This window comes from Citrobacter sp. Cpo061 (assembly GCF_030332845.1).
Lineage (GTDB): Bacteria > Pseudomonadota > Gammaproteobacteria > Enterobacterales > Enterobacteriaceae > Citrobacter > Citrobacter portucalensis.
Genome location: NZ_JAOWHB010000034.1, coordinates 1 through 230686, shown reverse-complemented (window position 1 = coordinate 230686; position 230686 = coordinate 1). Strand labels below are relative to the sequence as shown.

Here is a 230686-nt window from a genome sequence, read left to right as displayed (position 1 = left end):
CAGGCGGCGTTCCCGATCATTGCTGCTATCGGGGGCATGATTGTCCCGGCGCTGCTGTACCTGGCATTCAACTATGCCGATCCCATCACCCGTGAAGGGTGGGCGATCCCGGCGGCAACGGATATTGCTTTTGCGTTAGGTGTGCTGGCGTTGTTGGGCAGTCGTGTACCACTGGCGTTGAAAATCTTCCTGATGGCGCTGGCGATTATTGATGACCTCGGCGCTATCGTAATCATCGCACTGTTCTATACCAGCGACCTCTCGCTGCTGTCGCTGGGCGTTGCCGCGTGCGCGATCCTTGTTCTGGCAGGATTGAATCTGTGCGGAGTGAGACGCACCGGTATTTATATTCTGGTCGGCGTAGTGCTGTGGACTGCCGTACTGAAGTCTGGCGTGCATGCAACTCTGGCGGGCGTGATCGTGGGCTTCTTCATTCCATTGAAGGAAAAACATGGGCGTTCACCGGCGAAGCGACTGGAGCATGTTCTGCATCCATGGGTGGCATACCTGATCCTGCCACTGTTTGCTTTCGCCAACGCGGGCGTTTCACTGCAGGGCGTCACTATTGATGGACTGACCTCGATATTACCGCTGGGGATCATTGCCGGCCTGTTGATCGGCAAACCGTTGGGTATCAGTCTGTTTTGCTGGCTGGCGTTACGCCTCAAGGTGGCGCAATTGCCGGAAGGAACGAATTTCCAGCAGATTATGGCGGTCGGTATTCTTTGCGGTATTGGCTTTACGATGTCGATTTTTATTGCCAGCCTGGCGTTTGGCAACGTCGATCCTGAGCTGATTAACTGGGCAAAACTGGGGATCCTGATCGGCTCCTTGTTGTCGGCAGTGATAGGTTACTGCTGGTTACGTGCCCGGTTGAACGCATCAGCCTGACGGGATAACCCTTTCGTGACAATTTTCAGGGAGAGAGTATGTCTCATATAAATTACAACCATCTGTACTACTTTTGGCATGTCTATAAAGAAGGGTCAGTGGTTGGTGCAGCAGAAGCGCTTTATCTGACACCGCAGACCATTACCGGGCAGATTAAAGCGCTTGAGGAACGCTTACAGGGAAAATTGTTTAAGCGGAAGGGGCGTGGGCTGGAGCCCAGTGAGTTAGGCGAATTGGTTTTTCGTTACGCGGATAAGATGTTCACCTTAAGCCAGGAAATGCTGGATATCGTGAACTACCGCAAAGAGTCTAATTTGCTGTTCGATGTCGGCGTGGCGGATGCGCTATCGAAGCAGTTGGTCAGCAGCGTACTGGATGCCGCTGTGGTTGAAGATGAACAAATCCATCTGCGTTGTTTTGAGTCAACGCACGAGATGCTGTTGGATCAACTCAGCCAGCATAAGCTGGATATGATTATCTCCGACTGTCCGATTGATTCTACGCAGCAGGAAGGGTTGTTCTCAGTGCGGATAGGCGAATGCAGCGTAAGTTTTTGGTGCACCAAACCGCTGCCTGAAAAACCATTCCCGGCCTGCCTTGAGGAACGTCGGTTGCTGATCCCTGGACGTCGTTCGATGCTCGGACGTAAGCTGCTGAACTGGATCAACTCACAGGGATTGAATGTCGAAATCCTCGGTGAGTTTGATGACGCTGCGCTGATGAAAGCGTTTGGGGCAACGCATAATGCTATTTTTGTTGCACCAACTCTGTATTCGCACAATTTCTATGCTGATGATTCTATTGTTGAAATTGGACGCGTAGAAAATGTGATGGAAGAGTATCACGCCATATTTGCGGAAAGAATGATCCAGCATCCGGCGGTGCAGCGTATTTGCAATGCGGACTACTCGGCATTGTTCAAGCCACAGTAGACATACTTACCGTAATACTTCCGGCTGCGGTACTCACCCGCAGCCGGTTTCATGCTATAGCCTCAATAAGCTACGATACTGCCCACCTTCGCGGATAAATACCGGAATTCTGTTCAATGGCGCGGCATAGTGCAACGTTTGCCCTCCCGAATAACTCTCGCCGGTCGTAAGATCCGTCCATGTTTCCCCTTCCGGTAGCCAGATATCACGTTCGCGCATACCTTCATGCATTACGGGGGCAATCAGCAGGTCAGGACCAAAACAGTACTGGTCAGTGATTGCCCAACTTGTTTCCTGTTCGGGGAAATCAAAAAACAGGGGGCGCATCACTGGCGTATTGTGCTTATGGGTTTCCTCCATCAGCGCTTTGATATAGGGCTTCAGTTTCTCTCGCAACGCCAGGCAACCCGTCAGTACGTCGCACACGTCCTCACCGTAGCTCCAGACTTCGTTCGGTGCACCGGTAGGACACTGGGCGATACCATCCCGGTACGGTTGTTCCGGTAAAATCTGCGGATCGCGGTTGCCGTGCAGACGCATCACCGGGCTAAATACGCCCCACTGGAACCAGCGGATCAGCAGTTCATGGAAACGCGGGTCGTGAATATTACCGCCATGAAAACCACCGATATCCGTCGTCCACCACGGGATCCCCGCGATTCCCATATTGAGTCCGGCGGCAAACTGGTTGCGTAGCGATCTAAACGAGGAGTGAATATCACCTGACCAGACCAGTGCGCCATACTTTTGACTGCCGGCCCAGGCGCAGCGTAGCAGGTTGATAACCTTGTCTTCACCATCGGCTTTCATACCATCAAAAAAGGTTTTGGCGTACATTCGCGGGTAGATATTGCCCACTTCCAGTACCGGCCCGGCATGGTAGCGATAGTTGTCATAGTCATAAACGCTGAACTCAGGTTCGGCTTCGTCTAACCAGAATAGCTTCACGCCTTTATCATAATAGTTGCGTTTGGCTTTGCCCCAGACGTAGTCCCGCGCACCCGGATGGGTAGCATCAAAGAAAGTGGTGTTGCCGAGGAAATCCATATTGATTGGCAAGCCACGTTCCGTCTGTACCAGCCAGCCGTTTTCGCGCATCTCCCGATAGCTTTCAGTGCGGTTATCCACCGTCGGCCAGACGGAGACCATCAGCTCAATTTCCAGCGATTTCAGCTCGGCAATCATGGCATCAGGGTCGGGCCAGTCGCGCGCATCGAACATCCAGTCACCCTGATTCGGCCAGTGAAAGAAGTCGATAACGATCACCGAGATAGGCAGATTGCGGCGCTTATATTCGCGGGCAACCTCCAGCAGCTCTGCCTGCGTACGATAGCGGAGTTTGCACTGCCAGAAGCCCATGGCGTAGTCCGGCATCATCGGCGGTGTGCCGGTAGCCAGCGCATAAGCCCGGCTAATTTCTGCCGGGGTATCGCCAGCCGTGATCCAGTAGTCCAGCTGTTCGCTGACCTGTGCTTCCCATTCGGTAACGTTGTGGGCAAAGGTTACGCGCCCGACTGCCGGGTTATTCCATAAAAATCCGTAGCCCAGACTGGAGAGCATAAACGGTACTGAGGCCTGGGAGTTACGTTGCGCCAGCTCAAGAACGCATCCTTTGAGATCCAGGTTAGCCTGTTGATACTGCCCCATACCATAAATTTTTTCCCCTTCGCTGGCTTCGAAGCGGGCTTTAAGTGAATATTTTCCACCCTGAATAGGGCGGAATTCGCGCCCTTCAAGGTTGAGTGCGCTGACGTACTGGCCGTGAGAAGATTCATCCTCGCCAATTTCGCCCCGCAGGCGCCAGAACTCCTGCAACAGAGGTTTGTGTGGATGGCGGTAAAAGGTAACTTGTCCTTTTTGATTGACGATAGCGATAATTTTGCCGTTGGTCAGCGTCGCCTGGTGGTGCTCATAATCAATGTGGCAGTGGCTTTCTGCGACTGGCTCAGTCAATGCCCAGTCTTCATTTCTCATTACCGGCAGATGACGGCCACTGCGTACGCGCAGGCTGTTCTCGCCCCAGGGTTCAATCCATAAATAGCGATCGTTTTGCTGCCAGACCAGGCGACGCGGGTCATGTTGCATAAATGGCATGGTGGTGCCTCCCATATTTCGAGGGTGAAGGTAAAGATCGTTTTTAGTTGATGGTTTCCAGATCGTGGCGAATCTTCTCTTCCATCGCTTCGTATTTACGAAAGAAAAGTAGTGGGATCGCTGCGAGCGCGAAGAGTAGGGCGGGTGCCCAGATAAAGGCCCAGGTAATTCCCTCCAGACCCGCAGCACTCTGGGTATGGTTGGGGACATAGCCAAAACTGTTCATGATCCAGGCAGCGAAAGCGGTACCGAGGCCACTACCCATCTTGATGCAGAAGGTGCTGCCGAAGGCGATAAGAATGCCGGTAGCCTTAATACCCGTCTTCCATGCGCCGAAGTCGACTGCGAAGCCCAGCATGGCAAACGGCATTGAGCAGGCGATACCGCTGCCGATATTGCCGAGTACCCAGGCGGCGATGAGAAAAGGAATGTTGTCCGCTGCCAGCCACATCATGATGCCGCCAAGAGTGGCGACCAGCAGACCGCCTACCCATATCCACGTTTTAGCCAGGTATTTGCTAAAGAAGGGGATAGCGATGATAAACAGGATCTGAATTGTCGCCAGGCTGTTAATCAGCGGAACCAGATCTTTGCGGTCGAGGTTGTAGGTAAGATAGTAGACAATCGTTGTGGAGCGTTGTTGTAGGGCAATCCAGAAGATCAGGTTTGCCAGCACCATCAGGATCCATGGCCAGTTGCCTTTCATTGCCGCAAAACTCTTTTTCATCGGCAATTTAGGTTCTTGTTGAATTTTATCCGTATTCATTTCTCGGATATTTTTAAAGGCGAAAAGCGTTAACGAACAGGATATTACGGCAAATATAATCGCCGTATAAATAAAACCCGCATGATCATTTCCGTTACCTAAAAAAGCAACTAACGGCAGTGCGGTCGCATTCATTAATAAAACCCCAATTTGCCCACCGGTCATTCGCCAGGAATTTAAAACCAGTCTTTCCTTAGGAGATAAGGTCATCAGGGGTAATATTGCACTGAGCGGTGTATTAAGTCCGGTAAATAGAATGCTGGCAATCATATAAGATATTGCTGCATAGATAGCTTTTCCGGTCATACTGATATCAGGAGACCAAAATGACAGGGCGCTGAATACGGCAAAAGGTAATGGCAACCATAAAAACCAGGGGCGGCATTTACCGTAACGCGAACGCGTTTTATCGATGATGATCCCCCATATGGGGGCGTCTATGCCATCGACAATACGTGCCAGCAGCAGGATGACGCCTGCTACGGCGAGGCTAATACCTGCAACGTCTGTGTAGAAATATAAAATGTAAGTTGAACCGAAACAATACAGCAGATTACCCGCCACATCCAAAGAGCCGTAGCTAATACGCTGTAGTAAAGATAATGATGTTGACCCGCATGACTGGGTATCCTCAATAACAGAACTCATAATAATAACTCCGATACTGGAACGATACGCCCAGAAAAACAGCTTCTACTTTCCAAGCAAGTTTTAAATATTATTTTTATGTCGTTACTGAATTTATCCTCAGATTAAAATGAGTGAGTAAGGTGTACATGAAAAGTAGTTAACCCTACCGCGGCAATCAATTATCAAATCTTACATCAGGATTGCGTTTATTCGTTTTTGAATGAACGATGTTTCTATTTGCTAAGGTGGTCACAGTTTTATTAATAATGAAATAAAAAAAGGAAAACAGTGAAAGAAAATAACTTTCAAGTATTACGCGACGCGACTGAGGAAGGGATAGCTGAAAAAACAGGCTGGTCAGGAAGAGCGTTAACGAGCGAGAACAACATCAGTGGCTAAAGAGAAAAACGTCAGATAGCAGGCATAAAAAAACCCGCTTGCGCGGGTTTTTTCACAAAGCAACAACAAGCAGGCGATTAAGCCAGTTTGTTGATCTGTGCAGTCAGGTTTGCTTTATGACGTGCAGCTTTGTTTTTGTGGATCAGACCTTTAGCAGCCTGACGGTCCACGATTGGTTGCATTTCGTTAAATGCTTTCAGTGCAGTAGCTTTGTCGCCAGCTTCGATAGCTGCGTATACTTTCTTGATGAAAGTACGCATCATAGAGCGACGGCTAGCGTTGTGCTTGCGGGCCTTTTCAGACTGAACGGCGCGCTTCTTAGCTGATTTGATATTAGCCAAGGTCCAACTCCCAAATGTGTTCTATATGGACAATTCAAAGGCCGAGGAATATGCCCTTTTAGCCTTCTTTTGTCAATGGATTTGTGCAAATAAGCGCCGTTTAAATTGCAGCACTCGTTGCGTAGTGATGGCGCAGGATTCTACCAGCTTGCGTGGCGTGAATACAGCTTTTCCACGAGAAAAATTGCATTGGCGTGCCCGTGAAGGTCTGCAATTTGTTTCATAACAATGAAAACAATCCTCTTTCTGTTTCGTAGAAACAATCGCCGGTTAACGTTGACCGCGGTACAGGGTATACTTTCACGATTTTCACTGTTTTGAGCCAGACATGAAGCTGATACGAGGCATACATAATCTCAGTCAGGCCCCGCATGGGTGTGTGCTGACTATTGGTAATTTCGACGGCGTGCACCGTGGCCACCGTGCGTTGCTGCAGGGTTTACGGGAAGAAGGGCGCAAACGCAATTTACCGGTGATGGTGATGATTTTCGAGCCGCAGCCGCTAGAGCTGTTTGCGACCGACAAGTCACCTGCGCGCCTCACTCGCCTGCGCGAAAAACTGCGTTATCTGGCGGAATGCGGCGTGGACTACGTGCTGTGCGTGCGTTTTGACAGGCGCTTTGCGGCATTAACGGCGCAGACCTTCATCAGCGATCTGCTGGTTAAGCGCCTTGGTGTACAATTTCTTGCCGTTGGTGATGATTTCCGCTTTGGCGCTAGCCGTGCGGGCGATTTCTTGTTATTACAGGAAGCGGGCGCTGAGTATGGTTTTGATATCACCAGCACCCAAACCTTCTGCGAAGGCGGTGTGCGCATTAGCAGCACCGCGGTACGTCAGGCGCTGGCAGAAGATAACCTGCAACTGGCCGAAAGCCTGCTTGGGCATCCTTTTACTATCTCAGGACGTGTCGTTCACGGTGATGAATTAGGGCGCACCATCGGTTTTCCGACGGCAAACTTACCGCTGCGTCGCCAGGTTTCTCCGGTGAAAGGGGTTTATGCGGTTGAAGTGATGGGACTGGGCGATAAACCGTTGCCCGGCGTCGCCAACATCGGCACCCGCCCGACGGTAGCAGGCGTACGCCAACAGTTGGAAGTGCATCTATTGGACGTTGTAATGGACCTGTATGGTCGCCATATAGATGTAGTACTGCGTAAAAAAATACGCAGCGAACAGCGATTTGCCTCGCTGGATGAACTAAAAGCGCAGATTGCGCGTGATGAGTTGACTGCCCGTGAATTTTTTGGGCTAACAAAACCGGCTTAATGCCTATACGAGTTTTAAATACGGAACCGAGAATCTGATGAGTGACTATAAATCAACCCTGAATTTGCCGGAAACAGGGTTCCCGATGCGCGGCGATCTCGCCAAGCGCGAACCGGGAATGCTGGCGCGTTGGACTGATGATGACCTGTACGGCATCATTCGTGCGGCCAAAAAAGGCAAAAAAACCTTCATTCTGCATGATGGCCCTCCTTATGCGAATGGCAGCATTCATATTGGTCACTCGGTTAACAAGATTCTGAAAGACATTATCGTGAAGTCCAAAGGACTCACGGGTTATGACTCGCCTTACGTTCCGGGCTGGGACTGCCACGGTCTGCCGATCGAGCTGAAAGTAGAGCAGGAATACGGCAAACCGGGCGAGAAGTTTACCGCCGCTGAGTTCCGTGCCAAGTGCCGCGAATACGCAGCGACCCAGGTTGACGGTCAGCGTAAAGACTTTATCCGTCTTGGCGTACTGGGCGACTGGTCGCATCCGTACCTGACCATGGACTTCAAAACCGAAGCCAACATCATTCGTGCGCTGGGTAAAATCATCGGTAACGGTCACCTGCACAAAGGTGCGAAGCCGGTGCACTGGTGCGTTGACTGCCGTTCCGCGCTGGCGGAAGCGGAAGTTGAGTATTATGACAAAACCTCCCCGTCCATCGACGTGGCGTTCCACGCCGCCGATCAGGATGCGGTGAAAGCGAAATTTGGCGTTTCTGACGTCAACGGCCCGATCTCTCTGGTTATCTGGACCACTACCCCGTGGACGTTACCGGCGAACCGCGCAATCTCTCTGGCACCTGATTTTGACTATGCGCTGGTGCAGATTGACGGCCAGGCTGTGATTCTGGCGAAAGATCTGGTTGAAAGCGTTATGCAGCGTATTGGCGCGGCTGAATACACCATTCTCGGCACCGTTAAAGGCGCTGAGCTGGAACTGCTGCGCTTTACCCATCCGTTTATGGGCTTTGATGTGCCAGCTATCCTTGGCGATCACGTTACGCTGGATGCGGGTACCGGTGCGGTTCATACCGCTGGCGGTCACGGTCCGGATGACTACGTCATCAGCCAGAAATACGGTCTGGAAATCGCTAACCCGGTTGGCCCGGACGGCGCATACCTGGCGGGTACCTATCCGGATCTGGACGGCGTGAACGTCTTTAAAGCCAACGACAAAATCGTTGCGCTGCTGAGCGAAAAAGGTGCGCTGCTGCACGTTGAGAAGATGCAGCACAGCTACCCATGCTGCTGGCGTCACAAGTCACCGATCATCTTCCGTGCGACCCCACAGTGGTTCGTCAGCATGGATCAAAAAGGCCTGCGCGCACAGTCGCTGAAAGAGATCAAAGGCGTGCAGTGGATCCCGGACTGGGGCCAGGCGCGTATTGAATCGATGGTTGCTAACCGTCCTGACTGGTGTATCTCCCGTCAGCGTACGTGGGGTGTGCCGATGTCTCTGTTTGTTCACAAAGACACCGAAGAGCTGCATCCGCGCGCTATCGAACTGATGGAAGAAGTGGCTAAACGCGTTGAAGTTGACGGCATCCAGGCGTGGTGGGATCTCGATCCGAAAGATATCCTCGGCGACGAAGCTGACCAGTATGTCAAAGTCCCGGATACGCTGGACGTGTGGTTCGACTCTGGTTCAACCCACTCCTCCGTCGTGGACGTGCGTCCTGAGTTTGCAGGCCATGCGGCCGATATGTATCTGGAAGGCTCTGACCAGCACCGTGGCTGGTTCATGTCATCTCTGATGATCTCCACCGCCATGAAAGGCAAAGCACCTTATCGCCAGGTACTGACTCACGGTTTCACCGTTGATGGTCAGGGCCGTAAGATGTCCAAGTCTATCGGTAACACCGTTTCTCCGCAGGATGTGATGAACAAACTGGGCGCGGATATTCTGCGTCTGTGGGTGGCTTCAACCGACTATACCGGTGAAATGGCCGTTTCTGACGAAATTCTGAAACGTGCTGCCGACAGCTATCGTCGTATCCGTAACACCGCGCGCTTCCTGCTGGCGAACCTGAACGGGTTCGATCCGGTTAAAGACATGGTGAAACCGGAAGAGATGGTGGTGCTGGACAGGTGGGCGGTAGGTTGTGCGCAAGCGGCGCAGGACGAAATCCTGAAAGCCTATGAAGCCTATGACTTCCACGAAGTGGTACAGCGCCTGATGCGCTTCTGCTCCGTCGAAATGGGTTCGTTCTACCTCGACATCATCAAAGACCGTCAGTACACCGCGAAAGCGGATAGCGTGGCGCGTCGTAGCTGCCAGACAGCGCTGTTCCATATCGCTGAAGCGCTGGTTCGTTGGATGGCGCCGATCATGTCCTTCACCGCCGATGAAATCTGGGGCTACCTGCCGGGCGATCGTGAGAAGTATGTCTTTACCGGTGAATGGTACGAAGGTCTGTTTGGCTTAGGCGAAACCGAAGCGATGAACGATGCCTTCTGGGACGAGCTGTTGAAAGTGCGTGGTGAAGTGAACAAAGTCATCGAACAGGCGCGTGCGGATAAGAAAGTCGGTGGTTCTCTGGAGGCTGCAGTGACCCTGTACGCTGAACCTGAGCTGGCGGCGAAACTGACCGCGCTGGGCGAAGAGTTGCGTTTTGTACTGCTGACCTCTGGTGCGACGGTTGCGGATTATGCGGCTGCTCCTGCTGATGCTCAGCAGAGCGAACTGCTCAAAGGTCTGAAAATCGTACTGAGCAAAGCCGAAGGTGAGAAATGCCCGCGCTGCTGGCATTACACTACCGATGTCGGCCAGGTGGCGGAACATGCAGATATCTGCGGACGCTGTGTCAGCAACATCGCCGGTGATGGCGAACAACGTAAGTTTGCCTGATGAGTAAGCCTCTTTGTTCAACAGGACTACGCTGGCTGTGGCTGGTGGTAGTCGTGCTGATTATCGATTTAGGCAGCAAATACCTGATCCTCCAGAACTTTGCTCTGGGGGATACGGTGTCGCTGTTTCCGTCGCTTAATCTGCACTACGCGCGTAACTATGGTGCGGCGTTTAGCTTCTTAGCCGACAGCGGCGGCTGGCAACGTTGGTTCTTTGCCGGCATCGCCATCGGTATTTGCGTCATCCTGATGGTGATGATGTATCGCTCGAAGGCGACCCAGAAGCTGAACAACATCGCGTATGCGTTAATCATTGGCGGTGCACTGGGCAACTTGTTCGACCGCCTGTGGCACGGCTTCGTGGTTGATATGATTGACTTTTACGTCGGCGACTGGCATTTCGCGACTTTCAATCTGGCCGATACTGCTATCTGTATCGGCGCGGCATTGATTGTTCTCGAAGGCTTCCTGCCGTCGAAAGAGAAAAAAGCCGCATAAAAAAATGCCGGATGGCGCTATGCTAATCCGGCCTACAATATACTGCGATCCTTGTTGGCCCGGTAAGCGTACCGCCACCGGGCAAACAGGCGGCAGCAATTTTAAAGAGCAACCTGCATGTCTAAATCAGTACAGAGTAACAGTGCGGTGCTGGTGCACTTCACCCTTAAGCTCGACGATGGCTCAACCGCAGAGTCAACCCGCAATAACGGCAAGCCAGCGCTGTTTCGCCTGGGCGACGGTTCTCTGTCTGAAGGACTGGAACAACACCTGCTGGGGCTAAAAGAAGGTGATAAAACCACTTTTGCTCTGGAACCGGATGCCGCCTTTGGCGTGTCAAGTCCGGACTTAATTCAGTATTTCTCGCGTCGGGAATTTATGGACGCGGGCGAGCCAGAAATTGGCGCTATCATGCTCTTTACCGCAATGGACGGCAGTGAGATGCCTGGCGTGATCCGCGAAATCAACGGTGATTCGATCACGGTTGATTTCAACCATCCGCTGGCCGGGCATACCGTTCATTTTGATATTGAAGTGCTGGAAGTCGAACCGGCACTGGAGGCGTAAAATGCAGATCCTGTTGGCCAACCCGCGCGGTTTTTGCGCTGGCGTAGACCGCGCTATCAGCATTGTGGAAAACGCGCTGGCTATTTATGGCGCACCGATTTATGTCCGTCACGAGGTGGTGCATAACCGCTATGTGGTGGATAGCCTGCGCGAGCGCGGCGCTATTTTTATCGAGCAAATCAGCGAAGTGCCGGATGGCGCGATCCTGATTTTCTCCGCTCATGGCGTATCTCAGGCGGTGCGTAACGAAGCCAAAGGCCGTGACCTCACGGTTTTTGATGCGACCTGCCCGCTGGTAACGAAAGTGCATATGGAAGTTGCCCGTGCCAGTCGTCGTGGCGAAGAATCCATTCTGATTGGTCACGCCGGGCACCCGGAAGTCGAAGGCACGATGGGCCAGTACAGCAACCCGCAAGGGGGAATGTATCTGGTTGAATCACCAGATGATGTGCTGAAACTGAATGTGAAAAATGAAGGCAAATTATCCTTCATGACGCAGACAACGCTTTCCGTTGACGACACTTCTGACGTTATTGATGCGCTGCGTCAACGCTTCCCGAAAATTGTCGGGCCGCGCAAAGACGATATCTGTTATGCCACCACCAACCGTCAGGAAGCGGTTCGCGCGCTGGCGGAACAGGCTGATGTTGTGCTGGTGGTCGGCTCTAAGAACTCCTCTAACTCCAACCGTCTGGCTGAACTGGCCCAGCGAATGGGGAAAGCGGCGTATTTGATTGACGATGCGACCGACATTCAGGAAGCGTGGGTGAAAGAAGCGAAGTGTGTGGGCGTGACGGCCGGAGCCTCGGCGCCGGATATCCTGGTGCAAAACGTGATTGCTCGCCTGCAAGAGCTTGGTGGTGGGGAAGCGATCCCACTGGAAGGCCGCGAAGAGAACATCGTTTTCGAAGTGCCGAAAGAGCTGCGTGTGGATGTTCGTGAAGTAGAGTAAGTCTTTCCAGTTACGATTATGAGAAGATGCCAGACTTAACGTCTGGCATTTTTTTATGGAGAAACCATGCGCTTACCGATCATTCTTGATACCGATCCCGGCATTGATGATGCCGCCGCCATTGCCGCCGCGCTGTTTGCCCCTGAGCTGGATCTGCAACTGATGACCACGGTAGCAGGCAATGTGTCGGTGGAGAAAACCACCCGTAATGCGTTGCAACTGCTGCACTTCTGGAATGCGGATGTTCCGCTGGCGCAGGGAGCATCAATGCCGCTGGTGCGGCCACTGCGTGATGCCGCTTCCGTGCACGGCGAGTCCGGTATGGAAGGGTATGAATTTGTCGAACACGACCGCCAGGCGATGGCAAAACCCGCCTTCCAGGCGATTCGCGATGCGCTGATGCATGCCCCGCAGCCCGTGACGCTGGTGGCGATTGGCCCGCTGACCAACATTGCGCTGCTGCTGACCCATTATCCTGAATGCGTATTTAACATTCACCGTCTGGTGATTATGGGCGGCTCTGCCGGGCGCGGGAACTTCACACCCAACGCCGAGTTTAATATTGCTATCGATCCCGAGGCCGCAGCGAAAGTCTTCCAGAGCGGGTTGGAGATTGTGATGTGTGGGCTGGATGTCACTAATCAGGCTATGCTCGCCCCGGACTATCTGGCGACGTTGCCTCAGCTTAACCAGACGGGAAAAATGCTGCATGCGCTGTTTAGCCATTACCGTAGCGGCAGTATGAATACAGGGTTGCGAATGCACGATCTGTGCGCCATTGCCTGGCTGGTGCGCCCGGAACTGTTTATCCTGCAGTCGTGTTTCGTGGCGGTTGAAACCCAGGGCGAATATACCTCGGGTACGACTGTAGTGGACATTGAAGGACGCTTGGGGCATCCGGCAAATGCGCAGGTTGCGCTGGGCCTGAACGTTGAAGGTTTCCAGCAGTGGGTGGCAGAGGTATTTGCCCGCGCGCTGTAATCAGGTGTTGTGCAACGGCACCTTCTCGCTGAGATAATCAATCATCGCCCGCATTCTGGCGGGCATATGTTGATTGCGCGTCCATAGCAGCCACAGTTCCCCGCTGTAGTCGCTGATAAATTCCCATTCTGGAAGTACCTGGACAATCTCGCCATTGGCGAGTGCCTCGCTGGCGGTGAACAGTGGCAGGCTGCCGATTCCCAGATCCTTTTTTACCGCGTCCAGGCGTACACCGGTGTGGTTGGCGGCGTAGCGGCCATGAGTCTGAATAGTCTCCATGCGCTCACCGCGTCGAAACTTCCAACGTGAATCCGCAGGTGTCTCGCCAAGACTGATACAGCTATGCTCGCGCAGTGCCTGCGGGTGCTCGGGCGTACCGTGCTTGCGTAAGTATTCGGGGGTTGCGCATATCACATGGCTGACCGGCATCAGCGGTTTCCCGTACAGGCCCGGGGAGGGCGACTGACTGATGCGCAGTGCAAGGTCGACGCCGTCGTCGATTAAATCCATATACCGGTCTTCCAGCCGAAGGCAGACGTCCACTTGCGGGTAGCGCGTAAAGAATTCGGCCATCAGTGGATGAATGACAAATCGCCCCACCGCTTTCGGCACGCTGAGGGTCAGTTGCCCTTGCGCGATGGTTTGTCGACTGCTGCCTGAGTCGACGGCCATTTGTGCCGCATGCAGCATTTCCTGCGCGTGTGCATACACAATTTTGCCCGTTTCGCTGAGCGCCAGCTTGCGCGTCGTACGGTGCAGCAGCTTACTGCCCAACGCCTTCTCGAGGCGTGAAGCGCTGCGGCTAATAGCGGAAGGCGTAGCACCCGAGGCTTTGGCGGCGGCGGAGAAGCTCCCCTGGTCGATAATCAACACAAAGGTGGCAAGGTCGGGAAGAAGATTAGGGTTCATTTGTGCGTACCAGGCAAAGATGCATTGAACCAGCGCAGGATTATCGCCGTCAGTAAAGTGAATATACTCTTCCCATCAAGAGGAGAGCAATCATGACTGAACGTCTTTATTACACCAGCGATAACACTGAAGGCCAGGCTAACTTACTGAGTTGCTCGGCTGAGCCGGATGGACGGTACGCGGTGGTACTGGATAGAACCCTTTTTCACCCGCAGGGAGGCGGGCAGCCTGCGGATGCGGGCTGGATTGATGATGAGCGGGTTGAAACAGTCCTCGCGCGCGGTGACGATGTGGTGCACATCGTGGCAAAACCGCTCCTCCCCGGCATCGTGAACCTGCGTGTGGATGCCGCGCTGCGTCAACTGCACGCCCGCCTGCACTCGGCAGGACATCTTATCGGCCTGGCGGGTACAGCGTTCGGCTGGCTCCCGGTGAAAGCACACCATTGGCCCAATGAGGGGCGCATTACTTTCGCCGCCGGTGAAAACGGTACGTTACCGGATACGCTATCGCTGCAGGAGAAAATCAACGCCTGGCAGGCAGACAATCTCTCCAGACAAGTGACATTCACCGACGGGTTGCGGCAGGTTGGATTTGGTCATCTCCTCGCTTATCCCTGCGGAGGGACGCATGTTGCCCATCTCTCTGAGATTGGACCGGTGACGATTACTCAGGTGAAGATGAAAAAAGGGCAAATGATCGTCAACTACACGCTCGTGCCATAAAACTACACTCGCGAAAATATCTACGCAGACTGGCTGATTTCTGCTCGTATTTCCGTCGTTTTCCCATCATTTTGCGCCATACTGAGTAAGTTTGACTTCTTTCCTGTGCTCCAGCAATGATTCATCCTGCGGGATGAATCATGTCTTTTACTGATATTCCCCTCTGTTTATCATTAAATTCTAATTATGGGTGTTTTCAGCTAGCGGCCTCCGGGCGTGCTGGTTACTCTGAAAACGGTTTACGCAATTTTTATTAAAGAGAATAGCTATGCATGAAGCACAAATCCGTGTCGCCATTGCCGGCGCCGGTGGCCGCATGGGACGGCAGTTAATCCAGGCCGCCATGGCGATGGAAGGTGTTCAATTGGGTGCCGCGTTAGAGCGCGAAGGCTCGTCCTTACTGGGAAGCGATGCCGGAGAATTAGCGGGGGCCGGAAAAACGGGCGTTACCGTGCAAAGCAGCCTTGACGCGGTGAAAGATGATTTCGATGTTTTCATCGATTTTACCCGCCCGGAAGGCACGCTGGCGCATCTGGCGTTTTGCCGCCAGCACGGTAAAGGGATGGTGATTGGCACCACCGGCTTTGACGATGCCGGTAAACAGGCGATTCGTGATGCCGCGCAGGAGATTGCGATCGTTTTCGCCGCGAACTTTAGCGTCGGCGTGAACGTTATGCTTAAGCTGCTGGAGAAGGCGGCGAAAGTGATGGGCGATTACACCGATATTGAGATTATTGAAGCTCACCACCGCCATAAAGTTGATGCGCCCTCAGGCACTGCGCTGGCGATGGGCGAGGCGATTGCCGGGGCGCTGGATAAAGATTTAAAAGAGTGTGCCGTCTATTCGCGTGAAGGTTACACCGGCGAGCGCGTACCGGGCACGATCGGTTTTGCCACGGTGCGGGCGGGGGATATCGTCGGTGAGCATACCGCGATGTTTGCTGATATTGGCGAGCGTATTGAGATCACGCATAAAGCATCTAGCCGCATGACTTTTGCCAATGGCGCAGTGCGTTCGGCAATTTGGCTGAAATCAAAGTCAAATGGTCTTTTTGATATGAAAGATGTGCTTGATTTACGCAGTTTATAGCTTTCATTACCCTTCGTGATGTGGTTATTGTAATCATAATTATTTGATTACATAGGGCAATATTTTATTGCCCTTTTATTTTTGGCTTCTGAATGTGTTTTTTCTTTTAATTGGTTATTTGTCTATGTTTTGTTGGGTAATTCTGTTATCTCAATGTAAATTTTGACCAAATGGTCCACTTTTTTCTCTCCCGCATTCTGTTTTTACACTCTTTGTCTGCCGCAAGCGTTTTCCACCCTGAGTTAGCTGATCTTTTTGCCTGTTAAATCGTGTGTTTTATCCCAGTGGCGCAAAATAATAATAAAAAAAGCCCTTTTGGGTAGACTTTTGTGTGAGCTATCTCTAGAATGCCGCCGTTTGCCAGAAATCCATAGGTAAGCAAATTTGCATTGATTCATGAGGTGTTAATGAATTAATATGCAAATAAAGTGAGTGAATATTCTCTGGAGGGTGTTTTGATTAAGTCAGCGCTATTGGTTCTGGAAGACGGAACCCAGTTTCACGGTCGGGCCATAGGGGCAACAGGTTCGGCGGTTGGGGAAGTCGTTTTCAATACTTCAATGACCGGTTATCAAGAAATCCTCACTGATCCTTCCTATTCCCGCCAAATCGTCACTCTTACTTATCCTCATATCGGTAATGTCGGCACCAATGAAGCCGATGCAGAATCTTCTCAGGTACATGCGCAAGGCCTGGTCATCCGCGACCTGCCGCTGATTGCCAGCAACTTCCGCGATACTGAAGACCTCTCTTCTTACCTCAAGCGCCATAACATTGTGGCGATTGCTGATATCGATACCCGTAAGCTGACGCGTTTGCTGCGTGAAAAGGGCGCACAGAACGGCTGCATCATCGCGGGCGATAACCCGGATGCGGCGCTGGCACTGGAAAAAGCAAAAGCTTTCCCAGGCCTGAACGGTATGGATCTGGCGAAAGAAGTGACCACCGCGGAGCCTTATAGTTGGACGCAGGGGAGCTGGACGCTAGCCGGTGACCTGCCGGAAGCGAAATCTGCCGATGAAATGCCGTTCCACGTTGTGGCTTACGATTTCGGCGCCAAACGTAACATTCTGCGTATGTTAGCGGACCGCGGCTGCCGCCTGACGGTTGTACCGGCGAAAACCTCAGCAGAAGACGTTCTGAAGATGAATCCGGACGGTATCTTCCTGTCCAACGGCCCTGGCGACCCGGCGCCGTGCGACTACGCAATTACCGCGATTCAGAAATTCCTCGAAACCGATATTCCGGTATTTGGCATCTGCCTCGGCCATCAGCTGCTGGCGCTGGCGAGCGGTGCGAAGACCATTAAGATGAAGTTTGGCCACCACGGCGGTAACCATCCGGTAAAAGATATTGATAACAATACCGTGATGATCACCGCACAGAACCACGGTTTTGCTGTAGATGAAGCCTCCATGCCTGCCAACCTGCGCGTGACCCACAAGTCACTGTTCGACGGCACCTTGCAGGGGATTCATCGTACCGACAAACCGGCGTTTAGCTTCCAGGGGCACCCTGAAGCGAGTCCGGGTCCGCACGACGCTGCACCGTTGTTCGACCACTTTATCGAGTTAATTGAGCAATACCGTCAGTCCGCGAAATAATCAGGAGTAAAAGAGCCATGCCAAAACGTACAGACATAAAAAGTATCCTGATTCTGGGCGCGGGTCCGATTGTTATCGGTCAGGCGTGTGAGTTTGACTATTCCGGCGCGCAGGCGTGTAAAGCCCTGCGTGAAGAGGGTTACCGCGTTATTCTGGTGAACTCCAACCCGGCAACCATCATGACCGACCCGGAAATGGCCGATGCCACTTACATCGAGCCGATTCACTGGGAAGTGGTACGCAAAATTATTGAGAAAGAACGCCCGGATGCGGTGCTGCCAACCATGGGCGGTCAGACAGCGCTGAACTGTGCGCTGGAACTGGAACGCCAGGGCGTACTGGCTGAGTTCGGCGTGACCATGATTGGCGCAACGGCGGATGCCATTGATAAAGCGGAAGACCGTCGTCGCTTCGATATCGCGATGAAGAAGATTGGTCTTGACACCGCACGTTCAGGCATCGCTCACACCATGGAAGAAGCGCTGGCGGTTGCCGCTGACGTTGGCTTCCCGTGCATTATCCGCCCTAGCTTCACCATGGGCGGCACCGGTGGCGGTATCGCCTATAACCGCGAAGAGTTCGAAGAAATCTGCGAACGCGGTCTGGATCTTTCCCCAACCAACGAGCTGCTGATTGATGAATCACTGATTGGCTGGAAAGAGTACGAGATGGAAGTGGTGCGTGATAAAAACGACAACTGCATCATCGTCTGCTCCATCGAAAACTTCGACGCGATGGGCATCCATACCGGTGACTCCATCACCGTAGCACCTGCCCAGACGCTGACCGACAAAGAATATCAAATCATGCGTAACGCCTCGATGGCGGTACTGCGTGAAATCGGCGTGGAAACCGGCGGTTCTAACGTCCAGTTTGCGGTAAACCCGAAAAACGGTCGCCTGATTGTCATCGAGATGAACCCGCGCGTATCCCGTTCTTCTGCGCTGGCATCTAAAGCCACCGGTTTCCCGATTGCGAAAGTCGCCGCCAAGCTGGCGGTGGGCTATACCCTCGACGAACTGATGAACGACATCACCGGCGGCCGTACTCCGGCTTCATTTGAGCCGTCCATCGACTACGTTGTGACCAAAATTCCACGCTTCAACTTCGAGAAATTCGTTGGTGCTAACGACCGCCTGACCACGCAGATGAAATCTGTCGGTGAAGTGATGGCGATTGGCCGTACCCAGCAGGAATCGTTGCAGAAAGCGCTGCGCGGTCTGGAAGTGGGCGCGACCGGCTTCGACCCGAAAGTAAGCCTGGACGACCCGGAAGCACTGACTAAAATCCGTCGCGAGCTGAAAGACGCTGGCGCTGAGCGTATCTGGTACATCGCCGATGCCTTCCGTGCTGGCCTGTCCGTCGATGGCGTGTTCAATCTGACCAACATCGACCGCTGGTTCCTGGTGCAGATTGAAGAGCTGGTACGTCTGGAAGAAAAAGTCACCGACCTTGGCATCAACGGCCTCGACGCTGACTTCCTGCGCGTACTGAAGCGCAAAGGCTTCGCCGATGCGCGTCTGGCGAAACTGGCCGGCGTTCGCGAAGCGGAAATCCGCAAACTGCGCGACCAGTACAATCTGCACCCGGTCTACAAACGCGTGGATACCTGTGCGGCAGAATTTGCCACCGACACCGCTTACATGTACTCCACCTATGAAGATGAGTGCGAAGCGAACCCGTCCGTTGACCGCGATAAAATCATGGTGCTGGGCGGTGGTCCAAACCGTATCGGTCAGGGCATTGAGTTTGACTACTGCTGCGTACACGCCTCGCTGGCGCTGCGCGAAGACGGTTACGAGACCATCATGGTCAACTGTAACCCGGAAACCGTTTCAACTGATTACGACACCTCCGACCGCCTGTACTTCGAGCCGGTCACGCTGGAAGACGTACTGGAAATCGTTCGTATCGAGAAGCCGAAAGGCGTCATCGTACAGTACGGCGGACAGACCCCGCTGAAGCTGGCGCGTGCGCTGGAAGCGGCAGGTGTACCGGTTATCGGTACCAGCCCGGATGCCATCGACCGCGCGGAAGACCGCGAGCGTTTCCAGCAGGCGGTTGACCGTCTGAAGCTGAAACAACCGGCGAATGCTACCGTAACGGCTATCGAACAGGCTGTTGAGAAGGCGAAAGAGATTGGCTACCCGCTGGTGGTGCGTCCGTCGTATGTTCTCGGTGGTCGCGCGATGGAAATCGTCTACGACGAAGCCGACCTGCGTCGCTACTTCCAGACTGCAGTCAGCGTTTCTAACGATGCGCCGGTACTGCTGGACCGTTTCCTTGACGATGCGGTTGAAGTGGACGTGGACGCTATCTGCGACGGTGAAATGGTGCTGATTGGTGGCATCATGGAGCACATCGAACAGGCGGGCGTGCACTCCGGTGACTCCGCATGTTCTCTGCCTGCTTACACCCTGAGCCAGGAAATTCAGGATGTGATGCGCCAACAGGTGCAGAAACTGGCCTTCGAACTGCAGGTTCGCGGTCTGATGAACGTCCAGTTTGCGGTGAAGAATAACGAAGTTTACCTGATTGAAGTGAACCCGCGTGCGGCACGTACCGTTCCGTTCGTCTCCAAGGCAACTGGTGTACCGCTGGCGAAAGTCGCGGCGCGCGTGATGGCCGGGAAAACGCTGGCACAGCAGGGCGTAACCAAAGAAGTTATCCCGCCGTACTACTCGGTAAAAGAAGTGGTGCTGCCGTTCAACAAGTTCCCGGGCGTTGACCCGCTGTTAGGGCCAGAAATGCGCTCTACCGGGGAAGTGATGGGCGTGGGCCGTACCTTCGCTGAAGCGTTCGCCAAGGCACAGCTGGGCAGTAGCTCCACCATGAAAAAACAGGGTCGTGCACTGCTCTCCGTTCGCGAAGGCGATAAAGAGCGCGTGGTTGACCTGGCAGCGAAACTGCTGAAGTTTGGCTTCGAGCTGGATGCGACGCACGGGACCGCGATTGTTCTGGGTGAAGCGGGTATCAATCCACGTCTGGTGAACAAGGTGCATGAAGGTCGTCCGCACATTCAGGACCGTATCAAGAATGGCGAGTACACCTATATCATCAACACCACCGAAGGTCGTCAGGCGATTGAAGACTCCAAGCTTATTCGCCGCAGCGCGCTGCAGTACAAAGTGCATTATGACACTACGCTGAACGGCGGTTTCGCCACAGCGATGGCGTTGAATGCCGATGCAACCGAGAAGGTAACCTCGGTGCAGGAAATGCACGCGCAGATCAAAAAGTAATAAACAAAAGGTCCGGTGAATATTGCTCTAACCGGATCTGTAATATAATTTTGAAAGGGTTTCTGTAAAGAAACCCTTTTTTTGTCTTGCGTAAGGTCATTCCTGGACAAGTCCGTTTCCGTAACCACATTTTCAATGTAATAAGCACGATATTGCTCACACTAATCAACATTCAAGTCGCATACTATCCTTTATATCCACAATTTTAATATGGCTTAGTTTTTATTAATTTGGACAGGCCGTAGCCAGATTTTTAATTTGTGAAAATGGTGTGCTTATGTGTGAAAAATATGTTGAAAGACCGCTTTATTTGTTAATTGCTGACTGGATGATGGCCGAGGATCGTTGGATCACCGCAAAGGAAATTTCCCGCCATTTTGATATCGAGCACTGCAAAGCAATTAATACGCTCTCTTATATTCTGTCGGAAGTGGGAGAAATTGTTTGTGAAGTTAAGATGATCCCTAATCAGATTGCCGGTCGGGGTTGTCAGTGCCAGCGTCTGGTGAAAGTCGTGAGTATTGACTCTCATCTCTACAGCCGACTGAATCACAATTTGCAGGAGAAAAAGGTGAGCATGGCGAAAACGCCACGCCTGTCTGCCGTTCCTCCAACAGAGCTCAACCGTGAGCAGAAATGGCAGATGATGCTCTCCAAGAGTATGCGTCGCTAATAATCAGTTTGCCTGATGGCGGCATAAACGGTGATTGACGCGTAGGCCGGATAAGCGTGAGCGCATCCGGCATCAATTACTGTGCTGATTTGGGTTTTACGTCCGTTGTGCCTTTCAGGCGTGGCCGGTTTTCTTCGACCCGCGTTAAGGGCAGTGTTTCGTGTAGACCTGTGTGGCAGCGAGTTGCAAGATCCTGATACTCTTTGGTGTTTAGCCGTTTCCAGTGCAGTTCCTGGTCCGTGACTTCACGCAATACGCGAGCGGGTGAGCCAACCAGCATCTGCCTTGCCTCTCCCTGAAATCCGGCTTTGACAAAGCTCATGGCGGCGACAATGCTCTCTTCGCCAATTACTGCGCCGTCCATAATGACGCTGTTCATACCGATCAGCGCATCTCTGCCCACCACGCAACCGTGCAGGATTGCGCCATGGCCGATGTGTCCGTTCTCATGCACGATGGTGTCGGTGTCGCAGTAGCCGTGCATGATGCAGCCATCCTGCAAATTAGAACCTGCCTCCAGGATCAAGCGACCATAGTCACCGCGCAATGACGCGTGCGGGCCAATATAAACTCCGGCACCCACTATGACATCGCCAATCAGCACGGCGCTGGGATGGACAAAGGCATCCGGATGTACCACCGGAATCAGGCCCTCAAAGGCGTAGTAGCTCATCGTTTTATCTCGGTTTTATTGCCGGATAAGCGAATCGCTATCCGGCATCGGCTTATTAACGACCTTTCCACACCGGGTCGCGTTTTTCGGCAAACGCCTGCGGACCTTCAAGCGCATCTTCCGAATGCAGTACAGATGGATAGTGCTTCAGCACGCCGCTGCGGATGTAGCGGTAGCCTTCTTCCACCGGCATTTCGCTGGTGGTGCGATAGATCTCTTTCAGTGCGGCGATAGCCAGCGGGGCGCTATTGACCAACTGCTGCGCCAGTTCACGCGCGCTATCCATCAGTTCGCCCTGGCTGACAACGCGGTTGACGATACCCCAACGCAGCGCTTCTTCGGCGCTCATTCGTCTGCCGGTCATCACCATTTCGTTGACGATTGCCGGTGGCAGCAGCTTAGGCAGACGCAGTACGCCGCCGCTGTCAGGCACGATCCCGAGCTTGGCTTCCGGCAGTGCGAAGCTGGCGTTTTCCGCGCAGACAATAAAATCCGCTGCCAGCGCCAGCTCAAAACCACCGCCAAACGCATAGCCGTTTACCGCAGCGATGACCGGCTTATCGAGATCGAAAATTTCGGTTAAACCGGCGAAGCCGCCTGGGCCAAAATCGGCATCTGGCGCTTCACCTTCAGCTGCTGCTTTTAAGTCCCAGCCTGCAGAAAAGAATTTCTCACCGCCGCCGGTGATAATCGCTACGCGTAATTCCGGGTCGTCACGAAAATTAAGAAACGCTTCACCCATGGCAAAGCTGGTTTTGGCGTCAATGGCATTGGCTTTAGGCCGGTCGAGGGTAATTTCCAGGATCGGGCCGTTACGGGTCAGATGTAATGAATCACTCATAGTTCATCTCCAGATAAATAGATTTCCCGGCAGGAGGAGTTCCTGTCGGAAGGGTTATTTCAGATTTTTTTTGATTATTTTTCCTGAACAATTGCGCGGCAGGTCGGTTCTTATCTCCATAAAAGAGGGAACCTTGAATTTCGCCATATTGTTTTCGCAGAAGCTGAAGAACTCGGCTTCGCTTAATGTTTCACCTTCATTAAGGACGATAAACGCTTTAATGGCTTCATCACGGATTGAATCTTTAATACCGACAACCACAATGTCCTGAATTTTGGGATGCGCAGAAATAATATTTTCCAGCTCGACGCAGGAGACATTTTCCCCGCCGCGTTTAATCATGTTGCAGCGCCTGTCGACGAAATAAAAATAGCCATCCTCATCCTGATAGCCCGAATCACCGGTATGTAACCAGCCCTCAGGTTCCAGCGCTTTGGCGGTAGCCTCCGGCTGCGCGTAGTACTCTTTGAAGATTGTTTTGCCCGGCACGCCTTTAATACAGATTTCGCCAATTTCTCCGGCGGGCAGGGGACGGTTGTGATCGTCACGGATTTCGGCTTCATAGCTAAATCCCACGCGGCCAATGGAGGGCCAGCGTCGTTTGTCACCGGGACGGTCGCCGATAATACCGACGATGGTTTCAGTCATACCGTAGGAGGTCAGCAGCCTGACGCCAAAGCGTTCGGTAAAATCGTCTTTTTCCTGCTCGGATAAATTGAGGTAGAACATCACTTCGCGCAGGTGATGCTGTCTGTCGGTTGGTGCAGCGGGCTGCACCATTAGCGTTCTGATCATCATCGGAATGCATTCGGTAACCGTCGCCTTATATCTATGCACCTGATTCCAGAACGCCCTGGCACTGTACTTCTCTAGCAGCACAAAGGTGCTGCCAGCGGAGAATGCGGGCATTGCGGCGGTACACTGACAATCGATATGAAACGCGGGCATCACCGTCATGTAGACGTCATCATCGCGCAGGGCGATTTGCCAGGCAGAGTAGTAGCCTGCAAACCGCAGGTTGTAGTGGGTAATTACCACCCCTTTAGGCCGCGAGGTGGTGCCTGAGGTAAACAGAATTTCCGCCGTATCGTCAGTGGATAACGCGGGCGTATAGCACAGCGTGGCGGACTGGCGGGATTGCAGTTGGGTAAAGTGACTCACACCGTCGTCAGCCGGAAGCTGTTCGCCAATCAGACAGATATGATTAAGCGGGGTGCTATTTTCCAGTCGTATCTGGCGGTACATAGGATAAAACTGGGCGCTGGTGACCAGCAGACTTACCTGGCTATTTTGCAGGATCCAGGCACTTTCTTCACCCAGCAAGCGGGCATTAATCGGTACCATGATGGCGCCAATTTTTGCCAGCCCAAACCAGCAAAAAATGAATTCCGGACAGTTATCCAGATGCAATGCGACCTTATCGCCCTTGCGGATCCCTAAGGAATGGAACAGGTTTGCCGTGCGGTTAATCTCTTCATTGAGCGAGGCATAGCTAAACTGCCGAACGATTCCTTCGCAGGATTCGAAAATTAACGCCGTTTTATCTCCGTACACCCCGGCCAGGTCGTCCCACATCTGACGTAAGTTTTGTCCGCCAACGATATCCATATTGCTTTATCCACTGAAATCAGGCGTGAGCGCTAACCATCGAGGGGTCAGCGCGTCGCGTTTATTCCTCAACTCTGGCCAGGCCTTTGCCGACCAGCTCATTTATGTCTGCTTCGCTATAACCAATATTTTTCAGAATGGCGGCAGTATCCATGCCATGTGACGGCATGCCACGCCAGATTTTCCCCGGGTTGTTTTTAAATTTCGGCATGATGTTTGGCCCTTTGCAGGTGCGGCCATCCATTGTTTGCCACTGCGTAATAGATTCACGGGCAACGTACTGCGGGTTGCCTTCCAGTTCAGGAATAGTCAGCACCTTCGCGCAGGCGATGTTCAGCTCAGCAAAGCGCGCCTGGACTTCGGCGATGGTGTGCGTTGCCAGCCAGGCGTCCAGTTTCTCTTCCACAAGCGGGCCGTAAGGGCATTCCACACGATGGATAAGCTGGGTGCCTTCCGGGACTTCCGGTGTGCCAAGAATGTGGGCGAGGCCAATATCCTTGAAGCATTCGTTGATTTGCGTGATGCCGACCAGCTCCATGACGATATAGCCATCGGCGCATTTATACAGGCCGCAGCCAGCGTAATACGGGTCTTTGCCTTTGGTCATGCGTGGGCAAATTTCTCCGCCGTTGAAGTAATCCATCATGAAATACTGACCCATGCGCAGCATCACTTCGTACATAGCGATATCGATGCTTTCACCTTTACCCGTTTCGCGCACTTTGTGCAGGGCCGCCAGCGCTGCTGTCGTTGCGGTCATCCCGGAGAAGTAATCGGCGGTGTACGGGAAGGCGGGCATTGGCTGATCCACGTCGCCGTTTTGGATCAGATAGCCGCTGAACGCTTGCGCGATGGTGTTATACGCCGGAAGATTGGTGTACTCCTCGGTACCAAACTGGCCGAAGCCGGAAAGGTGGGCGATAACCAGTTTCGGGTTATGTTCCCACAGCACTTCATCGGTAATACCTCGGCGGGCAAAGGCCGGACCTTTACTGGCTTCAATGAAAATATCGGTGGTTTCCATCAGCTTCAGAAACGCTTCCCGGCCTTCATCTTTGAAAATATTCAGCGACAGGGCGTGCAGGTTACGGCGTGAGAGCTGCGGATAGTTAGGCTGTACGCGGATGGTATCGGCCCATGCGACGTTTTCAATCCAGATAACCTCAGCGCCCCATTCGGCGAACATCTGTCCGGCGAACGGACCGGCAATTTCGATCCCTGAAAAGACAACGCGTACCCCGGAAAGCGGGCCGAAGGCTGGCATTGGTAAATGATTCATCATTTTTCTCCTGGCATTTATGGGTGTCCATGTAGGCCGGATAAGGCGCTCGCGCCGCCATCCGGCATTGATTGCCTGATGGCGACGCTAAGGCGTCTTATCAGGCCTACAGGTTGCGTCGTTCTATCGGTATTGCTTGAGTACCGCACGACCTAACGTCAGGATCTGCATTTCGTCAGAACCACCAGAAACACGGTCAACGCGCAGGTCACGCCAGAAACGCGTGATGCGGTGGTTGCCCGCGATACCAACACCTCCCAGTACCTGCATGGCGGTGTCTACCACTTCAAACGCGGCGTTGGCGCAGAAGTATTTACACATTGCCGCGTCACCAGAAGTAATGGTGCCGTTATCCGCTTTCCATGCGGCTTCCAACAGCATGTTTTTCATGGAGTTCAGTTTGATCGCCATGTGTGCGAACTTCTCCTGGATCAGCTGGAAACGGCCGATCGTTTCGCCAAACTGTACGCGTTGGTTGGCGTAGCGCGCGGCGTCTTCAAAAGCGCACATTGCCGTACCGTAGTTGGTCAGCGCGACGAGGAAGCGTTCATGGTCAAACTCTTCTTTCACACGGTTGAAGCCATTACCTTCCCGACCGAACATGTCTTTCTCGTCCAGTTCAACGTCATCAAAGGTGATTTCACAGCAGCTATCCATGCGCAGACCGAGTTTCTCCAGTTTGTTGACCTTGATACCCGCTTTGCTCATGTCAACAAACCACTCGGTATAAACAGGTTTATCCGGCGATGCACCATCTCTCGCCATCACTACGATGTACGGGGTATAGGCGCTACTGGTGATAAAGCACTTACTGCCATTAAGATAAACCTTACCATTTTTGCGTGTATAAGTGGTTTTCAGACTGCCAACATCCGATCCCGCTCCCGGTTCGGTGATAGCAGAGTTCCACATCTGCTTTCCGGTGCCCTGGAACGCCATGATTTTATCAATTTGCTCCTGAGTCCCTTCACGCAGGAAAGTGTTAAAACCTCCCGGTAATTGGTACAACACGTAAGTCGGTGCGCCAAGACGTCCGAGTTCCATCCAGACGGCGGCAACGGTGACAAAACCGGCTTCCAGGCCGCCGTGTTCTTCTGGGATCAACAGGCTATCGATGCCCATATCCGCCAGCGCTTTTACAAAACGCTCAGGGTAGACGCTGTCGCGATCGCACTCGGCAAAATAAGCTTCCCAGTTCTCACTGGCCATCAGTTCACGAATACCGGCGACAAACAGTTCCTGCTCGTCATTTAAGTTGAAATCCATCTTTCAGCCTCTTGATCAATTGGGTTAATAAGAATTACTTGTCTTTCCAGTGCACTTTGGCGTCTTTAATAAAGGACAGCGTCACCATGATGTTGACGAAGAACAGCGGACATCCCCCGGCGATAATTGCGGTCTGAATGGGCTTCAGCCCACCCAGCGCCAGCAGAACGATGCCGATGACGCCGACCAGAACGGACCAACCGATACGCACCAACAGCGGCGGTTCTTCACCATCACGAACTTCGCGACAGGTGGACATCGCCAGGGTGTAGGAGCAGGCGTTAATCAGCGTGACGGTGGCAATAAAGCAGAGGATAAAGAATCCCCACATGGTGGCGGTGCTGAGCGGTAAAGCAGCCCAGGTTTCGATAATGGCGCGCGCCACGCCGTGTTGTTCAATCAGTTGCGGGATGTTGAGAATGTTTTTATCCATCAGCAGCAGCGTGTTGCTGCCAAGGACGGTCCACAGGATCCAGGTGGAAGCGGTCAGGCCCAGTACCATCCCGAAACACAGTTCACGTACGGTACGACCGCGAGAAATACGTGCCAGGAAGATACTCATCTGGATAGCGTAAATAACCCACCACGCCCAGTAGAAAACAGTCCAGCCCTGCGGGAAGCCGCCTTTGCCGATGGCATCGGTATAGAACAGCATGCGCGGCAGATGCATCAGCAGCATGCCGACCGAGTCGGTGAAGTAGTTCATGATGAAGCTGGCGCCGCTGACGATAAACACCCAGCCGAGCATCAGGAAGCTCAGGTAACTACGTACGTCGCTGGCGATCTTGACCCCTTTTTGCAGGCCGCAGGCCACGCAAATGGCGTTCAATATGATCCAGCAGGTAATGATGATGGCGTCGAGTTGCAGCGTATGCGGAATACCGAACAGCCATTGCATACACTCGGTTACCAGCGGGGTAGCGAGACCGAGGCTGGTGCCCATCGCGAAGATCAGCGCCACCAGATAGAAGTTATCGACGATGGTGCCGAACAAGCCCTTAGCATGCTTCTCGCCAACTAACGGTACCAGCGTGGAACTGGGGCGGATAACGTCCATTTTGCGTACAAAGAAGAAGTAGGCGAACGCGACTGAAAGGAAGCTGTAGGTCGCCCACGGCAGCGGTCCCCAGTGGAACAAGCTGTACGCCAGAGCTATCTCTTTCGCGCCTGTGGAATTTGGTTCCAGACCGAACGGCGGTGTGGAAATATAGTAGTAGATCTCAATAGAGCCCCAGAACAGAACTGCAGCAGATGTACAGGAGGCGAACATCATAAAAATCCAGCTGGCGGTACTAAACTCAGGTTTTTCGTCGCCTAATTTCTTTTTCGAATACGGGCCAAAGACCAACCAGAACCAGCCGAAGAGCATGACGACCATATACCATTCGAATGCCCAACCCCAGACGTTGGTGACATAACTGAATACCGCATTAATAACGACGTTAGCGGCATCAAGATCTCTTACTGTTAACCAACAAAGTATCCCAACAATTATTAATGGCGGAAAAAAAACCTTCGGTTCAATTCCCGACTTTCTCTTTTCATTTTTCATAAGTGAATTCCAGTGTGAAAACGAAATTTATTTAGCGTGCCCGTATGTGATCGTTTGTTTATTTATTATTAATGATTTGTTGATAACTTTTTAACCTCTGGGCGCCTCAGTGAGTAACTCATAATGGGTATTCATTTCCGGCTATTCTGTTATCTGCGTCACACTTTCTTATGCTGGTTATTTTGTCTGAAAATACAAATAATTTCCTTATTAATCATAATGTTGATGTTTATTTTTTAACTTTTTTAAGTGACTGACGTTCAATATTGTTGAACCAGCAAACAATATTGAAAATTTTCGTATTTGACATGTTTCTTTCAATATTGGTGAGGTGCATAACACTATTGAAAGTTACGAATATCAATGTGTGACATTTTCAATATTGGTGATTAATGTTTTATTTCCGAATTAAAGAGCGTGATATCTGTATTTAACACCGCCGATATAAATACGTTTCCTTCATGATTTCTGGAGATGCAATGAAGATAATTACTTGCTACAAATGCGTACCTGATGAGCAGGATATTGCGATTAATAATGCTGATGGAACACTCGATTTCAGCAAAGCAGATGGCAAAATCAGCCAATATGATCTGAATGCGATCGAAGCGGCTTGCCAGTTAAAACAGCAGGTGGGAGAGGCTCAGGTTGTGGCCATGAGCGTCGGCGGCAAAGCGCTGACCAATGCAAAAGGGCGCAAAGATGTGCTCTCCCGTGGCCCTGATGAACTGATTGTTGTCATTGACGATCAATTTGAACAGGCGCTGCCGCAACAAACCGCCACTGCGCTGGCTGCCGCCGCACAAAAATCAGGTTTTGATCTGCTTATTTGCGGCGACGGTTCTTCCGATCTTTATGCACAGCAGGTTGGTCTGCTGGTGGGCGAAATGCTGAACGTGCCGGCGATTAACGGCGTGAGTAAAATCCTCTCGCTTACCGACAGCACGTTGACGGTAGAGCGTGAACTGGAAGATGAAGTTGAAACGCTAAGCATCCCGCTCCCGGCGGTGATCGCAGTTTCTACGGATATCAACACCCCACAAATCCCTTCTATGAAAGCCATCCTTGGCGCAGCGAAAAAACCGGTCCAGGTCTGGTCGTCTGCGGACATTGGGCTGAACGGCGCGCAAGCGTATTCCGAACAACAGGTTGCCGCACCGAAGCAGCGCGAGCGTCAGCGCGTTGTGATTGAAGGTGACGGTGAAGAACAGATTGCCGCGTTTGTCGAGAATCTTCGCAAAATCATTTAATTATCAGGGGATGTTATGAACAAATTTTCCAGTGTCTGGGTATTCAGCGATACCCCTTCTCGTCTGCCGGAACTGATGAATGGTGCGCAGGCTTTAGGTGAAAACGTTAACACGTTTGTGCTCAGCGATGAGGACAGCGCGGCGGCATGCCATTTAGGCGCAGATCATGTCTGGCTGCTCAGCGGCAAACCAGAAGACAGTATGGTTGAAGACTACGCCGATGCGATGGCCGAAACCATTCGTCAGCACAGCGAGGGCGGCGCGGTGCTGCTGTCGAATACGCGTCGGGGCAAGCTGTTAGCGGCAAAGCTGGGCTTTCGCTTGTCGGCTGCGGTCTCAAACGACGCCAGCGCAGTCGCGGTGCAGGACGGAAAAGCGGCGGTCAAACATATGGTCTACGGCGGCCTGGCGATGGGAGCAGAAACAATCGCTTCACCGTTTGCCGTGATCACTCTCAGCAGCGGAACGTTTGACGCGCAGCAACCGGATACCGCCCGCAGCGGCGAGGTGCACACCGTCCAGTGGCAGGCTCCGACTATCGCCGTGACCCGTACGGCAACGCAGGCGCGTCAGAGCAACAGCGTCGATCTCGACAAAGCCCGTCTGGTGGTCAGCGTGGGACGCGGTATTGGTAGCAAAGAAAATATCTCGCTGGCCGAAGCGCTGTGCCAGGCGATTGGCGCTGAGCTGGCCTGTTCCCGTCCAGTGGCGGAAAACGAGAAGTGGATGGAGCACGAACGCTACGTCGGCATTTCCAACCTGATGCTCAAACCAGAACTGTACCTGGCCGTGGGGATCTCCGGGCAGATCCAACATATGGTCGGCGCCAACGGCGCGCAGACGATTTTCGCCATCAACAAAGATAAAAATGCGCCGATCTTCCAGTACGCAGATTTTGGCATCGTTGGCGATGCGCTGAAGATCCTGCCTGCGCTGACGGCTGCTCTGGCGCGTTAAACCATTCGGGCAGGGTGCGAAAGTATCCTGCCACTGACAGGAGTACGTATGTCCGAAGATATCTTTGATGCCATCATCGTGGGTGCAGGTCTGGCCGGTTCGGTTGCGGCGCTGGTGCTGGCTCGGGAAGGTGCACAGGTGCTGGTCATCGAGCGCGGCAATTCTGCTGGCGCGAAGAATGTCACCGGTGGGCGCATGTATGCCCATAGCCTGGAACGCATCATTCCCGGCTTTGCTGAGCAGGCCCCCATTGAACGCATAATCACCCACGAAAAACTCGCCTTTATGACCGACAAAGGGGCGATGACCATCGACTATTGCAATGGTGAAGAGGCTGCATCGTCGCAGGTTTCTTATTCCGTCTTACGCAGCAAATTTGACGCCTGGCTGATGGAGCAGGCCGAGGAGGCGGGAGCCCAGCTTATCACCGGTATTCGGGTGGATAACGTTGTGCAGCGCGAAGGCAAAGTCGTGGGCGTGGAAGCCGACGGCGATATTCTGGAAGCCAAAGTGGTGATCCTTGCTGACGGGGTGAATTCTTTGTTGGCAGAAAAACTGGGCATGGCAAAGCGCGTTGAGGCATCGCATGTTGCCGTTGGCGTAAAAGAGCTGATCGAATTGCCAAAATCGGTGATTGAAGATCGTTTCCAGTTACAGGGGAACGAAGGTGCAGCTTGCCTGTTTGCCGGTTCTCCAACTGATGGGTTGATGGGCGGGGGCTTCCTCTATACTAATGAAACGACCCTTTCTCTGGGGCTGGTCTGCGGTCTTCATCATCTGAAAGATGCTAAAAAATCGGTCCCACAAATGCTGGAAGATTTCAAACAGCATCCGGCGGTTGCCCCACTGATCGCCGGTGGCAAGCTGGTGGAATATGCCGCGCACGTCGTACCGGAGGCCGGTATGAATATGCAGCCTGAACTGGTGGGTGACGGTGTGCTGATTGCCGGTGATGCTGCCGGAATGTGTATGAACCTCGGCTTTACCATCCGCGGTATGGATCTCGCCATATCCGCAGGCGAAGCGGCCGCGAAAACGGTGCTTTCCGCAATGAAGCGCGACGACTTCAGCAAACAGTCGCTGGGCGAATACCGTCAGCATCTCGATGATGGTCCAATGCGCGATATGCGCATGTATCAGAAGCTTCCCGCTTTCCTAGATAACCCACGCATGTTTACCGCCTATCCCGAAATGGCGGTCAGCATCGCGCGCGACCTGTTCACCGTAGATGGCTCTGCTCCGGTGCCAATGCGCAAAAAAATCCTGCGTCATGCGAAGAAAGTGGGCTTCATCAACCTGATGAAAGATGGCCTGAAAGGAGTGACCGTATTATGACATCTCCCGTCAATGTGGACGTCAAACTGGGCGTCAATAAGTTCAATGTGGATGAAGACAGCCCGCACATCATTCTCAAAACCGATCCTGATAAACAGGCGCTGGAAGTACTGATTAAGGCCTGTCCGGCCGGACTGTATAAAAAACAGGACGACGGCAGCGTCCGTTTTGATTACGCCGGATGCCTGGAGTGCGGAACGTGCCGCATTCTCGGACTTGATACAGCGTTGGAAAAATGGGAATACCCGCGCGGGACATTTGGCGTGGAGTTTCGCTACGGCTAATAAGTACGAGGTTGTGCACCCGTAGGTCGGATAAGACGTGGTAGCGTCGCCATCCGGCAATCATGTGGCGCCAATGCCGGATGGCGGCCTAAACACCTTATCCGGCCTACAGATGACGCTTTGCCCGTGTTGAAACAGGAAGTCGCTATGCAGCAGCCCAGGAACTTTGATGACATCAAATTTACCTCTATTCACCGCCGGATAATGCTGTGGGGAAGCGGTGGGCCATTTCTGGATGGTTATGTGCTGGTGATGATTGGCGTGGCGCTGGAACAACTCACGCCAGCGTTGAAACTGGACGCTCAGTGGATTGGTCTGCTGGGGGCCGGCACGCTCGCCGGTCTGTTTGTGGGGACGTCGCTGTTTGGCTACATTTCCGATAAGGTCGGGCGGCGCAAAATGTTTATCATCGATATTATTGCCATTGGCGTGATATCGGCGGCAACCATGTTTGTTTCCTCACCCATTGAGCTGTTGGTAATGCGTGTGCTGATCGGCATTGTGATTGGTGCCGATTATCCGATTGCTACCTCGATGATTACCGAGTTCTCCAATACCCGCCAGCGCGCTTTCTCCATCGGTTTTATCGCCGCGATGTGGTATGTCGGCGCCACCTGTGCCGATCTGGTCGGTTACTGGCTGTATGATGTTGAGGGAGGATGGCGCTGGATGCTGGGCAGCGCGGTGATCCCCTGTATTTTGATCCTGATTGGGCGCTTCGATCTTCCTGAATCGCCGCGCTGGCTGCTGCGTAAAGGTCGGGTGAAAGAGTGTGAAGCGATGATGATCAAGCTGTTCGGCGAACCGGTGGTGTTCGACGAAGAGGCGCCGCAGGAGACGCGCTTCCTACAGCTGTTTAACCGCCGTCATTTCCCGTTTGTCCTGTTTGTCGCCGCTATCTGGACCTGTCAGGTGATCCCGATGTTCGCCATTTATACCTTTGGTCCGCAGATTGTTGGACTGTTGGGGCTTGGTGCCGGGAAAAGCGCGGCGTTGGGCAATGTGGTGATAAGCCTGTGCTTTATGCTGGGGTGCATTCCGCCCATGTTCTGGCTCAATAGCGCGGGCCGTCGGCCATTGTTAATTGGCAGCTTTATTATGATGACGCTGGCGCTGGCCGTGCTGGGGTTAATTCCTGATATGGGAGCGTGGCTGGTGGTGCTGGCGTTTGCCGTGTACGCCTTTTTCTCGGGGGGACCGGGAAATCTTCAGTGGCTGTACCCAAATGAACTGTTCCCTACCGACATTCGCGCGTCTGCCGTCGGGGTGATCATGTCCTTAAGCCGCATCGGCACTATTGTTTCAACCTGGGCGCTGCCGGTGTTCATTACCAAATACGGGATCAGCAATGTCATGCTGATGGGCGCAGGAATTTCGCTGATTGGCCTGCTTGTGTCCATCGCTTTCGCCCCGGAAACGCGAGGTCTGACGCTGGCGCAAACCAGTCAAATGACGATTCGCAGTAAGCCCGTGACCAGGGCGAGTTATTAGGAGTGTTCTGTATTTTCCCTGTAACTCAGTCAGTTAGCCTACAGTTAACTGGGTATATCACTGAAAACAACTGAAAAGCAGGGAGAACACCATGCAAAAACATATCCTGATCACCTCAATTTTTACCGCAGCAGCACTGTTTACCGTGGCCGGTTGTTCCTCAAACCAGGCGGTTAAAACCACCGATGGCAAAACAATCGTCACTGACGGCAAACCGCAAGTCGATGATGATACTGGCCTGGTGTCGTATAAAAATGCGCAAACGGGTAAGACGGAACAGATTAACCGCGATCAGGTTAAAGATATGAGTGAACTGGATAACTAGTTCAGTTTTCTCCATTCAGCCACTCAATAATATTGACTGTTAGCCTGTGGATTAAGTGACTAAACTCACTGTTATTACAATAATGCAGTGAAACAGGCTAATCATGATCCTCATCATTTATGCGCATCCCTATCCGCAGCATTCGCATGCGAATAAGCGGATGCTTGAACAGGCAAGGACGCTGGAGGGCGTGGAGATCCGCTCGCTCTACCAGCTCTACCCCGACTTCAATATCGATATTGCCGCTGAACAGGATGCGCTGGCACGCGCTGATTTGATCATCTGGCAGCATCCGATGCAGTGGTACAGCACACCTCCATTACTCAAGCTGTGGATGGATAAAGTCCTTTCGCACGGCTGGGCGTATGGCCATGGCGGTACTGCGCTGCACGGTAAACATCTGCTGTGGGCGGTGACGACCGGCGGCGGTGAAAACCACTTCGATATTGGCTCCCATCCCGGATTTGATGTGCTTTCTCAACCCTTACAGGCGACGGCACTTTATTGTGGCCTCAAATGGCTACCGCCGTTTGCGATGCACTGTACGTTTATCTGTGATGATGAAACCCTGCAAGCGCAGGCGCGTCACTACAAACAGCGTCTGATGGAATGGCAGGAGGCACACCATGGATAGCCATACGCTGATACAGGCGCTGATTTATCTCGGATCGGCGGCACTGATTGTCCCCATCGCCGTACGGCTGGGACTCGGGTCGGTACTGGGGTATCTCATCGCCGGGTGCATTATCGGCCCATGGGGCCTGAGGCTGGTGACGGACGCCGAATCCATCCTGCATTTTGCGGAGATCGGTGTGGTGCTGATGCTATTTGTCATTGGTCTGGAGCTGGATCCGCAACGTTTGTGGAAACTGCGAGCTTCGGTGTTCGGCGGCGGCGCATTGCAAATGGTGGTCTGCGGAGGCCTGATTGGTGTGTTCTGTATGTTCCTCGGCCTGCGCTGGCAGGTAGCGGAGCTGATCGGCATGACGCTGGCGCTTTCCTCTACGGCCATCGCTATGCAGGCAATGAATGAACGCAACCTGATGGTTTCGCAAATGGGCCGCAGCGCGTTTGCCGTGCTGCTGTTCCAGGATATCGCTGCTATTCCACTGGTGGCGATGATCCCATTACTGGCAGCGAGTGGTGCATCAACAACGCTTGGGGCGTTTGCATTGTCTGCCCTTAAGGTAGCGGGCGCACTGGTGCTGGTGGTGCTGTTAGGTCGTTATGTCACACGTCCTGCCTTGCGTTTTGTCGCCCGTTCGGGCCTGCGGGAAGTGTTCAGTGCCGTTGCGCTGTTCCTCGTGTTTGGCTTCGGTCTGCTGTTGGAAGAGGTTGGATTGTCGATGGCGATGGGGGCATTCCTGGCCGGGGTGCTGCTGGCAAGCTCTGAGTATCGCCACGCGTTGGAAAGCGACATTGAGCCATTTAAAGGACTGCTGCTGGGGCTGTTCTTTATCGGTGTAGGGATGTCTATCGACTTTGGTACGCTGATTGATAATCCCTTGCGCATTATCATTCTACTGGTCGGTTTCCTGGTTATCAAAACCGTCATGCTGTGGTTGATAGCGAAACCGTTGCAGGTGCCGAACAAGCAGCGTCGCTGGTTTGCCGTATTATTAGGGCAGGGCAGTGAGTTTGCCTTTGTGGTGTTTGGCGCGGCGCAAATGGCAAATGTGCTCGATCCTGACTGGGCGAAATCGCTGACGCTGGCGGTGGCGTTGTCGATGGCGGCTACGCCGATTTTGCTGGTGATTTTGACGCGTCTGGAAAAATCGGCGACTGAGGAAGAGCGCGAAGCCGATGAAATCGATGAGGAACAACCTAGGGTGATCATCGCCGGGTTTGGGCGATTTGGCCAGATAACCGGTCGTTTGCTGTTGTCGAGCGGGGTCAAAATGGTGGTTCTTGATCATGACCCGGATCATATCGAAACGCTGCGTAAATTCGGGATGAAGGTTTTCTATGGCGACGCGACCCGGATGGATCTGCTGGAGTCTGCCGGGGCGGCGAAAGCTGAAGTCATTATTAATGCCATTGACGATCCGCAAACCAGTCTGCAATTAACCGAAATGGTGAAAGAGCATTTCCCGCATCTGCAAATTATTGCTCGTGCGCGCGACGTGGATCATTACATCCGCTTGCGCCAGGCGGGCGTGGATATGCCGGAACGTGAAACCTTTGAAGGTGCACTGAAGACCGGACGTCTGGCGCTGGAAGGTCTCGGGCTTGGGCGCTATGAGGCACGTGAGCGGGCTGACGTATTCCGCCGATTCAATACCATGATGGTAGAGGAGATGGTGAAAGGGGAAAATGACGCGACTTCCCGCGCGGCCGTTTATAAACGCACCAGCGCAATGCTGAGTGAAATTATTGCGGAAGATCGTCAGCACTTATCGTTAATTCAGCGCCATGGCTGGCAAGGCACGGATGAAGGTAAGCATACGGGCGACGTCGCCGATGAGCCGGAAGTGAAACCGTCAGCATAGGGTAAAAAATGTGATGTTCTGCAAACTTTACTGCTAATTGGCTGTTTTTGAACTACTGTAATGCTGGCGTACCACCTTAAATAGGTCGGTTCGCCAGCAGAACGGAAAATTTTCCTGTTCATCCTCTTTCCGCCAGTCGACGAAAGATTGCGCTTTCCGTATAGTGGCGACAATTTTTTTGTATCCGGGAAATATTCAATGATCAGTCTGATTGCGGCGTTAGCGGTAGATCGCGTCATCGGTATGGAGAACGCCATGCCGTGGAACCTCCCTGCCGATCTCGCCTGGTTTAAACGTAATACCTTAAACAAGCCGGTTGTCATGGGACGCCACACCTGGGAATCCATCGGGCGACCGTTACCTGGGCGTAAAAATATCGTCATCAGCAGTAAGCCTGGCACCGACGATCGCGTGCAGTGGGTGAAGTCTGTGGATGAAGCAATTGCGGCCTGCGGCGATGAACCTGAAATTATGGTAATTGGCGGTGGGCGTGTGTATGAGCAGTTCCTGCCAAAAGCACAGAAACTGTATCTGACGCACATTGATGCGGAAGTGGAAGGGGATACGCATTTCCCGGACTACGAACCGGATGACTGGGAGTCGGTGTTCAGTGAATTCCACGATGCCGACGCGCAAAACTCTCACAGCTACTGCTTCGAGATTCTGGAACGTCGTTAATACTGTAAGTGCCGGATGGCGGCGAAACGCCTTATCATCCAGCTAATGTAGGCCGGATAAGGTGCGAGCACCGCATCCGGCAAACGACTATCAGGCGTTGACCGCTTCGCCAGGATCCAGATTCAGATGGCGATTTGACGGCTGCACGAAGTACTGTTTATCTTCCCAGCGCAGACAGGTGAGATCGCCTCCCCAGCAACACCCCGTATCCAGCGCGTAAATGCCTTCTGGCGTGCCTTTACCCTCCAGCGATGCCCAGTGCCCGAATGCAATGCTGTACGCTTCACTGACAGGTCCAGGAATGGCAAACCACGGCTTCAGCGGGGCAGGTGCGTCTTCTGGTGACTCTTTGCTGTACATATCCAACTGACCGTTAGGGAAGCAGTAACGCATGCGGGTAAAGGCGTTGGTAATAAAACGCAGGCGTGCCAGCCCGGTCAGTTCCGGGGTCCAGTTATTGGGCATGTCGCCGTACATCGCATCAAGGAAGAAGGGATACGAGTCGCTCGACAGCACGGCTTCAACATCGCGAGCACAGTCTTTTGCCGTCTGCAGGTCCCACTGTGGGGTGATACCGGCATGCGCCATCACCAGCTTCTTCTCTTCGTCTACCTGCAACAGCGGTTGACGGCGGAGCCAGTTAAGTAATTCGTCGGCATCCGGTGCTTCGAGCAGCGATGTGACCCTGTCTTTAGGTTTATTACGACTGATACCGGCAAATACGGCCAGCAGGTGTAAATCGTGATTACCCAATACTAACCGCACGCTGTCGCCCAGTGATTTCACGTAGCGCAAAACGTCCAGCGAGCCCGGTCCACGAGCGACCAGATCGCCGGTGAGCCATAGGGTGTCTTTTTCGGAATTAAAGTCTACCTGATGCAGCAAGGCTACCAGTTCATCGTAACAACCGTGAACGTCGCCAATAAGGTATGTCGCCATAGTTATTGTTTTAATGAATGAGTGTTGGAACGGCGAGTCGGAATACGGGAATATCGATGGTAAAGGCGATGCCTTGTTCATCGATCATTTCGTAATGACCCTGCATGGTGCCCAGCGGTGTTTCAATCACCGCACCGCTGGTGTACTGGTACTCTTCGCCGGGTTCGATGTGGGGCTGGACGCCAACCACGCCTTCACCCTGAACTTCGGTTTCGCGGCCATGACCATTAGTGATCAACCAATAACGCCCCAACAGCTGCACAGGCGCTCGCCCCAAATTGCGGATAGTTACGGTGTAAGCAAAAACGTAACGTTCATCATCAGGTGAGGATTGCGCCTCAATGTAGACGCTTTGTACCTGAATGCACACTCGGGGCGAATTGATCATGTTTAACTCTCCTTCGATGGCGCGTTTTCTGACAGATAGTTAGCCATCCGGCAGTATTGCGCGACAGAGATATTTTCCGCTCGCATCGCCGGATCAATGCCCAGCTCTGTCAGTACTTCAACGCTAAACAGGTTGCCGAGACTGTTACGTACCGTTTTACGGCGCTGATTAAACGCTTCGGTGGTAATACGGCTCAGCACACGAACATCTTTAACCGGGTACGGCATCGTCGTATGAGGGACCAGACGCACAACGGCTGAATCAACTTTAGGCGCTGGCGTAAATGCGGAAGGCGGTACTTCAAGTACCGGGATCACATTGCAGTAATACTGCGCCATGACGCTTAATCGACCATACGCTTTACTGTTTGGCCCTGCAACCAGACGATTCACCACCTCTTTTTGCAACATGAAATGCATGTCGGCAATGGCATCAGTATAGGAAAAAAGATGGAACATGAGCGGCGTGGAGATGTTGTACGGCAGGTTGCCGAATACGCGCAGCGGCTGTCCCATCGTTTGTGCCAGTTCGCCGAAGTTCATGGTCATGGCATCTTGCTGATAAATCGTCAGCTTAGGCCCTAAAAACGGGTGTGTCTGTAGGCGTGCTGCCAGATCGCGGTCGAGTTCAATGACCGTGAGCTTGTCCAGACGTTCGCCTACTGGTTCGGTCAATGCCGCCAGGCCCGGGCCGATTTCGACCATAGCCTGACCTTTCTGCGGGTTGATAGCAGAGACAATACTTTCGATCACAAACTGATCGTTGAGGAAGTTCTGCCCGAAACGTTTACGGGCTAAATGGCCCTGATGGACTCGATTATTCATTGGTATTAACAATCATTTTGATGGCGAGATTAAGCGCCGTAATAAAACTGCCGACATCTGCTTGTCCACGGCCCGCGAGTTCAAGTGCGGTGCCGTGATCGACGGATGTGCGAATAAAGGGCAGGCCCAGCGTGATATTCACACCGCGACCAAATCCCTGGTATTTTAGCACGGGGAGACCCTGATCGTGGTACATTGCCAGCACGGCATCCGCGTGGTCGAGATATTTGGGCTGAAACAGCGTATCTGCGGGCAGCGGACCGTTTAATTTCATTCCCTGCGCACGCAGTTCATCGAGTACCGGAATGATGGTATCTATCTCTTCCGTTCCCATATGACCGCCTTCCCCAGCATGCGGGTTAAGACCGCACACCAGAATATGCGGATCGGCAATGCCGAACTTGGTGCGTAAATCATGATGCAAAATGCCGATCACTTCCTGAAGCAAGGCGGGCGTAATGGCGTCGGCAACGGCTCTGAGCGGCAAATGCGTGGTTGCCAGGGCAACGCGCAGCTCTTCGGTCGCCAGCATCATAACAACTTTCTTTGCCTGTGAGCGCTCTTCAAAAAACTCGGTATGTCCGGTAAACGGGACGCCAGCGTCATTGATAACGCCCTTGTGAACCGGGCCGGTGATCAGCGCCGCAAACTCACCTTGCAGACAGCCATCGCAGGCGCGAGCCAGCGTATCCACCACATATTGCCCGTTTTCTACCGCCAACTGACCCGCGACAACAGGTGCCCGCAGCGCAATCGGTAACAGCGTCAATGTGCCTGCTGATTGCGGTTTGGCTGGGGTATCTGGAGAGTAGGGGAGGAGTGAAAGCGGTAACCCGAGCATCGCTGCCCGGTCATTGAGGAGTGCTGCATCCGCACAGACAACAAGTTCTACAGGCCAATCGCGCTGGGCGAGCTGAACCACCAGGTCCGGGCCAATCCCGGCGGGTTCGCCGGGAGTGATAACAACGCGATGAGCACGAGTCATTAGTTGCTCAGAACTTTAACGTAAGCGCTGGCGCGCTGTTCCTGCATCCAGGTTGCTGCTTCTTCCGAGAATTTACGGTTCATCAGCATACGGTAAGCTCTGTCTTTCTGCGCTGCGTCAGTTTTATCAACGTTACGCGTATCCAGCAGTTCGATCAGATGCCAACCGAAAGAGGAGTGCACCGGGACGCTCATCTGGCCTTTGTTAAGTTTGGTCAGCGCATCGCGGAAAGCAGGGTCGAAAATATCCGCTGCAGCCCAGCCCAGATCGCCGCCCTGGTTGGCAGAGCCTGGATCCTGAGAAAACTCTTTAGCGGCTGCCGCGAAGGTCGTTTTACCGCTCTTAATGTCTGCCGCGATTTGTTCCAGCTTCAGACGCGCCTGCTGATCGGTCATGATCGGCGACGGCTTAAGCAGAATGTGGCGAGCGTGAACTTCAGTCACGGAGATGCTCTGGCTTTGGCCACGCATATCGTTGACTTTCAGGATGTGGAAGCCGACACCGGAACGAATTGGGCCAATGATATCGCCTTTTTTCGCAGTGCTTAACGCCTGGGCAAAGATACCCGGCAGCTCCTGAATACGTCCCCAGCCCATCTGGCCGCCTTTCAGCGCCTGCTGGTCAGCGGAATAAGTAATAGCCAGTTTGCCGAAATCACTACCGTTACGCGCTTCATCAACAACAGAGCGCGCCTGGCTTTCAGCCGCGTTAACCTGGTCGGACGTTGGGTTTTCCGGTAATGGGATCAGAATGTGGCTCAGGTTCAGCTCGGTGCTGGCATCGTTTTGGTTGCCTACCTGCTGCGCCAGGGCATCCACTTCCTGAGGCAGGATAGTGACGCGACGGCGAACTTCGTTGTTACGCACTTCGGAGATGGTCATCTCTTTGCGGATCTGGCTACGATAGGTTGAATAGCTTAAGCCATCCTGTGCCAGACGGCTGCGCATCTGATCCAGCGTCATGTTGTTCTGCTTGGCGATGTTGGCAATAGCCTGATCCAACTGCTCGTCCGAGATTTTCACCCCCATCTTCTGACCCATTTGCAGGAGGATTTGATCCATGATCAAACGTTCCAGGATCTGATGACGCAGCGTGGCGTCATCCGGTAATTGCTGACCAGCCTGACCTGCATTCAGTTTTACTGACTGCATTAAGCCATCGACGTCGCTTTCCAGAACGACGCCGTTATTGACGACGGCTGCAACTTTATCGACTACCTGTGGGGCAGCGAAACTGGTATTCGCGATCATGGCGATACCGAGAAGCAGCGTTTTCCAGTTCTTCATACTTTTTCCATTATTAATTAACCGCAATGCGGATTACGTTGTATACCCTTCGTCTTTCAAGCCGCATTTTTGTTGGCTGCCTTCACTCACCCCAGTCACTTACTTATGTAAGCTCTTGGGGATTCTCTCAGTTGCCGCCTCAATGCAGCTCGAAATCCATTGGGTATCAATAAATCAGATCATAAAGAGCTTTGATACGGCAAAATGTTCGAACGCAGCATTTGGTTGGTGCCGAGACCGTAGTTGGAGCTCAGACCGCGCAGTTCGATATTAAAGCCGATCGTGTTGTCATAAATCGCGTGTTGCTGGGTATTATCCCAACCGTTCAGCTTACGCTCGTAGCCGAAGCGAATGGCGTAACAGCAGGAGTTGTACTGTAAGCCAAGCATTGAATCTGCTTCTTTGTTCACCTTGGTATCGAAGTAGTAAGCACCAACAATCGACCAACGCTCAGCAATCGGGAAGCTTGCCACCGCGCCCACCTGCGAAATCCCGTTTTCATACTGGGCGTTAGTTACATCACGTGAAGGTACAGCGGCCTTAATATACTCTGGGCTGGCATAACGGTAGTTCAATTGCAGCATACGGTTTTCGTCGCGTCGGTATTCGATACTGCTATTGCTGGTGGCTATGCTATCCAGACGCGTGTCGTACTGGATCCCACTGCGTAAACCCCAACGATCGGAGATGCGCCAGTAGGTATCGCCAGCCCATACCAGTGAACCTGTTTTGTCGTCATTCTCCCATTCTGTATGGTCATCGCCAGTGCGAGACTCGGTGAAATAGTAGATTTGACCCACAGAAATATTAAAACGTTCAACTGCCGCGTCATCATAAACGCGAGATGTGACCCCGGTCGTTACCTGGTTGGCAGAAGCGATACGGTCCAGACCACTATAGGTGCGGTCACGGAACAGGCCGCTGTAGTCAGATTGCAGCAGCGAGGAGTCATAGTTATTGATATGACTTTGGTTGCGATACGGGACGTACAGGTACTGCGCGCGCGGCTCCAGCGTCTGGGTATAACCCGGCGCCAGCATTTGCATGTCACGCTCAAATACCATCTTGCCGTCGACTTTAAACTGCGGCATGACGCGGTTGGCGGAATCATCAAGCTTAGTGGCATTATTGGTGTTATACCAATCCAGGTTGGTCTGCTGGTAGTGCGTTGCCAGCAGCTTCGCTTCGGTATTGACACTGCCCCAGTTATTCGACAACGGCAGATTGATCGTCGGTTCCAGGTGAACACGCGTTGCTTCCGGCATGTAATCCTTGGTATTAACGAAATGCACCGCTTGCCCATAAATCCGGGTATCGAACGGACCGACGTCATTCTGATAGAAATTAACGTCTAGCTGTGGCTGAGCGGAGTAGCTACTGTTGTTCTGATCAGCAAAGACCTGGAACTGCTTGGTCGATACCGTGGCGTCAAAGTTCTGCACCGCGTATCCGACGCTGAATTTTTGCGTGGCGTAGCCATCGGTACTGGAACCGTACTTGTTGTCAAAGTCGTTAAAGTAGCTGGAGTCGCTGACCTTGGTGTAGTCGACGTTGAAACGCCACACCTGGTCCATCACCCCAGAGTGCTGCCAGTAGAACAGCCAGCGACGTGAATTGTCATCATTCGGATGTTCGTCCTCGTACACTTTATCGGAATTCAGATAGTCGAACTCCATCAAGCCCGCACCCGCCTGGGTGAGGTAGCGGAATTCGTTCTCCCACATGATCCCGCCACGACGGTGCATATAATGTGGCGTGATGGTGGCGTCCATATTGGGCGCAATGTTCCAGTAATACGGGAGGTAGAACTCAAAATAGTTATTGGTGGAATATTTTGCGTTCGGGATCAGGAAACCGGAACGGCGCTTATCGCCGACGGGTAACTGTAAATAAGGACTATAAAAGACCGGAACCGGACCCAGTTTAAAACGGGCGTTCCAGATCTCTGCGACCTGTTCTTCACGGTCGTGGATAACTTCGCTACCGACGACGCTCCAGGTATCGGAACCTGGCAGACAGGAGGTAAAGCTACCGTTTTCCAGAATGGTATAACGGTTTTCCCCACGCTGTTTCATCAGGTCGGCTTTCCCGCGCCCCTGACGGCCGACCATCTGGTAATCACCTTCCCAGATGTTGGTATCTTTGGTATTCAGATTGGACCAGCCCTTCGGCCCCTTCAGAATAACCTGATTGTCGTCATAATGGACATTGCCCAACGCATCGACGGTACGTATTGGCTCCGGCTGGCCTTCAGCCTGCTTCTGATGAAGCTGTACTTCGTCGGCCTGCAGGCGGCTGTTACCCTGTGCGATATCCACGTTGCCGGTAAACACCGCGTCATCGGGATAATTCCCTTTTGCGTTGTCGGCATTGATGGTGACGGGTAACTCATTAGTCTCGCCCTGTACCAGAGGACGGTCATAGCTCGGCACGCCCAGCATACACTGTGAGGCGAGATCGGCTGCCAGGCCCTGATGGCTATAGAGGGCGCTGGCAATCATGGTGGCCAGAAGAGTGGGAATACGTTTTTTCATACGTTGTATTTATTGTTCCATCATCAGTAGCGTCGCGCGTGACAAACGGTCACAGCCTAACTTATCTCATCTTCACTTCGCTAGTATTAATCCTGCCCATTTTATACCCGCCACCTTTCAAGCTGCATCTTCGTTGTCTTCCTCGTTCACCCCCGTCACTTACATGGGTAAGCTCCAGGGGACTCACTACGTTGCCGCCTTGCTGCAACTCGAAATCCAACGGGTATAGCGTTTGTGGTGTTAGGCACGGCATTGAATGACAGGTATGATAATGCAAATTATAGGCGATGTCCCACAATTGACCGCAGCCGTAAATCGGTAAAAGCACCTTATATTGTGGGACATAGCCTGGCTGAGAGCGGAAAGATTTGGGGAGTCTATGCAGTATTGGGGAAAGATAATTGGTGTAGCCGTGGCCTTAATGATGGGCGGCGGCTTCTGGGGTGTGGTTCTGGGGCTGTTAGTTGGCCACATGTTCGACAAAGCCCGCATGCGCAAAATGGCGTGGTTTGCCAACCAACGTGAACGCCAGGCGCTGTTTTTTGCCACCACTTTTGAGGTGATGGGACATCTGACCAAATCCAAAGGTCGTGTCACGGAAGCCGATATTCATATCGCCAGCCTGTTGATGGATCGGATGAATTTGCACGGTGACTCGCGAACGGCAGCACAACATGCCTTCCGGGTAGGAAAATCGGATAATTACCCATTACGTGAAAAGATGCGTCAGTTTCGCAGCGTCTGTTTTGGGCGATTCGATCTGATCCGCATGTTTCTGGAGATTCAGATCCAGGCGGCATTTGCCGATGGGTCGTTGCATCCTAACGAACGTGAAGTGCTGTATGTGATTGCTGAAGAGTTGGGGATCTCACGCACCCAATTTGATCAGTTCCTGCGCATGATGCAGGGCGGCGCACAGTTTGGCGGCGGATATCAGCAGCAGTCTGGCGGCGGTGGCTGGCAGCAGGCGCAACGCGGCCCGACGCTGGAAGACGCCTGTAATGTGCTGGGTGTGAAAACGACCGACGATGCGACCACCATCAAGCGCGCTTACCGTAAGCTGATGAGCGAGCACCATCCGGACAAACTGGTTGCGAAAGGTCTGCCGCCAGAGATGATGGAAATGGCGAAGCAAAAAGCGCAGGAAATCCAAAAAGCTTACGAGCTGATTAAGGATCAAAAAGGATTCAAGTGATTGAATTGCCGGATGCGGCTAGCGCCTTATCCGGCCTACGTTAATGAATGTAGGCCGGGCAAGCGAAGCGCCCCCGGCATAAATTGGCTCAGAATTTAAAAATCCGCCGGGACTTTAAACGTCATACTGTTGCCGTATTCGGGATGCGTGATGGTTAACATCTCTGCATGCAGCAACAGGCGTGGCGCTAACGCGAGAGCTTCCGGCGGAGCATAGAAGCGGTCGCCCAGGATAGGATGCCCTAAAGCCAGCATATGCACACGCAGCTGGTGGGAGCGTCCGGTAATGGGTTTGAGCACGACCCGGGCGGTGTTATCCGCCGCGAACTCCACGACTTCATACTCGGTCTGCGCCGATTTCCCGGTCTCATAACATACTTTTTGCTTTGGTCTGTTTGGCCAGTCGCAAATCAGCGGTAAATCAACCAGACCCTCGGCCGGAGCAGGATGCCCCCAGACGCGTGCGACATACTGTTTTTTCGGTTCGCGCTCGCGAAACTGGCGTTTTAGCTCGCGCTCTGCCGCTTTGGTTAGCGCGACTACAATCACGCCGCTGGTTGCCATATCCAGACGATGCACGGATTCAGCCTGCGGATAATCGCGCTGAATACGCGTCATCACGCTGTCTTTGTGCTCATCCAGACGACCTGGCACAGACAACAAGCCGCTCGGCTTGTTGACCACCATAATGTGTTCATCCTGATACAGGATGACCAGCCAGGGTTCCTGCGGCGGATTGTAGTTTTCCATCCCCATGTATGGCTCCGTTACTGATGCGTCACGACGATCAGGCGCAGGGCATCGAGACGCCAGCCCGCCTGATCCAGGCTTTCCATCACCTGCTGACGGTTGCTTTCAATTGCGCTAAGTTCGTCATCACGGATGTTCGGGTTAACGGCACGCAGCGCTTCGAGACGGGAAAGTTCTGCCGTCAGCTTCTCGTCAGCTTCTTTACGCGCTGCGTCGATCAGCGCACGGGCTGATTTTTCCACCTGCGCTTCACCGAGTTGCAGAATGGCATGAACATCCTGCTGCACGGCGTTGACCAGTTTGCTGCCGGTGTGGCGGTTAACGGCGCTGAGCTGACGGTTAAAGGTTTCGAACTCAACCTGTGCAGCAAGGTTATTGCCGTTTTTATCCAGCAGCATGCGTACCGGCGTTGGTGGCAGGAAGCGGTTTAGCTGCAGTTGTTTCGGCGCTTGCGCTTCAACAACATAGACCAGCTCAACCAGCAGTGTACCAACAGGTAATGCTTTGTTTTTTAACAACGAAATAGTGCTGCTTCCGGTGTCGCCGGAGAGGATCAGATCCAGACCATTGCGGATCAGCGGATGCTCCCAGGTAATAAACTGGGCATCTTCACGCGACAGGGCGACATCGCGCTCGAACGTAATGGTGCAGCCATCTTCCGGCAGCCCAGGGAAATCCGGCACCAGCATATGATCGGACGGCGTCAGCACGATTAAATTGTCGCCACGGTCATCCTGATTAATACCGACGATATCAAACAGGTTCATGGCGAAGGCGATCAGGCTGGTATCGTCGTCCTGTTCTTCAATACTCTCAGCCAACGCCAGTGCTTTTTCGCCGCCGTTAGAGTGGATCTCCAGCAGGCGATCGCGACCTTGCTCCAGCTGTGCTTTCAGCGCGTCATGCTGTTCGCGGCAGGTTTTGATCAGATCGTCAAAGCCCTCGGTATTTTCTGGTTCAGCCAGGTAGCCGATCAGATTGTTATAGACCGTGTCATAGATGGTACGGCCGGTCGGGCAGGTGTGTTCGAACGCATCCAGACCTTCGTGGTACCAGCGCACCAGCACAGATTGCGCGGTTTTTTCCAGGTACGGAACGTGAATCTGAATATCATGCGCCTGACCAATACGGTCCAGACGGCCAATACGCTGTTCCAGCAGATCCGGGTTGAACGGCAGGTCAAACATCACCAGATTGCTGGCGAACTGGAAGTTACGCCCTTCGGAGCCGATTTCAGAACACAGCATTACCTGGGCGCCGCTATCTTCTTCGCTAAACCATGCTGCGGCGCGGTCACGCTCAATGATCGACATCCCTTCATGGAATACGGCAGCGCGGATACCTTCGCGCTCGCGCAGAACCTGCTCCAGCTGAAGCGCGGTGGTGGCTTTTGCACAGATAACTAATACTTTTTGCGAGCGGTGGCTGGTCAGGTAGCCCATCAGCCATTCCACGCGCGGGTCAAAGTTCCACCAGGTGCCGGTGTCACCTTCGAATTCCTGATAAATCTGTTCCGGGTAAAGCATGTCGCGCGCCCGGTCTTCCGCACTTTTACGCGCGCCCATAATGCCGGAGACTTTAATCGCCGTCTGGTATTGGGTCGGCAGCGGCAGCTTGATGGTGTGCAGCTCGCGTTTCGGAAAGCCTTTCACACCGTTACGGGTGTTACGGAACAGCACACGGCTGGTGCCATGGCGGTCCATCAGCATCGAAACCAGCTCCTGACGCGCGCTCTGGGCGTCTTCGCTGTCGCTGTTTGCCGCCTGCAATAGCGGCTCAATGTCCTGCTCGCCAATCATGTCGCCTAACATGTTCAGCTCATTGTTACTCAGCTTGTTGCCTGCCAGCAGCATGGCGACGGCGTCGGCGACCGGACGATAATTTTTTTGCTCTTCAACAAACTGGGCGAAATCATGGAAACGGCTCGGGTCCAGCAGGCGCAGGCGTGCAAAGTGACTTTCCATGCCCAGTTGCTCCGGTGTAGCGGTTAGCAGCAGGATGCCCGGCACACGTTCTGCCAGTTGTTCAATGGCCATATATTCGCGGCTGGGCGCGTCTTCGCTCCACACAAGGTGATGGGCTTCATCGACAATCAGCAGATCCCACTCGGCGTCACACAGGTGCTCCAGACGTTGTTTATTACGACGGGCAAAGTCCAGCGAGCAGATGACCAGTTGTTCGGTTTCAAACGGGTTGTAGGCGTCGTGCTGCGCTTCTGCATAACGCTCATCATCAAACAGCGCAAAACGCAGGTTGAAACGGCGCAGCATTTCGACCAGCCACTGGTGCTGTAATGTCTCCGGGACGATGATCAGCACGCGCTCTGCGGCGCCAGACAGCAGCTGTTGATGCAGGATCATCCCGGCTTCAATGGTTTTACCTAAACCCACTTCGTCTGCCAGTAAAACGCGAGGGGCATGACGGCGGCCAACATCATGAGCAATGTTAAGCTGGTGAGGAATCAGGCTGGTACGTTGACCACGCAAACCACTCCACGGCATACGGTATTGTTCGCTCTGAAATTTGCGTGCGCGATAGCGCAGAGCAAAGCGATCCATGCGATCAATCTGGCCGGCAAACAGGCGATCTTGTGGTTTACTGAATACCAGTTTGCTGTCGAGCAGTACTTCACGCAGCGTGACACCGGTTTCTTCGGTATCCAGGCGGGTTCCGATATAGGCAAGCAGGCCGTTTTCTTCTTTTACTTCATCGACATGCAGTTGCCAGCCTTCATGGCTTGTTATCGTATCGCCAGGATTGAACATCACGCGGGTCACGGGGGAATCACTGCGCGCATACAGACGGTTTTCGCCCGTCGATGAGAAAAGTAAAGTGACGGTTCGCGCATCCATGGCGACAACAGTACCAAGTCCCAATTCGCTTTCTGTATCGCTGATCCAGCGTTGACCAAGTGTAAAAGGCATATATGTTCGGCTCTATATCTTTAATTGCAGGCAATACTCGTCATTTTCCGGGCTAGTCCCCGTTATTGAGAGCATACGACCCCGCTACCAGGCTAATAAATCAGTGGTAGTGGTGTTAAATGGGTCCAGGAATGGAAAGGGCGCTATGGTACTGGATGGCGGCGGTTTCGTCACGCGTCAAAATAACCCCAGTTGTCCTGTGAGTAGTGTAGCAAAATTATCGTCAATAAAGGGAAGAATTCCCTCGGCAACGGGTTGGATCTGGCGGGTCAGATAATGCTCGTAATCGAGTACAGATAGCTGATAATCAACAGGTTCTGGGCCATTGACCGTCCAGACATATTTTATGGTTCCGCGATTCTGATACTGTGGCGGACGCCCCAGCTTTACATTCTGCTCATCGGCGAGTCGCGCGGCACGAACGTGTGGTGGAACATTTCGCTGGTATTCGCTTAACGGGCGGCGCAGGCGCTTGCGGTACACCAGTTGTTCATCCATTTCGCCGGCCATAAGACGGTCAATAGTCTCGCGAACAAACTCCTGATAAGGTTCGTTACGAAAAATTCGCAGGTATAGCTCCTGCTGAAATTGTTGGGCCAGCGGCGTCCAGTCGGTTCGTACCGTTTCCAGTCCCTTAAACACCATACGTTGCTCAGCACCGTCCTGAATCATCCCTGCATAGCGTTTTTTACTGCCGGTATCTGCACCGCGAATGGTCGGCATCAGAAAGCGACAAAAATGGGTTTCAAATTCCAGCTCCAGCGCGCTGGTCAGATTTTGTTGCTTCAGCGATTGCGCCCACCAGGTGTTGACATAGCTCACCAGTTCCCGACCAATTCGGGCTGCATCGTCTTCTGAGTGCGCCTTTTTCAGCCAGACAAAGGTGGAATCGGTATCGCCATAAATGACATCGTAACCCTGAGCCTCAATTAACGCTTTGGTCTGGCGCATGATCGCATGGCCGCGCATGGTAATGGACGAGGCCAGTCTCGGGTCGAAAAAGCGACAGGCGGTGGTGCCCAGCACGCCGTAAAATGCGTTCATGATGATTTTCAACGCCTGCGAGAGTGGCTTATTGCCGCGGCGTTTTGCTTCTTCGCGCCCGTGCCAGATCTGAGTAACGATTTCAGGCAGGCAGTGCTTTTCGCGTGAAAACCAGGCGTCAAGGAAACCTTCGGTGCTGTGTTCCGGATCCGGCTGCGCCATCCCTTCGATAAGCCCCACCGGGTCGATTAAAAAAGTACGAATTATTGAGGGATACAGGCTTTTGTAATCCAGCACCAGTACGGAGTCGTATAAGCCTGGGCGCGAGTCCATCACGTAGCCGCCGGGACTGGCGTGCGCGGGGACTTCACCCAGATTCGGCGCCACATAACCCGCCCGGTGCATTCGTGGCAGGTAGAGATGTCCGAAGGCGGCAACTGAACCACCGTGCCGGTCGACCGGCAGACCGTTGACCGTCGATCGTTCCAGCAGAAATGGCATGATCTCGGTTTTGTGAAAAATGCGCGTGACCAACTCACAGTCTTTGAGATTGTAGGTGGCAAGCGCGGGTTTATCCTGGGCAAATCGACGGTCGATTTCGTCCATTCTGTCCCACGGATTATCAATCGACTTCCCTTCGCCCAACAGCTCCTGTGACACTGTTTCCAGTGAAAATGACGAGAAATTCCAGAACGCGGATTTTAGCGCCTCAATACCGTCGATAATCAGGCGCCCCTTAGCCTGAGCGAAGAATACGCCGTTCTTGAAGCCATGCTCGCGCCACTCAAGCTCGCTGCTATCGCGACCAAAACGCAGGGGAATGCGGTAACGTTCGGCGTGCTTTTGCAGGACGCGTAAATCGAATTGCACGACGTTCCAGCCGATTATCACATCAGGATCGTGACGGGCAATCCAGTCATTGAGTTTTTCCAGCAACTGCGGGCGGCTTGCAACGTACTCAAGTTCAAAATCAAGCGTAGAGGCGTCGCCGTTTGCCGGGCCGAGCATATAGACAATACGTTGCCCGCAGCCTTCAAGACCGATGCAATAGAGTTCGCCGTGGCGCGTGGTTTCAATATCCAGCGATACCCATTTTAGCGGTGGTCGATAGTCAGGGTTCGGCTTCAGGCGGGCATTCACCAGCATGTCATTATGTCCGTCGCCTTCGACCCAAACAGGGGAGGTGATAAAGCGCTCCATCAGATACCGCTCAGGTGGGCGTACGTCGCCCTCATAGACGGTGACTGCGTTTTCGCGCAGCAGTTTTTCCAATCGCATGAGCTGGCGATGTGAGCGGCAATACAGGCCGGAAACAGGATTGCGGTGGAAGTCTTGCAATTGCAGCGATTTCAGGCGATAGCCGTTTTCAGTGCGTAATAATGACATTACGCGAGGAACCTGACTGGTGGGAATAAACGCGACCGACTCCTGAGGCGCGAGCGTGACCTGCAGCGGCCCATCGTCTGTAGCCAGCCAGAATGAGACCTCAGTTCCCTGCGGGGTGTCCCGCCAGTGCCGGGTTAAAATAAAACCTGCTTGCGCCACGCTGCGTATCCGTCAAAAAGCCAGGCATTATTATAGCTTGGTTCTGATAGATTAGCTGTGATTTTATACAGTTGTCATGCTCAGAAGAGGTTACTGCCCGAAATACGCTTTCCTGAGTAAAATAATTATTCCTACCTGACAATGTTATCTTCATATGCAATATATGAATAAAATAGCTTTGATAGGCTACAGATAGATATGTTATAGCTGGTATTTGTACATTAGTTTCCATTAATTACGCTGTTTATGTTTTAATTGTTAATTACAAGTTCGTTTTCATACTTTTTATGATTTTTAGGAATAGTGCTCATTTGATTTTGCTACATATTTCTCGGATTAGTGAAAAAATTATATTTTTATTTGTTTTTATTAGCTGTTAGTGTAAAACTTTCATTCGAAATGTTTGGGTCATTATCTTAAATATAATATATTTAAATGGGGTTGTTATTGTTCTAACTAAGCAGTTTCAATTCAATTTCGTCGGGAAATTCTCTGTGAATATAATTTTATTTTGTCGATGGCTTGTGCATTTTTTTGTCCTTTTAATATTAATTTTGAAAAAATGGAGTTTTTATGAACGTTCTTTCCAAACATCAGCTTGGCATTAAATATCAGAACTATATGTTTGTTAACACAATGATTTCTAATCCAGCGATTAAAACTGTGAGCAAATATATTTTATATAAAACATGGGACGGTAAGTTGTGGAATGCTGAAATTATTGAAAATGGTAGCGCTTTTTTTCACTGGCAGGGTAATGACAAAAGTAAGGGGCACAAAGATACAGTGATTAATTATCTGCTGAACGGGCAGAAGTGGCAGGCGACCATTGCGGATTATGTCTTTTTCCATTGTCTGGAAGGAAATAAGGTTCATGGACACTATGATAATGTAATTGATTATATCTGTTCAAATGATTGTGTATACCAAGGTTCATTCGCCGAATATTATAGCGAATAACTATAAAGGAGCGCGTAGATTATCTGCGCGCTTATTTTTTTTACTGCCCGTAATACGCTTTTGCACCGTGTTTGCGCAGGTAGTGTTTATCTAGCAGGGTTTGCTGCATATCCGGTAACTGCGGCGCGAGCTGGCGACAGAAGATCCCCATATAGGCGACTTCTTCCAGCACGATGGCGTTATGCACCGCATCTTCGGCATTTTTTCCCCAGGCAAATGGACCGTGAGAGTGCACCAGCACGCCAGGCATCTGTGAGGCGTCAATACCCTGTTTTTCAAAGGTTTCAACGATTACGTTACCGGTTTCCCATTCATATTCGCCGTTGATTTCTTCGTCGGTCATTTTGCGTGTGCAGGGAATCGAACCGTAGAAATAGTCCGCATGGGTGGTCCCCGTTGCCGGAATCGACTGACCCGCCTGCGCCCAGATGGTTGCATGGCGCGAATGGGTGTGAACAATGCCGCCAATGGTCGGGAATGCCTGATACAGCAAACGATGTGTTGGGGTATCTGAGGAAGGTTTCTTCGTACCTTCTACAACTTCACCCGTGGCGATACTGACTACCACCATATCGTCGGCGGTCATTACGCTGTAATCGACTCCTGAAGGTTTAATCATAAACACGCCGCGCTCGCGATCGACGGCGCTGACGTTCCCCCAGGTCAGGGTGACCAGATTGTGCTTAGGCAACGCCAGATTGGCTTCCAGTACCTGACGTTTGAGATCTTCTAACATGATGCTCTCCGATGAATCTTGCCGGATGGCGCTACGCTTATCCGGCCTACAAATCGCATATTCTTGTAGGCCGGATAAGGTGTTTACGCCGTCATCCGGCAGTTGTTAACGTTTGAAGCCGTAATAGACTTCGTTCCAGCGCAGCGCGTCCTTAAAGGCTGGCAGGCGGGTATCGTTATCGATCACCGCGATCTCGATATCGTGCATTTCAGCGAACTGACGCATGTCGTTCAGATCCAGCGCGTGGCTGAACACGGTGTGGTGTGCGCCACCGGCCAGGATCCAGGCTTCAGAAGCGGTTGGCAGATCCGGTTGAGCTTTCCACAGTGCGTTAGCGACAGGCAGTTTTGGCAGGGAGTGCGGCGTTTGTACCGTGTCGATGCAGTTAACCAGCAGGCGATAGCGATCGCCGAGATCGATCAGGCTGGCAACCACTGCCGGGCCGGTTTTGGTGTTGAAGATCAGACGGGCAGGATCGTCTTTACCACCAATGCCGAGGTGCTGTACGTCGAGGATCGGTTTCTCTTCCACCGCGATGGACGGGCACACTTCCAGCATGTGCGAGCCGAGCACCAGATCGTTGCCTTTCTCGAAGTGGTAGGTGTAATCCTCCATAAATGAGGTGCCGCCCTGCAGACCGGTTGACATCACCTTCATGATGCGAAGCAGAGCGGCGGTTTTCCAGTCGCCTTCGCCCGCAAAGCCGTAGCCTTGCTGCATCAGACGCTGTACGGCCAGACCAGGGAGCTGTTTCAGGCCGTGTAAATCTTCAAATGTGGTGGTGAAGGCGTGGAATCCGCCCTGTTCCAGGAAGCGCTTCATCCCCAGTTCAATACGGGCCGCTTCCAGGACATTCTGACGTTTTTCACCGTGGACTTGCGTCGCCGCCGTCATGGTATAGGTGCTTTCGTACTCATCGATTAGCGCGTTGATTTCACCGTCGCTAATTGCGTTCACTACCTGCACCAGATCGCCCACGGCCCAGGTGTTTACCGAGAAGCCGAACTTGATCTGCGCAGCGACTTTATCGCCATCGGTGACCGCAACTTCACGCATGTTGTCGCCAAAACGGCAGACTTTCAGGTGGCGGGTATCTTGTTTGGACACGGCCTGGCGCATCCAGGAGCCAATGCGTTCGTGCGCTTGTTTATCCTGCCAGTGACCGGTGACCACGGCATGCTGCTGACGCATACGCGCGCCGATGAAGCCGAACTCACGACCGCCGTGCGCAGTCTGGTTCAGGTTCATAAAGTCCATATCAATGCTGTCCCACGGCAGGGCGGCATTGAACTGGGTGTGGAACTGCATCAGCGGCTTGTTGAGGATAGTCAGGCCGTTAATCCACATTTTGGCCGGGGAGAAGGTATGCAGCCAGACCACCATCCCTGCACAGCGATCGTCGTAGTTCGCGTCACGACAGATAGCGGTAATCTCATCAGGGGAAGTGCCCAGCGGTTTTAATACCAGCTTGCAGGGCAGTTTGGCTTCAGTATTCAGTGCGTTAACTACGTGCTCGGCATGTCGGGTTACCTGACGCAGGGTTTCAGGGCCATACAGATGCTGGCTACCAATCACAAACCACACTTCATAGTTATCAAAAATCGTCATTGTCGTGTCCTTAATGTGTCAGGGTTGCCAGGTCTACCGGGGCTTGTTGCGCCGGAGCGGCAGTCGGAAGGTATTGCTGTTCAGCGCTTACTGCCCACTGCTGATAGCGGCGGTAAAGCTGTTCAAAACGTTGAGCCTGCTCTGGGCGAGGTTGCAGCGTGTTTTCCACGGCGCTTGCCATCTGCTGCTGAGCGGCAGGGATATCGGCGTGTACTTTCGCGGCAACGGCGGCGAAGATAGCCGCACCGAGTGCGCAGCACTGGTCTGAAGCGACAATCTGTAGCGGACGGTTCAGCACGTCACAGCAGGCCTGCATGATGACCGGGTTCTTGCGCGCGATACCGCCAAGCGCCATCACGTTGTTAACCGCAATGCCTTGTTCGGTGAAGCATTCCATAATGGCGCGCGCGCCAAAGGCGGTGGCGGCAATCAGGCCACCGAACAGCGCTGGCGCGTCGGTTGCCAGGTTCAGATCGGTAATCACCCCTTTCAAACGCTGGTTGGCATTGGGCGTACGGCGACCGTTGAACCAGTCGAGCACCACCGGCAGATGCTCCAGTGATGGATTTTTCGCCCATGCTTCGGTGAGTGCAGGCAGCAGCTGTTTTTGACTGGCTTTAATCTGGGTCTGCAGTTCCGGATGCTGTGCGGCAAGCTGTTCCAGCGGCCAGCTCAGCACGCGGCTAAACCAGGCATAGATATCGCCGAATGCAGACTGACCAGCTTCGAGGCCAATAAAATTAGGCACCACGCTGCCATCAACCTGGCCGCAAATGCCTTTCACCGCACGCTCGCCAACGCTTTGCTTGTCGGCAATCAGAATGTCGCAGGTTGACGTGCCGATGACTTTTACCAGCGTGTTAGGCTGTGCACCTGCGCCGACCGCGCCCATATGGCAGTCAAAAGCACCGCCTGCAATCACCACACTTTCCGGTAGTCCCAGGCGCTGTGCCCACTCGGTGCACAGGGTGCCAACCGGCAGATCCGCGGTGAAGGTATCGGTAAACATTGGGTATTGCAGATGGCGGTTGAGGATGGGGTCGAGTTCGTCAAAGAAACTGGCTGGCGGCAGACCACCCCAGCTTTCATGCCACAGAGATTTATGCCCGGCGCTGCAGCGACCGCGACGAATATCCTGTGGGCGTACGGTGTTGGAGAGCAGGGCCGGAACCCAGTCGCATAGCTCAATCCACGAAACCGCAGCCTCGGCAACTGCGTGGTCCTGACGAGTGACATGCAGGATTTTGGCCCAGAACCATTCGCTGGAATAAATGCCGCCGATATAGCGGGAGTAATCGATCTTGCCCTGTGTATGGCACAGGCGGGTGATTTCTTCGGCTTCTTCTACTGAGGTGTGATCTTTCCACAGGACAAACATCGCATTCGGGTTTTCCGCGAACTCCGGACGCAGCGCCAGTACATTACCATCTGCATCGATGGGGGCCGGGGTTGAGCCGGTACTGTCAACGCCAATCCCGACCACTTCCGCGCGCTGCTCAGCGCTCAGTTCGGCCAGTACAGTTTTCAGCGCCGCTTCCATGGATTCAATGTAGTCGCGCGGATGATGGCGAAACTGGTTGTTTGGGCCATCGCAATACTGCCCTTCTTGCCAACGTGGGTACCACTCAACGCTGGTGGCGATCTCTTCGCCGGTGGCACATTCCACCGCCAAAGCGCGTACTGAATCACTACCAAAATCGAGGCCAATTGCAATCGCCATCGTCTTACTCCATCCAAAAATACGGGTATGGATAAACAGTAGTGAGTAGCGATAAAAACCGTCAGGCAGGATCCGCTAATCTTATGGACTAAAATGCTGTGGCATCACAAAGTGTGACGCTGTGCAAATAATCAATGTGGACATTTCTGCCGTAGTTATAGACACTTTTGTTAGCCGATTTTGACGTTGGCGTAGTACATGTTTTTTACAAAGAGCTTTTCACAAGCGGGGTTGGTGGTCCATTGCCGCAAATACAGCGGCCCGCAGGGGCGACAGCGATGATGTCTGGCGTAATATGGACAAATTGTTTCTTGGCAGGACGTAGGGAGTATTGAAATTATGGCTGAAACGCAAAACGATCCCCTGTTGCCAGGTTATTCGTTTAACGCGCATTTGGTGGCCGGATTAACCCCCATTGAGGCGAACGGATACCTGGATTTTTTTATCGACAGGCCGCTGGGTATGAAGGGTTATATCCTCAATCTCACCATCCGTGGCGAAGGGGTTATCAATAATCAGGGCAAGCAGTTTGTCTGCCGGCCTGGCGATATTCTGTTGTTTCCACCTGGAGAAATTCATCACTACGGGCGCCACCCTGATGCCAGCGAGTGGTATCACCAGTGGGTTTACTTTCGTCCGCGCGCCTACTGGCAGGAGTGGCTGACCTGGCCGGCCATTTTTGGCCAGACCGGCTTTTTCCGCCCGGATGAAGCGCATCAGCCGCATTTTAACGAACTGTTTGGGCAGATAATTAACGCCGGGCAGGGAGAAGGTCGTTATTCCGAACTGCTGGCGATTAATTTACTGGAGCAGTTGTTGCTCCGACGTATGGAAGCCATCAATGAATCGCTACACCCGCCCATGGACAACCGCGTCCGCGATGCCTGCCAGTACATCAGCGATCACCTGGCGGACAGCAATTTTGATATCGCCAGCGTCGCGCAGCACGTCTGCCTGTCACCTTCCCGTTTGTCGCATCTGTTCCGTCAGCAGTTGGGGATCAGCGTATTAAGCTGGCGCGAGGACCAGCGCATCAGCCAGGCGAAGCTACTGCTGAGTACCACACGTATGCCTATCGCCACCGTAGGTCGCAATGTTGGTTTTGACGACCAGCTCTATTTCTCTCGTGTTTTCAAAAAATGTACCGGTGCCAGTCCGAGCGAGTTTCGCGCTGGATGTGAATAAAAAGTGAATGATGTATCCTGAAAGTTGTCATAACTCGCAATCTATTCAGACAATTGATGGCTTGACGAAGTTGAGAGGGGTTATCAAAATCCCTGCTTCGTAAATTTGACGGACACATTATGCAAGCATTGCTGGAACACTTTATTCTCCAGTCCGCCCTGTACTCTCTGATCGCCGTACTTCTGGTGGCTTTTTTGGAGTCGCTGGCGCTGGTTGGTCTGATTCTGCCCGGGACCGTGATGATGGCGGGGTTGGGCGCGCTGATTGGCAGCGGCGAACTGAACTTCTGGCATGCCTGGCTTGCGGGCATTGTCGGCTGCCTGTTGGGGGACTGGATCTCCTTCTGGTTGGGCTGGCGCTTTAAAAAGCCATTGCACCGTTGGTCATTCATGAAAAAGAACAAGGCGTTGCTGGATAAAACCGAGCACGCCCTGCATCAGCACAGCATGTTTACTATTCTGGTGGGGCGTTTTGTCGGACCGACGCGCCCGCTGGTGCCGATGGTAGCAGGCATGCTGGATCTGCCTGTCGCTAAATTTATCGTCCCGAATATTATTGGCTGCGTGCTGTGGCCACCGTTCTACTTCCTGCCGGGGATCCTGGCGGGAGCGGCAATTGATATCCCTTCTGATATGCAGAGCGGGGATTTTAAATGGTTGCTGCTGGCGACGGCGGTGTTGCTCTGGGTGGGCGGCTGGTTTTGCTGGCGGCTATGGCGTAGTGGCAAAGCGGCTGTTGATCGCTTAACGGCGTATTTCCCCCGCAGCCGTTTGCTGTATCTGGCGCCGTTAACGCTCGGGATCGGCGTGGTCGCGCTGGTGGCGTTACTGCGCCATCCGCTGATGCCGGTGTATATCGACATTCTGCGTAAGGTTGTAGGTTACTGACGATACCTTTGCCGGATGGCGGCTTCGCCTTATCCGGCCTACAAAATGTGCGACCTACAGGCCGGATAAGGCGTTCACGCCGTCATCCGGCAACGCATTATGCTTTAATGCCCAATAGCGCCGAGGCGCTGGCGTTGCCGCTTAACAGATCGTCCGTTTTGCCCTGCCACGCGATGCGCCCGTCGGCGACCACAATCGAGCGGGACGCAATTCGCGCGGCATCTTCTACGCTGTGAGAAACCATCAGCAACGTCAGCTGCTTCTCGCGACAGACTTCGGTGACCAGCGTTAGCATCTCCTGGCGCAGCGCGGGATCGAGCGCTGAGAACGGTTCATCAAGCAGTAAAATAGGTTGTTCCCGCACCAGACAACGCGCCAGCGCCACGCGCTGTCGCTGCCCGCCGGAAAGTTCGCCGGGGAGGCGTTCCAGCAGAGAGTCGAGTCCCATTTGTTGAGCGATGTGGTGCATTTTCTCTCGCTGCGATGTGTTCAGCTTCAATCCCGGATTCAGGCCCAGGCCGATGTTTTGCTGTACGCTCAGATGGCTGAACAGGTTGTTTTCCTGAAACAGCATGGATACGGGTCGGCGTGAGGGCGGCGTGGTGGTGTGATCTTCACCGTCAATCATCATGGTACCGCTGGCAGGCGTGAGAAAGCCGGCAATCAGATTCAGCAGCGTACTTTTCCCGGCGCCGCTGGGCCCGAGTACAGCTATTTGCTCACCGCGCGTGACCGACAGCGTAAAGCGCATAGGCAAATGGTGATACAGCCATGTGATATCAATCAGTTTTAACATTTTGACCCGGCAATTTCTCAATAACGGTAAACAGCGTAAAGCACAGGATCAGCAGTAATAACGCCGTAACCGCGCCATCCTGACTGCGATAAGAGCCAATCTGCTGATATAAATAAAACGGCAGGGTACGGAAATCCTCATTACCAAATAACGCCACTACGCCAAAATCGCCAATCGACAGGACGCAGGCAAACGCCATCGCCTGCGCCAGCGGGCGCTTCAGGGCGCGCAGTTCAACCACTTTCAGGCGCGACCATCCCTCAATGCCCAACGACTGGCACAACATACTGTAGCGAGCAGTGACGTCACGCATTGGGTTTTCCAGCACTTTCAGCGCGTAAGGGATCGCCATCAGCGCATTGGTAAAAATGACAATGCCGTCGGCAGATTCAGGAAGCCCAATGGTATTATTGAGCAGTAGAAAGAAGCCGGTTGCCAGCACGATGCCCGGCATGGCGAGGATCATCATGCCGCTCAACTCCAGCATCTGACCTGCCAGCAGCTGCTGTCGGGCACGGAGTTCACGACTGCTCCATAACAGCATCATAGTGAGCACGACGCATAACGCTCCTGCTGCTAATGCGATGCGCAGCGAGGTTCCCAACGCCTGCCACAGCACTGGCTGCATCAGTACATCCAGAACATGGCGGTTTAAGCCATCGATAATCACCGCCAGCAACGGCGGCAGTAACAGCAACAGGGCAAGAATAATCAGGATTGCGTCAGCCAGTCGGCTGTGCAGGCGATCGTCGGGATCGCGCCAGCCTTGTACCAGGGTAGCACCGGGAGCAATCGCCCGGCTCAGACGTTGGCTGAGGAGCACCAGCGCCAAACAACAAACCATCTGGATCAACGCCAGCATGGCTGCGCGGGCAGGATCGTAATCAAAATTCAGCGCCTGATAGATAGCCAGCTCGATGGTGGTGGCCTGTGGCCCGCCGCCAAGCGACAGAACGGTGGCGAAACTGGCGAAGCACAGCATAAAGATGAGTGCCGCGACGGGCAGGATCTGACGACGCAGCCATGGCCATTCAACAAAACGGAAGAAATGCCAGCCACGCATACCCAACTGAGCGGCTAACTGCCGCTGTTCGCCGGGAATATTCTCCAGCGACTGTAACAGCAGGCGGCTGGCCATCGGCAGATTGAAAAAGACATGCGCCAGCAGAATGCCCTGCAAACCGTATGGCGAAAACGTCCACTCCAGCCCGAATGTATGCCAGAGCGAGGCCAGCCAACCCTGGCGACCGTAGACGCTAAGAATACCGAATACCGCGACCAGCACTGGCAGGATTAACGTCATCGCGCACAGACGCAGCAGCGCCAGACGCCCTGGAAAACGACGACGATAGAGCGCTCTGGCAAGGAAAATCGCCGGGACAACCGACAGCACAGCGGATAAAAATGCCTGCCAGAAAGAAAAGCGCACCACGTGCCACAGGTAGTCATCTTGCCACAGCGAGAGCCACTCTCCCTGCGGGGCGTTAAACCACAGTGCCAAAAATGCGGCCAGGGCAACGGCCACCATCAGCGTGGCGGCGGTAAGCCCTGGAACCAGCCAGCCGGGGATTAGCGGCTGACGGCGCGTTGCCATTCGCTAATCCATGCCTGACGTTGAGCCGCAACCTGCTGCGGCGTAAATTCCAGCGCGGTGGCCGGTTTATTCAGTTGCTCGAATCCTGGCGGTAGGGCGACTTGCGTCACGGGATACATCCAGTTGCCGGTCGGAATCGCATTTTGGAATGCCGGGGATACCATAAACTTCAGGAATTTCTCGGCCAGTTCCGGCTGCTTGCTGGCCGCGGTACGGGCGGCGACTTCCACCTGCAAATAGTGGCCTTCGCTAAAGTTGGCCGCGGCGTAGTTGTCTTTTTTATCGGCGATGATGTGATAGGCCGGAGAGGTGGTGTAACTGAGCACCAGATCGCTTTCACCTTTCAGGAACAAGCCGTAGGCTTCGCTCCAGCCCTTGGTGACGGTGACGGTTTTGGCTGCCAGTTTCTGCCACGCCTCTGGCGCTTTATCACCATAGACTTTCTGCATCCATAGCAGCAGACCCAATCCTGGCGTGCTGGTGCGTGGATCCTGATAAATGACGCGCCATTTTTGGTCGCTCTCTACCAGTTCTTTCAGGCTTTTGGGCGGATTCTTCAGCTTGTTCTTATCATAAACGAAGGCGAAATAGCCGTAATCAAACGGAACGAAGGTATCGTTTTTCCAGCCGCCGGGTACGTTAACGGCGTCGTTTGCAACACCACTTTTGGCAAACAGTTTGGTTTGTGTAGCGGCTTCCAGAAGGTTGTTATCCAGACCCAGCACGACGTCGGCTTTGCTGTTTTTTCCTTCCATGCGCAAGCGGTTAAGCAGCGAAACGCCATCTTCCAGCGCGACCAGTTTTAGCTCGCAGTTGCAGTCAGCTTCAAAGGCTTTTTTGATTGTCGGGCCCGGGCCCCAGTCAGCTGCGAACGAGTCGTAGGTATAGACGGTCAGTACAGGTTTGGCGAAGACAGGCGCTGCGCACAGCAGTAACAGCGGAAGACATTTTTTAAACACTTTGCACCTCATAAAGTAAAACTCTAAATAATTCGAGTTGCAGGAAGGCGGCGACGCAGCGCATCCCCAGGAGCGTACAGGTAGTACGTGACTGGGGTGAGCGAGGAAAGCCAACGCATCTGCAGCTTGAAATATGACGAGTTAGGTGGCAAAGGACTTGAGCTACAGCCTCAAATCCCTTCGCCGGCATTATCCGGATCAGGTTCGACGGGTATCTCTCAGCCCATACACTTCATCATTCACGCTGCCTCTGTGTTGGCAGCGCTCGCTCACCCCAGTCACATAGTTATCTATGCTCCTGGGGACTCACTCGCTTGCCGCCTTGATGCATCATGAATGATCTTGTGTATGTTTTTTATTTAGCACCCCGTTGAGAACGGCGTTAGTGTAGTGATTTTGTTGCCGGGCAGCAATTAAGAGCTGGCTCTTATGGATCCGGCGGCGCAAACCACGCCGATTTAAAATCAAACCAGCCGAGGGTATTCATGCGCAGCCCGCGCATACTGCGCTGTCCCTGAATGATCAGCCAGTGGTGGATTAATGGCACAATGGCCTTTGTGGCGAGCAACTGTTGGCACCATGCCGCCAGGCTCATTTCGCCCGTTCGCCAGCGAGCCGCATCGTTTTCCCAGTCCCGCGAGATACAGTTTTGCAGCAAAGGGACTTCGCACAAATGGGCGAACAGTGAGAAGTCCAGCGGGAGGGTAAAGTTGGCGCTGTTGAGCCAGATATCGCTGACGATTTCACCTGCATGCCATTGATCGTAGTCGATCTCCTGAATTTTCAACTGTACCTGATGCTGCGCCAGCAACGTTTTCATGATCTGCGCGATAATCCGGTGTTCGATATGATCGCGATAGTAGGTGATCGTCAGCGTTTCCAGCCCGGCGGGTTTTTCACCATGGCCAGGTTTGGCGTGATGCCAGCGGGGAAGCAAACCGTAGGCGGGAAACCACAACCGCTGGTACTGTTCATCGGCGTGGCAGATTAAATTCGTTGGCGAGAGAACGCGGCTTGCCCACTCGCGAACCTCCTGGTTCGCGCCACGGTGGCTACGCGCATCAAACAACAGGTAGTAGCAACCTTCTTCGAGGCGGCTTTCGATCGCCTTTTCATCCTCTGTTGGACCTTTTAGCGTCAACCCGCCGCCAGGCTCTTCTCCGATGTCGGGTAATACCCAAACGTTAACTTCGTCAATCAGCGCCCGGTAGCCAAAGTAATCATCAAATGCATGAATTTTCAGTTGGTTATTGGTATTGCGCATTACCGCATACGGACCGGTACCAATCGGGTGGCTGGAAAAGTTGTTTAGCGTTTCCCATTCTCGCGGCAGGATCATGGCGGGGACCTGCCCCAATAGCCAGGGAAGCCAGCGATCTGGCTGGGCCAGATGGATATCCAGCGTCCAGGCCGTGGGAGAGACGATCTGCGTGATGTGAGAGTACAGCGGCAGGGCGTTAATGCGCCTCAGCGAGGCGATAACATCTTCCATTTCCAGCTCGCGGCCATGATGAAAATGGATCCCCGGGCGCAGGAAGAATCGCCAATGCAAAGGTGAAATTTGCTGCCAGTGATGGGCAATGTCCGCTTCTAGTTCCCCATTTTCCTCATTTACCCGAATTAAGGCACTGAAAATTTGGCGGGCGATATGGGTTTCGGAGCGGCGTAATGCCGTACCGGGGAGCAGGTTGTGCATCGGGCGATAATAGAGAACGCGCATGATATGCCGACCCTGGCGAAAGCTGCGGCCCAAGTGGGAGACCAGCATTTGCCGTACGGCCGTTTTGTCACCGACAAGCTGCACTAGTTGATCGATGCGATCCTGTTCCAGTAGATCTTCCGCGCGCTGCTGCTGGAGCGCCAGCCCAGTATAGAGGAATGTCAGTCGCGAGCGTTTGCCTCGTCCAACTTCAGCTTCCCACGTTAACCAGCCACGATCCTGCATGGTATTAAGCAGCGTACGCATATGGCGGCGCGAGCAGCTCAGCAGATCCGCCAGCTCGTTGAGCGTCGTTTCTTGCGTCTTGCCGTCACAGCATTGCCACAGACGGATGAACTGTTGTTGCAAACGACCAGAAGACATAAAAGGGGAACTCCTGCGGAAAACTCAGCAATTTTATAATCCCTATATTAAGCCAATAATAGATTCCGATGAAGCGATGAGACAACGAAGGGGTCATCTATGCGTCAGTTCTGGTTGAAGTACTTTACCGCGACAGAAAAATCGTCCTGGTTGGCTTGCCTGAGTGCCCCGCAGCGCTTAAAGATGCTCGAAGAGCTGATGCAGTGGGAGATGACATCTGACTCCTGAATTGGAAATTGCAGACATCATGTGTGACTGAGTATTGGTGTTAATCGCCGCGCCAGCAGGTATCATCTGCTGGCTTTTTTCGTTTCAGCTGCGCTTAAAAGGAAAGATATGCTCTGGATTATGACCATGGGACGGCGCCTCAACGGCGTTTACGCGGCATTTATGCTGGTCGCTTTTATGATGGGCGTGGCGGGGGCATTGCAGGCACCCACGCTGAGTCTGTTCCTGAGCCGTGAAGTCGGGGCGCAGCCATTTTGGGTCGGGCTGTTTTACACCGTCAATGCGATTGTCGGGATCGTCGTCAGCCTTGGCCTCGCGAAACGATCCGACAGCCAGGGCGATCGACGTAAGTTGATCATGTTCTGCTGCCTCATGGCAATTGGCAATGCGTTGCTGTTTGCCTTTAATCGTCACTATCTTACGCTGATCACCTGCGGTGTGCTGCTGGCCTCGCTGGCGAACACCGCCATGCCGCAGCTGTTTGCGCTGGCGCGGGAATATGCTGATAACTCCGCGCGTGAAGTGGTGATGTTTAGCTCGGTGATGCGTGCGCAGCTTTCATTGGCCTGGGTAATTGGCCCACCGCTGGCTTTTATGCTGGCGCTGAATTACGGCTTTACGGCGATGTTTTCCATTGCCGCAGGGATTTTTGCCATTAGCCTGGTGCTGATTGCGCTGATACTGCCGTCAGTTGCTCGGGTGGAGCAGCCTGTAGACGTGCCGCTGGAACAGACCGGCGGTTGGCAGGACAAAAATGTACGCATGTTGTTTATTGCCTCCACGCTGATGTGGACCTGCAACACCATGTACATCATCGATATGCCGCTGTGGATAAGCCTCGAACTGGGCTTGCCGGACAAGCTGGCCGGGATTCTAATGGGGACGGCGGCTGGACTGGAAATTCCGGCGATGATTCTTGCGGGCTATTACGTGAAGCGCTTTGGCAAACGGCGAATGATGATCGCGGCCGTCGCGGCAGGCGTGCTGTTTTATCTTGGTTTGATCTTCTTTCACAGCCGTACGGCGCTGCTGGTGCTGCAACTGTTTAACGCGGTATTTATCGGTATTATCGCCGGGATAGGTATGCTGTGGTTTCAGGATCTGATGCCCGGACGTGCGGGATCAGCGACCACATTATTTACCAACAGTATTTCAACGGGAGTCATTCTGGCAGGGGTGATTCAGGGGGCTGTTGCGCAAAGCTACGGTCACTCTGCCGTCTATTGGGTGATTGCGGTGATTTCGGTGGTGACGCTGTGGATGACCGGGCGGGTGAAGGATGTTTAGTCCGGTGCAGTCCCGGCGTTGCAGTGCCCGACCGGACGACATTTCGTATTCGCTTTTGTCGTTTTTGTAGGCCGGATAAGGCGTTTACGCCGCCATCCGGCAACCTGTCCTTACGGCCTGATCGCGTTACGCTTATCAGGCCAATCCCTCTTTTTTTCATCTTGCACGTAAATGCAATGTTGATCACATAACGATCATTTTCCTCTTCCTGGATCTTCTTTTTTCTACTGTTACGCGTATACAGTTACGCGTAACAGTTATTAAAAAAGGAGTTTTTTATGAAGAACCTATTCGACCTGACCGGTAAACGCGCGCTGATTACCGGTTCCGCTCAGGGCATTGGTAACCTGCTGGCCAACGGTCTGGCGGCGCACGGTGCTGAGATTGTGATTAACGATATTACCCAGCAGCGCGCTCAGGCGGCGGCGGACAAACTGGTTGCCGAAGGCTATCGCGCCGTTGGCTATGGATTTGATGTCACCAACGGGGAAGAGGTTGCGCGCGCCATCGCGCAAATCGAAAAGGAAGTTGGGGCCATTGATATTTTAATTAACAACGCCGGAATTCAGCGTCGTTTTCCCTTCACCGAATTCCCGGAGGCTGAATGGGACAAAGTGATTGATGTAAACCAGAAATCGGTCTTTCTGGTGTCGCAGCAGGTTTCCCGCTACATGGTGCAACGCCGCCGCGGGAAGATTATTAATATCTGCTCAATGCAAAGCGAATTAGGTCGTAAAACCATTACTCCATACGCGGCGTCAAAAGGCGCGGTCAAAATGTTAACCCGTGGCATGTGCGTGGAACTGGCGGAATACAATATTCAGGTCAATGGCATTGCTCCCGGCTATTTCGCCACCGACATGACCACCGCGCTGGTCAACGATGAAGCATTCTCCGCCTGGCTGTTCCAGCGCACGCCCGCCGCTCGCTGGGGTAACCCGGAGGAGCTGATCGGCGCGGCGGTTTATCTTGCCGCGCCCGCTTCTGACTTTGTGAATGGGCATCTTCTGTTTGTGGACGGCGGCATGCTGGCCGCGGTCTGATCAATAATGGGCCGCAACGCGCGGCCTGAGCGATAAAACAATAATCCAAGGAGTGAGTATGAATATGCTCGCAAAACTGCCAGCGCGTCGCTGGTGGTATTTAATGCCGATTATTTTTATTACCTACAGCTTAGCTTATCTCGACCGCGCCAATTACGGCTTTGCCGCTGCCGCCGGTATTGAACATGACTTAGGGATTACTCAGGGAACAGCATCGTTAATTGGCGCGTTATTCTTCCTGGGCTATTTCTTTTTCCAGGTGCCGGGCGCGATGTATGCGGTAAAGCATAGCGTGCGCAAAATGATTTTTTACAGCCTGATCCTTTGGGGGCTTTGTGCCGCGGCGACCGGCTTTGTCAGCAATATCCCAACGCTGATGGCGATCCGCTTTATTCTCGGCATCGTCGAAGCGGCAGTGATGCCCGCGATGCTGATTTATATCAGCAACTGGTTTACCAAAACTGAACGCTCGCGCGCCAACACCTTTTTAATTCTCGGCAACCCGGTCACAGTGCTGTGGATGTCGATAGTCTCCGGCTACCTGATTGAAGCCTGGGGCTGGCGCGAAATGTTTATTATCGAAGGTATCCCGGCGGTGATCTGGGCGTTCTGCTGGGTGATTCTGGTACGCGACAAACCGGCGGATGCGGGCTGGTTGAGCGAGCAGGAGAAACAGGCATTACAGCAGGCGATGGATCGCGAGCAGCGCGACATCAAACCGATGCGTAACTACGGTGAAGCGATGCGTTCACGCAGCGTCATTATGCTTTGCGCGGTGCATGCGCTGTGGAGCATCGGGGTGTATGGCTTCATGATGTGGATGCCGTCAATCCTCAAAAATGCGGCGCAGATGGACATCGTGGCGGTGGGCTGGCTGGCAGCGGTACCGTATCTGGCGGCGATCTGCCTGATGCTGACCGTCTCCTGGCTGTCCGATAAGTTCCAGAACCGTAAGCTGTTTATCTGGCCGCTGCTGTTGATTGCCGCCATCGCGTTCTTTGCCTCGTGGCTGTTGGGCAACCAGTCCTTCTGGCTCTCCTACGCGCTGCTGGTTGTGGCCGCCGCCTGTATGTATGCGCCTTACGGGCCATTCTTTGCGCTGATCCCCGAACTGCTGCCGCGCAACGTCTCCGGCGTGTCGATGGGGATGATCAACAGTTTTGGCGCGTTAGGGGCATTCCTCGGCGCGTGGCTGGTGGGTTACCTCAACGGTGTGACCGGCGGGCCGGGCGTCTCCTACACCTTCATGGCGATTGCTCTGCTGGCGTCGGTGGTGCTGATGTACTGCGTTCGTGCGCAAAATGAAACCACGTCGCCGTTGGCTGAGATGGCTACGCGTTAAGGTTGAGCGAGGAGTGCAGTCGCTAACCGGCTGTGATAAGGTTCTCTGCGAGCATAATGGGCTGTTGGTCGTAGAGAACCTCATGAAAAACAATCGGATGACATTACAGGATATCGCTAATCTGGCCGGGCTGAATAAGATGACGGTCAGCCGTTATCTACGTGACCCGAATCAGGTGTCGCAACGCAGCCGCGAATTGATTTCGAAAGTGATGGAAGAGAACAACTACATCCCCAACCGCGCCCCGGAAATTCTGCTCAACGCACGCAGCAAAACCATTGGTGTGCTGATCCCCTCGTTTCGTAATCAGATCTTTGCCGACGTGCTGGCAGGGATTGAATCCGTCACCTCGGCCTGCCAGTACCAGACGCTGATCGCCAACTACGAATATGATGCCGAGCGTGAAGAACGCGAGGTGCTGAATCTGCTCTCTTACAATATCGACGGCCTGATCCTCACGGGAAAGCTGCATACAGAGCGAATGATCCAGTACGTGCGCGCCAGCGGCGTACCGGTGGCGGAACTGATGGATATTAGCGGCCAGTATCTTGATATACAGGTTGGGTTTGATAACGAAAAAGCCGCGTTTGAAATGACGCAGGCTTTTATCGACAGCGGTAAACGCAGCATTGCTTTCTTTGGCTCGATGGATGACCCCCGAGACCTTAGCCGTTTTCGCGGCACCGAGAAAGCGCTGGCGGCGCAGGGACTGGAAGCGTACCACCTGGCGCCAAAAACTATTTCGTCGGTGGCGCTTGGACGCAAGATGTTCCAGCAGGCGATGGCGGAAAAGCCGGATATTGACGCTATTTTCTGTACCAACGATGACCTGGCGGTTGGCGCGCTGCTGGAGTGTCAGGCACAGCAGTACGATGTGCCGGGAAAAATGGCGATTGCCGGTTTCCACGGGCTGGAAATTGGCCGTGCGCGGCTGCAAAAAATCGCCAGCGTGATTACGCCACGCTTTGAGATTGGCAAAACGGCGGCGGATATTCTGATTAAGCGTTTGAACGGGAAAGATGCGCCGGGCAGCGTCAATCTTGGCTACCAAATCTATTACGGCGATACGCTGTAGGCGAAGAGAAGGGGCTGGTCACCGTACGGTGACCAGCGGAAGAGATTACTGCATAAATGCTGGCTGCTTGTCTTCGTACTCGGTGATGGCCGCTTCATGCTGCAGCGTCAACCCGATGCTGTCCAGACCGTTCAGCATGCAGTGGCGGCGGAAGTCGTCAATTTTAAAGCTGTAGGACTTATCGCCTGCTTTCACCACCTGCGCTTCCAGATCCACTTCAAATTTAATGCCCGGATTGGCTTTCACCAGCGCGAACATTTCATCTACCTGCGCGTCGCTCAGGGTCACCGGCAACAGTTGGTTATTAAAACTGTTGCCGTAGAAGATGTCGGCGAAGCTTGGTGCGATCACCACTTTAAAGCCGTAATCGGTCAGTGCCCACGGCGCATGTTCGCGTGAAGAGCCGCAGCCAAAGTTTTCCCGTGCGAGCAGAATTGATGCCCCTTTATATTCCGGGAAGTTTAAAACGAACTCAGGATTCGGCTGTTGGCCCTTTTCGTCCAGGAAACGCCAGTCGTTAAACAGATGGGCGCCAAAACCGGTGCGCGTAACCTTCTGCAAAAACTGTTTAGGGATAATTGCGTCGGTATCAACGTTGGCGGCATCCAGTGGGACAACCAGGCCGGTATGCTGGGTAAATTTCTCTGCCATGGTAGTTTCCTTATTTGATGCTGCGAATGTCGGCAAAATGACCGGTAACGGCGGCAGCGGCGGCCATGGCCGGGCTGACTAAATGCGTGCGACCACCGCGGCCCTGACGACCTTCAAAATTACGGTTGCTGGTGGATGCGCAGCGTTCGCCAGGGTTCAGGCGGTCATTGTTCATCGCCAGGCACATGGAACAGCCCGATAAACGCCATTCAAAACCGGCTTCGATAAAGATCTTATCCAGACCTTCTGCTTCCGCCTGCGCTTTCACCGGACCAGAGCCCGGCACCACCAGTGCCTGCACGCCCGGCGCAACTTTGCGCCCTTTGGCGATTTCTGCCGCGGCGCGTAAATCTTCAATACGCGAGTTGGTGCAGGAACCGATGAACACTTTATCGATAGCCACTTCCGTTAACGGAATACCCGGTTTCAGCCCCATATACGCCAGCGCTTTTTCAGCTGATGCACGCTCAACGGGATCGGCAAATGACGCCGGGTCGGGAATATTATCGTTCACCGAGATGACCTGACCCGGGTTTGTTCCCCAGGTGACCTGCGGAGCGATCTCTTCTGCCTGCAGGGTAACGACGGTATCAAACGTCGCGTTGTCGTCGGTTTTCAGGGTTTTCCAGTATGTAACCGCGTGGTCAAAATCCTCGCCCTTCGGTGCGTGTAAACGACCCTGAACATAGTTAAAGGTCGTTTCATCCGGTGCGACCAGACCCGCTTTTGCGCCCATTTCAATGGCCATGTTGCACAGGGTCATCCGGCCTTCCATGCTCAATGCACGGATGGCTTCGCCACAAAACTCAACCACGTGTCCGGTTCCGCCTGCGCTACCGGTTTTACCGATAATCGCCAGCACGATATCTTTGGCGGTAATGCCAGCGGCTGCTTTACCGTTGACTTCAATCTTCATGGTTTTGGCGCGCCCCTGTTTCAGGGTCTGCGTCGCCAGAACGTGTTCAACTTCAGAGGTGCCAATGCCAAACGCCAGTGCGCCGAACGCGCCGTGTGTAGCGGTGTGGGAATCGCCGCAGACGATGGTCATACCCGGCAACGTCACGCCTTGTTCTGGCCCCATCACGTGAACGATACCCTGATACGGATGGTTCAGGTCGTACAGCTCGACGCCAAATTCGTTACAGTTCTTAATCAGCTCCTGCATCTGGATGCGTGCCATCTCACCCGACGCGTTGATATCTTTGGTCTGGGTAGAGACGTTGTGATCCATGGTGGCAAAGGTTTTACCTGGCTGGCGCACCTGACGGCCATGCGCGCGCAGACCATCAAACGCCTGCGGAGAGGTCACTTCATGCACCAGATGCCTGTCGATGTACAACAGTGGGGTTTCGTTTTGCGCCTCAAAGACGACGTGCGCATCAAACAATTTTTCGTACAACGTTTTGGCCATGATTACACCCCTTCTGCGACGTAACGGGCAATGATGTCACCCATTTCATCGGTACTGACTGCGGCAGCGCCACGGGCTAAGTCACCGGTGCGAATGCCTTCTTCTAATGCGCGGTTGATGGCGCTCTCAATTGCGGTTGCCGCATCATTGGCATCCAGGCTGTAGCGCAGCAGCAGCGCCAGCGACAGGATCTGGGCGATAGGGTTGGCAATATTTTTCCCGGCGATGTCCGGAGCGGAGCCGCCAGCAGGCTCGTACAAACCGAAGCCCTGCTCATTCAGGCTGGCGGACGGTAACATGCCCATTGAACCGGTGATCATGGCGCACTCATCAGACAGAATGTCACCAAACAGGTTAGAGCATAGCAACACGTCGAACTGGGATGGATCTTTAATTAATTGCATAGTCGCGTTGTCGATGTACATATGCGCCAGCTCAACGTCCGGGTATTCATTAGCAATTTCATTGACAATTTCGCGCCACAGAATAGACGTTTGCAGTACGTTAGCTTTATCAATCGACGTAACTTTACGGCGACGTTTGCGAGCGGATTCAAACGCGATACGCGCAATACGTTCGATCTCGAAACGGTGATAAACCTCGGTATCAAAAGCTTTTTCATGTTGTCCGCTGCCTTCGCGGCCTTTTGGTTGACCGAAGTAAATCCCGCCAGTCAGTTCGCGTACGCACAGGATGTCGAAACCGTTCGCGGCAATATCTGCGCGCAGAGGGCAAAACGCTTCCAGCCCCTGGTAGAGCTTAGCCGGGCGCAGGTTGCTGAATAATTTGAAGTGCTTACGCAATGGCAACAGTGCGCCACGCTCTGGCTGCTGGTTTGGCGGCAGGTTTTCCCATTTCGGGCCGCCAACGGAGCCAAACAGAATGGCGTCAGCTTGTTCACAGCCTTCAACCGTTGCAGGTGGCAGCGGCTGACCGTGGTTATCGATAGCGGCACCACCCACGTCGTAGTGGCTGGTGGTAATGCGCATATTAAAGCGGTTGCGGATTGCGTCCAGTACCTTCAGGGCTTGCGCCATCACTTCCGGGCCAATACCGTCACCCGGCAAAACAGCAATATGATAATTCTTCGACATCACACGGTTTCCTTGTTGTTCTCGTTGTTCTGAGCTTTGCGTTGCAATTCTTTTTCGACTTCTTCGGCGCGCCAGATGTTGTTCAGCACATGCACCATCGCTTTAGCAGAAGATTCGACGATATCTGTCGCCAGACCGACGCCGTGGAAACGACGACCGTTATAGTTGGCAACGATATCCACCTGACCCAGCGCATCTTTACCGTGCCCTTTGGCGGTCAGGCTGTATTTCACCAGTTCGATGTTGTACTCAGTTACACGGTTGATGGCCTGATAAATAGCATCGACCGGACCGTTACCGTTCGCCGCTTCGGCTTTGACTTCGTCACCGCAGGCCAGCTTGACGGAGGCGGTGGCGATGTCGTTTGAGCCGGACTGCACGCTGAAGTAATCCAGACGGAAATGCTCTGGTTCTTCCTGCTGTTTATTAATGAAGGCCAGCGCTTCCAGGTCGTAATCAAATACCTGACCTTTTTTATCCGCCAGTTTCAGGAATGCGTCATACAGGTTGTCCAGGCTGTATTCATTTTCTTTATATCCCATCTCATCCATACGGTGTTTCACCGCGGCGCGTCCGGAACGGGAGGTCAGGTTCAGCTGTACCTGGTTCAGACCAATGGATTCAGGCGTCATGATTTCGTAGTTTTCACGGTTTTTCAGTACGCCGTCCTGATGGATGCCGGAGGAGTGGGCAAAGGCGCCGCTACCGACAATGGCTTTGTTTGCCGGAATAGGCATGTTGCAGATTTGGCTAACTAACTGGCTGGTACGCCAGATCTCCTGGTGATTGATGCGGGTCTGTACATTCAGGATATCTTTACGCACCTTGATCGCCATGATCACTTCTTCCAGTGAGCAGTTACCGGCGCGTTCGCCGATACCGTTCATCGCGCCTTCCACCTGACGCGCTCCGGCGTGAACGGCTGCCAGCGCGTTGCCGACGCCCAAACCTAAATCATCATGGGTGTGTACGGAGATGATGGCTTTATCGATATTTGGTACGCGTTCATACAGGCCAGAAATGATTGCCCCAAATTCGAAAGGCATGGTGTAACCGACGGTATCAGGGATGTTAATGGTTTTGGCACCCGCGTTAATAGCAGCTTCAACAACGCGAGCCAGATCGGCGATAGGGGTACGGCCTGCATCTTCGCAGGAGAACTCCACGTCATCGGTATAATTACGCGCACGCTTAACCATGTAGACCGCGCGCTCAATGACCTCATCCAGCGTACTGCGTAATTTCGTCGCGATGTGCATCGGCGAGGTGGCGATAAACGTATGAATACGGAAAGCTTCAGCGACTTTCAGCGATTCTGCAGCGACGTCGATATCTTTTTCTACGCAGCGTGCTAAGGCGCAAACGCGGCTGTTTTTAACCTGACGAGCAATGGTCTGAACTGACTCAAAGTCGCCCGGTGAAGAAACGGGGAAACCTACTTCCATCACGTCAACGCCCATACGCTCAAGGGCCAGCGCAATCTGCAGTTTTTCTTTCACACTCAGGCTTGCCTGTAACGCCTGTTCACCATCGCGTAAGGTGGTATCGAAAATAATGACTTGCTGGCTCATGGTTTAGGTCCTTGGTTTCTTAGGGCGCCTTGCTTCGAGCATAAAAAAACCCGCGCAACGGCGCGGGTTTTTGTCTTAACTGGAGCTGACTTAATGCTGAATATCGTCCACCAGTCTACCGCGCAATGAAGATGCGTTTAGTAGTAGTAGACCGTTAAAACGAGCAATGTAAGTCATCAATTAAGCTCCAGGCGAATGCGATATGCTTTTAGTGGTACTGGATATGAAGACTGATGTCAACCCTCACCCCTGCAAATGCCTTACTTGAGGGGAGAAGTTTCTGCAAAACTTAAGCGAATTGTGCTGAATTTTTCGGAGTACATAAAATTAATCAGTTGATGGTTGTACATACTTTTCATGGTTTGACATATTTGAGCATAATTATTTGCATTTATTGTAACGGCGAACTGAAGAAAAGGTCGCTCTTGGGATTTCATATCTTTATGATTTGACTGTTTTTATAGTAATCGTGAATGGCTATGTGCGGTATGACTCCACATAATTGATAAATTAATGTTAACTTTTAATGTATTAATAATATAAACATTTAATTAAAACTTAAATACGTATTCACGATACGTATGATTGTATATTCGCCATGCTTATGGTTATATTGTTTTTGAAATTTAAACATATGAATCACCGTGCAGTGACACCTGCCACACTGCGCTCGCATTGGTCTTTTGTTCATTTAGGTTTGTACCTTTATGTTTTCCTAATTTTAATGTTTTTTCTTTTTCTCATCTTATATGTATGGTAAATCATATTAACGGAGATTATTTCTTCACTCCGTCTGGGAAAAGGGAGTTTAGAGTGACAGTGGAGTTAAATATGCCAGAAGTAAAAATAATAGATAAAACAAATATTATAGATATGGGGAAGCCACAGCTTCGCATGGTTGATCTTAATTTATTAACCGTCTTTGATGCGGTGATGCAAGAACAAAATATTACCCGTGCCGCGCATACTTTAGGAATGTCGCAACCTGCTGTCAGTAATGCGGTCGCGCGCCTGAAAGTGATGTTTAATGATGAGCTTTTTGTTCGTTATGGACGCGGTATCCAGCCGACAGCAAGAGCTTTCCAGCTATTTGGTTCTGTTCGCCAGGCATTGCAATTAGTGCAAAATGAACTGCCTGGATCGGGTTTTGAGCCAGCCAGCAGCGAGCGCGTATTCAATCTTTGCGTATGCAGCCCATTGGATAATATTCTGACGTCGTTGATTTATAATCGGGTTGAGCAAGTAGCGCCAAACATTCATGTCGTATTTAAATCTTCACTCAATCAAAATACAGAGCATCAATTACGTTACCAGGAAACAGAATTCGTTATTAGCTATGAAGAATTCCGTCGTCCTGAATTTACCAGTATTCCGTTATTCAATGACGAAATGGTGTTAGTCGCAAGTAAAAAGCATCCGCGCATTAGTGGTCCGTTACTGGAAAGCGATGTCTATAATGAACAGCATGCGGTGGTGTCACTTGATCGCTTCGCATCATTCAGCCAACCGTGGTATGACACACCGGATAAACAATCCTGCGTAGCTTATCAGGGCATGGCATTAATTAGCGTTCTTAATATTGTGTCGCAAACGCATTTGGTCTCTATTGCGCCGCGTTGGTTAGCAGAAGAATTTGCCGATTCTTTAGAACTACAGATCTTACCTTTACCGTTAAAATTGAACAGCCGCACATGCTATCTTTCCTGGCATGAAGCCGCGGGCCGGGATAAAGGACATCAATGGATGGAAGAGCTGTTAGTCTCCGTTTGTAAGCAGTAGCACTCGGCAGAGTAAACCGGACAATACATCCTGTTTATTCTGCTTTTGTCATTATAACTGAAATTTTATGCTGAACTCTATTTTTTACATCTGTCCAAAAGTGTCAAAAAATAGAGTAATTGCTGTAAGTTCCCATTTTTAAGCGATTATTTATCATACTGATTGCTTATGCTGGTTTAATTCTCCGTTTATTCGCGTCTTTCCTCCTTTTTATTCTTATTTACTCCAGTGACACCCCTTCGGAGTCAATTGCCATGCGTCATCGTCAGCGGTTAATGTGTTGTTAAACCGTAATTCATTATAAGAGTGAGGCAAGCCATGGAGATGTTGTCTGGAGCCGAGATGGTCGTCCGATCGCTCATCGATCAGGGTGTGAAGCAGGTATTCGGTTATCCCGGGGGGGCCGTCCTCGATATTTATGATGCGCTGCATACGGTCGGCGGTATTGATCATGTGCTGGTCCGCCATGAACAAGCGGCGGTACATATGGCTGATGGACTTGCGCGTGCCACGGGAGAAGTGGGGGTCGTATTAGTTACCTCCGGACCGGGGGCGACCAACGCGATTACCGGAATCGCAACGGCTTACATGGATTCCATTCCGCTGGTGATCCTCTCCGGACAGGTCGCAACGTCGCTGATTGGCTACGATGCCTTCCAGGAGTGCGACATGGTAGGTATATCCCGCCCGGTGGTAAAACACAGCTTCCTGGTCAAACAAACGGAAGATATCCCGCAGGTGCTGAAAAAAGCCTTCTGGCTGGCAGCAAGCGGTCGTCCTGGGCCGGTGGTGGTGGATTTGCCGAAGGATATTCTGAATCCGGCGAAGAAACTGCCTTATAGCTGGCCGGACTCGGTGAGTATGCGCTCGTATAATCCGACGACGACGGGGCACAAAGGACAGATCAAACGGGCGCTACAGACGCTGGTTGCGGCGAAGAAACCGGTTGTCTATGTGGGCGGTGGCGCGGTCAATGCTGCTTGCCATGAGCAGTTAGCTCAGATTGCTGAAGCGCTGAATCTGCCGGTTGTCTCCTCGCTAATGGGGTTGGGCGCGTTTCCGGCCACGCATCGTCAGGCGCTGGGCATGTTAGGGATGCACGGTACCTACGAAGCGAATATGACCATGCATCATTCCGATGTGATCTTTGCTGTCGGCGTTCGCTTTGACGATCGAACGACGAATAACCTGGCAAAATATTGTCCGAATGCGACCGTGCTGCATATCGACATCGATCCGACCTCTATTTCTAAAACCGTTACTGCGGATATTCCGATTGTGGGTGATGCCCGTCTGGTGCTGGATCAAATGCTCGAACTGCTGGAGCAAGAGAAATCACTGCAGCCACTGGATGATAACCGTGACTGGTGGCAACAGATTGAGCACTGGCGCGCCCGTCAGTGTCTGAAATACGACACGCAAAGCGAAAGCATTAAGCCGCAGGCGGTGATTGAAACCATCTGGCGTCTGACGAAAGGGGAGGCGTATGTGACCTCTGACGTTGGCCAGCATCAGATGTTTGCCGCACTTTATTATCCGTTCGATAAACCGCGTCGCTGGATTAACTCAGGCGGCCTCGGCACGATGGGATTCGGTTTACCTGCGGCGTTAGGGGTGAAAATGGCGTTGCCGGATGAAACGGTAGTGTGCGTCACCGGGGATGGCAGCATTCAGATGAACATCCAGGAGCTGTCGACGGCGCTGCAGTATGAACTGCCGGTGCTGGTGCTCAACCTTAACAACCGTTATCTCGGCATGGTCAAACAATGGCAGGACATGATCTACTCCGGGCGTCACTCTCAATCTTACATGCAGTCGCTGCCCGATTTTGTGCGCCTTGCTGAGGCTTATGGGCATATCGGTATCCAGATTAATCATCCAGATGAACTGGAGAGCAAGCTGGGTGAAGCGCTGGAGCATGTGCGTAATCATCGCCTGGTGTTTGTCGACGTCACCGTCGACGGCAGTGAGCATGTCTACCCGATGCAGATTCGTGGGGGCGGGATGGATGAAATGTGGCTAAGCAAAACGGAGAGGACCTGATTATGCGCCGGATATTATCAGTATTGCTGGAAAATGAGTCGGGTGCATTATCGCGGGTGATTGGCCTCTTCGCCCAGCGTGGTTACAACATTGAAAGCCTGACCGTCGCGCCGACCGACGACCCGACCTTATCGCGGATGACGATTCAGACGGTAGGGGATGAGAAAGTCCTTGAGCAGATCGAAAAGCAGCTCCACAAACTGGTGGATGTTCTGCGCGTTAGCGAGCTGGGGCAGGGTGCCCATGTTGAACGAGAAATCATGCTGGTGAAAATCCAGGCCAGCGGTTATGGCCGGGAGGAGGTGAAACGCAACACGGAGATTTTCCGCGGGCAAATCATCGACGTGACGCCGTCTATCTACACCGTACAACTGGCGGGCACCAGCGACAAGCTGGATGCGTTTCTGGCAACCTTGCGTGAAGTCGCCAAAATTGTGGAAGTTGCTCGTTCCGGTGTGGTGGGACTCTCCCGTGGCGATAAAATTATGCGCTAATCGTCAACCGTAGGCCTGGTAAGCAAAGCGCTATCAGGCCTCATCGTGGAGGTCATGCCGGATAGCGGCATAAACGCCTTATCCTGCCTGCAGGTAACGAACCCGCTTTCGCTGATGCTACCTGCTGCGCTTTTTTTTGCGAAATCAGCAGTAACCAGAGACAAAAGCGGTTGCCGCAGTCATTATTCTGCGCTTAGATGTTAAGAAGTTTAACCCATGCCATCTAAAAGGTTATGGTTTGTACATTTTACGCAAGGGGCAATTGTGAAACTGGATGAAATCGCTCGGTTGGCCGGCGTTTCGCGAACGACTGCAAGCTACGTTATTAATGGCAAAGCAAAGCAATATCGCGTAAGCGACAAAACGGTTGAAAAAGTCATGGCGGTGGTGCGTGAGCATAATTACCACCCGAATGCCGTGGCGGCCGGGCTGCGTGCTGGACGCACACGTTCTATCGGGCTGGTGATCCCGGATCTTGAGAACACAAGCTATACCCGGATCGCAAACTATCTGGAACGCCAGGCGCGTCAGCGTGGGTATCAGCTGTTGATTGCCTGCTCTGAAGATCAGCCGGATAACGAAATGCGCTGTATTGAGCATCTTTTACAGCGCCAGGTCGATGCCATTATTGTGTCGACTTCATTGCCGCCTGAGCATCCGTTCTACCAACGCTGGGCAAACAGTTCATTCCCGATTGTGGCGCTGGACCGTGCACTGGACCGCGAACATTTTACCAGCGTTGTGGGTGCGGATCAGGATGATGCGGAAATGCTGGCAGAGGAGTTACGCAAATTCCCTGCTGAAACCGTTCTCTATCTGGGCGCGCTTCCTGAATTATCCGTCAGTTTCCTGCGCGAGCAGGGTTTTCGTACCGCGTGGAAGGACGATCCGCGTGAAGTCCATTTCCTGTACGCCAACAGCTATGAGCGGGAAGCGGCTGCGCAGCTGTTTGATAAATGGCTGGAAACGCACCCAATGCCTCAGGCGTTGTTTACCACGTCGTTTGCCCTGTTGCAGGGCGTGATGGATGTGACCCTGCGTCGTGATGGGCAACTGCCGTCTGATTTAGCGATTGCGACTTTTGGCGATCACGAACTGCTCGACTTCCTGCAGTGCCCGGTACTGGCAGTGGCACAGCGCCATCGTGATGTCGCGGAACGCGTGCTGGAGATTGTACTGGCAAGTCTGGACGAACCGCGTAAACCAAAACCAGGTTTAACGCGTATACGGCGTAATCTGTACCGTCGCGGTATTCTCAGCCGTAACTAAGTTTCCTCAATTGATGACGTCGGCGGGATAAGCCTCTGACGTCTTCAATTTTTCTATTCTCAGAAATAACCGCATTATATTTAAGAATATTCTTTAGAATTATCTGAAATCATTCTTGAAATACCCCGAATTAAAAATGCAACTATCCATTTTTGGGTTATTGATACGTAACGACGCGTTACGCTTGTATTATTTTGTTACATGCTTGTATGGATTTGCCGAATTAACAAACACTTTGCTCTCGTATTGCGGCCATCTGGTGCTTTCCTCGGCTCTGCGCGGCGTACAGACCGATTAACTGGTACTGTTAACTCGCTGCATATTGTCCTAAAATGCCGCTCGCGTCGCAAACTGACACTTTATATTTTCTTTGGATGATATTCAGTTGTTTTAAGCAATGATGAGTTGTTGGATTTTTTTCTTACAAATATTCATGACGTTAATTTGCTTCGTTTGCTGTACGGAATTTGTTCAACGCTGATATTAGCCGTAAACAATGGGTTTTTTGCTCCGCTAAGCGCCGCGACTTGCTTGACAAGGTTTTCCTCCGCTCCGTAAACTCCTTTAAGTGGGAATTTGTGGGATAAAGTGGTAATTGGGGGTGAGACTGGCATGTTCCGGGGAGCAACGTTAGTTAATCTCGACAGTAAAGGGCGCTTATCCGTGCCTACCCGTTATCGGGATCAACTGCTTGAGAGCGCTACCGGTCAAATGGTTTGCACCATTGACATCCATCACCCGTGCCTGCTGCTGTACCCCCTGCCTGAATGGGAAATAATCGAGCAGAAGCTATCGCGTCTGTCGAGCATGAATCCAGTTGAGCGTCGCGTACAGCGCTTATTGTTGGGTCATGCCAGCGAATGTCAGATGGATAACGCTGGTCGATTACTGATAGCACCCATTCTGCGGCAACACGCAGGGCTAACGAAAGAAGTGATGCTGGTTGGGCAGTTCAATAAGTTTGAGCTGTGGGATGAAACGACCTGGTATCAACAGGTCAAGGAAGATATCGACGCTGAGCAGTCTGTTACTGGCGCGTTGTCGGAACGATTGCAGGATTTGTCTCTATAAAATGACGGAAAATTATAAACATACAACGGTGTTGCTGGATGAAGCCGTAAACGGCCTGAATATTCGTCCAGACGGCATCTACATTGACGGGACATTTGGTCGCGGTGGTCACTCACGTCTGATCCTCTCCCAGCTTGGCGAAGAGGGACGTTTACTGGCAATCGATCGCGATCCGCAGGCTATTGCCGTTGCAAAAACGATTACCGATCCCCGTTTCTCCATCGTACATGGACCTTTCTCTGCGCTGGCTGACTATGTCGCCGAGCGTGGACTGACCGGTAAGATCGACGGGATTCTTCTCGATCTCGGCGTTTCTTCACCGCAGCTCGATGACGCAGAGCGCGGTTTCTCGTTTATGCGTGACGGTCCGTTAGATATGCGTATGGACCCAACACGCGGTCAGTCAGCGGCCGAATGGCTGCAAACCGCCGATGAAGCAGACATTGCCTGGGTGATTAAAACCTTTGGCGAAGAGCGCTTCGGCAAACGCATTGCGCGCGCCATCGTGGAGCGCAACCGCATCGAACCGATGACCCGCACCAAAGAGCTGGCGGAAGTTATTGCAGCGGCAATGCCGGTGAAGGACAAATTCAAACATCCCGCGACTCGTACCTTCCAGGCGGTGCGCATTTGGGTGAACAGTGAACTGGAGGAGATAGAGCAGGCGCTAAAAAGCTCGCTCAGCGTGCTGGCTCCAGGTGGTCGCCTTTCGATCATCAGTTTCCATTCGCTTGAAGACCGCATTGTGAAACGCTTTATGCGTGAACAAAGCCGTGGTCCTCAGGTACCGGCTGGAATACCGATGACCGAAGCGCAGATCAAAAAGCTGGGCGGCCGTGAGTTAAGAGCACTAGGCAAGATGATGCCGGGTGAAGAAGAGGTAGCTGAGAATCCTCGTGCCCGTAGTTCAGTTCTGCGTATTGCAGAGAGGACGAACGCATGATCAGCAGAGTGACAGAAGCCCTCAGCAAAGTTAAAGGATCGATAGGAAGCAACGAGCGCCATGCCTTGCCTGGCGTGATCGGTGACGATCTTTTGCGGTTTGGGAAGCTGCCACTCTGCCTGTTCATTTGCATTATTTTGACGGCGGTTACCGTCGTGACAACAGCACACCATACGCGGTTACTGACTGCGCAGCGTGAGCAGCTGGTTCTGGAGCGAGATGCGCTGGATATCGAATGGCGCAACTTGATCCTTGAGGAGAACGCGCTCGGCGACCATAGCCGTGTTGAACGGATCGCAACGGAAAAGCTGCAAATGCAGCATGTCGATCCCTCACAAGAAAATATCGTAGTACAAAAATAAGGATAAACGCGACGCATGAAAGCAGCGGCAAAAACGCACAAACCAAAACGCCAGGAAGAACAAGCCAACTTTATCAGTTGGCGTTTTGCGTTACTGTGCGGCTGTATTTTGCTGGCACTGGGTTTTCTGCTGGGGCGCGTTGCCTGGCTGCAAATCATCGCGCCGGACATGCTGGTGCGTCAGGGTGATATGCGCTCTCTACGCGTCCAGGAAGTGTCTACATCACGCGGAATGATTACCGACCGCTCTGGTCGCCCGCTGGCTGTGAGCGTTCCGGTTAAAGCGATATGGGCCGACCCGAAAGAAGTACATGATGCAGGCGGCGTGAGCGTTGGCGAACGCTGGAGAGCGCTGTCAACCGCGCTGAATCTCCCGCTCGATCAACTGGCTTCCCGCATTAACGCCAACCCGAAAGGGCGCTTCATCTATCTGGCGCGTCAGGTAAACCCTGACATGGCCGACTACATCAAGAAACTGAAGCTGCCAGGTATCCACCTGCGCGAAGAATCCCGCCGTTACTATCCTTCCGGAGAAGTGACTGCTCACCTCATCGGCTTTACTAACGTCGACAGCCAGGGGATTGAAGGCGTAGAGAAGAGCTTCGACAAGTGGCTCACCGGACAACCGGGCGAACGTATTGTACGTAAAGACCGTTATGGCCGCGTCATTGAAGATATCTCCTCTACCGACAGCCAGGCGGCGCATAACCTCGCGTTGAGCATTGATGAGCGTTTACAGGCACTGGTCTACCGTGAACTGAATAATGCCGTGGCGTTCAACAAGGCGGAGTCAGGCAGTGCGGTACTGGTGGATGTAAACACCGGTGAAGTGCTGGCCATGGCCAACAGTCCGTCCTACAACCCGAACAATCTCACCGGTACGCCAAAAGACGCGATGCGTAACCGTACCATCACCGACGTGTTTGAACCGGGTTCTACCGTTAAACCGATGGTGGTGATGACCGCGCTGCAGCGTGGCGTGGTACGCGAAAATACCGTCCTCAACACTATCCCTTACCGAATTAATGGTCACGAAATCAAAGACGTGGCGCGTTATAGTGAATTAACCCTCACCGGGGTTTTGCAGAAGTCGAGTAACGTCGGTGTTTCCAAGCTGGCGTTAGCGATGCCGTCCTCAGCGTTAGTAGATACTTACTCACGTTTTGGGCTGGGAAAAGCGACCAATTTGGGGTTGGTCGGAGAACGCAGTGGCTTATATCCTCAAAAACAACGGTGGTCTGACATAGAGAGGGCCACCTTCTCTTTCGGCTACGGGCTAATGGTAACGCCGTTACAGTTAGCGCGAGTCTATGCAACGATCGGCAGCTACGGCGTTTATCGTCCACTGTCGATTACCAAAGTTGACCCTCCTGTTCCGGGTGAGCGTATCTTCCCGGAAGATACCGTGCGTACCGTCGTGCATATGATGGAAAGCGTGGCGCTGCCGGGCGGCGGCGGCGTGAAGGCGGCGATTAAAGGCTATCGCATCGCTATTAAAACCGGTACAGCGAAAAAAGTAGGGCCGGATGGCCGCTACATCAACAAATACATTGCTTATACCGCAGGCGTTGCGCCTGCGAGTCAGCCGCGCTTCGCGCTGGTTGTTGTTATCAACGATCCGCAGGCGGGTAAATACTACGGTGGCGCCGTTTCCGCGCCGGTCTTTGGTGCCATCATGGGCGGCGTACTGCGCACCATGAACATCGAGCCGGATGCGCTGACAACGGGCGATAAAAATGAATTTGTGAATAATCAAGGCGAGGCAACAGGTGGCAGATCGTAATTTGCGCGACCTTCTTGCTCCATGGGTGCCGGGTGCACCGGAGCGAGCACTGCGGGAGATGACGCTTGACAGCCGTGTGGCTGCATCAGGCGATCTCTTTGTCGCAGTATTGGGTCATCAGGCGGACGGGCGTCGGTATATCCCGCAGGCGATAGCGCAAGGTGTGGCTGCCATTATTGCAGAAGCAAAAGATGAAGCTACTGATGGTGAAATCCGTGAAATGCATGGCGTTCCGGTCATCTATCTCAGTCAGCTTAACGAACGTTTATCTGCACTGGCGGGCCGTTTTTACCACGAGCCTTCTGAGAAAATGCGTCTGGTCGGTGTAACCGGGACTAACGGTAAAACCACCACCACCCAATTGCTGGCCCAGTGGAGCCAACTGCTTGGCGAAACCAGCGCGGTAATGGGAACAGTAGGTAATGGCCTGCTGGGCAAAGTGATCCCGACGGAAAATACCACCGGTTCAGCCGTTGATGTCCAGCATGTGCTGGCGGGGCTGGCTGCGCAGGGCGCAACGGTTGGCGCGATGGAAGTCTCTTCACACGGCCTGGTTCAGCATCGCGTGGCGGCGCTGAAGTTTGCCGCATCAGTATTTACTAACTTAAGCCGTGACCATCTCGACTACCACGGCGACATGGAACATTACGAAGCCGCGAAATGGCTGCTGTATTCCACGCACCATTGCGGCCAGGCCATCGTCAATGCGGATGATGAGGTCGGCCGTCGCTGGCTGGCGAAACTCCCGGATGCGGTTGCCGTTTCGATGGAAGACCACATCAACCCGAACTGTCATGGTCGTTGGTTAAAAGCGGTTGACGTGAAGTATCACGACAGCGGGGCAACGATTCGTTTTACCTCCTCATGGGGCGACGGCGAAATTGAAAGCCGCCTGATGGGGGCGTTTAACGTCAGCAATCTTTTGCTGGCGCTGGCAACGCTGTTGGCACTGGGCTATCCGTTAGCTGATTTACTGAAAACGGCGACACAATTGCAGCCGGTTTGCGGACGTATGGAAGTGTTCAGCGCGCCGGGTAAAACCACCGTGGTGGTTGATTACGCTCATACGCCAGATGCGCTGGAAAAAGCGCTGCAGGCGGCACGTCTGCACTGTACTGGCAAACTGTGGTGCGTCTTTGGCTGCGGCGGCGATCGCGATAAAGGCAAACGTCCGTTGATGGGCGCAATCGCCGAGCAGTTTGCAGATGTTGTCGTGGTGACTGATGACAACCCGCGTACCGAAGAGCCGCGCGCCATTATTAACGACATTCTGGCGGGTATGCTGGATGCCGGACAGGCGAAGGTGATGGAAGGGCGCGCAGAAGCCGTGACAAACGCCATTATGCAGGCGAAAGAAAACGACGTGGTGCTGGTGGCCGGGAAAGGTCACGAAGATTACCAGATCGTCGGCTCGCAGCGTCTCGACTATTCTGACCGCGTGACCGCAGCGCGTCTGCTGGGGGTTATCGCATGATTAGCGTAACGCTCAGCCAACTGGCGGAGATCCTCCGTGGCGAACTGAAAGGGGCCGATCTGACCCTTGATGCCGTAACAACCGATACGCGTAAAGTGACGCCGGGCTGCCTGTTTGTGGCGCTGAAAGGCGAACGCTTTGATGCCCATGATTTTGCAGACAAAGCGCAAGAGAGCGGGGCGGGTGCGCTGCTGGTCAGCCGCCCGTTGGACACCAACCTGCCGCAGCTGATTGTTAAAGATACGCGTTTGGCGTTTGGTGAACTGGCGGCGTGGGTTCGCGCTCAGGTTCCGGCGCGCGTTGTCGCGCTGACCGGCTCATCCGGTAAAACGTCCGTCAAAGAGATGACGGCTGCCATTCTGAGCCAGTGTGGTAACACCCTATATACCGCGGGCAATCTGAATAACGACATCGGCGTACCGATGACGCTGCTGCGCTTAACTAACGATTACGACTATGCCGTGATTGAGCTCGGCGCCAACCATCAGGGCGAAATCGCCTGGACCGTCGGCCTGACGCGTCCGGAAGCGGCGCTGGTGAACAATCTGGCCGCCGCGCACCTGGAAGGTTTCGGCTCTCTGGCGGGCGTTGCGAAGGCAAAAGGTGAGATTTTTACCGGCCTGTCTGAGAATGGTATCGCCATTATGAATGCCGACAACAACGACTGGTTGAACTGGCAAAGCATCATCGGCGAACGCAAAGTCTGGCGCTTCTCCCCGAATGCGGCCAACAGCGACTTTTCTGCTACCAACGTTCATGTGACCTCGCATGGCACAGAATTTTCTCTGCAAACGCCGACCGGAAGCATTGATGTCCTGCTGCCGTTGCCGGGTCGCCACAATATCGCTAACGCCCTTGCGGCGGCGGCGCTTTCTATGGCGGTAGGCGCGACGCACGAGGCGATCAAAGCGGGTTTGAAGGATCTGCAAGCGGTACCGGGACGTCTGTTCCCGATTCAACTCGCAGAAAATCAGTTGCTGCTGGACGACTCCTATAACGCGAACGTCGGTTCGATGACCGCAGCGGTGCAGGTGCTGTCTGAAATGCCGGGCTATCGCGTACTGGTCGTTGGCGATATGGCAGAGCTTGGCGCAGAAAGTGAAGCATGCCATGTACAGGTAGGTGTTGCTGCGAAAGCAGCAGGTATCGACCGTGTACTGAGTACAGGAAAACTGAGTAAGGCAATTAGCGACGCCAGCGGCGTTGGCGAACATTTTGCGGATAAAAGCGCGCTGGCCGCGCATCTTAAAGCATTGATTGCAGAACATCAGGTCATGACGATTTTAGTGAAGGGTTCACGTAGTGCCGCCATGGAAGAGGTAGTACGCGCATTACAGGAGAATGGGACATGTTAGTTTGGCTGGCCGAACATTTGGTCAAATATTATTCCGGCTTTAACGTCTTTTCCTATCTGACGTTTCGCGCCATCGTCAGCCTGCTGACCGCGCTGTTCATCTCTTTGTGGATGGGCCCGCGCATGATTGCCCGCTTGCAAAAAATGTCCTTTGGACAGGTTGTACGTAACGACGGTCCTGAATCGCACTTTAGTAAACGCGGTACGCCAACCATGGGCGGGATCATGATCCTCACCGCGATTGTTATCTCCGTTCTGTTGTGGGCATATCCGTCGAACCCGTACGTATGGTGCGTGCTGGTGGTATTGATTGGCTACGGCATTATCGGTTTTGTCGATGACTATCGCAAAGTGGTGCGCAAAGATACCAAGGGCCTGATTGCCCGCTGGAAGTACTTCTGGATGTCGGTGATTGCGCTGGGTGTAGCCTTTGCGCTGTACCTCGCCGGTAAAGATACCCCGGCTACCGAGCTGGTGGTGCCGTTCTTTAAAGATGTCATGCCGCAATTGGGGCTGTTCTACGTGCTGCTGGCGTACTTCGTTATTGTGGGTACTGGCAATGCGGTAAACCTCACCGATGGCCTGGATGGTCTGGCGATTATGCCGACCGTGTTCGTGGCTGCTGGTTTTGCGCTGGTGGCGTGGGCGACCGGTAACATGAACTTTGCCAACTATCTGCACATTCCGTATTTACGCCATGCCGGCGAACTGGTGATCGTCTGTACGGCGATTGTCGGTGCGGGGTTAGGCTTCCTGTGGTTTAACACCTATCCGGCGCAGGTCTTTATGGGCGACGTCGGTTCTCTGGCGCTGGGCGGCGCGCTGGGCATTATTGCCGTGCTGCTGCGTCAGGAATTCCTGCTGGTAATTATGGGCGGCGTATTTGTTGTGGAAACGCTGTCGGTCATTCTGCAGGTTGGCTCCTTTAAGCTGCGCGGACAGCGCATCTTCCGTATGGCGCCGATTCACCATCACTATGAACTGAAAGGCTGGCCGGAACCGCGCGTAATCGTGCGCTTCTGGATTATTTCGCTGATGCTGGTGCTGATTGGCCTGGCAACGCTGAAGGTACGTTAATCATGGCTGATTACCAGGGTAAAAAAGTCGTCATTATCGGTCTGGGATTGACCGGGCTGTCCTGTGTGGATTTCTTTCTGGCGCGTGGCGTGACGCCGCGTGTGATGGATACCCGCGCAACGCCACCTGGCCTGGATAAATTGCCGGAAGCGGTTGAGCGTCATGTTGGCAGCCTGAATGATGATTGGCTGCTGGCCGCCGATCTCATCGTCGCCAGCCCTGGTATTGCCCTGGCGCATCCTTCTCTGAGCGCCGCTGCTGATGCAGGGATCGAAATTGTCGGTGACATCGAGCTGTTCTGTCGTGAAGCGCAGGCGCCGATCGTCGCGATCACCGGTTCCAACGGGAAAAGCACCGTCACCACGTTGGTGGGAGAAATGGCGAAAGCGGCTGGTGTGAACGTGGGTGTTGGCGGAAATATCGGCCTGCCCGCGCTGATGCTGCTGGATGACGAACGTGAGCTGTATGTACTGGAGCTGTCGAGCTTCCAGCTGGAGACAACCTCCAGCTTACAGGCCGTAGCCGCCACCATTTTGAACGTCACCGAAGATCATATGGACAGGTATCCGTTTGGCTTGCAGCAGTACCGTGCGGCCAAACTGCGCGTCTATGAGAATGCGAAAGTGTGTGTGGTTAATGCCGATGATGCGCTGACCATGCCGATTCGCGGGGCGGATGAGCGCTGCGTGAGCTTTGGCATCAACATGGGTGACTATCATCTCAATCGTCAGCAGGGTGAAACCTGGCTGCGGGTGAAGGGTGAAAAAGTCCTGAACGTGAAAGAGATGACGCTTACCGGCCAGCATAACTATACCAACGCCCTGGCGGCGCTGGCGCTGGCGGATGCTGCGGGTCTGCCGCGGGCATCCAGCCTGAAAGCGCTGACTACCTTTACCGGTCTGGCGCATCGTTTCCAGTTGGTACTGAATCATAACGGTGTGCGTTGGATCAACGATTCAAAAGCCACCAACGTTGGCAGCACAGAAGCGGCACTGAATGGTCTGCACGTTGACGGTACGTTGCACCTGCTGCTGGGCGGCGATGGGAAATCCGCCGACTTTACGCCGCTGCAACGCTACCTGACTGGCGACAACATTCGTCTTTACTGCTTTGGTCGCGATGGCGCACAGCTTGCTGCTCTGCGTCCTGAGGTTGCGGAACACACTGAAACCATGGAGCAGGTAATGCGTCTGCTCGCACCGCGTGTGAAGCCGGGTGATATGGTGCTGCTGTCGCCAGCCTGCGCCAGCCTTGACCAGTTCAAGAACTTTGAGCAACGCGGTGACGTCTTTACCCGTTTAGCGAAGGAGTTGGGTTGATGCGATTCTCTCTCCCTCGTCTGAAAATGCCGCGCGTACCGGGACTGGGTGTCCTGGCGTGGATCTTCGCGGCACTTAAAGGCTGGGTGATGGCTTCGCGTGATAAAGACGCGGACAGCCTGATCATGTATGACCGCATGCTGCTGTGGCTGACTTTTGGTCTGGCAGCGATCGGTTTTGTGATGGTGACATCGGCATCGATGCCCGTAGGGCAACGCCTGGCAGGCGATCCTTTCCTGTTTGCTAAGCGTGACGCGCTGTATATCTTCCTCGCGTTCTGTCTGGCGATGGTGACGCTGCGTCTGCCGATGGAGTTCTGGCAAAAGTACAGCACGACGATGCTGATCGCCTCGATCATCATGTTGTTGATCGTGCTGGTGGTGGGGAGCTCAGTTAACGGGGCATCGCGCTGGATCGCGCTGGGTCCACTGCGTATTCAGCCTGCGGAATTCACCAAGCTGTCGCTGTTCTGTTATCTCGCTAACTACCTGGTGCGTAAAGTCGATGAAGTGCGTAATAACCTGCGCGGCTTCTTAAAACCGATGGGTGTGATTCTGGTGTTGGCAGTCTTACTGCTGGCGCAGCCTGACCTTGGTACGGTGGTGGTGCTGTTTGTCACGACGCTGGCGATGCTGTTTCTCGCTGGCGCGAAACTGTGGCAGTTCATTGCCATTATCGGCATGGGGATTTCGGCGGTGGTGCTGCTGATCCTTGCCGAACCGTATCGTATTCGCCGCGTAACCTCCTTCTGGAACCCATGGGAAGATCCGTTTGGCAGCGGCTATCAGTTAACGCAATCGCTGATGGCTTTTGGTCGCGGTGAGGTTTGGGGTCAGGGGTTAGGTAATTCAGTGCAAAAACTGGAGTATTTACCGGAAGCGCACACCGACTTCATCTTCGCCATCATTGGGGAAGAGCTGGGTTATATCGGTGTGGTATTGGCACTTTTAATGGTATTCTTCGTCGCTTTTCGCGCGATGTCGATCGGTCGCAAAGCACTGGAAATTGACCACCGTTTTTCAGGCTTTTTAGCCTGCTCCATCGGGATTTGGTTTAGCTTCCAGGCCCTGGTAAACGTCGGCGCGGCAGCAGGTATGCTGCCAACAAAAGGTCTGACGTTACCGCTGATCAGTTATGGTGGTTCCAGTTTGTTGATTATGTCGACGGCCATCATGTTTTTGTTACGTATTGATTATGAAACGCGTCTGGAAAAAGCCCAGGCGTTTACACGAGGTGCACGATGAGTGGTCAACCGAAGCGGTTAATGGTGATGGCAGGCGGTACCGGCGGGCATGTGTTCCCGGGGCTGGCGGTCGCGCACCATTTAATGGCCCAGGGCTGGCAGGTTCGTTGGCTGGGCACCGCCGATCGTATGGAAGCGGACTTAGTGCCGAAGCATGGCATTGAAATTGACTTTATTCGCATCTCCGGTTTGCGTGGCAAAGGTGTCAACGCGCTGCTTGCCGCCCCCGTGCGTATTTTTAATGCCTGGCGTCAGGCGCGCGCCATCATGAAGCAGTTTAAGCCTGATGTGGTGCTGGGGATGGGCGGTTACGTGTCCGGCCCTGGCGGTCTGGCTGCCTGGTCATTAGGCATTCCGGTTGTCCTGCATGAGCAGAACGGCATTGCGGGATTAACTAACAAGTGGCTGGCGAAGATTGCAACGAAGGTGATGCAGGCTTTTCCTGGCGCTTTCCCGAATGCGGAAGTGGTGGGTAACCCAGTACGCACCGACGTTCTGGCGCTGCCGTTGCCCGAAGCGCGTCTGGCGGGGCGTGAAGGCCCGGTTCGCGTGCTGGTCGTCGGGGGATCTCAGGGCGCACGCGTATTGAACCAGACGATGCCGCAGGTTGCCGCAAAGCTTGGTGACGCGGTGACTATCTGGCATCAGAGTGGCAAAGGCGCGCAGCAAACCGTTGAACAGGCGTATGCCGACTCGGGACAACCGCAGCACAAGGTCACTGAGTTTATTGATGATATGGCAGCCGCCTACGCGTGGGCGGATATCGTAGTTTGTCGCTCCGGCGCGCTGACGGTAAGCGAAATTGCCGCTGCGGGTTTACCTGCGCTGTTTGTACCTTTTCAGCATAAAGACCGACAGCAGTACTGGAATGCGCTGCCGCTGGAGAAAGCGGGCGCCGCCAAAATTCTTGAGCAGCCGCAGTTTACTGTGGATGCCATCGCTAACACCCTTTCCGGGTGGTCGCGAGAAACTTTATTAACCATGGCAGAACGTGCGCGCGCCGCTTCCATTCCGGATGCTACAGAGCGTGTTGCTAATGAAGTGAGCCGGGCTGCCCGGGCGTAATTGTGGTGATGCCTTTTGCATCGCATGAACTAAGAAGTTAATGGCTAAAGAATGAATACACAACAACTGGCAAAACTGCGTTCCATCGTGCCCGAAATGCGTCGCGTTCGGCACATTCACTTTGTCGGCATCGGTGGTGCTGGTATGGGCGGTATTGCCGAAGTTTTGGCCAACGAAGGTTATCAGATCAGCGGTTCTGACTTAGCGCCGAACCCGGTGACGCAGCAGTTGACGAATCTGGGCGCCACGATTTTCTTCAACCATCGCCCGGAAAACGTGCGTGATGCGAGCGTGGTGGTGGTATCCAGCGCCATTTCTGCGGATAACCCGGAAATTGTTGCGGCGCATGAAGCGCGCATTCCGGTGATCCGTCGTGCTGAAATGCTGGCGGAGTTAATGCGATTTCGTCACGGTATCGCCATTGCCGGGACGCATGGTAAAACCACGACCACAGCGATGGTCTCCAGTATCTACGCGGAAGCGGGGCTGGATCCGACGTTTGTCAACGGCGGTCTGGTGAAGGCCGCAGGCGTCCATGCGCGTCTGGGTCATAGCCGTTATTTAATTGCGGAGGCGGATGAGAGCGATGCGTCATTCCTGCATTTGCAGCCGATGGTGGCGATTGTTACCAATATCGAAGCCGATCATATGGATACCTACCATGGCGACTTCGAAAATTTGAAGCAGACGTTTATTAATTTCCTGCATAACTTGCCGTTTTATGGTCGTGCGGTGATGTGCGTTGACGATCCGGTGATCCGCGAGTTGTTGCCGCGAGTTGGTCGTCAAACCACAACCTATGGTTTCAGCGATGATGCTGATGTGCGCGTCGAAGATTACCAGCAGATTGGTCCACAAGGGCACTTCACGCTGCTGCGTCAGGGGATGGCCGATTTACGCGTGACGTTGAACGCACCGGGCCGTCACAATGCGCTGAACGCGGCGGCGGCGGTAGCAGTTGCAACAGAAGAAGGCATTGAAGACGACGCAATTCTGCGCGCGCTGGAAAGTTTCCAGGGCACCGGACGACGTTTTGACTTCCTTGGCGAATTCCCGCTTGAGCCGGTAAACGGTAAAGCCGGGACGGCGATGCTGGTGGATGATTATGGTCATCACCCTACGGAAGTGGATGCCACGATTAAAGCTGCACGCGCGGGCTGGCCGGACAAAAATTTGGTGATGCTGTTCCAGCCGCACCGCTTTACGCGTACTCGCGATCTGTATGACGACTTTGCCAACGTGCTGACTCAGGTCGATGCACTGTTGATGCTGGATGTGTACGCCGCGGGTGAAGCCGCGATTCCAGGAGCCGACAGCCGCTCGCTGTGCCGTACGATCCGTGGTCGCGGTAAGATCGACCCGATTCTGGTATCCGATCCGGCTCAGGTGGCAGATATGCTGGCGCCGGTATTAACCGGCAACGATCTGATTTTGGTGCAGGGCGCTGGAAATATCGGCAAAATCGCGCGTTCCTTAGCTGAAATCAAACTGAAGCCGCAAAACCCGGAGGAAGAACAACATGGCTGATAAAATCGCGGTCCTGTTAGGGGGAACCTCCGCAGAGCGTGACGTTTCGCTGAATTCCGGCGCGGCCGTACTGGCAGGGTTACGCGAAGGTGGTGTGGATGCTCATCCAATTGACCCAAAAGAGGTTGATGTCACGCTTTTGAAATCGATGGGTTTTCAAAAGGTGTTTATTGCGCTGCACGGTCGTGGTGGTGAAGATGGCACGTTGCAGGGCATGCTGGAGCTGGTTGGTCTGCCGTACACCGGTAGTGGCGTCATGGCTTCTGCGATTTCGATGGACAAACTGCGCAGCAAACTGTTGTGGCAGGGGGCTGGTTTACCGGTCGCGCCTTGGGTCGCATTGACCCGCGCTGAGTTCGAAAAAGGTCTTAGCGATGAGGTGGTTACGGAGATTTCTGCGTTAGGTTTGCCGCTGATTGTGAAGCCAAGCCGTGAAGGCTCAAGCGTAGGGATGTCAAAAGTTGAAGAAGAAAATGCTTTGCATGGTGCATTAGCATTGGCTTTTCAGCATGATGAAGAAGTACTGATCGAAAAATGGCTCAGTGGCCCGGAATTTACAGTTGCGATACTTGGTGAAGAAATTTTACCGTCAATACGTATCCAACCCGCGGGAACCTTCTATGATTATGAGGCGAAGTATCTCTCTGATGAGACACAATATTTCTGCCCTGCCGGTCTGGAAGTCGAACAAGAGGCCCGTTTACAGGAATTAGTCCTGAAAGCGTGGACCACATTGGGCTGTAAAGGTTGGGGTCGCATTGACGTCATGCTGGACAGCGATGGCCAGTTTTATCTGCTGGAAGCGAATACCTCTCCGGGTATGACCAGCCACAGTCTGGTGCCGATGGCGGCGCGTCAGGCGGGCCTGAGCTTCTCGCAGTTGGTGGTAAGAATTCTGGAGTTGGCGGACTGATATGTCGCAGGCTGCGCTGAACACGCGAAACGGTGATGAAGAAGAAGTAAACTCCTCACGCCGCAATAATGGAACGCGTCTTGCAGGAATATTGTTCCTGCTGACAGTGCTGTGCACCGTGTTTGTCAGCGGCTGGGTAGTGTTGGGATGGATGGAAGATGCGCAACGTTTGCCTTTATCGAAACTGGTGTTAACCGGCGAACGACATTACACGCGCAATGACGATATTCGTCAGTCCATTTTGGCGCTGGGCGCTCCGGGAACCTTTATGACTCAGGATGTGAACATCATTCAGAGTCAAATTGAACGCCTCCCCTGGATTAAACAGGCGAGCGTCAGAAAGCAATGGCCCGATGAATTGAAGATTCATCTGGTTGAATATGTGCCCATTGCGCGTTGGAATGACCAACATATGGTGGATGCTGAAGGAAATACGTTCAGTGTTCCAACCGGTCGGGCCAATAAGCAGGTATTACCCATGTTGTATGGGCCGGAAGGCAGCGCAAGTGAAGTGTTGCAAGGGTTCCGCGATATGGGGCAGGTGCTGGCTAAGGATAGATTCACCCTGAAGGAAGCGGCGATGACCGCTCGTCGTTCCTGGCAGTTGACGCTGAATAACGATATTAAGCTGAATCTGGGCAGGGGCGATACGATAAAACGTTTGGCTCGCTTTGTGGAACTCTACCCGGTTTTACAGCAGCAGGCGCAAACCGATGGCAAACGGATTAGCTACGTTGATTTGCGTTATGACTCAGGAGCGGCAGTAGGCTGGGTTCCCTTGCCTCCTGAGGAATCTAATCAGCAACAGAATCAGGCACAGGCAGAACAACAATGATCAAGGCGACGGACAGAAAACTGGTAGTTGGACTGGAGATTGGCACCGCGAAGGTAGCCGCTTTAGTAGGGGAAGTTCTGCCCGACGGTATGGTCAATATCATTGGCGTGGGCAGTTGCCCATCGCGAGGTATGGATAAAGGCGGGGTGAATGACCTTGAGTCAGTGGTGAAGTGCGTACAGCGCGCCATTGACCAGGCTGAACTGATGGCAGATTGCCAGATTTCCTCGGTGTATCTGGCACTTTCCGGTAAACATATTAGCTGTCAAAATGAAATTGGTATGGTGCCCATTTCCGAAGAGGAAGTGACGCAGGAAGATGTGGAAAACGTGGTACATACGGCAAAATCCGTACGCGTTCGCGATGAACATCGTGTTCTGCACGTTATTCCGCAGGAATACGCCATCGACTACCAGGAAGGCATTAAAAATCCGGTCGGTCTTTCCGGCGTGCGTATGCAGGCAAAAGTCCATCTTATTACCTGCCACAACGACATGGCAAAGAACATTGTCAAAGCCGTTGAACGTTGTGGTCTGAAAGTTGACCAACTGATTTTTGCCGGGTTGGCAGCCAGTTATTCCGTGTTGACGGAAGATGAACGTGAGCTGGGTGTCTGCGTGGTGGATATTGGTGGTGGTACAATGGACATCGCCGTTTATACTGGCGGGGCGTTGCGCCACACTAAAGTTATCCCTTATGCAGGGAATGTAGTGACCAGCGATATCGCGTATGCCTTTGGTACGCCGCCAAGCGATGCTGAAGCCATCAAAGTGCGCCATGGTTGCGCGCTGGGCTCCATCGTGGGTAAAGACGAAAGCGTTGAAGTGCCAAGCGTAGGTGGTCGTCCACCGCGTAGCCTGCAACGTCAGACCCTGGCAGAGGTCATTGAGCCGCGTTATACCGAGCTGCTCAACCTGGTCAACGAAGAAATTTTGCAATTACAAGAACAGCTTCGCCAGCAGGGTGTGAAACATCATCTGGCGGCGGGGATTGTGTTAACCGGTGGCGCTGCGCAAATTGAAGGTCTTGCGGCCTGCGCACAGCGCGTGTTCCATACGCAAGTACGTATTGGCGCACCGCTGAATATCACTGGTCTGACGGATTATGCCCAGGAGCCGTATTATTCAACGGCAGTGGGGCTGCTTCACTACGGGAAAGAATCCCATTTGAGTGGTGAGGCTGAAGTTGAAAAACGCGTTACGGCATCAGTTGGCTCGTGGATCAAACGACTCAATAGCTGGCTGCGAAAAGAGTTTTAATTTTTAAAGAGACCAACGCACATTAACGGTCTCAGGCGACAGGCACAACGGAGAGAGAAACTATGTTTGAACCTATGGAACTTACCAATGACGCGGTGATTAAAGTCATCGGCGTCGGCGGCGGCGGCGGTAATGCCGTTGAACACATGGTGCGCGAGCGCATCGAAGGTGTTGAATTCTTCGCGGTGAATACCGACGCTCAGGCGTTGCGTAAAACGGCGGTTGGACAGACCATTCAGATTGGTAGCGGCATCACCAAAGGTCTGGGCGCGGGTGCAAACCCGGAAGTAGGCCGTAATGCGGCAGACGAAGATCGTGAAGCTCTGCGTGCAGCGCTTGACGGCGCAGACATGGTGTTTATCGCAGCTGGCATGGGCGGCGGTACCGGTACCGGTGCAGCGCCAGTGGTTGCTGAAGTAGCAAAAGATTTAGGTATTCTGACCGTTGCTGTCGTGACTAAGCCTTTCAACTTTGAAGGTAAGAAGCGTATGGCATTCGCGGAACAGGGTATCACCGAGCTGTCCAAACATGTGGACTCTCTGATCACTATTCCGAATGACAAGCTGCTGAAAGTGCTGGGTCGCGGTATCTCCCTGCTGGATGCGTTTGGCGCAGCGAACGACGTGCTGAAAGGCGCAGTCCAGGGTATCGCTGAACTGATTACTCGTCCGGGCCTGATGAACGTCGACTTTGCAGACGTGCGCACCGTGATGTCCGAAATGGGCTACGCGATGATGGGTTCAGGCGTGGCAAGCGGTGAAGACCGTGCAGAAGAAGCGGCTGAAATGGCTATCTCTTCTCCGCTGCTGGAAGACATCGATCTGTCTGGTGCGCGCGGCGTGCTGGTCAACATTACTGCGGGCTTCGACCTGCGTCTGGATGAGTTCGAAACCGTCGGTAACACGATTCGTGCCTTTGCATCGGATAATGCGACCGTGGTTATCGGTACCTCCCTGGACCCGGATATGAACGACGAACTGCGCGTGACCGTTGTTGCAACTGGAATTGGTATGGACAAACGTCCTGAAATCACTCTGGTGACCAACAAGCAGGTACAGCAGCCGGTAATGGATCGTTACCAGCAGCACGGCATGGCGCCGTTGACGCAAGAGCAGAAACCGGTAGCGAAAGTGGTTAACGACAATACGCCGCAAACCACCAAAGAGCCGGATTATCTGGATATCCCAGCATTCCTGCGTAAGCAAGCTGATTAAGAATTAGCTGGAATTTGGGAATTGTGGCTCTTTGTGCTAAACTGGCCCACCGAATGTATAGTACACTTCGGTTGGATAGGTAATTTGGCGAGATTATACGATGATCAAACAAAGGACTCTTAAACGTATCGTTCAGGCGACTGGCGTCGGTTTGCATACCGGCAAAAAAGTCACCCTGACATTACGCCCTGCGCCGGCCAACACCGGGGTCATCTATCGTCGCACCGACTTGAATCCTCCGGTAGATTTCCCGGCCGATGCCAAATCTGTGCGTGATACCATGCTCTGTACGTGTCTGGTCAATGAGCATGATGTACGGATTTCAACCGTAGAGCACCTTAATGCTGCTCTGGCGGGTTTAGGTATCGATAACATCGTTATTGAAGTTAACGCACCGGAAATCCCGATCATGGATGGCAGTGCCGCTCCGTTCGTTTATCTGCTGCTTGATGCAGGTATTGAAGAACTGAGCAGCGCCAAAAAATTTGTTCGCATCAAAGAGACCGTTCGTGTCGAAGATGGCGATAAGTGGGCTGAGTTTAAGCCGTATAATGGTTTTACGTTGGATTTCACCATCGACTTTAACCATCCGGCGATCGACTCCAGCACGCAGCGCTACGCGATGAACTTCTCTGCGGATGCGTTCATGCGTCAGATCAGCCGTGCGCGTACTTTCGGCTTCATGCGTGATATCGAATATCTGCAGTCCCGCGGCCTGTGCCTGGGCGGCAGCTTCGATTGTGCCATCGTTGTTGACGATTATCGCGTATTGAACGAAGACGGCCTGCGTTTTGAAGATGAATTCGTTCGTCACAAAATGCTCGACGCGATCGGTGACTTGTTCATGTGTGGTCACAACATTATTGGTGCATTTACCGCGTATAAATCCGGTCATGCATTGAATAACAAACTGTTGCAGGCGGTCCTGGCAAAACAGGAAGCCTGGGAATATGTGACCTTCCAGGACGATGCAGAACTGCCGTTGGCGTTCAAAGCACCATCGACCGTACTGGCATAACGACATACGCTGTCGCATAAATTCGACTGGTAAATCTGGCACTCTCTCCGGCCAGGTGAGCCAGTCGTTTTTTTATCTTCCGAGTGCAAACCACCTTATCTGAAGCGACTTTTTCCCCACAGGTAGATTAAAATACCGTTCGATCGCTGCTTTCTTAAGCATATTTACCCGCGACTTGCTGTCATTACTGCTGTGGTGCGAACGCATTAATGGTAAGATTTGTGCGCAAAAAATGGTTTTGCATTTGTAACCCCAAACGCAGGGTATATCAGGTGGCAATAACGTGAGTGGAATACTGACGCGCTGGCGACAGTTAGGCAGACGGTACTTCTGGCCGCATCTCCTGTTGGGGATGGTCGCGGCTAGTTTTGGCCTGCCCGCGCTCGGTAATGCTGCTGAACCTAATACCCCCGCGAAGGCGACCGCCAGCAATCACGATCAAGGTGCTAAAGTTAACTTTAGCCAGCTTGCTTTGCTGGAAGCGACTAATCGCCGCCCAAATTTTACCGTCGATTACTGGCATCAACATGCCATTCGTACGGTTATCCGCCATCTTTCTTTTGCCATGGCGCCTCAGGCGTTGCCCGTTGCCGAAGAGCCATTGCCAATCCAGGCGCACCATCTTGCGTTACTGAATACGCTCAGCGCGATGCTGACGCAGGAAGGCACTCCGCCCGCGACAGTAAGTCGCGTGACATACGCACACTTTACCTCTCAGGCCGCGTTTAGCGTTCCGGTCTGGATCAGCCAGCTGCAGGGTATCCGCGCTGGTCCTCAACGCCTCAGCTAAAAAAGAACCTTCCAACTTATAATTTTTGACTCCGCACCGCGGGGCGTTTGAGATTTTATTATGCTAATCAAATTATTAACGAAAGTATTCGGTAGCCGTAACGAGCGTACGCTGCGTCGTATGCGTAAAGTGGTCAATGTCATCAACGCGATGGAACCGGAGATGGAAAAACTCTCCGATGATGAACTGAAAGCGAAGACCGCTGAATTCCGCGCCCGTCTGGAAAAAGGTGCCAGCGTTGAGAGCCTGATCCCGGAAGCGTTCGCCGTAGTGCGTGAAGCGAGTAAGCGTGTGTTCGGTATGCGTCACTTCGACGTTCAGCTGCTGGGCGGTATGGTGCTTAACGATCGCTGCATCGCGGAAATGCGTACTGGTGAAGGTAAAACCCTTACCGCGACGCTGCCAGCCTACCTGAACGCATTAAGCGGGAAGGGCGTACACGTGGTTACCGTGAACGACTATCTGGCTCAGCGTGATGCCGAAAATAACCGCCCGCTGTTTGAATTCCTCGGCATGACCGTTGGTATCAACATGTCTGGCCTGCCTGCGCCAGCCAAGCGTGAAGCCTACAACGCCGATATTACTTACGGTACCAACAACGAATACGGCTTTGACTACCTGCGTGACAACATGGCGTTTAGTCCGGAAGAGCGTGTTCAACGTAAACTGCACTATGCGCTGGTCGATGAAGTCGACTCCATCCTGATCGATGAAGCGCGTACGCCGCTGATCATTTCCGGCCCGGCTGAAGACAGCTCGGAAATGTACAAAAAAGTGAATAAAATCATCCCGCACCTGATCCGTCAGGAGAAGGAAGATTCCGACACGTTCCAGGGCGAAGGCCACTTCTCTGTTGATGAGAAAGCGCGCCAGGTTAACCTGACCGAGCGTGGTCTGGTACTGATTGAAGAGTTGCTGGTTAACGAAGGCATTATGGACGAGGGCGAGTCACTGTACTCTCCGGGCAACATTATGCTGATGCACCACGTGACTGCCGCACTGCGTGCGCACGTGCTGTTTACCCGTGACGTAGACTACATCGTGAAAGACGGCGAAGTTATCATCGTCGATGAACACACCGGTCGTACCATGCAGGGGCGTCGCTGGTCCGATGGTCTGCACCAGGCTGTTGAAGCTAAAGAAGGCGTAGAGATCCAGAACGAGAACCAGACGCTGGCATCTATTACCTTCCAGAACTACTTCCGTTTGTACGAAAAACTGGCCGGTATGACCGGTACAGCCGACACTGAAGCGTTTGAATTTAGCTCCATCTACAAACTGGATACCGTGGTTGTGCCGACCAACCGTCCGATGATCCGTAAGGATTTACCGGATCTGGTGTACATGACCGAAGCGGAAAAAATTCAGGCGATCATTGAAGATATTAAAGAACGTACTGCAAATGGCCAGCCGGTGCTGGTAGGTACTATCTCCATTGAAAAATCGGAAGTAGTGTCTAACGAGCTGAGCAAAGCGGGTATCAAACACAATGTTCTGAACGCCAAGTTCCACGCCAACGAAGCTGCAATCGTTGCCCAGGCGGGTTACCCGTCAGCCGTGACTATCGCGACGAACATGGCCGGTCGTGGTACCGATATCGTACTGGGCGGTAGCTGGCAGGCGGAAGTTGCCGAGCTGGAAAACCCAACTCCTGAACAAATCGCGCAGATTAAAGCCGATTGGCAGGTTCGCCATGACGCGGTATTAGCTGCCGGTGGCTTGCATATTATCGGTACCGAGCGTCACGAATCTCGCCGTATCGATAACCAGCTGCGTGGTCGTTCGGGTCGTCAGGGTGATGCGGGCTCTTCCCGTTTCTATCTGTCGATGGAAGATGCGCTGATGCGTATTTTTGCCTCTGACCGCGTGTCAGGCATGATGCGTAAACTGGGTATGAAGCCTGGCGAAGCCATTGAACACCCATGGGTGACCAAAGCAATTGCTAACGCGCAGCGTAAAGTGGAAAGCCGCAACTTCGATATTCGTAAGCAGCTGCTGGAATATGATGACGTTGCCAACGATCAGCGTCGTGCTATCTACACCCAGCGTAACGAACTGCTGGACGTAACTGACGTTAGCGAAACCATCAACAGCATCCGTGAAGATGTCTTCAAAGCAACTATTGATGCCTATATTCCGCCGCAGTCTCTGGAAGAAATGTGGGATATCCCGGGTCTGCAGGAACGTCTGAAAAACGACTTCGATCTTGAGATGCCGATTTCAGAGTGGCTGGATAAAGAGCCTGAGCTGCACGAAGAAACGCTGCGTGAACGTATCCTGGCAAACGCCATCGAAGTTTATCAGCGTAAAGAAGAAGTTGTGGGCGCGGAGATGATGCGTCACTTCGAAAAAGGCGTGATGCTGCAAACTCTCGACTCTCTGTGGAAAGAGCACCTTGCTGCGATGGACTATCTGCGTCAGGGTATCCACCTGCGTGGTTATGCGCAAAAAGATCCGAAGCAGGAATATAAGCGTGAATCCTTCTCTATGTTTGCCTCAATGCTGGAATCACTGAAATACGAAGTGATCAGCACCCTGAGCAAAGTTCAGGTGCGTATGCCTGAAGAAGTCGAAGCCATGGAGCAGCAGCGTCGTGAAGAAGCTGAGCGCTTAGCGCAGATGCAGCAGTTGAGCCATAAAGGCGACGATTCTGCCGCGGCAGAAGAGCTGGCAGCACAAACCGGCGATCGTAAAGTGGGTCGTAACGATCCGTGTCCTTGCGGCTCTGGCAAAAAATACAAACAGTGCCACGGCCGTCTGAGCTAAGAAAATAACTTACTGAAAAGGCGCAGAATTCTGCGCCTTTTTTATGGACGATAAAGATGAAAATACTGCAAATCGCCGTCGGGATTATTCGTAATCAGCAACATGAAATTTTTATCACCCAGCGTGCGGCTGATGCCCACATGGCAAATAAGCTGGAATTCCCCGGCGGGAAAATTGAAGCGGGCGAAACGCCGGAGCAGGCGCTGATTCGCGAGCTACAGGAAGAAGTGGGGATCACGCCGACTCAAAGCTCATTGTTCGAAAAGCTGGAGTATCAGTTTCCGGACAGGCATATCACTCTGTGGTTCTGGCTGGTTGAAAGCTGGGAAGGCGAGCCGTGGGGAAAAGAGGGGCAACCGGCGCAGTGGATTGCGCAAGATGCTCTGAATGCGCAGGATTTCCCGCCCGCGAATGCACCGGTCATTGAAAAGCTGATTGCTGGCTAATGGCGCTATAGGCCGGATAAGGCAACGCCACATCCGGCAAATTATGGCGGGGGCGCTACACTTGCTCGCCCTACGTTTTAGTTCTTAGGCCTGATAAGCGCAGCGCCATCAGGCAAAACAACATAAAATGCCGGATGCGGCGTTACCTAATCCGACCCACCGTTTTAGCAGAATTACTTCTGTTCTTCACTCCAGTCGTCGCTTTCTGACAGATCACCAGAGCTTGGGATGCGTTTCTCTTCTGCGGCCCACTCTCCCAGATCGATTAACTGGCAGCGCTTACTGCAGAATGGGCGAAACGGACTGACCTCAGCCCATACTACAGGCTTGCCGCAGGTTGGGCAGTTGACGATGGTTTGTTCAGACATGTTGACTCCTTAACAGCACGCCAGTTCAAAATCGAGGCGCTCAGGCACCTGACCATTCTCGCTATCCAGCGGCATAAAGCGGATGGCAAAACGGCTCTTATGACCAGAAATTTGCGGATAAAGCAGCGAATCAAGCGGCAGCTGCAAGCGCAGCAGATCTGCATCTTCGCCGTTGTCCTGATAAAAACCATTCAGGCTGGTTTGCTTACGAAACGGTGCTGAGTTGCGAATTAAATCCAGTACCAGCGACAGCGCCTGGTTGAGCGGATTCAGGCTGGCAAGCCAGGTTTCAACCTGCGCGTCACGATGCGACTGTGCCAGGTGTAACCAGATATGCAGAGTCGGCAGATCGAAACTGCAGCACCCGCCAGGAATACTTAAACGCTGACGTACGAGACCAATCAGACGATCTTCGCGCAGCGTCTGTCCAATACGCGGGGCAGAAATCAGAATGCTGCCTGCACTTTTTAGCTGCTGACGCAAAGAGTCGATTCTGCTTTGATCGACGCCGGGAACTTCGACCCAGGCCTGGAGTTTACGCTGCTGTCGCTCCAGTTCTTTGAGGAGTTCGGTACGGACTTCGCCGCGTTCAAATACATCCAGCAAATCTCCGATATTGCGGAAAAAATGCAGAGCGCCGGCATGATCAGTAATGGGCAAATTAACGGAGAGCTGTTGGATTAAAAACTCAATGCGCAGCCATGTACGCATCTTCTCATTGAGAGGGTGTTCAAAAAGGACCTGGGTGTGCATTACGGTTTTTCCTGTGAGACAAACTGCGACGCGCATTGCAAATAGAGCGCGTGCAGGCGGGCGACATCCGAGGCGATGGCTTCCGGTGCGCCATTATTATCAATAACATCGTCTGCCACGGCCAGCCGCGCTTCACGCGTTGCCTGGGCAGCAAGAATTTGTTCAACATGCTCACGCGTGACGTCATCACGCTGCATGGTGCGTCTGAGCTGGGTTTCGGGGGTGACATCCACCACGAGTACGCGGTCGGCTTTTTTATACAGCGAATTTTCCACCAGCAAAGGGACAACCCATAGCAGATAAGGAGAGGTTGCTTGCTGAAACTGACGCTGGGTTTCCTGCTGAATAAGCGGATGAAGCAGGGCATTCAGCCAGCTTTTCTCCTCAGGATTGGAAAAAATGCGTTCGCGTAAAATGCGTCGCTGCAACGATCCGTCTGCGGCTATAACGTCGGAACCAAAATGTTCTTCGATCGCCTTAAGAGCAGGTGTGCCGGGTTCAACCACCTGGCGCGCAATAATATCTGCATCAATGACGTTTATTCCGAGGTCAGCGAACGCATTTGCAACGGTGCTTTTACCACTGCCAATGCCGCCGGTTAAGGCTACCGTATACCTCATAGATGCCGATCCTGGAGTTTAAGTTTGATTATCAAACAGTTAAAAGTTATGCGTGCGAAGGCGAGGCTGCTGCAGGATTAACCTACTATTCGCCAGGTAAATTTATGGGATTGTAGCGTAAAAAAAGAGAATTTCGCAGTCTTGCGCGGCATTGATTAGTGCGTATGATAGCGTCACTGGAGTTGTGAGTTTCGATTTTTCGCCATTAACCCCAGGAATCCGCACATGCGTATCGAAGAAGATCTGAAGTTAGGTTTCAAAGACGTTCTTATCCGCCCTAAGCGTTCTACTCTCAAAAGCCGTTCCGATGTTGAGCTGGAACGTCAATTTACCTTTAAGCATTCAGGTCAGACCTGGTCCGGCGTACCTATTATTGCCGCGAACATGGACACTGTCGGGACGTTTGCCATGGCAACGGCACTGGCATCTTTCGACATCCTGACCGCTGTGCACAAACACTATTCTGTTGAAGACTGGGCCGCCTTCATCGCAGAGAGCTCTGCCGATGTGCTTAAACACGTAATGGTTTCAACCGGTACGTCTGATGCAGATTTCGAAAAAACTAAACAGATTCTGGCGCTCAACCCCGCGCTGAACTTTATCTGCATTGATGTGGCTAATGGCTACTCAGAGCATTTTGTTCAGTTCGTGTCGAAAGCGCGTGAAGCATGGCCGACTAAAACGATCTGTGCGGGCAATGTGGTCACCGGTGAAATGTGCGAAGAGCTGGTGCTCTCCGGTGCTGATATTGTCAAAGTCGGCATTGGCCCAGGTTCTGTATGTACCACGCGTGTAAAAACCGGCGTTGGCTATCCACAGCTTTCTGCGGTTATTGAATGCGCCGATGCAGCCCACGGTCTGGGTGGCATGATTGTCAGCGACGGCGGCTGCACCATGCCGGGTGACGTGGCAAAAGCGTTCGGTGGCGGCGCAGACTTCGTGATGCTCGGCGGCATGCTGGCTGGTCATGAAGAAAGTGGCGGCAAAATTGTTGAAGAAAACGGTGAGAAATTCATGCTGTTCTACGGTATGAGCTCTGAATCTGCCATGACGCGTCACGTAGGTGGTGTTGCACAGTACCGCGCTGCAGAAGGTAAAACCGTCAAGCTGCCACTGCGCGGCCCGGTTGATAATACCGCTCGCGATATCCTCGGTGGTTTGCGTTCTGCTTGTACCTATGTGGGCGCATCCCGTCTGAAAGAGCTGACCAAACGTACAACGTTTATTCGTGTACAGGAACAAGAAAACCGCGTTTTCAATAGCCTGTAAGAACAGCTAGTTCTGTAAATGCCTGATGGCGTTACGCCGCCATCCGGCATTTGAATCTATGCTACCCCGCTCATCGCATCTCCCAAATGGAAAATCGGTAAATACATCGCGACGACCAGCGTACCGATGATAAGCCCCGTAATGACCAGCAACGCAGGCTCAAGTAATGCAGCCAAATTCTCAGCCTGAGCCAGGGTTTTCTCGCCATGGTGATGAGCAAGATTACGCAGCATTGCATCCAGCGAGCCGGAAGCTTCACCCGTTCTGACAAGCTGTATACACAATGGGCTGAATTCACAGCTATTTTTAAGCGCTAACCAGATCGGTTTTCCAGAGCTGATGTCCTGCTGAACCAGTGCTAAACGTTGCGACCAGAAAGGGTTAGCCAGCGTTTCGGTAACGCTCTCAAGACCCTGCAAAAAGGGAATGCCCGCATTTTGCGTTAACGCCAGAACAGTGAATATCTGCGTGAGTTTTTGCCCTCTCACCATCGTCCCTATGACCGGGAGGCTGAGCAGCAATTTCTGGCGCAGAATGAGCCAGTACGGTTTCTGCTTTATCAAATGATGTGTGGCAACTGCTACCAGGCCAAGCGCTACCGCCAGCCATCCCCATTGGCTGCTACAGTGTGCGATGGTAATAATCCACTGAGTGAGCGCCGGTAGCGGGGGTGTTGAACGTCTGGTAGATAGCGGCAAACTCAGGGAGTACAAACTGCAGCATCGCAAATACGACCATCACCGCCATTGTTATGATGATGATCGGATAGCGCAGGGCTTTTTTAACTTTATCGGCAAGTTGCTGTTGTTTCTTTTGCTGGTAGGCGAGTTCAAAACAGCAGTCGTCCAGCTTACCCGTAAGTTCTCCGGTACGGATCATTGCCTGGTAAAGGGGCGGAAAAACGTGTTGCCATTGTGATAACGAGACGGAGAGGGTTATGCCCTGTTCCATATCGTAAGCCAGCGTACGCAGTAGCGCCTGCCATTGAGTGCTGGGATGCTGTTCAGCAAGCAGAGCTAGCCCTGTTGAGAGCGTTAACCCTGCCTTTAGCAATGTCGCCAACTGGTGTATGGTTTCGGCACTTCTTGTACGGCTCCAGTGCGAGATTTTGACACGCATACGTTTAATGCGCAGCGGCGTAATCTGTTGTTCCTCAAGAGTCAGCATCAATGACGGTCGGGTATCGGCCCATAGCGTTCCTTCCAGAGATTTACCTTCGTTGTTAATGCCTTGCCAGCGCCAAAGCTGTTTAGCGGACATGAGGCATGCCCAGTACACGAATCAGCTCTTCAAATGTCGTTAACCCTTGCTCGACGGCCTGACAGCCATTCTCGAAAAGCGTTCTCATTCCTGATTGCTGAGCATCAGATTCCACTTCGTCTACGGATGTGCCACTGGCAATACTCTGACGTAATGCCGGAGTAACCGGGAGGACTTCAAACAATGCCGTACGGCCATAAAATCCGTGATAACAATGTTTGCAGCCAGGGGCCTGCCAATTCGGTAGTGGTGTAGGCCAGACAGTTTTCGGGAGCGTGATAGGCGTACTCTGACGTTGTCGGCAATGGGGGCACAACTTTCTGACCAACCGCTGTGCAATAACGAGCGTCAGCGCGGAGGCGATCATCCAGCGTGCGACACCCATTTGTTGCAGGCGCACCAGCGTTTCACTGGTGGAATTGGTATGCAGCGTAGAAAGAACCAGATGGCCTGTTTGTGCGGCTTTAAGGGCTATTTCGGCCGTTTCGCCATCGCGGATTTCACCCACCATGATAATGTCGGGATCCTGGCGCAGCAGCGCGCGTAAGACTCCCTGAAAAGTCAAACCGGCGCGTGGGTGAATTTGCGTCTGGTTGAGGCCTGCGATCGGGATCTCTACCGGATCCTCCACGCTACAAAGATTCACATCCGGGGTGTTTCGGGTTTGCAGCGCACTGTACAGCGTGACCGTTTTGCCGCTTCCGGTAGGCCCGGTAACCAGAATCAGCCCCTGAGGCTGCTGCAAGGCTTGCGAAAATGCGGCCAGCTGCGCGTCTTGCATTCCCAGCGCCGCGATCTCCAGTGACTGATCGACCTGATGAAGTAGCCGTAACACGACTTTTTCGCCGTAGCGACAGGGCAGGGTGGCGATGCGAAACGAGACCGGCTCTCCTGAAATCTCAACGGTAAATTGTCCGTCTTGTGGAAGCCGATGCTCGGCGATATCCAGGCTGCCTAATACTTTTAACCTTGCGGTGATGGCAATGCCCATCTCGGTCGTGACTTCCGGTAAAGCGTGAAGCACGCCATCTACGCGTAATCTGATTCGATAGTGATTTTCTTCGGGTTCAAAATGAATATCAGAAGCCCGTTGCGTCAGAGCGGAATGAAACGTCTGATTCAGCAAGTCTGCTGCGCTGGCGCTGCTTTTCGTGACCACTGCCGGGAGCATTTTCTGCGGTGTATGCGTGTGGCCTTCCATTTGCTGACGTGTCCAGCAGACAATGTCGATGCGTCGGGTGGTGGCAAAATGCAGCGCATCCAGCAGCTCGTGTGATGGGGCGTCTACGACGGCGATATGTACCACTTCATTGTCTGCATCCAGTAATATTGCCTGATAACGTTGGCATAGTGCCGTAAGTTGGGTGGTATTCATCTCTGTTCCTTAGTGGGTATCGAAGCGGAAAACGTCTTCACAGGCCTGCTGCAATGCGCTGTCGTTCTGGATGACGCAGTTTCGGTTCCAGCCGGTAATGCCGTTGGCATTGTCCCAACCTGGCGTCATGGTGATGCTTAGCCCGTTCAGGCTTTCCTGCCCACTAAGACTGACAACTCCCTTTTCAACGCTCATGGCTGAGACGTAACGGGTAGTTGTTGGAGAGGGAATACCATTCGTTCCGGCATCGCAGGTATTTGTTCCGCCATGCTCCAGTGCACAGAGCTCAACCGCCGTGCGATAGGGGACAAAGGTTTGCAGCATGTCCGTCAGCGCGGCTTTGCGCAGATAGTTTTGATATGCCGGAATGCCGATGGCGCTAAGGATGGCAATAATGCCAATCACCACCATGAGTTCGATAAGCGTAAAGCCTCGTTGCTTGTTCATCGTTCGCTCCTTGAGTTTGCTGGCGCTACTTTGGCAAACCGACGGGAGGACGGCGAGAGACAAAAAACAAAACGGGAAAGCGGGTTCAGAGGATTTTTACGAAATTACAGAGTCAGACAATGTATTTGCGAAGAGACTCGAAGAAACTGCCGGGTGGTGGTGTAAATGCCGTATTCGGCTTACGGAATAAACCTGTGTAGTAGGCCCGATAAGCGAAGCGTCATCGGGCAATACAATCAGCAATTAGCGAAATCGCATGGAGAGATCGAGTGCGCGAACATGTTTGGTCAGCGCGCCAACGGAGATAAAGTCCACACCGGTTTCGGCAAATTCGCGCAGCGTTTCATGGGTGACGTTGCCCGACACTTCCAGACGCGCCTGGCCGTTGGTGCGTTTTACCGCTTCGCGCATTTGGTCAGTTTCGAAGTTATCGAGCATGATGATATCGGCCCCGGCTTTCAGCGCGTCGTCCAGTTCATCCAGGCTTTCTACTTCGACTTCAACCGGCACATCCGGGTGCAACCAGAAGGCTTTTTCGACGGCCTGACGTACCGAGCCGGAAGCAATAATGTGGTTTTCTTTAATCAGGAAGGCGTCGGACAGCCCCAAACGATGATTCGCGCCGCCGCCGCACAATACGGCGTATTTTAGCGCGGTACGCAGTCCCGGCAGGGTTTTACGCGTATCCAGCAGTTGGGTCTTGGTTCCCGCTAGCAGGTCGACGTATTTACGCACTTCGCTCGCTACACCTGAAAGCGTCTGCACAAAATTCAGCGCAGTACGTTCACCGGTCAGTAAAACGCGGGAAGGGCCGTCCAGTTCAAACAGCGGCTGATTGGCCTTTATGCTGTCGCCATCTTCGACATGCCAAGTGATGTTGACATCATCGCCAGCCAGCTGAATAAAGACCTCTTCCACCCAACGTTTTCCACAAAAAACGCCATCTTCGCGGGTGATTACGGTGGCATGGGAGCGCATGTCTTCGGGTAAAAGCTGTGCGGTGATATCGTTATTGGCATCAACTTCTCCGCCTAAATCTTCACGCAGCGCCTGAGCTACAGCGGCAGGGATATCCAGATTTATGCGTTCCAACAGCGCGTCACGTCGGTAGTCAGGGTTATAGCGGCGAGGCGGCATGATAAAACTCCAAATTGCTAACGAATCATAAGGTGGAAACATGCTACCCTGAACCTGATATGAGCACCACCAATAAGGAGATTCTGCATGTTGTTAGACGAGGGCTGGCTGGCAGAGGCGCGACGCGTTCCCTCTCCGCATTACGATTGCCGCCCGGATGACGAAAACCCTTCTCTGCTGGTGGTGCATAATATCAGCCTGCCGCCCGGCGAGTTTGGCGGCCCGTGGATAGACGCGCTGTTTACGGGCACGATTGATCCCAACGCCCATCCTTATTTTGCCGGGATCGCCCATCTGCGTGTTTCGGCCCATTGTTTGATTCGCCGTGACGGTGAAATCGTGCAATATGTGCCTTTTGATAAACGCGCCTGGCATGCGGGTGTGTCGAGCTATCAAGGGCGAGAGCGCTGTAATGATTTTTCAATTGGTATTGAGTTGGAAGGGACGGATACGCTGGCCTATACCGATGCGCAGTATCAGCAACTGGCTGCCGTGACGAATACTCTGATTACGCGTTATCCGGCCATTGCTAACAACATGACAGGACATTGCAATATTGCGCCCGAGCGTAAGACCGATCCCGGGCCGTCCTTTGACTGGGCAAGGTTCCGCGCCCTGGTCACCCCCTCGTCGCACAAGGAGATGACATGACGCTGTTTACAACATTATTGGTGTTGATTGTTGAACGCCTGTTTAAGCTGGGTGAGCACTGGCAGCTTGATCACCGGATTGAAGCTTTTTTCCGCCGGACTAAGCATTTCTCGATGATGCGTACGGTAGGCATGACTCTGATTGCGATGGGAGTGACATTTCTGCTACTGCGCGCACTTCATGGGCTGTTGTTTAATGTTCCGTTGCTGGTGGCGTGGATCTTAATTGGCTTGCTGTGCATCGGTGCTGGCAAGGCGCGCCTTCACTATCACGCTTACCTGAACGCGGCTGCTCGCGATGATGCTCACGCCCGTGATGCGATGGCCAGCGAGCTGACGCTTATCCATGGGGTTCCGCCGGACTGCGATGAGCGTGAATTCTTGCGCGAACTGCAGAACGCGCTGTTATGGAACAACTTCCGCTTTTATCTGGCGCCGTTATTTTGGCTGATTGTCGGTGGTCCGTGGGGACCTGTGACGCTGGTTGGTTATGCCTTTTTACGCGCCTGGCAGTCCTGGCTGGCGCGCTATCAGACACCGCACCAGCGTCTGCAATCAGGTATTGATGCGATCCTGCATGTGCTGGATTGGATCCCGGTGCGTCTGGCGGGCGTGGTCTATGCGCTGTTGGGACATGGTGAGAAGGCGCTGCCGGCCTGGTTTGCCTCGCTTGCGGATCTGCACACGTCGCAATATCAGGTGCTTACGCGTCTGGCGCAGTTCTCGCTGGCGCGTGAACCGCACACCGATAAAGTCGAAACGCCAAAAGCCGCTGTTTCGCTGGCGAAGAAAACCTCGTTTGTGGTGGTGGTGGTTATTGCGGTGCTCACCATTTATGGGGCATTAGTATAGCGTTGTGCCGGATGGCGCTAATGCTTATCCGGCCTACAATGAAAAACGTGTAGGCCCGGTAAGCGTTAGCGCCACCGGGCAGTGCAACGGTTTAGTTCGTATCAGCAGGCGGCACGCCAAAATCTGGCATGCCGTTTTCGTCCCAACGCACGAGCTTCAGACGAGTGTGGCGGTTTGGGTCGTACAGCGGATCGCCCTCGATTTCGGTGTAGTTTCTCGCGTGATACACCAGTACATCTTCACCTTCCGGCGTTTGTGTAAAGCTGTTGTGTCCTGGCCCAAACTGGCGGTTTTCATAACTGGTGGTAAAGACCGGACGCGGTGATTTGTGCCAGTTCTGCGGTTTGAGCGGATCGGCGTTGAGGTCAATCCACAATAATCCCATACAGTAGTTCTCATCGGTGGCGCTGGCGGAATAGCTGATAAACAGCTTATCGCCATGAACCATGACGGCAGGACCTTCATTGACCCAAAAACCCCGGCATTCCCAGTCATACTCAGGATGACTTAGCATGACCGGCTCGCCTTTAATCGTCCATGGATTTTCCAGCTCAGCGAGATAGATATTGGAGTTTCCGGCGATATCGGGCGACTTCTGCGCCCAGAGGTACCACTGTTTTCCCTGATGGTTAAAGGTGGTGGCATCAAGCGCAAAGGTATCAAACTGCGTTTTAATCTGACCTTTCTCCGTCCACTGCCCGGTCAACGGATCGGCGTCGGCACATTCGAGCGCAAACATGCGATGCTGGAACATCCCCAGCTTGTCGAGCGACTGTGTGTGGGTGGCAGCAAAATAGATGTACCACTTGCCTGCCAGATGATGGATTTCGGGTGCCCAGATGAGTTGGCTCATGGGGCCGCTTTCTGGTTTGCGCCAGACGACAACCGGGGCGGCGGTGCGCAACCCCTCCAGCGAGTCGGCCCGGCGTATCTCCAGTCGGTCATATTCGGGTACTGAAGCAATGAAATAATAGTGGCTACCGTCACGTAAGATAAACGGATCGGCACGCTGTTCAATAAAGGGATTTGGCCACTGATTCATTAGGCTTTCCTTACGGTTTCAGTCGTTTTTATATCGTGGTATTCATTCAGTTCACGGTAGTTGGCGCGGCGCTTTTCTAAATCTGTCTGGATTTGCTGCATAAACTCGCGGTCAACTTTCAGCAGACGAACCACGCCTGCGGTAATCAGGTAGCCTACGCCTGGTATGATGGTAAACAGCAGCATAATACCGTTAATGGCAGAGTCGCTTTGCGCTTTCGCCCCAGCGTCGTAGCCGTACCAGGAGAGCAGGAAGCCGACCATCGCTCCGGCAATTGCCAGGCCCAGTTTCAGGAAGAACAGGTTACCGGAGAAGCTGATTCCGGTGATGCGTTTACCGGTTTTCCACTCGCCATAGTCATCGACATCCGCCATCAGCGACCAGTGCAGCGGAGAAGGGATTTGGTGCAGGATGTTGAGCAGGAAGTAGAGCACCATAATCATCATGGTGGCTTTCGGATCGAAGAAGTAAAACGCGGCAGAGAAAATCGCCAGGATAATATTGGTCCAGAAGAAGACTTTCAGTTTGCACCAGCGATCGGTTAATACCTTCGCCAACATACTGCCGATCATCATTCCGACCACACCAAGACTGATAAACAGCGTTGCGAACTGCGTGCTTTGCTGCATAACCCATGTCACGTAGTACATGGTGGCAGCCATGCGAATAAAGCCCGGACAGACGTTGCACAGTGTTAACAGCAGAATTTTTACCCACTGATCGTTCTTCCACACGTCTTTCAGATCGGCTTTTAAATCGTCATTGGTCTGGACAGCAGGGCGTACGCGTTCACGGACCGTAGCGAAGCAAAACAGAAACATACACATGCCGATGAAAGCCAGAACCGCCATCGCCATCTGATACCCTTTGGCTTTGTCTTCCCCGCCGAACCAGTCGGCCATTGGCAGCAAGGTGAGGGACAGCAGCAGGGTTGCAATGCCTACCAACACAAAGCGATATGACTGGCAGGCGACGCGTTCCTTCGGATCGTTGGTGATGACGCTGCCGAGCGAGCAGTAGGGAATGTTGATCGCTGTATAAGTAATAGATAGCAGGAAGTAGGTAACGAACGCATAGATAACTTTGCTGTTATAGGTCCACTCTGGAGTGGTAAACATCAGTACGCTGAATAACGCGTACGGGAAAGCCATCCATAAAAGCCATGGACGAAATCGACCATATTTACTACGGGTGCGGTCGGCCATCGCGCCCATTATAGGGTCGGTAACGGCGTCGATAACGCGTACTGAGAGCAGTAATACGCCGACCAGTGCAGGTGCCAGACCAAAAATGTCTGTGTAAAAATAGTTAACAAACAACATGATGGCGCCAAAGATGATGTTGCATCCGGCGTCGCCCATTCCATAGCCGATCTTTTCTTTCACCGTGAGCTTACTGGTTTCCATCAACTGCACTCCATCAATGAGATATGGAGAGAATTATTGTCCGGCACCGGTGTTTTTGCGTTGCAGGATAACGCCGCTGATATGGACTAAACAGTCGTGAGTGGGAAAGTGTGAGGCAGGTAACAACCCCCCACCTGACGCAGGTGGGGGGAGGGGGGGATTAATGCGCTTTAACCGCGCCGGCCGTTTTTTGTTTACACAGGTAGCCGATGCCAAGAATGGCAATCCATACAGGGATTAAGTACACCGAGATCGCCATACCCGGCGTCATCAGCATAATCACCAGTACTGCAGCCATGAAAATCAGGCACACCCAGTTACCCAGCGGATAGAGCAGCGCCGGGAAGCGGGTGGTAACACCCTGCTGCTGTTTGGCTTTGCGGAACTTCATGTGTGCCAGGCTAATCATTGCCCAGTTGATCACCAGTGCGGAAACCACCAGCGCCATCAGCAGGCCAAAGGCGGATTCCGGTGCCAGGTAGTTGATCAGCACACACAGAGCCGTCACCAGTGCGGAAACCAGAATGGTGTTCACCGGTACACCGCGTTTGTCGACGTTCATCAGCGCTTTGGGCGCATTGCCCTGCTGTGCCAGACCGAACAGCATACGGCTGTTGCAGTATACGCAGCTGTTATAGACAGAAAGGGCGGCAGTCAGCACTACGATGTTCAGGGCATTAGCAACAAAGGTGTCTCCCAGCTCGTGGAAAATAAGGACAAACGGGCTGGTATCCGCCGTGACACGCGTCCACGGCATCAGGGAAAGCAGAACCGCCAGCGAACCCACATAGAAAATCAGGATACGGTAGATAACCTGGTTGGTCGCTTTGGGAATGCTTTGCTCCGGGTTATCCGCTTCTGCTGCGGTGATCCCGACCAGCTCCAGCCCACCGAAAGAGAACATAATAATAGCCATCATCATCACCAGACCGGTGAAGCCATGCGGCAGGAAGCCTCCCTGGTCCCACAGGTTGCTGACGCTGGCCTGCGGGCCGCCGTTACCGCTAAACAGTAACCAGCCGCCGAACAGGATCATCGCTACGACGGCAATGACTTTAATAATGGCGAACCAGAACTCCATCTCACCAAACACTTTCACGTTGGTCAGGTTGATGGCGTTGATCAGCACAAAGAAGGCAGCCGCAGACACCCATGTTGGGATCTCCGGGTACCAGAACTGGATGTATTTACCCACGGCAGTTAGCTCTGCCATGGCAACCAGCACGTACAGCACCCAATAGTTCCAGCCGGAAGAGAACCCCGCGAAACCGCCCCAGTATTTATAAGCAAAGTGACTAAATGAGCCTGCAACGGGCTCTTCAACCACCATTTCACCTAACTGACGCATAATCAAAAAGGCGATAAAGCCGGCAATAGCGTAACCCAGAATAATACCCGGCCCTGCAGACTGGATAACGGATGCGCTACCGAGGAATAACCCGGTACCAATCGCGCCACCCAGCGCGATTAGCTGTATATGGCGGTTCTTAAGGCCGCGCTTGAGCTGATCGCCATGCTGTTGACTTTCCATCATGAAACCTCGTGTGTGGTTTTACTCTTCATATTTCGAGTGCTTATTTTTTGAACTACGCAGCAATGCGTGTGTAAGTTTGCAATTCCGTTTGTTGTATTAATTTGTTTACAGATGCTTTTGATAAAATGTTGCCTTAATACTTTTGTCTTGATCAGAATAATGATATGCGAGCGCGAATGCACCTGCTTTATGCGGGGAAGATGACGAGTTGAATAAAAAGAAACCATTTGTAAATGCGAGTTTATCTACCACAAAATTTCCATTTTGAATTTCTATTCATTAATAGTGGTTGATATATCGATAAATAAGCAGGTGAATCGGTTCAGATGAGATAATTTTTCGTTTCAATTCCGTTAAAACTACCCCGAGGTGGGTAAATTTAACATTTGTGCATAGTTACATGTTTGAAACGTTATTTCTGTAATGTTGTTAAAATATGCCTCCTTTACTGATTTCAATCAAAACCTGTATGGACAGAAGGTGAATACTTTGTTACTTTAGCGTCAAGAACATGAAATTGGTAAGACCAATTGACTCCGGGCAAATGGCTTAAGACAGGAAATCATGGCCTACAGCAAAATCCGCCAACCAAAACTCTCCGATGTGATTGAGCAGCAGCTGGAGTTTTTAATTCTTGAGGGGACACTTCGCCCCGGAGAAAAACTCCCACCGGAACGCGAGCTGGCAAAACAGTTCGACGTCTCCCGCCCCTCCTTACGCGAGGCGATCCAACGCCTTGAAGCGAAGGGCTTACTGCTTCGTCGTCAGGGCGGTGGCACTTTTGTTCAGAGCAGCCTGTGGCAGAGCTTTAGCGACCCACTGGTAGAGCTGCTCTCCGACCATCCTGAATCCCAGTTTGACCTGCTTGAGACGCGCCATGCGCTGGAAGGTATTGCGGCTTATTACGCTGCACTGCGCAGCACGGATGAAGACAAAACGCGTATCCGTGAACTCCACCATGCGATCGAGCTTGCTCAACAGTCCGGCGATCTTGACGGCGAATCTGATGCGGTACTCCAGTATCAAATTGCTGTCACCGAAGCGGCACACAATGTGGTGCTGCTCCATTTGCTAAGGTGTATGGAGCCGATGCTGGCCCAGAACGTTCGGCAAAACTTCGAATTGCTGTATGCGCGTCGTGAAATGCTGCCACTGGTTAGCAGTCACCGTACCCGTATTTTTGAAGCAATTATTGCCGGGAAGCCGGAAGAGGCGCGTGAAGCGTCCCACCGTCACCTGGCGTTTATCGAAGAGATCCTGCTGGACAGAAGCCGTGAGGAAAGCCGTCGTGAACGCGCCTTACGCCGTCTGGAGCAACGAAAGAATTAGTGATTTTTCTGGTAGAACGTTAACCAGAAGATGTTGTAAATCAAGCGCCATATAAAGTGCGCGGCAACTAAACGCAGAACCTGTCTTATTACGCTCTCTGGCGAGAACGTAATGGGACAGGTTCCAGATAACTCAACGTATTAGATAGATAAGGAATACCCCCATGTCAGAACGTTTCCCAAATGACGTGGATCCGATCGAAACTCGCGACTGGCTACAGGCGATCGAATCGGTCATCCGTGAAGAAGGTGTTGAGCGTGCTCAGTATCTGATCGACCAACTGCTTTCAGAAGCTCGCAAAGGCGGCGTGAAAGTAGCGGCAGGTGCAGGGGCCAGCAATTATGTAAACACTATTGCCGTTGAAGATGAACCGGAATACCCGGGCAATCTGGAGCTGGAACGTCGTATTCGTTCTGCTATCCGCTGGAACGCCATTATGACCGTACTGCGCGCGTCTAAAAAGGACCTCGAGCTGGGTGGCCACATGGCATCCTTCCAGTCCTCCGCAACGGTATATGATGTTTGCTTCAACCACTTCTTCCGCGCACGCAACGAGCAAGATGGCGGCGATCTGGTGTACTTCCAGGGTCACATCTCTCCGGGCATCTACGCACGCGCATTCCTGGAAGGTCGTCTGACTGAAGAGCAGATGAACAACTTCCGTCAGGAAGTACATGGCAAAGGCCTGTCTTCCTACCCGCACCCGAAACTGATGCCGGAATTCTGGCAGTTCCCGACCGTATCTATGGGTCTGGGCCCAATCGGTGCTATCTACCAGGCTAAATTCCTGAAATATCTGGAACACCGTGGCCTGAAAGATACCTCTAAACAAACCGTTTACGCCTTCCTGGGCGACGGCGAGATGGATGAGCCAGAATCTAAAGGTGCGATCACCATCGCGACCCGTGAAAAACTGGACAACCTGGTCTTTGTTATCAACTGTAACCTGCAGCGTCTTGACGGCCCGGTAACCGGTAACGGCAAGATTGTTAATGAACTGGAAGGCATCTTCGCGGGCGCTGGCTGGAACGTTATCAAAGTCATGTGGGGCGGTCGTTGGGATGAGCTGCTGCGTAAAGACACCAGCGGTAAACTGATCCAACTGATGAACGAAACCGTTGACGGCGACTACCAGACCTTCAAATCCAAAGATGGCGCATACGTACGTGAGCACTTCTTCGGTAAATACCCGGAAACCGCAGCACTGGTTGCTGACTGGACTGACGAGCAGATTTGGGCTCTGAACCGTGGTGGTCACGATCCGAAGAAAGTCTACGCTGCACTGAAAAAAGCGCAGGAAACCAAAGGCAGAGCAACTGTAATCCTGGCCCATACCATCAAAGGTTACGGCATGGGTGACACTGCTGAAGGTAAAAACATCGCTCACCAGGTTAAGAAAATGAACATGGACGGCGTGCGTTATATCCGCGACCGTTTCAACGTTCCTGTGACCGATGAGCAGGTTGAAAACCTGTCTTACATCACCTTCCCGGAAGGTTCTGAAGAGCACACTTATCTGCACGCTCAGCGTCAGAAACTGCATGGCTACCTGCCAGCTCGTCAGCCGAACTTCACCGAGAAGCTGGAACTGCCAGCTCTGGAAGACTTCGGTGCGCTGCTGGAAGAGCAGAACAAAGAAATCTCCACCACTATCGCTTTCGTTCGTGCCCTGAACGTGATGCTGAAGAACAAGTCGATCAAAGATCGTCTGGTTCCGATCATCGCTGACGAAGCGCGTACTTTCGGTATGGAAGGTCTGTTCCGTCAGATCGGTATCTACAGCCCGAACGGTCAGCAGTACACCCCGCAGGACCGTGAGCAGGTTGCTTACTATAAAGAAGACGAGAAAGGTCAGATCCTGCAGGAAGGTATCAACGAACTGGGTGCTGGCGCATCCTGGCTGGCTGCTGCGACTTCTTACAGCACCAACGATCTGCCGATGATCCCGTTCTACATCTACTACTCCATGTTCGGGTTCCAGCGTATCGGCGACCTGTGCTGGCAGGCTGGCGACCAACAGGCTCGCGGCTTCCTGGTAGGGGGTACTTCTGGTCGTACGACGCTGAACGGCGAAGGTCTGCAGCACGAAGATGGTCACAGCCATATTCAGTCTCTGACTATCCCGAACTGTATCTCTTACGATCCGTCTTACGCGTACGAAGTTGCGGTCATCATGCACGATGGTCTGGAGCGTATGTACGGTGAGAAACAAGAGAACGTTTACTACTACATCACCACGCTGAACGAAAACTACCACATGCCGGCAATGCCAGCAGGTGCCGAGGAAGGTATCCGTAAAGGTATCTACAAACTCGAAACCCTCGAAGGTAAGAAAGGTAAAGTTCAGCTGCTGGGCTCCGGTTCTATCCTGCGTCACGTGCGTGAAGCAGCACAGATTCTGGCGAACGACTACGGTGTAGGCTCTGACGTTTACAGCGTAACTTCCTTCACTGAACTGGCGCGTGATGGCCAGGATTGTGAGCGCTGGAACATGCTGCACCCGATGGAAACTCCGCGCGTTCCGTACATCGCTCAGGTGATGAACGACGCTCCGGCAGTAGCATCTACTGACTATATGAAACTGTTTGCCGAACAGGTTCGTACTTATGTACCGGCTGATGATTATCGCGTACTGGGTACTGACGGTTTCGGTCGCTCTGACAGCCGTGAAAACCTGCGTCACCACTTCGAAGTTGATGCTTCCTACGTGGTTGTAGCGGCCCTGGGCGAACTGGCTAAACGTGGCGAAATCGATAAGAAAGTGGTTGCAGACGCAATCATCAAATTCAACATCGATGCAGATAAAGTTAACCCGCGTCTGGCGTAAGAGGTAAAAGAATAATGGCTATCGAAATCAATGTACCGGACATCGGGGCTGATGAAGTTGAAATCACCGAGATCCTGGTCAAAGTAGGCGACAAAGTTGAAGCTGAACAGTCGCTGATCACCGTAGAAGGCGACAAAGCCTCTATGGAAGTTCCGTCCCCTCAGGCGGGTATCGTTAAAGAGATCAAAGTCTCTGTTGGCGACAAAACTGAGACCGGCAAACTGATCATGATTTTCGATTCCGCCGACGGTGCAGCAGCTGCTGCACCTGTTCAGGCAGAAGAGAAGAAAGAAGCAGCTCCGGCAGCAGCACCTGCTGCCTCTGCGGCGAAAGACGTACACGTACCGGACATCGGCGGCGACGAAGTAGAAGTTACCGAGATCATGGTTAAAGTGGGCGACACCGTTGCGGCTGAACAGTCTCTGATCACCGTTGAAGGTGACAAAGCCTCTATGGAAGTTCCGGCGCCGTTCGCAGGTACCGTCAAAGAGATCAAAATCAACACGGGTGACAAAGTGTCTACCGGTTCCCTGATTATGGTATTCGAAGTGGCGGGCGCTGCGCCTGCTGCTGCACCGGCTCAGGCGGCTGCTCCAGCAGCAGCGGCGGCTCCGGCTGCTTCCGGCTCGAAAGAAGTTAACGTACCGGATATCGGTGGTGACGAAGTTGAAGTCACTGAAGTGATGGTTAAAGTGGGCGATAAAATTGCCGCTGAGCAGTCACTGATCACCGTTGAAGGCGATAAAGCGTCGATGGAAGTTCCGGCACCGTTCGCGGGTACCGTGAAAGAAATCAAAATCAGCACCGGCGACAAAGTTAAAACCGGTTCTCTGATTATGGTCTTCGAAGTCGAAGGCGCAGCACCTGCAGCAGCTCCTGCACAAGCAGCAGCTCCGGCTCCGGCCGCTGCACCAGCGCCTGCGCAAGCCGCAGCTCCGGCCGCAAAAGCGGAAGGCAAATCTGAGTTTGCTGAAAACGACGCTTACGTTCATGCAACGCCGCTGATTCGTCGCCTGGCGCGCGAATTCGGTGTGAACCTGGCGAAAGTGAAAGGTTCTGGCCGTAAAGGTCGTATCCTGCGTGAAGACGTTCAGGCTTACGTGAAAGACGCTATCAAGCGTGCTGAAGCGGCTCCGGCTGCAGCAGCAGGTGGCGGTATCCCGGGCATGCTGCCTTGGCCGAAAGTGGACTTCAGCAAGTTTGGTGAAATCGAAGAAGTGGAACTGGGCCGTATCCAGAAAATCTCTGGTGCTAACCTGAGCCGTAACTGGGTGATGATCCCGCACGTTACTCACTTCGATAAGACCGATATCACCGATCTGGAAGCGTTCCGTAAACAGCAGAACGCCGAAGCTGAAAAACGTAAACTGGACGTGAAATTCACCCCAGTAGTCTTCATCATGAAAGCCGTTGCCGCAGCTCTGGAACAGATGCCGCGCTTCAACAGCTCCCTGTCTGAAGACGGTCAGCGCCTGACCCTGAAGAAATACATCAACATCGGTGTAGCGGTTGATACTCCTAATGGTCTGGTTGTTCCGGTCTTCAAAGACGTGAATAAGAAGAGCATTACCGAGCTGTCTCGTGAACTGACCGTGATCTCCAAGAAAGCGCGTGATGGCAAGCTGACCGCTGGCGAAATGCAGGGCGGTTGCTTCACCATCTCCAGCATCGGTGGCCTGGGTACTACCCACTTCGCGCCGATTGTGAACGCGCCGGAAGTGGCTATTCTCGGTGTCTCCAAGTCCTCTATGGAGCCAGTGTGGAACGGTAAAGAGTTTGTGCCGCGTCTGATGATGCCGATTTCGCTCTCCTTCGACCACCGTGTAATTGACGGTGCGGATGGTGCGCGCTTTATCACCATCATCAACAACATGCTGTCTGACATTCGCCGCCTGGTGATGTAAGCGAAAAAGCCGGCCCGACGGCCGGCTTTTTTCTGGTAATCTCATGAAGTCAGTGAGGTTATTGTGCGAAAGACAAATCGGTTGCCGTTTGTTGTTTCAAAATTGTTAACAATTTTGTAAAATACGGGCGGATAGAACGACCCGCTGGACGACGGGTATAAATTAAGAGGTCATGATGAGCACTGAAATCAAAACTCAGGTCGTGGTACTTGGGGCAGGCCCTGCAGGTTACTCTGCTGCCTTCCGTTGCGCAGATTTAGGTCTGGAGACCGTCATCGTAGAACGTTACAGCACCCTTGGCGGTGTTTGTCTGAACGTCGGCTGTATCCCTTCTAAAGCGCTGCTGCACGTAGCAAAAGTTATCGAAGAAGCCAAAGCGCTGGCTGAACACGGTATCGTTTTTGGCGAGCCGAAAACCGATATCGACAAGATTCGTACCTGGAAAGAAAAAGTTATCACTCAGCTGACCGGCGGTCTGGCGGGTATGGCCAAAGGCCGTAAAGTGAAAGTGGTTAACGGTCTGGGTAAATTTACCGGGGCAAACACCCTGGAAGTTGAAGGCGAAAACGGCAAAACCGTGATCAACTTCGACAACGCAATCATCGCGGCGGGTTCCCGTCCGATCGAACTGCCGTTTATTCCGCATGAAGATCCGCGCGTATGGGATTCCACCGATGCACTGGAACTGAAAACTGTTCCTAAGCGCCTGCTGGTAATGGGCGGCGGTATCATCGGTCTGGAAATGGGTACCGTGTACCATGCGCTGGGTTCAGAGATCGACGTGGTTGAAATGTTCGACCAGGTTATCCCGGCTGCCGACAAAGACGTGGTTAAAGTCTTCACCAAGCGCATCAGCAAGAAGTTCAACCTGATGCTGGAAACCAAAGTGACCGCCGTTGAAGCGAAAGAAGACGGTATCTACGTTTCCATGGAAGGCAAAAAAGCCCCTGCCGAAGCTCAGCGTTACGATGCTGTGCTGGTCGCTATCGGTCGTGTACCGAACGGTAAAAACCTCGACGCGGGCAAAGCTGGCGTGGAAGTTGACGACCGTGGCTTCATCCGCGTTGACAAACAGCTGCGCACCAACGTGCCGCACATCTTTGCTATCGGCGATATCGTCGGTCAGCCGATGCTGGCACACAAAGGTGTGCATGAAGGTCACGTTGCCGCTGAAGTTATCGCCGGTAAGAAACACTACTTCGATCCGAAAGTTATCCCATCCATTGCATACACTGAACCAGAAGTTGCATGGGTTGGTCTGACCGAGAAAGAAGCGAAAGAAAAAGGTATCAGCTACGAAACCGCCACCTTCCCGTGGGCTGCTTCTGGCCGTGCTATCGCTTCCGATTGCGCAGACGGTATGACCAAACTGATTTTCGACAAAGAATCTCACCGTGTTATCGGTGGTGCGATTGTCGGTACCAACGGCGGCGAGCTGCTGGGTGAAATCGGTCTGGCGATCGAAATGGGTTGTGACGCAGAAGATATCGCGCTGACCATCCACGCGCACCCGACTCTGCACGAGTCCGTGGGCCTGGCGGCAGAAATCTTTGAAGGTAGCATTACCGACCTGCCAAACCCGAAAGCGAAGAAAAAGTAATTTTTCCGAAATGATAAAAAGCGGCTGAATGGCCGCTTTTTTTATGTATTTGTTACATAATAGTGTCAAGATCTGGCAAAGATTAAGGTAACTAGCCGAATTGCCAGAAAATGTTTTTTACCGTACTGCATCAAACTCCCGAACCGCATGAAATCAGCACTCCAAATCAACATACTGTTTCACAAGAAATAAATCACCTTATCTTGTCATTAGATGAAATTAATAACCCTGTAAACTAATATCGTGATAATAAATTGGGAGGGGAAATGATGAAACGTTTTTTAAAAGCAGCAGTAATAACTACCGTGTTTATTTCCGGCATGGCGCTGGCGCAGGATGCCGTCATTCCATGGGCTACCAACAGCGGTGGTACCGAAAGCACACATATTGCGGCAATGGGACAAAATTTGAATGCGCAGCATCAGCAGATTAACCAGACACAGGAAGGTGTATGGGCAACAAACTCTGGCAGCATTCGAGCTGACGAAATAGCACTTATCAGCACTAAGCCGGCGTTTAAAGGTTATCCTGAATTAATGCCGCATCAGAATTAACTCTCCGAGCTCACGTCAGACAAATCCACGCTGACGTGAGCGTGTGGGCAATGACGCTGGCTGGTTGTGGTGCGATAACCACCGCTTATAACAGCAACACCTCTGGTGCGACGCTGGGTGGTGGTATCGCGGCGGGGCTGATCGGCATGGCTGCGGATGCGATGGTGGAAGAGGTGAACTACACCATGGTTACTGACCTGCAAATCTCTATGTGCAGCAAAGCTAAAGTGACAACGGATAAAGTTGCTGCATTTAATTTGTTGGGGTTGCCGGGGGGCGGCTATGCCTTACCCGGCCTACTAACCTTCCGACTCGGTATCAGGGCGCTACAGGTTGCCAGTTTTTATCCGGATGGAATGTGGTTAACGCTTGCGCTTTCTGCTGTGATTCAACACCGAGATCGGCCTGGTAGACTTTGTCTTCACCGTTAATCATAAAACTCATCACGCCGGTGTGATCGTAGCTAACGGGCCAGGCTACCATGGCAAAACCGCTGGTTTTATCGGGAAGGATCCGGAAGCGATAGCCGTGATAGCCCATGCCCGGCTCCTGTGGGCTGAAGGCTGGGCCAAGCGGGCTTGGCGCTTCGCCCGGCGAAACAGGCCAGTACAGACCATCCTTTTTCCCTTCAGAACTGACAATCTTTTGCGCGTATTTCTGGTTCATCGCAAAATAGCTCTGCTGAGCATCCACGTAGGCGTGCAACGCCTCGATGGCAGCAAGTTCGTTGCGTCCAATCTCACGGGTCAGGATCTCTTCGGCCGCTTCCTTGATATCAAATCGCCAGCCTGAAGCGTTTTTGACGACCGGGATTGGCAGTTGCCAGTCGCTGTCCCCAACCACAAGATGCGCCGTATTGCCGTCGATGACAGTGCTATGGCGTACCTTCCAGTCACGCAGGAAGCGATCAACCGCATCAGGATCGACGCCTTCTGGCGGCAGAAAATCACGCCAGTTTTCCCCGAGCAGGTTGCTCATTGCATTTTCATTTTGCTCACTGATAGCGTTTGCCAGCGCATCTGTTGCCTGGTCTGGTGTGCTGAAGGATTGTTGTGCCATCGCGGTGGCCGAAACCATGAACAACACCATTCCACTGAGTAGTTTATTTTTCATGTCGGTTCCCTTAACGATGACGGAATTCACGGTGTTCAGCACGCCCGCCAGAAGGCTGGCGTGATGGCTGATTACGGGCGACCTGCCGGCTCTGGGCACCTCGCTGTTGCTGTGCCTGCCAGTTGGCGGAGCGACTGTCGTTACCGCTCAGCGCATTGGCGCGTGGCTGGCTGGTTCGCTGTTGAAGATTGCGCTGTTGCACATTGCGTTGTTGTGCCGGTTGCGTGACCCGTTTCTCCTGTCGCTGGGCGACTGCCTGGCGATTCTCCCGCTGCTGAGTGCTCGTCCGCTTCGCGGTTTGCGGTTTGGTATCGTAACCGCGGTAGTTATTACGTTGGGAAATTTGCTTCAGTTGTTGATTCGATGCCTGACGCTGGGCGTCTCTCGTGCCCGTACGCGCCGTTTGCGGGAATGTTTTCCCCGTCGATTTTTCCATCTGGCTCAGGGCTGCCTGACGCTGGCTATCACGGTTGACCGGTCTTTGCTGGGTCGAACTTAACCCGGTTGCCGTGTTAGTGGAGTGGAAGCGGTTATTGAGCTGGCTATTTGGGTAAGGCACACCCTCACGGTAGGCCGGATTATGCTGCCAGGTACGGTTGGCATCTGTCAGGCGCTGACCACTGATTTTATTGAAGTTATCAACGTTAATGTTGATGTTGTTATCACCGTTGCGGTTATAGCCGCCATGGTTATCCCAGTCATCATTATGATGGTGGTCGTCGTCGTCATCCCAGTCGATGTTGCTGAAGATGGCATAGGTTGTGGCGACACCAAGGCTGAAGCCTAAACCATTGACGAAGCTGTTACCAAATTGCTCACCGGGCGTTGGTGGCAGATAGGTTGGCGGATAGGCGGTATTCGGCCAGGTACCGTAAACCGTGTTCGGGTTATAGGTTGGAACGTACACCACCTGCGGATCGGCGGATTCAATCTTGATGACAGTAGGGCTTGTCGTGGTGGTAGTGCTGGTCGTCGACGTGCTGGTGGCGGTTTTCGCCGGTGCCGCTTTGGTCACGGTGGTGACGGTCTGTTGCGGTGTTGATTGCAGCGCGCCGGTTTGTTGCGCCAGTACACGCAGACGTTGAACGGAATCCATGACGTCCTTCGGCTGCGCGAGGAAAGCATCGCCCAGGCTTTGTACCCACGGCGGATTTTCACCCATCAGCGACATCAACTGAGGAAAAGCGACCAGCGATTTCACGCTGGGATCCCAGGGCTGGCTGGCAACGGCCTGAATGGCGGCATCGCCCTGCATTTTGGGATTGTCTTTTGACCACTGTGCGGCCTGGATGACGTTAGCCGGATAGGTTGAGGCCATCAAAATTTGCGACAGCAGCGAGTCTGGATAGAGCGCGATAGGTGCAACCCACTGATCGATTTGTGCTGCTGAGTAGGTTGGTGCCACGGCGGGTGCAGTTTGCTCTACCGGGGCGGGGGCCGCTACGGGAGCTGGGGCCGGTGTTGACGGCTGTTGCGCAACGGGGGCCGGAGCAGCAGGCTCCGTTGTGCGACTTTTAACAAACATCACGCCAGAGGCGGCAAACAGCCCGGCACTGCACAAAAGGGCAAGCAGATGTGGCTTAAGGGGCAACTTCATAAAATGACTCCAACGAGACGAGCGCTGTGCCGTGAGGCGTTCCTGTTGCCGCGAGTATTATTCACCCGTGTTAGACAGTTTTGACTTTTATGGTTGATTCACCAGGTAGGTCCGAAAAAAGAGTGTGAGTATTTATTACACAATTATATGTGATGGCGGAAAAATCGCTGGAATATTCAGCCGATCGCGCTTGAAAATTAACCGTTTATGGGCGGTTTTAAGCTGACTTAATTTCGCCTCACCTTGTCGCTATACCATTCTTAACGATTCAGCCAATTTTTTATGTTGCTTTTTTGTAAACGGATTAACACTTAATGAAAATCCTGTTATTGTGCCTTATGCGGTACCGGGCATTTACCCTACTAACTACTGTCTCACAGGAGCGTGAAGAGAATCGCCCATCTACAAAAGCGCCGCATTATGACAATGAGAGCGAGGAGATATCGTCGTGCTAGAAGAATACCGTAAGCACGTAGCTGAGCGTGCTGCCCAGGGGATTGTGCCAAAACCTTTAGACGCAACCCAAATGGCTGCACTTGTCGAGCTGCTGAAGACCCCGCCTGTGGGCGAAGAAGAATTCCTGTTAGACCTGTTGATCAACCGTGTTCCTCCTGGCGTAGATGAAGCCGCTTATGTTAAAGCTGGTTTTCTCGCCGCTGTCGCAAAAGGCGACACCACCTCCCCGCTGGTTACCCCAGAAAAAGCCATTGAACTGCTGGGCACCATGCAGGGTGGTTACAACATTCATCCGTTGATCGACGCGCTGGACGATGCAAAACTGGCACCGATTGCCGCCAAAGCGCTCTCTTCAACGCTGCTGATGTTCGATAACTTCTACGATGTAGAAGAAAAAGCCAAAGCGGGCAACGAATATGCGAAGCAGGTAATGCAATCCTGGGCTGATGCCGAATGGTTCCTGAACCGTCCAGCTCTGGCTGAAAAAATCACCGTTACCGTCTTTAAAGTGACGGGTGAAACCAACACCGATGACCTTTCTCCGGCACCGGATGCATGGTCTCGCCCGGATATCCCTCTGCACGCCCTTGCGATGCTGAAAAACGCCCGTGAAGGTATCGAACCGGATCAGCCGGGCGTGGTTGGCCCGATCAAACAGATCGAAGAATTGCAGAAAAAAGGTTACCCGCTGGCTTATGTGGGTGATGTTGTCGGTACCGGTTCTTCGCGTAAATCCGCAACCAACTCCGTGCTGTGGTTCATGGGTGACGACATTCCTCATGTGCCGAACAAGCGCGGCGGCGGCCTGTGCCTCGGCGGCAAAATTGCACCTATCTTCTTCAACACCATGGAAGATGCGGGCGCACTGCCGATTGAAGTGGACGTGTCGAACATGAACATGGGCGACGTGATTGACGTTTACCCGTTCAAAGGCGAAGTACGCAACCACGAAACCGGCGAACTGCTGGCAAGCTTTGAGCTGAAAACCGAAGTCCTGATCGACGAAGTACGCGCCGGTGGCCGTATCCCGCTGATCATCGGTCGTGGCCTGACTACCAAGGCGCGCGAAGCGCTGGGCCTGCCGCACAGTGACGTATTCCGTCAGGCGAAAGACGTGGCGGAAAGCAGCCGTGGCTTCTCTCTGGCACAAAAAATGGTTGGCCGTGCCTGCGGCGTAAAAGGTATCCGTCCGGGCGCGTACTGCGAACCGAAGATGACCTCCGTCGGTTCTCAGGATACTACTGGCCCTATGACCCGTGACGAACTGAAAGACCTGGCGTGCCTGGGCTTCTCGTCTGACCTGGTGATGCAGTCCTTCTGCCACACTGCGGCGTATCCGAAGCCGGTTGACGTGAACACGCATCACACGCTGCCAGACTTCATCATGAACCGCGGCGGTGTGTCGCTGCGTCCGGGCGACGGCGTTATTCACTCCTGGCTGAACCGCATGCTGCTGCCGGATACCGTAGGTACCGGTGGTGACTCCCATACCCGTTTCCCTATCGGGATTTCCTTCCCGGCAGGTTCTGGTCTGGTGGCGTTTGCTGCTGCGACCGGCGTGATGCCGCTGGATATGCCGGAATCCGTTCTGGTGCGTTTCAAAGGCAAAATGCAGCCGGGTATCACCCTGCGCGATCTGGTACACGCCATCCCGCTGTACGCGATCAAACAGGGTCTGCTGACCGTTGAGAAGAAAGGTAAGAAGAACATCTTCTCTGGTCGCATTCTTGAAATCGAAGGTCTGCCGGATCTCAAAGTGGAGCAGGCGTTCGAATTAACCGACGCCTCCGCTGAACGTTCTGCTGCCGGTTGTACCATTAAGCTGAACAAAGAGCCGATCGTTGAGTATCTGAGCTCTAACATCGTTCTGCTGAAGTGGATGATCGCAGAAGGTTACGGCGATCGCCGTACGCTGGAACGTCGTGTGCAGGGCATGGAAAAATGGCTGGCGGATCCGCAGTTGCTGGAAGCCGACGCTGACGCAGAATACGCGGCAGTGATCGACATCGATCTGGCGGATATCAAAGAGCCAATCCTGTGTGCACCGAACGATCCGGACGATGCGCGTCTGCTGTCTGACGTACAGGGCGAGAAGATCGACGAAGTGTTCATCGGCTCCTGCATGACTAACATCGGCCACTTCCGTGCCGCTGGTAAGCTGCTGGATGCGCACAAAGGCCAACTGCCAACGCGTCTGTGGGTGGCTCCGCCAACCCGTATGGATGCGGCACAGCTGACCGAAGAAGGTTATTACAGCGTGTTCGGTAAGAGCGGTGCGCGTATCGAAATTCCAGGCTGCTCTCTGTGCATGGGTAACCAGGCGCGTGTAGCCGACGGCGCAACGGTGGTGTCGACCTCTACCCGTAACTTCCCGAACCGTTTAGGTACCGGGGCGAACGTCTACCTGGCTTCTGCGGAGCTGGCGGCGGTTGCGGCGCTGATCGGCAAACTGCCGACGGCGGAAGAGTACCAGACCTATGTGGCGCAGGTAGATAAAACGGCCGTAGATACTTACCGTTATCTGAACTTCGACCAGCTGTCTCAGTATACCGAGAAAGCCGATGGTGTGATTTTCCAGACCGCGGTGTAATGCCCTAAAGCATTTTGTGTAAAAACGCATCAATGCCCGGAGAAGTCTGCTTCTCCGGGCATTTTTATTTCTATTCCTTATACCCACTACGCTTTTTTTCTGCCGCGCTGCTGCGATAATTACAGCAAGGCGCAATGCGGTATTGGCGCATTGCCGGGAGTAGAGGAAGACATTATGGATTACGAATTTCTGCGCGATATTACCGGGGTGGTAAAAGTGCGTATGTCCATGGGCCACGAGGTGGTGGGGCACTGGTTTAATGAGGAAGTGAAAGAAAACCTGGCCTTACTTGATGAAGTGGAACAGGCAGCGCGTGCGGTTAAGGGCAGTGAGCGCTCCTGGCAGCGAGCAGGGCATGAATACACGCTCTGGCTGGATGGCGAAGAAGTGATGGTTCGCGCTAATCAGCTGGAGTTCTCTGGCGATGAGATGGAAGAGGGGATGAGCTACTACGACGAAGAAAGTTTTTCGCTCTGTGGTGTAGAGGACTTTCTTCAGGTTGTGGCGGCATACCGCGAATTTGTGCATCAATCCTGAGATATTTCAGATATCAATGAAGCCGGGTGAGACAAACCCGGCTTTTTTTTCGTCCGAATGATTATTTGATTTTTATTAATCATTCAAAAACTGTGATCTGCCGCGTTTGTGATCTGATTTTGATTGAATATAATCGTTGTGATTTTATTTAATCACAACATAACAACAGGCGGGAAGACCATGAACATCAAGAAGGCAATAGAACGCGTACCCGGCGGCATGATGGTTGTGCCGTTGGTTATCGGTGCCATTATCAACACTTTTGCCCCGCAGGCGTTGCAGATCGGTGGATTCACCACGGCTTTATTTAAAAATGGCGCGGCTCCCTTGATTGGCGCGTTCCTGCTCTGTATGGGGGCGGGAATTAGCGTAAAGGCGGCGCCGCAAGCTTTGCTACAAGGCGGCACGATTACGCTGACCAAGTTACTGGTCGCGATTGCAATTGGTCTCGGGGTTGAACACCTGTTTGGCGCGGAGGGCATCTTTGGCTTAAGCGGTGTTGCCATTATTGCGGCAATGAGTAACTCCAATGGCGGGCTTTACGCGGCGCTGGTTGGCGAGTTTGGCAATGAACGTGATGTCGGTGCGATCTCCATTTTGTCTCTGAATGACGGGCCTTTCTTTACCATGATCGCGCTGGGCGCGGCGGGTATGGCAAATATTCCTATCATGGCGCTGGTGGCGGTTCTTGTTCCGCTGGTGGTTGGCATGATCCTCGGTAACCTCGATGCCAATATGCGTGACTTCCTGACCAAAGGCGGTCCACTGCTCATTCCTTTCTTTGCATTTGCACTTGGAGCCGGTATTAACCTGGAAATGCTGCTGCAAGGCGGTCTGGCGGGCATTCTGCTGGGCGTACTGACCACCTTTGTGGGCGGTTTCTTTAACATTCGAGCCGATCGTCTGGTAGGCGGGAGTGGTATTGCTGGTGCTGCGGCATCCAGTACGGCGGGGAACGCCGTCGCGACGCCACTGGCTATAGCACAGGCCGATCCCTCGCTGGCAGAGGTTGCCGCTGCGGCAGCGCCGCTGATCGCTGCGTCAGTCATTACAACCGCAATTCTGACGCCAATTCTTACGTCGTGGGTCGCGAAAAGGCAGTCTCGTCAGGCCGTGCAGGAGAAGAAAGCATGAAAATGATCGTTATCGCCGATGACTTTACGGGCTCTAACGATACCGGCGTACAGCTGGCGAAAAAAGGGGCGCGTACCGAAGTAATGCTGACCCCAGCGCAGAAACCGTCGCGCCGCGCCGATGTTCTGGTCATCAATACGGAAAGCCGGGCGATGCTGGCAACGCAGGCCGCCGCGGCTGTACAACAAGCGTTAGCGCCATGGTGTGAGGGCGAAGCAACACCGCTGGTATACAAAAAAATAGACTCGACATTTCGTGGCAATGTGGGGGCTGAAGTCACTGCAGCCATGCGTACAGCCGGTCGGACGCTGGCCGTGATTGCGGCGGCAATTCCTGCTGCCGGGCGCACTACGCAGGATGGCTTGTGCCTGGTCCATGGTGTGCCGCTGCTGGAAACGGAATTCGCCAGCGATCCAAAAACGCCTATTCACTCTTCGCGTATTGCTGAACTGGTCGCACTGCAAAGCGATGTCCCTGTACATGAGGTGTCGCTGGTGGATGTGCGTCGGGGAAGTTTGAGTGCGCTGCTGAGTGCTTTTGCAAAAGCCGGCGAATGTATGGTGGTGGTGGATGCCGTGGAAGAGCGAGATCTCGCGCTCATTGCGCAGGCGGTTTGTGAGCAAAAACAGATGCCGCTGCTCGTAGGGGCGGCAGGGCTGGCCAATGCGCTACCGGCCGCAACGTTTATGCAAGAAAAGCAGGAATTACCGGTGTTGGTTGTGGCTGGCTCAATGAGTGAGGCAACGCGACGTCAGGTGGAAAAAGCAGTGTGTCAGGGTCGGGCAAAAGTCGTTGATATCGATGCCGCGCGGTTGGTTGCATCGTCATTTGCACCGGAAATGGACTCTGTTATTGAACAGGCTTGCGCGCAACTGAGCCAGCAGCAGCACACGATCTTACGCACCAGTCGATGTGCAGAAGACCGGGACATGATCGACACGCTGTGTTTCAACGTGGGGATGAGTCGCCAGCAGTTGGGAGAACTGCTGAGTCAGCGTCTAGGGGAGATAACGCTGCGCATTATTGAACAAGCACGTATCGGCGGATTGTTCCTGACCGGAGGCGATATTGCCACGGCGGTCGCCAGTGCGTTGGGTGCTGAAGGGTATCGCATCCACAGTGAGGTCGCCCCCTGTATTCCGTGCGGAACGTTTGTGAATAGCGAGATTGACGACTTGCCGGTTATTACCAAAGCGGGTGGATTCGGTTCTGATACGACCCTTTGCGATGCGCTGTATTTTATTGAGGAGATGTACCGTGGTAACTAAAACAATTGCGATTACGATGGGAGATCCGGCGGGGATTGGTCCGGAAATTATTGTTAAAGCGCTACGCGAAGATGAACTTAATGGTGCACCGCTGGTGGTGGTTGGGTGCCTAAAAACGCTGCAGCGGTTACAGGCTCAGGGGCTGGCTGACGGAGTAACATTTCGCGCTATTGAACAGGTCGCCGATGCCAGATTCACGCCAGATACGATTCATGTGATTGATGAACCGCTGGCGAAACCTGACGAACTGGTCCCTGGTACAGTGCAGGCGCAGGCGGGCGATCTGGCCTATCGCTGTGTGAAGCGGGCGACTGAACTGGCGATGAAGGGGGATGTACATGCCATCGCGACCGCGCCGTTGAACAAAGAAGCGCTGCATCTCGGCGGACACAATTATCCTGGACATACCGAACTGCTGGCAACGCTAACCGAAAGCCGCGACTATGCGATGGTGCTGTACACCGATAAGCTGAAAGTTATCCATGTTTCGACGCATATCGCACTGCGCAAATTCCTTGATACGCTCAATGGGCAACGTGTCGAAACGGTGATTGGTATCGCAGATACCTTCCTGAAGCGCGTAGGCTTTGCACACCCGCGTATTGCCGTTGCGGGGGTGAATCCACATGCCGGAGAGAATGGCCTGTTTGGCGATGAGGAAATTCGTATTGTCGGACCCGCGATTGAGAATATGAGAGCGAAGGGGATGGATGTTTACGGTCCGTGCCCGCCGGATACCGTGTTTTTACAGGCTTATGAAGGTCAGTATGACATGGTGGTGGCGATGTACCACGATCAGGGGCATATCCCGCTGAAATTGCTGGGTTTCTATGATGGTGTAAATATCACAGCAGGTTTACCGTTTATTCGTACCTCTGCCGATCACGGTACGGCATTTGATATCGCCTGGACGGGAAAAGCAAAATCTGAGAGCATGGCCGTATCGATCAAACTGGCAATGCAACTGGCGTAATTTACTGTTATGAAAGGGCAACACCGTCTGGATAAGATTGTGGCGTATTTGAAAAATCATACGCTGGTTACTGTGGAACAGTTGGTTGACGCGGTTGACGCCTCTCCAGCAACGATCAGGCGCGATCTCATCAAGCTGGATGAACAGGGTGTGATCAGCCGCAGCCACGGCGGTGTTGCGTTACGACGCTTTGAAGCTGCGCAGCCAACCACAAACGAAAAGCAACTGCGATCGCCTGCTGAGAAACGGGCGATTGCGCGTTTTGCTGCCTCAATGGTGCGTGCGGGTGATGCCGTGGTGCTTGATGCCGGTACCACAATGCTGGAGCTGGCAAAATGTCTGACTCATTTGCCGCTGCGAGTGATTACCGTTGATCTGCATATTGCCCTGTTTTTGTCAGAATTCCGTCAGATAGAGGTGACGATCGTCGGTGGACGCATCGATGACAGCAGCCAGTCCTGTATTGGTGAGTTTGGCCGGAAAATGTTGCGCAGCGTCTATCCTGATATTGCTTTTATGAGCTGTAACACCTGGAGTATGGAAAAGGGTGTAACCACGCCAACGGAAGACAAAGCGGGATTAAAGCAGGAAATTATTGCGAATGCCCAACGGAAGGTATTGCTGGCGGATAGCAGTAAGTACGGCGCACATTCGTTATTTAACGTCGCGCCGCTTAGTTGCTTTACCGATGTTGTTACCGATGTGAATCTACCGCCAAACGCGCAGACTGAATTAAAAGCGCAATCCGTTGCCCTGACGCTGGTACAGCCAGAGTAACGGCAATCTCAACCCTGATTGCGCCGGAGATTATTTAACGTAGGCCAGCAGGCTCAGAGAGTCACGCGCCAGCGCTTTGCATTTCTTTGCTGTTGGGATGCCGATACCGCTGAGATCGCGATAGCTGTCCTCACCCAGTGCCTTCATGTTGAAGGTGTCGTAATTGCTCAGGTCCCACTGGTTTTGCTGGGCAAAAAAGACCAGTGCGCGACGGATCTGCCCATTTGGCAAATTCTGGTATCCACAGTCATTTTTCAGAAAAACAAAAACTGCCGTTAAATCGGCCATATCTTCGGCTTCGGACTCGCTGAGCGCGTAGCTATTTGCGCATACGGCCATCAGGGTGCCGAACAAAACTGTTCTGAAAAACGTCTTCATTGCTTCTACCACTGCATCACGGAATTTAAACGTTAGCACACTGCGAGCGAAGCGACGACCTTTATTATTAGCCGTTTACTTGACCTTCCCGTAAGGGGAAGGCTTATGCTTAAAAGATAGCCTGCTTAAGCTGCTGAATATAAGGAAGTGATTATGCAACGTCGTGACTTTTTAAAGTACTCCGTGGCGCTGGGCGTCGCGTCAGCATTACCTCTGTGGAGCCGTAGCGTATTCGCCGCAGACCGTCCCGCATTACCCATTCCAGACCTGTTAACCGCCGATGCTTCTAATCGCATTCAGTTGATTGCACAAGCCGGGCAGTCGAGCTTTGCAGGTAAAACTGCTACCACATGGGGATATAACGGCAACTTGCTCGGGCCAGCGGTCAAGCTGAGCAAAGGGCAGGCGGTCACGGTGGATATCCACAACCAGCTTGCCGAAGAAACGACGTTGCACTGGCACGGGCTGGAAATCCCCGGAGAGGTTGACGGTGGGCCGCAGGGCATTATCCCGGCGGGCGGGAAACGTTCAGTGACCTTCACGCCGGATCAGCGCGCAGCAACCTGCTGGTTCCACCCGCATCAGCATGGGAAGACTGGTCGCCAGGTGGCGATGGGCCTGGCCGGACTGGTGCTGATTGAAGATGAAGAGATTCGCAAGCTGATGCTGCCTAAGCAGTGGGGCATTGATGATGTGCCGGTGATTATTCAGGACAAACAGTTCTCTGCTGATGGGCAGGTTGATTATCAACTGGACATCATGACCGCCGCCGTCGGCTGGTTTGGCGATACGCTGCTGACCAACGGGGCGATTTATCCTCAGCATGCCGCACCGCGTGGCTGGTTGCGTCTACGCCTGTTGAATGGTTGTAACGCACGCTCACTGAACATTGCGGCCAGCGACAATCGTCCTTTGTACGTCATTGCCAGCGACGGCGGACTGTTGGCGGAACCGGTAAAAGTGACCGAGCTTCCTATGCTGATGGGCGAGCGCTTTGAAGTGCTGGTGGATGTGAGCGACGGCAAAGCTTTTGATCTGGTCACTCTGCCAGTCAGCCAGATGGGGATGGCGATTGCGCCATTCGATAAGCCGCATCCAGTCATGCGCGTTCAACCGTTGCTGATTACCGCTTCCGGCACGCTGCCAGATTCGCTGACATCCATGCCATCGCTGCCGTCACTGGAAGGTCTGACGGTGCGCAAGCTGCAGCTGTCGATGGATCCGATGCTCGATATGATGGGCATGCAAATGCTGATGAAGAAATACGGCGGTCAGGCCATGGCGGGTATGGATCATGGGAAGATGATGAGCCATATGAATAATGACAATATGGGCCACGGCAATATGAATCATGGCAATATGAACCACGGTAAGATGGGGAATATGCAGCATGGCGACATGGGCAACATGAAGCATGGAACATTCGATTTCCATAATGCCAACCGGATTAATGGCCAGGCATTTGATATGAATAAACCGATGTTTGCCGCGGCGAAAGGTCAGCACGAACGCTGGGTGATTTCCGGCCAGGGCGACATGATGCTGCATCCGTTCCACATTCACGGCACGCAGTTCCGCATTCTGTCTGAGAATGGCAAAGCGCCTGCCGCACACCGCGCGGGATGGAAGGACACTGTGCGGGTAGAAGGCGGCGTGAGCGAGGTGTTAGTGAAGTTTGACCACGACGCGCCAAAAGAGCATGCCTATATGGCGCATTGCCATCTGTTAGAGCATGAAGATACCGGGATGATGCTCGGCTTCACCGTATAAACAGCGGCGGATAGCGGTGGCGCTATCCGCTAAATGTTTATTCCAAAAACGGATTATTACCCTATCGTCCAGTAGAAGCATGCATATACTGATGAGGTTAATCACTTATCACGAGGTATGCATGACCCTTTTGCGTAAAGTACTGACGGCATCTTTTATTATGCTTCTGGCGGTTTCGGCACAAGCTGCGATGAAGATGGAACGCCAACAGATTTCAAAACTGAATTTAAGCCTTGAAATTCCTCAGACGCTCACGCCGATGTCGGACGAAATGGCAAAAATCAAATACCCTTCTGAAAACCGTCCACAGGTGATTTACGGTGACGAACGCGGTAAAGCGTCTTTAGGTATTACCGCCGGGCGCAACGCATTGCCTGCCGCTCAGTTGGATATGGCAAAGGATGCGACGCTGAAGATGCTGACCAACTTCAATCCGCAGGCCGAACCTGTCACGGTTGATGGGCATAAAGCGTGGCTGATTACCTTCCGTTCTCAAGCGCCGGATACTGAAATTCTCAATATGCTGCTGATTACCTCGCAAAATGAGAAAGCGGTGCAGGTCTCCTTCAATATGACCAAAGATCTGGTGGCTCAGTATCAGGAAGCCGCAAAAGCGTCGCTACTGTCACTGAAGTTTGAATAAAAAAACGCCCGCTGAATCGCGGGCGTTAACCATTTTACTTCGCGTCGTCCGGCAACGCGTATGCCACGATATAATCGCCCATCTTCGTACCAAATGAGCCGTGGCCCCCAGCGGAAATCACCACATACTGCTTACCGTTCACTTCATAGGTCATCGGCGTTGCCTGACCACCGGCCGGCAGACGGCCCTGCCACAGTTTTTCACCGTTACTCATGTTGTACGCACGCAGATAGTTATCTGCAGTCGCGGCGATAAACAGCACGTTCCCCGCGGTTGAGATAGGTCCGCCCAGCATCGGCATCCCCATATTGAACGGCACCGGAACCGGCATTGGGAACGGCATGCTGTCCTGCGGTGTACCTATACGTTTTTTCCACACCACGTGATTGGTTTTCAGGTCCACCGCGGAGATATAACCCCATGCTGGCTGCTTACACGGTAGGCCAAATGGTGAAAGGAACGGATTAAGCGTTACGCCGAACGGTACGCCGTATTGCGGCTGAATACCGGACTCCGTGCCTGTACCTTTGGCGTCTTTTGGCGGTTCCATTGGGTTGCCGGGACCGCGTGGGATCAGCTTCGAAACAAACGGCAGCGCCATTGGGTTGGCAATGGCGACCTGACGGTTAGGATCAACAGAGATGCCGCCCCATTCGAACATGCCGAGATTACCCGGGAACACCAGTGTGCCCTGCTCTGAAGGTGGGGTAAAAATGCCCTCATAGCGCAACTGATGAAACATTACGCGGCACACCAACTGGTCAAACATGGTTGCGCCCCACATATCCGCGCCACTGAGATCTTTATGCGGACGGAAGCTGAGGTCGGAGAACGGCTGGGTTTTGCTGACATAATCACCTTTGGCTGCACCTTGCGGCACCGGTTTTTCCGGGGCTGGCACCACCAGTTCACCATTACGGCGGTCGAGCACAAAGATATTACCGGTTTTTGCCGGGGCGTAAATGACCGGAACTTTCTCTCCGTTGACGTTGATATCCGCCAGAGTTGGCTGCGCCGGTAAGTCCATATCCCACAGATCGTGGTGAACGGTCTGATAGCTCCAGGCCAATTTCCCGGTAGTGGCATTTAACGCCAGGATGGAGCTGGCATAACGTTCCTGCTCCGGTGTGCGGTTACCGCCCCAAATATCCGGCGTGGTGACACCCATGGGCAGATATACCAGATCCAGCTTCGCGTCGTAGGCCGCAGGCGCCCAGGAGTTCGGCGAGTTAAAGGTGAAGGTATGTTCATCTGAAGGAATGAAATTAGGATCTTTGGCGCCTGGGTCGAACGCCCACAGCAGCTTACCGGTATTCACATCGAAGCCACGGATAACGCCGGAGGTTTCGCGGGTGGAGAAGTTATCAGTCACCGATCCGGCAATCACAATGGTTTTATCAGTGATGATGGGCGGTGATGTCGGCTCATACAGACCCGGCGTGGTATCCGGCATATTGGTCTGCAGATTCAAAATGCCTTTATTGGCGAAGGTTTCACATGGCTTGCCGGTCTCGGCATTCAATGCAAACAGTCGTCCATCATTGACCGGCAAAAGGATACGGCGCGGACAGTCGGCCATCACCTCTGCTGAAGCCGTATCCGGTCTGGCTTCATGATAGGAAACGCCGCGACAAGTTACGTGCTGGAAGCTGGTATTGGTATTAAGTTGAGGATCGAAATGCCACTTCTCTTTACCGCTGGCTGCGTCCAGGGCAAAAAGTCGCTGGTGGGCGGTACACAGATAAAGGGTATCGCCTACTTTTATGGGCGTGACTTCATTGGTGATTTCACCGGGATCGTTGGGTTGTTTTAAATCCCCGGTACGAAATACCCAGGCTTCTTTCAACTGATGAACGTTGTCTGCGTTGATTTGTTTCAACGGAGAGTAGCGTTGACCTTCCTGATTGCGGCCGTAAGCAGGCCAGTCTTCATCGGCAACCGGAGAGATAGCCTCGGCCACGGTGGCATCAGCACTCAACATTCCGTGAACCTCTTGTGGGTCGTTGAAGCCAGCCCAGGTCAGGATACCGCCGCTAATCAGCAGGGCCACCACCAGCCCCGCTACTGCGCCACTGGAAGGGATAATAAGGCGACGCCAGACGAAAGGCAGGATAAGCCAGATACCAAAGAAAACCAGGATGTCGCTACGCGGCGTCAGCGCCCAGAAATCAAATCCGACCTCCCATACGCCCCAAAGCATGGTGGCGAGAAGCAGGGCGGCATACAGCCAAAGGGCAGAGCGTTTACTGCGCCATAAAAGAAGCGCCACACCGAGCATGGCGAGGCCCGCGATCGGGTAATACCAAGAGCCGCCAATGGCGACGAGCCAACCTCCGCCAATCAGGAGATACAGTCCACAAAGTGCCGCGAATACGGCGCTCAGGGTCACGATAAGCCGTTGAGAACGTACGTTGTTATTTGCCATAAAAAATACCATCACATGTGTTATTTCTTTAATAGCAGTTAATTATAGGAGCTAAAACGCGTGACCATTGTCACATTATGAACTTTATCAACAGATGCCGCGTATGAATGCTTTTGCTGGTATACTGCGTGCCTTGCGCTTAGATGCTGGCTTATTTAAAGTAAGCATTAAGTGATTTGTTTTTAAATCATATGGTTAGATATATGAAACATACTGTTGAAGTCATGATCCCGGAAGCGGAGATCAAAGCGCGTATTGCTGAACTGGGGCGTCAGATTAACGAACGTTACAAGGACAGCGGCAGCGATATGGTGCTGGTTGGTCTGTTACGTGGCTCATTTATGTTTATGGCGGATCTGTGCCGTGAAGTGCATGTCTCTCACGAAGTCGATTTCATGACGGCATCCAGCTATGGCAGCGGAATGTCTACCACGCGTGATGTTAAAATTCTGAAAGACCTGGATGAAGACATTCGTGGCAAGGACGTGCTGATTGTCGAAGACATCATCGACTCCGGCAATACGCTGTCCAAAGTGCGTGAAATTCTGAGCCTGCGCGAGCCGAAATCCCTGGCTATTTGTACGCTGCTGGACAAACCTTCTCGTCGTGAAGTGAATGTTCCGGTCGAGTTTATCGGCTTCTCAATTCCTGATGAGTTTGTGGTCGGTTACGGCATTGACTATGCCCAGCGTTATCGCCATCTGCCGTACGTTGGCAAAGTGGTGCTGCTGGACGAGTAACTGGCTAGAGCGCCTGATGGCGCAGGTTTGTAGGCCGGGTAAGGCGTCGCCGCCTCCCGGCAATGTCACATTATTTATGGTTACTGTGTTTCTGACTCAGGTTAGACAACCCCTGGCGATAGCGCTGTTCCAGCGTTTCGCGGCTGGTGGCGGTGACGTCGAGATCGCGCAGCAGGCCATCATGAATACCGTAAGCCCAGCCGTGAATGGTCACTTTCTGACCGCGCTTCCAGGCTGAACGCATAATGGTTGAGTGGCCCAGGTTATAGACCTGTTCCATGACATTCAGTTCGCACAGGGTGTCCATACGACGTTCCTGCGGCATTTCGCCCAGCAGTGAGCTGTGTTTGAACCAGATATCGCGGATGTGCAGTAACCAGTTATCAATCAGCCCCTGTTCTTTATTTTCAATCGCCGCCTGGACGCCGCCGCATCCATAGTGGCCGCATATAATAATATGTTCCACTTCCAGCACATCCACCGCATACTGAACCACTGAGAGACAGTTCAGGTCGGTGTGAATAACCAGATTGGCAACATTGCGGTGAACAAATAATTCGCCCGGTTCAAGACCGGTTAATCGTTCAGCGGGAACGCGGCTATCGGAACATCCAATCCATAGAAAACGCGGATTCTGGGCATGCGTCAGCGTTTCAAAAAATCCGGGATCTTCTTCTATCAGCATCTTTGACCATAGTGCATTGTTGCTGATGAGTGTATCTATGTCTTTCATGGAGTAGCACGACCCGAAGCCAGATAAATTCGATGGGCTAATATAGGGTAACTCCATCATTATTTAAACTATATATAAAATGTCAGAACGTAAGGTAAGTATAAAAACATGACCATTGCTCTGGAACTTCAACAACTTAAAAAAACTTACCCCGGTGGCGTTCAGGCGTTACGCGGGATAGATTTGCAAGTCGAAGCGGGTGATTTTTATGCGCTTTTGGGACCGAATGGCGCAGGAAAATCCACCACCATTGGAATAATCAGCTCGCTGGTGAATAAAACCTCCGGGCGAGTGTGTGTCTTCGGATACGATCTTGAAAAAGATACGGTTAATGCTAAACGCCAGCTTGGCCTGGTACCGCAGGAGTTTAACTTTAACCCGTTTGAAACCGTGCAGCAGATCGTGGTCAACCAGGCGGGTTACTACGGTGTTGAGCATAAAGAAGCGGTCAAACGCAGCGAACTATATTTAAAGCAGCTCGATTTATGGGAAAAACGTAACGAGCGCGCGCGCATGCTGTCTGGTGGGATGAAACGTCGTCTGATGATTGCCCGTGCGCTGATGCACGAGCCGAAATTACTCATTCTGGATGAACCAACGGCGGGCGTCGACATTGAGCTGCGTCGTTCAATGTGGGGCTTTTTAAAGGATTTAAACGACAAAGGCACCACCATTATTCTGACCACTCACTATCTCGAAGAAGCGGAAATGCTGTGTCGTAATATCGGCATTATTCAGCACGGCGAGCTGGTGGAAAACACCTCGATGAAGAGTCTGCTCTCCAAGCTGAAATCCGAGACCTTTATCCTCGATCTGGCACCAAAAAGTCCGCTGCCGAAACTGGAAGGTTATCAGTACCGACTGGTCGACACTTCCACGCTGGAAGTGGAGGTTCTGCGTGAACAAGGGGTCAACAGCGTCTTCTCTCAGCTGAGCGCGCAGGGCATTCAGGTATTGAGTATGCGTAACAAAGCGAACCGACTGGAAGAACTGTTTGTTTCTCTGGTGCATGAAAAACAAGGAGATCGCGCATGATGCAGCTTTACTGGGTTGCGCTGAAAAGCATCTGGGCGAAAGAGATCCACCGCTTTATGCGTATCTGGATCCAGACTTTGGTGCCTCCCGTCATCACCATGACGCTCTATTTTATTATCTTTGGTAACCTGATCGGCTCGCGTATCGGCGAAATGCATGGCTTTAGCTACATGCAGTTTATTGTACCGGGGCTGATTATGATGGCAGTGATCACCAACTCGTATGCCAACGTGGCCTCGTCGTTCTTTAGCGCCAAGTTTCAACGCAATATCGAAGAGCTGCTGGTCGCCCCGGTGCCGACACACGTGATTATCGCCGGTTTTGTCGGCGGCGGCGTGGCGCGTGGCCTGTGCGTAGGCATTCTGGTGACGGCTATTTCACTGTTCTTCGTGCCGTTCCAGGTGCATTCCTGGGTCTTTGTGGCGCTCACGCTGGTGTTAACGGCGGTACTGTTCTCGCTGGCCGGTTTGCTGAACGCAGTCTTTGCAAAAACCTTTGACGATATCAGCCTGATCCCAACTTTCGTGCTGACGCCGCTGACCTATCTGGGTGGCGTGTTCTATTCGTTAACGCTGCTGCCGCCGTTCTGGCAGGGACTGTCGCATCTGAACCCAATTGTCTACATGATTAGCGGCTTCCGCTACGGCTTCCTGGGTATTCATGATGTTCCGCTGGTCACCACGTTTGGCGTGCTGGTGGTGTTCATTGCGGCGTTTTACTTGCTGTGCTGGTACCTGATTCAGCGCGGACGCGGCCTGCGTAGCTAATTCTTTCTTCCTCTCCTGACTCGGGAGAGGAAGACTTTTGATGCTTATCACCATTACCGATTTATCACCCTGATAAACTACTTGCCTGCTAAGGAGGTAGGCAATGTTAGGTTGGGTAATTACCTGTCATGACGATAAGGCACAGGATATGCTGCATCGTCTGGAGAAAAAGTACGGTCCGTTGGAGCAATGTCAGGCGGTAAGTTTCTGGCGTGGGCTCAGCTCGAATATGTTAAGCCGCATGATGTGCCATGCCCTGCATGCCACAGACTCTGGTGAAGGGGTAGTATTCCTGACGGATATGGCCGGGGCTGCGCCATACCGTGTAGCCTCGTTAATGAGTCATAAACATCCCCAGTGTGAAGTGATTTCAGGTATCACCTATCCATTGCTTGAGCGAATGCTTTCGTCGCGGGAATTACTGAGCAGTTCTGCGTTTCGCGATTGCATCGTCGCGCTTGGCGGCCCCGACGTCTCCAGCCTATGGCATCAACAACAAAAAAATCCCCCCTTCGTGTTGAAGCATGATTTGTATGAGTATTAATCATTGGTATTGATGATGCTTTTGCTACAATAACCGAGGTTTCTCGCCTCGGTTAAATCATATGGTTATGCGCGTTCTGTTTGTTCTGTTGCTCCTGTTTTCTGGTGGCGTAGGTGCGGCCTTGCCCGCTCGCTATATGCAAACCACGGAAGATGCGGTGATCTGGGCGCATATTGGCAATAAGACGGAGACTGTCGGTAATTTACGCGCGGGACAGATTATTGCCGTTGAACCGGATGCAAAGGATTACTACACCTTCAACTTCGGTTTTGGTAAAGGCTACATCGACAAAGGGCACCTGGAACCTGTGCAGGGGCGTCAGCGTGTGGAAGACGGCCTGGGTGACTTAAATAAACCGTTGAGTAACCAGAACCTGATTACCTGGAAAGATACCCCGGTCTATAACGCGCCGGACGTAGGCAGTGCGCCGTTTGGTACGCTGGCTGAGAATCTACGTTACCCGGTGCTCAGTCGGCTGAAAGACAGACTGAATCAGACCTGGTATCAGATTCGCATCGGCGAACGGCTGGCCTATATCAGCGCGCTGGATGCTCAGCAGGATAACGGTATCCCGATTCTGACTTACCATCATATTCTGCGCGATGAAGAGAACACACGTTTTCGTCATACCTCCACCACCACATCAGTGCGCGCGTTCAGTAACCAGATGACCTGGCTGCGAGATATGGGCTATACCACGCTGACGATGTATCAGTTAGAAGACTACCTCAATAATCGCGCAAACCTTCCGGCGCGTTCGGTCGTTATTACGTTCGATGATGGCCTGAAGTCCGTTAGCCGCTATGCGCATCCCGTCCTCAAGCAGTATGGCTTTAAGGCGACGGCGTTTATCATTAGCTCACGTATCAAGCGTCACCCGCAAAAGTGGGATCCGAAATCGCTGCAGTTTATGAGTATTTCCGAGCTGGAAGGGATCAAAGACGTGTTCGACTTCCAGTCGCACACCCATTTCTTGCATCGGGTGGATGGCCAGCGACGACCTATTTTACTCAGCCGTAACTATCACAATATTCTGTTTGATTTTGAACACTCCCGTCGGGCGCTCGGGCAGTTTAATCCGCATGTGCTCTATCTTTCCTATCCGTTTGGCGGCTATAACGCGACGGCGGTGAAAGCGGCGCATGATGCCGGTTTTCATTTGGCGGTGACGACGGTGAAAGGGAAGGTGAAGCCTGGCGATAACCCGATGTTGCTAAAGCGGCTGTATATCCTGCGGACGGATTCGCTGGAAACAATGTCGCGGCTGATAGTCAATCAGCCGCAGGGGTAAGGGCTGTCAGGCGACCTGTACCGGAATGGCTTTTGCAGTGCGTTTCATTTCGTTGTCGCCTTCAAAATAGGCCACTTTCGGACGCCATGTACGGGCTTCTTCGTCAGACATGGTGACGAAGCTGGCGATAATCACAATGTCGCCAACTTCAGCACAGTGCGCCGCTGCACCGTTCACCGAGATGATTCTGGAGCCGCGTTCAGCCGCAATGGCATAGGTTGAGAAACGTTTACCATTGGTCACGTTCCAGATATCAATAGCTTCGTTTTCCAGAATACCTGAGGCATCGAGGAAATCCTGGTCGATGGCGCAGGAGCCTTCGTAATGCAGGTCCGCCTGCGTGACTTTTACGCGGTGGAGCTTGCCTTGCAGCATGGTGCGAATCATAACTTCTATACCCTGTCGTTTACCTTGGCTAAGCAGGCGCGACTGGCCTGCTTTGAGAAATCTTCAGGCAGTATTGCCCGATTTTTAACCCCTGTCTACTGGGCTAATGTAACGCTTTGATTATCGATCAGACGAGCCTGACCCAGCCATGCTGCGGCCAGAATCACCGCGCGTTTACTGGTTTCAGTCAACTCCAGCAGCGTGTCGGCATCACGAATCTGAATATCGTCGGCGCGGAAGCCTTTTTCATTCAGTTCTTGTTCGGCAATGGTAATAATTTCTTGCAGCTCACGATTACCCGCAATCAGCTTTTCAGCGATACCGTTCATCACGTTGTGCAGGCCTGGCGCAATTTTACGCTGTTCTGCCGTTAGATAACCGTTACGTGAGCTGAGGGCCAGACCGTCTTTGGCGCGAATAATCGGTACGCCAACGATCTCAATGTCATAACCCATGTCCGCTACCATTTTGCGGATCAGCGCCAGCTGTTGGAAATCTTTTTCACCAAAGCAGGCGATATCGGGTTGGATCAGGTTAAACAACTTGCTGACGATAGTGGAAACACCACGGAAGTGGCCTGGACGGCTGGCGCCTTCCAGCATGGTAGAGAGGCCGGGAACATCAACGAAAGTCTGGCCTTCCAGACCTTGCGGGTAGATCTCTTCAACGGCCGGAGCAAAGACATAATCGACTTTACGCTTGTTCAGCTTTTCGCAATCTTCCTGCAGGGTACGCGGATAGCGCACCAGATCATCCGGTCGGTCAAACTGCATCGGGTTAACGAAAATGCTGACGAACACCACATCAGCCCGCGCTTTTGCTTCATCGACCAGTTTCATATGGCCGTCGTGCAGGTTGCCCATGGTGGGAACCAGTGCGACGCGTTTGCCTTCCTGACGCAGACGACGAATATGCTGGCGCAGCAGCGGCAGGGTTTCAATGATTAACACGACAAGACTCCTTGAGTTGCCTGAGGTACCGTAGGCCGGATAAGACGCGTAGCGTCGTCATCCGGCACGGTCAGAAAATTAGTGGAAGCTGTGCTCTTCGCCCGGATAAACGCCGGACTCCACTTCAGCCATATACTGCCGCACTGCGGCGCGCATGTCGCCTGCTTCATTGAGGAAATTCTTCGCAAATTTCGGGATATGGCCACCGGTAATGCCAAAGGCATCATGCATGACGAGGATTTGTCCGTCGGTGACGTTACCGGCGCCGATACCAATCACCGGAATCGACAGCGCTTCAGTGACGCGCTTCGCCAGTTCAACCGGCACGCACTCCAGCACCAGCAACTGAGCGCCAGCGGCTTCTAAGGCCAGCGCATCATCCAGCAGTACCTGCCCGGCGTCGCCGCGGCCCTGAATTTTATAGCCGCCGAAGATATTCACCGACTGGGGCGTTAATCCCAGATGACCGCAAACCGGCACCGCGCGTTCGGTGAGCATTTTCACCGTATCCGTAAGCCAGGCGCCGCCTTCGATTTTGACCATATTAGCGCCCGCGCGCATGACCACCGCAGCGTTTTCAAACGCCTGCTCCGGAGTGGCATAAGCCATAAACGGTAGGTCGGAGAGTAGCAGACAATTCGGTGCACCGCGACGCACGGCTCGGGTGTGGTAAGCAATGTCTTCAACGGTGACGGGCAGGGTGGAGTCGTGCCCCTGTACCGTCATGCCCAGCGAATCACCGACCAGCATCACGTTGATGCCTTCATCGGCAAACAGCTTAGCGAAGCTGTAGTCGTAGGCGGTGATAGTCGCGAAGCGCTTTTTCTCTTGTTTGCATTTCTGCAACACAGCGATAGTGGTGGGTTTGCTCATAACCTCTCCGGCCATAATATTGATGAATATAATGGCCGCATTGTAGGGGAATGAAGCAGAAAAGCGTTAGCCCTTTGTGTGTATTCCCGGCAGCGAGAGCCGCCGGATTAACGCGCTTAGGGGTAGTCGATAGTGAAGCTGCCTGTCGCTTTGAACTCGCCGGGTTTGATGGTGTTGCTACCGTCTTGTTTCAGCGTTGCTCTGAAATTCAGAATCTGATCGGGGTTACCGATATTGCTATAGGTATAGTCTTCCATATTCGTAAACTTATAAACGGAGCTGGAGTTGTTTGGCATGATCGTCATCCAGTCGCTGATGCTTGCTGGATTCTTCTCGCCGGCAACCGTCACGCCAATACCGCTGGCGGCACCAGATGTTAAAGTATTACCCAATAATGCGTTGTCACTGCTGCCTGTTATTGTTGATCCTAACTTCACTTCGACATTTTTAATGTAGGTACAGTTACTTAATTTTATTGAAAAGTCTTTTGTCACACCGTCGCCTTTCAGTTCTTCTGCGTTGCGACTACCAAAAGGCACGGTAGATCCTGAAACACCTTCACCTGTAACGGCAGTGGCGGTACATGTTGGGTAGTGAATCGTTATTGAACCTGGACTGATGACGTAATCAAGGTAGTGGTTGCCACCACCGATACTGGTGTCTGAAAGCTTAAATCGGAAGTTGTATCCGGTACTTGTTGGAAAGGTAACGTTAACTGCTGATGTGGTTGGCTTAAATGTATCATCAGCATAAAGATGGAATTTAATCCACAGAACAATTCCCCCCATTTCAAAATAACCTTTCTTCCATGCGATTGAATCACAGAAAGTGGAGAAATCTGCATAAGAGGTACTAATGAAATTCAGATCAAAGGACTTATAATCCGTACCACCGCCGTTCCAGTCAACCCAAAATGAACTCCCTGGATAATAGGCGGTGCCAAAGTTAATCTTGGTAATTTCCATACCAAGATACAAACCGGTAGTATTTGTTTTCCATAATGGATTGCCGCTATTATTTTTAATACCCGCACTCTGAAAACCATGATAAAGATTTACACTATGAACATCGTGGTTATAGTTACAATTAAGCCCATGCTTGGGATCAAATTCTGTCGCACCAGAAACGGCAAGTTCGCGTAAGCCTGATTCTGTATGGGCGGCAACTGAAGGGAGCAGGTTCCATGAGAATGGAGCTGAGTAGTCTTGTACATCTGCATATTCTGCACCTCCTTGATACGAGGTCGCTTGCCCAATATAGACAGACCAGGCATAAGCGTTGCTGGCTCCTAACCATAAAAATAGAGATGATATTAAAAGGACTATGTTTTTCTTCATGGCTAATTTCCCTATTAATGGTCGTTCCGAATTTTATTGGTAGGTGACATTGACAAGTACATGGCTACTTAATTGACCTGGCGTCACCGTGCCGCTATCAAGGATTTTTTGCATTCTGGAATAAAAGGTCCAGCTGGTATCGCTGTAGGACGTTGCACTAAAGGTTGCTCGCGATGTACCATCAGTATTCAACACATTCTTACGCGGGACGTCCGTGGTAAATATCACCACGCCGACGTTTTCTGCCCCACCTGCGCTCTTGGTGAGCTCGTTGGCAAACACCTGTTGATTGCCGATGGCAAACTGCCCGCTTTGCGGCGTGAACTCAAACGTCACCTTGGTTATTTCGTTATCACTGACAGGGCAGCTCAACAGTTTGATGGAAAATATTTCACCACCTTCGTAATCAGATTCAGAGGTTATGCCAGGTACAAAATAACCGAGCCCTACTGTACGAAAAGTAACAGTACCGCCGTCACTAACCTCAATATTACACGTATTGTTAATAATGTTAGCTGTAAGATCTAACTCTATACTGGGGTGACAGGATAGCGAAAAAAGGGCTGCTGTCAGCCCTAAGTATAAAGATAAATAGAAATTTCTATGCAATGACATATTTACCCCAATATATTTTTTAGTAAATAGTTGTTCTATTTATATCAACTATTATTGGTATGTAATTGTCAAAGTCGTTGGCGATGTGAATGTACCAGCACCTATTTTACCCGAACCACTAACATCAAACAATCGAGCGCTTAGTTTATAGTCGAAGTTCGTATTTCCTTTCGCTGTAGATACATCAACTACCTGTGCGTTGGGTGTGTTACAAAGCAATTGCACGCTATCTGCACCAGATGGTTGTTCTGTTGTCCATAGCTCAAGTCCTATACTGGATGATGTTCCTCCAATATTTCGAAACCCTGGCCCGTTACTACCTGCGCAGGAGGTTCCAGACTTGCGGTCAAATTTGATGGTTGCTTTACTCTCTGGCAAACCAGCACAATTACTGAATCGAATTTTAAACGGTTTGGTATATGTTTTTGCTATAACTTGCGATGAAGTTACATCTCCCAGAGCGATGGTGTTGGTAGCAATATCACCATCCATAACCTGAGCAGAACATGTTCCCAATGTGACGGTCGTTTTTACTTTTAGCTCAAGGCTGCTGGTTTCAGCAGCATGCACTGTACCTATTGTTAATAGTGTGCTAAACAAGAGTGTGTTAGTTAGTTTTAGGCTCATGCTATTCGTCCTTGTTAATTATAGGTAAAGCTAAAAGTTGCTGAGGATTCAAAGTCACCAGGAGTCCCTTGCCCTTGCGTGATTTCACGTAATGCAACGGTCATGTCTAAGCCATTTGCAATATTATTGGCGTCCCATGTCACACTACTTGAACCATCTGGAGTAATAAACTCTGAATCCTCTGTATTAACAAGTTTAAATCCCATGCCAAGATTTTCTGCAGCGGTCGTATCGGTGAGCGTGTTTTTAATTAACTTACCGGAAATAGTCGTCCCCGATATTTTGGTCACAATACTATTAAGGCCAGCACTGCATTCCGTCGCGACTAATTTAAAATAGGCTTGCGCAGCAGTCGTTGCATTTTCAATTTTATCCAGGCCGACATTAGGGATTGTTAAAGTGTATTTATCCCCACCATTGTCTGTAACACTCGAACCATTGAGTGCTGTTAATTTAATGTTACAGGTTGATGCTATTACCGTAGCAGTAAAGTCGACGTTGATAGATTCTGCGTGACTGGCTAGCGGAAATATCATCGCGAGTACGGAGGCAGCTAAAAAGCGCTTATTCCTTTTCATTGGGGATTCCATTTGTATTGTGGTTAATGACACGACACGTAATGTTGTCTAACAGTAGGGTCTGGCTGGTGCCGACCGTTTGTTGCGTTGCTGGCAACAGGAAGGTTGCCGTACAGGTTGCGGGTTGGTTATTTTCAAACCAGCGCACCGTAAGTTCGCCGTTATCGCTAATACCGCGGACAAAAGCCTGGCCGCCCTGGCCCATATTGCCGATCTGTACATTGTTCTCATAAACTTCGGCGCCGAATGGGATCGTCTGGTGATCGCTGCGCGTCATGTTGAGAATGGCTGAACGTCCTTCATCGGTTTCGAAACTGGCGAAAACGACCGCGCCATCGCGTGGTACCAGTGTGGTACTGGTGCTCTTCAGCTCGACGTCGTTATCCATCGTATCGATGTCGAGATTGACCTGGTTTTCCCGGTAGGCCGTCAGTGAGTTCGTTGCACCATAACCCCAACGATCAATTGTGCTGCTTCCACCGTTAATCCGAGCGCCTTTAGCGCCAGGCGCTTTCACCAGCACAATGGCATCGCTGTTGCCAAAGTTGTCGTTGGTAAACGTTAAGCCACCGCTGTGCAACACAAAACCGCCGTCAGTGGAGAGCGAATACTGACGGTTACTGTCGTTATTCGCCGAGGCGGATGCTGAAAGATCTCCCCATGGGGACTGATAGCTGGTATATCCACCAATATCGGAGATGTTTTTCCCCTCTTTTTGCATGGTGTAGCCTGTATTCACGCTGTAGTTCAGCTTATTGTCTTCGCTGCTGCCGCTACTGTTCATGCTGAGCTGGTGCCCACCGTTAAAATCGGTACGCATCTGGGTGCTCAAGTTGCTGAATCCTGAGCGGCGACGTTCACCACCCAGCAGGTTCTCCAGCGGAATATTGAAGTTGATATAAAGCGAATCATCCTTATCGCCTTCTTCATCCCAGGTGCGCTGCAGGTTGATACTCATGCTGCCCCAGGAAAATCCTTTGCCATAACCCAGGCTGTAATCGCTGCGGCTCTCGTTGCTTGCCCAGTAGTCTGTCCAGGTGGCTGACAGATAAAATGAACCGTAATCAACCTCAGCGGACTGCAAAGGTTGGTTCATGCTGACGGTGACCTGATTCTTCATACGTGAGAAGTTATTCATGGTATTGCGTTCAGCGTCAGTACCTTTGAATTTGGCATCGTCGATTAGCTCTAGCGCGTCATTCAGGCCCAGGTAGTCTCGCGTCGAGTAGCGATAGGCCGCGACGTTGAACGACGTATCGGTCGCTTCAATCAGTTTGTTCCAGGTCAAGCGATAGCTTTGGCCTTGATAGGTATTGTCGTCAGGGATATCTGCGCGTGAATGGGTAACGTCAACCGCCAGTGCGCCAAAGGGTGTATTCAGACCCAGACCGAGGAGTCCAGCGAAATAGTCGTTGTCCGTTGCCTGAATACCGGTGTAGGCCGTCAGAAAGTTGTTCAGACCGTAGTAGTATGAGCCCTGTACCAGGTTAGGTTTGTCATGAAGTTCGTCGTTATTGACTTCCCCGACGCTCACGTCCCAGCGTCCGACGCCCGGGCGCTGCATCTGCATGACCGAAGAAAACGGCTGGGAGAAAGTACGTTTACTGCCATCAGCTTCTTCGATAGTGACGATCAGGTCGCTACCGTAGCCGGAAGGGCTGATATCGTTGATCTCGAAAGGTCCCGGCGGAACGGTCGCTTCATAAATCTTATAACTGCCCTGAGTCACGGTCACTTTGGCGTTAGTGTTGGCGACGCCGCGGATAATAGGCGCATAGTTAGCCAACTGTGAAGGCAGCATACGCGTGTCGCTATACAGACGTGCCCCGCGGATGTTCACCGAGTCAAAGGTTTCGCCAGTGGTATAGGCTTCGCCGACAATCAGCTGTGAGCGTAGTGCCGGGAGGTCGCGTTGCAGATAACGGTTCTGGTATTCGAAATTGCTGCCGCCGTCCTTCGCCCAGTTGTAGTTACCACTGGCACGAAGACGCCATACACCGAGATTGATGCCCGTATTAAATGCAGCATACAAGCTATCGCTGTCAGTATCGTGGTTGGTGCTGTGGTAGCCGTTAAGGGTATAGGAAAACAGGGCTGCCGGGATGCCGCTTTCCCACAAGGAGGGTTCGACATATCCAGAATAACCTTTAATGAGCCACGCCTGAGGAACGGAGATATCCAGGCGCTGCTCACCCATATCAAAGCTTACGTTTGACTGCTCGATAAGTGCAGGTAGGTTTAAGCAGTCATCCCCATCTTCATCGCCTTTTTTCAGAATAGCGTGTTCGTTGCCGATCTCAGGCTGCTTAATGTGCAGCTGTGCCAGATTCTTCGATGTCAGGCAGGCTTGTGCGCTATTTTTACCGACATCAACAAAGGGTAGGGTCAGGCTTGCTACTGATTTCTCGTTGACGAAAACTTTCACACTGTAGGTTCCCGCTGGCGTAGGGTTGCCGTCGGAATATTTACTGATATCGATACTAGCCGCGCTACTTCCCATTAAAAATGAGCTGTCGTACTCGACGCTTTCTGCGGCAAAACCGGGCTGGCTGTAAAGCAGTGCACAGCACATCGCCAGTAGCGTTTTTTTCGGCATCGATTCGGTATAAGGAAAGTTTTGCACCGTCTTTTGCATCCTGCGTTTTGATTAATCGATTACAGTGAAACAGAGCCTTCGATCATGCCGCCATAATCGTTAATGGCGTGGTAGTCCAGTTTGCCTGATACGGTATTTTGTAGACCTTTGACGTTAAAAGAGGCATTGCTCAAAGGCGCAACCATGGTGGCATCAACGGTATAGCGCTTCCCGCCAACCGTAACGACAGCATCATTAAATGAAACGTAGTAAGGTGTTGGGTTATTAACCTTTAGCGTCGTATGGCCTTGTTCATTCCCCATCTGCCACTTCAACTGTTTGGTGGCTTCTGCAGGCGAACCCTGTAAACCGGCAGGGCGGTAAAACAGTTTGATACGAGTGCGGAAAGCTAACTGCAGCAAACTTTTGTTTTCTTCTTTGTTGGCGTCTGCTTTTGGCGGTACTTCCAGCACGTTAAACCAGAACACGCTTTCACGGTCTTTTGGCAATGCTGTGGTTTGGGTAAACATGACTTTCACGGATTGACCGTGCTTTGGTTCTATACGTGAAACGGGAGGAGTGGAGACGAATGGGGCCTTAATACTGCCTGGATCGGCATTATCATTCCCGAGATCAATCCAGTTTTGCACCAGCAGCGGTCGGGTACCTTTATTTTCCAGGCGGATACTGACATCTTTTTTATTTTCATCATAAATGATGCGCGTGCCGGAAATGATAATATCGGCATGACTGGTATTACTCAATAAGCTTCCTGCTAGTACCAATGTGGTAAGCGTTTTCTTAAAATTCAACATGAGCATTCCTTGCCAGTGGATGATTTGGTGTTCTTAATTTAAGAAACGAGGTGCGATAGTAATCGTAATTCTCACCTCGTTATTACAAGCTGTGTTAATGACAAACGGTGTAATAATTCCGGTTAATGCTATTAACGCGCTTTTTTGTATACTTATTTCATCAGTAAAGCGTTAATGCTTACTGATAAGTAAAGGTATACATTGCGTTAGTGGTAACGTGACCTGGGGTTACGTCATCACCCAGTACCGCTTTCACATAGGAAGCTACAAAGTGGTAGGTAGCGATTTTGCTGGCATCGAAGGTGGCTTCGTGAACGTCTGCACCGTCAACTTTCATCAGCGTTTTGGTGTCTGCATCGTGAATCGCGATGTTTACGTTCTTCGCAGCAGCCATGCCGGCGGCAGTCAGGTTGGTGTCGTTATCCAGCGTGCCTTTGGTATTGCCAAAAGAAGAGACCATTGACAGACTGGCCTTAGTTCCGGTGGTCACTTCGGATGCATCTTTACAGTTCAGAACGATGGAGAAAGGTTCTGCTTTTGCGCCGTAAGTAGCATCAGCGACTTCAGTGGTGATATCCGCCGGGGTTGCGGTTTCCAGATAGATATTGCCATCAGTGGATTCATCACCACGGCTGGTGGAAACGACTTTAGAACAGGTTGTAGCACTGACTAAACCGTGAAAATTAAGCTGACCGCCTTCTGCATCCGCTGCCATTGCCGAAGTTGAGCCCATTGCCATAACCATAGCTGCTGCCAAAATTGCTTTTTTCATTACTGTATCCTTACAGGATTTGAAATATTAGATAATTACTACTTTGCTATATTAAATAGCAGGGGCATATTCTAGCGGTTAGTAATGTTTTGTAAAATAACTTGGGCCTATGAGTTTTATAAAATCATTTTATTTTAAAATTATTGTAGGAGGGCTTTCTTTGTTTTTTGAAATATATTTTTATGGGATATAGGTTTGTGTGATAAAGCGCAAGGAACAAACAACTACTGGTCTTTAATAATAATTGTTTTGCATGGATGATGTCTGAGCAGTATGTGTTAATTAGATTTACTGAAAGGAAAATGTAGTTTAATTAATTTGAGTGAGGCTTTTCATAATTAATTTTATTATATAACGCGGTTACCATTGCGCCGGACGAGGAGTGGTTTGCTGGATGAAAAACGCAAGTGGTTGTTTATCGTCTGGAAAGATAAGATCCGGCGCGATTTCAGCGAGCGGCCACAGCATAAAACCACGGTTTTTCATGTCGTAGTGCGGTACGGTCAGACGTTCGGTGTTAATCACTTCATCGCCAAACAGCATAATGTCGAGGTCCAGCGTTCGTGGTCCCCAGCGTTCGGCTTTGCGCACCCGCCCCTGCTGTAACTCAATGCGTTGGGTGTGATTGAGTAATTCTTCCGGCGCGAGGGTGGTTTCCAGTGCGACGGCGGCGTTCAGGTAATCGGGTTGATCCTGTGGGCCTAATGGTGGCGTACGGTAAAATGAGGAGACAGCCACGATTCGGCTGTCAGGGATTTCCCCGATCGCTTTCACGGCAGCATTAACCTGCTCCAGAGGGGAGGCTAAATTACTGCCGAGGGCGATATATACCCGTCGTTTTTCAAGCTGCATCTGTGTCACCACCTTGATGCGACTCGAAATTTGTTGGGTATACGTGATAGGTCATGCGGAGCCTTCACGGCGTGGCGCGCGTTTACGCGGGCGACGATGGCGACGACGTGTGTCTGGCTCTTCATCCAGCTCGTTCAGCATGCCTTTTTGTTCTGGCGGCGCAGAAACCTGGAATTCACCCCACCATTTCGCCAGTCGCTGCAATTCCGCGTTGTGTTCGACTTCAGCACGCAGCGCTAACAGGTCGTAAGCTGCGCGGAACTTTGGATGCTCCATCAGCTTCCAGGCGCGTTTGCCCTGGCGACGGGACATACGTAACTGCAACTGCCAGATATCGCGGGTCAGTGAGGTCAAACGTTTCGGGATCGCCAGCGAGCGGCAGGCTTCGTCCAGCACGTCGTTCATTGCCAGCGCGAAAGCATCGTAATAGGCCAGACCGCTTTCTTGCGCAATTTTCTGTGCGGCTTCCAGTAACGGATACCAGAACATGGCAGCAAACAAGAACGCCGGGTTAACGCGCATATCATTGTGAATGCGGTTATCGGTATTCTTCAGCACCTGGGCAATGATGCGTTCCATCGGGCTGTCACCGTCTTCGGTGAAGTAGCGCGTAATGGTTGGGAACAGCGGTTGGAACAGGCTGTACTCACGCAGTTTTTTATAGGTTTCGTACCCATAGCCCGCCTGTAACAGCTTGAGCGCTTCTTCAAACAGGCGTGCAGGAGGAATATCGTTAAGCAAGGTTGCCAGACGTGGGATTGGCTCTGCGGTTTCCGGGCTGATACGCATGTCGAGCTTGGCGGCAAAGCGTACGGCGCGCAGCATGCGCACAGGATCTTCGCGATAGCGCGTTTCCGGATTACCGATAAGGCGAATGATGCCCTCTTCGAGATCCTGCATTCCCCCAACGTAATCACGTACGGTGAAATCGGCCACGCTGTAATACAGGCTGTTAATCGTGAAATCACGACGCTGTGCATCTTCTTCGATGGAGCCGAAGATGTTGTCACGCAGCAGCATACCGTTTTGTCCGCGCTGCGATGTTGTGCGATCGGATTCGCTGCCTTCATGATGGCCGCGAAACGTCGCCACTTCGATAATTTCTGGGCCGAACATGACATGGGCCAGACGGAAACGGCGACCGACCAGGCGACAGTTACGAAACAGTTTGCGCACCTGATCCGGCGTTGCGTTAGTGGTGACATCAAAATCTTTCGGTTTTTTGCCCAGCAAAAGATCGCGTACACCACCGCCAACCAGCCATGCCTCGTATCCGGCCTTATTGAGCCTGTACATTACCTTCAGGGCATTTTCACTGATATCTTTGCGGGAGATAGAGTGCTGCTCACGCGGAATTACCGTCATATGTGGACGGGCGACGGCGAGCTCAGCCTCGCGCTCCTCGCGGCTTAGCACCTTGCGGCAAAAATTAGCGACTCGGGTAAAAATAGTGCACCTCGGTAGTGTCAAACTTCAATCAGAACAAGTGTTGCTGTGTAAAAATAGCGGCTAATCATAGCTCAGCATGATGCATTTGAGAATGCCGGATTTAAGATCGCCGATTCAGGCACCGTTGTCAGACGCCAATTCTCAACGGCAAACTCCAGGATCTGATCAACCTGCATATCCTGCCACGGGATATCGGCACGATGGCCGAGAAAGCGCAGCGCGGCAATAATCACCGGACGCGGATCGCCTTGCGGCAGCGCAGGTGCATGATTTTGTTTTGAAAGTTTAGCGCCTTGTTCGTTGAGCGCCAGCGGAAGATGAATATAGTCAGGCGCTTGCCAGCCAAACTGCTGATACAAAGAGATTTGCCGCACCGTGGGTTCGATAAGATCGGCGCCGCGTACAATCTCTGTTACGCCCTGAAAGTGGTCATCAACCACCACGGCGAGGTTATAGGCAAACAGCCCGTCGCGACGGTGAATGATAAAATCTTCGCATGCAAGCTGTGGATCTGCCTGAATTTCACCGCGCAGTTGGTCAGTAAACTGCATCACCGGGTGACGTTGCTTTATGCGGACTGCCGCCTGCTCTGGTCCGAGGCGTAACTCACGGCAATGGCCGTCATAAATACCACCGACGCTTTGAATACGCGCCCGTGTACAGGTGCAGTAATAGCTCAGATCCTGTTGATGTAACCAGGCGAGCGCCTCGCGGTAGGCATCATGACGTTGGGATTGCCATAAAATATCGCCATCCCAGTGCAGTCCGTAATGTTCCAGCTGACGCAGAATCGTATCTGCAGCACCGGGAACTTCACGAGGGGGGTCAATATCTTCAATGCGCACTCGCCAGATTCCGCGCTGTGCGCGGGCCTGCAGGTAACTCCCGAGGGCGGCAATTAGTGAACCGAAATGCAGTTCGCCAGAAGGGGAAGGGGCGAAGCGGCCTATATAGTGTGAATCACTCATTTTGCGGACTAACAAATAATAAGGCGGGAGAAGCTCCCGCCTGTAGTAAACGTGGTAAAAATGACCGGAATTAACCTGCCATTTGTTTTTCGCGGATTTCTGCCAGCGTTTTACAGTCGATGCACAGATCGGCTGTCGGACGCGCTTCCAGACGGCGAATACCAATTTCTACGCCGCATGATTCGCAGTAGCCGAAATCTTCGTCTTCTACTTTCTTCAGCGTCTTCTCGATCTTTTTGATCAGTTTGCGCTCACGGTCACGGTTACGCAGCTCAAGGCTGAATTCTTCTTCCTGTGCGGCGCGGTCCACCGGATCAGGGAAGTTAGCCGCTTCGTCTTGCATATGAGTTACGGTGCGATCGACTTCATCCCTAAGTTGATTGCGCCATGCCTCAAGAATACGCCTGAAGTGCGACAGCTGGGCTTCGTTCATATACTCTTCGCCCGGTTTCTCCTGGTACGGCTCCACCCCAGCGATGGCGAGAATACTCAGGGACGATGTTTTACGGTTTTGCCCTTCTTGCATGTTGCTTCTCCTTAACACGCACTATCGATCCCCATGTTCGGGGGAAAAATCAGGTCGCTATAAATAGCAGATGCTTTTCCGGATAGCAATTATCTAAACGTAACACTTGACAACCCTGTGAGGAAAAGCGTATTTGCCCACGCGCCCAGAATACTAATTGACCAGATATTTACACCATTACAAGGTAATGGGCAACGGCTCTTTAAGAGTCATACCGTGGGCAGAAAGTTCCGCTTTATAAACCAGAATTTCAACCCCCTTAAGCTGTGCTTCAACTAATAATTGCGCATATTTTGCATCGATATGGCGCGCGGGTGAAAACCGTGTAATGGCTGAATGTAGCACGGCGAAAAATATCACTGCCCGCTTGCCTTCAGCCGCTACGCTCATCAATTCCCGAAGATGCTTCTGACCTCGTTCAGTGATGGCATCGGGAAAATAACCCTGCTCTTTTTCCGCCAACGTGACTGATTTCACTTCAATATAGCAGTCAGGTCGGGAATCTGCCTGTAACAAAAAGTCGATGCGGCTCCCTTCGGCGCCGTATTTTACTTCACTTTTCAAAGTACTGTAGCCTGAAACTTCCGAAATTAACGCCTGCTGAATCGCCTCTTTCGTTAATCTGTTGGCCCACAGCGTGTTAACACAAATAAATTCACCGGATTGGGTTTGCGTTAATTCCCAGGTATGTGGATATTTGCGTTTAGTATTTTCTGATGTCGAATACCAAACGGTGTCACCTGGCATTGCGCATCCGGTCATCGCACCGGTATTTGGGCAGTGTAGCGTTAACGCTGTGCCATCGGGTGTGATCACATCCGCTAAAAAGCGCTTATAGCGCTGAATGAGCGTTGCAGGTTGTAAAGGTGGAGAAAATTGCATAAGCAGTCCCTTTAATTATTCAGTCAGCGTCCAGCGTTGCAGCGGCGTATAACGCGTGCGTCCTCGTGAAAATGAGGAGGAGTAAAGTGCGAACTCCGTTACCGGAAATGACCAGCCAAAGCCCGGTGGAGGGATTGGAACCGCGTGACCGGCATCGCGCAGCAGCGTGATATGCGGGTGAAACGGCTGCGGGCTTTGATAGCACCCGCTACGCGCTGCCTGCGCCCGTAGCATATTCGCCAGTTGCAGCAACCCGCGCGGCGGCTGACGCATACCCAGCCACACGACCCTGGATCGCAGCCATTGCCCGGCATCATCGAATTTGAGCGTGAAACCTGGCTGGCGAATACGCCCCGCGAGCTGTGACAGCGCCTGTTGCTTCTCAGTGCTGACGTCGCCTAAAAAGGCCAGCGTCAGATGCAGATTATCAGCCGCGACGGGGCGACCCGCTTCAGGGGGGAACTGCGCGGCCCGCCAGTGGATTAGCTGCTCCCGAACCCCGGCTGGCAATTCAATCGCAAAGAACAGCCTTTTTGGCTCAGACATGATGGATACTCGGTTATGAATTAACGCGATGCTACAATGCAGCGCGAAGAATGTTAACCCTCTGGAGCCATTTGTGACGTTGTTGCCCGTTGCTGCCGTAGTGCCTGAACTGCTTACCGCCCTTGATGCCTCGCCGCAGGTTCTGCTGACGGCGCCGACCGGTGCCGGGAAATCGACCTGGCTGCCGTTGCGACTTCTTGAGCATCGCGGTATTACGGGGCGGATTATTTTGCTGGAGCCGCGCCGCCTGGCAGCGCGCAATGTGGCGCAACGATTAGCGGAATTGCTGAACGAAAAGCCTGGTGAAACCGTGGGCTATCGCATGCGCGCACAAAGTTGCGTAGGGCCGCAGACCCGGCTGGAAGTGGTAACAGAGGGCGTCCTGACGCGGATGATCCAACGCGATCCTGAACTGACAGGCGTCGGGCTGGTGATCCTCGACGAATTTCACGAACGGAGTTTACAGGCTGATCTGGCGCTGGCGCTATTGCTGGATGTGCAGCAAGGGCTGCGGGACGATCTGAAACTGTTGATTATGTCCGCCACTCTGGATAACGGGCGTTTGCAGCAGATGTTGCCCGATGCGCCGACGATCGTTTCTGAAGGCCGCGCATTTCCCGTTGAGCGGCGGTATCAGCCGTTGGCGGCGCATTTGCGTTTTGATGAAGCGGTGGCGATTGCGACGGCGGAGCTATTGCGCCATGAAAGCGGGTCACTGCTGCTATTTTTACCGGGTGTGGGCGAAATCCTGCGTGTACAGGAGCAGCTGGCTACGCGTGTAGGCAGCGATGTTGTGCTGTGTCCACTGTACGGCGCGTTAACGCTTGCCGAGCAGCGTCAGGCGATTGTGCCCGCGCCGCAAGGCAAACGCAAAGTGGTGCTGGCCACCAATATTGCTGAAACCAGCTTGACGATCGAAGGTATCCGACTGGTGGTGGACTGCGCCCAGGAACGCGTGGCGCGCTATGACGTGCGTACCGGTCTGACGCGACTGATTACCCAGCGCATCAGCCAGGCTTCGATGACTCAGCGCGCGGGACGTGCGGGTCGTCTGGAGCCCGGTATTTGCCTGCATCTGCTTGCCAAAGAGCAGGCAGAAAGAGCGGCAGCGCAGGGGGAAGCGGAGATATTGCAGAGCGATCTGTCCGGGCTACTGATGGAGTTGCTGCAATGGGGATGTACCGAACCTGAACAACTGAACTGGCTGGATATGCCGCCCGCCATCAACCTGCAGGCGGCAAAACGGCTGTTGCAGATGCTGGGCGCGCTTGAGGGCGACAGGCTCAGTGCCCGCGGGCAGAAAATGGCGGCATTGGGTAACGATCCTCGTTTAGCGGCGATGCTGGTCGGTGCCAAAAATAATACCGAAGCGGCTACGGCGGCAAAACTGGCCGCGATTCTGGAAGAGCCGCCGCGCGGTGGAAGTACCGATCTGACCGTGGCGTTTGCACGAAATCAGCCCGCCTGGCAGCAGCGCAGTCAACAGTTGCTGAAACGGCTTAACGTTAGCAGCGGGCAGCCCGACAGCACGCTGCTCCCCTCATTGCTGGCGCGGGCGTTTGCCGATCGGATCGCGCGTCGACGCGGGCAGGAAGGGCGCTATCAACTGGCGAATGGCATGGGCGCTATGCTGGATGCCGATGATGCTTCAGGACGCCATGAATGGCTGATAGCGCCACTTTTGTTGCAGGGCAGCGCTTCGCCAGACGCGCGTATTTTGCTGGCTCTGCCGCTGGATATCGAGTCGCTGATGCAGGCATGTCCTGAGCTGCTGCAACAGTCCGACACCATCGAATGGGATGAAACCCAGGGAACGTTAAAGGCATTGCGTCGGTCGCGCATTGGTCAGCTCACGGTAAAAGTACAGCCATTGGCCAAACCCTCGGAAGAGGAGTTGCATCAGGCGATGTTGAATGGCATTCGCGATAAAGGGCTAAGTGTGCTCAACTGGACGCCGGAAGCCGAGCAGTTTCGACTGCGTCTGCAATGTGCGGCAAACTGGTTGCCAGAGTATGACTGGCCTGCGGTAGATGAGGATTCTCTGCTGGCGTCGCTTGAGACCTGGCTGCTGCCGCACATGAGCGGTGTGCACTCGTTACGCGCATTAAAAGCACTCAATGTGGGACAGGCGTTGCGCGGTTTACTGGACTGGTCAATGTTGCAACGTCTGGATAGTGAGCTGCCTGCGCATTACACTGTGCCGACGGGAAGCCGGATTGCTATTCGCTATCATGAGGATAATCCTCCAGTATTGGCGGTTCGGATGCAGGAAATGTTTGGTGAAGCAAAGACTCCAACCATTGCCCAGGGGCGCGTGCCGCTGGTGCTGGAGCTGCTGTCTCCGGCCCAAAGACCACTACAGGTGACGAGCGATCTGAGCGCGTTCTGGCAGGGATCGTACCGCGAGGTGCAAAAAGAGATGAAAGGGCGTTATCCCAAACATGTCTGGCCGGACGATCCGGCGAATACCGCGCCAACGCGGCGCACCAAAAAGTATTCGTAATGTAATTTTAGGCCGGATAAGGCGTTATGCCGCCTCCGGCGAAAGAACGATAATAATTGAGAGATTTCTTCTTCTGTCGCAGGACGGAAGAACAGAGAATCGGGCCCTTGCGCCTGAATGTTGCGGAGAAAAAGCATGGCGGGGAATGACCGCGAGCCAATTGGACGTAAAGGAAAACCCTCGCGTCCGGTGAAACAAAAGGTGAGCCGTCGTCAACTCAGAGATGATGAGTATGACGACGATTATGATGATGATGACTATGAGGATGAAGAACCGATGCCGCGTAAGGGTAAAGGCAAAGGGCGTAAGCCTCGTGGTAAGCGCGGCTGGTTCTGGCTGCTGGTAAAACTGTCGATTGTCTTTTTGGTACTGATCGCCATTTACGGCGTTTATCTGGACCAAAAAATTCGTAGCCGTATTGATGGCAAAGTCTGGCAGCTTCCTGCGGCAGTTTATGGCCGTATGGTTAACCTTGAGCCAGAAATGCCTATCGGCAAAAACGAGATGGTGAAGCTGCTGGAGGCCACGCAGTATCGTCAGGTGACGAAGATGACGCGTCCGGGCGAATTTACCGTGCAGGCGAAGAGCATCGAGATGATTCGTCGTCCGTTTGACTTCCCGGACAGTAAAGAAGGGCAGGTGCGTGCGCGTCTGACCTTTGACGGCGATCATCTGGACACCATCGAGAATATGGATAACAACCGCCAGTTCGGTTTCTTCCGTCTCGATCCGCGTCTGATCACCATGCTCTCTTCACCTAACGGTGAGCAGCGCCTGTTTGTTCCGCGTAGCGGCTTCCCGGATCTGCTGGTGGACACGCTGCTGGCGACCGAAGATCGTCACTTCTATGAGCATGACGGTATCAGTCTCTATTCCATTGGCCGTGCGGTGCTGGCGAACCTGACGGCGGGTCGTACGGTACAGGGGGCCAGTACGCTGACTCAGCAGCTGGTGAAAAACCTGTTCCTGTCCAGCGAACGTTCCTACTGGCGTAAGGCCAACGAAGCCTATATGGCGCTGATCATGGATGCGCGTTACAGCAAAGACCGCATTCTTGAGCTGTACATGAACGAAGTCTATCTCGGCCAAAGCGGTGATAACGAGATTCGCGGCTTCCCGCTGGCGAGCCTTTATTATTTCGGTCGTCCGGTAGAAGAGCTGAGCCTCGACCAGCAGGCGCTGCTGGTGGGGATGGTTAAAGGGGCGTCGATCTACAACCCGTGGCGTAACCCGAAACTGGCGCTGGAGCGTCGTAACCTGGTTCTGCGTCTACTGCAACAGCAGCAGATTATCGACCAGGATCTGTATGACATGCTGAGTGCGCGTCCGTTAGGCGTACAGCCGCGTGGTGGGGTGATCTCCCCGCAGCCTGCCTTTATGCAGATGGTGCGTCAGGAGCTCCAGGCGAAGCTGGGCGATAAAGTTAAAGATCTCTCCGGCGTGAAGATTTTCACCACCTTTGATTCCGTGGCGCAGGATGCCGCAGAAAAAGCGGCGGTGGAAGGCATTCCGGTACTGAAGAAACAGCGTAAGCTGAGCGATCTGGAAACCGCGATTGTGGTCGTTGACCGCTTTAGTGGTGAAGTTCGCGCCATGGTCGGCGGAGCAGAACCGCAGTTTGCGGGCTATAACCGTGCGATGCAGGCGCGTCGTTCGATTGGTTCTCTGGCCAAGCCTGCAACCTATCTGACCGCGCTCAGCCAGCCGAAGTTGTACCGCCTGAATACCTGGATTGCCGATGCGCCGATTGCGCTGCGTCAGCCGAACGGCCAGGTGTGGTCACCGCAGAACGATGACCGTCGCTATAGCGAAAGCGGCAAAGTAATGCTGGTGGATGCGTTAACGCGTTCAATGAACGTGCCAACGGTAAATCTGGGGATGGCGCTGGGCCTGCCTGCTGTAACCGATACCTGGTTGAAGCTGGGTGCGCCGAAAGATCAGCTTAACCCGGTTCCGGCCATGCTGCTGGGTGCGTTAAACCTGACGCCAATCGAAGTGGCGCAGGCGTTCCAGACTATCGCCAGCGGTGGGAACCGCGCGCCGCTGTCGGCGCTGCGTTCGGTGATTGCCGAAGATGGTACCGTGCTGTACCAGAGCTTCCCACAGGCCGAGCGTGCTGTTCCGGCGCAGGCGGCGTATATGACGCTGTGGACTATGCAGCAGGTGGTTCAGCGTGGTACGGGTCGCCAGCTTGGCGCGAAGTATCCGGGTCTGCATCTGGCAGGGAAAACCGGGACCACCAACAACAACGTGGATACCTGGTTTGCCGGGATCGACGGCAGCCAGGTGACCATCACCTGGGTGGGCCGCGATAACAACCAGCCAACCAAGCTGTACGGTGCCAGCGGCGCGATGTCGATTTATCAGCGTTATCTGGCCAACCAGACGCCAACACCGCTGGTGCTGACGCCACCGGAGGATGTGGTGGATATGGGCGTAGACTACGACGGTAACTTCGTTTGTAGCGGGGGTATGCGCACGCTTCCTGTTTGGACCACCGATCCGGATTCACTGTGTCAGCAAGGTGAGATGCTGCAGCAGTCGGGTAATCCGTTCGATCAATCTTCTCAGCAGCCGCAGCAACAGCAGCCTCAACAGCAGCAACCGCCGCAGCAGGAGAAGAAGGACGGCGATGGCGTAGCCGGTTGGATTAAAGAGATGTTTGGTAGTAATTAATTCAGTAATAAATTAGACCTAAACACCCGCTATTAGCGGGTGTTTTTATTTCTGGGTAAAATGATTTTTATTTTTTCATGATGCAATTGTATTGATTTAATTTTTATTAAGAACAAATTAAGTAAAACAAATGTTTGCAAAAGACATTGGAAATTAAATAGTTAACTTCTTTTATGGTGTGTGAAAAATCGCAGGCTATAGACAGTCTCTCCGGTGGTTTGATTTAATCCGCGAGTGAACACTATACAATATTCATTATACGCGATTCATTGTATTGATTTGACGAATGGATTTCAGAAGATCATGTTTTTTTGCATATCTTTATTCTTTTCTCTCCGTGCTCACCCTCAATATTTCTCACCAGTAATTTATTATTGGTAATGGGACTTTGTCATTCAATCGTTCTGATTAAGGGATTCTAATGAATAAAAAGCTTCTTACTGTGCTGATGGCCGGAAGCCTGATTGCCGCTGTAAATACGTCTGCATTTGCAGAAGATACGGGTAAGGTAGAGTTTTCTGGCCGTATTGTTGCCGACACTTGCGTTATTGATGTCGATGGCGCAGGAGCAAATACCGTGGTGACTTTTGCTGATGCTTACCCGGAGAATTTTGGTTCTGATGGGGCAATTGGCCCGACAAAAGATTTCCAGATTTCTTTGGCTAAATGTGACCCTGCCATAGCAAGTTTAAACCTGAGGTTCAGTGGTGACACTACTGACGGCGAGAATTTACGCCTGAAGAACGACCTTAGTGATGCGAGTGCTGCAACAAATGTAGGTATTACCGTAACCAATAATAATGGTGGTAATACTGACGTTGTGTTTGATGACTCCGTTCCGGTATCAACCACTGATGTGGCGAATACTGGCGATGAAGCAACGCCTTCTATTTTCAACTATACCGCGAAAGTGATTCAGATTGGTAATGACAAACCGACTGCAGGTAAATATCACGCCTCCGCGAATTTTACCGTGTTCTATCGTTAAGTATGACAGGCAGCCCTTCAGGGCTGCCTGACCAGGGAGTATTGCGGGTGAAATTATATGCGCGAATTTGTTTTGCCATCATTGGGCTTATTGCCATAAATGCACAGGCCAGCATTGTCCTGGGGGGAACTAGAATCATTTACCCGGAGAATAAAAAAGAAGTACAGATATCTATTAAGAATAAAGAAGATGCCAATAAATATCTGATACAAAGCTGGGTAACAAAGACAGATAACACAAAAGCGCCTTTTATTATCACTCCGCCGATTTATAAAATGGACGCTAATGGCCAGGCTCTGCTGCATATCGTCTTTATTGGCGATAAAGGATCGCTACCACAAGACCGTGAATCGATGTTTGTTGCCAACTTTAAATCTGTTTCGGCTATGCCTGATGAATTAAAAGATAAAAATACGCTGCAGTTTGCGATGAAAACACAGCTGAAACTTTTCTGGCGGCCAGTGAGTCTTAAAGAATCGGCCGCTGCCGGTGCGTGGGAAAAATTACGGTTTAGCCGTCAGGGTTCTCAATTAACCGCAAAAAATCCAACGCCATTTCATGTTTCGTTATTAGAACTCTCTGTTGGTGGAAAGCGGGTAAAACCTCTCGCAGACAGTTCTGTACCTGAGTCATTGTCAATGACGATTCCTCCCTTTGGGGAACAAATATTTTCAATACCTGCAGCTGCAGTAGGTGATGTGTCATGGGCTGCAGTGAATGACTATGGTGCTGCAACGGTGAAAAAGCACCAACAACTATAAACGCAATGACGCGTATGGGTAAAAATTAAAGGGACTTTATTATATGCAGCCTTATCCTTTGCGATCTTGCCGACTCTTTTTGCTCAACAGCATTACGCTGGCATTATGCTCATTTTTGCACCCAGCGAGTGCTGAAGATGAATTCAATTTGCATATTCTGGAACTCGGTACACCGTTAGAGAATACGTCAACACTGGAAACCTTTTTGCAAAATAATGGGTTACAACCAGGGACTTATTTGACTGAAGTTATGTGGGATTATGATCGCATTGATAAGCGAAATATTACTTACGTACTATCACAGGATAAGACGCAGTTACTCCCGCAGTTCAGCAAAGGGGATCTCAGAGAGCTGGGGGTGAAGGTCGATAGCCTTCCCGGCTTGAAATCATTGGCTGATACGGCTCCAGTTGGCGACATCGCCCAGTACATATCGGGAGCAAAGTTTGATTTTCAACTCGATAGCCAAACTCTTTTCATTCGGATCCCGCAAATTTATCGCGACCAGCAAGTCGCTGGCGCTATCCCTATTAAAGACTGGGACGATGGCATTCCTGCGGCATGGAGCAGCTATTACATTAGCGGTAACCGCCAGCAAGTAAATGGCGAGAACGATAACTCGAACTGGGCAAGCCTTAATTCCGGTCTAAATCTTGGCGCCTGGCGGCTTCGTAATTCAAGTACCTACAGCAATTCGGATGGCTGGGATGCGATCAGCACCACGCTGGAGCGGGATATTAAATTTCTGCAAAGCCAGCTTGAAATCGGCCAGACATATACCAACGGCGAACTGTTTGACAGCGTACAGATGACAGGAGTGAAGCTGGAAACCGATACCAGCATGTTACCCAATAGCTTACAAGGGTTTGCGCCTGTTGTACGCGGAATTGCCAATAGCGATGCAAAAGTAACGATTAAGCAAAATGGCTACACGATATATCAGACTTATGTCTCCAGCGGCCCCTTTGAAATCAGAGATCTCAGTCAGGTAACAGCAGGGTCAGATTTACAAGTTACCGTTAAAGAAGCTGATGGAAGCGAGCATTCGTTTATTCAGGCAAGTGCTTCGGTACCCATCTTACAGCGTGAAGGTGCGCTGAAATATAGCCTTGCTGGTGGAAAATACCGCGATAGCGATAACGGCGAGGAACCTGGGTTTGGTCAGGCGACGGTAATCTACGGCATGCCTCATGGCATTACGCTGTATGGCGGAGCGCTCGAAGCATCAATTTATCGTGCCGGTCTGGTCGGGGCGGGGGCCGATCTCGGTGAGCTTGGTTCTGTGTCTGTAGATGTTACTGCGGCCAGAACTCAGTTTGACGACGGGCGTGGTAATGCCAATGGTTTATCCTGGCGCGCACAATATTCCAAAGACTTTTCTGCAACAGATACCACGGTGACGCTGGCCAGTTACCGTTATTCCACTTCTGGTTTTTATACCTTCCAGGAAGCACTCGATCAACGTGATAGAGGCGAAGATGATGGAATTTACAATTACCGTAAAACAAACAATCGTCGTAGCCGTTTACAGTTGAGTATGTCGCAATCATTGGGCTCTGTAGGGTCTGTGTATATCAATGGTTATCAACAAGATTACTGGGATATGAGTGGGCATGAACGCAGTGCCAGTATGGGGTTCAGCTCCAGTTGGCAGGACATCACCTGGTCCGTGAACTATAGCCTGACAAAAACACCAAACAGCGATAATGACCAGCAGGTTGCATTTTCCGTCAATATTCCTTTGTCACGTTGGCTGTCAAACAGTTGGGCGACCTACAACCTAAACAGCGCTAAAAATGGCAATACCGTGCATCAGGTTGGGATTGGCGGGACTGCGCTGGAAGATAACAACTTAAGTTATAACCTGCAGCAAAGCTATACCGATCACGATACTGGATATGGTGCGAGCATGACGGGGCGTTATCGTGGCTCATACGGTGAAATTGGGGCGAACTATAGCTATGCCAAAGATAGCAAACAGTGGAACTACAGCGCGCAAGGATCCGTCGTCGCACATCCTTATGGTATTACGCTGGGGCAATCTGTCCAGGATGCTTTTGCTATTGTCCATATTGACGAGGGAGCAGATGTTAAGGTCCAGAATATGCAAGGTATTTACACTGACTACTGGGGAAATGCGGTCGTACCATATCTAACTAATTATCGTCGTAATACCGTCACGGTGAACAGCGGGGAACGCGACGATCTGGATATCGAAAAACCGGCCAAAGATGTCGTACCTACGAAAGGGGCAGTTGTCGCAGCTAATTTCTCTGCCCGCCAGGGTATTCGCGCCTTATTAACACTTCACCATGGATCGAGTTTTGTGCCTTTCGGCGCGGTACTGTCAATTGAGGGGGGCTCCTCAATAGTCGGAGATGGTGGCGAAGTTTATCTGACCGGTTTGAAAGGTAATGTACCGTTTAAAGTACAGTGGGGTAGTGCTCCAGAACAGCGCTGTGAAGGAAATGCGCAGATCCCAGACGATATCGAGTCCTCTATTTACCAGGCTGCGGTTGAGTGTCGATAGTGTAAAGGGAAAACATAAAATGGACTGTGGGAATATGAATAATTATATGATTTTTAGATTGATTCTATGTTGCGGTCTATTGTTCGCACAGCAATCAGTTCAGGCATCCTGCAAAATTGAGAATGATGCGTCGCCGTCAACCTCTACGTTCAATATGCCGTCGTTTACGGTAAATGCGGACGCCGCTCCAGGTACGATCATTGCAACCCAGGAAGTGACTGGCGATCTTATTAAAGTCGTGGACTGTACAGATAGTGGCGATATCTATACAGGTTATACCGTATTCACGAGTAGCGATGCCCGCACGGATAATCCCCTTAGCCGTGTTTATCAAACAAATGTTCCGGGAATAGGTTTTCGGGTTGCCTGGTCTAAAGATAGCTCTTCCGCCCTAACAGAAGGATCGCTGGTTACCCCTATGCATCTAGGGACGGCAAAAACAACCCACTTAAGTGACTATAGTATTCAATCACGTGCGAGAGCTGAATTTGTCGTCACTGGTGTTGTGCAGTCAGGGGTTATTGACGTCAACATGCTCAATGCGGACTGGATTTATGATTCGCAGGTTATTGCTCAAATTCGCTTTGCGCCAATAGCGATTAACGTTACTGCTAACACCTGCAATTTGGTTGAAAAAAATATCACAGTGCCGCTTAAGAGAATCATGACTAGCGATATTGTGGACGGTTATTCCGATGTTGTATCTGATGATAGTTTCAAGATTCAGCTGGAACAGTGTGTCGCGGGCATCAAACTTGATTATAAATTCACCACTGCCGGTTCAACTGGCGTGAGTGGCAATAGCGACATCCTGGAGATCGCCAGTGGTAATGACGCGGCCGAAGGGGTCGGATTACAAATTCTCGACAGCAACAATAATGTGCTGAAATTTGATCAAGATTACAACGCGGTAGCGCAAACAACCGATAGGCAGTCTGTCACTATCCCTTTGAAAGTAAGATATGTACAAACAGGAACTGTAAAAGCGGGAAAGGTTGACTCTGTTGCGACATTTAACGTTTTTTACCGCTAGCCAAAAATAGCCTGTGTATTTGCAGGCTTTTCTTTTCAACATTCCAGCCTAATTTATTAACCCTTTCTTTTCATCTGGTTATTTCTTAACCCCTCAGTTTTAGTAGGGACGCGTATTGCTTGCTATCTCGCCAGAGTTTCGAATATTATGCTGCCGTTATAATAATAATTCTCGTTTACGTTATCATTCACTTTCATCAGAGAAATACCAATGGCGCGTCTTAAAACTGCTCAGCCAAGTTCATCGCTGCGTAAAATCGCAGTAGTGGTAGCCACAGCGGTTAGCGGCATGTCTGTCTATGCACAGGCGGCGGTTGACCCGAAAGAAGAAACCATCACCGTAACTGCTGCACCTGCCGCACAAGAAAGCGCATGGGGACCGTCCCCAACCATCGCTGCGAAGCGGTCTGCCACTGCAACCAAGACCGATACGCCTATCGAAAAGACCCCGCAATCTGTTTCGGTAGTGACGCGTGAAGAGATGGACACCAAACAGCCCGCGACGGTGAAAGAAGCGATTGCTTACACGCCGGGTGTTTTTGCCACGCGTGGTAGTTCAACTACCTATGATGTGGTGACAATTCGAGGTTTCACTGCGCCAACCACCGTCAATACCAACCAGTATCTTGATGGGATGAAACTTCAGGGAAATAACTACTCTGAAGTATCAATGGACCCATATTTTCTGGAACGCGTAGAAGTCATGCGTGGGCCAACATCTGTATTGTACGGTAACAGTAACCCTGGCGGCATTGTAAGCATGGTAAGCAAGCGTCCGACCACTGAACCTCTGAAAGAAATTCAGTTCAAAATGGGGACTAACAACCTCTGGCAAACCGGTTTCGATTTCAGCGATGCTATTGATGATGACGGTGTGTGGTCATACCGTTTAACGGGATTAGGCAACAGCCAGAATTCTCAACAGGAAATGTCAAAATCAACGCGTTACGCTGTTGCGCCTGCGTTTAGCTGGCGTCCTGATGATAAAACAGATTTCACCTTCCTTAGTAACTTCCAAAACGATCCGTATGCGGGTTATTACGGTTGGTTGCCGCGTGAAGGTACGCTTGTCCCTTACTACGATGCGAACGGTAATCCGCACAAGTTGCCAACTGATTTCAATGAAGGCGAAGACGATAACAAGATGGCGCGTCGTCAGAAAATGGTAGGCTACAACTTCTCGCATGCCTTGAACGATACCTTCACTGTGCGCCAGAATCTGCGATATGACCGAGTGAAAACACTCTACCGTTCCGTGTATGGCTACGGCTACATTGCCCCTGGCAAAATTAATCGCCAGTATGTGCGTTCTGACGAAGATCTCAGTGCATTCACTGTCGACACCCAGCTTCAGTCTGCTTTTGCCACCGGCGATGTGGAACATACTCTGCTGACAGGTGTTGATTATTCGCGCATGCGTAACGACGTGAATGCACTTTATGGCTCCGCAGATCCACTGGATATGAATAACCCGCAGTACGGTAATCCGAATATTGATGTCAGCGGACCGTATGCGAAGTACGCCGTGCTGAACCGTATGGAGCAGACCGGACTTTACGCCCAGGACCAGATGGAATGGGATAAGTGGGTGCTGACGCTGGGTGGTCGTTATGATTACGCAACAACCTCTACGTTGACTCGCTCCAGTAATACTCTGGCCGAAGTTAACGATCAACAGTTTACCTGGCGCGGTGGTGTTAACTACCTGTTTGATAATGGAATTTCACCATACTTCAGCTATAGCGAATCTTTCGAACCGACATCAGGTTCAACGAAAGAAGGAAAACCGTTTGATCCGTCACGCGGTAAGCAGTACGAAGCTGGCGTGAAATATGTGCCGAAGGATATGCCTGTCGTGCTGACAGCTGCGGTTTATCAGCTGACGAAAGACAAAAATCTGACCGCAGACCCGAACGATCCAACTGGGCTGTACAGCGTTCAGAGCGGCGAAATTCGTTCTCGTGGTGTTGAGCTGGAGGCTAAAGCTGCGGTCAATGCCAACGTTAACATTACGGCGGCATACAGCTATACGGATGCGGAATATACCGAGGACACCATCTTCAAAGGCAAGCGTCCGGCAGAAGTACCTCGTAATCAGGCTTCTTTATGGACCGATTATACGTTCTATGAAACGGCACTTAGCGGTTTGACTCTTGGCGCAGGGGTGCGTTACACCGGTTCAACGGTGAGTTACTACAAAAACGATGCGGCGAAGAAGAACGACTCCTTTAACGTTGGTGGCTATACTGTTGCCGACGCGATGGTGAAATACGATCTGGCTCGTTTCGGCATGGCGGGTTCGTCTGTTGCGGTGAACGTTAACAACCTGTTTAATCGCGAATACGTTTCCAGTTGCTACAGCGAATACGCATGTTACTGGGGCGCAGAACGTCAGGTCGTTGCAACTGCAACCTTCCGTTTCTAATTTCTCTTTGGGCACGCTTTGCGTGCCCGTTTTACAAGTTGGCTGCTATGCAGGAAAACAGATCCCATCCCGACACCACTTTTGCGTTGCGTAATGTCTCCTTTCGTGTGCCTGGCCGCACGCTTTTGCATCCTCTCTCATTAACTTTTCCTGTAGGGAAAGTGACTGGTCTTATCGGCCACAACGGTTCCGGTAAATCGACATTATTGAAAATGCTGGGACGTCATCAGCCGCCGTCAGAAGGTGAAATCCTGCTCGACGAACAGCCGCTGGAGAGCTGGAGTAGCAAAGCGTTTGCCCGCAAGGTCGCCTATCTGCCGCAACAGCTGCCGCAGGCAGAAGGGATGACCGTACGCGAACTGGTGGCGATTGGTCGTTATCCGTGGCACGGGGCGTTGGGGCGTTTTGGCGTTGCCGACAGAGAGAAGGTAGAAGAAGCAATTTCGCTGGTCGGTTTAAAGCCGCTGGCGCACCGTCTGGTCGATAGCCTGTCCGGTGGGGAACGCCAACGCGCGTGGATTGCCATGCTGGTGGCACAGGACAGCCGCTGTCTGCTGCTTGATGAACCGACTTCCGCGCTGGATATCGCCCATCAGGTTGACGTGCTGGCGCTGGTGCACCGCTTAAGCCAGCAGCGCGGGCTGACGGTGGTTGCGGTGCTGCATGATATCAATATGGCGGCCCGTTACTGCGATTACCTCGTTGCGCTGCGCGGTGGTGAGATGATTTCTCAAGGAACGCCTGCTGAACTGATGCGCAGTGAAACTCTGGAACAAATTTACGGTATCCCGATGGGCATTTTGCCGCATCCGGCAGGTGCCGCACCCGTGAGTTTTGTCTATTAATGATCGGATTACATCATATTACCCGTCGGCGGCTGCTTACGGCGATGGCGCTGTCGCCTCTGCTGTGGCGGATGAATACGGCGCACGCCGCGGCGGTTGATCCCCAGCGCATTGTAGCGCTGGAATGGCTGCCTGTAGAGCTGCTGCTGGCGCTGGGTATTACGCCGTATGGCATCGCAGATATCCCTAACTACAAGCTGTGGGTCAGTGAGCCTCCTCTGCCGGACTCGGTAATTGATGTCGGGCTACGTACGGAACCCAATCTCGAACTGCTGACCGAAATGAAGCCCTCGTTTCTGCTCTGGTCGGCAGGTTACGGTCCTTCTCCTGAAAAGCTGGCGCGGATTGCACCTGGCCGGGGATTTAACTTCAGCGATGGCAAAAAGCCGCTGGTCGTTGCGCAACAGTCGCTGCAGGAAATGGCGCAATTGTTCAATCTGCAAGCCTCTGCTGAACGCCATTTGACTGAGTACGATCGTTATATCGCCAGCCTGAAACCGCGCTTTATGCAACGCGGCGCGCGTCCCGTGCTCCTGACATCCTTGCTTGATTCGCGACATATGCTGGTGTTTGGCTCAAACAGCCTGTTCCAGGACGTACTGGACGAATATGGGATCCCTAACGCCTGGCAGGGAGAAACAAACTTCTGGGGCAGCACTGCCGTGAGTATTGACCGTCTGGCTGCTTATAAGGATGTCGATGTATTGTGCTTTGATCACGGCAACGATAAAGAGATGGCTGCGCTGATGTCTACGCCATTATGGCAGGCGATGCCGTTTGTCCGTGGCGGACGTTTTCAACGTGTGCCTGCCGTTTGGTTCTACGGCGCAACGCTATCGGCCATGCATTTTGCCCGTATTCTGGATAATGCGTTGGGAGGCAAAGCGTGAGCAGGAAACTTGAAATGCCGGATGGCGGCGCGAAAAGCGCTTTATCCGACCTACGGTTTGGGCGCTTTGTAGGCCGGATAAGGCGAAGCCGCCATCCGGCGTTGCTGTTGTTGGTGCTGTTTGTTGCTGCCTGCTGGCTGACATGGGTTAACTTCTCCGTTGCGCTACCGCGCAGTCAGTGGCAACAGGCTATCTGGTCACCGGATATCGACATCATTGAGCAGATGGTTTTTCACTATAGCCTGCTGCCGAGGCTGGCGATATCGCTACTGGTCGGCGCCGGGCTGGGTCTGGTCGGCGTGTTGTTTCAGCAGGTGTTGCGTAACCCTCTGGCGGAGCCAACCACGCTGGGCGTTGCGACTGGTGCGCAGTTGGGCATTACGGTTACCACGCTGTGGGCTATTCCTGGTGCGCTGACCACGCAATTTGCGGCGCTGGCGGGAGCATGTGTCGTTGGGGCGCTGGTGTTTGGCGTTGCCTGGGGCAAGCGTCTTTCTCCGGTGACGTTAATCCTTGCCGGGCTGGTGGTCAGCCTGTACTGCGGGGCGATTAACCAGTTGATGGTTATCTTCCATCACGATCAGCTGCAAAGCATGTTTTTATGGAGCAGCGGCACGTTAACGCAAACCGACTGGAGCGGCGTACAGCGTCTGTGGCCGCAGCTGTTGGGCGGTGTGATGCTGACTCTGTTGTTATTACGCCCAATGACGCTGATGGGACTGGATGACGGCGTGGCGCGCAACCTCGGTCTGGCGCTGTCGCTGGCACGTCTGGCGGCGTTATCGCTGGCCATTGTCATCAGCGCCTTACTGGTTAACGCAGTTGGGATTATCGGCTTTATTGGCCTGTTTGCACCGCTGCTGGCGAAAATGCTCGGTGCGCGTCGTTTGCTGGCACGTCTGGTACTGGCCCCGCTGATTGGTGCGTTGATCCTCTGGCTCTCCGACCAAATCATTCTGTGGCTGACCCGCGTATGGATGGAAGTCTCCACCGGTTCAGTGACGGCGTTGATTGGCGCACCGTTGCTACTGTGGTTGTTGCCGCGCTTGAGGAGTATGAGCGCCCCGGATATGAACGCCAGTAATCGCATCGCCGCTGAGCGTCAGAATGTGCTGATGTTTGCGCTGGCGGGTGGCGTAATCTTGCTGCTAACCCTCGTGGTGGCGCTGTCGTTTGGCCGCGACGCACATGGCTGGACATGGGCCAGCGGCGCGATGCTGGATGAGCTGATGCCCTGGCGCTGGCCTCGCATTCTGGCGGCCCTGATTGCCGGGGTGATGCTGGCGGTAGCGGGCTGTATTATTCAACGTCTGACGGGCAACCCGATGGCCAGCCCGGAAGTGCTGGGCATTAGCTCCGGTGCGGCATTTGGCGTGGTGCTCATGCTGTTTTTGGTCCCCGGAAATGCTTTTGGCTGGCTGCTGCCTGCCGGAAGCCTCGGGGCCGCGGCTACTCTGCTTATCATTATGATTGCTGCCGGGCGCGGTGGTTTTTCACCGCACCGTATGCTGTTGGCCGGCATGGCGCTCAGTACGGCCTTTACTATGCTGCTGATGATGCTGCAGGCCAGCGGCGATCCGCGCATGGCGGGCGTGTTGACCTGGATTTCCGGTTCAACCTATAACGCGAGCGGAGAGCAAGTACTGCGTACCGGGATTGTGATGGTGATTCTGCTGGCGATGACGCCTCTGTGCCGCCGTTGGCTAACAATTTTACCGCTCGGCGGCGATACGGCGCGGGCTGTCGGTATGGCTATCACGCCATCACGCGTGGGGTTACTGCTGCTGGCGGCAGGGCTGACGGCGACAGCCACCATGACAATTGGACCGTTGAGCTTTGTCGGGCTGATGGCTCCGCATATTGCCCGTATGATGGGTTTTCGTCGGGCGATGCCGCATATGCTGATTTCGGCGCTGGCGGGTGGCGTGTTGCTGGTCTTTGCTGACTGGTGCGGCAGGATGGTGCTGTTTCCGTATCAGATCCCGGCGGGATTATTGTCGACGTTTATTGGTGCGCCGTACTTTATCTATCTGCTGAGAAAGCAGAGTCGCTGAGGCTGACCCCTTTCATGTAGGCCGGATAAGACGCTTTGCGTCGACATCCGGCAATAAAAAAGGTTCATCGCATTTTACCGGGGAACGCTGCTTTGATTTTCAGGAAGAAGCAGGTGTTATCTCTGTATCGATAAGTCATTGCTATTTCAGTAGCGCGCCGCTGCTGCCCCCTGAACAGGGTGACTAATTTCAGCATATCCAGGCTCGAAACGTTGATGATAAATTGCGACATGAACTATCCAATAATAAAAATTATCGGATTCGGGCATTATGCTTTTTAAATATTAAGGTGTAGATGTCGCATTTTTGATACTTCTCGTAAATCAATTTTTATTTAATAATAAGTTTTCATTATAGAATTTTGATAATAAAATATTATTTTTTCTATTAAAGTAATAAAAACAATTCTATTAAAATAAATTAATTGCCACGAGTAAACAAAAAAAATGTAACTTAGCATTTTTTGTTTTTTTTTTATGGAATTTATACCCATAATAAATGTTATGCGTCATTAATATACATTCAGTACTGTGATTCAGATCTTTTTTTATTCATTTTGACATGTTTATTGTTTTTTTTGCTCTTCCATTCTGCTTGCTTTGTTTGTTTTTTGAACAGTAAAAAATAATTGTTATTTAATTCTGATAATCCTTTAAATAAAAACACTTGTCTTTGGGCTTTTAATGGAAAATACTTCACTGAGCTTAAGTGATGTTATTTATTAACGTGTTGTTTGCTTCTTTTGAATGTTGCGTCGGAAATTTTATAACTCGTCATATAATATATATCTACTAATATAAACATGGGGTATTGAGTATAACTTCATGTGAATAGCGTAAAAATACTCACCAACTTTTAATAAGGATGAAAAATGAATACAGCTGTAAAAGCTGCGGTTACTGCCGCACTGGTTATGGGGGTTTCCAGCTTTGCCAATGCTGCGGGCAGTAATACTGGTACGGTTACTTTTACCGGTACGATTGAAGATTCTCCGTGTTCAATCGTTGTCGGTGATGAACACCAGACCGTCAACCTGGGTCATATCGGTACCGGTTCTCTGATGGGCGGTAAAGAATCTTCAAAAGTCGATTTCCATATTGGTCTGGAAAACTGCGCGTTCACCACTGAGAAAGAAGCATCTACCGTTTTCTCTGCGATCGGTAACGAATCCAGCGCTAATCCGGGCAACGTTGCGTTGATGCGTATCGGCGGCGGCGAAATGGCGGGTTCCAGCATTGTCATCGGTAACCACCTGGGTTCCGCGATCAAACTGGGCGACGCTTACAGCGAAAACTTGACGATGAATGGCAGCGTAGCCGCAGCGAAACAGACTTTGAACTTCAAAGCCTGGGTGAAAGGCGATTCAGCGGCACCTTCTATTGAGACCGGCGAATTTAGCAGTACTGTAAACTTCACGATCAGCTATCTGTAAGTGAAATGCCATCCTGCGGCAATCTGCCGCAGGATAATGATTAAAATAAAAATGGATTATATTTTTCAGGGATAGATTGTCTGATGGCTCACTATAAAAAATTTCGTCTGAGCACGCTTGCGTCTGTGGTGGGTATTATTCTGGCTGTTGGCCCGGATAATAGTTATGCGGAAGCGCCCATTCAATTTAATACCCGGTTTCTTGATGTTAAAGATGACGCTAGTTTGGATCTTTCCCGTTTTTCCCGTAAGGGCTACATTATGCCGGGGAGTTATAATCTCCAGGTGTTGGTCAATCAGAGTCAAATTGCCCAAGATAATATTATTACGTATTCCGTTGATAATGGCGATCCTGACAATACTTATCCCTGTTTATCACCTGAACTGGTGTCGCTGCTGGGGTTAAAACCCGAAATAGCGGAAAAAATGAGTTGGATAAATGCTGGGCAGTGTTTGCAAATGGGACAACTGGAAGGGATGGAAACCCAAACTGATTTAAGCCAGTCAACGCTGACGGTGATTATTCCGCAGGCGTATCTGGAATACAGCGATGAAGAGTGGGACCCGCCTTCCCGCTGGGACGAGGGGATTCCCGGCGTGTTATTTGACTACAATATTAACAGCCAGTGGCGACATGCTGAACATGATGACGGCGATGAATATGACATCAGCGGCAATGGTACGGTGGGTGCCAACCTCGGCGCGTGGCGTCTGCGCGCGGACTGGCAGTCTAATTACCGTCACGAAAATGACAGCGAAGATAAAGACAACTTTGGCTCTAGCTCAGAACAGAATTGGGACTGGAACCGTTATTACGCCTACAGGGCTATCCCGCAACTTCAGGCGCAGCTAACGCAGGGCGAAGGATCGCTGGAATCCGATATTTTCGACGGCTTTAACTATGTTGGCGGTAGCCTTATTACCGACGATCAGATGTTACCGCCTAATCTGCGCGGCTACGCCCCGGATATATCCGGCGTGGCGCGCACCAACGCCAAAGTCACCGTGACTCAGCGCGGGCGGGTGATTTATGAGTCGCAGGTCCCGGCGGGGCCGTTTCGCATTCAGGATATTAATGAAACGGTATCCGGCGATCTACACGTCAAAATTGAAGAACAAAGCGGTCAGGTGCAGGAATATGATGTCAGCACCGCCTCCATTCCGTTTCTGACCCGCCCCGGCCAGGTGCGCTACAAGTTGGCAGCCGGGCGACCGCAGGACTGGGATCACAATATGGAAGGCGGCTTTTTCACTTCAGCCGAAACCTCCTGGGGGATCGCTAATGGCTGGTCGCTGTACGGCGGTGCCATTGGTGAGCAGGATTATCAGGCGCTGGCGTTAGGACTGGGGCGCGATCTGGCGCTGCTGGGCGCGTTTTCCGTCGATGTCACCCATTCCCGTGCGACGCTGCCAGAGGGTAGCGCCTACGGCGACGGCACCATTCAGGGTAACTCGTTCCGTGCCAGCTACGCTAAAGATTTTGATGATATAGACAGCCGTCTGACGTTTGCTGGCTATCGCTTTTCCGAAGAAAACTACATGACGATGGACGAGTTTATCGATACGCATAATGACGATAACGATCGTCAGCGTACCGGCCATGATAAAGAGATGTATACCCTGACGTACAGCCAGAACTTTTCGACAATAAATGTCAACGCCTATATCAACTACACCCATCGTACCTACTGGAATCAACCCAACCAGGGCAGCTATAACATGACGCTGTCGCACTATTTCTATGTCGGTGAGGTGCGCGGGATCAGTTTGTCGGTGAACGGTTTTCGCAATGAATATGATGATGAGCGAGATGACGGCGTGTACGTTTCGCTAAGTATTCCGTGGGACAACAACCGCACACTGAGCTACAACGGTTCTTTTAGCGATGACAACAACAGTAATCAGGTCGGCTATTACGAGCGCATTGACGATCGCAATAACTACCAGATCAACGCTGGCCGCGCGGATAACGGCGCGACTCTCGACGGCTACTACCGTCATCAAGCGAGCTATGCCGACATTGACGTCAGTGCGAACTATCAGGAAGGCGACTATACCTCCGGCGGGCTGAACATCCAGGGCGGCGCGACGCTGACTGCTAAAGGCGGGGCACTGCACCGCACCAGCGTCAACGGCGGCTCGCGGCTGATGGTGGATGTCGGCGATGAAGCGAACGTACCCATCTCCGGCTACAGCACGCCGGTATATACCAACGCGTTTGGTAAAGCCGTCATTGTCGACGTCAACGACTACTACCGCAATCAGGTGAAAATCGACATTACCCAGTTGCCGGAAGACGCGGAAGCAACCCTCTCCATTGCTCAGGCGACCCTGACGGAAGGGGCGATCGGTTATCGCCGCATGGAGGTGCTCAGCGGTAAAAAAGCCATGGCCAGTATCCGCTTGCGCGATGGCGGCACGCCGCCCTTCGGCGCGGAGGTTTACAACAGTCGCCAGCAACAGTTAGGGATCGTAGGTGAAGACGGCAGCGTTTATCTGATCGGCATTAACCCTAGCGAGCGGTTGCAGGTGACATGGGAAGGTAAAACGCAGTGTGAAGCGGCGTTGCCCGATCCTCTGCCGGGTGATCTGTTTAGCGGCCTGCTGCTGCCGTGCATCGGCGACGCTTCATCACCTATGGCAACGCAGCCCGAAGAGAAACCATTACTCCAGCTTCATACGCAGCGGCTGACGTCTTCAACGCAACCCGAAGCGCTCTCTTCTCGTTATCCAACACATTGATTCAGGAAATCGCATTCATGATGCCATTAAAACGTTATAACCTGGCCGCTGTTTTGCTGCTTTTGCTGGGCGGCTACGGTAGCGCTCAGGCCGCCATCGCGCCCGATCGCACCCGCCTGGTGTTTCGCGGCGAAGATAAATCGATAAGCGTCGATCTGAAAAACGCCAACAGCAAACTGCCCTATCTGGCGCAGTCCTGGGTGGAAGATGAGAAGGGCGCCAAAATCACATCGCCTTTAATCGTCGTCCCGCCGGTCCAGCGCATTGAGCCGTCGGGAATCGGACAGGTCAAAATTCAGGGGATGCCGGCACTGGCGTCGCTCCCCCAGGATCGGGAGACCCTTTTTTATTACAACGTGCGTGAAATTCCGCCGCAAAGCGACAAGCCCAATACGCTGCAAATTGCCTTGCAAACGCGCATCAAAGTTTTTTACCGCCCGCAGGCGCTATCGAAAATCGATATGCAGCATCCCTGGCAATACAAGATCACCCTTCAGCGTCAGGGCAATGGCTATCAGGTGAGCAATCCGACCGGTTACTACGTGGTGTTAAGCAACGCCAGCAGCCGCATGGACGGCGCACCGGCCAGAGGTTTTAGCCCAATGGTGATTGCACCAAAAAGCAACGTGACGCTGGGAGGGGAAGCCAGTGAATTAGGTCGCTCGCCTGTGCTGACTTACGTCAACGATTATGGCGCGCGGTTACCGCTGATTTTTAACTGTACTGACAACAGTTGTGCGGTAGATGAAGCAAAAAGCAGAAAGTCGTAACCGACAAGGAGACGCAAGATGAGGCAATGGCGGTTACGGCTGGGCACGGTAACGTGTGCGGCCATGCTGAGTGCGGTCAGTATGCCGCTGGCAGCGGAAAGTAAGACGGTCAACATGACGTTGACGATACTCGTTAATGCCGCGCCGCCCTGTACTGTGACCGGCGGTGAGGTGGAATTTGGCAATGTGTTGACGACGAAAGTGGATGGGGTGAATTACCGGCAGGCGGTGGGCTATCGCCTGAGCTGTAACGGCAGAGTGAGCGATTACCTGAAGTTACAGATTCAGGGAAATGCTGTGGCTATCAATGGCGAGTCGGTGTTGCAAACCGATGTTGATGGATTGGGAATCCGTCTGCAAACCGCCACGGATGGCGCGCTGATTTCACCCGGCAATACGCAATGGTTGTCATTTCAATATAGCGGTGGCAGCGGTCCGGCCATTGAGGCAATTCCCGTCAAAAATAATGGCGTAACGTTAACAGGTGGCGCGTTTAACGCAGGCGCTACGCTGGTGGTGGATTACCAATGAAAAAAATGGCTTTGATAGTGTTAATAAGCAGCAGTTTTGCCGCGCAGTCGGCTGAGAACCTTAAGTTTCACGGTACGTTAATATCACCGCCGAATTGTACGATTAACAATGATCAGACGATCGATGTTGAGTTCGGTAACATGCTGATTAATAAAATAGATGGTACGCGTTATGCGCAGAATGTTCCGTATGAGATCACCTGTGATTCAACGGTGCGCGATGAGGCGATGGCGATGACCCTGACGCTAAGCGGTTCCGTGAGTGATTTTAATCAGGCGGCGGTAAACACCAGCGTGGCGGGACTGGGGATTGAACTCAGGCAGAACGACCAACCCTTTACGTTGGGGTCCACCATTAAGGTGAATGAACAATCGATACCTGTTCTGAAAGCCATACCGGTTAAAAAGAGCGGTGCTTCGCTGACAGAAGGCGGCTTCGATGCGACGGCAACATTACAGGTGGATTATCAGTAATGGCTAAAAGACAGGCGTTATTACACGGCGCGACCTGCATTCTCTGTGGGGCGCTGATATTGCCGGTCTCAGCGGCAGATAACCTGCATTTTTCCGGTAGCCTGCTGGCCAGTCCTTGCACGCTCACGATGCAGGGGACGGGGATTGCCGAAGTCGATTTTTCGTCGCTTGACAGTTCTGATTTCACTCCCGATGGCCAGTCTGCTCGTAAGCCTTTAGTGTTTGAACTCACGGATTGCGATTCGGCGCTGAGTAACGGGGTGCAGGTGAATTTCACTGGAACCGAAGCGACCGGAATGCGCGGTATCCTGGCCATCGATAGCCATTCAGGCGCTTCCGGGATCGGGATTGGTATTGAAACGCTATCCGGCGTTCCCGTGGGCATGAACGATGAAGAGGGGGCGATATTCATGCTGGTGCCGGGGAATAACTCGCTAAGCCTGAATGCCTGGGTACAGCACCTTCCTGGCGAAGATCTGGTTCCGGGAACGTTCTTCGCAAGTGCACTGGTTACATTTGAGTATTTATGATGAAAATAATACGGACTTTATTTTTGCTGCTGATTGCCGTTTATGGCAGTTCGGTAGTGGCCAAACCCATGCTGAAAGCGACGTTTTCAAGTACCACGCTCTATTACGGCATAGGTCCTAGTTTAGCAGATAGATCGATTATACTGAATAGCACAGTGACCACGTCAGATGGTGTGTACTATGGTTCCTGGAAGTTCAGAGCATCAAGGAAAGGAGATACTGCGATCTTAATCTCATGGTCCGGACCAGAGCCCGCGCCAACAATAGTTATGCGGGATTTTGATAACACCGTTTCTCGCTCCCTTTGTAAAAATCTTCCTGCGGATTGGTATGGTTGTGGCTCTTTTATTGTGGATATTACGGTACAAAATGATAATTATAGTTGCCCGTGGCTGGCTGCCACTCATACAACTGCGACGGATCTTATTTATCCTGGCGTAACCTATAGTCCACCGGATACGCGCAGCTCAGTTTGCCCGAAAGTTCCCGTTGATACTTTTGATATCTCCTGGGATGCGAACGTTTCGAAACAGAAAACAACCCTCATGCTTGATGCCACCGGTGGTACGGTGAATCGCACGTTACATACCTATTTGATGGAGGGGGGGAAACTTTGCGATGGCAGCAAATTTGACGACCGTGGCGCTTATTGCCGTTTTGTCTCATCGGGGATTACGCTCAATGTGCTGGGCTGCGACCAGTCGAGCGTCACGACCAGCGCCGTTGATCATCCGATAACCGATGTTGAACTTCATGACATTAATGTGGCGGTGAACACCAGCAACATTGGCTCCGGGCAGTTCACGTCGACATGTAGCTTCCAGTATATTATTGATGAGCTTTAGGGTGTTTGGTGCGGTTCAGGCTAACCTGCGATGAACCAAAAAAACCGGGTGGCGGCTTCGCCTTACCCGGCCTACATTTCTGCACGTTCTCTTGTTTACAATTTCGCAAACACCCGGCGCGCGGCGTCGATGGTGTTATTGATATCGTCTTCACTGTGCGCCACGGACATAAAGCCCGCTTCGAACGCGGACGGCGCCAGATAAATTCCTTCATCCAGCATCATGTGGAAGAAGCGCTTGAAGCGTTCAACGTCGCATGCCATCACATCCTGATAGCAGGTTACGGTTTCTGCATCGGTGAAGAAAATCCCGAACATTCCGCCCACATGGTTAACCACCAGCGGAATATTCGCTTCTTCGGCAGCTTCCAACAGACCTTCCGCCAGACGCGTCGTCAGTTCGTTCAGCGTTTCATGAATACCCGGTTGGGCGACTTCGGTCAGACAGGCATAACCTGCCGCCATCGCGATCGGGTTACCGGAAAGTGTCCCCGCTTGGTAAACCGGACCGGTCGGCGCCAGTGCGTCCATCACATCGCGGCGACCGCCGAATGCGCCAACGGGCATCCCGCCACCGATGATTTTACCGAGGCAGGTCAGATCCGGCACGACGCCGTAATAATCCTGTGCTCCGGCCAGCGCTACGCGGAAACCGGTCATCACTTCATCGATGATCAACAGTGCGCCAAACTCATCGCACAGCGCACGCAGGCCCGGCAGGAATTCCGGCAGCGGTGGGATGCAGTTCATGTTGCCGGCAACCGGCTCAACGATGATGCACGCAATCTCCTGCGGATACTGTTCAAATGCCGCACGTACTGAAGCGAGATCGTTGTAGGTGCAGGTCAGGGTGTGTTTCGCGAAATCGGCCGGAACGCCTGGGGAGTTCGGCTGGCCCAGCGTTAATGCGCCTGAACCGGCCTTAACCAGCAGGCAGTCGGCATGGCCGTGGTAGCAGCCTTCAAATTTGATGATTTTATCGCGACCGGTGAAACCGCGCGCCAGACGGATTGCGCTCATTGTCGCTTCCGTACCGGAGTTCACCATGCGCACCATGTCCATGGTCGGCACTAATTCGGTGACCAGCTCCGCCATTTTCACTTCCATCTCGGTCGGTGCACCGAAGCTTAAACCGCGCTCCGCAGCTTCAATCACCGCATTACGGATTGCCGGGTGGTTGTGACCCAGTACCATCGGTCCCCAGGAACCGACGTAATCGACATAGGCTTTACCATCGACATCGTACAGATACGCGCCGTCCGCTTTTTCGATAAACAGCGGAGTACCACCCACGCCAGTAAAGGCGCGAACGGGGGAGTTGACGCCGCCTGGGATAAGTTCGCGTGCTGCGCTGTAGAGATTTTCAGACTTACTCATGGATGGGGTCCTGGTTCGTAGAAAAAGTAAATGCCCGCTATTCTAGTTATTCAGAGAAGGTTATGAAAGTTTTACGCATTTGAAACAATGCGATTTGCAGGGGATTTTCGCGAAATGTGCGAGTAGAATGCCGATTCCGTATTTGTATTACCAATTAATGATCATCTGATGAAGACAGACACTCCCTCTTTTGAAGCACAGCAAATTGTGCGTTTACGCCGCAGGGATCAAATTCGTCGTCTCCTGGAACGAGACAAAACGCCGTTGGCGATCCTGTTGATGGCTGCAGTAGTAGGTACTGTGACAGGGCTTGTTGGCGTGGCATTTGAGAAAGCGGTGACCTGGGTGCAGAATCAGCGCATTGGCACGCTGGCTCAGGTTGCGGACCATGACATTCTGCTGTGGCCGCTGGCGTTTATTCTCTCGGCGTTGCTGGCGATGGTCGGCTATTTCCTGGTGCGTAAATTTGCGCCGGAAGCCGGTGGTTCGGGGATCCCAGAGATTGAAGGTGCGCTGGAAGAGCTGCGACCTGTGCGTTGGTGGCGTGTCCTGCCGGTGAAATTTATCGGCGGCATGGGCACGCTGGGTGCTGGCATGGTGCTTGGGCGTGAAGGTCCGACCGTGCAGATTGGGGGTAACCTCGGGCGCATGGTGCTGGATATTTTCCGCATGCGTAGCGCCGAAGCGCGGCATACCTTATTGGCTACCGGTGCGGCTGCGGGCCTTTCGGCGGCGTTTAACGCTCCGCTGGCGGGGATCCTGTTCATCATTGAAGAGATGCGCCCGCAGTTTCGCTATAACCTTGTGTCGATCAAAGCCGTGTTTACCGGCGTTATTATGTCGAGCATTGTGTTTCGCGTGTTCAACGGCGAAGCGCCGATTATTGAAGTTGGGAAGCTCTCCAATGCGCCGGTAAATACGCTGTGGCTGTATCTCGTGCTCGGGCTTATTTTTGGCTGTGTCGGGCCATTGTTCAACACCATGGTGTTGCGCACCCAGGATATGTTCCAGCGCTTTCACGGCGGTGAAATTAAAAAATGGGTGCTGATGGGCGGCGCGATCGGCGGTCTGTGCGGGATCCTGGGATTAATTCAACCTGAAGCGGCAGGCGGTGGCTTTAACCTGATCCCGATTGCCGCAGCAGGCAATTTTAGCGTCGGTCTACTGCTGTTTATATTTATCACCCGGGTCGTCACCACGCTGCTGTGCTTCTCATCCGGCGCGCCCGGTGGGATCTTTGCCCCGATGCTGGCGTTGGGGACGTTGCTTGGTACGGCGTTCGGTATGGCTGCGGCGGCCTCTTTTCCGCAGTATCACCTGGAGGCCGGAACCTTTGCCATTGCCGGAATGGGGGCTTTGTTGGCTGCTTCGGTGCGTGCGCCGCTAACGGGTATTGTACTGGTGCTGGAGATGACCGATAACTATCAGCTCATTTTGCCAATGATTATTACCTGTCTTGGCGCAACACTATTAGCCCAATTTATGGGCGGAAAGCCGCTATACTCGACTATCCTTGCCCGCACGCTGGCAAAACAGGAAGCGGAGCAGGCGGCAAAAAGCCAGGGTACTGCCGCTGGCGAGAATACTTGAACGAAATACCAGGGTATTAGATAATGGCCCAAAATATTGGGTTGAAATTTACCCAATTGCCGATGTCGTTTGGAGCAAAATATGAGTGATGACGTAGCGCTGCCACTGCAATTTACTGAAGCAGCAGCCAATAAAGTTAAAAGCCTGATCGCTGACGAAGATAACCCGAATCTGAAATTACGCGTGTATATCACTGGCGGTGGTTGCAGCGGTTTCCAGTACGGTTTCACCTTTGATGATCAGGTCAATGAAGGTGATATGACCATCGAGAAACAAGGTGTTGGTCTGGTCGTTGATCCGATGAGTCTGCAATATCTGGTGGGCGGCGCGGTTGACTATACCGAAGGTCTGGAAGGTTCCCGCTTCGTTGTGACTAACCCGAATGCGAAAAGCACCTGCGGGTGTGGTTCTTCTTTCAGCATCTGATTGCTGTCTGTAATACTGATGGTCTGATGTTGTAGGCCCGGTAAGCGCAACGCCACCGGGCAATGTGCCGGATGGCGGCGTAAACGCCTTATCCGGCCTACATGTTCTGTATCGTCATATCAACGCCCGTTATCATCCAGCGCAAACGTCGGCAATTTCAGATGCCAGCGAATGGCGGCAAGCCGAATCAGCAGGGTGACAATCATCCCCATCATACTGGCGTTTTCCAGTGAAATATCAAAGGTATAAAACGCTGTCGCATGCACGATCCCGCCGATAATACAGGCTGTGGCGTAGATCTCGGTGCGCAAAATCATCGGGACTTCACGAGCTAACACATCGCGAATGATCCCACCACCAACGCCGGTAATCACCCCCATACAAATCGCCACCAGCGGCCCTGTTCCTGCGAGAAATGCCTTGTTGACCCCAATACCCACGAACACAGCCAGACCAACGGCATCCAGCACCGGAAGGATCCATTTCGGTATGCGTCTTGGTTGACGTACCAACAGGATCGTCAGCATGCTAGTGATCATCGCCACCACCAGATCGGTCGGATCCTTAACCCAAAAAACCGGTCCATTATCCAGCGCCATATCGCGGATCGTACCACCACCAACGGCGGTAACCACGCCGAGTACCAGGACGCCAAACGGATCCATACGTAATTTTCCGGCCAGTAATACGCCAGAGATTGCAAATACCGCGGTGCCGACAATATCAAGCCAATAGACGAGCATTTTTAAATCCTCACAACAGACCTGGTGGGGGCAGGCGCTAATTTATCTGTGAAAGCGCATTACAGAGTTGTTTTGCGGCGAGGATAATACGCGGGCTCGCGCGTTCGAACCAGTCACTATTAAGTGTAATAATGGGTATTTTTAGCTGGTTTCCCCAGTATTGCTCAATTTTCAGAGTTTCGCCCGGACCGCCTGTGGCAACAATAGCCTGGGGGGCTCGTGCCAGGACCTGCTCACGGCTAACCTGCGGCCAGGGAACCCGACTACCGGCAAAGATGTTTTCTCCGCCGCATACCTCAAGAACTTCGTGCTGAATAGAACCTTTTCCACTGGTAAACAGAGGATTGGCACCAAACTGGAGAAACACGCGTTTTTTCGGTTTGTTGGCATACTGAGATTTAAGTAAAGCATAGTCATCAAGCATGGTTTGCGCCGCCTGTTTAGCTTGTTCAGGCTTGGGGCTCCATGCTGCTAATTGGCGTAGCGCATCGGCAACCTGCTCAATGGTAACGGCATCCACCCAGATGACCTTAATTCCCAGAGAGGTCAGTTGATTCACCTGCCGCTCAGCATTTCCCCCGCGCCAGGCGACGACCAAATCAGGTTTCAGCGCCACAATACGTTCAAGATTCATCCCTTGCCAGGTTGAGACTTCCTCAATATTTTTGGCTTCTGGCGGGTAGTTTGAATAGCTGCTGACGCCAACGGGGGTAATGCCAGCGGCAAAAGCGAGTTCAGTATTGGCAGGAGAAAGCGTCACAACACGCGGCGCGGCGTAAAGGAACGCCGGGAGAGTGAAAAGCAGGGCGACCAGCGCCCTGGAGAGTAATTTAGCCATGCACCAGTTTCTGTACCAGCGTTTCAACCATCAGGCTTGACTGCTTCGCGGCAACCACCAGGAATTCGTCAAAGCTGAGATGGGACTGCTGATCGGCAACGTCAGAGATAGCGCGAACCACGACAAATGGCACGTTAAAGTTGTGGCAAACGTGCGCAATTGCGGTCGCTTCCATCTCAACGGCAATCGCCTGTGGGAAGTTATGCTTAATTTTAGCCAGCCCCACGGAACCGTTAATGAATGCGTCGCCGCTGACGATAAGTCCGCGAACGGCGTTCAGATTGAGTTCGGCGATGCAAGACTCTGCGGCAGCAATCAACGCAGGATCGGCTTTAAAACCAGCCGGGCATCCCGGTAGCTGACCAAATTCATAGCCAAAGGCAGTGACGTCGGCGTCGTGATAGCGCGCTTCGTCAGAAACTACGATATCCCCGACTTTCAGCGTAGAGGCCAGGCCACCCGCAGAACCGGTATTAATGATGGCGTCCGGCTTGCAGCGTTCAAGCAGCAGCGTAGCGCCCAGTGCCGCAGCCACTTTACCGATACCCGATTTCAGCAGCGCAACCTCTGTACCGTTCAGTTGGCCGGTGTAAATTTCACAACCGCCGAGCGCGATGGTCTGACGGTTTTCGATTTTGTCACGCAGCAGCGTAACTTCTTCTTCCATTGCACCAATGATGCCGATTTTCATAGATTTACTCGCGATAAGCCAGATTTGAGGGCATAGTCTATCATGCGCTTAAGGGGTAGCGCATTTCTCAGGCGGGAGAGGACATGGCACAGATCGATTTCCGAAAAAAAATAAACTGGCATCGTCGTTACCGTTCGCCGCAGGGCGTGAAGACTGAGTATGAGATCCTGCGTATTTTCGAAAGCGATCGCGGACGTATTATCAATTCACCGGCCATTCGCCGACTGCAACAAAAAACGCAGGTCTTTCCGCTGGAGCGTAATGCGGCAGTACGCACGCGCTTGACGCACTCGATGGAAGTTCAGCAGGTTGGGCGCTATATCGCGAAAGAGATCCTCAGCCGACTGAAAGAACTAAAGCTGCTGGAGCAGTATGGCCTGGATGAACTGACAGGGCCATTTGAGAGTATTGTCGAAATGTCCTGCCTGATGCATGACATTGGTAATCCGCCGTTTGGCCATTTTGGGGAGGCGGCAATTAATGACTGGTTTCGCCAGCGACTGTATCCCGCAGACGCAGAAAGTCAGCCCCTAAGTGATGACCGTTGCCAGGTGACGGCATTACGATTGCGTGAAGGCGAAGAGTCGCTGAATGATATTCGCCGCAAGGTGCGCCAGGACCTGTGCCATTTTGAAGGCAATGCGCAGGGTATTCGCCTTGTGCATACGTTGATGCGTATGAACCTTACCTGGGCGCAGGTTGGCGGTATTTTAAAATATACCCGTCCGGCGTGGTGGCGCGGCAGTGCACCCGAGACACACAACTATTTAATGAAGAAGCCGGGTTATTACCTTTCTGAAGAACCGTATATTGAGCGGTTGCGTAAAGAATTATCATTAGCGCCTTACAGTCGCTTTCCATTAACCTGGATTATGGAAGCTGCCGATGATATCTCTTATTGCGTGGCGGATCTGGAAGATGCCGTTGAGAAAAGAATCTTTAGCGTCGAGCAACTTTATCACCACCTGCATGAGGCGTGGGGGCAGCATGAAAAAGGTTCCCTGTTTAGCCAGGTTGTTGAAAACGCCTGGGAGAAGTCACGTTCAAATACATTAAGCCGGAGTACCGAAGATCAGTTCTTTATGTATTTACGCGTCAATACGCTGAATAAACTGGTGCCATATGCGGCCCAGCGGTTTATTGATAATTTGCCGCAGATTTATGAAGGCAGCTTTAATCATGCGCTGCTAGAAGATGCCAGTAGCTTCAGCCAGCTACTGGGTGTTTATAAAAATGTGGCGGTAAAACATGTGTTTAGCCATCCGGATGTTGAACAACTGGAACTACAGGGCTATCGGGTGATCAGCGGGTTGCTGGAGATCTATCAGCCGTTATTAAAAATGTCTCAGTCAGATTTTTCTGAACTGGTCGACAATGAAAGAGTAAAACGTTTTCCTATCGAGTCCCGTTTATTTCAGAAGTTGTCTACCCGCCATCGTCTTGCATATGTTGAGGCGGTTAGTAAAATATCGACGGGGTGCGCCGAGTATTCGGTTCTGGAATATTATTATCGCTGTCGGCTGATTCAGGATTATATCAGCGGAATGACAGATTTGTATGCCTGGGATGAATATCGTCGCTTGATGGCCGTAGAACAATAAATACTCATTTGTAAAGACGGACAATAAAATTTTACTTTTTCCTTAAACTTAATTCTGGAACTTAGCGCTATAAAACGACTCTGACGTATACAGCAATTTTGCGTTACCTGTTAATCGAGAACGAAACACATGAAAAAAACCACATTAGCAATGAGTGCACTGGCTCTGAGTTTAGGTTTGGCGTTGTCCCCCCTGTCTGCTACAGCGGCTGAGACGTCGTCTTCAGCAATGACCGCCCAACAGATGCCAAGCCTGGCCCCGATGCTCGAAAAAGTGATGCCATCGGTGGTAAGTATTAACGTCGAGGGGAGCACGACGGTAAATACGCCGCGCATGCCGCGTAATTTCCAGCAGTTCTTCGGTGATAATTCACCGTTCTGCCAGGACGGTTCTCCGTTCCAGAGTTCACCGTTCTGCCAGGGCGGCGCACCGGGCGCTGACAATGGCGGCGGCCAGCAGCAGAAATTTATGGCACTCGGTTCCGGCGTAATTATTGATGCCGCGAAAGGGTATGTCGTGACCAATAACCACGTGGTAGATAACGCCACGGTGATTAAAGTTCAGTTGAGCGATGGTCGTAAATTTGACGCGAAGATCGTGGGTAAAGATCCGCGCTCCGATATCGCGCTGATCCAAATTCAGGATCCGAAAAACCTGACGGCGATTAAGCTGGCAGATTCCGATGCGCTGCGCGTGGGTGATTACACCGTGGCAATTGGTAACCCGTTTGGCCTTGGTGAAACGGTGACTTCCGGTATTGTTTCTGCGCTGGGCCGTAGTGGCCTGAACGCGGAGAACTACGAAAACTTTATTCAGACGGATGCTGCGATCAACCGGGGTAACTCCGGTGGTGCGCTGGTCAACCTGAACGGTGAGCTGATCGGTATTAACACCGCGATCCTCGCACCGGACGGCGGTAACATCGGTATCGGTTTTGCGATCCCAAGCAACATGGTGAAAAACCTGACTTCGCAGATGGTTGAGTTTGGCCAGGTTAAACGCGGTGAGCTGGGTATTATGGGTACCGAGCTGAGCTCTGAGCTGGCGAAAGCGATGAAAGTTGACGCCCAGCGTGGCGCATTCGTCAGCCAGGTGATGCCGAACTCTTCCGCAGCGAAGGCGGGGATTAAAGCCGGGGATGTGATTACCTCCCTGAACGGCAAACCTATCAGCAGCTTCGCCGCCCTGCGTGCGCAGGTCGGTACGATGCCGGTTGGCAGCAAAATCACCCTGGGTCTGCTGCGTGACGGTAAGCCGGTCACCGTGAACCTGGAATTGCAGCAGAGCAGCCAGACTCAGGTTGACTCCAGCTCTATCTTTAAAGGCATCGAAGGTGCCGATATGAGCAACAAAGGCCAGGACAAAGGTGTCGTGGTAAGCGACGTGAAACCGAATTCTCCGGCTGCACAGATTGGCCTGAAGAAAGGGGATGTGATTATCGGCGCGAACCAGCAGCCGGTGAAAAACATCGCTGAACTGCGCAAAATCCTCGACAGCAAACCGGCTGTACTGGCGCTGAACATTCAGCGCGGTGACAGCTCCATCTATCTGTTGATGCAGTAATCTCCCTCACCCCTTCCTGCACAGGAAGGGGTTTCTTTTTGTGATACTTCCCACAACTCCATACTTCTCCCTTTCGCTTTGTGCATTTGCACAATGTCGCCGCTTATTATCTTCCCTATGCTTGAGCTCTGCTCACAGGAGGGGTTTATGGCTGGTTGGCATCTTGATACCAAAATGGCGCAGGATATCGTGGCGCGTACCATGCGCATCATTGATACCAATATCAACGTAATGGATGCCCGTGGGCGGATAATCGGCAGCGGCGATCGCGAACGTATTGGTGAATTGCACGAAGGCGCGCTGCTGGTGCTTTCGCAGGGTCGGGTGGTCGATATCGACGATGCGGTGGCACGTCACTTGCACGGTGTACGACAGGGGATAAACCTGCCTCTGCGTCTGGAAGGCGAAATCGTTGGCGTTATCGGCCTTACCGGCGAGCCGGAGCATCTGCGCAAATACGGCGAGTTAGTGTGTATGACCGCCGAAATGATGCTGGAACAGTCGCGCTTAATGCATCTGTTAGCGCAGGATAGCCGTCTGCGTGAAGAGCTGGTGATGAACCTGATTCAGGCGGAAGAGAATACGCCAGCGCTGATGGAATGGGCCCAGCGTTTAGGCATTGATTTGAACCAGCCACGCGTGGTGGCGGTGTTGGAGGTCGATAGTGGCCAGCTTGGCGTTGACAGTGCGATGGCGGAGTTACAGCAATTGCAGAATGCGTTGACCACGCCCGAACGTAATAATCTGATTGCGATTGTCTCTCTGACCGAGATGGTGGTGCTGAAACCGGCGCTCAATCAGTTTGGCCGCTGGGACGCTGAAGATCATCGTAAGCGGGTTGAGCAGCTTATTGCCCGCATGAAAGAGAACGGACAGCTGCGTTTTCGCGTGTCGCTGGGCAACTATTTTACCGGGCCTGGTAGCATTGCCCGTTCGTATCGTACGGCGCGCACCACCATGATGGTCGGTAAACAGCGGATGCCGGAAAGCCGTAGCTATTTCTATCAGGATTTGATGTTGCCAGTGCTGCTGGACAGCCTGCGCGGTGGCTGGCAGGCCAATGAACTGGCGCGTCCGTTGGTGAGGCTGAAAGCGATGGATAACAATGGGTTGCTGCGTCGGACATTGGCGGCATGGTTTCGTCATAACGTCCAGCCGCTGGCCACCTCAAAGGCACTGTTTATTCACCGCAATACGCTGGAATATCGCCTGAATCGTATTTCAGAACTGACCGGGCTGGATCTGGGGAATTTTGACGACAGACTGCTGCTGTATGTGGCGTTACAGTTAGATGAGCAGCATTGATTAATTGCCTGATGGCGCTACGCTTATCAGGCCTACGAGGATATACCTGTAGGCCGGATAAGGCGTAAGACGCCGCCATCCGGCAACAAACGGCTTATTTACGCGTCAGTTTTTCCAGATCGGCTTCAATTTCGCTGATCTTGTTGGTCACGACGCTTTCGAGATGACGTAAATCATCAAGGATCTTGCGTTTAAGATCGACTTCGCTGCGATCGCGCTGGCAGATCTGATCCAGTTCATCGATCACATAGCGCAGGTTGGGACTGATCTCCTGCACTTCTTTGTAACCCTGGCCGATGCCATCAGCTACCACCGTTTTGCGCTGACGGGGATATTTGAACTTCACGCTCTTGGCAAAAAACTCGCCTTTATCCTTTTGGAAATAGATTTTCAGGATATCGTTGTTGGCTTCTTGCCGCAGGCTGTAACGATCGATCTCTTCAGGATTAGTAATGCCCAGACTTTTCAGATTGTCATACATAGCGGTACCCTTAAGCTCACTATAACCATTGAATAATTAACGAAAAGCCTTGTTTATGCCACTCGCAGATGTAAAAAAAGCGGGCTAAGCCCGCTTTTTCAAATCGCTGTTAGTCGATAGTGCGCAACAGTTCGTTGATTCCCACTTTGCCACGCGTTTTGGCATCGACTTTCTTCACAATCACCGCGCAGTACAGGCTGTATTTACCATCTTTCGACGGCAGGTTGCCGGAGACGACCACGGAGCCTGCCGGAACGCGACCGTAATGCACTTCGCCAGTTTCGCGATCGTAAATACGGGTGCTCTGACCGATGTACACGCCCATGGAGATAACAGAACCTTCTTCGACGATCACGCCTTCAACCACTTCAGAGCGTGCGCCGATGAAGCAGTTGTCTTCGATGATGGTTGGGTTAGCCTGCAACGGCTCCAGTACGCCGCCGATGCCAACGCCGCCGGACAGGTGTACGTTTTTACCGATTTGCGCACAGGAACCGACTGTCGCCCAGGTATCAACCATCGTACCTTCATCAACATAAGCGCCGATGTTTACGTAAGATGGCATCAGCACGGTGTTACGGGCGATAAACGCACCCTGACGCACGGCCGCAGGCGGAACCACGCGGAAACCTTCCTTCTGGAAGCGCGCTTCGTCGTAGTTGGCGAATTTCATCGGTACTTTATCGAAGTAACGGCTTTCCGCACCTTCGATGACCTGATTATCGTTAATACGGAAAGAGAGCAGGACCGCCTTTTTCAGCCACTGATGTGTGACCCACTGACCCTCAATCTTCTCTGCGACGCGCAGTGCACCGGAATCCAGTAAAGAAATAACCTGATTCACCGCTTCGCGGGTTACGGTATCTACATTTGCCGGAGTAATGTCGGCACGGCGCTCGAAAGCGGACTCAATAACGTTCTGTAACTGCTGCATTGTTAAACTCTTTCCATAATAAATAAAAACATCACCCTTTATCGTTTGGATTGAGGGCCTCTGTCAACCGTTGATGCACTTCCTGCTGCAGCTCATTATTAAGGGCGCGCCGGTCGGCGGTGGCGATTATGAATAAATCTTCTACTCGCTCGCCAATGGTTGTAATTCTGGCGCCATGCAGCGAAATTCCCAGATCGGCAAAAATCTGCCCGACCCGCGCCAGCAGGCCGGGCTGGTCGAGAGCGATAAGCTCCAGGAATGATTTTCGGTCGGTATGGGTCGGCAAAAAGGTAACTTCAGTATCGACGGTAAAGTGGCGTAATTTTGCCGGCTGGCGACGCGGTTGCGGTGGCTGCCAACTGCGCTGCGTGATGGCCTGTTCCAGTCCAAAACGGATCGCTTCATGTCGGTCTGAAGACAGCGGGCTGCCGTCCGGTTCCAGTACGATGAACGTATCCATCGCCATCCCATCGCGGGTAGTGAAAATCTGCGCATCGTGGACGCTAAGATTACGCCTGTCCAGTTCGGCGCAGACGGCGGCAAACAGGTAAGGGCGGTCAGGGCTCCAGATGAAAATTTCTGTCCCGCCGCGCGTGGCCTGTGGGCTGAGCAGGATCAGCGGCTTGCTGAGATCGTGTTTCAGCAGATGGCGCGCATGCCAGGCCAGCTGATTTGGGCTGTGACGCACGAAGTAGTTGGCGCGACAGCGTGACCAGATGTGGTGCAACGCTTCTTCATCAATGTTGTCCATCCGCAGTAGCGCCAGCGCCTGAAGCTGATGATGGCGTACACGCTCACGCATATCCGGCGTATTTTGCATGCCACGACGGAGTTGTTTTTCCGTTGCAAAGTACAGCTCACGTAGCAGGCTTTGCTTCCAGCTATTCCACAGCGTTTCGTTGGTGGCGCAAATATCCGCGACGGTCAGACACACCAAAAAGCGCAGACGGTGTTCCGTTTGTACCTCTTCGGCGAATTGCTTGATCACTTCGGGATCCTGAATATCGCGGCGCTGAGCGGTCACCGACATCAGCAAATGCTGGCGCACCAGCCACACGATCAGCTGCGTTTCGCGGGAATTCAGGCCGTGCAGTTCGGCGAATTTGAGCACGTCCTGAGCGCCGAGTACTGAGTGATCGCCGCCGCGGCCTTTGGCGATATCGTGGAACAGAGCGGCAATAAGAATCAACTCCGGCTGTCGCAGACGCGGCCATAGATCCACACAAAGCGGATGGCGCTGACGGGTCTCTTCGTTAGCAAAACTTTCCAGCTTGAGCATTACGCGGATGGTGTGTTCATCCACCGTATAGGCATGAAACAGGTCAAACTGCATTTGGCCGACAATATGCGACCATTGCGGCATATAGGCCCACAACACGCTGTGGCGATGCATCGGCAGCAGACCGCGGCTCACCGCGCCCGGATGGCGTAACATGCTGAGAAACAGCGATCGTGCTTCCGGGATGTAGCACAGCGGCTGCGTTAAATGACGGCGGGCATGACGCAGATGGCGCAGCGTGGTGGAGTAAATTCCGCTGATCGCGCTGTTACGCACCATGATGTAAAACATCCGCAGTATCGCTTCTGGTTTGCGGATAAACAGATCGTCGTTGCGCAGATCGATCAACGTGCCGCGCAGTTGAAAGTCGTCATCAATCGGGCGCGGTTTTTCATCGGCGGGCATGGCGAGGATCGCCTCGTCGAACAGTTGCAACAGCATGTGATTCAGTTCGCTGACCCGTCGGGTGACGCGGAAATAGTCTTTCATCATCCGCTCGATAGGCTCGTTGCCTTCGCCGCCGTAGTTTAGCCTTTGCGCCACGCTGAGCTGGCGGTCAAACAGCAGGCGGTTGTCGTAACGACTAACGACCAGATGCAGGGCGAAGCGAATCCGCCACAGGATATGCAAACATTCATTCAGCTCGGCGCGTTCAGCCAGTGTCAAAAAGCCGAAGCCGACCATTTCGTCCAGTGAGGTGGCGCCAAAATGGCGACGCGCCACCCATTGCAGGGTATGGATATCGCGCAGGCCGCCGGGACTGCTTTTGATGTCCGGCTCCAGGTTGTAGCTGGTGCCGTGATAGCGCTGGTGGCGCTGATTCTGCTCTTCCACTTTAGCGGCGTAAAACTTGTCGGAAGGCCAGAAACCTTCGCTAAAAATATGCTTTTGCAGCTCCAGAAACAGCGCCACATCGCCGATCAGCAAGCGTGTTTCAATCAGGTTGGTGGCGACGGTTAAATCTGACAATCCTTCCAGCAGACACTCTTCCAGCGTACGCACGCTATGCCCAACCTCCAGCCTCACGTCCCATAGCAGCGTTAACAGCTCACCGACTTTCTCGGCCTGCGCATCAGGCAGCTTTTTACGACTCAGGATCAGCAGGTCAATATCGGAAAGCGGGTGCAATTCGCCTCGTCCGTAGCCACCAACGGCAACCAGCGCCAGATCGGCTATTTGCCCGAACCCAGCTTCTATCCACAAACGCTGTAGCAGTTGGTCAATAAATTCGGTGCGGGCCTCAATGAGCTGTTCTGCGGAAATTCCACTGTCAAACGCTTCGCCTAACCAGTTCTGGAAGGTGTCGATATGCGCTTTAATGCCGGAGCAGTTGAGATCTTGCTGTGGCCATGTCCCTGGGTTTTGCGGTTGGCCAGGCAGGGTGGGGAGGGCAGTATTTGCGTGCTGTTCAGGAAGAGTATTCATTATGCGCCACCCATTAAAAAGCCGGATGATGGCGTGAACGCCTTATCCGGCCTACTAAGTAGTACAATTTGTAGGCCTGATAAGATGCGAATGCATCGCCATCAGGCAAAACATTATTCGCCGTGTGTGATGATCGCCGGGATGGTGTCATCCTTGCGTAACGTCAGAATTTCACAGCCGTTTTCCGTCACTACAATAGTATGCTCGTACTGTGCAGACAAGCTCCGGTCTTTGGTTTTCACCGTCCAGCCGTCTTTCATGGTGCGGATGCGGTAATCACCGGCATTCAGCATCGGTTCTATGGTGAACGTCATGCCCGGCTGCAGTACCACACCACCGTCGTCTGCATCGTAGTGCAGAACCTGTGGCTCTTCATGGAAGCCGCGACCGATACCGTGACCGCAGTATTCACGAACAACAGAGAAACCTTCGCCTTCCGCGTATTTCTGAATCGCAGCGCCCAGCGTGCGCAGGCGAATGCCCGGTTTTACCATTCGCAGCGCCAGATACAGGCTTTCCTGTGTGACGCGGCACAGACGCTCGCCCAGAATAGTAGGTTTGCCGACGATAAACATCTTGGAGGTATCGCCGTGGTACTCGTCTTTAATCACGGTTACGTCGATGTTGACGATGTCGCCGTCTTTCAGAAGTTTGGCGTCGTCCGGGATCCCGTGGCACACGACTTCATTAATAGAGATACATACGGATTTCGGATAGCCGTGATAGCCCAGGCAGGCGGAAATAGCCTGCTGCTCATTCACGATGTATTCATTACAGAGGCGATCCAGCTCGCCGGTGCTGACGCCCGGTTTAACAAACGGCGCGATCATTTCCAGTACATCAGCGGCCAGGCGGCCAGCGACGCGCATTTTTTCGATTTCTTCAGGGGTCTTGATTGAGATAGCCATAAATTCTGTCCATCAGTGCCGATGATATCGGCAATAATTGTTTAAGTGCTGCCAATGGTATCAGTCTGGGGTGTACCCTGCCAAATTGAGAATCATTCTGAACTTCGCCTTTCGTGCCACAGATGCGTTGGCTACATTTTTTCACCCCAGTCACTTACTGGTTGTAAGCTCCCGGGGATTCAAAAATTTGCCGCCTTCCTGTAACACGAAATTCATCGTTCATTCAGCACAGGCCGCCAACAATTATTGGTGTCGGTGGCGTATTTGTGGTATAAAGCGCGCCGGACTTCCGATCCATTCGAAGACTACACACGATGGACGGGAGCGACAAATCTCACTTTGTGTAACAACACACACGTATCGGCACATATTCCGGGGTGCCCTTTGGGGTCGGTAATATGGGATGCGTGGAGGCTTAACCCCAACTTTTATATATAGAGGTTTTAATCATGGCAACTGTTTCCATGCGCGACATGCTCAAGGCTGGTGTTCACTTCGGTCACCAGACCCGTTACTGGAACCCGAAAATGAAGCCGTTCATCTTCGGTGCGCGTAACAAAGTTCACATCATCAACCTTGAGAAAACTGTACCGATGTTCAACGAAGCTCTGGCTGAACTGAACAAGATCTCTGCTCGTAAAGGTAAAATCCTTTTCGTTGGTACTAAACGCGCTGCAAGCGAAGCGGTGAAAGAAGCTGCTAACAGCTGCGACCAGTTCTTCGTGAACCATCGCTGGCTGGGCGGTATGCTGACTAACTGGAAAACCGTTCGTCAGTCCATCAAACGTCTGAAAGATCTGGAAACTCAGTCTCAGGACGGTACTTTCGAAAAGCTGACCAAGAAAGAAGCGCTGATGCGTACTCGTGAGCTTGAGAAACTGGAAAACAGCCTGGGCGGTATCAAAGATATGGGCGGTCTGCCGGACGCTCTGTTCGTAATCGATGCTGACCACGAGCACATTGCTATCAAAGAAGCAAACAACCTGGGTATCCCAGTATTTGCTATCGTTGATACCAACTCTGATCCGGACGGTGTTGACTTCGTTATCCCGGGTAACGACGACGCAATCCGTGCTGTGACCCTGTACCTGGGCGCTGTAGCTACTACCGTTCGTGAAGGCCGTTCTCAGGATCTGGCTTCCCAGGCGGAAGAAAGCTTCGTAGAAGCTGAATAATAAGGCACGCTCGTTAGAGCCCTTATAGACCAGGTAGTATCACGTTTGGTTAGGGGGCCTGTATATGGCCCCCTTTTTCACTTTTAAATCTGTGCGGTTTCATGCCGGGCAGATCAAATCTTCCGAGGATTTTAGAATGGCTGAAATTACCGCATCCCTGGTAAAAGAGCTGCGTGAGCGTACTGGCGCAGGCATGATGGATTGCAAAAAAGCACTGACTGAAGCTAATGGCGACATCGAGCTGGCAATCGAAAACATGCGTAAGTCCGGTGCAATCAAAGCGGCGAAAAAAGCAGGCAACGTTGCTGCTGACGGCGTAATCAAAACCAAAATCGACGGCAACATCGCTTTCATTCTGGAAGTTAACTGCCAGACTGACTTCGTTGCTAAAGATGCTGGTTTCCAGGCATTTGCTGACAAAGTACTGGACGCTGCCGTTGCTGGCAAAATCACTGACGTTGAAGTTCTGAAAGCACAGTTCGAAGAAGAACGTGTTGCTCTGGTTGCTAAAATCGGTGAGAACATCAACATCCGTCGCGTTGCTTCCCTGGAAGGCGAAGTTCTGGGTAACTACCAGCACGGTGCTCGTATCGGTGTTCTGGTTGCTGCAACTGGCGCTGACGAAGAACTGGTTAAACAGCTGGCAATGCACGTTGCTGCAAGCAAACCAGAATTCGTTAAGCCGGAAGACGTTTCCGCTGAAGTGGTAGAAAAAGAATACCAGGTTCAGCTGGACATCGCTATGCAGTCTGGCAAGCCGAAAGAAATCGCAGAGAAAATGGTTGAAGGCCGCATGAAGAAATTCACCGGCGAAGTTTCTCTGACCGGTCAGCCTTTCGTCATGGAACCGAGCAAATCTGTTGGTCAGCTGCTGAAAGAGCATAACGCTGACGTAACTGGTTTCATCCGCTTTGAAGTGGGTGAAGGCATCGAGAAAGTTGAGACTGACTTTGCAGCAGAAGTTGCTGCGATGTCCAAGCAGTCTTAATTTTTAAAGGAGCCGCCTGAGGGCGGCTTCTTTTTGTGTCTGGCTTGTAAATTCAGCGAACCGCTATAGTGGTCATGCTGAAAAGCGACATACAATGTCGCCGGAATTAACTCATCTCATTCGTTGACAGTCTCAGGAAAGAAACATGGCTACCAATGCAAAACCCGTCTACAAACGTATTCTGCTTAAGTTAAGTGGCGAAGCTCTGCAAGGTTCAGAAGGCTTCGGTATTGATGCAAGCATCCTCGACCGCATGGCTCAGGAAATCAAAGAGCTGGTTGAGCTGGGTATTCAGGTTGGCGTAGTGATTGGTGGTGGTAACCTGTTCCGTGGCGCTGGTCTGGCGAAAGCGGGGATGAACCGCGTTGTGGGCGACCACATGGGCATGTTAGCCACCGTAATGAACGGTCTGGCGATGCGCGATGCGCTTCACCGCGCCTATGTGAACGCTCGCTTGATGTCCGCAATTCCTCTGAACGGCGTGTGTGATAACTACAGCTGGGCCGAAGCTATCAGCCTGCTGCGTAACAACCGCGTTGTTATTTTGTCTGCGGGTACCGGCAATCCGTTCTTCACCACCGATTCTGCAGCCTGCCTGCGCGGTATTGAAATTGAAGCGGATGTGGTTCTGAAAGCCACCAAAGTCGATGGCGTATTTACTGCCGACCCGGCTAAAGATCCAACGGCGACTATGTACGAACAGTTGACCTACACTGAAGTACTGGATAAAGAGCTGAAAGTAATGGATCTTGCCGCGTTCACGCTGGCTCGTGACCACAAATTACCGATTCGTGTCTTTAACATGAACAAACCAGGTGCACTGCGCCGTGTTGTTATGGGTGAAAAAGAAGGCACGTTAATCACGGAATAATTCCCGTTGCGGCTAAATGCAGGTAATATTCCGCTTTAATGTCGCGGGATACGTCCCTCAAAATTAATCAAGACTATACTTGTCACATCTTGCGTGGCGGGTATGGTCTGACTGAAACAAGCTTTCAAGGATTCGTAACGTGATCAACGATATCAGAAAAGATGCTGAAGTACGCATGGACAAATGCGTCGAAGCGTTCAAAAACCAAATCAGCAAAATTCGCACGGGTCGTGCTTCTCCTAGCCTGCTGGATGGTATTGTCGTGGAATATTACGGCACGCCGACTCCGCTGCGCCAGCTGGCAAGCGTAACGGTTGAAGATTCCCGTACCCTGAAAATCAACGTATTTGACCGTTCTATGGGTCCAGCCGTTGAGAAAGCAATCATGGCTTCCGACCTCGGTCTGAATCCAAGCTCTGCGGGCTCTGACATCCGCGTTCCGCTGCCGCCGCTGACCGAAGAACGTCGTAAAGATCTGACCAAGATCGTACGTGGTGAAGCTGAAGGCGCGCGTGTTGCGGTACGTAACGTACGCCGTGATGCAAACGACAAAGTGAAAGCGTTGTTGAAAGAAAAAGAGATCAGCGAAGATGACGATCGCCGTTCTCAGGACGACGTACAGAAACTGACTGACGCAGCAATCAAAAAAGTTGATGCGGCGCTGGCAGAGAAAGAAGCAGAACTGATGCAGTTCTGATTCGCCTGTACGCTAAAAACGCCGCTTAGAAGGCCTGAGAAGGCTGGATGGCGGCGTTTTGCTTTTTTCTGTCTACATACTCTAAATAATTCAAGTTGCAGGAAGGCGGTGACGCCAAAGGCCGAGTAAAGCCAACGTACATGCAACTTGAAGTATGACGAGTAAAATTCTTCTGGATGTCCGATGAAGCAATTAACCATCCTGGGATCAACCGGTTCCATTGGTTGCAGTACGCTGGATGTAGTACGCCATAACCCGGAAAAATTTCGTGTTGCTGCGTTGGTGGCGGGTAAAAATGTTGCCCGTATGGTAGAGCAATGCCTGGAGTTTGCGCCTCGCTATGCGGTAATGGATGATGAAAAAAGCGCGGCACAGGTAAAAGCTGCTCTTTTGGCACAGGGTAGCCGTACCGAGGTGATGAGCGGGCAGCAGGCTGCCTGTGATATGGCTGCGCTGGATGATGTTGATCAGGTCATGGCAGCGATTGTCGGCGCAGCGGGTTTGCTGCCGACGCTGGCGGCAATTCGTGCGAGCAAAAGCATTTTGCTGGCGAATAAAGAATCTCTGGTGACCTGCGGTCGTCTGTTTATGGACGACGTGAAACGCCACAAAGCGCAGCTTTTGCCGGTAGATAGCGAGCATAACGCGATTTTTCAGAGTTTACCGCAACCTATCCAACACAATCTGGGATACGCTGACCTTGAGCAAAACGGCGTCATGTCAGTTCTGCTTACCGGGTCTGGTGGCCCATTCCGTGAAACGCCATTGCGCGATCTGGTCTCTATGACCCCCGATCAGGCATGCCGTCATCCGAATTGGTCGATGGGACGAAAAATCTCTGTCGATTCCGCCACCATGATGAACAAAGGTCTGGAATACATTGAAGCGCGTTGGTTATTTAATGCCAGTGCAAGCCAGATAGAAGTGCTGATTCATCCGCAGTCGGTTATTCATTCGATGGTCCGTTATCAGGATGGTAGTGTTCTGGCGCAGTTGGGTGAACCTGATATGCGTACACCTATTGCCCATACGATGGCATGGCCAGAACGTGTGACGTCCGGTGTTAAGCCTGTCGACTTTTGCAAACTCAGTGCGTTGACGTTTTCCGCACCTGATTACCAGCGTTATCCGTGCCTGAAACTGGCGATGGACGCGTTTGAGCAAGGTCAGGCGGCGACGACCGCACTCAATGCCGCGAATGAAATTACCGTTGCCGCATTCCTGGCGCAGCAGATCCGATTTACCGATATTGCCGATCTCAATTTATCTGTACTGGATAAGATGGATTTGCAGGAACCGCAGAGCGTTGACGACGTGTTGAAGGTCGATGCCACCGCGCGGGAAGTCGCCAGAAAAGAAGTGATGCGACTCTCAAGCTGATGATAATCCCTCTACGGAGAATCGTGCTATTTGTTAGCGTTGGGCTTCAGTGATATAGTCTGCGCCACCCGATCGCGGGTATTTGCTTTTTTTCGGTCGGGTAAGCCGTGGTTTGACACGGCTTTTTTGTGGATAGGCTTCAGTATTCCTGAGTACCGTAAATCCTTTCAGGGACTAATAACGCGTTATGTTGTCTGCAACTAAACCATTAAGCGAAAATTTGCCAGCACATGGTTGTCGCCATGTCGCAATTATCATGGATGGCAATGGCCGCTGGGCGAAAAAGCAAGGGAAGATTCGCGCCTTTGGGCATAAGGCTGGAGCAAAATCCGTCCGCCGGGCTGTCTCTTTTGCTGCCAATAACGGTATTGATGCGTTAACGCTGTATGCCTTTAGCAGTGAGAACTGGAACCGACCTGCGCAGGAAGTGAGCGCGTTAATGGAACTGTTTGTGTGGGCACTTGATAGCGAAGTGAAAAACCTGCATCGCCATAACGTACGCCTGCGTATTATCGGGGATATCAGTCGATTTAACTCACGTTTGCAAGAACGGATTCGCAAATCAGAAGCGATTACCGCCCAGAATACCGGGTTGACGCTGAATATTGCAGCGAATTACGGTGGACGGTGGGATATTGTCCAGGGAGTCAGGCAACTGGCACAACAGGTGCAGGACGGTGTGCTGCATCCTGAGCAAATCGATGAAGAGATGCTTGGGCAGCAAATTTGTATGCATGAGCTGGCTCCTGTGGATTTAGTGATAAGGACTGGGGGAGAGCACCGAATTAGTAATTTTCTGTTGTGGCAAATTGCCTATGCCGAACTTTACTTTACCGATGTTCTCTGGCCCGATTTCGATGAACAAGACTTTGAAGGTGCGCTGCATGCCTTTGCTAATCGTGAGCGTCGTTTCGGCGGCACCGAACCCGGTGATGAAAAAGCCTGATGGGGGTCGCTTTTGCTGAAGTATCGCCTGATTTCTGCTTTTGTTTTAATACCCGTTGTCATCGCGGCGCTGTTTTTGCTGCCGCCGGTGGGGTTCGCCATTGTTACGTTGGTCGTCTGTATGTTGGCCGCCTGGGAATGGGGACAGTTAAGCGGTTTTACCACGCGTACGCAGCGAGTCTGGCTGGCGGTTTTGTGCGGGCTATTGCTGGCACTGATGCTATTTTTGCTGCCAGAGTACCATCGCGATATCCATCAACCGCTGGTTGAAGTATCGCTGTGGGCGTCGCTGGGCTGGTGGGTCGTAGCACTGTTACTGGTATTGTTTTACCCAGAGTCTGCGTCGGTCTGGCGTAATTCCAAAACATTACGCATAATTTTCGGCGTGTTAACCATTGTCCCGTTCTTTTGGGGAATGCTGGCGCTACGTGCATGGCACTATGATGAGAATCATTATAGTGGCGCGCTATGGCTGCTGTATGTCATGATCCTCGTCTGGGGAGCGGACTCTGGTGCGTATATGTTTGGTAAGCTATTTGGCAAACATAAGCTGGCGCCGAAGGTTTCTCCTGGAAAAACCTGGCAGGGTTTTTTTGGCGGACTCGCCACTGCGGCCGTAATCTCATGGGGTTATGGCATGTGGGCGAATCTTGAAGTTGCGCCTGTCACCTTGCTCATTTGCTCCATCGTTGCAGCCCTGGCCTCCGTGCTGGGTGACCTGACCGAGAGTATGTTTAAGCGTGAAGCAGGTATTAAGGACAGTGGTCACTTAATTCCAGGACACGGCGGTATTCTGGATCGTATTGATAGCCTGACGGCTGCGGTACCGGTCTTTGCCTGCCTGTTGTTACTGGTGTTCAGGACGCTCTAACGGATGGTCTTATGCTGAGTATTCTCTGGAATTTGGCTGCATTCATCATTGCACTTGGTGTGCTTATCACCGTGCATGAATTTGGTCATTTCTGGGTTGCACGGCGCTGCGGAGTCCGCGTCGAACGCTTTTCCATTGGCTTTGGAAAAGCGCTTTGGCGGCGTACCGATAAATCAGGTACGGAATACGTCATCGCCATGATTCCCCTCGGCGGTTACGTCAAAATGCTGGATGAGCGCGCTGAACCGGTCGCACCGGAATTGCGCCATTACGCCTTCAACAATAAAACGGTTGGACAACGTGCTGCTATTATCGCCGCAGGTCCGATTGCAAACTTCCTTTTTGCTATTTTTGCTTATTGGCTGGTGTTTATCATTGGCGTCCCTGGCGTTCGTCCGGTTATTGGTGAAATAACACCCAACTCGATTGCTGCACAGGCGCAAATTCAGCCGGGTACGGAACTAAAAGCGGTTGATGGCATCGAAACCCCTGATTGGGATGCCGTGCGATTGCAACTGGTATCCAAAATTGGCGATGAGCATACGACCCTCAGCGTGGCGCAGTTTGGCAGTAACCAGCGACAGGACAAAACGCTGGATTTACGCCATTGGGCATTTGAGCCAGACAAAGAGGATCCTGTCTCTAGTTTGGGCATGCGTCCGCGTGGTCCGCAGATTGAACCGGTACTGTCAGAAGTGCAGGTTAATTCCGCTGCAAGTAAGGCGGGTTTGCAAGCGGGCGACAGGATCGTTAAAGTCAATGGTCAGTCGCTGACGCAATGGATGACGTTCGTGACGCTGGTGCGCGATAATCCGGATACGCCGTTAGCGCTAGATATTGAAAGACAAAGAAGTTCCTTGTCTTTAACGTTAACCCCAGATTCAAAACAGGTTAACGGTAAGGCAGAAGGGTTTGCGGGCGTGGTGCCTAAAGTTATTCCTCTGCCTGATGAGTATAAGACTGTACGCCAGTATGGGCCCTTCAGCGCCATCCTCGAAGCCTCGGATAAAACGTGGCAGTTGATGAAGCTGACGGTCAGTATGCTGGGAAAATTGATTACCGGTGATGTAAAACTGAACAACCTCAGTGGGCCGATTTCTATCGCCCAGGGGGCTGGGATGTCAGCGGAGTTCGGGATTATTTATTACCTGATGTTCCTTGCGCTTATCAGCGTGAACTTAGGGATAATCAACCTGTTTCCGTTGCCCGTTCTTGACGGGGGGCATCTGCTGTTCCTGGCGATTGAAAAGCTGAAGGGCGGTCCGGTATCCGAGCGGGTTCAAGACTTTAGTTATCGCATTGGCTCTATCTTGCTGGTGTTGTTAATGGGGCTTGCACTTTTCAATGATTTCTCTCGGTTGTAAGAGAGTGTTAGGAAGAACGCATAATAACGATGGCGATGAAAAAGTTGCTCATAGCGTCGCTGCTGTTTAGCAGCGCCACCGTATACGGTGCTGAAGGGTTCGTAGTGAAGGACATTCATTTCGAAGGCCTACAGCGAGTCGCCGTTGGTGCGGCTCTCCTCAGTATGCCGGTGCGCACAGGCGACACGGTTAATGATGAAGACATCAGTAATACCATTCGTGCTCTGTTCGCCACCGGAAACTTTGAGGATGTCCGCGTCCTGCGCGATGGTGATACCCTTCTGGTTCAGGTAAAAGAACGTCCGACGATTGCCAGCATTACTTTCTCCGGTAACAAATCGGTGAAAGATGACATGCTGAAGCAAAACCTCGAGGCGTCTGGCGTGCGTGTTGGCGAGTCTCTGGATCGCACAACGCTTGCCGATATCGAAAAGGGCCTGGAAGATTTCTACTATAGCGTCGGTAAGTACAGCGCCAGTGTGAAAGCGGTGGTGACGCCGTTGCCGCGTAACCGCGTTGACCTCAAGCTGGTCTTCCAGGAAGGTGTTTCGGCGAAGATCCAACAGATCAATATCGTCGGCAACCATGCCTTCTCGACTGACGAACTTATCTCTCACTTCCAGTTGCGTGACGAAGTGCCGTGGTGGAACGTGGTGGGCGATCGTAAATACCAGAAACAGAAGCTGGCGGGCGACCTTGAAACCCTGCGTAGCTACTATCTGGATCGCGGTTATGCTCGTTTCAACATTGATTCCACTCAGGTCAGCCTGACGCCGGATAAAAAAGGCATCTACATCACCGTTAACATCACTGAAGGCGAGCAGTACAAGCTTTCTGGGGTTCAGGTGAGCGGTAACCTGGCCGGGCACTCCGCCGAAATTGAGACCCTGACGAAGATCGAGCCAGGTGAACTCTATAACGGCACCAAAGTGACCAAAATGGAAGATGATATCAAGAAGCTTCTGGGTCGCTATGGCTATGCCTATCCGCGCGTTCAGTCGCAGCCTGAAATCAACGACGCCGACAAAACCGTTAAATTACGTGTAAACGTGGATGCGGGTAACCGTTTCTATGTGCGTAAGATCCGTTTTGAAGGTAACGACACTTCTAAAGATTCCGTTCTGCGTCGCGAAATGCGTCAGATGGAAGGTGCATGGTTGGGCAGCGATCTGGTCGATCAGGGTAAAGAGCGTCTGAACCGTCTGGGTTACTTTGAAACCGTTGATACCGATACTCAGCGTGTTCCAGGCCGTCCGGATCAGGTTGATGTGGTCTACAAGGTCAAAGAGCGTAACACCGGTAGCTTTAACTTCGGCGTCGGTTACGGTACCGAGAGCGGCGTGAGTTTCCAGGCTGGCGTTCAGCAAGATAACTGGTTAGGTACCGGTTATTCTGTCGGGATTAACGGCACCAAAAACGACTACCAGACCTATACTGAGTTGTCTGTCACTAACCCGTACTTCACCGTTGATGGTGTGAGCCTTGGTGGCCGCGTCTTCTATAACGACTTTGAAGCGGATGATGCAGACCTGTCCGACTATACCAACAAAAGTTATGGTACAGACGTGACGCTGGGCTTCCCGGTCAACGAATACAACACGTTGCGTGCGGGCCTGGGTTATGTACATAACAAACTGTCCAATATGCAGCCGCAGATCGCAATGGATCGTTATCTTGAGTCGATGGGACAATCCGCTGATACCAGCAGTTTTGCCGCTGATGATTTCACCTTTAACTACGGTTGGACATACAACAAGTTAGACCGTGGTTATTTCCCGACAGACGGTTCGCGTGTCAACCTGAACGGTAAAGTCACCATTCCGGGTTCAGACAACGAATACTACAAACTGTCGATGGATACCGCGACCTATGTGCCGATCGATGACGATCACAAGTGGGTTGTTCTGGGTCGTACCAAGGTAGGTTATGGGGATGGCATTGGCAGCAAAGAGATGCCGTTCTACGAGAACTTCTACGCCGGTGGTTCCAGTACCGTGCGTGGCTTCCAGTCCAACACCATTGGTCCGAAAGCGGTTTATAAAAAGGGTGCTCACACTGATCCTAATGATGACAATGATGATTACGAAGACTGTACTCAGGATTCAGGCTGTAAATCAGATGATGCGGTAGGTGGTAACGCCATGGCTGTTGCCAGCCTGGAATTTATTACCCCGACGCCGTTCATCAGCGATAAGTATGCTAACTCGGTCCGTACCTCCTTCTTCTGGGATATGGGTACCGTTTGGGATACGAACTGGGATCCGTCATCTGCGCCGTCGGATGTGCCGGACTATAGTGATCCGAGCAATATCCGTATGTCAGCGGGTATCGCGTTACAATGGATGTCCCCATTGGGGCCGTTGGTTTTCTCCTACGCCCAGCCGTTCAAGAAGTACGATGGAGACAAAGCGGAACAGTTCCAGTTTAACATTGGTAAAACCTGGTAACTGTTCTTCGCAAAGGAATGTAGTGGTAGTGTAGCGATGACTTTAGGCGATCTTGCATGGGATCGCCTGGCCACGCAAAGAACTGCACCTTCGGGTGCAAATGGGATGGTAAGGAGTTAATTGTGAAAAAGTGGTTATTAGCTGCAGGTCTCGGTTTAGCGATGGCAACGTCCGCACAGGCTGCTGACAAAATTGCAATCGTCAATATGGGTAGCCTGTTTCAACAGGTTGCACAGAAGACGGGTGTTTCTGCTACTCTGGAAAACGAGTTCAAAGGCCGTGCCAGCGAACTGCAGCGTATGGAATCCGATCTGCAATCTAAAATGCAGCGTCTGCAATCAATGAAAGCAGGTAGCGATCGTACCAAGCTGGAAAAAGACGTCATGGCTCAGCGCCAGACTTTCTCTCAGAAAGCTCAGGCTTTCGAGCAGGATCGTGCACGTCGTTCCAACGAAGAACGTGGCAAACTGGTTACTCGTATCCAGACAGCTGTGAAATCTGTTGCCAGCAGCCAGAGCATTGATCTGGTCGTTGACGCAAACACCGTTGCATACAACAGCAGCGATGTAAAAGACATCACCGCTGACGTACTGAAACAGGTTAAATAAGTAATGCCTTCAATTCGACTGGCTGATTTAGCAGAGCAGTTGGATGCAGAATTACACGGTGATGGCGATATCGTCATCACCGGCGTAGCGTCCATGCAATCTGCGCAAACTGGCAATATCACGTTCATGGTGAATCCTAAATACCGTGAACATTTAGGCGTATGCCAGGCGTCTGCCGTTGTGATGACGCAGGACGATCTTCCTTTTGCTAAGAGTGCGGCGCTGGTAGTGAAGAATCCCTACCTGACCTATGCACGTATGGCGCAAATTTTAGATACCACGCCTCAGCCTGCACAGAACATTGCACCCAGTGCAGCGATCGATGCGACGGCGAAGCTGGGTAATAATGTCTCTGTGGGCGCAAATGCGGTCATTGAGTCTGGCGTAGAACTGGGCGATAACGTGGTTATCGGTGCAGGTTGCTTCGTCGGAAAAAATACCAAAATCGGTGCAGGTTCACGCTTGTGGGCGAATGTGACGATTTACCACGACATCCAGATCGGTGAAAATTGCCTGATCCAGTCCAGCACTGTCGTTGGATCTGATGGATTTGGTTACGCGAACGATCGTGGTAACTGGGTGAAGATCCCCCAGCTTGGTCGCGTGATTATCGGCGATCGCGTCGAGATCGGCGCTTGTACCACCATTGACCGTGGTGCTCTGGACGATACTGTGATCGGTAATGGTGTTATCATTGATAACCAGTGCCAGATTGCGCATAACGTTGTGATTGGCGACAATACGGCGGTAGCCGGTGGCGTCATTATGGCGGGTAGCCTGAAGATTGGCCGTTATTGCATGATTGGCGGTGCCAGCGTGATCAATGGGCATATGGAAATATGCGACAAAGTTACGGTAACTGGCATGGGTATGGTGATGCGTCCTATCACTGAACCTGGCGTCTACTCCTCAGGCATTCCGCTACAACCCAACAAGGTATGGCGTAAAACAGCTGCACTGGTGATGAATATTGATGATATGAGCAAGCGCCTCAAAGCGATTGAGCGCAAGGTTAATCAACAAGACTAAAGCACCTTTTTTGCATGTCTGACTTTTCGGCCTGTCCCATTCATACGATTGCGACAGGCCGTGTTATTATTGCCTTTTAGTATATTTTGACAGGAAGAGTATTTTGACTACTAACACTCATACTCTGCATATTGAAGAGATTTTAGAACTTCTGCCGCACCGTTTTCCGTTTCTGCTGGTTGACCGCGTGCTGGATTTTGAAGAAGGTCGTTTTCTGCGCGCAGTGAAAAATGTATCCGTCAACGAGCCTTTCTTTCAGGGCCACTTCCCGGGTAAACCTATTTTCCCTGGCGTATTGATTCTGGAAGCGATGGCACAGGCTACCGGTATCCTCGCGTTTAAAAGCGTAGGAAAACTGGAACCAGGCGAACTGTATTATTTCGCGGGTATTGATGAAGCACGCTTTAAGCGTCCTGTCGTGCCTGGCGATCAGATGATCATGGAAGTGACTTTCGAGAAAACGCGCCGTGGCCTGACCCGTTTTAAAGGGGTTGCGCTGGTCGATGGTAAAGTTGTGTGCGAAGCAACGATGATGTGTGCCCGTAGCCGGGAGGCCTGATACGTGATTGATAAATCCGCCTTTATTCACCCGACCGCCATTGTAGAAGAGGGCGCCAGCATTGGTGCCAATGCTCACATTGGCCCATTTTGTATTGTTGGACCCCATGTTGAAATTGGTGAGGGTACCGTACTGAAGTCTCACGTTGTCGTGAATGGCCATACAAAAATTGGTCGCGATAACGAGATCTATCAGTTTGCCTCCATCGGTGAAGTTAACCAGGATCTTAAATATGCTGGTGAACCGACCCGTGTGGAAATTGGCGATCGCAACCGCATCCGCGAAAGCGTCACCATTCATCGTGGCACAGTGCAGGGCGGTGGAGTGACGAAGGTGGGCAGCGATAACTTACTGATGATTAATGCGCACGTCGCGCATGATTGTACGGTAGGCAACCGCTGTATTCTGGCGAATAACGCCACGCTTGCCGGACATGTTTCGCTTGATGATTTTGTTATCATCGGCGGCATGACTGCGGTGCATCAGTTCTGCATCATCGGTGCACATGTGATGGTTGGCGGCTGTTCTGGTGTAGCCCAGGACGTGCCTCCGTACGTTATCGCCCAGGGCAACCACGCGACGCCGTTTGGCGTCAATATCGAAGGTCTGAAGCGTCGTGGATTCACCCGCGAAGCGATTACCGCGATTCGTAACGCCTACAAAGCGTTGTACCGTAGCGGTAAAACGCTGGAAGAAGTGAAACCAGAAATCGCGGAACTGGCGAAACAGTATCCCGAAGTTCAGGCTTTCAGCGACTTCTTTGAGCGCTCAACGCGTGGCCTGATTCGTTAATGACTGAACAGCGTCCTTTAACGATTGCCCTCGTCGCCGGAGAAACCTCCGGCGATATTCTTGGTGCAGGGTTAATCCGTGCACTCAAGGCTCGTGTTCCCAATGCGCGCTTTGTTGGCGTGGCGGGGCCGCTGATGCAGGCCGAAGGCTGTGAAGCCTGGTACGAAATGGAAGAGCTGGCGGTCATGGGCATTGTTGAAGTGCTCGGACGCCTGCGCCGTTTACTGCATATTCGTGCCGACCTCACTCGCCGATTCACCGAATTAAAGCCGGATGTTTTCGTCGGCATTGATGCACCTGATTTCAACATTACCCTCGAAGGGAACTTGAAAAAACAGGGCATTAAAACCATTCATTATGTCAGTCCGTCCGTCTGGGCGTGGCGACAGAAACGCGTTTTCAAAATAGGCAGATCCACCAACATGGTGCTGGCCTTTCTGCCTTTCGAAAAAGCGTTTTATGACAAATTTAACGTCCCGTGCCGCTTTATCGGTCATACCATGGCGGATGCCATGCCATTGGACCCGGATAAAAATGCGGCGCGTGATGCTCTGGGCATTCCTCATGACGCTCACTGCCTGGCGCTACTGCCAGGAAGCCGCGGTGCAGAAGTGGAGATGCTCAGCGCCGATTTTCTGAAAACGGCGCAGCTATTACGCCAGCATTATCCGGATCTCGAAGTGGTGGTGCCGTTGGTGAATGCCAAACGTCGCGAGCAGTTTGAACGCATTAAAGCGGAAGTTGCACCGGAGCTTTCTGTACATCTGCTCAATGGTATGGGACGTGAAGCAATGGTGGCCAGCGATGCCGCACTGCTGGCTTCAGGTACCGCCGCGCTGGAGTGTATGCTGGCAAAATGCCCGATGGTGGTTGGCTACCGTATGAAACCCTTCACCTTTTGGCTGGCGAAGCGCCTGGTGAAAACGGATTACGTTTCGCTACCTAACCTGCTGGCGGGAAGAGAACTGGTTAAAGAGCTGTTGCAGGAAGAGTGTGAACCGCAGGCGCTGTCGCAAGCGCTGTTGCCATTGCTGGCAAATGGTAAAACCAGCCATGCGATGCACGACACATTCCGTGAACTGCACCAGCAGATCCGTTGCAATGCTGATGAGCAGGCGGCGGATGCGGTCCTGGAGTTAGCGCAATGATTGAATTTGTGTATCCGCATACGCATTTAGTCGCGGGTGTGGATGAAGTCGGGCGCGGCCCTTTGGTTGGCGCAGTCGTCACTGCTGCCGTCATTCTGGATCCGGCTCGCCCTATTATCGGTCTTAACGACTCAAAAAAACTGTCAGAAAAACGTCGCCTGGCGCTGTTTGATGAAATTAAAGAAAAAGCGTTAAGCTGGAGCCTGGGTCGGGCGGAACCGCATGAAATCGACGAGCTGAACATTTTGCATGCCACCATGCTGGCCATGCAGCGTGCGGTTGCGGGTCTGCATATTGCGCCTGAATACGTGCTGATTGACGGCAATCGTTGCCCGGCATTACCGGTACCGTCGATGGCGGTGGTCAAAGGTGATAGCCGCGTGGCGGAGATTAGCGCCGCATCGATTCTGGCAAAAGTGACCCGTGACGCTGAAATGGCGGCGCTGGATACGGTTTTTCCACAGTATGGTTTTGCACAGCACAAAGGTTATCCAACCGCATTTCATCTGGAAAAATTGGCACTGCATGGTGCGACTGAGCACCATCGCCGCAGCTTTGGCCCCGTCAAACGCGCACTGGGACTCTCGTCCTGATTCTTGTGTCGAAGGAATCTGAAGATGTCTGAACCACGTTTCGTCCACCTACGGGTGCACAGCGACTACTCCATGATCGATGGGCTGGCGAAAACCGGGCCGCTGGTGAAAAAGGCGGCCGCGTTAGGCATGCCTGCGCTGGCGATCACCGATTTTACCAACCTGTGTGGTCTGGTGAAGTTTTACGGAGCGGGCCACGGCGCGGGTATCAAGCCGATAGTTGGCGCAGATTTTCATGTCCGCAGTGAGCTGTTGGGTGATGAACTCACGCAGCTCACCGTGCTGGCCGCAAATAATACCGGCTATCAGAACCTGACGTTGTTGATTTCGAAAGCCTATCAGCGCGGCTATGGCGCAGAAGGACCGGTTATCGACCGGGACTGGTTGGTTGAGCTAAAAGAAGGTTTGATTTTGCTCTCCGGCGGTCGCATGGGCGATGTCGGACGCAGCCTGCTGCGCGGCAATAGCGCACTGGTTGACGAGTGCGTGGCGTTTTACGAAGAACATTTTCCCAATTGCTATTTCCTCGAACTGATTCGCACCGGCAGGCAAGATGAAGAAAATTATCTGCACACAGCTGTAGCACTGGCCGAAACGCGTGGTCTACCGGTGGTGGCGACTAACGATGTCCGCTTCCTGGAAACCGGAGATTTCGATGCGCATGAAATCCGCGTAGCGATCCACGACGGGTTCACCCTTGATGACCCGAAACGCCCGCGTAACTATTCGCCGCAGCAGTACATGCGCAGCGAAGATGAGATGTGCGAGCTGTTCTCCGATATTCCGGAAGCACTGCAAAACACCGTCGAGATAGCCAAACGCTGCAACGTGACGGTGCGTCTGGGCGAATATTTCCTGCCGCAGTTCCCGACCGGCGATATGACCACCGAGGATTTCCTCGTGGCGAAATCACGCGAAGGGCTGGAAGAACGTCTCGAATTTTTGTTCCCTGACCCTGAAGTTCGTGCGCAGAAGCGCCCGCCTTACGATGAACGTCTGGAAGTTGAACTTAAAGTTATCAACCAGATGGGATTCCCAGGCTACTTCCTGATCGTTATGGAATTTATCCAGTGGTCGAAAGATAACGGCGTACCGGTAGGCCCGGGACGTGGTTCCGGCGCTGGCTCACTTGTCGCCTATGCGCTGAAAATTACCGATCTCGACCCGCTGGAGTTTGACCTGCTGTTCGAACGTTTCCTTAACCCGGAACGTGTCTCAATGCCCGACTTCGACGTTGACTTCTGTATGGAGAAACGCGACCAGGTTATCGAGCACGTGGCGGAAATGTACGGTCGTGATGCGGTTTCGCAGATTATTACCTTTGGTACGATGGCTGCAAAAGCGGTTATCCGCGACGTGGGCCGCGTGCTGGGGCATCCGTACGGTTTCGTTGACCGTATTTCGAAACTGGTGCCGCCCGACCCGGGCATGACGCTGGCAAAAGCCTTTGAAGCCGAACCCCAACTGCCGGAAATCTATGAGGCAGATGAAGAGGTTAAAGCGCTGATCGATATGGCGCGTAAGCTGGAAGGCGTCACGCGTAACGCTGGTAAGCACGCCGGTGGTGTGGTTATCGCACCGACAAAAATTACTGATTTTGCGCCTCTGTACTGCGATGAGCAGGGGCTGCACCCGGTTACTCAGTTTGATAAGAACGACGTGGAATATGCCGGTCTTGTGAAGTTCGACTTCCTCGGCCTGCGTACGCTCACTATCATCAACTGGGCGCTGGAAATGATCAACGCGCGCCGTGAAAAGAACGGTGAGCCACCGCTGGATATTGCGGCTATCCCGCTGGATGACAAGAAAAGCTTCGATATGCTGCAACGCTCGGAGACCACGGCGGTCTTCCAGCTTGAATCCCGCGGTATGAAAGACCTGATCAAACGTCTGCAGCCTGACTGCTTCGAAGACATGATCGCACTGGTGGCTCTGTTCCGCCCAGGTCCGCTACAGTCGGGGATGGTAGATAACTTTATCGACCGTAAGCATGGTCGCGAAGAGATTTCCTACCCGGACGTACAATGGCAGCATGAGTGTCTGAAACCGGTACTGGAGCCGACCTACGGCATTATCCTGTATCAGGAACAGGTTATGCAGATTGCCCAGGAGTTGTCCGGGTACACCCTTGGCGGCGCGGATATGCTGCGTCGTGCGATGGGTAAGAAAAAGCCGGAAGAGATGGCTAAGCAGCGCGGCACCTTTGAAGAAGGGGCGAAAAAGCGCGGCGTAGACGGCGAACTGGCGATGAAAATCTTTGACCTGGTGGAGAAATTCGCCGGTTACGGATTTAACAAATCGCACTCCGCAGCCTATGCGCTCGTCTCTTACCAGACGCTGTGGCTGAAGGCGCATTATCCTGCTGAATTTATGGCGGCGGTAATGACCGCCGATATGGATAACACTGAGAAAGTGGTCGGGCTGGTAGATGAATGCTGGCGTATGGGGCTCAAAATCCTGCCGCCGGACATCAACTCCGGGCTTTACCATTTTCACGTGAATGATGATGGCGAGATTGTTTATGGCATCGGCGCGATAAAAGGCGTGGGTGAAGGACCAATTGAAGCTATTATTGAGGCGCGTAACGAAGGCGGTTACTTCCGTGAGCTGTTTGATCTCTGCGCGCGCACGGATATCAAAAAACTTAACCGCCGGGTGCTGGAAAAGCTAATTATGTCCGGGGCGTTTGATCGCCTTGGCCCGCATCGCGCGGCGTTGATGAATTCGCTCAACGATGCGTTAAAAGCCGCCGATCAGCATGCAAAAGCCGAAGCTATCGGTCAGGCCGATATGTTTGGCGTGCTGGCGGAAGAACCGGAGCAAATTGAACAATCCTATGCCAGTTGCCAACCGTGGCCGGAGCAGGTGGTATTAGATGGTGAGCGTGAAACGTTGGGGCTTTACCTGACGGGACACCCCATCAACCAGTATTTAAAAGAAATTGAGCGCTATGTCGGAGGCTACAGGCTGAAAGACATGCATCCGACAGAACGTGGTAAAGTCACCACGGCTGCGGGGCTCGTCATTGCTGCGCGGGTAATGGTCACCAAGCGCGGCAATCGTATCGGCATCTGTACACTGGATGACCGTTCCGGACGTCTGGAAGTTATGTTGTTTACCGATGCTCTGGATAAATACCAGCAATTGCTGGAAAAAGACCGCATACTTATCGTCAGCGGACAGGTCAGCTTTGATGACTTCAGCGGCGGGCTTAAAATGATGGCCCGTGAAGTCATGGATATTGACGAAGCCCGGGAAAAATATGCTCGCGGGCTTGCTATCTCGCTGACGGACAGGCAAATTGATGACCAGCTTTTAAACCGACTCCGTCAGTCTCTGGAACCCCACCGCTCGGGGACAATTCCAGTACATCTCTACTATCAGAGGGCGGATGCACGTGCGCGGTTGCGTTTTGGCGCGACGTGGCGTGTTTCTCCGAGCGATCGTTTGCTAAACGATCTCCGTGGCCTTATTGGTTCGGAGCAGGTGGAACTGGAGTTTGACTAATACAGGAATACTATGAGTCTGAATTTCCTTGATTTTGAACAGCCGATTGCAGAGCTGGAAGCAAAAATCGATTCTTTGACTGCGGTTAGCCGTCAGGATGAGAAACTGGATATTAACATCGATGAAGAAGTGCATCGCCTGCGTGAAAAAAGCGTAGAACTGACGCGTAAAATCTTCGCCGATCTTGGCGCATGGCAGGTAGCCCAACTGGCGCGCCATCCACAGCGTCCGTACACCCTGGATTATGTCCGCCTGGCGTTTGATGAATTTGATGAGCTGGCGGGCGATCGTGCCTATGCGGATGATAAAGCTATTGTCGGCGGTATCGCGCGTCTGGATGGCCGTCCGGTGATGATCATTGGTCATCAGAAAGGCCGTGAGACCAAAGAAAAGATTCGCCGTAATTTCGGCATGCCAGCGCCGGAAGGCTATCGCAAAGCGCTGCGTCTGATGGAAATGGCCGAGCGTTTCAACATGCCGATCATTACCTTTATCGACACCCCAGGGGCTTACCCGGGCGTGGGCGCGGAAGAGCGTGGTCAGTCAGAAGCGATCGCACGCAACCTGCGTGAAATGTCGCGTCTGAGCGTACCGGTAATCTGTACCGTTATCGGTGAAGGTGGTTCCGGTGGCGCGCTGGCGATCGGTGTAGGCGATAAAGTGAATATGCTGCAATACAGCACCTATTCCGTTATCTCCCCGGAAGGTTGTGCTTCAATTCTGTGGAAAAGCGCCGACAAAGCACCGCTGGCCGCAGAAGCGATGGGAATTGTTGCCCCGCGTCTGAAAGAGCTGAAGCTTATCGACTCTATCATTCCGGAACCGTTAGGCGGCGCACACCGCAATCCGGAAGTGATGGCTGCGTCCCTGAAAGCACAGCTGCTGGCCGATCTCGCCGATCTCGACGTGTTAAGCAAAGACGATCTGAAAAACCGTCGTTACCAGCGTCTGATGAGCTACGGTTACGCGTAAACTGCATTAATTCCGAAAAGGGCCACAACGTTGTGGCCCTTTTTTTTACCTGTGGTTTGGCCAGGCTATGATTAACTAAGGTTTTTCCAGGAGGAACGCATGAATATCATTGCCATCATGGGACCGCATGGCGTCTTTTATAAAGATGAGCCCATCAAGGAACTTGAACGTGCGCTGCAACAGCAGGGATTTCAGATTATCTGGCCGCAGAATAGCGTTGACTTGCTGAAATTTATCGAACACAACCCGCGAATTTGCGGCGTCATTTTTGACTGGGATGAATATAGCCTGGAGCTGTGCAGTGACATCAACCAGCTCAACGAGTATCTCCCGCTCTACGCCTTTATTAATACCCATTCGACGATGGATGTCAGTGCGCACGACCTGCGCATGGCGCTGTGGTTTTTTGAGTATGCGCTGGGTCAGTCTGAAGACATTGCCACCCGCATTCGCCAGTACACCAGCGAATACCTCGATAACATCACGCCTCCGTTCACCAAGGCGCTGTTTACCTATGTGAAGGAAGGAAAGTATACCTTCTGTACGCCCGGGCACATGGCGGGGACGGCGTACCAGAAAAGCCCGGTCGGCTGCCTGTTCTATGATTTCTTTGGCGGCAATACGCTGAAAGCCGACGTGTCCATTTCCGTAACCGAACTGGGTTCATTGCTTGATCATACCGGTCCGCACCTCGAAGCGGAGGAGTATATCGCGCGTACTTTTGGTGCCGAACAGAGCTATATGGTGACCAACGGCACCTCGACGTCGAACAAAATTGTCGGCATGTATGCTGCGCCTGCAGGCAGTACGCTACTGATTGACCGCAACTGCCATAAGTCGCTGGCGCATTTGCTGATGATGAGCGATGTGGTGCCAATCTGGTTGAAGCCTACGCGTAACGCGTTGGGGATCCTCGGCGGTATACCCCGTCGGGAATTTACCCATGCAAGTATTGAACGTAAGGTAGAAGAGACGACTCAGGCGCAATGGCCGGTACACGCGGTGATCACCAACTCCACCTATGACGGGCTGCTTTATAACACCAACTGGATCAAGCAAACCCTGGATGTGCCCTCCATCCATTTTGATTCAGCCTGGGTGCCATATACCCATTTTCATCCGATCTATCAGGGGAAAAGCGGGATGAGCGGCGAACGGGTACCGGGAAAGGTGATTTTTGAAACACAGTCCACCCACAAGATGCTGGCGGCGTTGTCACAGGCTTCGCTGATCCACATTAAGGGTGACTACGACGAAGACACGTTCAACGAAGCCTTTATGATGCACACCTCCACGTCTCCGAGCTATCCGATTGTGGCGTCGATAGAAACGGCAGCGGCAATGCTGCGTGGCAATTCCGGCAAGCGGTTAATCAATCGTTCGGTGGAACGGGCGTTGCATTTCCGTAAAGAAGTACAGCGTCTACGCGAAGAGTCGGATGGCTGGTTCTTTGATATCTGGCAGCCGGAAAAGGTCGATGAAGCAGAATGTTGGCCGGTAGCGCCAGGTGAAGACTGGCACGGATTTGTTGATGCTGATGCCGACCACATGTTCCTCGACCCGGTGAAGGTCACGATTCTGACGCCGGGAATGGATGAACAGGGAAATATGAGCGAAGAGGGGATCCCCGCGGCGCTGGTGGCGAAATTCCTTGATGAACGCGGCGTCGTCGTCGAAAAAACGGGACCGTATAACCTGTTGTTCCTGTTCAGTATTGGCATAGATAAAACCCGGGCGATGGGGCTGCTACGTGGCCTGACGGAATTTAAGCGCTCGTACGATCTGAATTTACGCGTAAAAAATATGCTGCCGGATCTGTATGCTGAAGATCCCGATTTCTATCGCAATATGCGTATTCAGGATCTGGCACAGGGGATCCATAAGTTGATCCGCCAGCACGATCTCTCCGGACTGATGCTGCGGGCATTTGATACTTTGCCGGAAATGAAAATGACACCGCACCAGGCCTGGCAGCGGCAGATCAAAGGTGAGGTGGAAACCGTGGCGCTTGATCAACTGGTAGGGCGCGTGTCCGCCAATATGATCCTGCCTTATCCTCCTGGCGTGCCGCTCTTGATGCCTGGGGAAATGATCACTGCCAAAAGCCGGGCTGTCCTCGATTTTCTTCTGATGCTGTGTTCAGTGGGGCAGCGCTACCCGGGATTTGAAACCGATATCCATGGCGCTAAACTGGGCGAGGATGGTGTGTATCGCGTGAGAGTCTTAAAAATGGCATAACGACTTGCCTGACCCTAAGACGTACGAGTAACGTGCTGACAGAAAAATGAAAGAGGCGATGACGCTATGCTGGGATTAAAACAGGTTCACCATATTGCCATTATTGCGACGGACTACGCGACAAGTAAGGCATTTTACTGCGATGTGCTTGGCTTTACACTGATGAGCGAAGCCTATCGGGAAGAGAGAGACTCGTGGAAAGGCGATCTGGCATTGAACGGCCAGTATGTGATTGAGCTTTTTTCTTTCCCGTTTCCACCTTGCCGTCCGAGCCGACCGGAAGCCTGCGGTTTGCGTCATCTGGCGTTCAGCGTGGAGGATGTGGAAAAGTCGATCGCGCATCTGGAAGCACACCACGTGAAGTGTGAATCCATACGTATCGATCCATTTACAGGTAAACGCTTTACGTTTTTCAACGATCCGGACGGATTGCCCCTCGAACTGTACGAGCTGTAAGGCTTGTCATTGTGGCGTTAGCCCGGTAACGTGCCGGGCAATGCCATTGTAAGTAACCATCATGACGACACTCACGCTGAACACTTCACTGCTGAATTCTCAATCGATTTTGGTCGCCTTTAGCGGCGGGCTGGACTCAACCGTACTCCTGCATCAGCTGGTGCAGTGGCGAGCGCAGCATCCTGAGGTCGCTTTACGCGCAATCCATATTCATCACGGATTAAGCCCACATGCAGACAGTTGGGTGCAGCACTGTGAGTCAGTATGTATGCAGTGGCAGGTGCCGCTGGTGGTTGAGCGGGTACACCTTGAGGATGATGGTCTGGGCATCGAAGCTCAGGCACGACGCGCGCGCTATCAGGCATTTGCGCAGACCTTACTACCGGGCGAGGTGCTAATGACTGCCCAGCATCTCGATGACCAGTGTGAAACCTTTCTGCTGGCGCTTAAGCGCGGCAGCGGCCCTGCCGGACTTTCCGCCATGGGCGAAAACTCACCGTTCGCCGGAACCCAGCTGATTCGACCGCTGCTGGCGCAAACGCGAGAGGCGCTTGAAGCATGGGCGCGGCAGCATGAATTATGCTGGATTGAAGATGAAAGCAATCAGGATGATACCTACGATCGCAATTTTCTCAGATTGCGCGTTACCCCATTGCTGCAACAGCGCTGGCCGCACTTCGCGCAAGCCGTAGCCCGCAGCGCCGCGCTGTGTGCTGAGCAGGAGAGTTTACTGGATGAACTGCTGGCCAGCGATTTAGCCGATTGCATCACAGCCCACGGCACACTGCTACTGGTACCGTTAATGATGATGAGCGACGTGCGTCGTGCCGCGCTGCTTCGTCGCTGGCTGGCGGGGTTAAATGCGCCGATGCCTTCTCGTGATGGACTGGAACGTATCTGGCAGGAAGTGGCGCTGGCGCGGGAAGATGCCTCACCCTGTTTTCGCCTCGGGGAGTACGAGGTCCGTCGTTATCAGTCACAGCTGTGGTGGGTGAAGTCAGTCGATGGGCAAAGCGAAACCGTTATCCCATGGCTAGAGTGGAAAACACCGTTGGCGCTGCCTGCCGGATTGGGTTCGGTTCAGTTAATCTCTGCGGGTGAATTGCGCATGCCGCAAGCGGATGAAGCTGTCAGCATTCGTTTCAAAGCACCAGGGTTATTGCATATTGTTGGGCGTAACGGTGGACGGAAATTAAAGAAAATCTGGCAGGAGCAGGGGATCCCGCCCTGGCGACGAGATACCACACCGCTGCTGTTTTACGGCGAAACGTTGATTGCGGCTGCGGGTGTTTTCGTGACGCGTGAGGGAGCGGCGGAAGATGAAGAAGGCGTGAGTCTGGTTTGGCGTGGAAAGTAGGCCGGATAAGGTGCTTTGCACCGTCATCCGGCACCAAAATAATCAGGATTCGCTGACCACCACGGTACCGATCTGCGGGTGGCTGAAGCTGGCAATTTTGTCGAGGCGAAGCTCCCGGGTTTCACCTGCGACATCTGCGACCAGATACTCCACGTTTTTGCGTGAAACCAGGTCGTTCGCTTTCGCCTGCAAAACTTCGCCATCTTTTAACGCCAGCGTCAGTAACAAATGGTGCTGGCAGGCGAGTTCAAGATTGTCGTAATCATCGCAATTGATGGGTTGATACGTTTCATTCATTGACATAATCGCTCACCAGTAAGTTCGCGGCAGCATAGGCCGCTTTTTCCCTGACCGACTCTGGAAGGGCGCTGTCTGCCGCCACTTCATTAAGCACCTTCAATACGCAACCCAGCGCATCCGGGATATACCCTAAGTCTCCGCTGGCGATTTCCGCGTACCGCTTGCGTATTAACTCACAATATTTTTCCACATGCCCTCCTGTCAGCACTCTGACTTAACCGTGGATGCAAGTCTAAGCCTACGAAGATAAACTCTGTTTAGCAAGGTGACTATACCATACTCATTCAAGCAATATCAGCGCCTTGATAGATGAGCAGTTAGCAGCCTTTTGCCGCAGTTTTCGCTACAATGTGCGCCTGATTCGAAAGGAGTTCTCCCATGGCGCTTAAAGCGACAATTTATAAAGCCGTCGTCAACGTAGCGGATCTTGACCGTAACCAGTTTCTTGACGCGGCCTTGACGCTGGCGCGTCACCCCTCTGAAACCCAGGAGCGCATGATGCTGCGCCTGCTGGCCTGGATTAAATATGCCGATGAACGGCTGCAGTTCACGCGTGGCCTGAGCGCGGAAGACGAGCCTGAAGCATGGCTGCGTAACGACCATCTGGGCATCGATCTTTGGATTGAGCTGGGTCTGCCGGATGAGCGCCGTATCAAGAAAGCCTGTACCCAGTCTGGTGAGGTTGCTCTGTTTGCCTACAACAGTCGTGCGGCTCAGATCTGGTGGCAGCAAAACCAGAACAAATGTGCGCAGTTTAAAAATCTCACCGTGTGGTATCTGGATGATGAACAGCTGGCGCAACTGAGTGATTTTGCTGGTCGTACAATGGCGCTGCAGGCGACTATTCAGGACGGCGCTATTTGGCTGTCCGACTCTCAGAACAATCTGGAAATTCATCTGACCGCGTGGCAGCCGCGTTCATGATTGTTCTCTCCCGAAACGTCTCTATCCCTGATAATGAGCTGGAAATCACGGCGATTCGGGCACAAGGCGCGGGTGGTCAGCACGTTAACAAGACCTCGACGGCTATCCATTTGCGCTTTGACATTCGGGCCTCGAGCCTGCCAGAGTATTACAAGGAACGCCTGCTGGCCGCCAGCCATCATCTGATTAGCGGCGATGGCATTATTATCATTAAGGCGCAGGAATACCGTAGCCAGGAGCTCAATCGGGAAGCGGCAATCTCCCGACTGGTGGCGGTGATAAAAGAATTAACCGCGGTGCAAAAAAGCCGACAGGCAACTCGCCCTACGCGCGCCTCGAAAGAGCGCAGGTTGTCATCGAAGGCGCAAAAATCCACAGTGAAAGCACTGCGCGGGAGAGTTCGTCGAACGCAAGACTGACGAGCGGGAATAAAAATTAATAAGGAATTGATAGTGAAAACAGCAATATTGTCCGTGGTCGCTGCATGCACGCTTTTTTCCTTGATCGGCTGTAATAACCGTACTGAAGTTGAAGTACTACAGCCGACGCGGGCGGCAGAATTAAAACCGATGCAGCAAAGCTGGCGTGGCATCTTACCTTGCGCGGACTGCGAAGGGATTGAAACCTCTCTGTTTCTGGAAAAAGACGGTACATGGGTGATGAACGAACGCTATCAGGGCGTGCGGGATGAACCGTCTTCATTTGCCTCTTATGGCACATGGGCGCGTACAGCCGACAAACTGGTGCTGACCGACAGCAAAGGTGAAAAATCGTACTACCGGGCTAAAGGCGAGGCGCTGGAAATGCTCGATCGTGAAGGTAACCCGATTGAGTCACAGTTTAACTACACGCTCCAGCCGGTTTCCGCCAGCTTACCGGTGACGCCAATGCCGATGCGAGGCATGTATTTCTATATGGCTGACGCGGCAATCTTTACCGACTGCGCAACGGGTAAACGGATGCCGGTGGCGAATAACGCTCAGCTTGAACGCGACTATTTAGCCGCTCGTGCGGAAAACGGACAGTCCGTACTGCTGACGCTTGAGGCGCATTTCACGCTGGAGTCAAATCCGGATACGGGTGAGAAAGTGAAAACGTTGATGGCGGATAAAGACGCGAAATTTATCCCTGGTAAAGCGTGTAATTAATCGATAGAAAAAAGGCCCTGATAATCAGGGCCTTTTTGTTGGTATTAGCCTTTAATGGCTTTGACCAGGAAGTCGACGATGTCGCCGGTTTTAATCAGCTCTTTCTCGCCGTTACGACGGTATTTGTATTCGATATCGTCGTTGTCGAGGTTACGGTCGCCCAGCACGATGGTGTGTGGGATACCGATCAGTTCCATATCGGCAAACATCACGCCCGGACGCTCTTTACGATCGTCCATCAGCACTTCGATACCCTGCGCGCGCAGCTCAGCATATAGCTTTTCAGCCAACTCTTGCACACGGTAGGACTTGTGCATGTTCATTGGCAGAATAGCAACCTGGAACGGGGCGATGGCATCTGGCCATACGATGCCACGATCGTCAAAGTTCTGTTCAATAGCAGCAGCGACTACGCGAGTGACCCCGATACCGTAGCAGCCCATAGTCAGCGTCTGGTTACGGCCATCTTCGCCCTGAACAGCGGCTTTCATCGCTTCAGAGTACTTGGTACCCAACTGGAAGATGTGGCCGACTTCGATACCGCGTTTGATCATCAGCGTACCTTTGCCGTCCGGGCTAGGGTCGCCGGCGACCACGTTACGGATGTCAGCAACTTCCGGGGTGGCCACGTCGCGATCCCAGTTGATACCGAAATAGTGTTTTCCGTCGATGTTGGCACCGGCAGCGAAATCGCTCATTACTGCAACGGTACGGTCGATAACCACCGGAATTGGCATATTCACCGGACCGAGCGAGCCAGGACCTGCTTTCACCAGCGCACGAATTTCTTCTTCGGTGGCAAAGGTCAGCGGGCTGGCAACCTGCGGCAGTTTTTCCGCTTTGACTTCGTTCAGCTCGTGATCGCCACGAACCAGCAGGGCGACCAGCGGGTAGCTGCTGCCTTCAACCGCTTTCACCAGCAGGGTTTTCACGGTTTTTTCGATAGGCAGGTTGAACTGCTCAACCAGTTCGGCGATGGTTTTAGCGTTCGGCGTATCTACCAGCGTCATTTCCTGGGTTGCTGCCGCGCGCGGCTCTTTCGGCGCAACGGCTTCGGCAAATTCGATGTTCGCCGCATAGTCAGAGGAGTCGGAGAAGATCACATCGTCTTCGCCGCTCTGCGCCAGCACCTGGAATTCGTGAGAGGCGCTGCCGCCGATAGAACCGGTATCCGCTTGTACTGCACGGAAATCCAGCCCCATACGGCTGAAGATTTTGCTATACGCAGCGTACATCGCGTCGTAGGTTTCCTGCAGGGATTCCTGAGAGGTGTGGAAAGAGTATGCATCTTTCATCAGGAATTCGCGGGAGCGCATCACGCCGAAGCGCGGACGGACTTCGTCACGGAATTTGGTCTGGATCTGATAGAAGTTCAGCGGCAGCTGTTTGTAAGAGCTCAGCTCGTTACGGATCAGGTCGGTGATCACTTCTTCATGCGTTGGGCCGAGGACGAACGAACGATCGCCACGGTCAGCAATACGCAGCAGTTCCGGGCCGTATTGTTCCCAACGGCCGCTCTCTTCCCACAGTTCAGAAGGCTGAACGACCGGCATCAACACCTCGATCGCACCGGCGTTGTTCATCTCTTCACGCACGATGTTTTCGACTTTTTTCAGGACGCGCACGCCGGTCGGCAGCCAGGTATATAACCCGGAGGCCAGCTTGCGGATCATCCCGGCGCGCAGCATCAGCTGGTGGCTGATGACTTCGGCGTCGGCAGGTGTCTCCTTCAGAGTGGAGAGCAGATATTGGCTAGTACGCATGTTGTTACGGTTCCAGTTGAACGATCGAACAGGCTCAAAACGAGCCTGGCACAAAACAAAAGTGGTTTAGTTTACCAGCGAGAAAGGGATGTCAAAAGAGTACGCGACGCAAATTAGCGGGCTTCCAGAGCAAAGACCTCAAATCCTGACGGCGTGACGCGCCAGCGGACGTTAAAGTCCAGCAGCCAGACGGCGTAGGTTTTGCCTTCTTCCTCGTTTTTACGGTAGGCAGGACGCGGATCCTGCGCCAGCACTTCGGCAATAAACTGACGAAGATGCGGGTAACGTTGTTCGAGCTTCGGTAGCTGCTCCGCGAGATCTTCACTGAACGTCACGTCTATGCTGGCCTTGGGGGCATCCTGAGCATAGCTGGCGCGAGCATCGGGTAACGATTCGGCAAACGGCAGATACGGTTTTATATCTACGACTGGCGTGCCATCAACAAGATCCAGCCCACCGAGTTCGAGGATCACGTGCTCTTTATGGCAGCGGATGCCCCGTAGCTCAACCAACGACATGCCAACAGGGTTAGGACGAAACGTTGAACGCGTGGCAAAGACACCCATTCTGGCGTTGCCGCCAAGGCGGGGAGGGCGCACGGTCGGACGCCATCCACCTTCCATTGTCTGGTGAAAAACAAAAATCACCCACAAATGACTGAAGGCTTCCAGGCCGCGAACGGCATCGGCCTGGTTATAAGGTGCGAGCAAATGCAGTTCACCGCTGGCGCTTTTCACCAGACCGGGCTGGCGTGGAACGGCGAACTTTTCTTTATAAGGTGAGCGGATAACGCCTATTTGCTCGAACTGAAAATGACTCATTTCGCCGAAATGTTCAGTGCAGAACCGATGCAAACCGCCTGACGATAGCAACCCGGCGTTCCGCTGGTCACTTCGCAACTGTGCAGCAATACCGCATTAGCTTTCATTTTTGATGCGTTAATCTGCATGCGTTTGCGTGCGGTTGGAATGCTCGGAGGGGAATCCTGGTTTGAAGCCTGGCAGGATTCACCGCTAACTTCGCCAAGATCGCGGAACGGTTTGCCTACTAAATCTTCAGCGTTAGTAATGATTCTTACCGGCGTAGCGCGCGGTGCTTTCGGTTTTTCCGGCTCCGCTTTCGGCGGGGTTGCGGTGCTTTGAACGGGTTCAACAGGGGATCTGCTTAACATAGAACAGCCGCTCAGCAAGAGTGCTACTAAACAGATCGGTAAAGCACGCATAATATTTCCTCAATGAATGATCTAAACGTCAGATATTGAATCAGGTGCTTGCATAAATGACAAGACGGGCAAGCGCCCGTCCTGATGATATTACAGATTCTGTAAACAGCCTAAAATTACCAGCCCTTAACAGCACCGCCGTTGAAGACTTTGTTTGCTGCTTCGTACACTTCGTCAGACTGGTATGCTTCAACGAATTTCTTCACGTTCTCAGCATCTTTATTGTCTTCACGAGTTACAATCAGGTTTACGTACGGGGAATCTTTATCTTCAACAAAGATACCGTCTTTTGCCGGAGTCAGGCCGATCTGGCTGGCGTAGGTGGTGTTGATGACCGCCAGTGCGATTTGTGCATCGTCCAGGGAACGCGGCAGCTGCGGTGCTTCCAGTTCAACCAGCTTCAGGTTTTTCGGGTTTTCAATCACGTCCAGCGCGGTTGGCAGCAGGCCAACACCGTCTTTCAGTTTGATTAAGCCCACTTTTTGCAGCAGCAGCAAGGAACGGCCAAGGTTAGTCGGGTCGTTTGGAATCGCGACCTGGGAACCGTCCTGCAGCTCATCCAGTGATTTGATTTTTTTTGAGTAGCCCGCAATCGGGTAAACAAAAGTATTGCCTACAGCAACCAGCTTGTAACCACGATCTTTGATCTGCTGGTCCAGGTATGGTTTGTGCTGGAAGGCGTTAGCATCGATATCGCCTTTGCTCAGCGCTTCGTTAGGCAGAACGTAATCGTTAAACGTGACCAGCTCAACGTCCAGACCGTATTTTTCTTTTGCCACTTTCTGCGCGACTTCTGCAACCTGCTGCTCTGCGCCAACAATAACGCCCACTTTGATGTGATTAGGATCTTTTTCATCCTGACCGCAACCCACAAGTGCCAGAGAACCGATCAGGGCTCCAACTGCCGCAAAGGTTTTGAATTTGAACGCCATGCTTATTTCCTTTTCTTAATGAGTTTTTAGTGTTGTGTGCAACGTTATTTGTGCGTGACAGCCCGGACGATGCGATCGCCGGATAACTGAATTAAATAAACCAGAACGACGAGCAATACCAGTACTGTATTCATTACGGTAGCGTTGTAACCAATATAGCCGTACTGATAGCCAATCTGTCCAAGACCACCGGCACCGACGGCACCGCCCATCGCGGAGTAACCAACCAGCGTGATAAGGGTGATGGTGGCCGCATTGACCAGTCCTGGCAGCGCTTCTGGCAGTAATACCTTACGTACAATTTGCAGCGGCGTGGCGCCCATCGCACGAGAGGCTTCTATCAGCCCGGTCGGGATTTCGAGCAGCGCGTTTTCCACCATACGGGCGATAAACGGCGCGGCACCGACGGTCAGCGGAACGATAGCTGCCTGCAGTCCGATAGAGGTGCCTACGATCATGCGGGTGAACGGAATCATCCACACCAGTAAGATGATGAACGGGATGGAACGGAAAATGTTCACCAGCGCAGAGAGCGTACGGTAGAGCTTCGCGTTCTCAATAATTTGCCCCGGACGCGTTACGTACAGCAACACGCCGACCGGCAGACCAATCACAAAGCCAAAAAAACCGGACACAAAGGTCATTGCCAGCGTTTCCCATACGCCGCGAACCAGCAGCCACATCATCGGCTCAGACATAACCCAGTACCTCTACTTTTACATGGTGTTCCTGCAACCAACTGATGGCTGCTTGTGTATCTTCCTGTGTGCCGTGCATTTCAGTCAGCATGATGCCGAACTTCACACCGCCGGCGTAATCCATCTGCGCGCTAATAATGTTGTTATTCACATTAAACCGACGGGCCGTCTCAGAAAGTAGCGGTGCATCGACCGAATGGCCGGTGAATTCCATACGCAGCATCGGCACGCTGTCGGCTTCCGGCTCCGCTTTCAAACGTTCCAGATAATCTTCCGGAATATCCAGGTGCAGCGTGGACTGGATAAATTTCTGTGCCAGCGGCGTTTTCGGATGTGAGAACACTTCACTAACGGTGTCTTGCTCAATCAGTTCACCATTGCTGATGACCGCCACGCAGTCACAAATACGTTTTACAACGTCCATTTCGTGGGTAATCAGCAGAATGGTGAGTCCCAGACGACGATTAATATCTTTCAATAATTCCAGAATCGAGCGGGTCGTTGCCGGATCGAGTGCGCTGGTGGCTTCATCGCACAGCAACACTTTGGGATTACTTGCCAGCGCACGGGCGATTGCCACACGCTGTTTTTGTCCACCGGAAAGGTTGGCCGGGTAGCTATCGTGCTTGTCTCCAAGACCAACCAAATCCAACAGTTCTGTTACGCGGCGTTTGATCTCTTCTTTTGGCGTGTTATCCAGTTCCAGCGGTAGTGCGACGTTACCGAACACCGTACGGGAAGAGAGCAGGTTAAAGTGCTGAAAAATCATGCCGATTTGACGGCGAGCTTTAGTCAACTCCGACTCAGAAAGCGTGGTCAGCTCCTGACCGCCAACCTGAACGCTGCCTTCGGTAGGGCGTTCGAGTAGGTTAACGCAGCGGATGAGCGTACTTTTACCGGCGCCGGAGGCGCCAATAACGCCATAAATCTGCCCGGCAGGAACATGCAGGCTGACATTATTTAGCGCCTGAATGGTGCGAGTCCCCTGCTGGAACACTTTGGTGATATTCGAAAGTTTAATCATTGGTTATTTATTATCGTAATTAAGTTAGCCGTGGCATTTTCGTCTGTCAGGTACGGTCGAAGCCGTCAACAAGATGGATGTTAAGGCATCCAGACGTCTAAATCAATCGGGCTTTGCACGATGAGCACTTTCTTGCCCGCTGAAACATGCGATACTAGAGTCACATGCCTTATTCAGGAGCTATAAAAGGTGGCAAAGTCTGTACCCGCAATTTTTCTCGACCGTGACGGTACCATTAATGTGGACCACGGTTATGTACATGAGATCGACGAGTTTGAGTTTATCGACGGCGTTATTGATGCCATGCGTGAACTTAAAAAGATGGGTTACGCGCTTATTATCGTGACGAACCAGTCTGGTATCGCGCGTGGTAAATTTACTGAGGCGCAGTTTGAAACGTTGACCGAATGGATGGACTGGTCGCTGGCCGATCGCGACGTTGAGCTGGATGGTATCTACTACTGCCCGCATCACCCGCAGGGTACTGTAGAAGAGTATCGTCAGGTCTGCGACTGCCGTAAACCGCATCCTGGCATGTTTATCTCCGCCCGAGACTTCTTGCACATCGATATGGCCGCTTCTTATATGGTTGGCGACAAAATTGAAGATATGCAGGCGGCGACAGCTGCGAATGTTGGCACGAAGGTATTGGTGCGCACAGGCAAACCCGTCACGCCGGAAGCAGAAAATGCAGCAGATTTGGTCATAAATAGTCTGGCAGACCTGCCAATGGCGATCAAAAAGCAGCAAAAGTAAGCGTTGTGGATAAAAGGTGAGCGGTTGAAACAAAAATGCATTTTTCCGCTTGTCTTCCTGAGTCGACTCCCTATAATGCGCCTCCATCGACACGGCGGATGTGAATCACTTCACACAAACAGCCGGTTCGGTTGAAGGGAAAAACCTGAAAATGAGGGTTGACTCTGAAAGAGGAAAGCGTAATATACGCCACCTCGCGACAGAGCGCTAAAGCGCGT

The 230686-nt window shown here is 52.5% G+C and carries 199 protein-coding genes and 3 pseudogenes (1 of these 202 cut by a window edge); 124 read left to right on the top strand and 78 right to left on the bottom strand.

Translation table 11 applies throughout. The annotated features are described in order from the left end of the window. A protein-coding gene (nhaA, locus tag OGX97_RS04650) for a Na+/H+ antiporter NhaA (protein WP_008786152.1) crosses the window boundary here: on the top strand, window positions 1-891 show its 3' portion. Its footprint begins 276 nt before the window's first position; 891 of the gene's 1167 nt are visible here — the last part of the coding sequence; its start codon lies off the left edge, out of view; its stop codon occupies window positions 889-891. A gap of 38 nt (window positions 892-929) precedes the next feature. Next, window positions 930-1823: a transcriptional activator NhaR gene (gene nhaR / locus OGX97_RS04645; RefSeq protein ID WP_032942332.1), complete on the top strand. Its 894-nt coding sequence runs from the start codon at window positions 930-932 to the stop codon at window positions 1821-1823. A gap of 54 nt (window positions 1824-1877) precedes the next feature. On the opposite strand, the gene OGX97_RS04640 is transcribed toward nhaR, so the two are convergent. From OGX97_RS04640 to rpsT, 3 genes are all read right to left on the bottom strand, one after another. Beyond that, window positions 1878-3917: a glycoside hydrolase family 31 protein gene (locus OGX97_RS04640; RefSeq protein ID WP_279850918.1), complete on the bottom strand. Its 2040-nt coding sequence runs from the start codon at window positions 3915-3917 to the stop codon at window positions 1878-1880. A gap of 43 nt (window positions 3918-3960) precedes the next feature. Next, window positions 3961-5331, bottom strand: coding sequence for an MFS transporter (locus tag OGX97_RS04635; protein ID WP_235125487.1), 1371 nt, complete (start codon window positions 5329-5331; stop codon window positions 3961-3963). Between the two features lie 458 nt (window positions 5332-5789). Continuing rightward, window positions 5790-6053, bottom strand: coding sequence for a 30S ribosomal protein S20 (rpsT, locus tag OGX97_RS04630; RefSeq protein ID WP_003018940.1), 264 nt, complete (start codon window positions 6051-6053; stop codon window positions 5790-5792). A gap of 105 nt (window positions 6054-6158) precedes the next feature. Between rpsT and OGX97_RS04625 the strand changes: the two are divergent. The 7 genes and pseudogenes from OGX97_RS04625 (at window position 6159) to rihC (ending at window position 13171) form a co-directional block, all read left to right on the top strand. Beyond that, window positions 6159-6374: pseudogene (locus OGX97_RS04625) on the top strand (DUF2575 domain-containing protein). Window positions 6375-6381: 7 nt separating this feature from the next. Continuing rightward, on the top strand, window positions 6382-7320 hold the full coding sequence (gene ribF, locus OGX97_RS04620) for a bifunctional riboflavin kinase/FAD synthetase (RefSeq protein WP_003829725.1): 939 nt from the start codon (window positions 6382-6384) through the stop codon (window positions 7318-7320). A 37-nt stretch (window positions 7321-7357) separates the two neighbouring features. Further along, window positions 7358-10174 carry an isoleucine--tRNA ligase gene (ileS, locus tag OGX97_RS04615; protein WP_003829724.1) on the top strand — a complete coding sequence of 939 codons (2817 nt, stop codon included), beginning with the start codon at window positions 7358-7360 and terminating at the stop codon, window positions 10172-10174. Continuing rightward, window positions 10174-10671 (top strand): signal peptidase II, encoded by a 498-nt coding sequence (gene lspA / locus OGX97_RS04610; protein ID WP_003018932.1) that lies wholly within the window; start codon window positions 10174-10176, stop codon window positions 10669-10671. The genes ileS and lspA overlap by 1 nt, the downstream gene beginning before the upstream one ends. A gap of 117 nt (window positions 10672-10788) precedes the next feature. Further along, the gene (gene fkpB, locus OGX97_RS04605; RefSeq protein ID WP_003018929.1) at window positions 10789-11238 is read left to right on the top strand and encodes an FKBP-type peptidyl-prolyl cis-trans isomerase; all 450 of its coding nucleotides are present in this window, start codon (window positions 10789-10791) and stop codon (window positions 11236-11238) included. 1 nt (window position 11239) lies between these two features. Then, window positions 11240-12190 (top strand): 4-hydroxy-3-methylbut-2-enyl diphosphate reductase, encoded by a 951-nt coding sequence (gene ispH, locus OGX97_RS04600; RefSeq protein WP_003018925.1) that lies wholly within the window; start codon window positions 11240-11242, stop codon window positions 12188-12190. Between the two features lie 66 nt (window positions 12191-12256). Then, the gene (gene rihC, locus OGX97_RS04595) at window positions 12257-13171 is read left to right on the top strand and encodes a ribonucleoside hydrolase RihC (protein ID WP_235125485.1); all 915 of its coding nucleotides are present in this window, start codon (window positions 12257-12259) and stop codon (window positions 13169-13171) included. On the opposite strand, the gene OGX97_RS04590 is transcribed toward rihC, so the two are convergent. Further along, entirely contained in the window at window positions 13172-14080 is a 909-nt protein-coding gene (locus OGX97_RS04590) for a LysR family transcriptional regulator (protein WP_032942336.1), read from the bottom strand. It lies immediately after the preceding gene. Window positions 14081-14172: 92 nt separating this feature from the next. Between OGX97_RS04590 and OGX97_RS04585 the strand changes: the two genes are divergently transcribed. The 5 genes from OGX97_RS04585 (at window position 14173) to caiF (ending at window position 21414) form a co-directional block, all read left to right on the top strand. After that, window positions 14173-14805, top strand: coding sequence for a hypothetical protein (locus tag OGX97_RS04585; protein WP_003829712.1), 633 nt, complete (start codon window positions 14173-14175; stop codon window positions 14803-14805). Between the two features lie 268 nt (window positions 14806-15073). Beyond that, window positions 15074-15895, top strand: coding sequence for a 4-hydroxy-tetrahydrodipicolinate reductase (gene dapB / locus OGX97_RS04580; RefSeq protein ID WP_008786159.1), 822 nt, complete (start codon window positions 15074-15076; stop codon window positions 15893-15895). Between the two features lie 455 nt (window positions 15896-16350). After that, window positions 16351-17499, top strand: a complete 1149-nt coding sequence (carA, locus tag OGX97_RS04575; protein WP_003829709.1) for a glutamine-hydrolyzing carbamoyl-phosphate synthase small subunit — start codon at window positions 16351-16353, stop codon at window positions 17497-17499. 17 nt (window positions 17500-17516) lie between these two features. Next, the gene (carB, locus tag OGX97_RS04570) at window positions 17517-20741 is read left to right on the top strand and encodes a carbamoyl-phosphate synthase large subunit (protein WP_003829707.1); all 3225 of its coding nucleotides are present in this window, start codon (window positions 17517-17519) and stop codon (window positions 20739-20741) included. Window positions 20742-21018: 277 nt separating this feature from the next. After that, window positions 21019-21414: a carnitine metabolism transcriptional regulator CaiF gene (gene caiF, locus OGX97_RS04565; RefSeq protein ID WP_003829705.1), complete on the top strand. Its 396-nt coding sequence runs from the start codon at window positions 21019-21021 to the stop codon at window positions 21412-21414. Between the two features lie 76 nt (window positions 21415-21490). On the opposite strand, the gene caiE is transcribed toward caiF, so the two are convergent. The 6 genes from caiE to caiT form a co-directional block, all read right to left on the bottom strand. Further along, on the bottom strand, window positions 21491-22087 hold the full coding sequence (gene caiE / locus OGX97_RS04560; protein ID WP_103285785.1) for a carnitine operon protein CaiE: 597 nt from the start codon (window positions 22085-22087) through the stop codon (window positions 21491-21493). 55 nt (window positions 22088-22142) lie between these two features. Next, the gene (gene caiD, locus OGX97_RS04555; protein ID WP_032942338.1) at window positions 22143-22928 is read right to left on the bottom strand and encodes a crotonobetainyl-CoA hydratase; all 786 of its coding nucleotides are present in this window, start codon (window positions 22926-22928) and stop codon (window positions 22143-22145) included. Window positions 22929-22982: 54 nt separating this feature from the next. After that, window positions 22983-24536, bottom strand: coding sequence for a crotonobetaine/carnitine-CoA ligase (gene caiC / locus OGX97_RS04550; protein ID WP_048227113.1), 1554 nt, complete (start codon window positions 24534-24536; stop codon window positions 22983-22985). Between the two features lie 61 nt (window positions 24537-24597). Next, entirely contained in the window at window positions 24598-25815 is a 1218-nt protein-coding gene (gene caiB / locus OGX97_RS04545; protein ID WP_003018901.1) for an L-carnitine CoA-transferase, read from the bottom strand. 123 nt (window positions 25816-25938) lie between these two features. Beyond that, on the bottom strand, window positions 25939-27081 hold the full coding sequence (gene caiA, locus OGX97_RS04540; protein ID WP_003018898.1) for a crotonobetainyl-CoA dehydrogenase: 1143 nt from the start codon (window positions 27079-27081) through the stop codon (window positions 25939-25941). 34 nt (window positions 27082-27115) lie between these two features. Further along, window positions 27116-28633, bottom strand: a complete 1518-nt coding sequence (gene caiT / locus OGX97_RS04535; protein WP_279850915.1) for an L-carnitine/gamma-butyrobetaine antiporter — start codon at window positions 28631-28633, stop codon at window positions 27116-27118. A gap of 479 nt (window positions 28634-29112) precedes the next feature. On the opposite strand from caiT, the gene OGX97_RS04530 reads away from it, so the two are divergent. The 9 genes from OGX97_RS04530 to folA all read left to right on the top strand — a co-directional run bounded on the left by OGX97_RS04530 (window position 29113) and on the right by folA (window position 37442). Continuing rightward, window positions 29113-29883: an electron transfer flavoprotein FixA gene (locus OGX97_RS04530; protein ID WP_032942343.1), complete on the top strand. Its 771-nt coding sequence runs from the start codon at window positions 29113-29115 to the stop codon at window positions 29881-29883. A 15-nt stretch (window positions 29884-29898) separates the two neighbouring features. Next, the gene (locus OGX97_RS04525; protein WP_279850914.1) at window positions 29899-30840 is read left to right on the top strand and encodes an electron transfer flavoprotein subunit alpha/FixB family protein; all 942 of its coding nucleotides are present in this window, start codon (window positions 29899-29901) and stop codon (window positions 30838-30840) included. Window positions 30841-30888: 48 nt separating this feature from the next. Next, window positions 30889-32175, top strand: coding sequence for an FAD-dependent oxidoreductase (locus tag OGX97_RS04520; RefSeq protein WP_003018887.1), 1287 nt, complete (start codon window positions 30889-30891; stop codon window positions 32173-32175). Then, window positions 32172-32459 carry a ferredoxin-like protein FixX gene (gene fixX, locus OGX97_RS04515; RefSeq protein ID WP_000203736.1) on the top strand — a complete coding sequence of 96 codons (288 nt, stop codon included), beginning with the start codon at window positions 32172-32174 and terminating at the stop codon, window positions 32457-32459. Before OGX97_RS04520 ends, fixX begins: the two co-directional genes overlap by 4 nt. Window positions 32460-32606: 147 nt before the next feature. After that, entirely contained in the window at window positions 32607-33950 is a 1344-nt protein-coding gene (locus OGX97_RS04510) for an MFS transporter (protein ID WP_020996234.1), read from the top strand. A 91-nt stretch (window positions 33951-34041) separates the two neighbouring features. Then, entirely contained in the window at window positions 34042-34275 is a 234-nt protein-coding gene (locus OGX97_RS04505) for a YgdI/YgdR family lipoprotein (protein ID WP_003018880.1), read from the top strand. A gap of 103 nt (window positions 34276-34378) precedes the next feature. Continuing rightward, window positions 34379-34909: a glutathione-regulated potassium-efflux system oxidoreductase KefF gene (gene kefF, locus OGX97_RS04500; RefSeq protein WP_003829618.1), complete on the top strand. Its 531-nt coding sequence runs from the start codon at window positions 34379-34381 to the stop codon at window positions 34907-34909. After that, window positions 34902-36764, top strand: coding sequence for a glutathione-regulated potassium-efflux system protein KefC (gene kefC / locus OGX97_RS04495; protein WP_003829616.1), 1863 nt, complete (start codon window positions 34902-34904; stop codon window positions 36762-36764). Before kefF ends, kefC begins: the two co-directional genes overlap by 8 nt. 198 nt (window positions 36765-36962) lie before the next feature. Further along, entirely contained in the window at window positions 36963-37442 is a 480-nt protein-coding gene (folA, locus tag OGX97_RS04490; protein ID WP_003018873.1) for a type 3 dihydrofolate reductase, read from the top strand. 90 nt (window positions 37443-37532) lie between these two features. Here folA and apaH read toward each other — a convergent pair whose 3' ends face one another. From apaH to lptD, 6 genes are all read right to left on the bottom strand, one after another. Then, on the bottom strand, window positions 37533-38381 hold the full coding sequence (gene apaH / locus OGX97_RS04485; RefSeq protein ID WP_003829612.1) for a bis(5'-nucleosyl)-tetraphosphatase (symmetrical) ApaH: 849 nt from the start codon (window positions 38379-38381) through the stop codon (window positions 37533-37535). A 10-nt stretch (window positions 38382-38391) separates the two neighbouring features. Continuing rightward, window positions 38392-38769 (bottom strand): Co2+/Mg2+ efflux protein ApaG, encoded by a 378-nt coding sequence (gene apaG, locus OGX97_RS04480; RefSeq protein WP_003018867.1) that lies wholly within the window; start codon window positions 38767-38769, stop codon window positions 38392-38394. A 2-nt stretch (window positions 38770-38771) separates the two neighbouring features. After that, on the bottom strand, window positions 38772-39593 hold the full coding sequence (rsmA, locus tag OGX97_RS04475) for a 16S rRNA (adenine(1518)-N(6)/adenine(1519)-N(6))-dimethyltransferase RsmA (protein WP_003829609.1): 822 nt from the start codon (window positions 39591-39593) through the stop codon (window positions 38772-38774). Continuing rightward, entirely contained in the window at window positions 39586-40578 is a 993-nt protein-coding gene (gene pdxA / locus OGX97_RS04470) for a 4-hydroxythreonine-4-phosphate dehydrogenase PdxA (RefSeq protein WP_279850911.1), read from the bottom strand. Before pdxA ends, rsmA begins: the two co-directional genes overlap by 8 nt. After that, entirely contained in the window at window positions 40578-41864 is a 1287-nt protein-coding gene (gene surA / locus OGX97_RS04465) for a peptidylprolyl isomerase SurA (protein WP_279850910.1), read from the bottom strand. The genes pdxA and surA overlap by 1 nt, the downstream gene beginning before the upstream one ends. A gap of 179 nt (window positions 41865-42043) precedes the next feature. Then, the gene (lptD, locus tag OGX97_RS04460) at window positions 42044-44398 is read right to left on the bottom strand and encodes an LPS assembly protein LptD (RefSeq protein ID WP_279850909.1); all 2355 of its coding nucleotides are present in this window, start codon (window positions 44396-44398) and stop codon (window positions 42044-42046) included. A 379-nt stretch (window positions 44399-44777) separates the two neighbouring features. Between lptD and djlA the strand changes: the two genes are divergently transcribed. Beyond that, the gene (gene djlA / locus OGX97_RS04455) at window positions 44778-45593 is read left to right on the top strand and encodes a co-chaperone DjlA (protein ID WP_235125468.1); all 816 of its coding nucleotides are present in this window, start codon (window positions 44778-44780) and stop codon (window positions 45591-45593) included. A gap of 95 nt (window positions 45594-45688) precedes the next feature. Here djlA and rluA read toward each other — a convergent pair whose 3' ends face one another. The 3 genes from rluA to polB all read right to left on the bottom strand — a co-directional run bounded on the left by rluA (window position 45689) and on the right by polB (window position 51795). Then, complete coding sequence (gene rluA / locus OGX97_RS04450) at window positions 45689-46348, bottom strand: bifunctional tRNA pseudouridine(32) synthase/23S rRNA pseudouridine(746) synthase RluA (protein WP_003018849.1); 660 nt, start codon at window positions 46346-46348, stop codon at window positions 45689-45691. A gap of 11 nt (window positions 46349-46359) precedes the next feature. Beyond that, window positions 46360-49266: an RNA polymerase-associated protein RapA gene (rapA, locus tag OGX97_RS04445; protein WP_063941096.1), complete on the bottom strand. Its 2907-nt coding sequence runs from the start codon at window positions 49264-49266 to the stop codon at window positions 46360-46362. Window positions 49267-49443: 177 nt separating this feature from the next. After that, window positions 49444-51795 carry a DNA polymerase II gene (gene polB / locus OGX97_RS04440; protein ID WP_279850908.1) on the bottom strand — a complete coding sequence of 784 codons (2352 nt, stop codon included), beginning with the start codon at window positions 51793-51795 and terminating at the stop codon, window positions 49444-49446. Between the two features lie 573 nt (window positions 51796-52368). On the opposite strand from polB, the gene OGX97_RS04435 reads away from it, so the two are divergent. Next, window positions 52369-52755: a DUF4751 family protein gene (locus OGX97_RS04435; RefSeq protein WP_279850906.1), complete on the top strand. Its 387-nt coding sequence runs from the start codon at window positions 52369-52371 to the stop codon at window positions 52753-52755. A gap of 40 nt (window positions 52756-52795) precedes the next feature. On the opposite strand, the gene araD is transcribed toward OGX97_RS04435, so the two are convergent. The 3 genes from araD to araB all read right to left on the bottom strand — a co-directional run bounded on the left by araD (window position 52796) and on the right by araB (window position 56819). Next, on the bottom strand, window positions 52796-53491 hold the full coding sequence (gene araD / locus OGX97_RS04430) for an L-ribulose-5-phosphate 4-epimerase (protein ID WP_286591937.1): 696 nt from the start codon (window positions 53489-53491) through the stop codon (window positions 52796-52798). Between the two features lie 105 nt (window positions 53492-53596). Next, window positions 53597-55099, bottom strand: coding sequence for an L-arabinose isomerase (araA, locus tag OGX97_RS04425; protein ID WP_279850905.1), 1503 nt, complete (start codon window positions 55097-55099; stop codon window positions 53597-53599). Window positions 55100-55109: 10 nt separating this feature from the next. Next, the gene (gene araB, locus OGX97_RS04420; RefSeq protein ID WP_279850904.1) at window positions 55110-56819 is read right to left on the bottom strand and encodes a ribulokinase; all 1710 of its coding nucleotides are present in this window, start codon (window positions 56817-56819) and stop codon (window positions 55110-55112) included. A 339-nt stretch (window positions 56820-57158) separates the two neighbouring features. Between araB and araC the strand changes: the two genes are divergently transcribed. Then, window positions 57159-58004, top strand: a complete 846-nt coding sequence (araC, locus tag OGX97_RS04415) for an arabinose operon transcriptional regulator AraC (protein WP_003829586.1) — start codon at window positions 57159-57161, stop codon at window positions 58002-58004. Between the two features lie 119 nt (window positions 58005-58123). Then, the gene (locus OGX97_RS04410; RefSeq protein WP_003829584.1) at window positions 58124-58891 is read left to right on the top strand and encodes a DedA family protein; all 768 of its coding nucleotides are present in this window, start codon (window positions 58124-58126) and stop codon (window positions 58889-58891) included. Between the two features lie 97 nt (window positions 58892-58988). Here the strand turns inward: OGX97_RS04410 and thiQ are convergent, their stop codons facing one another. The 4 genes from thiQ to sgrR all read right to left on the bottom strand — a co-directional run bounded on the left by thiQ (window position 58989) and on the right by sgrR (window position 64323). Further along, on the bottom strand, window positions 58989-59687 hold the full coding sequence (thiQ, locus tag OGX97_RS04405) for a thiamine ABC transporter ATP-binding protein ThiQ (RefSeq protein ID WP_111466125.1): 699 nt from the start codon (window positions 59685-59687) through the stop codon (window positions 58989-58991). Continuing rightward, complete coding sequence (thiP, locus tag OGX97_RS04400) at window positions 59671-61281, bottom strand: thiamine/thiamine pyrophosphate ABC transporter permease ThiP (protein ID WP_111466124.1); 1611 nt, start codon at window positions 61279-61281, stop codon at window positions 59671-59673. Before thiP ends, thiQ begins: the two co-directional genes overlap by 17 nt. Then, window positions 61257-62240, bottom strand: coding sequence for a thiamine ABC transporter substrate binding subunit (gene thiB, locus OGX97_RS04395; RefSeq protein WP_032942354.1), 984 nt, complete (start codon window positions 62238-62240; stop codon window positions 61257-61259). The genes thiP and thiB overlap by 25 nt, the downstream gene beginning before the upstream one ends. 427 nt (window positions 62241-62667) lie before the next feature. Further along, on the bottom strand, window positions 62668-64323 hold the full coding sequence (gene sgrR / locus OGX97_RS04390) for an HTH-type transcriptional regulator SgrR (protein WP_111466123.1): 1656 nt from the start codon (window positions 64321-64323) through the stop codon (window positions 62668-62670). Window positions 64324-64422: 99 nt separating this feature from the next. Between sgrR and sgrT the strand changes: the two genes are divergently transcribed. The 5 genes from sgrT (at window position 64423) to idnR (ending at window position 69298) form a co-directional block, all read left to right on the top strand. Next, on the top strand, window positions 64423-64551 hold the full coding sequence (gene sgrT, locus OGX97_RS04385) for a glucose uptake inhibitor SgrT (RefSeq protein ID WP_020996233.1): 129 nt from the start codon (window positions 64423-64425) through the stop codon (window positions 64549-64551). 108 nt (window positions 64552-64659) lie between these two features. After that, complete coding sequence (locus OGX97_RS04380) at window positions 64660-65838, top strand: sugar efflux transporter (protein WP_111466122.1); 1179 nt, start codon at window positions 64660-64662, stop codon at window positions 65836-65838. Between the two features lie 278 nt (window positions 65839-66116). Continuing rightward, window positions 66117-66881, top strand: a complete 765-nt coding sequence (gene idnO, locus OGX97_RS04375; RefSeq protein WP_008786186.1) for a gluconate 5-dehydrogenase — start codon at window positions 66117-66119, stop codon at window positions 66879-66881. Between the two features lie 58 nt (window positions 66882-66939). Continuing rightward, entirely contained in the window at window positions 66940-68223 is a 1284-nt protein-coding gene (locus OGX97_RS04370; RefSeq protein WP_267454167.1) for an MFS transporter, read from the top strand. Between the two features lie 82 nt (window positions 68224-68305). Then, window positions 68306-69298, top strand: coding sequence for a DNA-binding transcriptional regulator IdnR (gene idnR / locus OGX97_RS04365; protein ID WP_032944294.1), 993 nt, complete (start codon window positions 68306-68308; stop codon window positions 69296-69298). 45 nt (window positions 69299-69343) lie between these two features. Here the strand turns inward: idnR and leuD are convergent, their stop codons facing one another. The 5 genes from leuD to leuL form a co-directional block, all read right to left on the bottom strand. After that, window positions 69344-69949, bottom strand: a complete 606-nt coding sequence (gene leuD, locus OGX97_RS04360) for a 3-isopropylmalate dehydratase small subunit (RefSeq protein WP_003829572.1) — start codon at window positions 69947-69949, stop codon at window positions 69344-69346. Between the two features lie 10 nt (window positions 69950-69959). Continuing rightward, on the bottom strand, window positions 69960-71360 hold the full coding sequence (leuC, locus tag OGX97_RS04355) for a 3-isopropylmalate dehydratase large subunit (protein WP_279850902.1): 1401 nt from the start codon (window positions 71358-71360) through the stop codon (window positions 69960-69962). Between the two features lie 2 nt (window positions 71361-71362). Then, window positions 71363-72454, bottom strand: coding sequence for a 3-isopropylmalate dehydrogenase (leuB, locus tag OGX97_RS04350; protein WP_003829570.1), 1092 nt, complete (start codon window positions 72452-72454; stop codon window positions 71363-71365). Next, window positions 72454-74025 carry a 2-isopropylmalate synthase gene (gene leuA / locus OGX97_RS04345; protein WP_008786191.1) on the bottom strand — a complete coding sequence of 524 codons (1572 nt, stop codon included), beginning with the start codon at window positions 74023-74025 and terminating at the stop codon, window positions 72454-72456. The genes leuB and leuA overlap by 1 nt, the downstream gene beginning before the upstream one ends. Window positions 74026-74115: 90 nt before the next feature. Beyond that, window positions 74116-74202: a leu operon leader peptide gene (leuL, locus tag OGX97_RS04340; RefSeq protein ID WP_048998978.1), complete on the bottom strand. Its 87-nt coding sequence runs from the start codon at window positions 74200-74202 to the stop codon at window positions 74116-74118. 654 nt (window positions 74203-74856) lie between these two features. Here leuL and leuO point away from each other — a divergent pair. The 23 genes from leuO to mutT all read left to right on the top strand — a co-directional run bounded on the left by leuO (window position 74857) and on the right by mutT (window position 102068). After that, entirely contained in the window at window positions 74857-75804 is a 948-nt protein-coding gene (gene leuO / locus OGX97_RS04335; RefSeq protein WP_020996231.1) for a transcriptional regulator LeuO, read from the top strand. Between the two features lie 318 nt (window positions 75805-76122). Continuing rightward, on the top strand, window positions 76123-77847 hold the full coding sequence (gene ilvI, locus OGX97_RS04330; RefSeq protein WP_234096466.1) for an acetolactate synthase 3 large subunit: 1725 nt from the start codon (window positions 76123-76125) through the stop codon (window positions 77845-77847). A gap of 2 nt (window positions 77848-77849) precedes the next feature. Continuing rightward, window positions 77850-78341 carry an acetolactate synthase small subunit gene (ilvN, locus tag OGX97_RS04325; protein ID WP_003829566.1) on the top strand — a complete coding sequence of 164 codons (492 nt, stop codon included), beginning with the start codon at window positions 77850-77852 and terminating at the stop codon, window positions 78339-78341. A gap of 264 nt (window positions 78342-78605) precedes the next feature. Beyond that, window positions 78606-79610: a catabolite repressor/activator gene (gene cra, locus OGX97_RS04320; RefSeq protein WP_003018794.1), complete on the top strand. Its 1005-nt coding sequence runs from the start codon at window positions 78606-78608 to the stop codon at window positions 79608-79610. 612 nt (window positions 79611-80222) lie between these two features. Further along, window positions 80223-80681, top strand: coding sequence for a division/cell wall cluster transcriptional repressor MraZ (mraZ, locus tag OGX97_RS04315; RefSeq protein ID WP_003018792.1), 459 nt, complete (start codon window positions 80223-80225; stop codon window positions 80679-80681). Window position 80682: 1 nt separating this feature from the next. Beyond that, window positions 80683-81624 carry a 16S rRNA (cytosine(1402)-N(4))-methyltransferase RsmH gene (gene rsmH / locus OGX97_RS04310; protein WP_003018789.1) on the top strand — a complete coding sequence of 314 codons (942 nt, stop codon included), beginning with the start codon at window positions 80683-80685 and terminating at the stop codon, window positions 81622-81624. After that, entirely contained in the window at window positions 81621-81986 is a 366-nt protein-coding gene (ftsL, locus tag OGX97_RS04305; protein WP_000625651.1) for a cell division protein FtsL, read from the top strand. Before rsmH ends, ftsL begins: the two co-directional genes overlap by 4 nt. Before the next feature lie 15 nt (window positions 81987-82001). Beyond that, the gene (gene ftsI / locus OGX97_RS04300; protein WP_003829538.1) at window positions 82002-83768 is read left to right on the top strand and encodes a peptidoglycan glycosyltransferase FtsI; all 1767 of its coding nucleotides are present in this window, start codon (window positions 82002-82004) and stop codon (window positions 83766-83768) included. Beyond that, window positions 83755-85242, top strand: a complete 1488-nt coding sequence (gene murE, locus OGX97_RS04295) for a UDP-N-acetylmuramoyl-L-alanyl-D-glutamate--2,6-diaminopimelate ligase (RefSeq protein WP_008786196.1) — start codon at window positions 83755-83757, stop codon at window positions 85240-85242. Before ftsI ends, murE begins: the two co-directional genes overlap by 14 nt. Beyond that, window positions 85239-86597 (top strand): UDP-N-acetylmuramoyl-tripeptide--D-alanyl-D-alanine ligase, encoded by a 1359-nt coding sequence (gene murF / locus OGX97_RS04290; RefSeq protein ID WP_079935000.1) that lies wholly within the window; start codon window positions 85239-85241, stop codon window positions 86595-86597. Before murE ends, murF begins: the two co-directional genes overlap by 4 nt. Then, complete coding sequence (gene mraY / locus OGX97_RS04285; protein ID WP_003018774.1) at window positions 86591-87673, top strand: phospho-N-acetylmuramoyl-pentapeptide-transferase; 1083 nt, start codon at window positions 86591-86593, stop codon at window positions 87671-87673. The genes murF and mraY overlap by 7 nt, the downstream gene beginning before the upstream one ends. Window positions 87674-87675: 2 nt before the next feature. Next, window positions 87676-88992: a UDP-N-acetylmuramoyl-L-alanine--D-glutamate ligase gene (gene murD / locus OGX97_RS04280; protein WP_279850899.1), complete on the top strand. Its 1317-nt coding sequence runs from the start codon at window positions 87676-87678 to the stop codon at window positions 88990-88992. Continuing rightward, window positions 88992-90236, top strand: coding sequence for a cell division protein FtsW (gene ftsW / locus OGX97_RS04275; RefSeq protein WP_003829529.1), 1245 nt, complete (start codon window positions 88992-88994; stop codon window positions 90234-90236). The genes murD and ftsW overlap by 1 nt, the downstream gene beginning before the upstream one ends. Next, on the top strand, window positions 90233-91300 hold the full coding sequence (gene murG, locus OGX97_RS04270; protein ID WP_235125444.1) for an undecaprenyldiphospho-muramoylpentapeptide beta-N-acetylglucosaminyltransferase: 1068 nt from the start codon (window positions 90233-90235) through the stop codon (window positions 91298-91300). The genes ftsW and murG overlap by 4 nt, the downstream gene beginning before the upstream one ends. 51 nt (window positions 91301-91351) lie before the next feature. Beyond that, window positions 91352-92827, top strand: coding sequence for a UDP-N-acetylmuramate--L-alanine ligase (murC, locus tag OGX97_RS04265; protein ID WP_003018763.1), 1476 nt, complete (start codon window positions 91352-91354; stop codon window positions 92825-92827). Continuing rightward, window positions 92820-93740 (top strand): D-alanine--D-alanine ligase, encoded by a 921-nt coding sequence (locus OGX97_RS04260; protein ID WP_048214939.1) that lies wholly within the window; start codon window positions 92820-92822, stop codon window positions 93738-93740. Before murC ends, OGX97_RS04260 begins: the two co-directional genes overlap by 8 nt. Window position 93741: 1 nt before the next feature. Continuing rightward, entirely contained in the window at window positions 93742-94575 is an 834-nt protein-coding gene (gene ftsQ, locus OGX97_RS04255) for a cell division protein FtsQ (protein ID WP_003018758.1), read from the top strand. Next, window positions 94572-95834, top strand: a complete 1263-nt coding sequence (gene ftsA, locus OGX97_RS04250; protein WP_003018755.1) for a cell division protein FtsA — start codon at window positions 94572-94574, stop codon at window positions 95832-95834. The genes ftsQ and ftsA overlap by 4 nt, the downstream gene beginning before the upstream one ends. A 62-nt stretch (window positions 95835-95896) precedes the next feature. Continuing rightward, a complete protein-coding gene (gene ftsZ, locus OGX97_RS04245; RefSeq protein ID WP_003018753.1) occupies window positions 95897-97048 on the top strand; it encodes a cell division protein FtsZ in 1152 nt (383 codons plus the stop codon). 100 nt (window positions 97049-97148) lie between these two features. Next, window positions 97149-98066 carry a UDP-3-O-acyl-N-acetylglucosamine deacetylase gene (lpxC, locus tag OGX97_RS04240; protein WP_006686706.1) on the top strand — a complete coding sequence of 306 codons (918 nt, stop codon included), beginning with the start codon at window positions 97149-97151 and terminating at the stop codon, window positions 98064-98066. A 283-nt stretch (window positions 98067-98349) separates the two neighbouring features. Then, window positions 98350-98856, top strand: a complete 507-nt coding sequence (gene secM, locus OGX97_RS04235) for a secA translation cis-regulator SecM (RefSeq protein WP_003829520.1) — start codon at window positions 98350-98352, stop codon at window positions 98854-98856. 60 nt (window positions 98857-98916) lie between these two features. Then, window positions 98917-101622, top strand: a complete 2706-nt coding sequence (gene secA, locus OGX97_RS04230; RefSeq protein ID WP_008786199.1) for a preprotein translocase subunit SecA — start codon at window positions 98917-98919, stop codon at window positions 101620-101622. A gap of 56 nt (window positions 101623-101678) precedes the next feature. Beyond that, on the top strand, window positions 101679-102068 hold the full coding sequence (gene mutT / locus OGX97_RS04225; protein ID WP_008786200.1) for an 8-oxo-dGTP diphosphatase MutT: 390 nt from the start codon (window positions 101679-101681) through the stop codon (window positions 102066-102068). A 173-nt stretch (window positions 102069-102241) separates the two neighbouring features. Here the strand turns inward: mutT and yacG are convergent, their stop codons facing one another. Genes yacG through coaE form a run of 3 tightly spaced genes read right to left on the bottom strand, consistent with a single transcriptional unit; the run spans window position 102242 to window position 103809 of the window. After that, window positions 102242-102436: a DNA gyrase inhibitor YacG gene (gene yacG, locus OGX97_RS04220; RefSeq protein ID WP_003018740.1), complete on the bottom strand. Its 195-nt coding sequence runs from the start codon at window positions 102434-102436 to the stop codon at window positions 102242-102244. Window positions 102437-102445: 9 nt separating this feature from the next. After that, window positions 102446-103189, bottom strand: a complete 744-nt coding sequence (zapD, locus tag OGX97_RS04215; RefSeq protein WP_008786201.1) for a cell division protein ZapD — start codon at window positions 103187-103189, stop codon at window positions 102446-102448. Beyond that, window positions 103189-103809 (bottom strand): dephospho-CoA kinase, encoded by a 621-nt coding sequence (gene coaE, locus OGX97_RS04210; RefSeq protein ID WP_003829511.1) that lies wholly within the window; start codon window positions 103807-103809, stop codon window positions 103189-103191. The genes zapD and coaE overlap by 1 nt, the downstream gene beginning before the upstream one ends. Before the next feature lie 225 nt (window positions 103810-104034). On the opposite strand from coaE, the gene OGX97_RS04205 reads away from it, so the two are divergent. Beyond that, window positions 104035-105078, top strand: a complete 1044-nt coding sequence (locus OGX97_RS04205) for a GMP reductase (protein ID WP_003829510.1) — start codon at window positions 104035-104037, stop codon at window positions 105076-105078. Between the two features lie 56 nt (window positions 105079-105134). Here OGX97_RS04205 and hofC read toward each other — a convergent pair. From hofC to nadC, 4 genes and pseudogenes are all read right to left on the bottom strand, one after another. Beyond that, window positions 105135-106338: pseudogene (gene hofC, locus OGX97_RS04200) on the bottom strand (protein transport protein HofC). Next, window positions 106328-107713 (bottom strand): type II secretion system protein GspE, encoded by a 1386-nt coding sequence (gene gspE / locus OGX97_RS04195; protein WP_100271504.1) that lies wholly within the window; start codon window positions 107711-107713, stop codon window positions 106328-106330. The pseudogene hofC and the gene gspE overlap by 11 nt, the downstream one beginning before the upstream one ends. Before the next feature lie 9 nt (window positions 107714-107722). Beyond that, entirely contained in the window at window positions 107723-108160 is a 438-nt protein-coding gene (ppdD, locus tag OGX97_RS04190) for a prepilin peptidase-dependent pilin (RefSeq protein WP_032942370.1), read from the bottom strand. A gap of 243 nt (window positions 108161-108403) precedes the next feature. Continuing rightward, window positions 108404-109297 (bottom strand): carboxylating nicotinate-nucleotide diphosphorylase, encoded by an 894-nt coding sequence (gene nadC / locus OGX97_RS04185; protein WP_003837454.1) that lies wholly within the window; start codon window positions 109295-109297, stop codon window positions 108404-108406. An 87-nt stretch (window positions 109298-109384) separates the two neighbouring features. On the opposite strand from nadC, the gene ampD reads away from it, so the two are divergent. Next, the gene (gene ampD / locus OGX97_RS04180; RefSeq protein WP_008786207.1) at window positions 109385-109948 is read left to right on the top strand and encodes a 1,6-anhydro-N-acetylmuramyl-L-alanine amidase AmpD; all 564 of its coding nucleotides are present in this window, start codon (window positions 109385-109387) and stop codon (window positions 109946-109948) included. Then, window positions 109945-110799, top strand: coding sequence for a beta-lactamase regulator AmpE (gene ampE, locus OGX97_RS04175; protein ID WP_128611342.1), 855 nt, complete (start codon window positions 109945-109947; stop codon window positions 110797-110799). The genes ampD and ampE overlap by 4 nt, the downstream gene beginning before the upstream one ends. A 91-nt stretch (window positions 110800-110890) precedes the next feature. On the opposite strand, the gene OGX97_RS04170 is transcribed toward ampE, so the two are convergent. The 3 genes from OGX97_RS04170 to aroP form a co-directional block, all read right to left on the bottom strand. Next, window positions 110891-111841 (bottom strand): glycoside hydrolase family 43 protein, encoded by a 951-nt coding sequence (locus OGX97_RS04170; protein WP_008786208.1) that lies wholly within the window; start codon window positions 111839-111841, stop codon window positions 110891-110893. After that, window positions 111841-113247, bottom strand: coding sequence for a glycoside-pentoside-hexuronide (GPH):cation symporter (locus OGX97_RS04165; RefSeq protein WP_003829494.1), 1407 nt, complete (start codon window positions 113245-113247; stop codon window positions 111841-111843). Before OGX97_RS04165 ends, OGX97_RS04170 begins: the two co-directional genes overlap by 1 nt. A gap of 160 nt (window positions 113248-113407) precedes the next feature. Next, window positions 113408-114781 (bottom strand): aromatic amino acid transporter AroP, encoded by a 1374-nt coding sequence (gene aroP, locus OGX97_RS04160; protein ID WP_008786209.1) that lies wholly within the window; start codon window positions 114779-114781, stop codon window positions 113408-113410. Window positions 114782-115345: 564 nt separating this feature from the next. Between aroP and pdhR the strand changes: the two genes are divergently transcribed. The 6 genes and pseudogenes from pdhR to traT form a co-directional block, all read left to right on the top strand. Beyond that, on the top strand, window positions 115346-116110 hold the full coding sequence (gene pdhR / locus OGX97_RS04155; protein ID WP_003018699.1) for a pyruvate dehydrogenase complex transcriptional repressor PdhR: 765 nt from the start codon (window positions 115346-115348) through the stop codon (window positions 116108-116110). Window positions 116111-116273: 163 nt separating this feature from the next. After that, on the top strand, window positions 116274-118937 hold the full coding sequence (gene aceE, locus OGX97_RS04150) for a pyruvate dehydrogenase (acetyl-transferring), homodimeric type (RefSeq protein ID WP_032942374.1): 2664 nt from the start codon (window positions 116274-116276) through the stop codon (window positions 118935-118937). Between the two features lie 14 nt (window positions 118938-118951). Then, window positions 118952-120841, top strand: a complete 1890-nt coding sequence (gene aceF, locus OGX97_RS04145) for a pyruvate dehydrogenase complex dihydrolipoyllysine-residue acetyltransferase (RefSeq protein ID WP_235125435.1) — start codon at window positions 118952-118954, stop codon at window positions 120839-120841. A gap of 175 nt (window positions 120842-121016) precedes the next feature. Continuing rightward, window positions 121017-122441, top strand: coding sequence for a dihydrolipoyl dehydrogenase (lpdA, locus tag OGX97_RS04140; RefSeq protein WP_003829486.1), 1425 nt, complete (start codon window positions 121017-121019; stop codon window positions 122439-122441). A gap of 269 nt (window positions 122442-122710) precedes the next feature. Beyond that, complete coding sequence (locus OGX97_RS04135; RefSeq protein ID WP_032942376.1) at window positions 122711-122995, top strand: hypothetical protein; 285 nt, start codon at window positions 122711-122713, stop codon at window positions 122993-122995. Window positions 122996-123054: 59 nt separating this feature from the next. Continuing rightward, window positions 123055-123246: pseudogene (gene traT / locus OGX97_RS04130) on the top strand (complement resistance protein TraT); the annotation flags it as partial. Window positions 123247-123313: 67 nt separating this feature from the next. Here the strand turns inward: traT and OGX97_RS04125 are convergent. Continuing rightward, a complete protein-coding gene (locus OGX97_RS04125) occupies window positions 123314-124108 on the bottom strand; it encodes a DUF2950 domain-containing protein (protein ID WP_257119522.1) in 795 nt (264 codons plus the stop codon). A gap of 10 nt (window positions 124109-124118) precedes the next feature. Then, complete coding sequence (locus tag OGX97_RS04120; RefSeq protein ID WP_279850897.1) at window positions 124119-125705, bottom strand: DUF3300 domain-containing protein; 1587 nt, start codon at window positions 125703-125705, stop codon at window positions 124119-124121. A gap of 448 nt (window positions 125706-126153) precedes the next feature. On the opposite strand from OGX97_RS04120, the gene acnB reads away from it, so the two are divergent. The 6 genes from acnB to OGX97_RS04090 all read left to right on the top strand — a co-directional run bounded on the left by acnB (window position 126154) and on the right by OGX97_RS04090 (window position 133440). Next, window positions 126154-128751 (top strand): bifunctional aconitate hydratase 2/2-methylisocitrate dehydratase, encoded by a 2598-nt coding sequence (gene acnB / locus OGX97_RS04115; RefSeq protein ID WP_008786215.1) that lies wholly within the window; start codon window positions 126154-126156, stop codon window positions 128749-128751. Window positions 128752-128925: 174 nt separating this feature from the next. After that, window positions 128926-129288, top strand: a complete 363-nt coding sequence (gene yacL, locus OGX97_RS04110; protein WP_020996227.1) for a protein YacL — start codon at window positions 128926-128928, stop codon at window positions 129286-129288. 180 nt (window positions 129289-129468) lie between these two features. Then, window positions 129469-130422: a 2-keto-3-deoxygluconate permease 1 gene (locus tag OGX97_RS04105; protein WP_008786218.1), complete on the top strand. Its 954-nt coding sequence runs from the start codon at window positions 129469-129471 to the stop codon at window positions 130420-130422. Then, on the top strand, window positions 130419-131690 hold the full coding sequence (gene dtnK, locus OGX97_RS04100; RefSeq protein ID WP_060682743.1) for a D-threonate kinase: 1272 nt from the start codon (window positions 130419-130421) through the stop codon (window positions 131688-131690). Before OGX97_RS04105 ends, dtnK begins: the two co-directional genes overlap by 4 nt. Continuing rightward, the gene (locus OGX97_RS04095) at window positions 131680-132663 is read left to right on the top strand and encodes a D-threonate 4-phosphate dehydrogenase (protein WP_081003606.1); all 984 of its coding nucleotides are present in this window, start codon (window positions 131680-131682) and stop codon (window positions 132661-132663) included. The genes dtnK and OGX97_RS04095 overlap by 11 nt, the downstream gene beginning before the upstream one ends. A gap of 9 nt (window positions 132664-132672) precedes the next feature. Further along, window positions 132673-133440 (top strand): DeoR/GlpR family DNA-binding transcription regulator, encoded by a 768-nt coding sequence (locus tag OGX97_RS04090; RefSeq protein WP_008786221.1) that lies wholly within the window; start codon window positions 132673-132675, stop codon window positions 133438-133440. A gap of 30 nt (window positions 133441-133470) precedes the next feature. On the opposite strand, the gene OGX97_RS04085 is transcribed toward OGX97_RS04090, so the two are convergent. Then, window positions 133471-133818, bottom strand: coding sequence for a YacC family pilotin-like protein (locus tag OGX97_RS04085; protein ID WP_032941691.1), 348 nt, complete (start codon window positions 133816-133818; stop codon window positions 133471-133473). Between the two features lie 153 nt (window positions 133819-133971). Between OGX97_RS04085 and cueO the strand changes: the two genes are divergently transcribed. Then, window positions 133972-135588: a multicopper oxidase CueO gene (gene cueO, locus OGX97_RS04080; protein WP_235125425.1), complete on the top strand. Its 1617-nt coding sequence runs from the start codon at window positions 133972-133974 to the stop codon at window positions 135586-135588. Window positions 135589-135709: 121 nt separating this feature from the next. Beyond that, a complete protein-coding gene (locus OGX97_RS04075; RefSeq protein WP_191215156.1) occupies window positions 135710-136231 on the top strand; it encodes a hypothetical protein in 522 nt (173 codons plus the stop codon). A 34-nt stretch (window positions 136232-136265) separates the two neighbouring features. Here the strand turns inward: OGX97_RS04075 and OGX97_RS04070 are convergent, their stop codons facing one another. Further along, a complete protein-coding gene (locus OGX97_RS04070; RefSeq protein WP_032941710.1) occupies window positions 136266-138656 on the bottom strand; it encodes a glucose/quinate/shikimate family membrane-bound PQQ-dependent dehydrogenase in 2391 nt (796 codons plus the stop codon). Window positions 138657-138859: 203 nt separating this feature from the next. Here OGX97_RS04070 and hpt point away from each other — a divergent pair, with 203 nt between their 5' ends. Beyond that, the gene (gene hpt, locus OGX97_RS04065; RefSeq protein WP_003018658.1) at window positions 138860-139396 is read left to right on the top strand and encodes a hypoxanthine phosphoribosyltransferase; all 537 of its coding nucleotides are present in this window, start codon (window positions 138860-138862) and stop codon (window positions 139394-139396) included. A gap of 70 nt (window positions 139397-139466) precedes the next feature. Here the strand turns inward: hpt and can are convergent, their stop codons facing one another. After that, window positions 139467-140129 carry a carbonate dehydratase gene (gene can, locus OGX97_RS04060; protein WP_008786227.1) on the bottom strand — a complete coding sequence of 221 codons (663 nt, stop codon included), beginning with the start codon at window positions 140127-140129 and terminating at the stop codon, window positions 139467-139469. 108 nt (window positions 140130-140237) lie between these two features. On the opposite strand from can, the gene OGX97_RS04055 reads away from it, so the two are divergent. From OGX97_RS04055 to OGX97_RS04040, 4 genes are all read left to right on the top strand, one after another. Beyond that, entirely contained in the window at window positions 140238-141164 is a 927-nt protein-coding gene (locus tag OGX97_RS04055) for an ABC transporter ATP-binding protein (protein ID WP_008786228.1), read from the top strand. After that, window positions 141161-141931, top strand: coding sequence for an ABC transporter permease (locus OGX97_RS04050; RefSeq protein WP_008786229.1), 771 nt, complete (start codon window positions 141161-141163; stop codon window positions 141929-141931). The genes OGX97_RS04055 and OGX97_RS04050 overlap by 4 nt, the downstream gene beginning before the upstream one ends. A gap of 103 nt (window positions 141932-142034) precedes the next feature. Beyond that, window positions 142035-142475, top strand: coding sequence for a PTS sugar transporter subunit IIA (locus tag OGX97_RS04045; RefSeq protein WP_008786230.1), 441 nt, complete (start codon window positions 142035-142037; stop codon window positions 142473-142475). Between the two features lie 61 nt (window positions 142476-142536). After that, a complete protein-coding gene (locus OGX97_RS04040) occupies window positions 142537-143766 on the top strand; it encodes a polysaccharide deacetylase family protein (protein ID WP_020996224.1) in 1230 nt (409 codons plus the stop codon). 6 nt (window positions 143767-143772) lie between these two features. Here OGX97_RS04040 and panD read toward each other — a convergent pair whose 3' ends face one another. From panD to thpR, 16 genes are all read right to left on the bottom strand, one after another. Beyond that, window positions 143773-144153, bottom strand: a complete 381-nt coding sequence (gene panD / locus OGX97_RS04035; protein ID WP_000621526.1) for an aspartate 1-decarboxylase — start codon at window positions 144151-144153, stop codon at window positions 143773-143775. A 95-nt stretch (window positions 144154-144248) separates the two neighbouring features. Next, entirely contained in the window at window positions 144249-145103 is an 855-nt protein-coding gene (panC, locus tag OGX97_RS04030) for a pantoate--beta-alanine ligase (protein WP_008786233.1), read from the bottom strand. Window positions 145104-145181: 78 nt separating this feature from the next. Continuing rightward, window positions 145182-145976: a 3-methyl-2-oxobutanoate hydroxymethyltransferase gene (gene panB / locus OGX97_RS04025; protein ID WP_008786234.1), complete on the bottom strand. Its 795-nt coding sequence runs from the start codon at window positions 145974-145976 to the stop codon at window positions 145182-145184. A 116-nt stretch (window positions 145977-146092) separates the two neighbouring features. Then, complete coding sequence (locus OGX97_RS04020; RefSeq protein ID WP_008786235.1) at window positions 146093-147313, bottom strand: fimbrial protein; 1221 nt, start codon at window positions 147311-147313, stop codon at window positions 146093-146095. A 33-nt stretch (window positions 147314-147346) separates the two neighbouring features. Next, window positions 147347-147928, bottom strand: coding sequence for a fimbrial-like protein (locus OGX97_RS04015; RefSeq protein ID WP_008786236.1), 582 nt, complete (start codon window positions 147926-147928; stop codon window positions 147347-147349). A 51-nt stretch (window positions 147929-147979) separates the two neighbouring features. Further along, window positions 147980-148555, bottom strand: coding sequence for a hypothetical protein (locus OGX97_RS04010; protein WP_008786237.1), 576 nt, complete (start codon window positions 148553-148555; stop codon window positions 147980-147982). A 14-nt stretch (window positions 148556-148569) separates the two neighbouring features. After that, complete coding sequence (locus OGX97_RS04005; protein ID WP_279850894.1) at window positions 148570-149133, bottom strand: fimbrial protein; 564 nt, start codon at window positions 149131-149133, stop codon at window positions 148570-148572. Continuing rightward, window positions 149120-151729, bottom strand: a complete 2610-nt coding sequence (locus OGX97_RS04000; RefSeq protein ID WP_279850931.1) for an outer membrane usher protein — start codon at window positions 151727-151729, stop codon at window positions 149120-149122. Before OGX97_RS04000 ends, OGX97_RS04005 begins: the two co-directional genes overlap by 14 nt. 59 nt (window positions 151730-151788) lie before the next feature. Next, window positions 151789-152523, bottom strand: a complete 735-nt coding sequence (locus OGX97_RS03995; RefSeq protein ID WP_008786240.1) for a fimbrial chaperone — start codon at window positions 152521-152523, stop codon at window positions 151789-151791. A 178-nt stretch (window positions 152524-152701) separates the two neighbouring features. Further along, window positions 152702-153295 (bottom strand): fimbrial protein, encoded by a 594-nt coding sequence (locus OGX97_RS03990; RefSeq protein ID WP_008786241.1) that lies wholly within the window; start codon window positions 153293-153295, stop codon window positions 152702-152704. A gap of 360 nt (window positions 153296-153655) precedes the next feature. Next, window positions 153656-154147, bottom strand: coding sequence for a 2-amino-4-hydroxy-6-hydroxymethyldihydropteridine diphosphokinase (gene folK, locus OGX97_RS03985; protein ID WP_008786242.1), 492 nt, complete (start codon window positions 154145-154147; stop codon window positions 153656-153658). A 51-nt stretch (window positions 154148-154198) separates the two neighbouring features. Continuing rightward, window positions 154199-155596, bottom strand: coding sequence for a polynucleotide adenylyltransferase PcnB (pcnB, locus tag OGX97_RS03980; protein WP_204354956.1), 1398 nt, complete (start codon window positions 155594-155596; stop codon window positions 154199-154201). A gap of 71 nt (window positions 155597-155667) precedes the next feature. Beyond that, on the bottom strand, window positions 155668-156564 hold the full coding sequence (gene gluQRS / locus OGX97_RS03975; RefSeq protein WP_279850893.1) for a tRNA glutamyl-Q(34) synthetase GluQRS: 897 nt from the start codon (window positions 156562-156564) through the stop codon (window positions 155668-155670). 70 nt (window positions 156565-156634) lie between these two features. After that, window positions 156635-157090 (bottom strand): RNA polymerase-binding protein DksA, encoded by a 456-nt coding sequence (dksA, locus tag OGX97_RS03970; protein ID WP_003829221.1) that lies wholly within the window; start codon window positions 157088-157090, stop codon window positions 156635-156637. 177 nt (window positions 157091-157267) lie between these two features. Then, a complete protein-coding gene (sfsA, locus tag OGX97_RS03965) occupies window positions 157268-157972 on the bottom strand; it encodes a DNA/RNA nuclease SfsA (RefSeq protein ID WP_008786246.1) in 705 nt (234 codons plus the stop codon). Window positions 157973-157987: 15 nt separating this feature from the next. Then, on the bottom strand, window positions 157988-158518 hold the full coding sequence (gene thpR, locus OGX97_RS03960) for an RNA 2',3'-cyclic phosphodiesterase (RefSeq protein WP_008786247.1): 531 nt from the start codon (window positions 158516-158518) through the stop codon (window positions 157988-157990). A 73-nt stretch (window positions 158519-158591) separates the two neighbouring features. Here thpR and hrpB point away from each other — a divergent pair, with 73 nt between their 5' ends. The 17 genes from hrpB (at window position 158592) to stfH (ending at window position 182544) form a co-directional block, all read left to right on the top strand. After that, on the top strand, window positions 158592-161021 hold the full coding sequence (hrpB, locus tag OGX97_RS03955) for an ATP-dependent helicase HrpB (protein WP_279850892.1): 2430 nt from the start codon (window positions 158592-158594) through the stop codon (window positions 161019-161021). 135 nt (window positions 161022-161156) lie between these two features. After that, window positions 161157-163697 (top strand): bifunctional glycosyl transferase/transpeptidase, encoded by a 2541-nt coding sequence (gene mrcB, locus OGX97_RS03950; protein ID WP_008786249.1) that lies wholly within the window; start codon window positions 161157-161159, stop codon window positions 163695-163697. 421 nt (window positions 163698-164118) lie between these two features. Continuing rightward, window positions 164119-164685 (top strand): fimbrial protein, encoded by a 567-nt coding sequence (locus OGX97_RS03945; RefSeq protein ID WP_186413717.1) that lies wholly within the window; start codon window positions 164119-164121, stop codon window positions 164683-164685. 47 nt (window positions 164686-164732) lie between these two features. Further along, entirely contained in the window at window positions 164733-165446 is a 714-nt protein-coding gene (locus OGX97_RS03940) for a fimbrial biogenesis chaperone (protein ID WP_235125408.1), read from the top strand. A gap of 43 nt (window positions 165447-165489) precedes the next feature. Next, the gene (locus OGX97_RS03935) at window positions 165490-167976 is read left to right on the top strand and encodes a fimbria/pilus outer membrane usher protein (RefSeq protein ID WP_235125398.1); all 2487 of its coding nucleotides are present in this window, start codon (window positions 165490-165492) and stop codon (window positions 167974-167976) included. A gap of 34 nt (window positions 167977-168010) precedes the next feature. Further along, window positions 168011-169009, top strand: coding sequence for a fimbrial protein (locus tag OGX97_RS03930; protein ID WP_235125395.1), 999 nt, complete (start codon window positions 168011-168013; stop codon window positions 169007-169009). A gap of 210 nt (window positions 169010-169219) precedes the next feature. Continuing rightward, window positions 169220-171433, top strand: a complete 2214-nt coding sequence (fhuA, locus tag OGX97_RS03925; RefSeq protein ID WP_008786254.1) for a ferrichrome porin FhuA — start codon at window positions 169220-169222, stop codon at window positions 171431-171433. A gap of 47 nt (window positions 171434-171480) precedes the next feature. Then, window positions 171481-172278, top strand: coding sequence for a Fe3+-hydroxamate ABC transporter ATP-binding protein FhuC (fhuC, locus tag OGX97_RS03920; protein ID WP_003829206.1), 798 nt, complete (start codon window positions 171481-171483; stop codon window positions 172276-172278). After that, entirely contained in the window at window positions 172278-173168 is an 891-nt protein-coding gene (gene fhuD / locus OGX97_RS03915) for a Fe(3+)-hydroxamate ABC transporter substrate-binding protein FhuD (RefSeq protein ID WP_235125393.1), read from the top strand. The genes fhuC and fhuD overlap by 1 nt, the downstream gene beginning before the upstream one ends. A 14-nt stretch (window positions 173169-173182) precedes the next feature. Then, window positions 173183-175222: a Fe(3+)-hydroxamate ABC transporter permease FhuB gene (gene fhuB, locus OGX97_RS03910; protein ID WP_156183268.1), complete on the top strand. Its 2040-nt coding sequence runs from the start codon at window positions 173183-173185 to the stop codon at window positions 175220-175222. Between the two features lie 871 nt (window positions 175223-176093). Continuing rightward, a complete protein-coding gene (stfA, locus tag OGX97_RS03905) occupies window positions 176094-176654 on the top strand; it encodes a fimbrial major subunit StfA (protein WP_186413712.1) in 561 nt (186 codons plus the stop codon). Between the two features lie 83 nt (window positions 176655-176737). Continuing rightward, window positions 176738-179395 carry an outer membrane usher protein gene (locus tag OGX97_RS03900; RefSeq protein ID WP_279850891.1) on the top strand — a complete coding sequence of 886 codons (2658 nt, stop codon included), beginning with the start codon at window positions 176738-176740 and terminating at the stop codon, window positions 179393-179395. A gap of 17 nt (window positions 179396-179412) precedes the next feature. After that, window positions 179413-180165, top strand: a complete 753-nt coding sequence (gene stfD / locus OGX97_RS03895) for a fimbrial chaperone StfD (protein WP_208744682.1) — start codon at window positions 179413-179415, stop codon at window positions 180163-180165. 18 nt (window positions 180166-180183) lie between these two features. Then, window positions 180184-180696, top strand: coding sequence for a fimbrial protein (locus OGX97_RS03890; RefSeq protein WP_208744681.1), 513 nt, complete (start codon window positions 180184-180186; stop codon window positions 180694-180696). Further along, on the top strand, window positions 180693-181169 hold the full coding sequence (gene stfF / locus OGX97_RS03885) for a fimbrial minor subunit StfF (protein WP_186413708.1): 477 nt from the start codon (window positions 180693-180695) through the stop codon (window positions 181167-181169). The genes OGX97_RS03890 and stfF overlap by 4 nt, the downstream gene beginning before the upstream one ends. Then, window positions 181169-181699: a fimbrial protein gene (locus tag OGX97_RS03880; protein WP_235125378.1), complete on the top strand. Its 531-nt coding sequence runs from the start codon at window positions 181169-181171 to the stop codon at window positions 181697-181699. The genes stfF and OGX97_RS03880 overlap by 1 nt, the downstream gene beginning before the upstream one ends. Continuing rightward, window positions 181699-182544 (top strand): fimbrial adhesin StfH, encoded by an 846-nt coding sequence (gene stfH, locus OGX97_RS03875; protein ID WP_071446638.1) that lies wholly within the window; start codon window positions 181699-181701, stop codon window positions 182542-182544. Before OGX97_RS03880 ends, stfH begins: the two co-directional genes overlap by 1 nt. Window positions 182545-182639: 95 nt before the next feature. Here stfH and hemL read toward each other — a convergent pair whose 3' ends face one another. After that, window positions 182640-183920 carry a glutamate-1-semialdehyde 2,1-aminomutase gene (gene hemL / locus OGX97_RS03870; RefSeq protein WP_100271481.1) on the bottom strand — a complete coding sequence of 427 codons (1281 nt, stop codon included), beginning with the start codon at window positions 183918-183920 and terminating at the stop codon, window positions 182640-182642. Between the two features lie 168 nt (window positions 183921-184088). On the opposite strand from hemL, the gene clcA reads away from it, so the two are divergent. From clcA to erpA, 3 genes are read left to right on the top strand one after another with little or no spacing between them, the layout of a single operon-like run. Further along, a complete protein-coding gene (gene clcA, locus OGX97_RS03865) occupies window positions 184089-185510 on the top strand; it encodes a H(+)/Cl(-) exchange transporter ClcA (protein WP_008786259.1) in 1422 nt (473 codons plus the stop codon). A gap of 23 nt (window positions 185511-185533) precedes the next feature. Continuing rightward, a complete protein-coding gene (gene yadW, locus OGX97_RS03860) occupies window positions 185534-185599 on the top strand; it encodes a small protein YadW (protein ID WP_122973801.1) in 66 nt (21 codons plus the stop codon). After that, entirely contained in the window at window positions 185592-185936 is a 345-nt protein-coding gene (erpA, locus tag OGX97_RS03855) for an iron-sulfur cluster insertion protein ErpA (protein WP_008786260.1), read from the top strand. Before yadW ends, erpA begins: the two co-directional genes overlap by 8 nt. A gap of 119 nt (window positions 185937-186055) precedes the next feature. Here the strand turns inward: erpA and OGX97_RS03850 are convergent, their stop codons facing one another. From OGX97_RS03850 to mtnN, 3 genes are read right to left on the bottom strand one after another with little or no spacing between them, the layout of a single operon-like run. Beyond that, window positions 186056-186679, bottom strand: coding sequence for a TRIC cation channel family protein (locus OGX97_RS03850; RefSeq protein ID WP_191213379.1), 624 nt, complete (start codon window positions 186677-186679; stop codon window positions 186056-186058). 37 nt (window positions 186680-186716) lie between these two features. After that, on the bottom strand, window positions 186717-187517 hold the full coding sequence (gene btuF, locus OGX97_RS03845; RefSeq protein ID WP_003829197.1) for a vitamin B12 ABC transporter substrate-binding protein BtuF: 801 nt from the start codon (window positions 187515-187517) through the stop codon (window positions 186717-186719). Then, a complete protein-coding gene (mtnN, locus tag OGX97_RS03840; RefSeq protein WP_279850890.1) occupies window positions 187510-188208 on the bottom strand; it encodes a 5'-methylthioadenosine/S-adenosylhomocysteine nucleosidase in 699 nt (232 codons plus the stop codon). Before mtnN ends, btuF begins: the two co-directional genes overlap by 8 nt. 83 nt (window positions 188209-188291) lie before the next feature. On the opposite strand from mtnN, the gene dgt reads away from it, so the two are divergent. The 3 genes from dgt to cdaR all read left to right on the top strand — a co-directional run bounded on the left by dgt (window position 188292) and on the right by cdaR (window position 192677). After that, window positions 188292-189809 carry a dGTPase gene (gene dgt, locus OGX97_RS03835; RefSeq protein WP_235125376.1) on the top strand — a complete coding sequence of 506 codons (1518 nt, stop codon included), beginning with the start codon at window positions 188292-188294 and terminating at the stop codon, window positions 189807-189809. A 129-nt stretch (window positions 189810-189938) separates the two neighbouring features. Then, entirely contained in the window at window positions 189939-191372 is a 1434-nt protein-coding gene (gene degP / locus OGX97_RS03830; RefSeq protein ID WP_003829191.1) for a serine endoprotease DegP, read from the top strand. A 147-nt stretch (window positions 191373-191519) separates the two neighbouring features. Further along, the gene (gene cdaR / locus OGX97_RS03825) at window positions 191520-192677 is read left to right on the top strand and encodes a DNA-binding transcriptional regulator CdaR (protein WP_003829189.1); all 1158 of its coding nucleotides are present in this window, start codon (window positions 191520-191522) and stop codon (window positions 192675-192677) included. Window positions 192678-192771: 94 nt separating this feature from the next. On the opposite strand, the gene OGX97_RS03820 is transcribed toward cdaR, so the two are convergent. The 4 genes from OGX97_RS03820 to map form a co-directional block, all read right to left on the bottom strand. Next, window positions 192772-193158, bottom strand: coding sequence for a DUF3461 family protein (locus tag OGX97_RS03820; RefSeq protein ID WP_005132126.1), 387 nt, complete (start codon window positions 193156-193158; stop codon window positions 192772-192774). A 109-nt stretch (window positions 193159-193267) separates the two neighbouring features. Then, the gene (dapD, locus tag OGX97_RS03815) at window positions 193268-194092 is read right to left on the bottom strand and encodes a 2,3,4,5-tetrahydropyridine-2,6-dicarboxylate N-succinyltransferase (protein ID WP_003829186.1); all 825 of its coding nucleotides are present in this window, start codon (window positions 194090-194092) and stop codon (window positions 193268-193270) included. Window positions 194093-194123: 31 nt separating this feature from the next. Continuing rightward, window positions 194124-196796 (bottom strand): bifunctional uridylyltransferase/uridylyl-removing protein GlnD, encoded by a 2673-nt coding sequence (glnD, locus tag OGX97_RS03810; protein WP_286591916.1) that lies wholly within the window; start codon window positions 196794-196796, stop codon window positions 194124-194126. A 113-nt stretch (window positions 196797-196909) separates the two neighbouring features. Continuing rightward, entirely contained in the window at window positions 196910-197704 is a 795-nt protein-coding gene (gene map, locus OGX97_RS03805) for a type I methionyl aminopeptidase (protein WP_235125375.1), read from the bottom strand. Between the two features lie 449 nt (window positions 197705-198153). On the opposite strand from map, the gene rpsB reads away from it, so the two are divergent. The 20 genes from rpsB to tilS all read left to right on the top strand — a co-directional run bounded on the left by rpsB (window position 198154) and on the right by tilS (window position 221701). Further along, window positions 198154-198879, top strand: coding sequence for a 30S ribosomal protein S2 (rpsB, locus tag OGX97_RS03800; protein WP_003018553.1), 726 nt, complete (start codon window positions 198154-198156; stop codon window positions 198877-198879). 136 nt (window positions 198880-199015) lie between these two features. Continuing rightward, entirely contained in the window at window positions 199016-199867 is an 852-nt protein-coding gene (tsf, locus tag OGX97_RS03795; protein ID WP_003018551.1) for a translation elongation factor Ts, read from the top strand. 145 nt (window positions 199868-200012) lie between these two features. Next, window positions 200013-200738, top strand: a complete 726-nt coding sequence (gene pyrH, locus OGX97_RS03790) for a UMP kinase (protein ID WP_003018549.1) — start codon at window positions 200013-200015, stop codon at window positions 200736-200738. 139 nt (window positions 200739-200877) lie between these two features. Next, complete coding sequence (frr, locus tag OGX97_RS03785) at window positions 200878-201435, top strand: ribosome recycling factor (RefSeq protein ID WP_003018547.1); 558 nt, start codon at window positions 200878-200880, stop codon at window positions 201433-201435. 183 nt (window positions 201436-201618) lie between these two features. Continuing rightward, window positions 201619-202815: a 1-deoxy-D-xylulose-5-phosphate reductoisomerase gene (gene ispC, locus OGX97_RS03780; protein ID WP_235125365.1), complete on the top strand. Its 1197-nt coding sequence runs from the start codon at window positions 201619-201621 to the stop codon at window positions 202813-202815. Window positions 202816-203002: 187 nt separating this feature from the next. Continuing rightward, on the top strand, window positions 203003-203761 hold the full coding sequence (gene ispU / locus OGX97_RS03775) for a (2E,6E)-farnesyl-diphosphate-specific ditrans,polycis-undecaprenyl-diphosphate synthase (protein ID WP_008786266.1): 759 nt from the start codon (window positions 203003-203005) through the stop codon (window positions 203759-203761). Window positions 203762-203773: 12 nt separating this feature from the next. Then, window positions 203774-204631 (top strand): phosphatidate cytidylyltransferase, encoded by an 858-nt coding sequence (gene cdsA / locus OGX97_RS03770; protein WP_111466091.1) that lies wholly within the window; start codon window positions 203774-203776, stop codon window positions 204629-204631. A gap of 11 nt (window positions 204632-204642) precedes the next feature. Further along, window positions 204643-205995, top strand: coding sequence for a sigma E protease regulator RseP (rseP, locus tag OGX97_RS03765; RefSeq protein WP_286591913.1), 1353 nt, complete (start codon window positions 204643-204645; stop codon window positions 205993-205995). 29 nt (window positions 205996-206024) lie between these two features. Next, a complete protein-coding gene (gene bamA, locus OGX97_RS03760; protein WP_279850889.1) occupies window positions 206025-208442 on the top strand; it encodes an outer membrane protein assembly factor BamA in 2418 nt (805 codons plus the stop codon). A 122-nt stretch (window positions 208443-208564) separates the two neighbouring features. Further along, entirely contained in the window at window positions 208565-209050 is a 486-nt protein-coding gene (gene skp / locus OGX97_RS03755) for a molecular chaperone Skp (RefSeq protein WP_003018533.1), read from the top strand. 3 nt (window positions 209051-209053) lie between these two features. Continuing rightward, window positions 209054-210079, top strand: a complete 1026-nt coding sequence (lpxD, locus tag OGX97_RS03750; protein WP_006686790.1) for a UDP-3-O-(3-hydroxymyristoyl)glucosamine N-acyltransferase — start codon at window positions 209054-209056, stop codon at window positions 210077-210079. A gap of 103 nt (window positions 210080-210182) precedes the next feature. Next, the gene (gene fabZ, locus OGX97_RS03745; RefSeq protein WP_003018528.1) at window positions 210183-210638 is read left to right on the top strand and encodes a 3-hydroxyacyl-ACP dehydratase FabZ; all 456 of its coding nucleotides are present in this window, start codon (window positions 210183-210185) and stop codon (window positions 210636-210638) included. Between the two features lie 3 nt (window positions 210639-210641). Further along, the gene (gene lpxA, locus OGX97_RS03740) at window positions 210642-211430 is read left to right on the top strand and encodes an acyl-ACP--UDP-N-acetylglucosamine O-acyltransferase (RefSeq protein WP_003018525.1); all 789 of its coding nucleotides are present in this window, start codon (window positions 210642-210644) and stop codon (window positions 211428-211430) included. Further along, window positions 211430-212578, top strand: coding sequence for a lipid-A-disaccharide synthase (lpxB, locus tag OGX97_RS03735; RefSeq protein WP_235125305.1), 1149 nt, complete (start codon window positions 211430-211432; stop codon window positions 212576-212578). Before lpxA ends, lpxB begins: the two co-directional genes overlap by 1 nt. Continuing rightward, window positions 212575-213171, top strand: a complete 597-nt coding sequence (gene rnhB, locus OGX97_RS03730) for a ribonuclease HII (protein WP_003018518.1) — start codon at window positions 212575-212577, stop codon at window positions 213169-213171. The genes lpxB and rnhB overlap by 4 nt, the downstream gene beginning before the upstream one ends. A 24-nt stretch (window positions 213172-213195) precedes the next feature. Next, complete coding sequence (dnaE, locus tag OGX97_RS03725; protein ID WP_257119519.1) at window positions 213196-216678, top strand: DNA polymerase III subunit alpha; 3483 nt, start codon at window positions 213196-213198, stop codon at window positions 216676-216678. A gap of 12 nt (window positions 216679-216690) precedes the next feature. After that, on the top strand, window positions 216691-217650 hold the full coding sequence (gene accA, locus OGX97_RS03720; RefSeq protein ID WP_003829164.1) for an acetyl-CoA carboxylase carboxyl transferase subunit alpha: 960 nt from the start codon (window positions 216691-216693) through the stop codon (window positions 217648-217650). A gap of 99 nt (window positions 217651-217749) precedes the next feature. After that, complete coding sequence (gene ldcC / locus OGX97_RS03715) at window positions 217750-219888, top strand: lysine decarboxylase LdcC (RefSeq protein WP_100271477.1); 2139 nt, start codon at window positions 217750-217752, stop codon at window positions 219886-219888. A 66-nt stretch (window positions 219889-219954) separates the two neighbouring features. Beyond that, window positions 219955-220344: a VOC family protein gene (locus tag OGX97_RS03710; protein ID WP_279850884.1), complete on the top strand. Its 390-nt coding sequence runs from the start codon at window positions 219955-219957 to the stop codon at window positions 220342-220344. A 61-nt stretch (window positions 220345-220405) separates the two neighbouring features. Further along, window positions 220406-221701 carry a tRNA lysidine(34) synthetase TilS gene (gene tilS / locus OGX97_RS03705; RefSeq protein ID WP_048227058.1) on the top strand — a complete coding sequence of 432 codons (1296 nt, stop codon included), beginning with the start codon at window positions 220406-220408 and terminating at the stop codon, window positions 221699-221701. Window positions 221702-221743: 42 nt separating this feature from the next. Here tilS and rof read toward each other — a convergent pair whose 3' ends face one another. Continuing rightward, window positions 221744-222004, bottom strand: coding sequence for a Rho-binding antiterminator (gene rof, locus OGX97_RS03700; protein WP_003018503.1), 261 nt, complete (start codon window positions 222002-222004; stop codon window positions 221744-221746). Then, window positions 221991-222191, bottom strand: a complete 201-nt coding sequence (locus tag OGX97_RS03695) for a YaeP family protein (protein WP_003018499.1) — start codon at window positions 222189-222191, stop codon at window positions 221991-221993. The genes rof and OGX97_RS03695 overlap by 14 nt, the downstream gene beginning before the upstream one ends. Window positions 222192-222379: 188 nt before the next feature. Between OGX97_RS03695 and OGX97_RS03690 the strand changes: the two genes are divergently transcribed. From OGX97_RS03690 to nlpE, 3 genes are read left to right on the top strand one after another with little or no spacing between them, the layout of a single operon-like run. Continuing rightward, a complete protein-coding gene (locus tag OGX97_RS03690; RefSeq protein ID WP_003018497.1) occupies window positions 222380-222925 on the top strand; it encodes a YaeQ family protein in 546 nt (181 codons plus the stop codon). Continuing rightward, entirely contained in the window at window positions 222922-223344 is a 423-nt protein-coding gene (gene arfB / locus OGX97_RS03685; protein WP_032942412.1) for an alternative ribosome rescue aminoacyl-tRNA hydrolase ArfB, read from the top strand. The genes OGX97_RS03690 and arfB overlap by 4 nt, the downstream gene beginning before the upstream one ends. A gap of 30 nt (window positions 223345-223374) precedes the next feature. Then, entirely contained in the window at window positions 223375-224073 is a 699-nt protein-coding gene (nlpE, locus tag OGX97_RS03680; RefSeq protein WP_085951559.1) for an envelope stress response activation lipoprotein NlpE, read from the top strand. A gap of 44 nt (window positions 224074-224117) precedes the next feature. On the opposite strand, the gene proS is transcribed toward nlpE, so the two are convergent. From proS to metN, 6 genes are all read right to left on the bottom strand, one after another. After that, window positions 224118-225836: a proline--tRNA ligase gene (gene proS / locus OGX97_RS03675; protein WP_003829149.1), complete on the bottom strand. Its 1719-nt coding sequence runs from the start codon at window positions 225834-225836 to the stop codon at window positions 224118-224120. 113 nt (window positions 225837-225949) lie between these two features. Next, complete coding sequence (tsaA, locus tag OGX97_RS03670; protein WP_008786279.1) at window positions 225950-226657, bottom strand: tRNA (N6-threonylcarbamoyladenosine(37)-N6)-methyltransferase TrmO; 708 nt, start codon at window positions 226655-226657, stop codon at window positions 225950-225952. Further along, entirely contained in the window at window positions 226654-227058 is a 405-nt protein-coding gene (gene rcsF, locus OGX97_RS03665) for an Rcs stress response system protein RcsF (protein ID WP_003018477.1), read from the bottom strand. The genes tsaA and rcsF overlap by 4 nt, the downstream gene beginning before the upstream one ends. Window positions 227059-227174: 116 nt before the next feature. Further along, complete coding sequence (gene metQ, locus OGX97_RS03660; RefSeq protein WP_003829145.1) at window positions 227175-227990, bottom strand: methionine ABC transporter substrate-binding lipoprotein MetQ; 816 nt, start codon at window positions 227988-227990, stop codon at window positions 227175-227177. A gap of 44 nt (window positions 227991-228034) precedes the next feature. Next, the gene (locus OGX97_RS03655) at window positions 228035-228688 is read right to left on the bottom strand and encodes a methionine ABC transporter permease MetI (RefSeq protein WP_003018471.1); all 654 of its coding nucleotides are present in this window, start codon (window positions 228686-228688) and stop codon (window positions 228035-228037) included. Then, a complete protein-coding gene (gene metN, locus OGX97_RS03650; protein ID WP_003829140.1) occupies window positions 228681-229712 on the bottom strand; it encodes a methionine ABC transporter ATP-binding protein MetN in 1032 nt (343 codons plus the stop codon). Before metN ends, OGX97_RS03655 begins: the two co-directional genes overlap by 8 nt. A gap of 189 nt (window positions 229713-229901) precedes the next feature. Here metN and gmhB point away from each other — a divergent pair, with 189 nt between their 5' ends. After that, window positions 229902-230468, top strand: coding sequence for a D-glycero-beta-D-manno-heptose 1,7-bisphosphate 7-phosphatase (gene gmhB, locus OGX97_RS03645; protein WP_008786280.1), 567 nt, complete (start codon window positions 229902-229904; stop codon window positions 230466-230468). The last annotated feature ends 218 nt before the right edge of the window (window positions 230469-230686 follow it).

Bases quoted from the DNA above. Each gene is read 5' to 3' on its own strand.
- nhaR (WP_032942332.1), top strand. From the start codon at position 930: ATGTCTCATATAAATTACAACCATCTGTACTACTTTTGGCATGTCTAT.
- OGX97_RS04640 (WP_279850918.1), bottom strand. From the start codon at position 3,917: ATGCCATTTATGCAACATGACCCGCGTCGCCTGGTCTGGCAGCAAAAC.
- OGX97_RS04635 (WP_235125487.1), bottom strand. From the start codon at position 5,331: ATGAGTTCTGTTATTGAGGATACCCAGTCATGCGGGTCAACATCATTA.
- ribF (WP_003829725.1), top strand. From the start codon at position 6,382: ATGAAGCTGATACGAGGCATACATAATCTCAGTCAGGCCCCGCATGGG.
- ileS (WP_003829724.1), top strand. From the start codon at position 7,358: ATGAGTGACTATAAATCAACCCTGAATTTGCCGGAAACAGGGTTCCCG.
- lspA (WP_003018932.1), top strand. From the start codon at position 10,174: ATGAGTAAGCCTCTTTGTTCAACAGGACTACGCTGGCTGTGGCTGGTG.
- fkpB (WP_003018929.1), top strand. From the start codon at position 10,789: ATGTCTAAATCAGTACAGAGTAACAGTGCGGTGCTGGTGCACTTCACC.
- ispH (WP_003018925.1), top strand. From the start codon at position 11,240: ATGCAGATCCTGTTGGCCAACCCGCGCGGTTTTTGCGCTGGCGTAGAC.
- rihC (WP_235125485.1), top strand. From the start codon at position 12,257: ATGCGCTTACCGATCATTCTTGATACCGATCCCGGCATTGATGATGCC.
- OGX97_RS04590 (WP_032942336.1), bottom strand. From the start codon at position 14,080: ATGAACCCTAATCTTCTTCCCGACCTTGCCACCTTTGTGTTGATTATC.
- OGX97_RS04585 (WP_003829712.1), top strand. From the start codon at position 14,173: ATGACTGAACGTCTTTATTACACCAGCGATAACACTGAAGGCCAGGCT.
- dapB (WP_008786159.1), top strand. From the start codon at position 15,074: ATGCATGAAGCACAAATCCGTGTCGCCATTGCCGGCGCCGGTGGCCGC.
- carB (WP_003829707.1), top strand. From the start codon at position 17,517: ATGCCAAAACGTACAGACATAAAAAGTATCCTGATTCTGGGCGCGGGT.
- caiF (WP_003829705.1), top strand. From the start codon at position 21,019: ATGTGTGAAAAATATGTTGAAAGACCGCTTTATTTGTTAATTGCTGAC.
- caiE (WP_103285785.1), bottom strand. From the start codon at position 22,087: ATGAGCTACTACGCCTTTGAGGGCCTGATTCCGGTGGTACATCCGGAT.
- caiD (WP_032942338.1), bottom strand. From the start codon at position 22,928: ATGAGTGATTCATTACATCTGACCCGTAACGGCCCGATCCTGGAAATT.
- caiC (WP_048227113.1), bottom strand. From the start codon at position 24,536: ATGGATATCGTTGGCGGACAAAACTTACGTCAGATGTGGGACGACCTG.
- caiB (WP_003018901.1), bottom strand. From the start codon at position 25,815: ATGAATCATTTACCAATGCCAGCCTTCGGCCCGCTTTCCGGGGTACGC.
- caiA (WP_003018898.1), bottom strand. From the start codon at position 27,081: ATGGATTTCAACTTAAATGACGAGCAGGAACTGTTTGTCGCCGGTATT.
- caiT (WP_279850915.1), bottom strand. From the start codon at position 28,633: ATGAAAAATGAAAAGAGAAAGTCGGGAATTGAACCGAAGGTTTTTTTT.
- OGX97_RS04530 (WP_032942343.1), top strand. From the start codon at position 29,113: ATGAAGATAATTACTTGCTACAAATGCGTACCTGATGAGCAGGATATT.
- OGX97_RS04525 (WP_279850914.1), top strand. From the start codon at position 29,899: ATGAACAAATTTTCCAGTGTCTGGGTATTCAGCGATACCCCTTCTCGT.
- OGX97_RS04520 (WP_003018887.1), top strand. From the start codon at position 30,889: ATGTCCGAAGATATCTTTGATGCCATCATCGTGGGTGCAGGTCTGGCC.
- fixX (WP_000203736.1), top strand. From the start codon at position 32,172: ATGACATCTCCCGTCAATGTGGACGTCAAACTGGGCGTCAATAAGTTC.
- OGX97_RS04510 (WP_020996234.1), top strand. From the start codon at position 32,607: ATGCAGCAGCCCAGGAACTTTGATGACATCAAATTTACCTCTATTCAC.
- OGX97_RS04505 (WP_003018880.1), top strand. From the start codon at position 34,042: ATGCAAAAACATATCCTGATCACCTCAATTTTTACCGCAGCAGCACTG.
- kefF (WP_003829618.1), top strand. From the start codon at position 34,379: ATGATCCTCATCATTTATGCGCATCCCTATCCGCAGCATTCGCATGCG.
- kefC (WP_003829616.1), top strand. From the start codon at position 34,902: ATGGATAGCCATACGCTGATACAGGCGCTGATTTATCTCGGATCGGCG.
- folA (WP_003018873.1), top strand. From the start codon at position 36,963: ATGATCAGTCTGATTGCGGCGTTAGCGGTAGATCGCGTCATCGGTATG.
- apaH (WP_003829612.1), bottom strand. From the start codon at position 38,381: ATGGCGACATACCTTATTGGCGACGTTCACGGTTGTTACGATGAACTG.
- apaG (WP_003018867.1), bottom strand. From the start codon at position 38,769: ATGATCAATTCGCCCCGAGTGTGCATTCAGGTACAAAGCGTCTACATT.
- rsmA (WP_003829609.1), bottom strand. From the start codon at position 39,593: ATGAATAATCGAGTCCATCAGGGCCATTTAGCCCGTAAACGTTTCGGG.
- pdxA (WP_279850911.1), bottom strand. From the start codon at position 40,578: ATGACTCGTGCTCATCGCGTTGTTATCACTCCCGGCGAACCCGCCGGG.
- surA (WP_279850910.1), bottom strand. From the start codon at position 41,864: ATGAAGAACTGGAAAACGCTGCTTCTCGGTATCGCCATGATCGCGAAT.
- lptD (WP_279850909.1), bottom strand. From the start codon at position 44,398: ATGAAAAAACGTATTCCCACTCTTCTGGCCACCATGATTGCCAGCGCC.
- djlA (WP_235125468.1), top strand. From the start codon at position 44,778: ATGCAGTATTGGGGAAAGATAATTGGTGTAGCCGTGGCCTTAATGATG.
- rluA (WP_003018849.1), bottom strand. From the start codon at position 46,348: ATGGGGATGGAAAACTACAATCCGCCGCAGGAACCCTGGCTGGTCATC.
- rapA (WP_063941096.1), bottom strand. From the start codon at position 49,266: ATGCCTTTTACACTTGGTCAACGCTGGATCAGCGATACAGAAAGCGAA.
- OGX97_RS04435 (WP_279850906.1), top strand. From the start codon at position 52,369: ATGAACGTTCTTTCCAAACATCAGCTTGGCATTAAATATCAGAACTAT.
- araD (WP_286591937.1), bottom strand. From the start codon at position 53,491: ATGTTAGAAGATCTCAAACGTCAGGTACTGGAAGCCAATCTGGCGTTG.
- araA (WP_279850905.1), bottom strand. From the start codon at position 55,099: ATGACGATTTTTGATAACTATGAAGTGTGGTTTGTGATTGGTAGCCAG.
- araB (WP_279850904.1), bottom strand. From the start codon at position 56,819: ATGGCGATTGCAATTGGCCTCGATTTTGGTAGTGATTCAGTACGCGCT.
- araC (WP_003829586.1), top strand. From the start codon at position 57,159: ATGGCTGAAACGCAAAACGATCCCCTGTTGCCAGGTTATTCGTTTAAC.
- OGX97_RS04410 (WP_003829584.1), top strand. From the start codon at position 58,124: ATGCAAGCATTGCTGGAACACTTTATTCTCCAGTCCGCCCTGTACTCT.
- thiQ (WP_111466125.1), bottom strand. From the start codon at position 59,687: ATGTTAAAACTGATTGATATCACATGGCTGTATCACCATTTGCCTATG.
- thiP (WP_111466124.1), bottom strand. From the start codon at position 61,281: ATGGCAACGCGCCGTCAGCCGCTAATCCCCGGCTGGCTGGTTCCAGGG.
- sgrR (WP_111466123.1), bottom strand. From the start codon at position 64,323: ATGTCTTCTGGTCGTTTGCAACAACAGTTCATCCGTCTGTGGCAATGC.
- sgrT (WP_020996233.1), top strand. From the start codon at position 64,423: ATGCGTCAGTTCTGGTTGAAGTACTTTACCGCGACAGAAAAATCGTCC.
- OGX97_RS04380 (WP_111466122.1), top strand. From the start codon at position 64,660: ATGCTCTGGATTATGACCATGGGACGGCGCCTCAACGGCGTTTACGCG.
- idnO (WP_008786186.1), top strand. From the start codon at position 66,117: ATGAAGAACCTATTCGACCTGACCGGTAAACGCGCGCTGATTACCGGT.
- OGX97_RS04370 (WP_267454167.1), top strand. From the start codon at position 66,940: ATGAATATGCTCGCAAAACTGCCAGCGCGTCGCTGGTGGTATTTAATG.
- idnR (WP_032944294.1), top strand. From the start codon at position 68,306: ATGAAAAACAATCGGATGACATTACAGGATATCGCTAATCTGGCCGGG.
- leuD (WP_003829572.1), bottom strand. From the start codon at position 69,949: ATGGCAGAGAAATTTACCCAGCATACCGGCCTGGTTGTCCCACTGGAT.
- leuC (WP_279850902.1), bottom strand. From the start codon at position 71,360: ATGGCCAAAACGTTGTACGAAAAATTGTTTGATGCGCACGTCGTCTTT.
- leuB (WP_003829570.1), bottom strand. From the start codon at position 72,454: ATGTCGAAGAATTATCATATTGCTGTTTTGCCGGGTGACGGTATTGGC.
- leuA (WP_008786191.1), bottom strand. From the start codon at position 74,025: ATGAGCCAGCAAGTCATTATTTTCGATACCACCTTACGCGATGGTGAA.
- leuL (WP_048998978.1), bottom strand. From the start codon at position 74,202: ATGACTTACATTGCTCGTTTTAACGGTCTACTACTACTAAACGCATCT.
- leuO (WP_020996231.1), top strand. From the start codon at position 74,857: ATGCCAGAAGTAAAAATAATAGATAAAACAAATATTATAGATATGGGG.
- ilvI (WP_234096466.1), top strand. From the start codon at position 76,123: ATGGAGATGTTGTCTGGAGCCGAGATGGTCGTCCGATCGCTCATCGAT.
- ilvN (WP_003829566.1), top strand. From the start codon at position 77,850: ATGCGCCGGATATTATCAGTATTGCTGGAAAATGAGTCGGGTGCATTA.
- mraZ (WP_003018792.1), top strand. From the start codon at position 80,223: ATGTTCCGGGGAGCAACGTTAGTTAATCTCGACAGTAAAGGGCGCTTA.
- rsmH (WP_003018789.1), top strand. From the start codon at position 80,683: ATGACGGAAAATTATAAACATACAACGGTGTTGCTGGATGAAGCCGTA.
- ftsL (WP_000625651.1), top strand. From the start codon at position 81,621: ATGATCAGCAGAGTGACAGAAGCCCTCAGCAAAGTTAAAGGATCGATA.
- ftsI (WP_003829538.1), top strand. From the start codon at position 82,002: ATGAAAGCAGCGGCAAAAACGCACAAACCAAAACGCCAGGAAGAACAA.
- murF (WP_079935000.1), top strand. From the start codon at position 85,239: ATGATTAGCGTAACGCTCAGCCAACTGGCGGAGATCCTCCGTGGCGAA.
- mraY (WP_003018774.1), top strand. From the start codon at position 86,591: ATGTTAGTTTGGCTGGCCGAACATTTGGTCAAATATTATTCCGGCTTT.
- murD (WP_279850899.1), top strand. From the start codon at position 87,676: ATGGCTGATTACCAGGGTAAAAAAGTCGTCATTATCGGTCTGGGATTG.
- ftsW (WP_003829529.1), top strand. From the start codon at position 88,992: ATGCGATTCTCTCTCCCTCGTCTGAAAATGCCGCGCGTACCGGGACTG.
- murG (WP_235125444.1), top strand. From the start codon at position 90,233: ATGAGTGGTCAACCGAAGCGGTTAATGGTGATGGCAGGCGGTACCGGC.
- murC (WP_003018763.1), top strand. From the start codon at position 91,352: ATGAATACACAACAACTGGCAAAACTGCGTTCCATCGTGCCCGAAATG.
- OGX97_RS04260 (WP_048214939.1), top strand. From the start codon at position 92,820: ATGGCTGATAAAATCGCGGTCCTGTTAGGGGGAACCTCCGCAGAGCGT.
- ftsQ (WP_003018758.1), top strand. From the start codon at position 93,742: ATGTCGCAGGCTGCGCTGAACACGCGAAACGGTGATGAAGAAGAAGTA.
- ftsA (WP_003018755.1), top strand. From the start codon at position 94,572: ATGATCAAGGCGACGGACAGAAAACTGGTAGTTGGACTGGAGATTGGC.
- ftsZ (WP_003018753.1), top strand. From the start codon at position 95,897: ATGTTTGAACCTATGGAACTTACCAATGACGCGGTGATTAAAGTCATC.
- lpxC (WP_006686706.1), top strand. From the start codon at position 97,149: ATGATCAAACAAAGGACTCTTAAACGTATCGTTCAGGCGACTGGCGTC.
- secA (WP_008786199.1), top strand. From the start codon at position 98,917: ATGCTAATCAAATTATTAACGAAAGTATTCGGTAGCCGTAACGAGCGT.
- mutT (WP_008786200.1), top strand. From the start codon at position 101,679: ATGAAAATACTGCAAATCGCCGTCGGGATTATTCGTAATCAGCAACAT.
- yacG (WP_003018740.1), bottom strand. From the start codon at position 102,436: ATGTCTGAACAAACCATCGTCAACTGCCCAACCTGCGGCAAGCCTGTA.
- zapD (WP_008786201.1), bottom strand. From the start codon at position 103,189: ATGCACACCCAGGTCCTTTTTGAACACCCTCTCAATGAGAAGATGCGT.
- coaE (WP_003829511.1), bottom strand. From the start codon at position 103,809: ATGAGGTATACGGTAGCCTTAACCGGCGGCATTGGCAGTGGTAAAAGC.
- OGX97_RS04205 (WP_003829510.1), top strand. From the start codon at position 104,035: ATGCGTATCGAAGAAGATCTGAAGTTAGGTTTCAAAGACGTTCTTATC.
- gspE (WP_100271504.1), bottom strand. From the start codon at position 107,713: ATGAATACCACCCAACTTACGGCACTATGCCAACGTTATCAGGCAATA.
- ppdD (WP_032942370.1), bottom strand. From the start codon at position 108,160: ATGAACAAGCAACGAGGCTTTACGCTTATCGAACTCATGGTGGTGATT.
- nadC (WP_003837454.1), bottom strand. From the start codon at position 109,297: ATGCCGCCTCGCCGCTATAACCCTGACTACCGACGTGACGCGCTGTTG.
- ampD (WP_008786207.1), top strand. From the start codon at position 109,385: ATGTTGTTAGACGAGGGCTGGCTGGCAGAGGCGCGACGCGTTCCCTCT.
- ampE (WP_128611342.1), top strand. From the start codon at position 109,945: ATGACGCTGTTTACAACATTATTGGTGTTGATTGTTGAACGCCTGTTT.
- OGX97_RS04170 (WP_008786208.1), bottom strand. From the start codon at position 111,841: ATGAATCAGTGGCCAAATCCCTTTATTGAACAGCGTGCCGATCCGTTT.
- OGX97_RS04165 (WP_003829494.1), bottom strand. From the start codon at position 113,247: ATGGAAACCAGTAAGCTCACGGTGAAAGAAAAGATCGGCTATGGAATG.
- aroP (WP_008786209.1), bottom strand. From the start codon at position 114,781: ATGATGGAAAGTCAACAGCATGGCGATCAGCTCAAGCGCGGCCTTAAG.
- pdhR (WP_003018699.1), top strand. From the start codon at position 115,346: ATGGCCTACAGCAAAATCCGCCAACCAAAACTCTCCGATGTGATTGAG.
- aceE (WP_032942374.1), top strand. From the start codon at position 116,274: ATGTCAGAACGTTTCCCAAATGACGTGGATCCGATCGAAACTCGCGAC.
- aceF (WP_235125435.1), top strand. From the start codon at position 118,952: ATGGCTATCGAAATCAATGTACCGGACATCGGGGCTGATGAAGTTGAA.
- lpdA (WP_003829486.1), top strand. From the start codon at position 121,017: ATGAGCACTGAAATCAAAACTCAGGTCGTGGTACTTGGGGCAGGCCCT.
- OGX97_RS04135 (WP_032942376.1), top strand. From the start codon at position 122,711: ATGAAACGTTTTTTAAAAGCAGCAGTAATAACTACCGTGTTTATTTCC.
- OGX97_RS04125 (WP_257119522.1), bottom strand. From the start codon at position 124,108: ATGAAAAATAAACTACTCAGTGGAATGGTGTTGTTCATGGTTTCGGCC.
- OGX97_RS04120 (WP_279850897.1), bottom strand. From the start codon at position 125,705: ATGAAGTTGCCCCTTAAGCCACATCTGCTTGCCCTTTTGTGCAGTGCC.
- yacL (WP_020996227.1), top strand. From the start codon at position 128,926: ATGGATTACGAATTTCTGCGCGATATTACCGGGGTGGTAAAAGTGCGT.
- OGX97_RS04105 (WP_008786218.1), top strand. From the start codon at position 129,469: ATGAACATCAAGAAGGCAATAGAACGCGTACCCGGCGGCATGATGGTT.
- dtnK (WP_060682743.1), top strand. From the start codon at position 130,419: ATGAAAATGATCGTTATCGCCGATGACTTTACGGGCTCTAACGATACC.
- OGX97_RS04090 (WP_008786221.1), top strand. From the start codon at position 132,673: ATGAAAGGGCAACACCGTCTGGATAAGATTGTGGCGTATTTGAAAAAT.
- OGX97_RS04085 (WP_032941691.1), bottom strand. From the start codon at position 133,818: ATGAAGACGTTTTTCAGAACAGTTTTGTTCGGCACCCTGATGGCCGTA.
- cueO (WP_235125425.1), top strand. From the start codon at position 133,972: ATGCAACGTCGTGACTTTTTAAAGTACTCCGTGGCGCTGGGCGTCGCG.
- OGX97_RS04075 (WP_191215156.1), top strand. From the start codon at position 135,710: ATGACCCTTTTGCGTAAAGTACTGACGGCATCTTTTATTATGCTTCTG.
- OGX97_RS04070 (WP_032941710.1), bottom strand. From the start codon at position 138,656: ATGGCAAATAACAACGTACGTTCTCAACGGCTTATCGTGACCCTGAGC.
- hpt (WP_003018658.1), top strand. From the start codon at position 138,860: ATGAAACATACTGTTGAAGTCATGATCCCGGAAGCGGAGATCAAAGCG.
- can (WP_008786227.1), bottom strand. From the start codon at position 140,129: ATGAAAGACATAGATACACTCATCAGCAACAATGCACTATGGTCAAAG.
- OGX97_RS04055 (WP_008786228.1), top strand. From the start codon at position 140,238: ATGACCATTGCTCTGGAACTTCAACAACTTAAAAAAACTTACCCCGGT.
- OGX97_RS04050 (WP_008786229.1), top strand. From the start codon at position 141,161: ATGATGCAGCTTTACTGGGTTGCGCTGAAAAGCATCTGGGCGAAAGAG.
- OGX97_RS04045 (WP_008786230.1), top strand. From the start codon at position 142,035: ATGTTAGGTTGGGTAATTACCTGTCATGACGATAAGGCACAGGATATG.
- OGX97_RS04040 (WP_020996224.1), top strand. From the start codon at position 142,537: ATGGTTATGCGCGTTCTGTTTGTTCTGTTGCTCCTGTTTTCTGGTGGC.
- panD (WP_000621526.1), bottom strand. From the start codon at position 144,153: ATGATTCGCACCATGCTGCAAGGCAAGCTCCACCGCGTAAAAGTCACG.
- panB (WP_008786234.1), bottom strand. From the start codon at position 145,976: ATGAGCAAACCCACCACTATCGCTGTGTTGCAGAAATGCAAACAAGAG.
- OGX97_RS04020 (WP_008786235.1), bottom strand. From the start codon at position 147,313: ATGAAGAAAAACATAGTCCTTTTAATATCATCTCTATTTTTATGGTTA.
- OGX97_RS04015 (WP_008786236.1), bottom strand. From the start codon at position 147,928: ATGTCATTGCATAGAAATTTCTATTTATCTTTATACTTAGGGCTGACA.
- OGX97_RS04010 (WP_008786237.1), bottom strand. From the start codon at position 148,555: ATGAGCCTAAAACTAACTAACACACTCTTGTTTAGCACACTATTAACA.
- OGX97_RS04005 (WP_279850894.1), bottom strand. From the start codon at position 149,133: ATGAAAAGGAATAAGCGCTTTTTAGCTGCCTCCGTACTCGCGATGATA.
- OGX97_RS04000 (WP_279850931.1), bottom strand. From the start codon at position 151,729: ATGCCGAAAAAAACGCTACTGGCGATGTGCTGTGCACTGCTTTACAGC.
- OGX97_RS03995 (WP_008786240.1), bottom strand. From the start codon at position 152,523: ATGTTGAATTTTAAGAAAACGCTTACCACATTGGTACTAGCAGGAAGC.
- OGX97_RS03990 (WP_008786241.1), bottom strand. From the start codon at position 153,295: ATGAAAAAAGCAATTTTGGCAGCAGCTATGGTTATGGCAATGGGCTCA.
- folK (WP_008786242.1), bottom strand. From the start codon at position 154,147: ATGCAGCTTGAAAAACGACGGGTATATATCGCCCTCGGCAGTAATTTA.
- gluQRS (WP_279850893.1), bottom strand. From the start codon at position 156,564: ATGAGTGATTCACACTATATAGGCCGCTTCGCCCCTTCCCCTTCTGGC.
- dksA (WP_003829221.1), bottom strand. From the start codon at position 157,090: ATGCAAGAAGGGCAAAACCGTAAAACATCGTCCCTGAGTATTCTCGCC.
- sfsA (WP_008786246.1), bottom strand. From the start codon at position 157,972: ATGCAATTTTCTCCACCTTTACAACCTGCAACGCTCATTCAGCGCTAT.
- thpR (WP_008786247.1), bottom strand. From the start codon at position 158,518: ATGTCTGAGCCAAAAAGGCTGTTCTTTGCGATTGAATTGCCAGCCGGG.
- mrcB (WP_008786249.1), top strand. From the start codon at position 161,157: ATGGCGGGGAATGACCGCGAGCCAATTGGACGTAAAGGAAAACCCTCG.
- OGX97_RS03945 (WP_186413717.1), top strand. From the start codon at position 164,119: ATGAATAAAAAGCTTCTTACTGTGCTGATGGCCGGAAGCCTGATTGCC.
- OGX97_RS03935 (WP_235125398.1), top strand. From the start codon at position 165,490: ATGCAGCCTTATCCTTTGCGATCTTGCCGACTCTTTTTGCTCAACAGC.
- OGX97_RS03930 (WP_235125395.1), top strand. From the start codon at position 168,011: ATGAATAATTATATGATTTTTAGATTGATTCTATGTTGCGGTCTATTG.
- fhuA (WP_008786254.1), top strand. From the start codon at position 169,220: ATGGCGCGTCTTAAAACTGCTCAGCCAAGTTCATCGCTGCGTAAAATC.
- fhuC (WP_003829206.1), top strand. From the start codon at position 171,481: ATGCAGGAAAACAGATCCCATCCCGACACCACTTTTGCGTTGCGTAAT.
- fhuD (WP_235125393.1), top strand. From the start codon at position 172,278: ATGATCGGATTACATCATATTACCCGTCGGCGGCTGCTTACGGCGATG.
- fhuB (WP_156183268.1), top strand. From the start codon at position 173,183: ATGCCGGATGGCGGCGCGAAAAGCGCTTTATCCGACCTACGGTTTGGG.
- stfA (WP_186413712.1), top strand. From the start codon at position 176,094: ATGAATACAGCTGTAAAAGCTGCGGTTACTGCCGCACTGGTTATGGGG.
- OGX97_RS03900 (WP_279850891.1), top strand. From the start codon at position 176,738: ATGGCTCACTATAAAAAATTTCGTCTGAGCACGCTTGCGTCTGTGGTG.
- stfD (WP_208744682.1), top strand. From the start codon at position 179,413: ATGATGCCATTAAAACGTTATAACCTGGCCGCTGTTTTGCTGCTTTTG.
- OGX97_RS03890 (WP_208744681.1), top strand. From the start codon at position 180,184: ATGAGGCAATGGCGGTTACGGCTGGGCACGGTAACGTGTGCGGCCATG.
- stfF (WP_186413708.1), top strand. From the start codon at position 180,693: ATGAAAAAAATGGCTTTGATAGTGTTAATAAGCAGCAGTTTTGCCGCG.
- OGX97_RS03880 (WP_235125378.1), top strand. From the start codon at position 181,169: ATGGCTAAAAGACAGGCGTTATTACACGGCGCGACCTGCATTCTCTGT.
- stfH (WP_071446638.1), top strand. From the start codon at position 181,699: ATGAAAATAATACGGACTTTATTTTTGCTGCTGATTGCCGTTTATGGC.
- hemL (WP_100271481.1), bottom strand. From the start codon at position 183,920: ATGAGTAAGTCTGAAAATCTCTACAGCGCAGCACGCGAACTTATCCCA.
- clcA (WP_008786259.1), top strand. From the start codon at position 184,089: ATGAAGACAGACACTCCCTCTTTTGAAGCACAGCAAATTGTGCGTTTA.
- erpA (WP_008786260.1), top strand. From the start codon at position 185,592: ATGAGTGATGACGTAGCGCTGCCACTGCAATTTACTGAAGCAGCAGCC.
- OGX97_RS03850 (WP_191213379.1), bottom strand. From the start codon at position 186,679: ATGCTCGTCTATTGGCTTGATATTGTCGGCACCGCGGTATTTGCAATC.
- btuF (WP_003829197.1), bottom strand. From the start codon at position 187,517: ATGGCTAAATTACTCTCCAGGGCGCTGGTCGCCCTGCTTTTCACTCTC.
- mtnN (WP_279850890.1), bottom strand. From the start codon at position 188,208: ATGAAAATCGGCATCATTGGTGCAATGGAAGAAGAAGTTACGCTGCTG.
- dgt (WP_235125376.1), top strand. From the start codon at position 188,292: ATGGCACAGATCGATTTCCGAAAAAAAATAAACTGGCATCGTCGTTAC.
- degP (WP_003829191.1), top strand. From the start codon at position 189,939: ATGAAAAAAACCACATTAGCAATGAGTGCACTGGCTCTGAGTTTAGGT.
- cdaR (WP_003829189.1), top strand. From the start codon at position 191,520: ATGGCTGGTTGGCATCTTGATACCAAAATGGCGCAGGATATCGTGGCG.
- OGX97_RS03820 (WP_005132126.1), bottom strand. From the start codon at position 193,158: ATGTATGACAATCTGAAAAGTCTGGGCATTACTAATCCTGAAGAGATC.
- dapD (WP_003829186.1), bottom strand. From the start codon at position 194,092: ATGCAGCAGTTACAGAACGTTATTGAGTCCGCTTTCGAGCGCCGTGCC.
- glnD (WP_286591916.1), bottom strand. From the start codon at position 196,796: ATGAATACTCTTCCTGAACAGCACGCAAATACTGCCCTCCCCACCCTG.
- map (WP_235125375.1), bottom strand. From the start codon at position 197,704: ATGGCTATCTCAATCAAGACCCCTGAAGAAATCGAAAAAATGCGCGTC.
- rpsB (WP_003018553.1), top strand. From the start codon at position 198,154: ATGGCAACTGTTTCCATGCGCGACATGCTCAAGGCTGGTGTTCACTTC.
- tsf (WP_003018551.1), top strand. From the start codon at position 199,016: ATGGCTGAAATTACCGCATCCCTGGTAAAAGAGCTGCGTGAGCGTACT.
- pyrH (WP_003018549.1), top strand. From the start codon at position 200,013: ATGGCTACCAATGCAAAACCCGTCTACAAACGTATTCTGCTTAAGTTA.
- ispC (WP_235125365.1), top strand. From the start codon at position 201,619: ATGAAGCAATTAACCATCCTGGGATCAACCGGTTCCATTGGTTGCAGT.
- ispU (WP_008786266.1), top strand. From the start codon at position 203,003: ATGTTGTCTGCAACTAAACCATTAAGCGAAAATTTGCCAGCACATGGT.
- rseP (WP_286591913.1), top strand. From the start codon at position 204,643: ATGCTGAGTATTCTCTGGAATTTGGCTGCATTCATCATTGCACTTGGT.
- bamA (WP_279850889.1), top strand. From the start codon at position 206,025: ATGGCGATGAAAAAGTTGCTCATAGCGTCGCTGCTGTTTAGCAGCGCC.
- lpxD (WP_006686790.1), top strand. From the start codon at position 209,054: ATGCCTTCAATTCGACTGGCTGATTTAGCAGAGCAGTTGGATGCAGAA.
- lpxB (WP_235125305.1), top strand. From the start codon at position 211,430: ATGACTGAACAGCGTCCTTTAACGATTGCCCTCGTCGCCGGAGAAACC.
- rnhB (WP_003018518.1), top strand. From the start codon at position 212,575: ATGATTGAATTTGTGTATCCGCATACGCATTTAGTCGCGGGTGTGGAT.
- dnaE (WP_257119519.1), top strand. From the start codon at position 213,196: ATGTCTGAACCACGTTTCGTCCACCTACGGGTGCACAGCGACTACTCC.
- accA (WP_003829164.1), top strand. From the start codon at position 216,691: ATGAGTCTGAATTTCCTTGATTTTGAACAGCCGATTGCAGAGCTGGAA.
- ldcC (WP_100271477.1), top strand. From the start codon at position 217,750: ATGAATATCATTGCCATCATGGGACCGCATGGCGTCTTTTATAAAGAT.
- OGX97_RS03710 (WP_279850884.1), top strand. From the start codon at position 219,955: ATGCTGGGATTAAAACAGGTTCACCATATTGCCATTATTGCGACGGAC.
- tilS (WP_048227058.1), top strand. From the start codon at position 220,406: ATGACGACACTCACGCTGAACACTTCACTGCTGAATTCTCAATCGATT.
- rof (WP_003018503.1), bottom strand. From the start codon at position 222,004: ATGTCAATGAATGAAACGTATCAACCCATCAATTGCGATGATTACGAC.
- OGX97_RS03690 (WP_003018497.1), top strand. From the start codon at position 222,380: ATGGCGCTTAAAGCGACAATTTATAAAGCCGTCGTCAACGTAGCGGAT.
- arfB (WP_032942412.1), top strand. From the start codon at position 222,922: ATGATTGTTCTCTCCCGAAACGTCTCTATCCCTGATAATGAGCTGGAA.
- proS (WP_003829149.1), bottom strand. From the start codon at position 225,836: ATGCGTACTAGCCAATATCTGCTCTCCACTCTGAAGGAGACACCTGCC.
- tsaA (WP_008786279.1), bottom strand. From the start codon at position 226,657: ATGAGTCATTTTCAGTTCGAGCAAATAGGCGTTATCCGCTCACCTTAT.
- rcsF (WP_003018477.1), bottom strand. From the start codon at position 227,058: ATGCGTGCTTTACCGATCTGTTTAGTAGCACTCTTGCTGAGCGGCTGT.
- metQ (WP_003829145.1), bottom strand. From the start codon at position 227,990: ATGGCGTTCAAATTCAAAACCTTTGCGGCAGTTGGAGCCCTGATCGGT.
- OGX97_RS03655 (WP_003018471.1), bottom strand. From the start codon at position 228,688: ATGTCTGAGCCGATGATGTGGCTGCTGGTTCGCGGCGTATGGGAAACG.
- metN (WP_003829140.1), bottom strand. From the start codon at position 229,712: ATGATTAAACTTTCGAATATCACCAAAGTGTTCCAGCAGGGGACTCGC.